At 72.2% G+C, this 224,125-nt stretch carries 193 protein-coding genes and 1 tRNA gene (1 of these 194 running past the window's edge); 107 read left to right on the forward strand and 87 right to left on the reverse strand.

Annotated features, from left to right (window positions below; all coding sequences use genetic code 11):
• Positions 1–531: the 3' portion of a TetR/AcrR family transcriptional regulator gene (locus ACZ6MA_RS13265; RefSeq protein WP_469433443.1), read on the forward strand. It extends 60 nt beyond the left edge of the window; only the last 531 of its 591 coding nucleotides appear in the window; its start codon lies beyond the left edge, outside the window; its stop codon occupies positions 529–531.
• A gap of 63 nt (positions 532–594) precedes the next feature.
• On the opposite strand, the gene ACZ6MA_RS13270 is transcribed toward ACZ6MA_RS13265, so the two are convergent.
• The gene (locus ACZ6MA_RS13270) at positions 595–1,695 is read right to left on the reverse strand and encodes a citrate synthase 2 (RefSeq protein ID WP_469433445.1); all 1,101 of its coding nucleotides are present in this window, start codon (positions 1,693–1,695) and stop codon (positions 595–597) included.
• Positions 1,696–2,194: 499 nt separating this feature from the next.
• Here ACZ6MA_RS13270 and pdxH point away from each other — a divergent pair, with 499 nt between their 5' ends.
• A complete protein-coding gene (gene pdxH, locus ACZ6MA_RS13275) occupies positions 2,195–2,824 on the forward strand; it encodes a pyridoxamine 5'-phosphate oxidase (protein ID WP_469434086.1) in 630 nt (209 codons plus the stop codon).
• Between the two features lie 375 nt (positions 2,825–3,199).
• Positions 3,200–4,621 (forward strand): PAS domain-containing protein, encoded by a 1,422-nt coding sequence (locus ACZ6MA_RS13280; protein ID WP_469433447.1) that lies wholly within the window; start codon positions 3,200–3,202, stop codon positions 4,619–4,621.
• A gap of 137 nt (positions 4,622–4,758) precedes the next feature.
• On the opposite strand, the gene ACZ6MA_RS13285 is transcribed toward ACZ6MA_RS13280, so the two are convergent.
• Entirely contained in the window at positions 4,759–5,514 is a 756-nt protein-coding gene (locus ACZ6MA_RS13285) for an SIS domain-containing protein (RefSeq protein ID WP_469433449.1), read from the reverse strand.
• 206 nt (positions 5,515–5,720) lie between these two features.
• On the opposite strand from ACZ6MA_RS13285, the gene ACZ6MA_RS13290 reads away from it, so the two are divergent.
• The 3 genes from ACZ6MA_RS13290 to ACZ6MA_RS13300 all read left to right on the forward strand — a co-directional run bounded on the left by ACZ6MA_RS13290 (position 5,721) and on the right by ACZ6MA_RS13300 (position 9,733).
• Entirely contained in the window at positions 5,721–6,413 is a 693-nt protein-coding gene (locus tag ACZ6MA_RS13290) for a metal-dependent transcriptional regulator (protein WP_469433451.1), read from the forward strand.
• A gap of 836 nt (positions 6,414–7,249) precedes the next feature.
• Positions 7,250–8,119 carry an alpha/beta fold hydrolase gene (locus ACZ6MA_RS13295; RefSeq protein ID WP_469433453.1) on the forward strand — a complete coding sequence of 290 codons (870 nt, stop codon included), beginning with the start codon at positions 7,250–7,252 and terminating at the stop codon, positions 8,117–8,119.
• 129 nt (positions 8,120–8,248) lie between these two features.
• Positions 8,249–9,733 carry an FAD-dependent monooxygenase gene (locus ACZ6MA_RS13300; protein WP_469433455.1) on the forward strand — a complete coding sequence of 495 codons (1,485 nt, stop codon included), beginning with the start codon at positions 8,249–8,251 and terminating at the stop codon, positions 9,731–9,733.
• Between the two features lie 89 nt (positions 9,734–9,822).
• Here the strand turns inward: ACZ6MA_RS13300 and ACZ6MA_RS13305 are convergent, their stop codons facing one another.
• Positions 9,823–10,497, reverse strand: coding sequence for a bifunctional DNA primase/polymerase (locus ACZ6MA_RS13305; protein WP_469433457.1), 675 nt, complete (start codon positions 10,495–10,497; stop codon positions 9,823–9,825).
• Between the two features lie 345 nt (positions 10,498–10,842).
• Between ACZ6MA_RS13305 and ACZ6MA_RS13310 the strand changes: the two genes are divergently transcribed.
• Positions 10,843–12,231 carry a transcriptional regulator gene (locus ACZ6MA_RS13310; protein WP_469433459.1) on the forward strand — a complete coding sequence of 463 codons (1,389 nt, stop codon included), beginning with the start codon at positions 10,843–10,845 and terminating at the stop codon, positions 12,229–12,231.
• Between the two features lie 355 nt (positions 12,232–12,586).
• Complete coding sequence (locus ACZ6MA_RS13315) at positions 12,587–14,488, forward strand: hypothetical protein (protein WP_469433460.1); 1,902 nt, start codon at positions 12,587–12,589, stop codon at positions 14,486–14,488.
• Positions 14,489–14,537: 49 nt separating this feature from the next.
• On the opposite strand, the gene ACZ6MA_RS13320 is transcribed toward ACZ6MA_RS13315, so the two are convergent.
• Positions 14,538–15,821, reverse strand: a complete 1,284-nt coding sequence (locus tag ACZ6MA_RS13320) for an ABC transporter substrate-binding protein (RefSeq protein ID WP_469433462.1) — start codon at positions 15,819–15,821, stop codon at positions 14,538–14,540.
• Positions 15,822–16,000: 179 nt separating this feature from the next.
• Here ACZ6MA_RS13320 and ACZ6MA_RS13325 point away from each other — a divergent pair, with 179 nt between their 5' ends.
• Together ACZ6MA_RS13325 and purU are read left to right on the forward strand one after the other, a co-directional pair.
• On the forward strand, positions 16,001–16,438 hold the full coding sequence (locus tag ACZ6MA_RS13325; protein WP_469433464.1) for an SCO4402 family protein: 438 nt from the start codon (positions 16,001–16,003) through the stop codon (positions 16,436–16,438).
• Between the two features lie 91 nt (positions 16,439–16,529).
• Complete coding sequence (gene purU / locus ACZ6MA_RS13330; RefSeq protein WP_469433465.1) at positions 16,530–17,414, forward strand: formyltetrahydrofolate deformylase; 885 nt, start codon at positions 16,530–16,532, stop codon at positions 17,412–17,414.
• Between the two features lie 16 nt (positions 17,415–17,430).
• On the opposite strand, the gene ACZ6MA_RS13335 is transcribed toward purU, so the two are convergent.
• The 3 genes from ACZ6MA_RS13335 to ACZ6MA_RS13345 all read right to left on the reverse strand — a co-directional run bounded on the left by ACZ6MA_RS13335 (position 17,431) and on the right by ACZ6MA_RS13345 (position 21,225).
• Positions 17,431–18,633, reverse strand: coding sequence for a helix-turn-helix domain-containing protein (locus ACZ6MA_RS13335; RefSeq protein ID WP_469433467.1), 1,203 nt, complete (start codon positions 18,631–18,633; stop codon positions 17,431–17,433).
• Positions 18,634–19,351: 718 nt separating this feature from the next.
• A complete protein-coding gene (locus tag ACZ6MA_RS13340) occupies positions 19,352–20,656 on the reverse strand; it encodes a maleylpyruvate isomerase N-terminal domain-containing protein (protein WP_469433468.1) in 1,305 nt (434 codons plus the stop codon).
• Positions 20,653–21,225, reverse strand: coding sequence for a sigma-70 family RNA polymerase sigma factor (locus tag ACZ6MA_RS13345; RefSeq protein WP_469433470.1), 573 nt, complete (start codon positions 21,223–21,225; stop codon positions 20,653–20,655). The genes ACZ6MA_RS13340 and ACZ6MA_RS13345 overlap by 4 nt, the downstream gene beginning before the upstream one ends.
• Positions 21,226–21,658: 433 nt before the next feature.
• Here ACZ6MA_RS13345 and ACZ6MA_RS13350 point away from each other — a divergent pair, with 433 nt between their 5' ends.
• Complete coding sequence (locus tag ACZ6MA_RS13350; protein ID WP_469433471.1) at positions 21,659–22,033, forward strand: STAS domain-containing protein; 375 nt, start codon at positions 21,659–21,661, stop codon at positions 22,031–22,033.
• Positions 22,034–22,100: 67 nt separating this feature from the next.
• On the opposite strand, the gene ACZ6MA_RS13355 is transcribed toward ACZ6MA_RS13350, so the two are convergent.
• Entirely contained in the window at positions 22,101–23,246 is a 1,146-nt protein-coding gene (locus tag ACZ6MA_RS13355; RefSeq protein ID WP_469433473.1) for a sensor histidine kinase, read from the reverse strand.
• The gene (locus ACZ6MA_RS13360) at positions 23,243–23,929 is read right to left on the reverse strand and encodes a response regulator (RefSeq protein WP_469433475.1); all 687 of its coding nucleotides are present in this window, start codon (positions 23,927–23,929) and stop codon (positions 23,243–23,245) included. Before ACZ6MA_RS13360 ends, ACZ6MA_RS13355 begins: the two co-directional genes overlap by 4 nt.
• Positions 23,930–24,128: 199 nt before the next feature.
• Here ACZ6MA_RS13360 and ACZ6MA_RS13365 point away from each other — a divergent pair, with 199 nt between their 5' ends.
• Positions 24,129–24,962, forward strand: coding sequence for a DUF4344 domain-containing metallopeptidase (locus ACZ6MA_RS13365; RefSeq protein WP_469433477.1), 834 nt, complete (start codon positions 24,129–24,131; stop codon positions 24,960–24,962).
• Between the two features lie 216 nt (positions 24,963–25,178).
• Here the strand turns inward: ACZ6MA_RS13365 and ACZ6MA_RS13370 are convergent, their stop codons facing one another.
• Positions 25,179–26,558 carry a helix-turn-helix domain-containing protein gene (locus ACZ6MA_RS13370; protein ID WP_469433479.1) on the reverse strand — a complete coding sequence of 460 codons (1,380 nt, stop codon included), beginning with the start codon at positions 26,556–26,558 and terminating at the stop codon, positions 25,179–25,181.
• A gap of 188 nt (positions 26,559–26,746) precedes the next feature.
• Between ACZ6MA_RS13370 and ACZ6MA_RS13375 the strand changes: the two genes are divergently transcribed.
• Together ACZ6MA_RS13375 and ACZ6MA_RS13380 are read left to right on the forward strand one after the other, a co-directional pair.
• Positions 26,747–28,009, forward strand: a complete 1,263-nt coding sequence (locus ACZ6MA_RS13375) for an alpha/beta fold hydrolase (RefSeq protein WP_469434087.1) — start codon at positions 26,747–26,749, stop codon at positions 28,007–28,009.
• Between the two features lie 153 nt (positions 28,010–28,162).
• On the forward strand, positions 28,163–29,476 hold the full coding sequence (locus ACZ6MA_RS13380) for a M64 family metallopeptidase (RefSeq protein WP_469433480.1): 1,314 nt from the start codon (positions 28,163–28,165) through the stop codon (positions 29,474–29,476).
• Positions 29,477–29,541: 65 nt separating this feature from the next.
• On the opposite strand, the gene ACZ6MA_RS13385 is transcribed toward ACZ6MA_RS13380, so the two are convergent.
• The gene (locus tag ACZ6MA_RS13385; protein WP_469433482.1) at positions 29,542–30,711 is read right to left on the reverse strand and encodes a winged helix DNA-binding domain-containing protein; all 1,170 of its coding nucleotides are present in this window, start codon (positions 30,709–30,711) and stop codon (positions 29,542–29,544) included.
• A gap of 121 nt (positions 30,712–30,832) precedes the next feature.
• Positions 30,833–31,279 (reverse strand): MarR family winged helix-turn-helix transcriptional regulator, encoded by a 447-nt coding sequence (locus tag ACZ6MA_RS13390; protein ID WP_469433483.1) that lies wholly within the window; start codon positions 31,277–31,279, stop codon positions 30,833–30,835.
• Positions 31,280–31,477: 198 nt separating this feature from the next.
• On the opposite strand from ACZ6MA_RS13390, the gene ACZ6MA_RS13395 reads away from it, so the two are divergent.
• The gene (locus ACZ6MA_RS13395) at positions 31,478–31,921 is read left to right on the forward strand and encodes a GlcG/HbpS family heme-binding protein (protein WP_469433484.1); all 444 of its coding nucleotides are present in this window, start codon (positions 31,478–31,480) and stop codon (positions 31,919–31,921) included.
• Positions 31,922–32,014: 93 nt separating this feature from the next.
• Positions 32,015–32,488 carry a GNAT family N-acetyltransferase gene (locus tag ACZ6MA_RS13400; protein WP_469433486.1) on the forward strand — a complete coding sequence of 158 codons (474 nt, stop codon included), beginning with the start codon at positions 32,015–32,017 and terminating at the stop codon, positions 32,486–32,488.
• Between the two features lie 68 nt (positions 32,489–32,556).
• On the opposite strand, the gene ACZ6MA_RS13405 is transcribed toward ACZ6MA_RS13400, so the two are convergent.
• The 7 genes from ACZ6MA_RS13405 to ACZ6MA_RS13435 all read right to left on the reverse strand — a co-directional run bounded on the left by ACZ6MA_RS13405 (position 32,557) and on the right by ACZ6MA_RS13435 (position 36,747).
• Positions 32,557–32,629: transfer RNA gene (locus ACZ6MA_RS13405), tRNA-Arg, on the reverse strand.
• Between the two features lie 277 nt (positions 32,630–32,906).
• Positions 32,907–33,302 (reverse strand): PPOX class F420-dependent oxidoreductase, encoded by a 396-nt coding sequence (locus tag ACZ6MA_RS13410; protein WP_469433488.1) that lies wholly within the window; start codon positions 33,300–33,302, stop codon positions 32,907–32,909.
• A gap of 105 nt (positions 33,303–33,407) precedes the next feature.
• A complete protein-coding gene (locus ACZ6MA_RS13415; protein ID WP_469433489.1) occupies positions 33,408–33,950 on the reverse strand; it encodes a GntR family transcriptional regulator in 543 nt (180 codons plus the stop codon).
• A 25-nt stretch (positions 33,951–33,975) separates the two neighbouring features.
• On the reverse strand, positions 33,976–34,653 hold the full coding sequence (locus ACZ6MA_RS13420; protein WP_469433491.1) for a YdcF family protein: 678 nt from the start codon (positions 34,651–34,653) through the stop codon (positions 33,976–33,978).
• 70 nt (positions 34,654–34,723) lie between these two features.
• The gene (locus ACZ6MA_RS13425) at positions 34,724–35,230 is read right to left on the reverse strand and encodes a GNAT family N-acetyltransferase (RefSeq protein ID WP_469433492.1); all 507 of its coding nucleotides are present in this window, start codon (positions 35,228–35,230) and stop codon (positions 34,724–34,726) included.
• A gap of 198 nt (positions 35,231–35,428) precedes the next feature.
• The gene (locus ACZ6MA_RS13430; RefSeq protein WP_469433494.1) at positions 35,429–36,208 is read right to left on the reverse strand and encodes a GntR family transcriptional regulator; all 780 of its coding nucleotides are present in this window, start codon (positions 36,206–36,208) and stop codon (positions 35,429–35,431) included.
• The gene (locus ACZ6MA_RS13435) at positions 36,205–36,747 is read right to left on the reverse strand and encodes a GntR family transcriptional regulator (protein WP_469433495.1); all 543 of its coding nucleotides are present in this window, start codon (positions 36,745–36,747) and stop codon (positions 36,205–36,207) included. Before ACZ6MA_RS13435 ends, ACZ6MA_RS13430 begins: the two co-directional genes overlap by 4 nt.
• 478 nt (positions 36,748–37,225) lie before the next feature.
• Between ACZ6MA_RS13435 and ACZ6MA_RS13440 the strand changes: the two genes are divergently transcribed.
• From ACZ6MA_RS13440 to ACZ6MA_RS13460, 5 genes are all read left to right on the forward strand, one after another.
• On the forward strand, positions 37,226–37,453 hold the full coding sequence (locus ACZ6MA_RS13440; protein ID WP_469433497.1) for a DUF6255 family natural product biosynthesis protein: 228 nt from the start codon (positions 37,226–37,228) through the stop codon (positions 37,451–37,453).
• 219 nt (positions 37,454–37,672) lie between these two features.
• Positions 37,673–39,349, forward strand: a complete 1,677-nt coding sequence (locus ACZ6MA_RS13445; protein ID WP_469433498.1) for a serine/threonine-protein kinase — start codon at positions 37,673–37,675, stop codon at positions 39,347–39,349.
• Between the two features lie 62 nt (positions 39,350–39,411).
• Positions 39,412–41,100 (forward strand): serine/threonine-protein kinase, encoded by a 1,689-nt coding sequence (locus ACZ6MA_RS13450; protein WP_469433500.1) that lies wholly within the window; start codon positions 39,412–39,414, stop codon positions 41,098–41,100.
• 139 nt (positions 41,101–41,239) lie between these two features.
• The gene (locus ACZ6MA_RS13455; protein ID WP_469433502.1) at positions 41,240–42,907 is read left to right on the forward strand and encodes a succinic semialdehyde dehydrogenase; all 1,668 of its coding nucleotides are present in this window, start codon (positions 41,240–41,242) and stop codon (positions 42,905–42,907) included.
• Positions 42,908–42,949: 42 nt separating this feature from the next.
• On the forward strand, positions 42,950–44,797 hold the full coding sequence (locus ACZ6MA_RS13460) for a GMC oxidoreductase (protein WP_469433504.1): 1,848 nt from the start codon (positions 42,950–42,952) through the stop codon (positions 44,795–44,797).
• A gap of 670 nt (positions 44,798–45,467) precedes the next feature.
• On the opposite strand, the gene ACZ6MA_RS13465 is transcribed toward ACZ6MA_RS13460, so the two are convergent.
• Positions 45,468–45,806, reverse strand: a complete 339-nt coding sequence (locus tag ACZ6MA_RS13465) for a chorismate mutase (RefSeq protein ID WP_469433505.1) — start codon at positions 45,804–45,806, stop codon at positions 45,468–45,470.
• A 250-nt stretch (positions 45,807–46,056) separates the two neighbouring features.
• Between ACZ6MA_RS13465 and guaA the strand changes: the two genes are divergently transcribed.
• From guaA to ACZ6MA_RS13490, 5 genes are all read left to right on the forward strand, one after another.
• Positions 46,057–47,655: a glutamine-hydrolyzing GMP synthase gene (gene guaA / locus ACZ6MA_RS13470; protein WP_469433506.1), complete on the forward strand. Its 1,599-nt coding sequence runs from the start codon at positions 46,057–46,059 to the stop codon at positions 47,653–47,655.
• A 123-nt stretch (positions 47,656–47,778) separates the two neighbouring features.
• Positions 47,779–48,396: a Uma2 family endonuclease gene (locus tag ACZ6MA_RS13475; RefSeq protein ID WP_469433508.1), complete on the forward strand. Its 618-nt coding sequence runs from the start codon at positions 47,779–47,781 to the stop codon at positions 48,394–48,396.
• A gap of 111 nt (positions 48,397–48,507) precedes the next feature.
• On the forward strand, positions 48,508–49,092 hold the full coding sequence (locus ACZ6MA_RS13480) for a Uma2 family endonuclease (RefSeq protein ID WP_469433509.1): 585 nt from the start codon (positions 48,508–48,510) through the stop codon (positions 49,090–49,092).
• Positions 49,093–49,180: 88 nt separating this feature from the next.
• Positions 49,181–49,975, forward strand: a complete 795-nt coding sequence (locus ACZ6MA_RS13485; protein WP_469433511.1) for a class II aldolase/adducin family protein — start codon at positions 49,181–49,183, stop codon at positions 49,973–49,975.
• A gap of 138 nt (positions 49,976–50,113) precedes the next feature.
• Positions 50,114–50,686, forward strand: a complete 573-nt coding sequence (locus ACZ6MA_RS13490; protein WP_469433512.1) for a DoxX family membrane protein — start codon at positions 50,114–50,116, stop codon at positions 50,684–50,686.
• A 49-nt stretch (positions 50,687–50,735) separates the two neighbouring features.
• Here the strand turns inward: ACZ6MA_RS13490 and ACZ6MA_RS13495 are convergent, their stop codons facing one another.
• Both ACZ6MA_RS13495 and ACZ6MA_RS13500 read right to left on the reverse strand, forming a co-directional pair.
• A complete protein-coding gene (locus ACZ6MA_RS13495) occupies positions 50,736–50,969 on the reverse strand; it encodes a hypothetical protein (RefSeq protein WP_469433514.1) in 234 nt (77 codons plus the stop codon).
• The gene (locus tag ACZ6MA_RS13500; RefSeq protein WP_469433515.1) at positions 50,956–52,326 is read right to left on the reverse strand and encodes a PspC domain-containing protein; all 1,371 of its coding nucleotides are present in this window, start codon (positions 52,324–52,326) and stop codon (positions 50,956–50,958) included. The genes ACZ6MA_RS13495 and ACZ6MA_RS13500 overlap by 14 nt, the downstream gene beginning before the upstream one ends.
• A gap of 252 nt (positions 52,327–52,578) precedes the next feature.
• Here ACZ6MA_RS13500 and ACZ6MA_RS13505 point away from each other — a divergent pair, with 252 nt between their 5' ends.
• The 4 genes from ACZ6MA_RS13505 (at position 52,579) to ACZ6MA_RS13520 (ending at position 57,677) form a co-directional block, all read left to right on the forward strand.
• The gene (locus ACZ6MA_RS13505; RefSeq protein ID WP_469434088.1) at positions 52,579–54,234 is read left to right on the forward strand and encodes a serine/threonine-protein kinase; all 1,656 of its coding nucleotides are present in this window, start codon (positions 52,579–52,581) and stop codon (positions 54,232–54,234) included.
• Positions 54,235–54,362: 128 nt separating this feature from the next.
• On the forward strand, positions 54,363–55,682 hold the full coding sequence (locus tag ACZ6MA_RS13510; protein ID WP_469433517.1) for a PspC domain-containing protein: 1,320 nt from the start codon (positions 54,363–54,365) through the stop codon (positions 55,680–55,682).
• On the forward strand, positions 55,679–56,362 hold the full coding sequence (locus ACZ6MA_RS13515; protein WP_469433519.1) for a LuxR C-terminal-related transcriptional regulator: 684 nt from the start codon (positions 55,679–55,681) through the stop codon (positions 56,360–56,362). Before ACZ6MA_RS13510 ends, ACZ6MA_RS13515 begins: the two co-directional genes overlap by 4 nt.
• A gap of 199 nt (positions 56,363–56,561) precedes the next feature.
• Entirely contained in the window at positions 56,562–57,677 is a 1,116-nt protein-coding gene (locus tag ACZ6MA_RS13520) for an alpha/beta hydrolase (RefSeq protein ID WP_469433521.1), read from the forward strand.
• A 179-nt stretch (positions 57,678–57,856) separates the two neighbouring features.
• On the opposite strand, the gene ACZ6MA_RS13525 is transcribed toward ACZ6MA_RS13520, so the two are convergent.
• Complete coding sequence (locus ACZ6MA_RS13525; RefSeq protein WP_469434089.1) at positions 57,857–58,954, reverse strand: C40 family peptidase; 1,098 nt, start codon at positions 58,952–58,954, stop codon at positions 57,857–57,859.
• Positions 58,955–59,244: 290 nt separating this feature from the next.
• Here ACZ6MA_RS13525 and ACZ6MA_RS13530 point away from each other — a divergent pair, with 290 nt between their 5' ends.
• Together ACZ6MA_RS13530 and pcrA are read left to right on the forward strand one after the other, a co-directional pair.
• On the forward strand, positions 59,245–59,598 hold the full coding sequence (locus ACZ6MA_RS13530; protein WP_469433522.1) for a hypothetical protein: 354 nt from the start codon (positions 59,245–59,247) through the stop codon (positions 59,596–59,598).
• Positions 59,599–59,760: 162 nt separating this feature from the next.
• On the forward strand, positions 59,761–62,226 hold the full coding sequence (gene pcrA / locus ACZ6MA_RS13535) for a DNA helicase PcrA (protein WP_469433523.1): 2,466 nt from the start codon (positions 59,761–59,763) through the stop codon (positions 62,224–62,226).
• A 133-nt stretch (positions 62,227–62,359) separates the two neighbouring features.
• Here the strand turns inward: pcrA and ACZ6MA_RS13540 are convergent, their stop codons facing one another.
• Positions 62,360–63,943: a M23 family metallopeptidase gene (locus ACZ6MA_RS13540; RefSeq protein WP_469433525.1), complete on the reverse strand. Its 1,584-nt coding sequence runs from the start codon at positions 63,941–63,943 to the stop codon at positions 62,360–62,362.
• Positions 63,944–64,163: 220 nt separating this feature from the next.
• The gene (locus tag ACZ6MA_RS13545) at positions 64,164–65,099 is read right to left on the reverse strand and encodes an esterase/lipase family protein (RefSeq protein WP_469433527.1); all 936 of its coding nucleotides are present in this window, start codon (positions 65,097–65,099) and stop codon (positions 64,164–64,166) included.
• 371 nt (positions 65,100–65,470) lie between these two features.
• On the opposite strand from ACZ6MA_RS13545, the gene ACZ6MA_RS13550 reads away from it, so the two are divergent.
• Positions 65,471–65,878: a cobalamin B12-binding domain-containing protein gene (locus ACZ6MA_RS13550; RefSeq protein WP_398050907.1), complete on the forward strand. Its 408-nt coding sequence runs from the start codon at positions 65,471–65,473 to the stop codon at positions 65,876–65,878.
• Positions 65,879–66,141: 263 nt separating this feature from the next.
• Here ACZ6MA_RS13550 and ACZ6MA_RS13555 read toward each other — a convergent pair whose 3' ends face one another.
• Positions 66,142–67,734, reverse strand: a complete 1,593-nt coding sequence (locus tag ACZ6MA_RS13555; RefSeq protein WP_469433528.1) for a DUF5691 domain-containing protein — start codon at positions 67,732–67,734, stop codon at positions 66,142–66,144.
• Positions 67,735–67,795: 61 nt separating this feature from the next.
• The gene (locus tag ACZ6MA_RS13560) at positions 67,796–68,899 is read right to left on the reverse strand and encodes a hypothetical protein (RefSeq protein ID WP_469433530.1); all 1,104 of its coding nucleotides are present in this window, start codon (positions 68,897–68,899) and stop codon (positions 67,796–67,798) included.
• Between the two features lie 127 nt (positions 68,900–69,026).
• Here ACZ6MA_RS13560 and ACZ6MA_RS13565 point away from each other — a divergent pair, with 127 nt between their 5' ends.
• The 6 genes from ACZ6MA_RS13565 to ACZ6MA_RS13590 all read left to right on the forward strand — a co-directional run bounded on the left by ACZ6MA_RS13565 (position 69,027) and on the right by ACZ6MA_RS13590 (position 78,894).
• On the forward strand, positions 69,027–70,127 hold the full coding sequence (locus ACZ6MA_RS13565; protein ID WP_469433532.1) for an ATP-binding protein: 1,101 nt from the start codon (positions 69,027–69,029) through the stop codon (positions 70,125–70,127).
• Positions 70,124–72,619, forward strand: a complete 2,496-nt coding sequence (locus ACZ6MA_RS13570; RefSeq protein WP_469434090.1) for a DUF5682 family protein — start codon at positions 70,124–70,126, stop codon at positions 72,617–72,619. The genes ACZ6MA_RS13565 and ACZ6MA_RS13570 overlap by 4 nt, the downstream gene beginning before the upstream one ends.
• Positions 72,616–73,962 (forward strand): VWA domain-containing protein, encoded by a 1,347-nt coding sequence (locus ACZ6MA_RS13575; RefSeq protein WP_469433533.1) that lies wholly within the window; start codon positions 72,616–72,618, stop codon positions 73,960–73,962. The genes ACZ6MA_RS13570 and ACZ6MA_RS13575 overlap by 4 nt, the downstream gene beginning before the upstream one ends.
• Before the next feature lie 280 nt (positions 73,963–74,242).
• Positions 74,243–75,421: an ADP-forming succinate--CoA ligase subunit beta gene (sucC, locus tag ACZ6MA_RS13580; RefSeq protein ID WP_469434091.1), complete on the forward strand. Its 1,179-nt coding sequence runs from the start codon at positions 74,243–74,245 to the stop codon at positions 75,419–75,421.
• 20 nt (positions 75,422–75,441) lie between these two features.
• On the forward strand, positions 75,442–76,326 hold the full coding sequence (gene sucD, locus ACZ6MA_RS13585; protein WP_469433535.1) for a succinate--CoA ligase subunit alpha: 885 nt from the start codon (positions 75,442–75,444) through the stop codon (positions 76,324–76,326).
• A 192-nt stretch (positions 76,327–76,518) separates the two neighbouring features.
• Positions 76,519–78,894 (forward strand): cell division protein PerM, encoded by a 2,376-nt coding sequence (locus ACZ6MA_RS13590; protein ID WP_469433537.1) that lies wholly within the window; start codon positions 76,519–76,521, stop codon positions 78,892–78,894.
• A 269-nt stretch (positions 78,895–79,163) separates the two neighbouring features.
• Here ACZ6MA_RS13590 and ACZ6MA_RS13595 read toward each other — a convergent pair whose 3' ends face one another.
• Positions 79,164–79,907, reverse strand: a complete 744-nt coding sequence (locus ACZ6MA_RS13595; RefSeq protein ID WP_469433538.1) for a hypothetical protein — start codon at positions 79,905–79,907, stop codon at positions 79,164–79,166.
• A gap of 537 nt (positions 79,908–80,444) precedes the next feature.
• On the opposite strand from ACZ6MA_RS13595, the gene purN reads away from it, so the two are divergent.
• Together purN and purH are read left to right on the forward strand one after the other, a co-directional pair.
• Positions 80,445–81,095 (forward strand): phosphoribosylglycinamide formyltransferase, encoded by a 651-nt coding sequence (gene purN / locus ACZ6MA_RS13600; RefSeq protein WP_469433539.1) that lies wholly within the window; start codon positions 80,445–80,447, stop codon positions 81,093–81,095.
• Positions 81,092–82,669, forward strand: coding sequence for a bifunctional phosphoribosylaminoimidazolecarboxamide formyltransferase/IMP cyclohydrolase (purH, locus tag ACZ6MA_RS13605; RefSeq protein WP_469433541.1), 1,578 nt, complete (start codon positions 81,092–81,094; stop codon positions 82,667–82,669). The genes purN and purH overlap by 4 nt, the downstream gene beginning before the upstream one ends.
• Before the next feature lie 132 nt (positions 82,670–82,801).
• Here the strand turns inward: purH and ACZ6MA_RS13610 are convergent, their stop codons facing one another.
• The gene (locus ACZ6MA_RS13610; RefSeq protein ID WP_469433542.1) at positions 82,802–83,425 is read right to left on the reverse strand and encodes a hypothetical protein; all 624 of its coding nucleotides are present in this window, start codon (positions 83,423–83,425) and stop codon (positions 82,802–82,804) included.
• A 249-nt stretch (positions 83,426–83,674) separates the two neighbouring features.
• Between ACZ6MA_RS13610 and ACZ6MA_RS13615 the strand changes: the two genes are divergently transcribed.
• The 12 genes from ACZ6MA_RS13615 (at position 83,675) to ACZ6MA_RS13670 (ending at position 99,273) form a co-directional block, all read left to right on the forward strand.
• Complete coding sequence (locus ACZ6MA_RS13615) at positions 83,675–84,562, forward strand: bifunctional methylenetetrahydrofolate dehydrogenase/methenyltetrahydrofolate cyclohydrolase (RefSeq protein WP_469433544.1); 888 nt, start codon at positions 83,675–83,677, stop codon at positions 84,560–84,562.
• Positions 84,563–84,785: 223 nt separating this feature from the next.
• Positions 84,786–85,250, forward strand: coding sequence for a DUF3017 domain-containing protein (locus ACZ6MA_RS13620; protein WP_469433546.1), 465 nt, complete (start codon positions 84,786–84,788; stop codon positions 85,248–85,250).
• 395 nt (positions 85,251–85,645) lie between these two features.
• Complete coding sequence (locus ACZ6MA_RS13625) at positions 85,646–86,740, forward strand: helix-turn-helix domain-containing protein (RefSeq protein ID WP_469433547.1); 1,095 nt, start codon at positions 85,646–85,648, stop codon at positions 86,738–86,740.
• A 486-nt stretch (positions 86,741–87,226) separates the two neighbouring features.
• The gene (locus tag ACZ6MA_RS13630) at positions 87,227–88,216 is read left to right on the forward strand and encodes a malate dehydrogenase (RefSeq protein WP_469433548.1); all 990 of its coding nucleotides are present in this window, start codon (positions 87,227–87,229) and stop codon (positions 88,214–88,216) included.
• Positions 88,217–88,525: 309 nt separating this feature from the next.
• Entirely contained in the window at positions 88,526–90,127 is a 1,602-nt protein-coding gene (locus ACZ6MA_RS13635; protein WP_469433550.1) for a hypothetical protein, read from the forward strand.
• Positions 90,124–90,699 (forward strand): hypothetical protein, encoded by a 576-nt coding sequence (locus tag ACZ6MA_RS13640; RefSeq protein ID WP_469433551.1) that lies wholly within the window; start codon positions 90,124–90,126, stop codon positions 90,697–90,699. Before ACZ6MA_RS13635 ends, ACZ6MA_RS13640 begins: the two co-directional genes overlap by 4 nt.
• A gap of 13 nt (positions 90,700–90,712) precedes the next feature.
• Positions 90,713–91,696, forward strand: coding sequence for a hypothetical protein (locus ACZ6MA_RS13645; protein WP_469433552.1), 984 nt, complete (start codon positions 90,713–90,715; stop codon positions 91,694–91,696).
• A 183-nt stretch (positions 91,697–91,879) separates the two neighbouring features.
• A complete protein-coding gene (locus ACZ6MA_RS13650) occupies positions 91,880–93,382 on the forward strand; it encodes an aldehyde dehydrogenase family protein (RefSeq protein WP_469433554.1) in 1,503 nt (500 codons plus the stop codon).
• A 109-nt stretch (positions 93,383–93,491) separates the two neighbouring features.
• Positions 93,492–95,051 carry a GMC family oxidoreductase gene (locus ACZ6MA_RS13655; RefSeq protein WP_469433556.1) on the forward strand — a complete coding sequence of 520 codons (1,560 nt, stop codon included), beginning with the start codon at positions 93,492–93,494 and terminating at the stop codon, positions 95,049–95,051.
• Entirely contained in the window at positions 95,051–96,145 is a 1,095-nt protein-coding gene (locus ACZ6MA_RS13660) for a quaternary amine ABC transporter ATP-binding protein (RefSeq protein ID WP_469433557.1), read from the forward strand. The genes ACZ6MA_RS13655 and ACZ6MA_RS13660 overlap by 1 nt, the downstream gene beginning before the upstream one ends.
• Positions 96,146–96,236: 91 nt before the next feature.
• On the forward strand, positions 96,237–98,291 hold the full coding sequence (locus ACZ6MA_RS13665) for an ABC transporter permease (protein WP_469433559.1): 2,055 nt from the start codon (positions 96,237–96,239) through the stop codon (positions 98,289–98,291).
• A 1-nt stretch (position 98,292) separates the two neighbouring features.
• Positions 98,293–99,273 carry an ABC transporter substrate-binding protein gene (locus tag ACZ6MA_RS13670; RefSeq protein ID WP_469433561.1) on the forward strand — a complete coding sequence of 327 codons (981 nt, stop codon included), beginning with the start codon at positions 98,293–98,295 and terminating at the stop codon, positions 99,271–99,273.
• Positions 99,274–99,345: 72 nt separating this feature from the next.
• Here ACZ6MA_RS13670 and ACZ6MA_RS13675 read toward each other — a convergent pair whose 3' ends face one another.
• Both ACZ6MA_RS13675 and ACZ6MA_RS13680 read right to left on the reverse strand, forming a co-directional pair.
• Complete coding sequence (locus ACZ6MA_RS13675) at positions 99,346–99,942, reverse strand: Uma2 family endonuclease (RefSeq protein WP_469433562.1); 597 nt, start codon at positions 99,940–99,942, stop codon at positions 99,346–99,348.
• Positions 99,943–100,113: 171 nt separating this feature from the next.
• A complete protein-coding gene (locus ACZ6MA_RS13680) occupies positions 100,114–100,596 on the reverse strand; it encodes a carboxymuconolactone decarboxylase family protein (RefSeq protein WP_469433563.1) in 483 nt (160 codons plus the stop codon).
• Between the two features lie 41 nt (positions 100,597–100,637).
• Here ACZ6MA_RS13680 and pdxR point away from each other — a divergent pair, with 41 nt between their 5' ends.
• The 5 genes from pdxR (at position 100,638) to ACZ6MA_RS13705 (ending at position 105,644) form a co-directional block, all read left to right on the forward strand.
• Positions 100,638–102,074 (forward strand): MocR-like pyridoxine biosynthesis transcription factor PdxR, encoded by a 1,437-nt coding sequence (gene pdxR, locus ACZ6MA_RS13685; protein WP_469433565.1) that lies wholly within the window; start codon positions 100,638–100,640, stop codon positions 102,072–102,074.
• Positions 102,075–102,545: 471 nt separating this feature from the next.
• On the forward strand, positions 102,546–102,956 hold the full coding sequence (locus ACZ6MA_RS13690) for a hypothetical protein (RefSeq protein WP_469433566.1): 411 nt from the start codon (positions 102,546–102,548) through the stop codon (positions 102,954–102,956).
• A 90-nt stretch (positions 102,957–103,046) separates the two neighbouring features.
• Positions 103,047–103,790, forward strand: coding sequence for an ATP-binding cassette domain-containing protein (locus ACZ6MA_RS13695; RefSeq protein ID WP_469433568.1), 744 nt, complete (start codon positions 103,047–103,049; stop codon positions 103,788–103,790).
• 7 nt (positions 103,791–103,797) lie between these two features.
• Positions 103,798–105,051 (forward strand): DUF7224 domain-containing protein, encoded by a 1,254-nt coding sequence (locus ACZ6MA_RS13700; protein WP_469433569.1) that lies wholly within the window; start codon positions 103,798–103,800, stop codon positions 105,049–105,051.
• 134 nt (positions 105,052–105,185) lie between these two features.
• Complete coding sequence (locus ACZ6MA_RS13705; protein ID WP_469433570.1) at positions 105,186–105,644, forward strand: hypothetical protein; 459 nt, start codon at positions 105,186–105,188, stop codon at positions 105,642–105,644.
• Between the two features lie 128 nt (positions 105,645–105,772).
• Here ACZ6MA_RS13705 and ACZ6MA_RS13710 read toward each other — a convergent pair whose 3' ends face one another.
• Complete coding sequence (locus ACZ6MA_RS13710) at positions 105,773–107,872, reverse strand: SpoIIE family protein phosphatase (RefSeq protein WP_469433572.1); 2,100 nt, start codon at positions 107,870–107,872, stop codon at positions 105,773–105,775.
• 318 nt (positions 107,873–108,190) lie between these two features.
• On the opposite strand from ACZ6MA_RS13710, the gene ACZ6MA_RS13715 reads away from it, so the two are divergent.
• The gene (locus tag ACZ6MA_RS13715; protein WP_469433573.1) at positions 108,191–108,391 is read left to right on the forward strand and encodes an SCO3870 family protein; all 201 of its coding nucleotides are present in this window, start codon (positions 108,191–108,193) and stop codon (positions 108,389–108,391) included.
• Between the two features lie 29 nt (positions 108,392–108,420).
• Here ACZ6MA_RS13715 and ACZ6MA_RS13720 read toward each other — a convergent pair whose 3' ends face one another.
• Positions 108,421–109,320, reverse strand: a complete 900-nt coding sequence (locus ACZ6MA_RS13720; protein WP_469433574.1) for a hypothetical protein — start codon at positions 109,318–109,320, stop codon at positions 108,421–108,423.
• Positions 109,321–109,645: 325 nt separating this feature from the next.
• On the opposite strand from ACZ6MA_RS13720, the gene ACZ6MA_RS13725 reads away from it, so the two are divergent.
• On the forward strand, positions 109,646–110,434 hold the full coding sequence (locus tag ACZ6MA_RS13725; protein WP_469433576.1) for a helix-turn-helix domain-containing protein: 789 nt from the start codon (positions 109,646–109,648) through the stop codon (positions 110,432–110,434).
• Positions 110,416–110,715 carry a DUF397 domain-containing protein gene (locus tag ACZ6MA_RS13730; protein WP_469433577.1) on the forward strand — a complete coding sequence of 100 codons (300 nt, stop codon included), beginning with the start codon at positions 110,416–110,418 and terminating at the stop codon, positions 110,713–110,715. The genes ACZ6MA_RS13725 and ACZ6MA_RS13730 overlap by 19 nt, the downstream gene beginning before the upstream one ends.
• A gap of 18 nt (positions 110,716–110,733) precedes the next feature.
• On the opposite strand, the gene ACZ6MA_RS13735 is transcribed toward ACZ6MA_RS13730, so the two are convergent.
• Complete coding sequence (locus tag ACZ6MA_RS13735) at positions 110,734–111,300, reverse strand: hypothetical protein (RefSeq protein WP_469433578.1); 567 nt, start codon at positions 111,298–111,300, stop codon at positions 110,734–110,736.
• Between the two features lie 20 nt (positions 111,301–111,320).
• Positions 111,321–114,812: an ALF repeat-containing protein gene (locus tag ACZ6MA_RS13740; RefSeq protein ID WP_469433580.1), complete on the reverse strand. Its 3,492-nt coding sequence runs from the start codon at positions 114,810–114,812 to the stop codon at positions 111,321–111,323.
• A 534-nt stretch (positions 114,813–115,346) separates the two neighbouring features.
• On the opposite strand from ACZ6MA_RS13740, the gene ACZ6MA_RS13745 reads away from it, so the two are divergent.
• Entirely contained in the window at positions 115,347–116,447 is a 1,101-nt protein-coding gene (locus ACZ6MA_RS13745) for a hypothetical protein (protein ID WP_469433581.1), read from the forward strand.
• Between the two features lie 113 nt (positions 116,448–116,560).
• Here the strand turns inward: ACZ6MA_RS13745 and ACZ6MA_RS13750 are convergent, their stop codons facing one another.
• From ACZ6MA_RS13750 to ACZ6MA_RS13760, 3 genes are all read right to left on the reverse strand, one after another.
• Positions 116,561–116,980 carry a hypothetical protein gene (locus ACZ6MA_RS13750; protein ID WP_469433583.1) on the reverse strand — a complete coding sequence of 140 codons (420 nt, stop codon included), beginning with the start codon at positions 116,978–116,980 and terminating at the stop codon, positions 116,561–116,563.
• 51 nt (positions 116,981–117,031) lie between these two features.
• Positions 117,032–120,940 carry a polymorphic toxin-type HINT domain-containing protein gene (locus ACZ6MA_RS13755; RefSeq protein ID WP_469433584.1) on the reverse strand — a complete coding sequence of 1,303 codons (3,909 nt, stop codon included), beginning with the start codon at positions 120,938–120,940 and terminating at the stop codon, positions 117,032–117,034.
• A gap of 596 nt (positions 120,941–121,536) precedes the next feature.
• Entirely contained in the window at positions 121,537–122,364 is an 828-nt protein-coding gene (locus ACZ6MA_RS13760) for a DMT family protein (protein WP_469434092.1), read from the reverse strand.
• 160 nt (positions 122,365–122,524) lie between these two features.
• On the opposite strand from ACZ6MA_RS13760, the gene ACZ6MA_RS13765 reads away from it, so the two are divergent.
• Together ACZ6MA_RS13765 and ACZ6MA_RS13770 are read left to right on the forward strand one after the other, a co-directional pair.
• Positions 122,525–122,833, forward strand: coding sequence for a hypothetical protein (locus ACZ6MA_RS13765; RefSeq protein WP_469433586.1), 309 nt, complete (start codon positions 122,525–122,527; stop codon positions 122,831–122,833).
• Between the two features lie 6 nt (positions 122,834–122,839).
• Positions 122,840–124,024 carry a glutathionylspermidine synthase family protein gene (locus ACZ6MA_RS13770; RefSeq protein ID WP_469433587.1) on the forward strand — a complete coding sequence of 395 codons (1,185 nt, stop codon included), beginning with the start codon at positions 122,840–122,842 and terminating at the stop codon, positions 124,022–124,024.
• A gap of 24 nt (positions 124,025–124,048) precedes the next feature.
• Here ACZ6MA_RS13770 and ACZ6MA_RS13775 read toward each other — a convergent pair whose 3' ends face one another.
• The 7 genes from ACZ6MA_RS13775 to ACZ6MA_RS13805 form a co-directional block, all read right to left on the reverse strand.
• Positions 124,049–124,261, reverse strand: coding sequence for a hypothetical protein (locus tag ACZ6MA_RS13775; protein WP_130879522.1), 213 nt, complete (start codon positions 124,259–124,261; stop codon positions 124,049–124,051).
• 50 nt (positions 124,262–124,311) lie between these two features.
• Complete coding sequence (locus ACZ6MA_RS13780) at positions 124,312–125,910, reverse strand: acyl-CoA mutase large subunit family protein (protein ID WP_469433589.1); 1,599 nt, start codon at positions 125,908–125,910, stop codon at positions 124,312–124,314.
• A gap of 338 nt (positions 125,911–126,248) precedes the next feature.
• The gene (locus ACZ6MA_RS13785) at positions 126,249–127,301 is read right to left on the reverse strand and encodes a hypothetical protein (protein WP_469433590.1); all 1,053 of its coding nucleotides are present in this window, start codon (positions 127,299–127,301) and stop codon (positions 126,249–126,251) included.
• Positions 127,301–127,960, reverse strand: coding sequence for an RNA polymerase sigma factor (locus ACZ6MA_RS13790; RefSeq protein ID WP_469433592.1), 660 nt, complete (start codon positions 127,958–127,960; stop codon positions 127,301–127,303). The genes ACZ6MA_RS13785 and ACZ6MA_RS13790 overlap by 1 nt, the downstream gene beginning before the upstream one ends.
• 34 nt (positions 127,961–127,994) lie before the next feature.
• Positions 127,995–128,945: a DUF4328 domain-containing protein gene (locus tag ACZ6MA_RS13795; protein ID WP_469433593.1), complete on the reverse strand. Its 951-nt coding sequence runs from the start codon at positions 128,943–128,945 to the stop codon at positions 127,995–127,997.
• 383 nt (positions 128,946–129,328) lie between these two features.
• On the reverse strand, positions 129,329–131,392 hold the full coding sequence (locus tag ACZ6MA_RS13800) for a glycosyltransferase (protein WP_469433595.1): 2,064 nt from the start codon (positions 131,390–131,392) through the stop codon (positions 129,329–129,331).
• Positions 131,393–131,725: 333 nt separating this feature from the next.
• Positions 131,726–133,390 carry a beta-N-acetylhexosaminidase gene (locus ACZ6MA_RS13805; RefSeq protein ID WP_469433596.1) on the reverse strand — a complete coding sequence of 555 codons (1,665 nt, stop codon included), beginning with the start codon at positions 133,388–133,390 and terminating at the stop codon, positions 131,726–131,728.
• 368 nt (positions 133,391–133,758) lie between these two features.
• Between ACZ6MA_RS13805 and ACZ6MA_RS13810 the strand changes: the two genes are divergently transcribed.
• The 5 genes from ACZ6MA_RS13810 (at position 133,759) to ACZ6MA_RS13830 (ending at position 137,890) form a co-directional block, all read left to right on the forward strand.
• Positions 133,759–134,199, forward strand: a complete 441-nt coding sequence (locus ACZ6MA_RS13810; protein ID WP_469434094.1) for a 2-oxo-4-hydroxy-4-carboxy-5-ureidoimidazoline decarboxylase — start codon at positions 133,759–133,761, stop codon at positions 134,197–134,199.
• 285 nt (positions 134,200–134,484) lie between these two features.
• Positions 134,485–134,865: a succinate dehydrogenase, cytochrome b556 subunit gene (sdhC, locus tag ACZ6MA_RS13815; protein WP_469433597.1), complete on the forward strand. Its 381-nt coding sequence runs from the start codon at positions 134,485–134,487 to the stop codon at positions 134,863–134,865.
• Between the two features lie 6 nt (positions 134,866–134,871).
• The gene (locus ACZ6MA_RS13820; RefSeq protein ID WP_469433599.1) at positions 134,872–135,348 is read left to right on the forward strand and encodes a succinate dehydrogenase hydrophobic membrane anchor subunit; all 477 of its coding nucleotides are present in this window, start codon (positions 134,872–134,874) and stop codon (positions 135,346–135,348) included.
• Between the two features lie 20 nt (positions 135,349–135,368).
• Positions 135,369–137,123, forward strand: coding sequence for a succinate dehydrogenase flavoprotein subunit (sdhA, locus tag ACZ6MA_RS13825; protein WP_469433600.1), 1,755 nt, complete (start codon positions 135,369–135,371; stop codon positions 137,121–137,123).
• Complete coding sequence (locus tag ACZ6MA_RS13830) at positions 137,123–137,890, forward strand: succinate dehydrogenase iron-sulfur subunit (protein ID WP_469433601.1); 768 nt, start codon at positions 137,123–137,125, stop codon at positions 137,888–137,890. The genes sdhA and ACZ6MA_RS13830 overlap by 1 nt, the downstream gene beginning before the upstream one ends.
• Positions 137,891–138,024: 134 nt before the next feature.
• Here ACZ6MA_RS13830 and ACZ6MA_RS13835 read toward each other — a convergent pair whose 3' ends face one another.
• Entirely contained in the window at positions 138,025–138,423 is a 399-nt protein-coding gene (locus ACZ6MA_RS13835) for a MerR family transcriptional regulator (protein ID WP_469433603.1), read from the reverse strand.
• 4 nt (positions 138,424–138,427) lie between these two features.
• Here ACZ6MA_RS13835 and ACZ6MA_RS13840 point away from each other — a divergent pair, with 4 nt between their 5' ends.
• A complete protein-coding gene (locus ACZ6MA_RS13840; protein ID WP_469433605.1) occupies positions 138,428–139,225 on the forward strand; it encodes an alpha/beta fold hydrolase in 798 nt (265 codons plus the stop codon).
• A 19-nt stretch (positions 139,226–139,244) separates the two neighbouring features.
• Here the strand turns inward: ACZ6MA_RS13840 and ACZ6MA_RS13845 are convergent, their stop codons facing one another.
• The gene (locus ACZ6MA_RS13845; RefSeq protein ID WP_469433607.1) at positions 139,245–140,768 is read right to left on the reverse strand and encodes an ABC transporter substrate-binding protein; all 1,524 of its coding nucleotides are present in this window, start codon (positions 140,766–140,768) and stop codon (positions 139,245–139,247) included.
• Positions 140,769–140,909: 141 nt separating this feature from the next.
• The gene (locus ACZ6MA_RS13850) at positions 140,910–141,188 is read right to left on the reverse strand and encodes an SCO4848 family membrane protein (protein ID WP_469433608.1); all 279 of its coding nucleotides are present in this window, start codon (positions 141,186–141,188) and stop codon (positions 140,910–140,912) included.
• Positions 141,189–141,300: 112 nt separating this feature from the next.
• Here ACZ6MA_RS13850 and ACZ6MA_RS13855 point away from each other — a divergent pair, with 112 nt between their 5' ends.
• Positions 141,301–142,548 (forward strand): D-alanyl-D-alanine carboxypeptidase family protein, encoded by a 1,248-nt coding sequence (locus tag ACZ6MA_RS13855; RefSeq protein WP_469433610.1) that lies wholly within the window; start codon positions 141,301–141,303, stop codon positions 142,546–142,548.
• Here ACZ6MA_RS13855 and ACZ6MA_RS13860 read toward each other — a convergent pair.
• From ACZ6MA_RS13860 to trpS, 3 genes are all read right to left on the reverse strand, one after another.
• Positions 142,457–143,482 (reverse strand): YihY/virulence factor BrkB family protein, encoded by a 1,026-nt coding sequence (locus tag ACZ6MA_RS13860; RefSeq protein WP_469433611.1) that lies wholly within the window; start codon positions 143,480–143,482, stop codon positions 142,457–142,459. The two genes, ACZ6MA_RS13855 and ACZ6MA_RS13860, sit on opposite strands and share 92 nt — an antisense overlap.
• A gap of 104 nt (positions 143,483–143,586) precedes the next feature.
• Complete coding sequence (locus ACZ6MA_RS13865; protein ID WP_469433613.1) at positions 143,587–144,186, reverse strand: 2'-5' RNA ligase family protein; 600 nt, start codon at positions 144,184–144,186, stop codon at positions 143,587–143,589.
• Positions 144,187–144,361: 175 nt separating this feature from the next.
• On the reverse strand, positions 144,362–145,375 hold the full coding sequence (trpS, locus tag ACZ6MA_RS13870) for a tryptophan--tRNA ligase (RefSeq protein ID WP_469433614.1): 1,014 nt from the start codon (positions 145,373–145,375) through the stop codon (positions 144,362–144,364).
• Positions 145,376–145,477: 102 nt separating this feature from the next.
• Between trpS and rocD the strand changes: the two genes are divergently transcribed.
• On the forward strand, positions 145,478–146,683 hold the full coding sequence (gene rocD, locus ACZ6MA_RS13875; RefSeq protein ID WP_469433616.1) for an ornithine--oxo-acid transaminase: 1,206 nt from the start codon (positions 145,478–145,480) through the stop codon (positions 146,681–146,683).
• 44 nt (positions 146,684–146,727) lie between these two features.
• Here the strand turns inward: rocD and ACZ6MA_RS13880 are convergent, their stop codons facing one another.
• Positions 146,728–147,894: a PLAT/LH2 domain-containing protein gene (locus ACZ6MA_RS13880; RefSeq protein WP_469433618.1), complete on the reverse strand. Its 1,167-nt coding sequence runs from the start codon at positions 147,892–147,894 to the stop codon at positions 146,728–146,730.
• A 200-nt stretch (positions 147,895–148,094) separates the two neighbouring features.
• Here ACZ6MA_RS13880 and ACZ6MA_RS13885 point away from each other — a divergent pair, with 200 nt between their 5' ends.
• A complete protein-coding gene (locus ACZ6MA_RS13885; protein WP_469433619.1) occupies positions 148,095–148,607 on the forward strand; it encodes a MepB family protein in 513 nt (170 codons plus the stop codon).
• Here ACZ6MA_RS13885 and ACZ6MA_RS13890 read toward each other — a convergent pair.
• Positions 148,595–149,329, reverse strand: coding sequence for a tyrosine-protein phosphatase (locus ACZ6MA_RS13890; protein WP_469433620.1), 735 nt, complete (start codon positions 149,327–149,329; stop codon positions 148,595–148,597). The two genes, ACZ6MA_RS13885 and ACZ6MA_RS13890, sit on opposite strands and share 13 nt — an antisense overlap.
• A 167-nt stretch (positions 149,330–149,496) precedes the next feature.
• Positions 149,497–150,993: an alpha/beta hydrolase gene (locus tag ACZ6MA_RS13895; RefSeq protein ID WP_469433621.1), complete on the reverse strand. Its 1,497-nt coding sequence runs from the start codon at positions 150,991–150,993 to the stop codon at positions 149,497–149,499.
• 171 nt (positions 150,994–151,164) lie between these two features.
• On the opposite strand from ACZ6MA_RS13895, the gene ACZ6MA_RS13900 reads away from it, so the two are divergent.
• Positions 151,165–152,658, forward strand: coding sequence for an amidase (locus tag ACZ6MA_RS13900; RefSeq protein WP_469433622.1), 1,494 nt, complete (start codon positions 151,165–151,167; stop codon positions 152,656–152,658).
• Here the strand turns inward: ACZ6MA_RS13900 and ACZ6MA_RS13905 are convergent.
• Positions 152,621–152,782 (reverse strand): hypothetical protein, encoded by a 162-nt coding sequence (locus ACZ6MA_RS13905; RefSeq protein WP_469433623.1) that lies wholly within the window; start codon positions 152,780–152,782, stop codon positions 152,621–152,623. The genes ACZ6MA_RS13900 and ACZ6MA_RS13905 overlap by 38 nt on opposite strands.
• 158 nt (positions 152,783–152,940) lie before the next feature.
• Positions 152,941–153,642: a FadR/GntR family transcriptional regulator gene (locus tag ACZ6MA_RS13910; RefSeq protein WP_469433624.1), complete on the reverse strand. Its 702-nt coding sequence runs from the start codon at positions 153,640–153,642 to the stop codon at positions 152,941–152,943.
• Positions 153,643–153,818: 176 nt separating this feature from the next.
• Between ACZ6MA_RS13910 and ACZ6MA_RS13915 the strand changes: the two genes are divergently transcribed.
• The gene (locus tag ACZ6MA_RS13915) at positions 153,819–154,331 is read left to right on the forward strand and encodes a gluconokinase (RefSeq protein ID WP_469434095.1); all 513 of its coding nucleotides are present in this window, start codon (positions 153,819–153,821) and stop codon (positions 154,329–154,331) included.
• A 31-nt stretch (positions 154,332–154,362) separates the two neighbouring features.
• Positions 154,363–155,760 carry a GntP family permease gene (locus tag ACZ6MA_RS13920; protein ID WP_469433626.1) on the forward strand — a complete coding sequence of 466 codons (1,398 nt, stop codon included), beginning with the start codon at positions 154,363–154,365 and terminating at the stop codon, positions 155,758–155,760.
• Positions 155,761–155,827: 67 nt separating this feature from the next.
• On the opposite strand, the gene ACZ6MA_RS13925 is transcribed toward ACZ6MA_RS13920, so the two are convergent.
• The gene (locus ACZ6MA_RS13925; protein ID WP_469433627.1) at positions 155,828–157,390 is read right to left on the reverse strand and encodes an FAD-dependent monooxygenase; all 1,563 of its coding nucleotides are present in this window, start codon (positions 157,388–157,390) and stop codon (positions 155,828–155,830) included.
• Between the two features lie 69 nt (positions 157,391–157,459).
• On the opposite strand from ACZ6MA_RS13925, the gene ACZ6MA_RS13930 reads away from it, so the two are divergent.
• Complete coding sequence (locus tag ACZ6MA_RS13930) at positions 157,460–158,113, forward strand: TetR/AcrR family transcriptional regulator C-terminal domain-containing protein (RefSeq protein ID WP_469433628.1); 654 nt, start codon at positions 157,460–157,462, stop codon at positions 158,111–158,113.
• On the opposite strand, the gene ACZ6MA_RS13935 is transcribed toward ACZ6MA_RS13930, so the two are convergent.
• From ACZ6MA_RS13935 to ACZ6MA_RS13945, 3 genes are read right to left on the reverse strand one after another with little or no spacing between them, the layout of a single operon-like run.
• On the reverse strand, positions 158,087–159,241 hold the full coding sequence (locus ACZ6MA_RS13935; RefSeq protein WP_469433629.1) for an acyltransferase family protein: 1,155 nt from the start codon (positions 159,239–159,241) through the stop codon (positions 158,087–158,089). The two genes, ACZ6MA_RS13930 and ACZ6MA_RS13935, sit on opposite strands and share 27 nt — an antisense overlap.
• The gene (locus tag ACZ6MA_RS13940) at positions 159,238–160,644 is read right to left on the reverse strand and encodes a polysialyltransferase family glycosyltransferase (RefSeq protein WP_469433630.1); all 1,407 of its coding nucleotides are present in this window, start codon (positions 160,642–160,644) and stop codon (positions 159,238–159,240) included. Before ACZ6MA_RS13940 ends, ACZ6MA_RS13935 begins: the two co-directional genes overlap by 4 nt.
• Positions 160,644–161,621, reverse strand: coding sequence for a glycosyltransferase family 2 protein (locus ACZ6MA_RS13945; protein ID WP_469433631.1), 978 nt, complete (start codon positions 161,619–161,621; stop codon positions 160,644–160,646). The genes ACZ6MA_RS13940 and ACZ6MA_RS13945 overlap by 1 nt, the downstream gene beginning before the upstream one ends.
• A gap of 223 nt (positions 161,622–161,844) precedes the next feature.
• Between ACZ6MA_RS13945 and ACZ6MA_RS13950 the strand changes: the two genes are divergently transcribed.
• The 11 genes from ACZ6MA_RS13950 to ACZ6MA_RS14000 all read left to right on the forward strand — a co-directional run bounded on the left by ACZ6MA_RS13950 (position 161,845) and on the right by ACZ6MA_RS14000 (position 175,270).
• On the forward strand, positions 161,845–163,140 hold the full coding sequence (locus ACZ6MA_RS13950) for a DUF6716 putative glycosyltransferase (RefSeq protein WP_469434097.1): 1,296 nt from the start codon (positions 161,845–161,847) through the stop codon (positions 163,138–163,140).
• 35 nt (positions 163,141–163,175) lie between these two features.
• On the forward strand, positions 163,176–164,417 hold the full coding sequence (locus ACZ6MA_RS13955; protein WP_469434099.1) for a cytidylyltransferase domain-containing protein: 1,242 nt from the start codon (positions 163,176–163,178) through the stop codon (positions 164,415–164,417).
• Between the two features lie 58 nt (positions 164,418–164,475).
• Positions 164,476–165,447: an N-acetylneuraminate synthase family protein gene (locus ACZ6MA_RS13960; protein WP_469433632.1), complete on the forward strand. Its 972-nt coding sequence runs from the start codon at positions 164,476–164,478 to the stop codon at positions 165,445–165,447.
• 125 nt (positions 165,448–165,572) lie between these two features.
• Positions 165,573–166,691, forward strand: coding sequence for a hypothetical protein (locus ACZ6MA_RS13965; protein WP_469434100.1), 1,119 nt, complete (start codon positions 165,573–165,575; stop codon positions 166,689–166,691).
• Between the two features lie 113 nt (positions 166,692–166,804).
• Positions 166,805–168,049, forward strand: a complete 1,245-nt coding sequence (locus ACZ6MA_RS13970) for an amidohydrolase (protein WP_469434102.1) — start codon at positions 166,805–166,807, stop codon at positions 168,047–168,049.
• Positions 168,050–168,179: 130 nt separating this feature from the next.
• The gene (locus ACZ6MA_RS13975) at positions 168,180–169,211 is read left to right on the forward strand and encodes a BMP family lipoprotein (RefSeq protein WP_469433633.1); all 1,032 of its coding nucleotides are present in this window, start codon (positions 168,180–168,182) and stop codon (positions 169,209–169,211) included.
• A 240-nt stretch (positions 169,212–169,451) separates the two neighbouring features.
• Complete coding sequence (locus ACZ6MA_RS13980) at positions 169,452–171,077, forward strand: ABC transporter ATP-binding protein (protein ID WP_469434103.1); 1,626 nt, start codon at positions 169,452–169,454, stop codon at positions 171,075–171,077.
• Positions 171,074–172,189 carry an ABC transporter permease gene (locus ACZ6MA_RS13985; RefSeq protein ID WP_469433634.1) on the forward strand — a complete coding sequence of 372 codons (1,116 nt, stop codon included), beginning with the start codon at positions 171,074–171,076 and terminating at the stop codon, positions 172,187–172,189. Before ACZ6MA_RS13980 ends, ACZ6MA_RS13985 begins: the two co-directional genes overlap by 4 nt.
• On the forward strand, positions 172,186–173,478 hold the full coding sequence (locus ACZ6MA_RS13990) for an ABC transporter permease (protein WP_469433635.1): 1,293 nt from the start codon (positions 172,186–172,188) through the stop codon (positions 173,476–173,478). The genes ACZ6MA_RS13985 and ACZ6MA_RS13990 overlap by 4 nt, the downstream gene beginning before the upstream one ends.
• Positions 173,475–173,891 carry a cytidine deaminase gene (locus ACZ6MA_RS13995; protein WP_469433636.1) on the forward strand — a complete coding sequence of 139 codons (417 nt, stop codon included), beginning with the start codon at positions 173,475–173,477 and terminating at the stop codon, positions 173,889–173,891. Before ACZ6MA_RS13990 ends, ACZ6MA_RS13995 begins: the two co-directional genes overlap by 4 nt.
• 95 nt (positions 173,892–173,986) lie before the next feature.
• Positions 173,987–175,270 (forward strand): thymidine phosphorylase, encoded by a 1,284-nt coding sequence (locus ACZ6MA_RS14000; protein ID WP_469433637.1) that lies wholly within the window; start codon positions 173,987–173,989, stop codon positions 175,268–175,270.
• 219 nt (positions 175,271–175,489) lie between these two features.
• Here the strand turns inward: ACZ6MA_RS14000 and ACZ6MA_RS14005 are convergent, their stop codons facing one another.
• Complete coding sequence (locus tag ACZ6MA_RS14005) at positions 175,490–176,800, reverse strand: MFS transporter (protein ID WP_469433638.1); 1,311 nt, start codon at positions 176,798–176,800, stop codon at positions 175,490–175,492.
• Between the two features lie 62 nt (positions 176,801–176,862).
• On the opposite strand from ACZ6MA_RS14005, the gene ACZ6MA_RS14010 reads away from it, so the two are divergent.
• Positions 176,863–177,873: a LysR family transcriptional regulator gene (locus ACZ6MA_RS14010; RefSeq protein WP_469433639.1), complete on the forward strand. Its 1,011-nt coding sequence runs from the start codon at positions 176,863–176,865 to the stop codon at positions 177,871–177,873.
• A 78-nt stretch (positions 177,874–177,951) separates the two neighbouring features.
• Here the strand turns inward: ACZ6MA_RS14010 and ACZ6MA_RS14015 are convergent, their stop codons facing one another.
• Complete coding sequence (locus ACZ6MA_RS14015; RefSeq protein ID WP_469433640.1) at positions 177,952–178,719, reverse strand: alpha/beta hydrolase; 768 nt, start codon at positions 178,717–178,719, stop codon at positions 177,952–177,954.
• Between the two features lie 103 nt (positions 178,720–178,822).
• On the opposite strand from ACZ6MA_RS14015, the gene ACZ6MA_RS14020 reads away from it, so the two are divergent.
• Together ACZ6MA_RS14020 and ACZ6MA_RS14025 are read left to right on the forward strand one after the other, a co-directional pair.
• The gene (locus tag ACZ6MA_RS14020) at positions 178,823–179,989 is read left to right on the forward strand and encodes an adenosine deaminase (RefSeq protein WP_469433642.1); all 1,167 of its coding nucleotides are present in this window, start codon (positions 178,823–178,825) and stop codon (positions 179,987–179,989) included.
• Positions 179,990–180,126: 137 nt separating this feature from the next.
• On the forward strand, positions 180,127–180,513 hold the full coding sequence (locus tag ACZ6MA_RS14025) for an ATP-binding protein (protein WP_469433643.1): 387 nt from the start codon (positions 180,127–180,129) through the stop codon (positions 180,511–180,513).
• Between the two features lie 84 nt (positions 180,514–180,597).
• On the opposite strand, the gene ACZ6MA_RS14030 is transcribed toward ACZ6MA_RS14025, so the two are convergent.
• From ACZ6MA_RS14030 to afsQ1, 5 genes are all read right to left on the reverse strand, one after another.
• On the reverse strand, positions 180,598–180,807 hold the full coding sequence (locus tag ACZ6MA_RS14030) for a PspC domain-containing protein (protein WP_469433644.1): 210 nt from the start codon (positions 180,805–180,807) through the stop codon (positions 180,598–180,600).
• Between the two features lie 107 nt (positions 180,808–180,914).
• Positions 180,915–181,469 (reverse strand): VanZ family protein, encoded by a 555-nt coding sequence (locus ACZ6MA_RS14035; RefSeq protein WP_469433645.1) that lies wholly within the window; start codon positions 181,467–181,469, stop codon positions 180,915–180,917.
• Positions 181,470–181,622: 153 nt separating this feature from the next.
• Positions 181,623–182,315 (reverse strand): hypothetical protein, encoded by a 693-nt coding sequence (locus ACZ6MA_RS14040; RefSeq protein ID WP_469433647.1) that lies wholly within the window; start codon positions 182,313–182,315, stop codon positions 181,623–181,625.
• A 92-nt stretch (positions 182,316–182,407) separates the two neighbouring features.
• The gene (locus tag ACZ6MA_RS14045; protein WP_469434105.1) at positions 182,408–183,934 is read right to left on the reverse strand and encodes an ATP-binding protein; all 1,527 of its coding nucleotides are present in this window, start codon (positions 183,932–183,934) and stop codon (positions 182,408–182,410) included.
• A 100-nt stretch (positions 183,935–184,034) separates the two neighbouring features.
• A complete protein-coding gene (gene afsQ1, locus ACZ6MA_RS14050; RefSeq protein ID WP_469434107.1) occupies positions 184,035–184,712 on the reverse strand; it encodes a two-component system response regulator AfsQ1 in 678 nt (225 codons plus the stop codon).
• A gap of 240 nt (positions 184,713–184,952) precedes the next feature.
• On the opposite strand from afsQ1, the gene ACZ6MA_RS14055 reads away from it, so the two are divergent.
• Positions 184,953–185,705 (forward strand): SigE family RNA polymerase sigma factor, encoded by a 753-nt coding sequence (locus ACZ6MA_RS14055; RefSeq protein WP_469433648.1) that lies wholly within the window; start codon positions 184,953–184,955, stop codon positions 185,703–185,705.
• A 159-nt stretch (positions 185,706–185,864) separates the two neighbouring features.
• Here the strand turns inward: ACZ6MA_RS14055 and ACZ6MA_RS14060 are convergent, their stop codons facing one another.
• A complete protein-coding gene (locus tag ACZ6MA_RS14060) occupies positions 185,865–186,545 on the reverse strand; it encodes a uridine kinase family protein (protein ID WP_469433649.1) in 681 nt (226 codons plus the stop codon).
• Positions 186,546–186,714: 169 nt separating this feature from the next.
• Here ACZ6MA_RS14060 and ACZ6MA_RS14065 point away from each other — a divergent pair, with 169 nt between their 5' ends.
• Entirely contained in the window at positions 186,715–187,077 is a 363-nt protein-coding gene (locus ACZ6MA_RS14065; RefSeq protein WP_469433650.1) for a hypothetical protein, read from the forward strand.
• A 317-nt stretch (positions 187,078–187,394) separates the two neighbouring features.
• Here ACZ6MA_RS14065 and ACZ6MA_RS14070 read toward each other — a convergent pair whose 3' ends face one another.
• Genes ACZ6MA_RS14070 through deoC form a run of 3 tightly spaced genes read right to left on the reverse strand, consistent with a single transcriptional unit; the run spans position 187,395 to position 190,697 of the window.
• Entirely contained in the window at positions 187,395–188,279 is an 885-nt protein-coding gene (locus tag ACZ6MA_RS14070; RefSeq protein WP_469433651.1) for an aldehyde dehydrogenase family protein, read from the reverse strand.
• Positions 188,272–189,708: an aldehyde dehydrogenase family protein gene (locus ACZ6MA_RS14075; RefSeq protein WP_469434109.1), complete on the reverse strand. Its 1,437-nt coding sequence runs from the start codon at positions 189,706–189,708 to the stop codon at positions 188,272–188,274. The genes ACZ6MA_RS14070 and ACZ6MA_RS14075 overlap by 8 nt, the downstream gene beginning before the upstream one ends.
• Positions 189,705–190,697, reverse strand: a complete 993-nt coding sequence (deoC, locus tag ACZ6MA_RS14080; RefSeq protein WP_469434110.1) for a deoxyribose-phosphate aldolase — start codon at positions 190,695–190,697, stop codon at positions 189,705–189,707. The genes ACZ6MA_RS14075 and deoC overlap by 4 nt, the downstream gene beginning before the upstream one ends.
• Positions 190,698–190,800: 103 nt before the next feature.
• On the opposite strand from deoC, the gene ACZ6MA_RS14085 reads away from it, so the two are divergent.
• Positions 190,801–191,448 (forward strand): PH domain-containing protein, encoded by a 648-nt coding sequence (locus tag ACZ6MA_RS14085; protein ID WP_469433653.1) that lies wholly within the window; start codon positions 190,801–190,803, stop codon positions 191,446–191,448.
• Positions 191,449–191,785: 337 nt separating this feature from the next.
• Here ACZ6MA_RS14085 and ACZ6MA_RS14090 read toward each other — a convergent pair whose 3' ends face one another.
• The 3 genes from ACZ6MA_RS14090 to ACZ6MA_RS14100 all read right to left on the reverse strand — a co-directional run bounded on the left by ACZ6MA_RS14090 (position 191,786) and on the right by ACZ6MA_RS14100 (position 195,029).
• A complete protein-coding gene (locus ACZ6MA_RS14090; protein WP_469433655.1) occupies positions 191,786–193,453 on the reverse strand; it encodes a phospho-sugar mutase in 1,668 nt (555 codons plus the stop codon).
• A gap of 214 nt (positions 193,454–193,667) precedes the next feature.
• A complete protein-coding gene (locus ACZ6MA_RS14095) occupies positions 193,668–194,489 on the reverse strand; it encodes a purine-nucleoside phosphorylase (protein ID WP_469433657.1) in 822 nt (273 codons plus the stop codon).
• A gap of 102 nt (positions 194,490–194,591) precedes the next feature.
• Positions 194,592–195,029 (reverse strand): gamma-glutamylcyclotransferase family protein, encoded by a 438-nt coding sequence (locus ACZ6MA_RS14100; protein WP_469433658.1) that lies wholly within the window; start codon positions 195,027–195,029, stop codon positions 194,592–194,594.
• 198 nt (positions 195,030–195,227) lie between these two features.
• On the opposite strand from ACZ6MA_RS14100, the gene ACZ6MA_RS14105 reads away from it, so the two are divergent.
• On the forward strand, positions 195,228–196,676 hold the full coding sequence (locus tag ACZ6MA_RS14105; RefSeq protein WP_469433660.1) for an NAD(P)H-quinone dehydrogenase: 1,449 nt from the start codon (positions 195,228–195,230) through the stop codon (positions 196,674–196,676).
• Positions 196,677–196,872: 196 nt separating this feature from the next.
• Positions 196,873–197,922 carry a DeoR/GlpR family DNA-binding transcription regulator gene (locus ACZ6MA_RS14110; RefSeq protein ID WP_469433662.1) on the forward strand — a complete coding sequence of 350 codons (1,050 nt, stop codon included), beginning with the start codon at positions 196,873–196,875 and terminating at the stop codon, positions 197,920–197,922.
• Between the two features lie 22 nt (positions 197,923–197,944).
• Here the strand turns inward: ACZ6MA_RS14110 and ACZ6MA_RS14115 are convergent, their stop codons facing one another.
• The 3 genes from ACZ6MA_RS14115 to ACZ6MA_RS14125 all read right to left on the reverse strand — a co-directional run bounded on the left by ACZ6MA_RS14115 (position 197,945) and on the right by ACZ6MA_RS14125 (position 201,679).
• Positions 197,945–198,511 carry a TetR/AcrR family transcriptional regulator gene (locus ACZ6MA_RS14115; RefSeq protein WP_469434112.1) on the reverse strand — a complete coding sequence of 189 codons (567 nt, stop codon included), beginning with the start codon at positions 198,509–198,511 and terminating at the stop codon, positions 197,945–197,947.
• A gap of 343 nt (positions 198,512–198,854) precedes the next feature.
• Positions 198,855–200,609 (reverse strand): acetyl/propionyl/methylcrotonyl-CoA carboxylase subunit alpha, encoded by a 1,755-nt coding sequence (locus ACZ6MA_RS14120; RefSeq protein WP_469433664.1) that lies wholly within the window; start codon positions 200,607–200,609, stop codon positions 198,855–198,857.
• A gap of 284 nt (positions 200,610–200,893) precedes the next feature.
• The gene (locus ACZ6MA_RS14125; RefSeq protein ID WP_469433665.1) at positions 200,894–201,679 is read right to left on the reverse strand and encodes an IclR family transcriptional regulator; all 786 of its coding nucleotides are present in this window, start codon (positions 201,677–201,679) and stop codon (positions 200,894–200,896) included.
• Positions 201,680–201,874: 195 nt separating this feature from the next.
• Here ACZ6MA_RS14125 and ACZ6MA_RS14130 point away from each other — a divergent pair, with 195 nt between their 5' ends.
• On the forward strand, positions 201,875–202,165 hold the full coding sequence (locus ACZ6MA_RS14130) for a hypothetical protein (RefSeq protein ID WP_469433667.1): 291 nt from the start codon (positions 201,875–201,877) through the stop codon (positions 202,163–202,165).
• A gap of 138 nt (positions 202,166–202,303) precedes the next feature.
• On the opposite strand, the gene ACZ6MA_RS14135 is transcribed toward ACZ6MA_RS14130, so the two are convergent.
• From ACZ6MA_RS14135 to ACZ6MA_RS14170, 8 genes are all read right to left on the reverse strand, one after another.
• Positions 202,304–202,915, reverse strand: a complete 612-nt coding sequence (locus ACZ6MA_RS14135; RefSeq protein WP_469433669.1) for a Maf family protein — start codon at positions 202,913–202,915, stop codon at positions 202,304–202,306.
• 51 nt (positions 202,916–202,966) lie between these two features.
• Positions 202,967–204,451: a SulP family inorganic anion transporter gene (locus ACZ6MA_RS14140; protein WP_469433671.1), complete on the reverse strand. Its 1,485-nt coding sequence runs from the start codon at positions 204,449–204,451 to the stop codon at positions 202,967–202,969.
• A gap of 66 nt (positions 204,452–204,517) precedes the next feature.
• Complete coding sequence (locus ACZ6MA_RS14145; protein WP_469433672.1) at positions 204,518–205,126, reverse strand: carbonic anhydrase; 609 nt, start codon at positions 205,124–205,126, stop codon at positions 204,518–204,520.
• 213 nt (positions 205,127–205,339) lie between these two features.
• Positions 205,340–205,723, reverse strand: a complete 384-nt coding sequence (locus tag ACZ6MA_RS14150; protein WP_469433673.1) for a hypothetical protein — start codon at positions 205,721–205,723, stop codon at positions 205,340–205,342.
• A gap of 160 nt (positions 205,724–205,883) precedes the next feature.
• A complete protein-coding gene (locus tag ACZ6MA_RS14155; RefSeq protein WP_469433675.1) occupies positions 205,884–207,344 on the reverse strand; it encodes a peptidoglycan D,D-transpeptidase FtsI family protein in 1,461 nt (486 codons plus the stop codon).
• Positions 207,345–207,472: 128 nt separating this feature from the next.
• Complete coding sequence (gene mmpB / locus ACZ6MA_RS14160) at positions 207,473–207,601, reverse strand: morphogenic membrane protein MmpB (RefSeq protein WP_469433676.1); 129 nt, start codon at positions 207,599–207,601, stop codon at positions 207,473–207,475.
• 343 nt (positions 207,602–207,944) lie between these two features.
• Entirely contained in the window at positions 207,945–208,151 is a 207-nt protein-coding gene (locus tag ACZ6MA_RS14165) for an acyl-CoA carboxylase epsilon subunit (protein ID WP_469433677.1), read from the reverse strand.
• Positions 208,152–208,196: 45 nt separating this feature from the next.
• Positions 208,197–209,801 (reverse strand): acyl-CoA carboxylase subunit beta, encoded by a 1,605-nt coding sequence (locus ACZ6MA_RS14170; protein ID WP_469433678.1) that lies wholly within the window; start codon positions 209,799–209,801, stop codon positions 208,197–208,199.
• A gap of 148 nt (positions 209,802–209,949) precedes the next feature.
• Between ACZ6MA_RS14170 and ACZ6MA_RS14175 the strand changes: the two genes are divergently transcribed.
• From ACZ6MA_RS14175 to hutH, 5 genes are all read left to right on the forward strand, one after another.
• On the forward strand, positions 209,950–210,807 hold the full coding sequence (locus ACZ6MA_RS14175) for a biotin--[acetyl-CoA-carboxylase] ligase (RefSeq protein WP_469433680.1): 858 nt from the start codon (positions 209,950–209,952) through the stop codon (positions 210,805–210,807).
• 190 nt (positions 210,808–210,997) lie between these two features.
• On the forward strand, positions 210,998–212,221 hold the full coding sequence (locus ACZ6MA_RS14180) for an adenylate/guanylate cyclase domain-containing protein (RefSeq protein WP_469433681.1): 1,224 nt from the start codon (positions 210,998–211,000) through the stop codon (positions 212,219–212,221).
• 157 nt (positions 212,222–212,378) lie between these two features.
• The gene (locus ACZ6MA_RS14185) at positions 212,379–213,173 is read left to right on the forward strand and encodes an enoyl-CoA hydratase/isomerase family protein (RefSeq protein ID WP_469433682.1); all 795 of its coding nucleotides are present in this window, start codon (positions 212,379–212,381) and stop codon (positions 213,171–213,173) included.
• A 198-nt stretch (positions 213,174–213,371) separates the two neighbouring features.
• Positions 213,372–214,487, forward strand: a complete 1,116-nt coding sequence (locus ACZ6MA_RS14190) for a GGDEF domain-containing protein (protein ID WP_469434113.1) — start codon at positions 213,372–213,374, stop codon at positions 214,485–214,487.
• A gap of 414 nt (positions 214,488–214,901) precedes the next feature.
• The gene (gene hutH / locus ACZ6MA_RS14195) at positions 214,902–216,440 is read left to right on the forward strand and encodes a histidine ammonia-lyase (protein WP_469434115.1); all 1,539 of its coding nucleotides are present in this window, start codon (positions 214,902–214,904) and stop codon (positions 216,438–216,440) included.
• Between the two features lie 139 nt (positions 216,441–216,579).
• On the opposite strand, the gene ACZ6MA_RS14200 is transcribed toward hutH, so the two are convergent.
• Positions 216,580–216,900: a hypothetical protein gene (locus ACZ6MA_RS14200; protein ID WP_469433684.1), complete on the reverse strand. Its 321-nt coding sequence runs from the start codon at positions 216,898–216,900 to the stop codon at positions 216,580–216,582.
• A 318-nt stretch (positions 216,901–217,218) separates the two neighbouring features.
• On the opposite strand from ACZ6MA_RS14200, the gene ACZ6MA_RS14205 reads away from it, so the two are divergent.
• Positions 217,219–218,487 carry a L,D-transpeptidase gene (locus ACZ6MA_RS14205; protein WP_469433686.1) on the forward strand — a complete coding sequence of 423 codons (1,269 nt, stop codon included), beginning with the start codon at positions 217,219–217,221 and terminating at the stop codon, positions 218,485–218,487.
• Positions 218,488–218,647: 160 nt separating this feature from the next.
• A complete protein-coding gene (locus ACZ6MA_RS14210) occupies positions 218,648–219,211 on the forward strand; it encodes a Uma2 family endonuclease (protein WP_469433687.1) in 564 nt (187 codons plus the stop codon).
• Positions 219,212–219,222: 11 nt separating this feature from the next.
• Here ACZ6MA_RS14210 and ACZ6MA_RS14215 read toward each other — a convergent pair whose 3' ends face one another.
• Positions 219,223–220,581: a tetratricopeptide repeat protein gene (locus ACZ6MA_RS14215; protein WP_469433689.1), complete on the reverse strand. Its 1,359-nt coding sequence runs from the start codon at positions 220,579–220,581 to the stop codon at positions 219,223–219,225.
• 262 nt (positions 220,582–220,843) lie between these two features.
• Between ACZ6MA_RS14215 and ACZ6MA_RS14220 the strand changes: the two genes are divergently transcribed.
• The 3 genes from ACZ6MA_RS14220 (at position 220,844) to ACZ6MA_RS14230 (ending at position 223,936) form a co-directional block, all read left to right on the forward strand.
• Positions 220,844–221,221 (forward strand): DUF6415 family natural product biosynthesis protein, encoded by a 378-nt coding sequence (locus ACZ6MA_RS14220; RefSeq protein ID WP_469433690.1) that lies wholly within the window; start codon positions 220,844–220,846, stop codon positions 221,219–221,221.
• A 383-nt stretch (positions 221,222–221,604) separates the two neighbouring features.
• Complete coding sequence (locus ACZ6MA_RS14225) at positions 221,605–222,597, forward strand: GNAT family N-acetyltransferase (protein WP_469433691.1); 993 nt, start codon at positions 221,605–221,607, stop codon at positions 222,595–222,597.
• An 85-nt stretch (positions 222,598–222,682) separates the two neighbouring features.
• Positions 222,683–223,936, forward strand: coding sequence for a DUF2786 domain-containing protein (locus tag ACZ6MA_RS14230; RefSeq protein WP_469433693.1), 1,254 nt, complete (start codon positions 222,683–222,685; stop codon positions 223,934–223,936).
• The last annotated feature ends 189 nt before the right edge of the window (positions 223,937–224,125 follow it).

Genomic DNA, 224,125 nt, shown 5'->3' on the forward strand with positions numbered 1-224,125 from the left:
GAGGCGGCCATCGCGTGCCTGGCGGAGTTCGGCTGGGCGGGGTCGACGGTGGCGGTGGTCGCCGAACGGGCCGGGGTGTCACGCGGCGCGGCCCAGCACCACTTCCCCACCCGGGAGGACCTGTTCACGGCGGCGGTGGAGTACGTCGCGGAGGAGCGGTCGGCGGCGCTGCGGGCGCTGATGCCACGCGGCGGCCCGGACCGCACCCGGGCGGTGGTCGCCGCGCTGGTGGGCCTCTACACCGGCCCGCTGTTCCGCGCGGCGCTGCAACTGTGGGCGGCGGCCGCGCACGAGGAGCAGCTGCGGCCCCGGGTGACGGACCTGGAGGCCCGCGTCGGGCGGGAGTCGCACCGGATGGCGGTGGACCTCCTGGGGGCCGACGAAGCCCGCCCGGGGGTGCGCGAGACCGTGCAGGGCCTGCTGGACATGGCACGCGGACTGGGGCTCGCGAACCTGCTGACCGACGACTCCGCCCGGCGGGAACGCGTGGTGGAGCAGTGGGCGCGGATCCTGGACGGAGTGCTGCGCTGACGGCCCCGCGAAACGGCACGCGGCCCGCCCCCGGGAGGGAGCGGGCCGTACGGGCGGCGCCGGTCAGCGCGCGATGTCGTCGTAACCCTCGACGTCGCGCGGGTCGCGCGTCCCCGGCCCCACATAGCGGGCCGACGGCCGGACCAGGCGGCCCGTGCGCTTCTGCTCCAGGATGTGGGCGCTCCAGCCCGCCGTACGGGCGCAGGTGAACATCGACGTGAACATGTGCGCCGGGACCTCCGCGAAGTCCAGGACGATGGCCGCCCAGAACTCGACGTTCGTGGCCAGGACCCGGTCCGGGCGGCGGTTGTGCAGCTCCTCCAGGGCGGCCTTCTCCAGGGCCTCCGCGACCTCGAAGCGCGGCGCGGCCAGCTCCTTCGCCGTGCGGCGCAGAACGCGGGCGCGGGGGTCCTCGGCGCGGTAGACGCGGTGCCCGAAGCCCATGAGGCGCTCGCCGCGGTCCAGGGCCTGCTTGACGTAGGCCGTCGCGTCGCCCGTGCGTTCGATCTCCTCGATCATGCCGAGGACCCGGGACGGCGCGCCGCCGTGCAGCGGGCCGGACATCGCGCCGACCGCGCCCGACAGGGCCGCCGCCACGTCCGCGCCCGTCGAGGCGATGACGCGGGCGGTGAACGTGGAGGCGTTCATGCCGTGCTCCGCGGCGGAGGTCCAGTAGGCGTCGACGGCCTTGACGTGCTTGGGATCCGGCTCGCCGCGCCAGCGCTTCATGAAGCGCTCGACGACGGTCTCCGCCTTGTCGATCTCCTTCTGCGGCACCATCGGCAGCCCCTGGCCGCGCGCCGACTGGGCGACGTACGACAGCGCCATCACCGCGGCCCGCGCCAGATTGTCCCGGGCCGTGGCCTCGTCGATGTCGAGGAGCGGCTTCAGGCCCCAGACGGGGGCGAGCATCGCCAGCGCCGACTGGACGTCGACCCGGATGTCACCGGAGTGGACGGGGATCGGGAACGGCTCGGCGGGCGGCAGCCCGGGGTTGAACGCGCCGTCGACCAGCAGGCCCCAGACGTTCCCGAAGGACACCTGGCCCACCAAGTCCTCGATGTCGACGCCTCGGTAGCGCAGCGAGCCGCCTTCCTTGTCGGGTTCGGCGATCTCCGTCTCGAACGCGACGACTCCCTCGAGCCCGGGTACGAAGTCGGACATCAGGCGGCTCCTCGTGATGTGTGACAAGCGGCTGCCGGCCACGGTGGTGGCCGTTGACTGCTGCTACGGCTGCTGTTGGCGGCCCCGAAGCGGTTACGCGGCTGCGCGGCGCGGCTCGCGGTCCGATTCGGTCAACCCGGTCATGCCCCGTGCGGCTGTTCCTCACCCGGCTCGACGCCCGGTTCTCCGCCCGGTACCCGCCCGGCCGGCGCACCGGGCTTCGGTGGGAAGCCGGGTCCGCCCAGGCCGGACACGATAGCCGGTGGTGCGTGGCTGCCACAGCTTCCCGCTCAGTGATTTTGGTGGGTTCACCGGACGCGGGGAAGGGTGATGTCCGGCACAGTGCGCCTTTCGCCCGCGGCGGGGTTACGGGGCCCCCGCACGGGGGAGGATGAGCGGCTCAGGCCGCCGTTCCCGCTCCCGTGCGCCGTATCCCCGCGGGCGGCCCGTGTTGCAAGATGTCCGCGTGTCCCACGCCGATGATCTCGACCCCGCCGCGATGCGCGCGCAGTACCGCTTCGGCGGTCTCCTGGAGACGGACCTCGCCGACAGCCCGTACGGGCAGTTCGCACGCTGGTTCGCGGAGACCGTCGCCGCCGGGCTGCACGAGCCCAACGCGATGGTCGTCTCCACCGCGGACGCCGCCGGACGGCCCAGCTCCCGGACCGTGCTGATGAAGAGCTACGACGAGCGCGGCTTCGTCTTCTACACCAACTACGGCTCCCGCAAGGCCGTCGAACTGGCGGCCAACCCGCACGTCTCGCTGCTCTTCCCCTGGCACCCCGTCGCCCGCCAGGTCATCGTCACCGGCACCGCCGAACGGGTCGGGCAGGAGGAGACGGCCGCCTACTTCCGCTCCCGCCCGCACGGCTCGCAGCTCGGCGCCCTGGCCAGCGCCCAGTCCACGGTGGCCGCCTCGCGCGCCGAGATCGACGAGGCGTACGAGCGGCTGGCCGCGCGCTACCCGCAGGGCACACCGGTGCCGGTGCCGACGGGCTGGGGAGGCTTCCGGGTGACGGCCCGGACCGTGGAGTTCTGGCAGGGCCGGGAGAACCGGCTGCACGACCGGCTCCGGTACGTGCGGGCCGCCGGGGACCCCGGCTGGCGGATCGAGCGGCTCTGCCCGTAGCGGGCGGCGGCAGGCACCGCCGGAACGCAGACGATCCGTGGGCCGGTTACCGCCGTGCCTCGCGGCGCGGCGGTGCCGAGCGGACGACTCGGCGGCCCACGGATCGGGTGACTGCTGGGAATTGGCCGGCGGAGCCGGCGTTGCGCTGTGCGCGACGACGGGCGCTAGCCCGCGGTCACCTCACGCGTCCGGACTGAAATCATGTCCCGAACCACCTCCCTTCTCGTGTACCCACAGCCTAGAAAACGGCCCCGTGGACGACAAGCGAATTTCCCCGTGGCACCGATTTCGCCGAAGACGGTGTGGTGCCGGGCACGGTCGAGTTGAATAGCCCGTCGTGCAGGACATGCAGACGCGTCCAGCAGGGGGTACCACGTGACCGCTCCACACCCGTCCGGCCCCGCCCGCCCCGGAACCCGCACCGGGACCGGGGCCGCCGCCGGCAGCGACGACTCCGGCCTCCTCGCGGCGCTCCTCGACGGCATGGACGCCGCCCTGTGCGCGTTCGACGCCGACGGCACGGTCACCCACTGGAACCGCGAGGCCGAACGGATTCTGGGCTGGTCGGCGGCGGAGGCCGTCGGACGGCACGGGCTGGCCGGCTGGGCCGTGCGCCCGGCGGACGCCGAGGAGGTCACCGCGCGGCTGCTGGGCGTGCTGGAGACGCCCGGGCGGCAGGTGCACGAGTTCGCGCTGCTCACCAAGGACGGCGGCCGGGTCCTCGTCCGCGTCCAGACCTCGGCGGTCCCCGGCGCGGACGGCAGGCCGAAGGGCGTGTACTGCGCGTTCAGCGAGGTGCACACGCAGATCGACCTGGAGCGGTCGATCGCGCTGAGCGAGGGGCTGTTCGGGGACGCGTCCTGGGGCGTGGTGCTGGTCGACGCGGACCTGCGCCCTGCCCTCGCCAACGCGCACGCCGCGCGGGCCCTGCGCACGGGACGCACGGCCCTGCTCGGCCGGCCGCTGGGCGATCTCCTGCACCAGGGCGTGGAGGAATTGGAGGGCGCCCTCCAGCATGTACTGGCGGCCGGCGCCCCGCCCGCGCCCACGGACCTGTGGGTGACGCTGCGGGACGCCGCCGGAGCGGCGTCGGAGCGGCGCTGCTGGCGCAGCGGCTTCCTGCGGCTGGCCTCCCCGCTCGCGGAGGAGCCGGTGCCGCTGGGGGTGGCCTGGCTGTTCCTCGACGTGACGAAGACGCGGCTGGCCGAACAGGAGAGCGCCCGGCTGCGGTTCCGGGGCAATCAGCTGCACCGGGCGGGCCGGGCGGTCGCGGAGTGCGAGGACCCGATGGAGGGCGCGGCGCTCTACCTGGACTTCGCCCTCGCGGGCTTCGCCGACCACGCCGTGATCGATCTGCTGCCCGAACCGATGGCCGCCCCCGAAGGCCCGGTGCGGCTGCTGCGGACCGCCGCGACGCCCGCCGGGGCGCCGGGTCCGTGCCCGGCGGCGGCCCTGAGCGGACTGCCGGTGCCTTACGCGGACGGGCACCCGGCACTGCAGGCGGTCGAGCGCTGCGGCTCGGTGCGGGCCGGCTCGGACCGCACGGACGGCTGGGCACCGGACCGCAAGTGGCCGGACGGCACGGAACACGCCCTGGCGACGGTCCTGCGCAGCCGGGGCCGCACGCTCGGAGCGGTCACCTTCCTGCGCGGCCCCTCCCGCCGCCCGTTCGACCGCGCGGACGCGACCTACGCGGAGGACGTCGCCTCACGGGTGGCCGCGTCGATCGACCTGGCGGCGACGGCGGAGGCGGAGGCCGCGGCCGCGGCCGACTGGTGCGGTAAGCCTGTCGGCTGAGGCCAGCCACGTCTGGCCTGGTCGCCGGTTCGCCGGCCGCGGGCCGTCTTGGCCGCCTGCGGCGGCGAGCGCCCTGCGGGCGCGTCCTCAAGCTCCCCCAGCTACCGCTGGGAGGTACCCCCAGGGGCTGGATTGGGCTAATGGCGGAAGAAGATCCGGTCCCCGTACTCGGCCATCACCCGGCCGTTCCACTCGTGGCCGCCGTCCACGTTCCCGGAGCGCAGCATGGGCGGGTCGATGCCCCGAGCGGCCAGCTCACCTGCGGCGGTCGCGACGACGGCCTGCAGCAGGGCGCTGGTGACGACGGTGGAGGCCGGGCCGAAGGGGGCGGCGATGCCGTCGGAGGTCAGCTCCGCGTCCCCCGGCGGGATCTTGCTGTCGATGACGAGGTCGCAGTGGTCCTTGAGGAAGGTGCCCGAGACGTGCCGGGACCTGGTCTGCCCCGCGTAGGCGAGGGACGTGACGCCGATGACCTTCAGCCCCAGGGCCCGGGCGTTCATGGCCATCTCCACCGGCAGGGAGTTGCGGCCGGACAGCGAGATGACGATCAGGACGTCGCCGGGCTGTACGGGGCTGGAGTCCAGGACCGCTCCGGCCAGGCCGTTCACCCGCTCCAGCGCGCTGCCGAGCGTGGCGGGCATGACGTCGACGCCGACGACCCCGGGGACGGCGAGCAGGTTCATCAGGGCGAGGCCGCCCGCCCGGTAGACGACGTCCTGGGCGGGGAGCGAGGAGTGCCCGGCACCGAAGACGAAGAGCCGCCCGCCGTCGACCACCGTGTCGGCGAGCATGGTCCCGGCGGCGGCGATGTGGTCTGCCTCCTCGTCGCGAGCCCGCTGGAGCAGCCCGATCGCGGCGTCGAAGAACTGCCCGGCCAGCTTGTTCTCGCTCATCGCTGCGGGGCTCCTTAGCTCGGAATCCGGTGGTGCGTGGGGGGTGCGCACGACCGGTGCGTACGCTCGTGGCGCGGATCACGTTGCGGTCTTGACCAGCGCCCTGTCAATACGGCGTCCGCGCCGACGCCGTACGCGGCACCGTTGTCGGTGGTATGCGTCAGAATTGAGTCCAGGGCCAGCGCACGACATATCGAGGGGCACACATGTCCGGACTGATCGACACCACGGAGATGTATCTCCGCACCATCCTCGAGCTGGAAGAGGAAGGCGTGGTCCCCATGCGCGCCCGCATCGCCGAGCGGCTCGACCAGAGCGGCCCGACGGTGAGCCAGACCGTGGCCCGCATGGAGCGGGACGGCTTGGTCTCGGTCGCCGGCGACCGCCACCTGGAGCTGACCGAAGAGGGCCGCCGACTGGCCACCCGCGTCATGCGCAAGCACCGGCTCGCCGAGTGCCTGCTGGTCGACGTGATCGGTCTGGAGTGGGAGCAGGTGCACGCCGAGGCGTGCCGCTGGGAGCACGTGATGAGCGAGGCGGTGGAGCGCCGCGTGCTGGAGCTGCTTCGCCACCCGACCGAGTCGCCCTACGGCAACCCCATCCCGGGCCTGGAGGAACTGGGCGAGAAGGCCGAGGCCGACCCGTTCCTCAACGCCGGCATGGTCAGCCTGATGGATCTGGAGCCGGGCACCGAGGGCAAGACGGTCGTCGTCCGCCGCATCGGCGAGCCGATCCAGACGGACGCCCAGCTGATGTACACCCTGCGGCGCGCGGGCGTCCAGCCGGGCGCGGTGGTCAGCGTGACCGAGTCGCCCGGCGGCGTCCTGGTCGGCAGCGGCGGCGAGGCCGCCGAGCTGGAAGCGGACATCGCCGCGCACGTCTTCGTAGCCAAGCGCTAGGCCTGGCCGGCCGTCACCCCCACGCATGGCCTGGTTCCGGCCGAGCCCTTCCGCTGCGTGGGCGGCGTCCTCAAGCTCCCCCAGCTACCGCTGGGAGGTAGGCGGTGTCCTCAATCGCCGGACGGGCTGCTGTGCTCTGTCCTCAATCGCCGGACGGGCTGAAATTCAGCCCGTCCGGCGATTGAGGACGCGCCCGCAGGGCGCTCGCCGCCGCAGGCGGCAACGGGCCGGCCCGCAGTCGGAGAACCGCCGGCCAGGCGAGAGGCGCCTGCCGCCGCAGGCGGCACGGGCCGGTAGCCGCAGATCCGCCGGAGGCCGCCGCAAGGCCGTCGGTCAACTTCCTTGATTCCGACCGGAGTCAGCGGAATCGATACGCCCAGCCCCCTCGGCATGCCACGCTGGCGCTGACGCATATGCCCACGCGCCACCGACCTGGGGAGGGTTCGATGGGGCCAGCGGGCCGCACAGCCACCACGCACCCCGCCGCACGCAGGGCATCGGCCGCACGCAGGGCATCGGCCGCACGCAGTGCACCGGCCGCACGTCGTGCGCTCGCCGCACGCAGTGCAAAGGGCCCCGGCGACTTTTCAGATCGCCGGGGCCCCACCTCCCCGTGCTCCCCCGCGGCGACCCGGAGCCCCGAGCTCCCAGGGTGCGCCTCGCGGACCTTCTTCCCCGAGCGGTCCGCGCCCAGATCGATGTCTCCCCTGGGTGCGGGCGGCCAATCCTGCCGCATGGTCACTCGAACGAGGGGTGTTGCGCGCGATATCGGCTCATTCGAAGAGGTGTTCCATAACCTAGGGCTGCTCGGGGGAGAAGTGGGAGTGCCAGGACTCATGGTGCGGCGTATCGACGTGAGCGGAAGCGGTGGGGTGCGGCTGGCGGCCTGGGAGTTCGCCGACCCTCCGAAGGCGGGCGGCCCGTTCGGCGGCGGTGGTCCGAGCGGTGTGCTGTTGCTCCACGGGCTGATGGGCCGCGCCTCGCACTGGGCGGAGACGGCCCGCTGGCTCTCCACGCGCCACCGCGCGGTCGCCCTCGACCAGCGGGGGCACGGGCGCAGCGAGAAGCCGGCCGACGGCCCGTACACCCGCGAGGCCTATGTGGCCGACGCCGAGGCCGCCGTCGAGGAGTTGGGTCTGGCCCCCGTCACCCTCGTCGGGCACGCCATGGGCGCTCTCACGGCCTGGCAGCTGGCCGCGCGCCGTCCCGACCTCGTCCGTGCCCTGGTCGTCTGCGACATGCGGGCCTCCGCGCTCGGCGCGGCGACGCAGCGGGAGTGGGGCGAGTGGTTCCGCTCCTGGCCGGTGCCGTTCGCCACGCTCGCGGACGTGCGCAAGTGGTTCGGCGAGGACGACCCCACGCTGGAGCGCCCCAACCCGGCCCGTGGCGATTTCTACGCCGAGGTGGCGGCCGAGCGCGCCGACGGCTGGCGGCCGCTGTTCTCCCGCCGGCAGATGCTCCTGGCCCGGGAGACGTACGTCCACGACGCGCATTGGGAGGAGTTGGCGCTCGTCGAGTGCCCGGCCCTCGTCGTGCGCGGTCTCGACGGCGAGCTGGGCCGCGCCGAGGCCCAGGAGATGGTGCGCGTCCTGCCGCGCGGCGTCTACGCCGAGGTGCCGGACGCGGGCCACCTCGTCCACTACGACCAGCCCGACGGCTGGCGCCGCGTGGTCGAGCCGTTCCTCGCCTCGGCCCTGCCGGCCTGACGTCACCCTCCGCCCCACGGTCACCCTCCGCTCCACGGCCGGATCGGCGTGCCCGGAATTAATTCAACGACCGTTGACATACTCGGGGTCCGGGTGTGCACTGGAAGGACCGAGACACCTGGAGCTGCCATGACTTCTCGTAGCGAGCCCACCGCCGACGTCCTCGTGGTCGGCGCCGGGCCCACCGGGCTTCTGCTGGCCGGCGATCTCGCCGCCGCCGGTGTGCGGGTCGTGCTGCTGGAGCGGCGGGCCCGGGAGTCGAACCTCACCCGGGCCTTCGCCGTCCACGCCCGGACCCTGGAGGTGCTGGACGCGCGTTCGATCGCCGAGGAACTGCTCGCCACCGGCGTGTTCATCTCGTCCGTGCGGCTCCTGGGCAAGGCCAGGCTCGACCTGTCGGCCCTGCCGAGCCGCTTTCCCGGTGTGCTGATGACCCCGCAGTACGAGACCGAGCGGGTGCTGGAGGAGCGGGCCCTCAAGCTCGGTGCCGAGATCCGGCGCGGCACCGAGGTCGTGGGGCTGCGACAGGACGCGGACGGCGTCGACGTGGACGTCCGGACGCACACCGCCGACGAGGTCTCCGATGAGGGCGAGGCGGCGACCCTCCGCGCCCGGTACGTCGTCGGCGCGGACGGCGTGCGCAGCACCGTGCGGCAGACGCTCGGGATGCCCTTCCCCGGCAAGTCCGTCCTGCGGTCGGTCATGATGGCCGACGTGCGCCTCGCCGCCCCGCCCCGGGTGACGCCCGCGTTCAAAGGCGTCGACGAGGGCTTCTCCTTCGTCATCCCCTTCGGTGACGGCTGGTACCGCCTCATCGCCTGGGAGCGCGGCAGCGATCTGCCCGCCGACGCGCCCGTCGAGCTGGACGATCTGCGCGCCGTGACCCGGGCCGCGTTCGGTACGGACTTCGGCGCCCACGACGCCCGCTGGACCTCACGCTTCCACAGCGATGAACGCCAGGTGCCGCGCTACCGCGACGGGCGGGTCTTCCTCGCGGGCGACGCCGCGCACGTCCACTCGCCCGCCGGTGGCATGGGGATGAACGCGGGGCTGCAGGACGCCGCCAACCTCGGCTGGAAGCTCGCCGCCGTGCTGGCCGGCCGTGCCGACGACGCCCTCCTCGACACCTACCAGGACGAGCGGCACCCGGTGGGCACCATGGTCCTGCGCCTGAGCGGGGCCATCCTGCGGATGGCGCTGACGGGCTCGACGGCCGTGCGGGGGCTGCGGCGCGGCGCGGCCGTCGCCCTCCGGCTCGTGCCGTGGGCGGCTCGCCGTCCCGCCATGCTCGTCTCCGGCCTCGGCATCCGCTACCCCGCACCGCCCGGCGCCCACCCCCTCGTCGGGAGCCGCGCCCCCGATCTGCCCCTGGTGGAGTCCGGGGACGGCCCGACGCGGCTCTACGAGGCGCTGCGCGCCGGCCGGCACGTCCGGGTACTGCCGCGCGGTGCGGCTTCCGGTGGGCGTGAGGGTGAGGGGGTGCCGGTGGTGGCTGGGGCGGACGTCATCACCGTGACGCGCACGGACGCGCGGGGGGAGAGCCTGCTCGTGCGGCCCGACGGCTATATCGCCTCGGTTTCCGAGGCCGGCCCCACGGGGGAGGGCCGGCCTTAGCCGTCGATCGCCGGGCGGGCTTGATTGAGCCCCTCCGGCGGGACGGCAGTCGTAGCGACTGCGAACGACTCCGACCGCCGCGGAGCGGACTAGCGGCCGCGGGCGTCCGCGGTCTCCCGGCCGCACGCGTAGGCGAGGGCACTGACCAGCTCTTCCGCGTCGGGCAGCCAGCGGTTGGCGGCGGTCGGCTGGCGCGCCCACTGGACCGCGCCGCGCGCGCCCATCCGGGTCGGCGGCGCGACGACGTAGTCACCCTCGCCACGCGCGACCAGGTCCAGGGACGAGGGCGGCCAGCCCAGCTTCCGGGCCAGGTCGGCGACCTTCAGGGCACCCCCGGGCAGGACGAAGAACAGCATCCGGCGGTGCGGGGTGGAGGTGATCGGCCCGAGCTGGATCTCCATCCGCTCCATCCGGGCGAGCGCGAGACAGCCCGCGCTCTCGGGTACGTCGAGCGCGTCGAAGGTGCGGCCGGTCGGGAGCAGAACCGAGGAGTTGGGCTGTTTCGCCCACATCCGGCGCGCGGCGACCGCGCTGCCGGTGGCCTGGGTGGCCCAGTCGGGGCGGGCCGGATGCGCGCCGGGCGAGGGGCAGTCGAGATCACCGCACGAGCAGCGTTCCCTGCCCTGGTCGACTTCCAGCCAGGTGCCGGCGAATACGTCCCAGTGCCGTTCTTCCGCGTATCGAACCGCGGCGTCGAGGACCTGCTCGCCGCGTTGTTGGGGGATAAGCGGGGCTCCTACTCCGATGGTCTTTTCCACGTTCATCACAACTCCCCTTGTCACCAGGGGTTACGGCTCGGGCATGGCCTCCTCCGCGGACCCCGGCCATGCATATGGGGCGCACGGGAGCATGCACGGGGGCGCAGGCGCGGGTTCGCCGCCGCGAAGGGGTAGCCACCTGCCTGGCGGTCGCGGACGCGGTCGTCACCGTTTCGCCTACCGCAGATGTCACCGCGTCATTACCGCAATTGCCGGTCATTACCGGTAAGTCCCGCATTCTCCGGACACCAGGGGGGCAAAGATCACAGGAGAACGCGTTCACAGCCGTCTCAGCTTCTCCGCGCTTCGCGGCAGCCGTCGCGAAGGCATAGCAGTTTCAGGGGGTACAGCATGGCCGCACGGCCACTCGTGGCGCGGCAGCCGAACGAACGGCTGCAGGCACTCATTCAGGAAGCGGGCTGTTCCAACGCCGGTCTGGCGCGCCGGGTCAATATGTGCGGTGCCGAGCACGGCCTCGATCTTCGGTACGACAAAACGTCCGTAGCCCGCTGGCTGCGCGGCCAGCAGCCGCGAGGCCGCGCCCCGGCGATCATTGCCGAGGCGCTCGGCCGCAAGCTGGGCCGTACGGTGACGATCGACGAGATCGGCATGGCCAACGGCAAGAACCTGGCCTCCGGTGTCGGGCTGCAGTTCTCCCCGACCGTGCTCGGTGCCATCGAGCAGGTCTGTGAGCTGTGGCGCAGTGACGTGGGCCGCCGGGACTTCCTCAGCGGTACGTCCGTGGCGTCCTCCGCGCTCGTCGAGCCCAGCCGGGACTGGCTGATCACCAGTGCCGACGCGCAGGTGGCGCGCAACGCGGGCGCCCGGGTCGGGGTCTCCGACGTCGAGGCCGTCCGGGCCACGACCGACGCCCTCGTGGAGCTGGATCACCGGTACGGCAGCGGGCACGTCCGCCCGGTGGTGGTCCACTACCTCAACAGCGTCGTCTCCGGGCTGCTGGCCGGCTCCTACCGGGAGGTGGTCGGCCGTGAACTCTTCGCGGCGGTCGCCCGGTTGACGGAGCTGGCCGGGTACATGGCCGTCGACACCGGTCAGCCCGGTCTCGCCCAGCGCTATTACATCCAGGCGCTGCGGCTGGCCCAGGCCGCCGGGGACCGTGGTTACGGCGGCTATGTGCTGGCCGCGAGCATGAGTCATCTCGCCGCGTCGCTGGGCAATCCGAGGGAGATCGCCCAGCTCGCCAAGGCCGCGCAGGAGGGGGCGCGGGGGCGGGTCACCCCGCGGGCCGAGGCGATGTTCTGCGCGGCCGAGGCGCGCGGTCACGCGCTGCTCGGTGACGCGCGGGCCTTCCAGTCCGTCGCGACCCGGGCGGTGACCTGTCTCGAACAGGCCGACGGCGACGGGGACTCGGGGGACGATCCGCCGTGGATCCGTCACTTCGACCAGGCCTATCTCGCGGACGAGCTGGCGCACTGCCACCGCGACCTCGGCCAGGCCGAACCGGCCCGCCGCCAGGCCGAGGCGGCCGTCGCCGGTCACCCCGAGGGCCGCGTCCGCCGCCGCGCCATCGGTCTGCTGCTGCTGGCCACCGCCCACGTCCAGCAGCGCGAGGTGGAAGAGGCCTGCGCCACGGGCACCCGCGCCCTGGAACTCCTCGGCTCGCTGCGCTCGAACCGCGGCGCGGAGTATCTGGAGGACTTCCAGCAGCGCCTCGCGCCCTACCGGGAGGAGTCCGTGGTCCGGGAGTTCGGGGCCAGGCTGGAGGTACAAGCGGCGTAGGCCTGGCCGGCGGTTGCATGGGGGGTGCACCACCGCTGCGCGGCGGTGTCCTCAATCGCCGGACGGGCTCGAATTAAGCCCGTCCGGCGATTGAGGACGCGCCCGCAGGGCGCCTGCCGCCGCAGGCGGCCACGACGGCCCGCAGTCGAAGAGACCGCCGGCCAGGCGAGAGGCGGCCACGACGGCTCGCAGCCGAAGATCCGCCGGACAGGGCCTAGGCCCGTCGGGACGGAACCGGGCCGGGGGGCAGGAGCGTCGTACGGGGCTGGACGGGCGGTGCATGGCCGACCGCCAGTGCGAACCGGTAGCGTGAGCCGCCGGTTCGAGTCAGTCCCGTACAGCTTGAGGAGTCCCGGTGACGCAGAGCGGACAGGGAGACGAGCCGCAGTTCCCTGCGGCCCCGCCCGCGCAGCCCGTGCACGAGGGCGTCGTGCTGCCCTCGCGCAGGAGCCACGCCGCGCCGTGGTCCCCCGGCCGGGAGCAGCGGGACGCGGCGGCATCGGACGAGTCCTGGGGTGAGCCCTGGAGCGCCGACGGGCAGCGCGCGCCCCTGCCTCCGGAGCGTCCCCGGCAGGCGCCGGGGAACCCGCCGGCCCAGCCGCCGCAGGAGGCCGGGCAGCCCATGCGGGTCACGCAGGTGACCGAGGCCTTCGTCAGCGTGCCGCCGCCGCCCGCCCACGCGCCGGGCACCCCGCCGGCCCCGGGGGCCTCCGAGGCCACCCAGTACCTGCCGCCCGTGGCCACGGGCCCGGCGCGGGGGGGCGATTCGGCGTCCGAGGCGACCCAGTACCTCCCGCCCGTCGGCAACGGCCCCCTCCCCGGCGCGCCGGTGCCGCCCGCGCCCTTCGCCCAGCCTGCCTCCGACTCGGTGTCCGAGGCGACGCAGTACCTTCCGCCGGTGGCCGCCGACGGGCCCGCGCCCGGTTCCTCCGACTCGGTGTCGGAAGCGACGCAGTACCTGCCGTCCATGGGGACCGGTTCCCTGCCCGGCTCGTCCACGCCGACCGCGTCCTTCGCGCGCGGGGCGGCCGACCCCTCGGCCGTGACCCCCGAGTACCTGGAGCCGGGCGGCTCGCCCGACTCGCCGTCCGAGGCGACCCAGTACCTGCCGCCCGTGGGCGGCGACATACCCGGCGGCATACCCGCCGGCACACCCGGCACCGGCCCGTCGGGCGCCGAGCGGGACGACCGGCCGCACGGGCGGCACGCCGCCGAATCGGCCGCGGAGGCCACGCAGTTGCTCTCCCCGCAGCCGCCCGCCCCGGCGGAGTTCGAGGCCACCCGTCATCTGCCGCCCGTCTCCGAGCGGCCCTCGGCCCCGGCCGCGCACTCGGCCGACCCGGCCGCCGGCGGGCCGCCGATCTTCGCGATGCGGCCGGGCCAGGCGGAGCGGCCGCCGCCGGCCGAGTTCGACGGGCTGTTCCGCGCCGCCGAGCCGACGGCGCAGCTGCCGCCCGTCCAGGAGCCCATCCGCAAGCAGACGCCGCCGCCCGGCCACGGGCCCGTGCCGTCCCACCAGGGCCCGGGCGGCCCCGGCCGACGGGCGCCCCACGAGGCGCACCGGGCCCCCGAACCCCACGAGCCCTACGACCCGCCGGCCCGGCGCAAGAAGTCCCCGGCCGTGCTGATCGGCGCGGTCGTGGCGGCCTGCGCGATCGCCGGCCTCGGCGCGGGCGCGCTGCTCAGCGGCGGCGACGAGGACACCAGCGACAAACAGAACACCTCCGCGAGCGCGGCCCCCAGCCAGCCGCCGAAGGACGACGACCAGAAGACGAGCCCGCCGCCGTCACCGTCCGCCGACCCGGCGCTGGCCCAGGCGAAGGCGCTGGACGCGCTGCTCAAGGACAGCAACAACAGCCGGGAGTCGGTCATCAAGGCCGTGGACTCCACCAAGAGCTGCAAGAACCTCGACGCGTCCGCGAGCGATCTGCGGGCGGCCGCCACCCAGCGCGACGGTCTGGTGACCCGCCTCGGCCGGACCCCGATCGACAAGCTGCCCGACCACGCGGAGCTGGCGTCGCAGCTGCGGAAGGCCTGGCAGTCGTCCGCCTCGGCGGACAGCCACTACGCGAAGTGGGCCAAGCAGGTGGACGGCAAGCGGGGCTGCCTCAAGGGCCACGCCCGCCCCACCCGGGAGAGCGCCGCCGGCGACAAGGCCAGCGGTGACGCGACCGCCGCGAAGAAGAAGGCGGCCGACCTGTGGAACCCGATCGCCAAGAAGTACGGGCTGAGCCAGCACGCGTGGTCCCAGCTGTGAGCCCGGCGGAGTCCGGCTGTGAGCCCCGGCTGTGCGCCCGCCCGCGCCGTCACGCGGGCTTGCGGCGGTGCTCCAGCGTCCTGGTGACGTCGGTGAACCCCTCGCGCACCGCCACGAGCCGGCCGTCCCGCACCACCTGATAGGTGACATTGGCGTTGACGATCCGCGGATAGTCCTGGACGGCCAGCAGGTCCTGGTAGCGCCAGGAGAGCGGGGGCGTCAGCCCGCCCGTGCCGACGCGGTGCCCCCGGTCGAGCGCGCCGCGTACCGCGTGGGCGCTGATGTCCCCGGCGTCGAGCGCCATGAGCACCGACCGCAGGGCGGTGTAGGCGATCCACGTGGTCTGCACGCCGGGATCGGCGGGGTCGAGACGGTTGTCACCGAAGGCGTGCCGGTCGATGACCTCGCGCATGGCCGCCCAGCGGCGATCGTCCGCGGCGGGGTACCAGCCGGTGGCGAACGCGCCCTCCAGCGGGCTCTTCGCGCCGCCGGTGCGGTCGACGAGCGACTGCCGGACGCTGCCGAGCACGGAGGCGATCCGCACCTTGGCCCCGGCCTCCGGCTGACGTCGGAAGGAGTCGAAGAACGTGTCCGTGCGCTCGCCGAGCGCCGCGGTGACGCAGCCCCCGCCGCCGGGGCCCGCGGCCTTCAGGGCCTGTGCGCTCGTCCGCTCGTAGTCGGTGGCGTCCTCGGGGGCGCGGAGGTCGGCGGCCGGTGGCCGGCCCGCGGCGGCGAGCCCGGCGTCGAGCAGCGCGGGCAGACGATCACCGGAGATCGTGTCGGGCCGTACGAGGGCGACGCGCTCGCAGACGCCCGCCAGCTGGCGCCCGTTGCCCGCGAGCAGGGCGGCCTGGCCGCCGTTGACCGGGTAGGACAGCGGGCTGCTCAGCTCCTCGTCGGTCAGGCCGTAGCCGCCGATGAAGGGGGTGCCGGACGCCTCCAGCGGGGACATCATCGCCCGGCCGTGCTGGCTGTAGGAGCCGACGACCGCGACGACCCCCTCCTCGACGGCACGCCGCGCGCAGTGCGACGCCGCGACCGATTCATTGCGCTCGTTGCAGGTGAGGACCTTGAGGTCGCGGCCGTGGATGCCGCCGTGCGCGTTGACCCAGCGGGCGAACGCACCGGCCATCGCGGGCATCCCCGCCATGTTGGTGGCCGGGGTGCCCTCGGGGGCCCAGGTCATGACGGTGACGGGCGCCCAGGAGTCCCCCCGCGCCCCGGGGAGCCCCGCGCACCCGGTGAGAAGCGCCGCGGTCAGCGCCGTGGCGCACACCGCGGCGGTCGTGGTGGTCCGTAAGGGGCGGATGGTCAGGCGGCGCCGTCCGGTCATGGCCCGCACTCTCGCGGCCGCCGGGGAACGGACGTGTGATCGCGGTGCGACGACGAGTGTCACCGGAGTGAATTGCGGGGGCCTGATGTGGACGACCGAGGGGGAACGTACGATCGAGTGCTGTGCAAGGTTCGGAGAAGTCTTCCCGTCGCGGCCGCCGCTCGACCACCATGGACGGCATGCCGCTCAATGACATGCCGTGGTGGCGCTGGCGCGTGAACGTGCGCTCCGCGCTGCACATGCTCTCGGACCCCGTCTTCCAGCGGGAGTGCTGGCTGCCCGGGCTCCCGGGGTACGGAGATGTGACCGACGCCGTCTACCGGCTCGTCGAGGACACCTGGCTGGACAACTGGTCGGCGGAGAAATACATAGGGACGATCTTCCGGGACCCGGCCGAGGCCAACCTCGTCGACGTCGCCGTCCTGCGGGTGCTGCGGATCATGCACCAGGTCGGGGCCGACGCGCCCGTCTCGGCGTATCTGGAGCACCACGCCTGGCCGGAGGCCGTACGGGCCGCCCGCGAGGCGCATGTCCGGCTGGCGGCGAACGACGGGGACGAAGCGGACGTACCGCCGCGTCCGCTGGATGTGCTGGCGCGGCTCACCCGCATCGCCTGACCGCTCGCGGGCCCTTCGCGGGGCCCGGTCCGGGGGTCCCGCGGAGGCGGGCGGTCCGATGGGGCCGACGGGTATGCGACGCTATTGGGCTATGAACGCCTCGCAGCCCCCCGCCACCGAAGGGGCCCCCGAACAGTACGTCCTCACCCTCTCCTGCCCGGACAAGCAGGGCATCGTCCACGCGGTGTCCAGCTATCTCTTCATGACCGGTTGCAACATCGAGGACAGCCAGCAGTTCGGCGATCACGACACCGGGCTCTTCTTCATGCGGGTCCACTTCACCGCCGACGCCCCGGTGACGGTGGACAAGCTGCGGGCCAGCTTCGCGGCCATCGGTGACACCTTCCACATGGACTGGCAGATCCACCGCTCCGACGAGAAGATGCGCGTCGTGCTGATGGTGTCCAAGTTCGGGCACTGCCTCAACGACCTGCTCTTCCGGTCCCGGATCGGCGCGCTTCCGGTCGAGATCGCGGCCGTCGTCTCCAACCACACCGACTTCGCCGAGCTGGTCGGCTCGTACGGCATCCCCTTCCGCCACATCCCGGTGACGAAGGAGAACAAGCCGGAGGCGGAGGCGGAACTGCTGGAGCTGGTCCGCGCCGAGGGCGTCGAGCTGGTCGTCCTCGCCCGCTATATGCAGGTGCTCTCCGACGACCTGTGCAAGGCCCTGTCCGGCCGGATCATCAACATCCACCACTCCTTCCTGCCGAGCTTCAAGGGCGCCAAGCCGTACCACCAGGCCCACGCGCGCGGTGTGAAGCTGATCGGCGCCACGGCGCACTACGTGACCGCCGACCTGGACGAGGGCCCGATCATCGAGCAGGAGGTCGAGCGCGTCGGCCACGGCGTCACCCCCGACCAGCTCGTGGCGATCGGCCGCGACGTGGAGTGCCAGGCGCTGGCGCGCGCGGTGAAGTGGCACAGCGAGCACCGGGTGCTGCTGAACGGGCGGCGGACGGTCGTCTTCGCGTAACGGCGGCCCGCGAGGGTCAGGCGGATCGCGGCTGGCGGGAGCCTTGAAGCTCCCGCAGCCGTGCTTCCAGCTCGGCGATGGCCTCCAGCCGGGCGGACAGTTGCTCCTTGAGCTCGGCTTCCCACGCGATGCTCCGGCGCAACTGGGACTCGGCGTCGTCGAGGGCTTGGCGCAGCCCCGCCATTTGATGGGGGCGCAGGGCGGCCAGGTGCAATTGCCGGAGACGGCTCACCGCGTCCGGTGCGACCTCCCGGCCCCGGTGCAGCGACACGTCCCGCAACAGCGCGTAGACGAATTCCCACGGCGGGATACGGCTGCCCGAGAGGTACCGGGAGACGGTGCTCACGTCCCTGTGATGTCGCTGGGCGAACGCGCGCAGGGAGGTACCGAGCTCGCCGAACAGGGCCCGCAGTTCCTCGGCCAGGACGCGCCTGGCGTCCGGTACGTGATCGAGGGGGGCGCGCAGCACGCGGGCCCGGGGGAGGGGCAGCTCGGCGACCTCCACGGTCTTCTTCACGAGGACCGGCAATGTGTCCGACACGGGCTTCGGTGCGGGCTGTGGGGCCGGCTGCCGGTGTCCGCTCCTGGACAGGCGCAGCCAGTGCTCGTGCCACTGCTCCACGACCCCTGCGGTCTCCTCCGCGTGGATCCGGCTCTGTCGTTGGGCGAAGGCCAGACAGGCGCGTACGAGCGACCGGACGACGAACGAGGTGGGCAGCGAGGCGCGTTTGGGGTCCAGGGCGTCGCCGATGGTGCTGCGCGGCAGGCGGGCGGTGCGCGGGGTCCAGTTCCGCGCGATGTCCTCGAGCCGTGACAGCGACGGGTTGCCCGCCCAGAGCTTCAGTTCCCGCAAGCAGGCGATGAACTCCCGAGGGGTTTCGGACGAGGCCGGGACGGGCGGTCGCGTCGACCAGGGGCGTACCTCGGTGGTGGCCGGGCCGCCGAGTGGGGCCGGCTCCGCTTGGTGCTGGGCGATCAGCCACTGCTCGGTCCAGTGCTCGCGGTCGCCGCCACAGGCCGTGGCGTACGCGAGGGTGAGTTCGAGACTCGGGAGCTTGCGGCCCGCCGCCGCCTGGGACAGCGCGGACACCGAATAAATCGTGCGTCGTGCGAGGGTCGCGTACGTGGGTGAACCGGCGGCGCGGCGCAGCTTCCGCAGTTGCCGGGCGAACGTCCCGTACGGGGCCGTGGGGTCGATCGGGTTTTCCGGGCGTGCCACTCCCGCCTCCCGCGGGTGGTCCAGGGGGTGCCGCGAAAGGCGCGGCACCCCCTGGCAGCCGACAGGGGTCAGGACGTGCGCTGGAGCTCGCGTGCCGCCGTACCGGCGGCGAGAATGGTCGCGAGCGCGGCGGTCTCGTCGTAGCCGAGTGCGACGAGCACGACGACGACCACCAGTACCGGAATCACCGGCGGCACCGTGAGGGTCCTTCCTCCCGGCAGACTGACGCACAGTGTGTGCGTATCGATCGACACAAGTACCACTTCCCTTTGTCCGGACGGCCCTTGATGGAGTGTCACGGGTTGCCGCCCGGGACACGGCTCCACTGTCCCAGCTGGCGTGGCGTGAAGTCACCCGCTCAGAAGGTCTGGTTGTTCACCGGATTCCGGGGCCGTGTTCGTTCGTCATCGTGAGGTGTCGACGCGGATTGTTTACCGAGCGTCCGGGATGAGAGTGAACAATGGCGGCCGGTTTCACGTTGTGCCTGGCCGGCGCCCCGGGGTTGTTCAGCGAGTGTCCGGATCCATCCGGCACGTGTTGCGACCCTTCCTGCAACGCCGGTCCGCGTGGGAGAAACTCAGCAGAACTGCGATGCCGGTACATGTTCCGTCCGGACGGTCTGCCGCAGCTTCGAGAGCCACCCGTTGCCGCGGGCCTCTCACCCCGTGGGGCCCCGCATCCGAGATGCGGGGCCCCACGTCACGTCAACCCGACGTCGTCACAACCGCGAGAGCGAAGCCGTGGCGAGCAGCACGTCGCGGATCGCCTCACGGTCCCCGTGCTGGCCCGCCGCCGCTTCCTCCGGCGGTACGTGGCCCGCCGCGAGGCGGCAGAACTCCAGGGCGTCCAGCGCTACATGGGCCACCTCCTCGTCCGCCGAGGGGAGCGCAGCCGGGGAGTCGAGGGGAATGCGCCAGTGGCCGCCGCCGTCGCCCTCGATCTCCAGGTGGAGGGTGCGGCCCGGCGTGCCCGCCGCGACCAGGGTGCGGGGCGGGCCCGCCAGGCCCGTGCGGCGGCGGTGCGCGATCGTGGCGGGCAGGTGCCGGGCCGCGAGGTCGATCAGCCGGTGCAGATGGCCGGCCGCCGGTGGGGCGTAGGGGTAGTGGACGGCCTCGGCGATGTCCCCGGCGTGCACCCAGCATTCGAAGGCACGGTCGAGGAGGGAGTCCCGCAGCGGCAGGGCGAACGGGCCGTACGGGACGTCGAGGCCGGCGACGCCGCCGTCCGCGAAGGAGACCGTCCTGAGCAACGAGTGGCTCTGGGCGCGCCAGGCGGCCCGTATGTCCCCCGGTGCCCGCTCGGCGGCCGAGGTCCAGAACGCCTCCGTGCGTTCCGTGGGCGTCCCGGGCCCCTCGCAGCCCCGCCGGGCGGGGAGCCCGAGCGCGTCCGCGACGATGCCGTCCACCGCCATCAGATGGCCGATGACCTCGGCCACGGTGGTGTCCCGCCCGGCCGGGCGCCGGCCGTCGAACCAGCCCAGCCGCACCGGGGCCCGCCATTCCGACTCGCCGATGTCACGGAGGAGGGCGTCGAGGCGGGCGGTCTCCGCGTCGTAGGGGGCGGCCCATTCGGGCACCGGGATACGGGCGGGGCGGCGGGACAGACAGGTGGCGAGGGTGCGCGAGCGCAGGGTGGGGTCCAGGTCGAGATTGTCCTCGGGGTGCAGCAGGGCGACCGCGTCCCGCAGCCGGACGGCTTCCTCCGCGCAGCTCGCACAGTCCGTCAGATGCGCTTCGACCGCCGCAGTCTCCTCGGGGGAGCAGGCGGCCAGCGCCCAGGCGCCGAGCAGTGACGTGAGCAGTCCGTGGGACATCGGTGGCGTCGCGGGCACGGGCGGTTCGGGGGCGGGGGCGGGGGAGGGCGGCGGGACCGGCCGGGGCGCCGGGTCCGGTGCGTACGGCCAGCGCGGTGCGTCCTCGGCGGGCGGACGCGGCGGGGGTATGCGCGGTGGACGGTCCGCCGCGCCGTGCCCGCCGCCGGGCAGCCGGTGGCCGGGGCCCGCCGGGTCGTCGGTGCCGCTCACCGGCCGGCCCTCCCCTGCCCGCGGCCGGGCGGCACCGCCGCGCGCGGCCCGGGGTGGGCGGTGGCGAGCAGTTGCAGGCCCAGCCGGAGACGGCGGCGCGCCTCGTCCTCGGTGACGCCGAGGTCGGCGGCGGCCCTGCGGTAGTCGAGCCGGCGGAAATAGGCGAGGTCCAGGGCGGCGCGCAGCGGGGCGGGCATGGAGGTGACGATGTAGTCGGCGCGGGCGGCGGCGGACGCCGCGCGGACCTTCTCCTCGATCTCCTCCGGCGCGCTCTCCCGGTCGCTCTCCGACTGGCGCAGCCGGCCGACCGCCTGCCGGTGGGCGAGCGTGGCGATCCACGAGCGCAGCGGGCCCTGCTTGGGGTCGTAGGCGTCGGGGTGCTCCCAGACATGGCCGAACACCTCGCGGGTGACGCGGTCGGCGTCCGCCTCGTCACCGAGGACCCGGTGGGCGAGGCCGTGCACGAGGGAGGCGAACCGGTCGTACAGCTCACCGAGCGCGGCGGCCTCGCCGCTCGCGAGGCGCTGCTGCATCTTCCGGTCCCACCGGGGTGGTGCGTCGGTCGTCATACGGCCCCCTTGCGTGCGCACCGCCACGCGGGTGGCACCCGGTGGCGTCTCACTCACGTGTCCCGTACGCGCGTACGTCGTACTGCTGCCCAAAACTGCTTGTGCCCACCGTCACATACTCGTCGAATGTAGTGGCCGCGCCCGGCGCCCCAGCCTCCTTTGCGGCAAATTGCCGCCCGGGAACGGCCACGGATGATATGGGTACGTTCACTTTGCGCACGTTGCGCCGATCGTTGCGGATCGTACCTGTGCGAATGTGCCGATGTGTTATGCGGGTGTGACCGGATCTGTGGGGCTGAGGGCTTTGGACGGGGCATAGGCTCCTTGGCGCCCGGCGTATGCCAGGTGGTGTTTCACGGGAAAGCGGCCGGGCAGAGGCCACCGAGGAAAGACGTCCGTGGGAGCGCGGGACCGAGTGAAGGGCTGCGGGCACGTGACACTGAAGGTGACGGAGGGCGAGCGGGGCCACTGGGCCGTGCTCCGCGTCTCCGGGGAGATGGACCTCGTGACCTCGCCGGCGGTCCGGCAGCATGTGCACGACGCGGTCGCCGAGGGCCGCCGCAGCCTGGTGCTCGACCTCGGTGAAGTCCGGTTCTGCGACTCCAGCGGGGTGGGCGTGCTGATCGCCGCCCGCCGGCTGATGCGCTCCTGCCAGGGCCGGCTGCGGCTGATCCTGCCCGCGCAGGGCGCGGTCGACGGCTCGCACGTCAACCGGGTGCTCGGCGCGCTCGGGGTGCGCCGCCTCTTCGAGGTCTTCCCCGACCTGGACACCGCGACCGACGAACGGGCGAACCCGCTGTCCGCGTAAGCCTGTCCGGCGGATCACGTGGCGGGCGGCCGCGGTCCGTGGCGTCCGCACCACCGCCCCGACGCGTTCACCCCGACGCGGGGAACTCCGCCCGTACGAGGAAGCCGCCGTCGTCCGTGGCGTGCGCGGTCAGCGTTCCGCCCAGGCTCTGCGCCCGCTCCCGCAGCCCGACCAGACCGTGGCCCCCGCCGGGCAGTTCCGGCGCCGGTACGGCCGCATCCGCCGGGCCGTTGCGGATCTCGACCCGCAGGCCCCGCGGCTCCTCCTCGGTGACCCGGACCCGCACCCACGCCCCGGGCGCGTGTTTGCGCACGTTGGTCAGCGCCTCCTGCACCGTGCGGAAGGCGGCCCGCTCGACGGCCTCGGAACGCTCGGTCGCCCGGTCGGAGGTGTCCTCGTAGTCGACGTTCAGGGCGCTCAGCTCGATCAGCCGGGGCAGGTCGGCCAGGCGCGGCTGCGGGGTGAGTTCCTCGGTGTCGGCGCCCGCGGCGCGCAGGATGCCGACCATGTGGCGCAGCTCGTCCAGGGTGCGCACGGACAGTTCGCGGATCGTGCGGGCCCCGGCGCGCGCCTCGTTGTCCGCCGTGCTGATCTGCACGGCCCCGGCCTGCAGGCTGATCAGGCTGACCTGGTGGGCGACGACGTCGTGCATCTCGCGGGCGAGCCGGGCCCGTTCGGTGGCGAGGACCTGGTCGGACAGCAGCCGGTCCTCGCGGGCCCGGCTGCGGGTCAGCTCGTCGAGGCGGGCGGCCAGTTCGCGGCGGGTGCGGGTGAGCAGGCCGACGGCGACGGGGGTGGCGGCGGTGACGAGCGCGTCCACGAGGAAGAGGGCCGTCTCGCGGCGGTCGTCGAAGGAGAGTTCGGAGATCGGGTAGGGCAGGAAGTGCGCGGTGGCCAGCAGCAGCCCGCAGGCGACGAGCAGCCGCCGGTCGGGCCGGCGGACCGCGATCGTGTAGAGCGCGACCATGGGCGCGAACCAGATGTAGCCGATGTAGATGCCGGGCAGCGTGGCCGCGAAGACGACGAGCGGGAACCGCCGGCGCCACAGCAGCGCGACCGCGGCGAGCAGCGACACCCCCAGCTCCAGCCCCAGCCCGGTGCCGTTGACGAGCAGCGCGTCCATGACCGCGAAGAGCGCGGGCACCACCACGGGCGCGGCGGCGGGCAGCCGGACGCCGGCGCGACGGCGCCGGGACCGGGGGGAGGCGGTCACCGGGCGCCGCCGTCCCCGGGGGCGGCCTCGGCGGGGTGGCGGGTGGCGACGAGACCGGCGCGGTCGGCGACGACGGCGGCCTGGACGCGGTTGACCCCGCCGAGCTTGCCGAGGACGGCCCGGACGTGGTCCTTGACCGTGCTGGGGGCCAGTCCCATGCGCTCGGCGATCTGGGGGTTGGCCAGACCCGCGCCGAGGTGGGCCAGCACCTCGCGCTCGCGCGGCGTCAGCGCCCGCACCGCCGAGGCGGCGGTCGTCTCCGCCTCGGCGGCGAGATAGCCGCCGATGACCGCCCGGGTCACGCCCGGATCCAGCACGCTGGCCCCGGCGGCGAGGGTCCGCACGGCCCGTACGAGCTGCTCGGGGTCGGTGTCCTTGAGCAGGAACCCCGACGCTCCCGCGCGCAGCGCGGCGGCCAGGTACTCGTCGGCGTCGAAGGTGGTGAGCATCGCGACGGCGGGCGGGTCCGGGAGGAGGCGCAGGGCGCGGAGCACGGTCAGCCCGTCGACGTCCGGCATCCGGATGTCGAGCAGCACCACGTCGGGCGCGCAGCCGCGCACGGTGTCCACGGCCGCGCCGCCGCCGCAGTCCGCGACCACCTCGATGTCGGGGGCCGTGCCCAGGATCATCCGGAGCCCGGACCGGACGAGCTGCTCGTCGTCCACCACCGCAACACGGATCACGGGCCGCTCCCTCTTCCCTGTTCAAGAGCCGGAGTGCCTCCTGTCGGCCCCCGGCGTCCCCCAGCCTGCCGCACGGCTCGGACAAAAGCGGAGCCGGGCGCTCCACCCGGCCGGAGGGGACACCCCCGCCGATCGGCGGGGGTGGGCCGGGACCCACGGGGGATTCCGTTCCGGTTACCCCGACCGGCAGAGTGTGTCCATGCTGCACCATGCCGGGGCCCACCCCCGGACGCCCGATCGCGCGTGGCGCGCCCGCGCCCTCGTCGCGACCGGCGTCTGCGTCGCCCTGGCGACCGCGTGCGGCTGCACCCGGTCCCAGGCCGCCGCGTCCCCCACAAGCGGCGGCCTGTCCGTGTCCTACGAGGCCCCCCGGCGCGGCGGCGCGGACGAACGGCCGTTCTTGAAGGACCGCCGGCTGCCGGAGCGGGTCGCCGAGCATCTGAACGACACCCTGCGGCTGCCCAAGGACATCGGCGTCGTCGGCCGGACCTGCGACGAGAAGGACGACGTCCCCACCTACGACCAGGAGACCCGGCGCATCGAACTCTGCTACGACTTCGTCGACGAGGTCCGGTCGATGTTCGAGGACGCCCACAGCCCCGACCCGGACGAGCGCACCGCCGGTGTGATCACCGAGACGCTCTACCACGAGGCCGCGCACGCCCTGAAGGACACGCTGCACCTCGCGACCACCGGCCGGGAGGAGGACGTCGCCGACCAGTTCGCGGCGTACAACCTGATCCCGCAGGGCGCCGCGGGCCGGGCCGCGGTGCTGGCCGCCGCCGACAACTACGCCCAGTACGCGCGGGAGACCGCCCCCGAGGACATCGACTTCTCCGCCGAGCACCCCCCGGAGGCCACCCGCTCGGCCAACTACCGCTGCTACCTCTACGGCGCCGCGCCGAAGAAGAGCGGCCGACTCGTCGACGGCACGCTGCTGACCAAGGAGCGCGCCGAGCTGTGCGCCGACGAGTACCAGGATCTGCGGCGCGGCTGGAGCAGCCTCCTCGCGCCGTACACGACCGGCCGCTGACCGGCCTCTGGAGGGGAGGAGCCGGTCAGCGGACGCCTTTCGCCTGGCCGGCGGGTCTTCGGCTGACGGTCCGCGTCGTTGCCGCCTTTCGCCTCACCGGCGGAACTTCGGCTGCCGGTCGGTTTTGCCGCCTGCGGCGGCGGGCGCCCTGCGGGCGCGTCCTCAATCGCCGGACGGGCTGGTTTTGGCTGGGGTCAGCCAAAACCCGGACACGGCCTACGGCCGCCACAGCGGAGGCGCGGCCGGTGCGGGGCCCAGGGTCGTCGTGCCGGGAGCCGCGCGGTGGCCCAGGCCCGTGCGGTACGCGTCAAGGGCGGCGTCCGTCCGGCCCGTGCGCCGCAGCAGATCGCCCAGCAGCCGGCACAGATCGGCGAGATCCCCCGCGGCACCCGTGCGCTCCAGCAGGGACAGCGCCGCGCAGTAGTGCTCCTCCGCCGCCTCGGAGTCGGAACGCTCCTCGGCGATCAGCCCCAGCAGCCGGTGCGCGCCGCCCGCGTGGACAGCGCCGCGCTCGGCACCCAGGGCCGAGGGCGACAGCAGCGGGCGCAGCAGCTCCTCCGCCTCGGCCGCCTTCCCGCGCCGCCGCAGCACGTCCGCGAGTTCCACTTCGACCTGCACGGTGAACAGCGGGGCCTTCTTTGAGGCCAGCATGTCGCGGGCGGTGCGCAGCTCGCTCTCGGCCTTGCGCAGATCGCCGTCCTGTGCGTAGACGTAGCCGCGCATCCAGTGGCAGTGCGCCAGCTCGGTGCGGATGTGGAGCTGCTGGTACAGCTCCTGGGCCTTGGCGAGCGAGGCGTCGGCCTCCGCGATCCGGCCCTCGGCGATGAGGGTGCGGGCGACCCCCCGGTGCATGCTCGCGATGAGCGCCGGATTGTCAACCTGCGGGGCGAGCGCGAGCGCGAGTTCGGCGGCGTGCGCGGCCCGCGCGTGCGCTCCCATGTCCATGTAGGGGGCGATGACGGCGGTGTAGAGCAACAGCAGCGCGTCGGGGTCGTGCAGCCCGGCGGCGTTCAGCTCGTCGACGGCCGTCTCCAGCAGGTAGCAGGCGTACCGGAGTTCGCCCGCGAGGAGATGGGCGGTGGCACGGCCGCGGACGGCCGGGACGCGGCGCGGCAGCGGCTCGTGGGCCAGCAGCCGTTCGACCTCGGCGAAGTGGTCGCGCGCGGCGATGAGGTCACCGGTCTCCAGGGCGCAGTCGCCGAGCCCCTGCACGGCGGTGGCCTCCTCGGACACCAGGGCGTGCCCGGCGGCCTCCGCGCGCAGGGCGCGGAAACGCGCGGCCGCGTCCTCGGCGTCCCCGGTGGCCAGGACGCGCCGGGCGTCGGTCAGCCGCAGCCGCAGCTCGATGGCCAGATGCGGGGGCCGGCCGGTGGCCAGTTCCTCCAGGGTGATGCCGAGGCGCCCCGCGAGATGGCGCAGGGCGGTCTCGGACGGGCGTACCTTCCCGGCCTCCAGGGTCGAGACGTACGCGGCGGTGTAGGCGGGCTCGGCCAACTGCTTCTGGGTGAGACCCCGTTCCGTCCGCAGCCGGAGCACGCGTCGGCCGATGTCGGCGGGTTCGTCGGCCCGTATGCCGTGGGTGCTGTTCTCGGCCACTTGTGCCCCTCGGTAAGTTACGCCGTGACTTAAGTCGTGAGTTAAATCTGGTTGATTCGATGTAGTCGAGGTGAGGACGGACGATGCCGGAAGCCTTGGGGAAGGCGGCTGCCGCCGCGCGGACGAGCGGACCGGCGGATCCGATAGATACCACGGGTACGGGGGTCGTCCGGCAGCCCGGCCTCGTCATGACCGACCGCTTCTTCGACGTCCCCCTCGACCACCGGGCGCCCGACGGCGAACACATACGCCTCTACGCCCGCGAGGTCGTCGCCCGCCGCCGCGCACACGAGGAACTGCCCTGGCTGGTCTACCTCCAGGGCGGCCCCGGCTGCCCCGCCGGGCGCCCCGTGGGCCGGGAGAACTGGCTGGACCGGGCGCTGGAGGACTACCGCGTCCTCCTCCTCGACCAGCGCGGCACCGGCCGATCCACGCCCGCCACCCGGCAGACGCTTCCGCTGCGCGGCACCCCGGCCCGGCAGGCCGATTACCTCACCCACTTCCGCGCCGACTCCATCGTCCGCGACTGCGAGCTGATCCGCGCCCGGCTGACCGGCGGCCGGCCATGGACCGTGCTCGGGCAGAGCTTCGGCGGCTTCTGCGCGGTCACCTACCTCTCGTACGCCCCCGAGGGGCTCGCCGAGGTCCTGATCACCGGCGGACTGCCGTCCCTCGACGCCGACGCGGACACCGTCTACCGCGCGGCTTACCCGCGCATGGAGCGCAAGTCGCTGGCGCATTACGCCCGTTACCCGGGCGACGAGGCCGCCGCGCGCCGTATCGCGCACCATCTCGCCGACCACGAGGAGGTGCTGCCCGACGGCACGCTCCTGACGGTCCCGGCCTTCCAGCAACTCGGCATCCTCCTCGGCACCGGGGACGGCTCCCACCGACTGCACTACCTCCTCGAGGACGCCTTCGTGGACACCGTCGCGGGACCGCGGCTGTCCGACGCCTTCGCCGGACAGGTCGCGGCGGTCCTCTCCCGCGCCGACTGCCCTCTTTACGCCATCCTCCATGAGGCCATCTATGCCCAGGACGAGCGCGCGACGCACTGGTCAGCCGATCGGGTGAGGGTCGAATACCCGCAGTTCGAACGGTGGATCGAGCCGGGAGCGCGTTTCCTCTTCACCGGCGAGAGCGTCCACCCCTGGATGCTGCGCACCCACGCGGCCCTGCGCCCCCTGCGGCAGACCGCCGAACTCCTCGCCGAGCGCCGGGACTGGGCCCCCCTCTACGACCCCGAGCGCCTCGCCCGCAACACCGTCCCCGTGGCGGCGGCGATCTACCACGACGACCTCTACGTCGACACCGAGCACTCGCTGCGCACCGCGCGCGCGATCGCGGGCCTGCGGACGTGGGTCACGGACGAGTACGAACACGACGGCCTCCGGGCGAGCGGCCGGGTGGTCCTGGACCGGCTGTTGCGCCTGGTCCGGGACGAGGCGTAGCCGCCGCCCAGCCCCCGGCGACGAACTGCGCGTGTCATTTGGGTAACTTGAACCTCATCCATTGCCATGTGCCCCCTGAGCCCCCTACGTTAAGCCGCACCTCAATGCGATTTAACCCCCCACTTATATGGGGGGCCCAGGGAGGAACCCCCCATGCGCAGACGAATATCCCTCGCGGCCGGTGCGGCCCTCACGGCCGCGCTGGCCGCCACGGTGACGACGATGACGGCGACGGCGACACCGCCGGCACCCGCACCGGCGAAGCCGACAGCCGAACGCACCCAGCACGTCGAGTACTTCACCGACCCCGGCGGCCACCCCCGTCACACCACCGTCCCCGCCTCGACCACCCCGCCCCGCACGTTGCGGCCCTCGGTCGCGGGCGACGGTGCCCTCAGCAAGATCATCGGCAACGGCACGGCGCGCACCAAGGTCGACGTCGTCTTCATCGGCGACGGCTACACCGCCTCCCAGCAGGGCGACTTCCACGCCGACGTGCGCTCCAAGTGGGCGCAGATGTCCGCCGTCGAGCCCTACGCCTCGTACAAGAAGCTCTTCAACGTCTGGGCCGTCGACGCCGTCTCCCGTCAGTCCGGGGTCTCCGGCGACCCGGGCGAGGGTGTCGTCAAGGACACCGCGCTGAAGTCGCGGTTCTTCTGCGACGGCATCGAGCGGCTGCTGTGCGTCGACACCGGCCGCGTCGAGTCGTACGCCGCTAAGGCGCCCGACGCGGATCTGGTCGTGGTGCTGTCGAACTCCACCAAGTACGGCGGCGCGGGCTACAACGACGTCGTCTCCAAGGTCGGTTACGACGGCATCGCCACCGCCTCGTCCGACAACGAGGACTCCGACCAGGTCGCCGTGCACGAGACCGGCCACTCCTTCGGCAAGCTCGCCGACGAGTACCAGTACGAGGAGTACGGCACGTACACCGGCGCCGAGCCGGACAGCGCCAACACCAGCAAGCTGACCGCCGCGCAGCTCTCCGCGCAGAAGAAGAAGTGGTACCGCTGGGTCGGCAAGACCTCCCCGGACGGCGGGAAGGTCGGCGCGTTCGAGGGCGCCGGTTACTACCCCAAGGGCCTCTACCGCCCCACGGACGACTCGATCATGCGCTCGCTGGGGCGCGAGTTCAACCTGCCGGGCCGCGAGGCCATGATCGCGGGCTTCTACCGGCACGCGAGCGTGCTGACCAGCACCACGAGCACCTCAGGCAAGGTCGGTGGCAAGGACAAGGTGACCGTGAAGCTGCCCGCCGCCACCACGACCGTGCGCTGGTTCGTGGACGGACGCGAGGTCCTGGCGGGCCGGGGACGCACGAGCGTGACCCCGCGTTCCCTGGGCGTGAAGCCGGACGGCAAGGCCCACACGCTGACGGCCAAGGCCACCGACCGCACGGACAAGGTGGTGGACCCGGCGCTGCGCAAGCGGCTGTCCGGCTCGCTGAGTTGGAAGGTCGTGGGCTGAGCCCCTGCCCGACGGCTACGGGGCGGTGGCGCCCACGCCACCGCCCGACCGGTGCGGTGTGACGCTCACGCGCACAGTTCCCGTTCCAGCGGGGTGCGGAAGCGGGGAGTGACCCGCACCCCGCCCAGCCAGGCACCCAGCCGGGCGGCCTCCGCGTCGATCGCGGCGGCCGCCTGACGGCCGACGTCCGCCAGCGGACGCCAGACGACCTCCCCGTCCGCCCGCTGCGCCCAGCCGCCCACGATCCGTCCGTCACTCCACACGGTCGGGCCGACGTTGCCCGCCCGGTCGAACAGAGCGGGCACGTCACCGGGGGAGAGGTACCAGTCCCGGCCGCGCCAACCCATGGCGGTCGGGTCGAGCCCGGGCAGGAGGGCGACCCAGGGCCCGGCGGCGGGCTCGTCGTCGACGTCGTCGGGCAGGACGACCCCCGGCCCGTGGGACAGCTCGACGCCCGTCACCCCCACATCGGCGAGCGCCCTGCGCGTATCGCCGAGCGTCCAGCCCGTCCACCACTTCAGATCCGCCTCCGTGGCCGGCCCATACGCGGCGAGCCACCGCCGCGCGACCTCGGCCTTCGCCTCCCGGACGTCGATCTCCGGCAGCTGCGGCACCCGCGCGTACGGATACAGGCTGCTGGTCCACGACCCGCGCGGCCGGGCGCGCCGCACATGTCCGTCCGAGGCCAGCAGCCGCAGCAGCCGGCTGCCGACGCTCTGCCGCCCCTCGTAGGGCTTGCCGGGCGACACCACGATCGTCTCCCTCAACACCGGCACGTCCTCGGCCAGCTCGGCCGTCGTCGCTTCACCCCGCGCGGCGAGCGCGTCCAGCACCTCGGCCTCGGTCCGGGCGAGCCGCGCCTCGTCCCAGCCCCCGTCGGTGCCCTCCCGCAGGAACTTCACGAACGCGGCCCGCTCGCGCACCGCGATCGCCCGTGCCGTGGAGGAGCTGACGTACGGCGCGAACTCCCGGCTCACGGCGAAGAGGGTGCGCCGCATGGACAGCAGCTTGATCAGCGTCACGTCCTCGTAGAGCCCCCGCTCCACCTCCGCCGTCGACGGCTCGGCGAGCCGCGCGCACGCCGACAGATACACCGTCGCGGCATCGGTCGCGTGCAGCGCGACGAGCGCGTCCGCCACGTCCTCGACGGCCGTGGCCCGGTGGGAGGGGGAGAGCAGATGCCGCCGCCCGAGGCGGGCGCGGCGCTGCTCGTCGCTGATGCGGAGGCTGTTCATGGGGGAGAGGGTAGGGGCGATGTAGGTCGCATCCTGTCCTCTACGGGGCCCTACGGCTACCGGACCGCCGGAGGGCGGCACTCAGGTGAACGGCGGTCGGTCGGCAGCGGCCCGGCGGTGGCTATTCGGCGCGAGGGGGGCGGGTCGCGGCCTCGGCGTTCCGCGTGATCCGGGTGAGCAGGTCCCGGACGGCGGCGGACTCGGTCTCGGAGAGCCCCTCGGCGAGCCGGGCGTCGAGCCTCGCCACCAACGCGTCGGCCTGGGCGAACACCTTCTTACCGTGCTCGGTCATCCGGACCTCGATCAGCGTGCCGTGGATCGGGTGGGGGCTGCGGGCGACCAGGCCGCGGGACTCCAGCCGGCCGAGCAGGCTGTTCATCGTCTGAGGAGTCACCGAGAGACGCCGCGCGAGTTCGGCGGCGCTGATCCCCGGGTTGTCACTGAGCACAGCGAGCGCGCCCTGCTGGGCGGCGGTGATCCCCGCCTCCCGTACCGCGGCCTCCTTGGCGGCCTGGGTGAGGCGTTCGGCCTGCTTGATGTGGACCATCAGGCGCTCGGAGTAATGCATGCGCCGAGTGTAGGAGCGGCCGGCAGTATCCGCCAAGACAGCAGGCAGCTTGCGAATGGCTATTCGCATGCTGTTAGCTGCATGCATGCGAATGAGTTGCCCCTTCCGAGGCGGCTCGCGGTGTCCGCCACCGGCCTCGGCCACGGCGCCCTGCCCTTCGCTGCCGCTCCCCCTCCCCCTCCCCGCAAGGAGTCCGACATGACCGCCGCCCCGATCCGCCCCGCCGTCCGCACTCGTCCCGCCCTCAGCAACGACCTCGCGCGCGCCATCGTCGATGCCGCCCTCGCCGCCGCCCGGCAGACCGAGGTGTTGTTCTCCGTCGCGGTGGTCGACGAATCCGGCCATCTCAGCGCGTTCGCCCGGATGGACGGCTCGGGCCTGATGACCATCCAGATCGCCCAGGACAAGGCGTACACCGCCGCCGCCTTCGGCTTGAGCACCCACGAGTGGCACGAGTTCGTCGAGAACGACACGCAGTTGGCGCCGGGGGCCCGGACGGGGATCGACCGCCTCGTCACGTTCGGCGGCGGGCTGCCGATCGTCGTCGACGGGCAGCTCGTCGGCGGGATCGGCGTCTCGGGCGGGCACTGGTCGGACGACATAAAGATCGCGGAGGCCGGGCTGACGGCGATCGCCGCATAGCGGCAACCGGCGGAGGCCCGACCCGTCGGGCCCCCGCCGATGGCGGGCTAATTCGGGTGCGCCGCGCTGCCCCGGGCTGAGACGGTGCGCGGCATGAACCTTCCCGCGCTCGCCATTGCCCATAAGGCCTTGATCCGCCGCGCCACCCCCGCCGACGCGGCCGGCACGGCCGAGACCTGGCTCTGCTCGTACGACGCGGCCCTACCGACGGTGCGCCGGGCGCACACGGACGACGAGGTCCGCGACTACTTCCGCCACGTGGTGATCCCGGAGTGTGAGACGTGGGTCGCGGAGGCCGGCGGGGAGATCGTCGGCATGATGGTCCTGCACCGGGCCTGGCTGGACCAGCTCTACCTGGCACCGGCCTGGCGGGGCCACGGCCTGGGCGACCGCTTCGTGACCCTGGCGAAGAACCGCTGCCCCACCGGCCTGGACCTGTGGACCTTCCAGATCAACACCCCGGCTCACCGCTTCTACGAACGCCACGGCTTCGTGGAAGCGGAGCGCACGGACGGCTCGGCGAACGAGGAGCGGGAGCCGGATGTGCGGTATGTCTGGCGGCCGTGAGCCTTCGCCTTTGCGGTCCGGAAAACGCGAAAGGCCCCTTCCACTGATGGAAGGGGCCTTTCGGGCTGTGCACTCGGCAGGATTCGAACCTGCAACCTCTTGATCCGTAGTCAAGTGCTCTATCCGTTGAGCTACGAGTGCTCGGCTTCCCGGCGGTGATGCTGCCGGTTGGCGTTGCGGAGGCAACTTTACATGACGTGGGGGGTGGAATGTGCCGTCACCCCGGGTGGCCGCGCCTCGGGCCTGCGGCTCGGCCGCGTCCGGCGCGGTTGGGAGCGGTTTCCGCTCGTCCTCGTCCTGCGTGCCGGCGATCACGTCCTCACGGACGCGGACGCCGGTTCATCCGAAGTCCGCGAGGAGCGTGTTCGTCCCCCCCCCGGCACCTTGGCCGTCCCGGCGGGGTAGCAGGTGTCGGGACCTACACCGAGAAGCCGTTCACCCGCTCCGGGGTGATCCGGACGATCAGTCGGCTCTCCGTCTCCTGCGGCGGGTCCTCGCCCAGGTAACGCTGCGAGAGCCGCTTCGGCAGCACCTTCTCCGGGTCGGGCACCAGCTCGGCGGTGCCCCGGATCTCGGCCGACCGATACGGGTTCTCCAGATCGAAGACCGAGAGGCTGACGCGCGGGTCGCGCTCCATGTTCCGGGTCTTCTTGCGGCCGGCGGTCGAGGAGATGAGCACCGTGTCGCCCTCGCGCACGAACCAGACCACCGAAGTCTGGGGACCGCCATCGGGATTGACCGTGGCGAGGGTGGCGAAGTTCTTGCCGTCGAGGAGGCTGGCCGTGGCGGCGTCGAAGCCGTCGAAATGTGTCATGTCCAGTGACAACGATGCACCGGTCCAAGATCTTCCCGGCGCTCGTCGCCAGGCTTGACGCCGGTCCCTTCGCGGCCGGAGAGCCCGCCTCGGCCTCGGACGCGGTCAGCCGATCGTGATCTCGTACCGCAGCCGCTGGCGGGACGCCGTCATGGTCATCACGTCGACCTGGATCGGCGAGTCGTCGCGGTCGAGCGTGAGCCGTGTCAGGTGCAGAACGGGTTCGTCCGGCGCGGTGCGGAGCACTTCCCGCTCCTCCGCGCTCGGCATACGGGCGATCACGTCCTCGCGGACGCGGGCGCCGGTGTAGCCGAGGTCCGCGAGCAGTGTGACCGCGCCCCCGGGAATCTTGGCCGTCCCGGCGAGACGCGTGCCACGGGCGATGGCGGTGGGGTAGTAGGTGTCGGTCAGCTCGTTCGGCCGGTCGTCGAGGAGGATCACCCGCCGACGCACGACCACGCTCTCGCCCGTGGGCAGCCCGAGCAACTCCGCGACGTCCGGCGGCGCGGGCACTTCTCCTGCATGGACGATGCGCTGACTTCCCCGCCGCCCTTGGGCGGCGGCCTCAGCGGTCCAGGCGTCTGGCCGACCTGTGCCGCGCGCTGTCAGATAGGGCAGGGAACTGCTGGTCCACTCGCCGGTGCTCATGGTGTCCTTCCTGGGCGGCGCCCTCTCACTGTGAGGCGCGCAGCAGCCGACTGTCGAAACCGGAACGCAAGAGGCGTCGATAGGCGTCGTGAACGTCGCCCGGCACTTCCTGCTCGACGGCGAACCCGAGCGCCGGGTACTCGATGATTCTTTGCAGATCGCCGACCAGCATGTCTACGACCAGTTTCGCGTCCCCGATGGACTTCATGTAGTCATCGAATTCGAGGGGCTCGGAGGCGCAGATGACCTCGACCTCCGGCCAAAGCTTGCGGCACGTGGCGTAGGAACGGCGCTCCATGTACGGCTTGGAGATCAGGAGCAGCGAGTCGACGGCGACATGGGCCTTGAGCAACACCTCACGTGACAGCGTGATGTTCTGACCGGTGTTGCGCGCATTCGGTTCGAGGAGAATCGCGTCGTCGGGCACGCCCAGCGCGAGGGCGTGGGAGCGGAAATGGACCGCCTCTCCGTGCGGGAAGCGGGCCGCTGTGGTCGGACTGTTGCCACCGCTGAAGACGATCAGGGGGAACAGCCCGGCGTGATACAACTCGGCTCCGGTGGCCGCCACCCCGAGATCGTGACTACCGAGACCGATCGCCGCCGAACAGGGACGTACCTCGTGCCTCAACTGGTGGTAGTCCCATATGAGCTTGGCATCGGACCATTGCTCAGTGGTGATCGCGGGCCGTTGGCGGTTCTGCACCGAAGCGCTCCCTCATCCGTCCTCACCGGCCCTCGCGCTCGACCGAGTGGCTGGTGGACGGTCGTGTGCCCTACGCCTCGCCCGCGAAGGGTTCGGCGTTCCACTCCTCGCGGAGGAGCCCGTGGACGATGGAATCGCGCCACGCCCCACGGACGTGGACGTGACTGCGGATCCGGCCTTCCTCCGTGAACCCGGCAGCCTCCAGGGTCTTCTCCGCTGCCACGTTCAGCGGAGACCGCGCCGCCCAGACGCGGTGCAGGTCCAGGTCCGTGAAAGCGAGGGTCAGGAGCAAGCGCAAAGTTTCGCTCCCGTACCCGACGCCCCAGGTGTCCGGGCGCAACGCGCTGCCGATCGTGGCGGCGCGTGGCTGGTGCGGGTCCGTGGCCAGACGGGCGAAGCCGATCAGGTCGTCGGTGGTCCGCTCGACGACGGCGAGCGCGTACTCCTCGCGCGGGGAGGCCGTGGCCGAGGACATGGACCGGGTGACGATGCTGCCGACCTCCTCGCGTGAGCGCGGCGTGAAACTGAGGTGCTCGGTGGTCTCCGGGCTGCCGTAGATCGCGAATACGGCGTCCACGTCGTCGATGGTCAGTTCACGAGAGCGAGGCGTGCGTCGTCGCGCATGACCGGATGCATGCCGGGGACTCTACCCCCGCGTCTAGCTCGGCAGAGCGAGTGCGGGGCGGCTGCTGAACACCGCGATCTCCTCGCGTAGTTCGCGGACCGTCCACGCCGACGGATGAGTGGTGCGTAGCCTTCGACGGGTCAGCGCTGATCACTCAGGCGTGAACTCATACTGCATTTCGTAGAGGTGCCCGGCTTTGACCATGACGGTCACCTCGATGGGCCGTTCATTGTCGCTGTAGACAACGCGGAGCGTCCGAAGGACCGGCAGGTTGCTGGGCAGTCGGAGCGCGTTGTACTGCTCCTGCGTGGGGACGCGGGCTGAGACCTTGTCCACGCTGAGCCGAGGCGGAAAGCCCAGGTCGTTGAGAAGCGTCGGTGTGCCGCCTTTGACTTTTCGGCGCTCCGTTATGGCGGAGCCACGGACGATCTCCAATGGGTAGTAGGACTTCACCAATTCCACCGGCTCATCGTCGATCAAAAGCAGCTGGCGGCGCAGCAGTGCCATGCCCCCCTCTGGAAGCCGCAAGGCCACAGAGACGTCTGTGGGTGGTTCGACCTCTGCGACTTCGAGCAGTTTGCTACGTGCTTGCGCACCTTGTTTCGAGGCCTCCGTGATCCAGCGGTACGGTTCACCAGCTGTCGACGGGGCCATGTACGCCGCAGGGCGCATGGTTCGCTGCCGACGTTCGCGGACGGTGACGGCTGCCCCCGGCCGTCCGATGACCAAGTGTTCGTCTTTGAATAGCTGCAGAGCTTTCTGCACTGTTGCGTTGGAGGCGTCGAACCTGGCTTTGAGCTGCACGGTGGACGGCAGGTTGCCGCCAGGGGGCAAGTCGCCGCTCATGATCTCGTCGCGCAGGTCGGCAGCGATCCGCTCGTGCAGAGAGCGGCGGTCCGACGAGTCCGCCTCGGTCTTGTGCACGGTCATCCGATCCTGATCTCGTAACGCAGTCGCTGGCGATGCGCGGGCATGGTCATCACGTCGACCTGGAACGGTCGCTGCCGACTGTCGAGCGAGAGCCGTGTCAAACGCAGAACGGGTTCATCCTCCGCTGTCTGGAGCAGCTCCCGCTCTTCGTCGCTCGGCATCCCAGCGATCACGTCCTCGCGGACCTTCGCACCCACGTACCCGAGTTCGGCGAGCAGCGTGATTGCTCCACCGGGGATCTTGGCCGTCTTGGCGAGACGGGTGCTGCGGGCGATGGCGGTGGGGTAGTAGGTGTCCGTCAGCTCGTTCGGCCGGTCATCGAGATACATCATCCGGCGACGCACGACGACGGAATCCCCGGCGGGAAGTCCCAGCAGCTCGGCGACATCCGGTGGTGCCGCCACCTCCCCGGCATGAACGATGCGCTGGCTTCCGCGTCGGCCCTGGGCTGCGGCTTCGGCTCCCCAGGCGTCGCCCCCACCGGTGGCGCGCGGCGTCAGGTACGGCATCGAGCTGCTGATCCACCTGCTGTTGCTCACGATGTCCTCCGGCCGTTTGAGCTTCCCACCCTTGCCGCTTCACACGGTATGCGACCACCCGGATGTGGGTGCCTCCAGGGACAGCTTGCTGCTTTTCGCGAATAGCAGTGCGGTCAGGGAAGGAGGTGCGATGCGATGACGTACAGGAACGGCGCGTTCGTGGTGGACACGCGGGAGAGCCGGATCGCGCAGGTGATCGGAGGCGCGGGGCAGCGGGTGCAGTTGCGGCGTCCCGGGGGTGGGCTGGAGTGGGAGGTGCCCTCTTCCGTGCTGCGGCTGGCCACGCGGGAGGAGCGGGAGGCGCGGGCCTGTGGCCGACCGGGCCCAGGCCGTTGCTCGGCTGCGGGGAGTGCGCGGACCTGGAAGCCGCCTGGCGGCGGGCTACGGCCGGGGCGGGCGAGGTGGAGGCCGGAGACGCGCTCGTCGCCATGCGCCGGCACCGGCGGACGGCACACCTGCTCGCTGAGGAGCGCTGACGATGACCGTCCGCACGCGGGTGCGGGAGTGCGGCCATCGTTCGGGGTGGAGGCGCGCCGGCGGCGAGGCGCGCTGCGGGACGTGCGGGGTTGTGCGGTTCACGGACTACGGGGCGCTGCGACCGCCGGGGCTGCCGCAGATGACCGCCCCGGTCGAGCGTGCCCGCCGGGCGGTCCGCACGCGGCGCGGGGGCCGGACGCCCGCGTTCCCGGTCGACCAGGCCGACTAGGCCGGCCCGGCCGAGAAGATCGACGGCACGCCCGTCGTCGTGCGGGCGGGCGAGTTGTATGTCGTACCGCCCCGGACCTCGCACGCCGTGCGACACGGGAGCCACGGGGTGCTGATGGTGATCGAGCGCCGACAGACCGGCTGAACTCGGCGTGCCGGCCGGGGGACGCATCCGGCGCCGGGCCCGTGAAGTGCCCGGACGTGCGGCAAGATGGGCTCCATGGGGACCTTCGCTGCACCCGAAGGGTTGATCGCCGGCCGCTACCGGCTCGGGCCGAGGATCGGGCGTGGCGGCATGGGCACCGTTTGGCGTGCCAATGACGAGCTGCTGGCCCGCGAGGTCGCGGTCAAGGAGCTGCACGTCGACGGCGAGCTGAGCGCCGCCGAGGCGCAGGCGCACCGCGACCGCACGCTGCGCGAGGCCCGTACGGTCGCGCAGATCAAGCATCCGAACGTGATCGTCCTGCATGACATCGTCGAACAGGACGGGCGTCCCTGGATCGTCATGGAGCTGGTGGACGGCCGGGCGCTGTCCGACCGGCTGGCCGCCGAGGGGCCCGTCACCTCGCGGGAGGCGGCCCGGATCGGGGTCGCGATGCTGGGGGCGCTGCGCGCCGCCCACGCGCGTGGTGTGCTGCACCGGGACATCAAGCCCGCGAACGTCCTCCTGGAGGCCGGCACCGGCCGTATCGTGCTGACGGACTTCGGCATCGCCCAGGTGTCGGGGGCGACGACGATCACCGAGACCGGGGCGTTCGTCGGCTCGCCCGAGTACACCGCGCCGGAGCGCATGTCGGGCGGCCGCGCCGGGCCGGAATCCGATCTGTGGTCCCTGGGAGTGCTGTTGTGCACCTCGCTCAGTGGTGCGTCGCCCTTCCACCGTGATTCCCTCGGCGGGATCCTGCACGCCGTCGTCTACGACGAGATCCGGCCACCGGCCGACGCGGGCCCGCTGCTGCCGGTCGTACGCGGCCTGCTGGAACGCGACCCCGGGCACCGGATGGGCGCGGACGAGGCCGAGCGGCTGCTGCGCGGCTACCTCGACACCGGGCGGCTGGCGCCCGCCACCCGCTACACCCCCACGCAGCGCGGCGTCCCCGTACCGCCGCCCGCCCCACCGCTCCCGGCACCCCAGGAAGCCCCGGTATCCCAGGAACTCCCGGCACCCCAGGAGCCCCCGACACCTCCGGCACCTCCGTCTCCCGACACGGCACCCCACGGCACAGGCACCCACCCGCCCCGCACCGCGCGGCGCGGGCGCGCGCGTACCGTCCTGTTGGCCGCCCTCGCCCTCACCGCCCTGGCCGGAACGGGCGCCGGGCTCGCCGTCGTCCTGGTGGACCGGGAAGCGCCTCCGGTGGCCGCGCGGCCGGGACGCCCGTCGGTCCCCTCCGGACAGGCGTCCGTCGCCGCGCCCGCCGTCCCGCCGCGCGTGAAGGCACCCGCCGGGTACCACGTCGTGCAGGACCCGGCCGGGTTCGCGCTCGCCGTGCCCGACGGCTACACCCGCTCCCTCGAACCACCGCGCGTCTTCTACTACTCGCCCGGCAAGGAGTTCCGGATCGGCATCCTCATCCAGGACCCTCGCCCCGACGGCCCGATCGGCGCGATGCGCAGCTCCGCCGACCAGGCACCGGACCGCTATCCCGGCTACTGCGACGGCCGGGTCGAGAAGACGACCCACAAGGGGTACCCGGCCGCCTCGTGGGAGTTCACCTGGAGCGGCTTCGAGGAGGACGCCGGCCCCCGCCACACCTACGACCTCGGCTGGGACGAGGGCGGCAAGATGTACGACGTGTGGGTGTCGGGCCCGGCCGGCAAGTCGGTCGAGGGGCGGCGGCATTTCGACACCGCCCTGGACACCTTTGTGCGCACCCGGCCGGTTTCGTCGCCCTGAGCCGGGTGCGGCCGAGGCGGCCGAGATGCGCCCACGGACCCCCGGTTGGTATTGATTGGTTCATGACGAACCACGGGGGACGGGCCGACGAGCCCACCAGCTACGGGCTCCAGCCGCCGAGCGTTCCGGCCGCGTCCGGCGCGCCGGGCCATCCCTATTCCGGCCATATCGCGGCACCGAACGGGACGAACGGGTCGTACCAGCCGACGGCCCACCACACCCCGCCCCCTCGGGAGCCGGCCGACCCCGGCGCCGGCCGTACGGTCGGCGGCCGCTACCGGCTCCTCTCCCGCCTCGGTCACGGTGGCATGGGCACGGTGTGGAAGGCCCGTGACGAGGTCGTCGACCGCGATGTCGCCGTGAAGGAGCCGCGCGTCCCCGACCACCTGCCGGAGAGCATGCGGCAGACCGTCTACCAGCGCATGCAGCGCGAGGCCCGCGCCGCCGCCCGCATCGACCACCCCTCGGTCGTCACCGTCCACGACGTGGTCGTCGAGGACGGCCGTCCGTGGATCGTGATGGAGCTGGTGCGCGGGCGCTCCCTCGCCGACCGGCTCACCGAGGGCACCCTGGACCCCCGCGAGACCGCCAAGATCGGTCTGGCGGTCCTCGGCGCGCTGTCCGCCGCCCACGCGGCGGGCGTGCTGCACCGCGACGTGAAGCCCGACAACGTGCTGCTCGGCCCCGACGACCGGGTGGTGCTCACCGACTTCGGCATCGCCCGGATCGAGGGCGAGCAGGGGCTGACGGAGACGGGCGCCTTCGTCGGCTCGCCCGAATACGTCGCTCCGGAACGGGTGCTGGGCCAGGTGCCCGGCCCGGAGTCCGACCTGTGGTCGCTGGGTGTCGTGCTCTACGCGGCTGTGGAAGGCGTCTCCCCCTTCCGCCGCAGTAACACCCCTGCCACCCTCCAGAGCATCCTGTCCACCGAGCCGCAGATCCCCTCGCGTGGTTCGGGCGCGCTCGGAACGCTCGTCATGCAACTGCTGCGCAAGGACCCGGCGGCCCGCCCGACGAGCGCGGAGGCCCGGCAGACGCTGGAGTCCGTGGCCCGTCCGACCGCTCCGCAGCCCGCCGCGTTCGCCCCGTCCGTGCCGTCCTCCGCCGGCAGCCGCTGGGTGCCGCCCGTGCTCCAGGGCAACCGCAAGGCGCAGTGGGGGCTCGGTGGCGGCGTCATCGCCCTGGCCGCCGCGGCGGTGCTCCTCGTCGTGAATCCGTTCGCGGTCGGACCGGCGATACCGCTGCACTGGAAGGTCCGGGAGGAACCGGAGATCGTGCGGGCGTCCCTCGCGGTCCCCGAGGACTACGTCAAGACCATGGACGCGGACAAGGGATGGGTCGGCTTCAGCGACCCCAGCGGTGTGTTCGTCGTCTATCTGACCCGCGCGTCGGAGGAGCCCAAGCCGGGCTCGTCCACGCCCAAGCCCGACATCGGCTCGGCCGACGCCGAAGCCGACAAGCTCAAGGACTACTACCAGGGCGGCACCGCCCCGGGGCTCGTCGACCCCGTGGCGAAGAAGACCGAGGCGGCCTACAAGGGCATGGACACGGCGGAGGTCCGGACCGTCTACCGCAAGTCCGGGAGCGACGAGGACGACCCCAAGAGACTCATCCGGACCCAGGTCATCGTCAACAAGGCCAAGAACGTCTCCTGGCAGCTCGAAGTGCGGATGCCCGAGAAGGGCGAGTCCCGCAAGGACGGCGACAAGCTCTTCGAGAACGTGCTCCAGTACCTCAAGCTCCAGGAGTAACGACACCACCCGCCGCGCCCGTCGCAGCCGCCGCACCGGAGAGCGTCGGGTGCGGCGGGTGCGGCCTGCGGTGCCCGACCGGTGAAATGGGGCTACTGGCGGGTACCCAAAGTGTCGGCCCGCGCCTACGCTCGCCCCCATGACGGACTCGCGGCGCGACGCAGCAGGGATACCCGGCATATCCGGGGCAACGGCGACCATCGAGGAGACGAAGGGGGCACCGGGCTCCGGCGGAAATCCCGTGGCCGCGCCGGGAGTTCGCGGCGCCGCCGACGTCGTCACCCCCGCCCTCGTCGCCCGTCTCACCGCCGGGGTCATCGGCAGCGGAACGACCGCCAACCACACGCCCCTCACCGGGCGGAAGCTGGCCGACCTGCCGGAGTCGACCCCGCAGGACGTCGCCGTCGCCTTCGACCGGGCCCGCGCGGCACAGCGCCGCTGGGCCGCCGTGCCCGTGCGGCAGCGCGCGGCGGTACTGCTGCGCTTCCACGACCTCGTGCTCGCGCGGCAGAGCGAGGTCCTGGACCTCATCCAGCTGGAGACCGGCAAGGTCAGACTGCACGCCCACGAGGAAGTGCAGGCCGTCGCCGTCGCGGCCCGCCACTACGGGCGCAAGGCACCGGCTTATCTGCGGCCCAGGCCGCACACCGGGGTCATCCCGACCCTCACCAAGGTCACCGAACTGCGCGGGCCGCGCGGGGTCGTCGGTCAGATAGCCCCCTGGAACTACCCCTTCGAGCTGTCCGTCGGTGACGCCCTGCCCGCCTTCGCCGCGGGCAACGCCGTCGTGATGAAGCCCGACACCGAGACGGCCCTGACCGCCCTGTGGGCCCGCGAACTGCTGATCGAGGCGGGCCTGCCCGCCGATGTGTGGCAGGTGGTGCTCGGGGAGGGCCCGGTCGTCGGCCCGGCCGTCGTCGCGCACGCCGACTACGTCTCCTTCACCGGCTCGACCCGCACCGGCCGCGAGGTCGCCCAGGGCGCCGCCGCCCGCCTGGTGGGCTGCTCGCTCGAACTCGGCGGCAAGAACGCCATGCTGGTCCTGCGGGACGCCGACGTCGAGAAGGCCGCCGCGGGCGCGATCCGCGGCTGCTTCTCCTCCGCGGGCCAGCTGTGCGTCTCCATCGAGCGGCTGTACGTCCACGAGTCGGTCGCCGACGAGTTCCTCCGGCGGTTCGTCGCCCGTACGAAGGCGATGCGGCTCGGCACGGCCCTCGCCTACGGCGCCGACATGGGGTCGCTGGTCTCCGACCGGCAACTGAGGAACGTCACCCGGCACGTCGAGGAGGCCGTCGCCCAGGGCGCCACCGTCCTCACCGGCGGCCGCCCCCGGCCCGACATCGGGCCGTTGTTCTACGAGCCGACCGTCCTCGAAGGCGTCGAGGAGCCCATGGCCGTCCGCACGGAGGAGACCTTCGGCCCGGTCGTCTCCGTCTACCGCTTCCGCGACGAGGACGAGGCCGTGCGCCTGGCCAACGCCACCCCCTACGGGCTCAACGCCAGCGTCTGGACCAGGGACGGGCGGCGGGGCCGCGCGGTCGCGGCGCGGCTGCGCGCGGGCACCGTCAACGTCAACGAGGCCTACGCGGCCGCCTACGGCAGCGCGCAGTCACCCATGGGCGGCATGGGCGACTCGGGGCTGGGACGTCGGCACGGCTCCGAGGGCATACTCAAGTACACCGAGGCCCAGACCGTCGCCCAGCAGCGGATCATGCCCCTCGCTCCCGCCTTCGGGCTGGATGACGAGACGTACGCGGCGGTCATGTCACGCGGCCTGCGCGCCATGAAGGCCCTGCGTCTGCGCTGAACCCCACGCTCCACGGATCCGCACACCCCTACGGAGGTCCCGGTGGCTGAGCACGACTACGACTACGACGTGATCGTCATCGGTTCGGGCTTCGGCGGTTCGGTGTCCGCCCTGCGCCTGACCGAGAAGGGTTACCGCGTCGGGGTGCTGGAGGCGGGCCGTCGCTTCACCCGCGACACCCTGCCCAGGAACTCCTGGGCACTGCGCGACTATCTGTGGGCCCCGGCCCTCGGGCTCTACGGCATCCAGCGCATCCACCTCCTCGGCAATGTGATGGTCCTGGCGGGCGCCGGCGTGGGCGGTGGTTCGCTCAACTACGCCAACACGCTGTACGTCCCGCCGAAACCGTTCTTCGACGACCCGCAGTGGGCCCACATCACCGACTGGCAGGAGGAGTTGCGGCCGTACTACGACCAGGCCCGGCGCATGCTCGGGGTACGCCTCAACCCGACCGTGACGCCCTCGGACGTCCATCTCAAGGCGGCGGCCGAGAAGATGGGCGCGGGGGACACCTTTCACCTGGCACCGGTCGGGGTGTTCTTCGGCGACGGCCAGGACGCCGGGGGCGCCGGGGGTGCCGCGCGGGCCGAGCCGGGCGCCGAGGTGCCCGACCCGTACTTCGGCGGCGCGGGCCCGGCCCGCAGGGCCTGCACCGAGTGCGGCGAGTGCATGACCGGCTGCCGGCACGGCGCGAAGAACTCCCTCACCGAGAACTATCTGTACCTCGCCGAGCGGGCCGGGGCCGTCATCCACCCGATGACCACGGTCGTGGCCCTCACCGAGCGCCCGGGCGGCGGGTTCGAGGTTTACACCGTGCCCACCGACAAACGGCGCAAGGCCCGGCCCAGGGTGCTGCGCGCGGAACGGGTGGTGCTCGCCGCCGGGACCTACGGCACGCAGACGCTGCTGCACGCGATGAAGGACAAGGGCCTGCTGCCCCGGATCCCCGACCGTCTCGGCCACCTCACCCGGACCAACTCCGAGGCGCTCGTCGGCGCCATGACCGACGACCGGCGCTACCGCGAGGCCCACGGGGCGCCGAAGGCCGACTTCACCCGCGGCGTCGCGATCACGTCCTCCGTCCACCCGAACGCCGATACCCACATCGAACCCGTCCGGTACGGCAAGGGCTCCAACGCGATGGGCGCCCTGTCGATCATGCAGGTGCCGGTGGGCACCCGGGTGCCACGCGCGGTGGCCTTCGCGGCGAACTGCGCGCGGCACCCGGTGGTGGCCCTGCGGTCGCTGTCCAACCGCCGCTGGTCCGAGCGCACCATCATCGGTCTGGTCATGCAGTCGCTGGACAACTCCCTGATCACGTACCGGCGGCGGAAGGGTCCGGGCAAGGGCCTGCTCACGGCCCGGCAGGGACACGGCGCGCCCAACCCGAAGCAGATCCCCGAGGCGGCCGAGGCGGCCACGCACCTCGCCCGGGAGATCAACGGCTTCGCGGGCAGCAACATCGGCGAACTGATCGGCACCCCGCTGACCGCCCATTTCCTGGGCGGCTGCCCCATCGGCTCCGACGCCACCCGCGGGGTCGTCGACCCGTACCACCGGCTGTACGGGCACCCGGGGGTCTCCGTCGTCGACGGCGCCGCCGTCTCCGCGAACCTGGGCGTCAACCCGTCGCTGACCATCACGGCCCAGGCGGAGCGCGCGATGGCCTTCTGGCCGAACAAGGGCGAGGCGGATCCCCGTCCCCCGCAAGGCGGTGCCTACGAACGCGTGGCCGCCGTCGAGCCCCGCAGCCCGGCGGTCCCGAAGGACGCGTTCGGGGCGCTGCGGCTGCCGTTCCTGGCGGTGCCCAAGGTGCCGCCGAAGCGCGCCGACGCCGAGCGGGATGACAGCGAGCGGGGTGGCGCCGAGCGGGGTGGCGCACCGGCGTAGGGCCCACGGGGGCCCGACCTCACCGCGGGGCGGGGGACCGGCGAAGGGCCCCGTGGCCGCCTCCGCGGGGGGCGCGGGCGGTCACGGGGCCCTTGACTGCCGGCACCGGAGTCAGGGCAGGGTCGGTGCCGCGAAGCGGCGCCGGGGGAAGCGCCGCGGGTTCGAGAGGTCGTGCCGGCCCGGGGGCATCGATGAACCGTTCCGCCGCGCGGCTGGTTCGACCAATGTCGGTGCGGGCCCGGGGATTTGGTGTCCCCTTGGCATCGTGGGGGATGTCCCTCGCCGTGCGCAACCGTTTCGACCGGATACGGTCGGTTCCAGGCGTCCCCGGAACCGACCGACCCTGGGTGGCGGCCGGGCTGCTGTCCCCTGCTGACCGGCCACCGTGCCACCGGAATGAGGTCCCACGACATACGTGCTCGTACGTCTCACACTCCGGTGGATCCGCCCTGTCGTCGCCGGGCGCCCAGGTGAACAGGGGCGGAAGCCACACGTGGTGCACAAGCGGGCCGCTCCTGGATGGCGCGGACAACGAGTCCAACGAAGCGTGTCGCGAAGCGGTCACGCGCCGTACGGGTGACGGCGTCGGGGCCCGGCACCGCGTCGGGCTCGGCCCGGGCCGGCCCGGCTCCGGCGGAGGTCCTTCCCGGGACCGTTCCCGGAATCCCGCTCAGATCCGTCCCCGGCACAGCTCCAGGAGGGTCATGGCCAAGGTGGTGCCGGGCTTGCCGAGCTGATCGCTGAAGTGGGTGAGGATCTCCATCTCCCGGGCGAGGCTCACCCGGGGCCCGCCCGAGGCGATCCGCTCGCGTTGGATCACCGCCGAGACGGCCATCCGCTCCTGCACGAGCCCGATGATCCGACCGTCGAGATCATCGATCCGGCCGCGCGCGCCGGTGATCAGACGGGCGGCCTCGTCCGTACGCGCACCGGTCTCGGGGGCGGTGGGGGCAATGGGTGCCGTGGGGGTAGGGGTGGCGGCGGGTGCCGTGGCGGTCTGGGTGCTCATGTCCGTCTCTCCTGGGGGCTGGGGCCCCGCGGCCGGTCATCGGACCCGGAAAACGCAGAACGCCCCGGGCCTTGTCGGCCCGGGGCGCCTGGGAAGTCGCTGATCAGTGGATCAAGCAGCACGACCATGGCAGCCGGTCGGGCCGGTGCCATAGGTAAACGCGAAGGTGAGCTGCTTAAACATGGGCTCAGTATGAGCCCGTTAGAATGGAAAGTCCAACCCCCCGTTTCACCGCCGGAAGGCCGCCGAAGTGCCATCAGCGTCCCCTGCTGCCGCCCACGACAACACCGCGGACCCCGTCCTCGTTGTCGACTTCGGCGCGCAGTACGCCCAGCTCATCGCCCGCCGCGTCCGCGAGGCGCGGGTCTACAGCGAGATCGTCCCGTCCACCATGCCGGTGGAGGAGATGCTCGCCAAGAACCCGAAGGCGATCATCCTCTCCGGCGGTCCGTCGTCGGTCTACGCGGAAGGTGCACCGAGCATCGACCGCTCCCTCTTCGAAGCCGACATTCCCGTCTTCGGTATGTGCTACGGCTTCCAGCTGATGGCCACCACCCTCGGCGGCACGGTCGACGACAACGGCGCTCGCGAGTACGGCCGCACCCCGCTGACCGTCTCCAAGGTCGGCTCGACCCTCTTCGAGGGCACGCCGGCCGAGCAGTCGGTGTGGATGTCGCACGGCGACGCCTGCTCCGCCGCCCCCGAGGGCTTCTCCGTCACCGCGTCCACGGACGTCGTGCCCGTCGCCGCCTTCGAGAACGACGAGAAGAAGCTCTACGGCGTCCAGTACCACCCCGAGGTGCTGCACTCCACCCACGGCCAGCAGGTCCTGGAGCACTTCCTCTACCGTGGCGCCGGCATCGAGCCCACGTGGACCACCGGCAACGTCATCGAGGAGCAGATCGCCTCGATCCGTGAGCAGGTCGGCACCAAGCGCGCCATCTGCGGGCTGTCCGGCGGCGTCGACTCCGCCGTGGCCGCCGCCCTCGTCCAGAAGGCCATCGGCTCGCAGCTCACCTGCGTCTACGTCGACCACGGCCTGATGCGCAAGGGCGAGACCGAGCAGGTCGAGAAGGACTTCGTCGCCGCGACCGGTGTGCAGCTCAAGGTCGTCGACGCGCAGGAGCGCTTCCTGACCGCGCTCGCCGGCGTCTCCGACCCGGAGACCAAGCGCAAGATCATCGGCCGTGAGTTCATCCGCGTCTTCGAACAGGCCCAGGCCGAGATCGTCGCCGAGGGCGCGGCCGACGGCGAGGACGTCGCGTTCCTCGTCCAGGGCACGCTCTACCCGGACGTGGTCGAGTCCGGCGGCGGCACCGGCACCGCGAACATCAAGTCCCACCACAACGTGGGCGGCCTCCCCGAGGACCTCGAGTTCAAGCTCATCGAGCCGCTGCGCCAGCTGTTCAAGGACGAGGTCCGGATGGTCGGCGCCGAGCTGGGCCTGCCGGACGAGATCGTCCAGCGCCAGCCCTTCCCCGGCCCGGGCCTCGGCATCCGCATCGTCGGCGAGGTCACCAAGGAGCGCCTGGACCTGCTGCGCGAGGCCGACGCCATCGCCCGCGAGGAGCTGACGGCCGCCGGTCTGGACAAGGAGATCTGGCAGTGCCCGGTCGTCCTGCTGGCCGACGTCCGCAGCGTCGGCGTCCAGGGCGACGGCCGCACCTACGGCCACCCGATCGTGCTGCGCCCGGTCTCCTCCGAGGACGCCATGACGGCGGACTGGACCCGGATGCCGTACGAGGTGCTCGCGAAGATCTCGACCCGCATCACCAACGAGGTCAAGGACGTCAACCGCGTGGTGCTCGACGTGACGAGCAAGCCGCCGGGGACGATCGAGTGGGAGTAGTCCCACCGATCCCCTCATAGGATCGAACGCCGGTGCCGCCGCTCATTCGTTTGGGCGGCGGCACCGGCGTTTGTGGTGGGTACGCTGGCCGTACAGGCGAGACTCCGTCGTATGGGAGCGAGCATGAGCGCCGCGCGCGAGTACGGGCTGCCCGAGCAGTACGAGTGGGCCCGCCCGCCGAAGGGCGGCTGGACGGCGGATGATCTCGACCGGCTTCCGAATCTCCCTCCGCACACGGAGCTGATCGACGGGAGCCTGGTACTGGTGAGTCCGCAGACCCGGTTCCACATGCGCACCATGCGCTTGCTGGAACGGGCCCTCCTGGAGCAGGCTCCGGACGGCCTGGACGTCGACCGCGAGATGACCATCAGGCTGGACGCGCGTAACCGGCCCGAGCCCGATGTCCTCGTGTTCCGCGTCGAGGGAGACCGGGGCCCGGAGCAGACCTGGCACAGGCCCGAGGACGTCGTCCTCGCCGTCGAGGTCGTCTCCGAGGATTCGATGGCCCGTGATCGCGAGGTCAAGCCCCGCAAGTACGCGGCTGCCGGGATCCGGCACTTCTGGCGGGTGGAGGAGAATGCCGGCCTTCCTGTCGTCTACGTCTATGAACTCGACCCGGCTCTCGGCGCCTACGTCCCCACGGGCATCCACCACGACCGGTTGAAGCTCACCGCGCCGTTCGACCTCGACATCGACCTCACGGCGATCGACCGACGTCCGGGACCCGCGCGGGGCGTCTGATGCGGCAGGGTCGAACGCCGGTGCCGACGCTCATTCGTTTGGGCGGCGGCACCGGCGTTTGTGGTGGGTACGCTGGTTCCAGGGCCCAGAATCCCGTCCATGGGAGGACTTATGACCGCTGAGATCGCGCACCACTGGCCGGTGCCGCCGCAGGACGGTTACACCGTGGACGACCTGCTGACGCTGCCCGACCTCCCGCCGCACACGGAGCTGATCGACGGGAGTCTGGTTTTCGTGAGTCCACAACGGTATTTCCACAGCGTTGTGATCGACCTGCTGGTGAACGGCTTGCGGCGCACCGCTCCGCCCGAGTTCAAGGTCGCCCGGGAAATGACCGTGGTGATCGACAAGCGCAACGGCCCGGAGCCGGATGTCGCGGTCGTACGAGCCGCGTCGGTACGGAGCCGAGGACAGACGAGCTTCCAGGTCAGGGATGTGATGCTGGCGGTCGAGGTCGTCTCGCCGGACTCCGAGTCCCGCGACCGCGACACCAAGCCGCACAAGTACGCCACGGCCGGCATTCCGTACTTCTGGCGGGTGGAGATGGCGGGGGTGGACGACCAGCCGGTTGTCCATGTCTTCGCGCTGGACCTGGAAACACGTCAGTACGCTCCGACGGGAACGTACCGGGGCGCGCTCAAGCTCACCGTGCCCTTCGACATCGACATCGATCTCACGGAGATCGATCGGATGTAGCTCTCGGAGCGGACAGGACTCTGGCCTCCTCCGGTACCCGGCGGTAGCTTCCGTGTCGTAGCCACGGAACAGCCGGAGGAGAGCCGTCATGCCGCAGCCCACGCCCCCCGAGCCCGTACCCACCGACCGGCTCCACTTCGCGATGCCGCCCCAGCACGAGAACGTCGAGGACGAGCGGCGGTACCGCAAGGAGCGGCTCGCGGCCGCGCTGCGGCTCTTCGGGCGGCTCGGGTTCGAGGAGGGCGTGGCGGGTCATATCACCGCGCGGGACCCGGAGTTCACGGACTGCTTCTGGGTCAATCCGTTCGGGATGTCCTTCAAGCACGTCACCGTCTCCGATCTGATCCTGGTGAACCACCAGGGGCAGGTCGTCGAGGGGCGCTACCACGTCAACCAGGCGGCGTTCGCGATTCATTCGCAGGTCCACCGGGCCCGGCCGGACGTCGTGGCCGCCGCGCACAGTCACTCCACGTACGGGCGGGCACTGGCCGCGCTCGGGGAGCCGCTGGAGCCGATCACCCAGGACGTCTGTGCCTTCTACCAGGACCACGCGGTCTTCGACGACTTCACGGGCGTGGTCCTCGATGAGGAGGAGGGACGGCGGATAGCGGCCGCCCTCGGACCGCACAAGGCCGTGATCCTGCGCAACCACGGGCTGTTGACCGTCGGGGACTCCGTGGACGCGGCGGCGTGGTGGTTCATCACGATGGAACGCTCGTGCCAGGTGCAGTTGGTCGCGAAGGCCGCCGGGAAGCCGGTGCTCATCGATCCCGAGAACGCGCTGCACACCCGGGAGCAGCTCGGCAACGACCTGGTGGCCTGGATCAACTACCAGCCGCTGTACCAGCAGATCATCCGCAGCGAGCCGGAACTCCTCGGCTGAGGTCCGCGCGGCCCGCCCGGTGGCTCCGAGTTATCCACAGCCCTGTGGTTGTCCACAGGGCTGAGCGCTTTCCGTCCGACGTACGTATGGTCGGGTGAGTGCGGTAGGAGGCAAGGGGCAGGAGAGGCGGCGGGCGGCATGGCTTTCACGGGACGTACGGGAACGGGCGGCGGCGGGGACCGGCGGTCCGCCCTGTCGCGGTACGCGCTGCTGCCGCTGCGGGTGTTCCTGGGGGTCACGTTCCTCTACGCGGGGCTCGACAAGCTCACCGACTCCGCTTTCCTGGCGAGCAGCGGCCCGGGCTCGGTCGGAGAGCTGATGCGGGCGGTGCGGGACGGCGCGGCGATCCCCGCGCTGGTCGACCTGGCGCTGAAGAGCCCCGTCGGCTTCGGTTACGCGATAGGCATCGGTGAGGTCGCCGTCGGCATAGGCACGCTGCTGGGGCTGTGCGCCCGGGTGGCCGCGACCGGGGGCGCCCTGATCTCCCTCAGCCTGTGGCTGACCGTGAGCTGGGCGGCGACGCCCTACTACTACGGCAACGACCTCGTCTATCTGATGGCCTGGCTGCCGCTGATCCTCGCGGGCGCGCCCATGTTCTCGGCCGACGCGGCCCTGCGCCGACGGCGTCGGCACGGCACCCGTGGGCGTGGCCAAGGGCGGGGCCGCATAAGGGGCCGTATACGGGGCCGGCGCGGGCGGCTGCCGGCCTGAGACCCGAGGCAGCTCGATCCTCAGGCCGAGAGCCCGGCCGGCGCCCCGGTCAGCCCGAGTCCGGCCGGCCGTCGCGTTCCGCGCCGGACTCCCGGCGGCGGCGGACGGCGACGGCGAGAGCGGAGACCGTGCCGGAGACGCAGAGGCCGGTGCCCAGAGCCGGCAGCAGCACATAGGCGGGGAAGTGCCACCGGCCCACGGCCGCGCCGAGGTAGGCGGCGCAGCCGCCCAGTAGGACGAGTCCGATGACGAGCTTGCCCGGTTCGAATTCATGGCGTCGCACGGGTCACCTCCACCTGGCCGATGCCGACTTCGAGCCGGATCTCCAGCGTGCCGCGCGAGGTGTGCCCGGCGGGCGGCGGCAGGGTGATCCGTTTGCGTTTCCCGAGGTCGATGTCGATGTCGTCGCGCTGCTCACCGGGCAGCTGGATGTCACCGAGACCCACCTTGACGTCGAGCCGGGCCGTGATGTCCACCGGCACGACGATCTCGAGCCGTCCGGCGCCCACCTCGGCGCTCGTGCCGATCGCCCGGTCCTTCGGCCAGGCCGCCCCCGACAGATCGAGGACGCCGACGCCGCTGCCCACCGCGTAGTGCTCCCGGACCTGCGTGGCGTTCGCCGGGCGCCAGGTCGTCCGGTGCCAGTCGGCGGTCACCGACTCCGGCAGCGCGGCGGCACCCACGAGCAGGACACCGGTCAGCACCGCCGCGAAGACGGTGCCGCCGCCGGTGCGTCCGTAGAGCGCGCTCGTCGCGATGCCGAGGCCGAAGACGCCGAGCGCGCACGCGAGGCCGATCTCCAGGGAGGTGCTCATCGGGTGGTCGTGCCAGGACAGCCCGGAGCCCAGGGCGAAGGCGGCCAGGGCCAGCAGGAACACCCAGCCGCCCAGCGCCCGCCCGGCCGGTTGCGGGGTGGAGCGGGCGGGCGGGAAGAGCGGACGGGCGGCGGCCTTCGGCTTGGTCAGGCCGCCGAACGGGCCGAGGAGGCCGGACCAGCCGTGCTCGTGGGCCGCGCTGTCGGCCGGGCTGTCGTCGGGTCCCCACAAATAGCCCGTGGCCATGGCGGACGGGCTCTCCGGGCCGTCCTTCACGATCGGGTCGCGCCACCAGGACGGGCCGCCCGGCGTGGGCGGGGCCTTCGTCTCCGGCGGCGCCTCCACCGTTTTCTGGGTGGCGTGGGTGTCCTCCTCGCCGTCCCCGGGCCGGTGGTGCTGCGACCAATAGGCCGCGCCGACGGTGGCGACGGTCAGCGCCAGCGAAAAGGCCATCGCACCGCTGTTGTTGAGCATCGACAGGAACAGCCCGCAGCCCACCAGGGCGCAGAGCAGTGCCGTCAGGGTCGCGCCCTCGACCCGGCCCGACAGCAGCCGCCGGGCCTCGTTCTCCTCCTCGCCCTCCAGCGGGATGAGCAGCCACGCCAGCCCGTAGACGATCAGCCCCAGTCCGCCGGTGACGCCGAGCACGCCCAGCACCACCCGGAAGACGACCGGGTCCAGGTCGAAGCAGCGGCCGAGGCCGCCGCAGACACCGGAGAGCACCTTGTGCTCACGGCTGCGCCGCAAGGGCGGCCCGGCTTCCGTCGGCGGGTCGTGCGCCGCGTCCAGGGGCCGGGAGCCCTGGGCGGTTGGTGCGTCGGTCATACGGACATGGTGTCAACCGGGCCGTCCGAAAGGCATCCGTGGCGACCCTGCCCGTTCCCTGAGATTTTCCCTGAGACGGCGGCGGATATCGTGGCGCATCGAACACGCATGGGGGAACCGGAGGGGCGCACGGTGTCTGAGTCAGTGTCCGGGGCCGCGTCCGAGTGGCCCGTGGCGGCCGGATCGCGGTCCGACCGCGGTCGGCTGCTCGCCGGGCGGTACCGGCTCCTCGAGCGCGTGGGCCGGGGCGGCATGGGCACCGTCTGGCGCGCCGAGGACGAGTTGCTGGGCCGTCAGGTGGCGCTCAAACAGCTGCACGTCTCCCCGTACCTGGAGGAGGACGAACTCGCCACCGTCTACGAGCGCACCCGCCGTGAGGCGCGCAGCGCGGCCCGGATCAACCACCCCAACGTGGTCGTCGTCCACGATGTGGTCGAGCACGACGGGCTGCCGTGCATCGTGATGGAGTACGTGCCGTCGACGACGCTCGGTGATCTGATCCGCCAGGGCCCCGTCTCGCCGGACGAGGCGGCACGCATCGGGCGCGGCATGGTCGCGGCGCTGCGGGCGGCCCACGCGGCCGGGGTGCTGCACCGCGACGTCAAGCCCGGCAACGTACTGCTCGGCGAGGACGGGCGCATCGTGCTCACCGACTTCGGTATCGCCCAGTCCACCGGCACCTCGACGTTGACCAAGACGGGCGAGATGGTCGGTTCGATCGACTACATCGCGCCCGAGCGGGTCAAGGGCGCCAAGCCGGGTCCCGCGTCCGACCTGTGGGCGCTCGGTGCGACGTTGTATCAGGCGCTGGAAGGGCGACCGCCGTTCCGCAAGGACACCGCCGTCGAGACGGCCTACGCCATCGCCATGGACCCGTTGGAGCCGCCCCTGCGGGCGGGGCCGCTGACCAAGCTGATCGAGACGCTGCTCGCCAAGGAACCGGACCTGCGCCCGCCGGCCGAGCTGGTCGAGCAGATCCTGCGCGAGCCGATGGCCGAGGTGGAGACGGCATATCTGCGCATACCGGAGCAGCGGCCCGAGCGCACGACGGTCACCGCCTGCGCGCCCACGGCCGTCGAGCCGTCCGGCGGCGACGCGTTCACCGGGCCGCCGCCCCCGGGGTGGGCCGGAGCATTGGACGAGCCGACGGCATCGGGTACGGCGGCGGCGTCGGGTACGGCGTCCGGTACGGCCCCGGAGGCGGCACGGACGGCGGCCGAAGCGGCGCGGCCGTCCGACGCGGCGGGGGAGCGGGCCGGTGCCGCCGAGGGCGGTGGCCGCCGCCGGTCCCGTGCGCTCCTGTGGGGGGCGACGGCCGTCGTCGCCGCCGGGCTCGCGGCCGGCGCGTTCCTCATGACGTGGGACGCCGGCCCCGGCCAGGACACCGGCTCACGGGCGGCCGCTCCCCCCAGCTCCGCCCCCTCTCCGGCCGCCTGGAAGCCGCCGCCCGTCCCGGCGGGGTACCACCTGGTGGAGGAGAAGCGGCTCGGTGTCTCCTTCCCCGTGCCGAACGGCTGGACCCGTAAGGAGAAGTCGCCCGTCGAGGTCGACTACATCGCCCCCGGCGGACTCGTCGGCATCAAGGTCAACGTCCTCGACTTCGCGAGCCCCGACCACCTCCGGCACTGGAAGGAGGTCGAGGAGCAGCTCAAGACGGAGGTCGACGGCTACCGGCGGGGCCGGATGCAGGAGACCAGGTTCCGGGGCGAGCCCGCGGCGGTATGGGAGTTCACCTTCAAGGGCCGGGTCCGGGAGTTCCGGGCCATCGACCTCGGGTTCGGCCGGGAGGGCGGCAACGAGTACGCCCTCTACCTCTCCGCGCCGAAGGACGAGTGGAACCGGCACGTCGCCGTCTTCGACGTGCTCCGTGACGGCTTCCGGCCGGGCCCCGACGGACCGGGCTCGTAGCGGCGGGCAGTGCGGGCAGGGAGGTACGGGCAGGGGCGGCGCGAGGAGGGCCGTGCCGGGGGTTTCCCCGGGGCCGGTCAGGGACGACCCTGATGCCCCCGCGCGCACGGGCATGTGACGATCGGGGCATGACCAGCGCATCGACGACGCCGCCCCGCGCCGCAAGCGCCTACGCGCCGCCCGGCCCCGGCCCCGACGGGCGTTCGCCGCGCAAGCTCTACCGCAGCGCCGACGGGCGGCTGCTCGGCGGCGTGGCCCGGGGGCTCGCGGGGCACCTGGGCATGCCGGTGTCGTGGGTGCGGGTCGCCTTCGGCGCGCTGTTCATGGTGCAGGGCATGGGGGCCGTGCTCTACGCGGTGTTCTGGTTCGTCGTGCCGCTCGGTGTCGGCGGGGTGGAGGCACCGCGCGCGGCGGCCGTGGCCGGACACGCGCCGGACGGGCGCCGGCGACGGTTCGCCCGCAAGCCCGACCGGGGCCAGGTCTTCGCGCTCATCGCCGTCATGATCGGCGCCGCGATCTTCGTCGACACCCTCCAGCTCGGCCGCGCCAACGCCTACATCTGGCCGCTGCTCCTGATCGGCGCGGGCGTCGCGCTCGTCTGGCGGCAGGCCGACAACGCCCGGCGCGCCCACTGGATGGAGGTCAGCCGCCGCAAGCGGGTCCTGCCGCTCGCGCGCGGCGCGGCGGGTGTGCTGCTGGTCGGCGTCGGGGTCACCGGCATGGTCGTCCTCCAGGGCTCGGCCCGGCACCTGGGCACGGTCCTGCAGGCCTCGTTGGCCGTCGTGGTCGGGATCGCGCTGCTGGCGGGCCCCTCGGTCGTCCGGATGACACAGGACCTCTCGACGGAACGGACGATGCGCATCCGCGCCCAGGAGCGGGCCGAGGTCGCCGCCCACGTCCACGACTCCGTCCTGCACACTCTCACCCTCATCCAGCGCAACGCCGACGACCCCCGGGAGGTCGCCCGCCTCGCCCGCGCCCAGGAGCGGGAGCTGCGCGCCTGGCTCTACAGGCCCGAGGGGCGCGGCAAGGACGAGGCCGCGGAGCCCACCACCCTGGCCGAGGCCGTGAAGGCCACCGCCGCCGAGGTCGAGGACCACCACGGGGTGCCGATCGAGGTCGTCGTCGTCGGCGACTGCCCGCTGGACGAGGGGCTGGCCGCGCAGCAGCAGGCCGCCCGGGAAGCCATGGTCAACGCCGCCAAGTACGGTGGCGAGGGCGGTGCCGTCCAGGTCTATGCCGAGGTCGACGGGCGTACGGTCTTCATCTCGGTCCGGGACCGGGGGCCCGGCTTCGACCCGGACGCCGTGCCCGAGGACCGGATGGGCGTCCGCGAGTCGATCATCGGCAGGATGCGGCGCAACGGCGGTACGGCGAGACTGCGTTCCGTGCCCGGCGGGGGAACCGAAGTGGAGCTGGAAATGGAGAGGGCGGAGAAGGCGTCATGACGACCGAAGAGATGACGGAGCGCCATGCGAGGGTCGTGCTCGTCGACGACCACCGGATGTTCCGCACCGGTGTGCAGGCCGAGATCGGGGCCACCGAGCGGACGGGCGTCGAGGTCGTGGGCGAGGCCGCCGACGTCGACCAGGCGGTGACGGTCATCGCGGCGACCCGCCCCGAGGTCGTCCTCCTGGACGTCCATCTGCCCGGCGGCGGCGGGGTGGAGGTGCTGCGCCGCAGTGCCGCCCTGATGGCCGACCCGCAGTCCCCGGTCCGCTTCCTCGCCCTGTCGGTCTCCGACGCCGCCGAGGACGTCATCGGCGTCATCCGCGGCGGCGCCCGGGGGTACGTCACCAAGACCATCACCGGCGCGGACCTGATCGACGCGGTCTTCCGGGTCAAGGACGGTGACGCCGTCTTCTCGCCCCGCCTGGCCGGGTTCGTGCTGGACGCCTTCGCGTCGACCGACGCCCCGCCCGTCGACGAGGACCTCGACCGGCTGACCCAGCGCGAGCGCGAGGTGCTGCGGCTGATCGCGCGCGGCTACGCCTACAAGGAGATCGCCAAGCAGCTCTTCATCTCGGTCAAGACGGTCGAGTCGCACGTCTCGGCGGTGCTGCGCAAGCTCCAGCTGTCCAACCGCCACGAGCTGACCCGGTGGGCGACGGCCCGCAGGCTCGTCTGACCGGGCGCGGCTCCGGGCCGCCGTGACGCGCGGAACGGAGCCGCGTCGTTACCGACGGTACGCGCCGCGGCGGGCCCGTCGCGGCGGTGGGGACGGCGGCGGAACCTCCGCGGCTCCCGTGGCATCTTGAACGGACGAAAGGCTCTCACTTGCGCAGGGCCGGGGCCCGCCGGGCCCGCGATCCGGAAACGAGAGCCCGATGAGCCTGACGGGTACGCCCTTCTTCCTGACCACGATCCTCCTGGTCGTGGTGGCCCTGGTGCTGCCGCTCGCACTGTGGGGCAGGATCGGCGGCCCGAAGGTGGTCCGCCTGGTGACGCGGTTCCTCATGCTCCTCTTCGCGCAGGCGACCGCGATCGTGCTGGTCTTCGTGATCGTCAACAACTCCAACGCGCTCTTCGACAACTGGGACGACCTGCTCGGCACCGGTGACCACGTGACCGAGGCCGCCGACCTCGGACCGGACGGCACCGGCGGCAAGTCGCTGGACCGCGAGCCGAAGGTGTCGCAGAAGTTCACGCCCGTCTCGGACCGGCGGATGGGCGCCGGGGTCCGCCAGACGCAGCTCAAGGGCCGGATATCGGGGGTCGAGGGCGAGGTCTACGTCTGGCTGCCGCCGCAGTACGACGACCCGGCGTACCGGGACAAGAAGTTCCCGGTGGTCGAGGTGCTGCCCGGCTTCCCCGGCTCGGCGAAGGCCTGGTTCGGCAGCCTGAACGTCAACACCCAGCTCAAGCCGCTGATGGCGAAGGGCGAGGTTGCCCCCTTCATCATCGTCGCGCCGCGCACCACGCTCCTTGGGGACGTCGACTCGGGCTGCGCGAACATCCCCGGGAAGGTCAACGCCGACACCTGGCTGAGCGTCGACGTCCGCAAGATGGTCGTCGACAATTTCCGGGCGGCGGAGAAGCCCGACGGCTGGGCCGTCGCCGGCTACTCGGCGGGCGCGCACTGCGCGGCGAAGCTGGCCGTCGCCCATCCCGACCGCTACCGGGCCGCGGTGAGCCTGTCCGGCTACAACGACCCCGCCGGCGAACCCGCCTCGCTCACCGCGAAGACCCCCGAGCTGCGCGAGGCCAACAACCCCTGGAAGATGCTCCAGCGCGCCAAGACGCCGCCGCGCGTCGCGCTGTTCCTCTCCGGCGCGGAAGGCGACGGCTACCAGGGCGGGCTGGCGATCAAGCAGGCGGCGAAGGCGCCGACGACGGTCCAGGTATCGATGATCCCCGCGGGCGCGGGCGGCCACGGCACGGCTGTCTGGAAGCGGCAGGTACCGGATGTTTTTCGCTGGCTGACCAAGCACGTCTCGGCGTAGCCGTGTTGCGAGCCGCCTGCGGTGGCGGGCGCCCTGCGGGCGCGTCCTCAATCGCCGGACGGGCTGGTTTCGGCTGACCTCAGCCGAAACCAGCCCGTCCGGCGATTGAGGGCACAGCACAGCAGCCCGTCCCGCGCTTGAGGACAGCGGACAACCGCCGCGCAGCGGATGGGTGCGGGTCACACGGGGCGGGCCGCGCCGGCGAACGGCATCTGGTCGACGGGAGCGATCCGCACCGGCGCGCCGGGGTGCGGGGCATGGATCATCCTGCCGCCGCCGACGTACAGCCCGACATGGCTCACGCCCGAGTAGAAGAAGACCAGATCACCGGGCGCCAGCTCGGACCTGGTGATCCGCCGCCCCGTGTTGATCTGCGTATAGGTCGTGCGCGGCAGCGACACCCCCGCCGCCCGCCAGGCCGCCTGGGTCAGGCCCGAGCAGTCGAACCCGGACGGGCCGGTCGCCCCCCACACGTACGGCTTGCCGAGCGCGGAGTACGCGAAGGCCACGGCCCGCGCCGCGCGCTCCGTCGGGGCCTGGGTGACGCCGTGGGGGGCCGACATGCCCGCCCGTCCCCCCGACGGGGCCGTGCTCGCGGCGACGGCCCGCTCCGGGCCGTCCGCCACGGCCCCGGCCTCCGCGCCGTCGCGCTGGAACTCCGCGCGCTCCTCGGCCGTGAGCCGGTTCAAAAGCCGCCTGGCGTCGTCGAGCTTCGCCTCGACGGTCCGCTTGTGCCGGGCCAGCGCGGCCTGTTCGTCCTTGAGTTCGGCGAGCCGGGCCGCCGCGGTGGTGCGTACCTGCTCCACGCCCCGCAGCTCGCCGCGCACCCGGGTGAGGGCGACCGCCCGCAGGCTGCCCGCGCGGTCGGCCAGCGACGCCCGTTCCAGGAACCGCTCCGGCGAGGAGGACAGCAGGAGCCGCACGGCGGGCGGGAGACCGCCTTCGCGGTACTGGGCGGTCGCGAAGGAGCCCAGGGCGTTGCGGGCCGCGTTGAGCCGCCCGGTCCTGCGGGCCGCCTCGTCCTGCAGCCCGTCCAGCACCGACCGGGCCCGGTCGGCCTTCTCCCGGACGCCGTTGTACCGCTCGGTGGCCACCTCGGCATCCCGGTAGTACTGGGCGACCCGCACCTTGACCTGGTCCTTCGTGGGCGGTGGGGTGGCGTTGCCGGTGCCGTCGAGCGCGGTCGCGGTGGCGACGCCCGCCAGGGCGAGGGTGGCCGCCGTCCGGGCGGTGTTCCCGGCGAGCGGGTGCTGCTTGGGCTTGCGGTGCGACGCCACGTCGGTCGTCAGTCCCTTCCGGCGGTGCCTGCGGTGCGGGGCCTCGGACGACGGTGGTCCGCGCGAGGGGGAGAGTGAGCGGACCACCGTCGTCTGGAGGAGGACGCTAAACCGCGCGGTCACGTGGATACGGGCTTGACCGGTAATGCCCGGAATCAGCCATTCAGTGACCGTCGGTGACCGTGCAACTCCCGTCCGTGCGGAGGGAACCGGCCAGCGTGTGATCGAAGCGCTGATAACTCCCTACCTGACGGCGATGGGGTGCTATGGCCCCGGCTAGGGTCGCCCTCATGGACGTACTGATTCACGCCTTCGTCGGCCTGCACATCATCGGCATCGCCGCCCTGCTCGGCGGCTTCATGACCCAGATGAAGGCCATGGGCAAGGGTGCGGCGCGCATGGTCCCGGCGATGCTGCACGGCGCGCTGACCATGCTGGTCACCGGTTTCGCGCTGGTCGCTCTCAACCAGGCCGACGGCAACACCGTCAACACCGTCAAGATCGGCGTGAAGCTGGCGCTGCTGATCGTGATCCTGGGCCTGGTCTACGTGAAGCGGGACGACGAGAAGGTCCCGGCCGCCGCCTTCGGCGCGGTGGGCGCGCTGACCACGGCCAACATCTTCGTCGCCGTGCTCTGGACGTAACCCTGCGGTCCGGGCCGGGCCCGGCCGGTTCCGGCCCGTCCGGCGTCCGGGGGGGGGCGGGCCCGCGCGACGCCGACGTAGACGTACGTCACAGTCCCCGGGGCGAACGGGTCGGCGGAAGCGGGACCGGCTGTCAGTGGGGCGCCCTAGACTCGGGAGGCGATGAGCAGCCTCTTTGACGACAGCTTCCTGGCGGATCTCGGCCCCTCGGGCGAGGAGCACCCGCCGCCCCCGGAGGACGCGGCCCCGGAGCCGGTGCCGCACGACCTCTTCGGGGGCGCGTTCGACGCTCCCGTCCCCCGCGACGCGTACTACCGCGACGGGGCGGCCCGGCCCGTCGTGGACCCGGTCGCCCTGCTGGAGGGGATGAACGACCAGCAGCGTGCCGCCGTGGTGCACACCGGTTCGCCGCTGCTGATCGTCGCCGGTGCCGGGTCCGGCAAGACCCGGGTGCTCACGCACCGCATCGCCCATCTGCTGGGCGCCCGCCACGTCCACCCGGGGCAGATCCTCGCGATCACCTTCACCAACAAGGCCGCGGGCGAGATGAAGGAGCGCGTCGAGGAGCTGGTGGGCCCCCGCGCCAACGCCATGTGGGTCATGACCTTCCACAGCGCGTGCGTGCGGATCCTGCGCCGGGAGAGCAAGAAGCTGGGCTTCACGTCCTCCTTCTCGATCTACGACGCGGCCGACTCGAAGCGCCTCATGGCGCTCGTCTGCCGTGATCTGGACCTCGACCCGAAGAAGTTCCCGCCGAAGTCGTTCAGCGCGAAGATCTCGAACCTCAAGAACGAGCTGATCGACGAGGAGGACTTCGCCGCGCAGGCGGCGGACGGTTTCGAGAAGACGCTCGCCGAGGCGTACGCGATGTACCAGTCGCGGCTCCGCGAGGCCAACGCCCTCGACTTCGACGACATCATCATGACCACGGTCCACCTCCTCCAGGCATTCCCGGACGTGGCCGACCACTACCGCCGGCGCTTCCGGCACGTGCTGGTCGACGAGTACCAGGACACCAACCACGCGCAGTACACCCTGGTGCGCGAGCTGGTGGGCACCGCGGAGAACGCCCCGGAGGAGGGCGTCGCCGAGCTGTGCGTCGTGGGCGACGCCGACCAGTCGATCTACGCCTTCCGCGGCGCCACGATCCGCAACATCCTCCAGTTCGAGGAGGACTACGCGGACGCCACCACGATCCTGCTGGAGCAGAACTACCGCTCCACGCAGACGATCCTCTCCGCGGCGAACGCGGTGATCGAGCGGAACCAGAACCGCCGCCCGAAGAACCTGTGGACCGAGGCCGGGGCCGGCGCGACCATCACCGGCTATGTGGCCGACACCGAGCACGACGAGGCGCAGTTCGTCGCCGACGAGATCGACCGGCTGACGGACGCCGGGGACGCCAAGGCCGGGGACGTCGCCGTCTTCTACCGGACCAACGCCCAGTCCCGTGTCTTCGAAGAGATCTTCATCCGCGTCGGGCTGCCCTACAAGGTCGTCGGCGGAGTGCGCTTCTACGAGCGCAAGGAGGTCCGCGATGTGCTGGCCTACCTGCGGGTGCTCGCCAACCCCGAGGACACCGTGCCGCTGCGCCGCATCCTCAACGTGCCCAAGCGGGGCATCGGGGACCGCGCCGAGGCCATGATCGACGCGCTGTCGTCGCGCGAGAAGATCAGCTTCCCGCAGGCGCTGCGGCGGGTGGACGAGGCGTACGGCATGGCAGCCCGCTCGGCCAACGCGGTCAAGCGCTTCAACGTCCTGATGGAGGAGCTGCGCACGATCGTCGAGTCCGGGGCCGGACCCGCGACCGTGCTGGAAGCGGTCCTGGAGCGCACGGGGTACCTCGCCGAACTCCAGGCGTCCACCGACCCGCAGGACGAGACCCGCATCGAGAACCTCCAGGAGCTGGCCGCCGTGGCCCTGGAGTTCGAGCAGGAGCGGTCCGCCGAGGGCGTGGACAGCCCCGGGACGCTGGCGGAGTTCCTGGAGAAGGTCGCCCTGGTCGCCGACTCGGACCAGATCCCCGACGAGGACACCGAGGGCACCGGCGTCATCACGCTGATGACCCTGCACACGGCGAAGGGCCTGGAATTCCCCTGCGTCTTCCTCACCGGCATGGAGGACGGCGTCTTCCCGCACATGCGGGCCCTCGGCCAGACCAAGGAGCTGGAGGAGGAGCGCCGGCTCGCCTACGTCGGCATCACGCGGGCGCGCGAGCGGCTGTATCTGACCCGGGCGAGCATGCGCAGCGCCTGGGGCCAGCCCGCGTACAACCCGCCGTCCCGCTTCCTGGAGGAGATCCCCGAGCAGTACGTGCAGTGGCGCCGCACCGGCCCGGCGACCCCGTCGGCGTCGATGGGCGCGGTCTCCGGTCTCACGTCCGGCTTCGGGTCCTCGCGCGGCGGCGGTGGCGCCAAGGCGGGCCCGAGCGGTTTCGCGACGCGGCGCACCAAGGACCGGCCGGTGGTGGCCCTGACCATCGGCGACCGGGTCACGCACGACTCGTTCGGGCTCGGCACGGTCGTCGGCGTGAAGGGCAGCGGTGACAACGCCGAGGCGACGGTCGACTTCGGCGAGGAGAAGCCGAAGCGGCTCCTGCTGCGCTACGCACCGGTCGAGAAGCTTTAGCCCTTCCGGCGGATCGTTTGGGGGCATCACCGCTGCGCGGCGGTGTCCTCAAGCGCCGGACGGGCTTGATATCAAGCCCGTCCGGCGCTTGAGGACGCGCCCGCGGGGCGCTCGCCGCCGCAGGCGGCAACACCTATGTCGGGTCGAGGCCCTGGCCGCGCAGCCACGGCAGCGGGTCGACGGCGGAGCCGCCCGGACGCACCTCGAAGTGCAGGTGCGGTCCGGTGGAGTTGCCGGAGCTGCCGGAGTAGGCGATGACGTCCCCGGCCTTGACCGGGCCGGACCGCAGCTTGGTGCTGCTCAGGTGGCAGTACCAGGTCTCGACGCCCTCGGGCGAGGTCACTATGGCCATGTTCCCGTACGCCACGTTGTACTGCGTGCGGACGGTGCCGTCGGTGGCGGCCATGACGGGGGTGCCGTAACCGACGGGGAAGTCGATGCCGGTGTGCGTCGACATCCAGTTGATGCCCGCCTGGCCGTAATAGGCGCTGAGCCCGTGCTGCGCGACGGGCAGCGCGAACTTCGGGCGCTCGGCCTCCTTGCGGGCCGCCTCCTCCGCCTTGCGCTTGCGCTCTTCCTCCTGGCGCGCCTTGAGGTCGATGCGCTCCTGGGTGCGGCTGGCGCGGCTGGCGAAGTCGTCGGCGCCCTTGCTGAGGCTCGCGAGCTGGGTGTCCAGCTTGTTGTTGGCCGCGGCGGGCTTGACGGCCGCGGGGTCCGGGGCGGTGGCCGCCTGGGTCTGCTTGGTGTCGCTCTGTCCGCCGGTGGAGACGGAGGCGGCGGCGATGCCGGCGACGCCCATGACAGCGACCGACGGCACGGCGACGGTCAGCAGCGCCTTGCGGCGCGGCCGGTAACCGGCCTTCGCGGGCGCGCCCTTGCGGCGGCTGCGGCCCTGGCCGCTCCGCGTCTCCTCGGGGGCGTCCGCGGACCGGTCGTCCCGCCGGGGCGGTGCGGTCACCGCTTCCATGGTCCGGGTCTCGGCGTCGGCGACGCCCCGTGCGCCGGGTGCCGTGCCCGCCGTGGCACCGGTGTCGAAACCGCCGTCGAAACCACTGCCGTAGTCACTGCCGAAGCCGCTGTCGGGGCCCGGCGTGTCCAGCTCCGCGAGACCGAGGTCAGTCATGACGGTCGCATCGTGCGGGGCCTCGGGGGGCTGCCCGTGCGGCGCCTCCTGGCCGTGGCCGGCTCCGTGCGTGTCGTCGGGGTTCGCGTACGCGCTGGTGTCCCACGTCTGCGTCTGACCGCTCATGTCCCATTGGCCGGAGGTGTCCCAGCCCTGGAACTGCCCGGGCGTGTCCCACGTCTGGGTCTGGGGATGCTCCTGGCCCGGAAACGCCGACTGCGGCTGGAACTGGCCCTCCTGCGGATGCCCGGCCGTGTCCCACTGCCCCGAGGTGTCGTACGAACTGCCCGCCCCCCAGGCGTCGGCATCCCACTGGCCGGTCGTGGTGGTGTCCCACTGCCCGGTCTGCTGTTCGGACTGCTGCCCGGTGTAGGCGCTGAAGTCCCAGGTCTGGGTCTGGCCGGTGGTTCCCCACTGACTGGTGGTGTCCCATTGGCCGGTGGTGTCTGTGGTGTCCCACTGCCCGGTGTCGTAGCCGCCATAGGGGGCATAACCCTGCTGGGTGCCCTGCTGCGCATACGCCGGGTAATGCCCGTAGGCATCGGGAGTGGGAACGGTCGGGATTGGGCCCGCCGACGGGTGACGGTCGTTCACCACCACTTCCATTTCGCCTCGGCAGCAGGTGAATTAGCGGCGACTGTACCCGGCGGTACGGGACGGCGACAATCTTCGTCACGTTTCGATCCTTCGGGGTACGGGCATTTGGCCGCCTTTCGGTGGACTGAACCCCGAGTAATAGGTTTGACGTTCGATATCTGTTCGAAGTTTTGGCCGATTGTGCGAGGAAACGTCACGGGCCGGCCGGGTGGCCCGGTCAGGCCACCGATGACGTGCCGGTCGCGTCGGCCACCGCTTCCTCGGCGGCCAGCGCCTGCCGGATGCCGGCCGCTATCGCCCAGTGGACCGGGAGCGCCAGGTGCCCCACTCCACTCACCCGGACATTCCGCGCCGACAGGTCCGGATGATCGATTCGAGCCGTCTCGACGGGGACCATGATCTGATCCAGGTCGCTCCAGAAGGCGATGAATTGCGTACGGCAATCGGGGGCGGGCCGGGACAACTCCGCGATGACCTCCGAACCGGGACGCATCTGCCGTACGAGCGGGTGCGCGGACATCAGCGGCGCCACGGCCGTGCCCCGGTGCGGGGTGCCGAGCGTGACGAGGGTGCGCACCCGTGCGTCGCCGCCGAGCCGCTGGACGTAATAGCGGGCGATCAGACCGCCGAGGCTGTGCCCCACGATGTCGATCCGCTCGCGGTCCGTGCGCCCGCAGATCTCCTCGATGTGCCCGCCGAGCGCCGCGGCCGCCGTACGGAGGTCACCGGTCAGGGGGGAGTAGTTGAGCGAGGAGACCTGGGACCAGCCGTGCCGCCGCAGTGAGCGGCGCAGCAGGACGAAGACCGAGCGGTTGTCGATGAAACCGTGGAGGAGCAGCACGGGCGGATGCGGGTCGGGTACCGCAGCCGGGACCGTTGCCGGGGCCGGTGCCGTGGTGGGCGCCGGGTGCGGGGCCGTGCCGCCCGCCGGGGCGGCGGGGCCGGGGGACGTCGGCCCGGACGGTGCGGGCGGCCCGGCGGGCAGGGGCGGCTCGGGCGGTACCGGCAGGGGCGGAGGGCGGCGTTCCTGCGTCAGGCCGGACGGATAGAGCAGCAGATGACCCGCGAGGATCAACAGCTCCAGCACCGTGGAGCGCACCAGCGCCGCCGGAGGGCGGACGAGGGTACGGAAGGAAAAGGGCAGGGCCCCCATGGCCGACCTCCTGAACTGCGCACAGCAGGCGGGCGGCTCCGTCCCCCGTGTGCACGCGTGGCGGCTCCGCTGGGCCGCTCGTCGCGCCCCCCGCCGTACGGCCGGGCGGGGCGGTGCCACTGCGACCGCGCCGCGGCTCGCTTCGCGACGACCGCGCCGGGCGCCTCGGCGATCCGGGCGGCCAAAGGGCCCACCGGACGCGGAGGCGCGGGCGCGGTGCGTAGCGAACGTGTTGTCCCACGTGTGATTTCCCCCTCGGTCTCGGCCGCGAAACGGCGGGTTGCGGGATGCTGGCGATAACGTTCGTTCACTTCCCCGGCCTCCGGGCCCGGGACCTCGGCCGGTGACGGCAGTCGTAGATGGAGGCAGTGATGGGAGTGACCGGTCCGATTCGCGTGGTGGTGGCCAAGCCGGGGCTCGACGGCCACGACCGCGGCGCCAAGGTCATCGCACGGGCGCTGCGTGACGCCGGCATGGAGGTCATCTACACCGGGCTGCACCAGACGCCCGAGCAGATCGTCGACACCGCGATCCAGGAGGACGCCGACGCGATCGGTCTGTCCATCCTCTCCGGCGCGCACAACACGCTGTTCGCGAAGGTGATCGAGCTGCTGCGGGAGCGCGAGGCGGAGGACATCAAGGTCTTCGGCGGCGGCATCATCCCGGAGGCGGATATCGCTCCGCTCAAGGAGCAGGGAGTCGCGGAGATCTTCACGCCCGGCGCGACGACGACGTCGATCGTCGAGTGGGTCAACGCCAACGTTAGGCAGCCGGCGTAGTCCTGGCCGGCGGTTCTTTGGCTGACGGCCTGTTGTGCCGCCTCTCGCCTGCCGGCGGTTTTTGGGCTGACGGCCTGCGTGCCGCCTGCGGCGGCGAGCGCCCTGCGGGCGCGTCCTCAATCGCCGGACGGGCTGGTTTTGGCTGAGGTCAGCCAGACCAGCCCGTCCGGCGCTTGAGGACACAGCACAGCAGCCCGTCCGGCGATTGAGGACAACCACCGTGGGCAGGGGAGCCGTCCCGGAAAGGCGGGCTCGTGGGGCGGCTATCCCGCGAGCTCCGCTCGCATTGTGGCGCGTATGCGCAGCGTGCCGACGAGGCGTTGGAAGGCCTCGGCCCAGTAGCCGGCGGCGCCGGGGGCGCCCATGCCGTCCCGGGGCTCGTCGGGGAGGGTGGTGAGGACCTCCAGGCGATCGGCCTCGGCCGGGTCGAGGCAGCGCTCGGCCAGGCCCATCACCCCGCTGAAACTCCACGGGTAGCTGCCCGCGTCCCGGGCGATGTCGAGGGCGTCGACGACCGCCCTCCCCAGGGGCTTGGACCACGGCACCGCGCACACCCCGAGCAGCCGGAACGCCTCCGGCAGGCCGTGGGTCGCGATGAACTCCGCCACCCACGCCGCCCGTTCCGCCTCCGGCAGCGCGGACAGCAGCCTCGCGGGGTCCCGCCACGAGGAGCCCTCGGGGGCGGTGGGTGATGTCGCCGGGCCGAGCAGCGCCCGTGCCCACCGCGCGTCCCGCTGCCGGACCGCCGCCCGGCACCACGCGGCGTGCAGGTCCGGCTGCCAGCCGTCGGCGACGGGCAGCGCCACGGCCTCGGCCGGGCTCGTGACCCCGAACCGCTCGCACCAGGTGTCCAGCGGCGCCGCCTCCACCAGCTGGCTCAGCCACCACGACCGCTCGCCCCGCCCGGACGGCGGCTGGGCGGTGATGCCGTCCCGCCGCATGCCGGCGTCGCACTCGTGCGGTGCCTCGACGGCGATGCGGGGCACGCCGACGCCCGTGCGGTCCAGGCCGACGCAGGACCGGGCCCGGTCGGCCATCCGGGCCGCGAGCGCGGAACCGGGGAGGGCGGACAGCAGCTCGGCGGCGGTGGCCCGCACCGTGCGGCTGCGGTCGGCCAGGGCCCGTTCGAGGAACGGCTCGTCGGCGGGGGACAGCTCCTCGCGCAGGGAGTCCAGGAACATCAGCCGGTCCTCGGCCCGCTCCGTCGCCCACGTCGAGGCGAGCAGCTCCCGCGCGGCGGCCGGATCGCGGCGCCGCACGGACACCAGGAGAGCGGACCGCTCGGCGAACAGGCCCTCCTGCCACACCCGCTGCTCGGGCCCCGGGGCGCAGGGGTGCGTGCGGGGCGCGGGCGCCGGGCCGCCGCGCAGCGCGTACTTCCACCGCGGATTGAGCCGGGCCAGCCACAGGGCGCGTGGCCCGGCCAGGACGAGCGCCTGCGGGCGCAGGTCCGAGCGGGCCCGGGCCGCGTCGAGCAGAGCGGGCAGCAGCGCGGCGGGCGCCCGGTAGCCGTGGCCGTTGGCGGCGGCCAGCCACTGGGGCAGCAACTCGACGAGGTCGGGCAGGGAACCCCGCCGTCCGGCGCCGTCACCGGGCCCGGCCCGGTCGGCGAGCAGCAGCTCCAGCCGCCGCCGGGCGGCGGGCGGCAGCGGCGGCCGCGGGTCCTCGGGCGCGGCTTCGGGACGCTCCCGGGCGGTGGCCGGCAGCAGCCCGGCGCGCCGCCGCACGGTACGCAGCGCGGCGGCGTCCAGCAGCGCCCCGGCGGCGTCCTGCCCGGGGCTCGGACGGGTGGGCGGAGTGCGCCGCTCGGTGCCGAGCAGGGCCACGGTGACGAGATCGTCCCAGGTGCCGGTCATGAGCTTGCCCTTCCTGTGGGTGTCGCCGACCGCCGGGCGGTCCGGCCGGGAGCGGGCCTCGTCAGAGCGCGACGGGCTCCGGTGCCCAGGTGGTCAGGGGAGTGAAGCCCCGGTGGCCGCATTCGCCGAAGACCGTCACCGGGGAGCCGCCGGATATCGCCGCGAGCCGCCACAGGCCCGGGCGGTCGCCGCACCGGGGGTCGACGGGGAGCGCGGCTTCGCCGTGCGCGTCGGCCAACTGCCAGCCGTGCTCCGGGCCGGGGACGGGGATCACGGCCGAGAGGACCACGGGCCACGCGTCGAGCCACGGGTCGTCCCGCAGGGCCTCGCCGTAGGCGCGGAGGGCCGCCGTGACATCGCCGCCCGGCGGCGGTGCGGGGCTGGGCGCGGGTGCCGCGTGACGGGTGCCCAGCGCGGCGCGCAAGGGCCGGGCGGCCGGGTGGTACGCGAGGTCCGCGTCCAGGGCGAGCCCGGTGGGGAGCGACAGCTCGGGTGCCCGCCCGGCCGCGCCGTAGGACAGGAGCAGGGCCGCCCGGCCCGTGCTCCGGCCGTGCAGCCAGATTTTCCTGGTGACCAACCGGCCGTCGTCGGCGTCCTGTTGGGCCAGGACCAGCCACAGATCACGCACCGGGGTGGCGGACGCCAGCACGGACGCCGCGTCCGAGGTGATGCCGACCCGGGTGCGCACCGTGGCGGCCAGGGCCTCGGGCAGCCGGTCGCGGTGCAGCCAGCCCTGATTGAGGGTGTGCAGCAAGGCGCACTCCTCCAGCAGCCGCGAGGCCCGATCCGCGCCGGACCCGGTCACCGACGCCAACTCCCGCACCCGCGCCGCCAGTCCTGGGGCCTGGGCGTCGACCATGCGGGCCGCCGTCTCCTCCCACCACCCGTAGCCGTCCGCTTCCCCGGCGGCGAGCCCGCCCCGCAGCAGATCGGCGAGCCGCCGCTCCAACTCCGTGACCCCCTCGGTGATCCGCCGCGCACGGCGCTCCGCGCGGCGCTGCGCCGCCTCGGCGTCCGGGGAGGGGACCGCCTCCCCCGTCGTACTCGCCCCCGTGCCCGCCCACGGCCCGGGCACCGCGAGGCCGGCGCCCGCTGTATGTGACGTGGCGTCAGCGTCCGGTGCGCGAACCGGTTCCGCCGTCCTGCGTTCCCCCTGCCAATTCATGCCGACCAAGCTAGGCCCACCCACTGACAATCGCCCTGACCAGGGGATTCGTGCTGCCGAAGCCGATTGTCAGTGGGTGGGTGCAAGGTGGTTCACGTATCCGGGAAGCGCACGACGAGGGGGACTTGTGACCGTGCCCGCAACCGAGACCGAAGCCCTGCGACCGCACGCGGAGGACGCCTTCGCCGAGGAGCTGAGGGCCCTCGCCGCGGCCGACGACCGCCCCCGGCCCGGGCGTTGGCGGATGTCGCCGTGGGCCGTCGCCACCTATCTGCTCGGCGGCACGCTGCCCGACGGCACCGTCATCACCCCGAAGTACGTCGGCCCGCGCCGCGTCGTCGAGGTCGCCGTCACCACGCTCGCCACCGACCGGGCGCTGCTCCTGCTCGGCGTGCCCGGCACCGCCAAGACCTGGGTCTCCGAGCACCTGGCCGCCGCCGTCAGCGGCGACTCCACCCTCCTGGTGCAAGGCACGGCCGGCACCCCGGAGGAGGCGATCCGCTACGGCTGGGACTACGCCCGCCTCCTCGCGCACGGCCCCGGCCGGGACGCGCTCGTGCCCGGCCCCGTCATGCGCGCCATGGCCGAGGGCAAGACGGCGCGCGTCGAGGAGCTGACCCGCGTCCCGGCCGACGTGCAGGACTCGCTCATCACCATCCTGTCCGAGAAGACCCTGCCCATCCCCGAACTGGGCCAGGAGGTGCAGGCCGTGCGCGGATTCAACCTGATCGCCACGGCCAACGACCGCGACCGCGGGGTCAACGAACTCTCCAGCGCGCTGCGCCGCCGCTTCAACACCGTGGTCCTGCCCCTGCCCGCCACGGCCGACGCCGAGGTCGACATCGTCGCCCGCCGTGTCGACCAGATCGGCCGGTCGCTCGACCTGCCCACGGGGCCCGGGGGGCTCGACGAGATCCGGCGTGTCGTCACCGTCTTCCGCGAGCTGCGCGACGGGGTCACCGCCGACGGCCGCACGAGACTCAAGTCGCCGTCGGGCACGCTCTCCACCGCCGAGGCGATCTCCGTCGTCACCGGCGGCCTGGCCCTCGCCGCCCACTTCGGCGACGGCGTGCTGCGCGCGGGCGACGTGGCGGCCGGGATCCTCGGCGCGGTCGTCCGCGACCCGGCGGCGGACCGGCTCGTCTGGCAGGAGTACCTGGAGGCGGTCGTCCGCGAGCGGGACGGCTGGAAGGACTTCTACCGCGCGTGCCGCGAGGTCTCCGGATGAGCGGGCCCGGCCCGGCGCTGCTGGGGGTGCGCCACCACGGCCCGGGCTCCGCGCGTGCCGTGGCGGCGGCGCTCGACCAGTGCGCGCCGAGCGCCGTGCTCATCGAGGGGCCGCCCGAGGCGGACGCGATCGTCCACCTCGCGGCCGACCCCGGGATGCGCCCGCCCGTCGCGCTGCTCGCGCACGCCACGGACGACCCCGGCCGGGCCGTGTTCTGGCCGTTCGCCGCGTTCTCCCCGGAATGGGTGGCCATCCGCTGGGCCCAGGCCCACGACGTGCCGGTCCGCTTCGTCGACCTGCCCGCCGCGCACGCGCTCGCCCCGCGGCACGACGACGACCGGGGGCGGCTGCGGCCGGAGCCCGTCGGCGACGCCCCCGGCTCCCCGGGCGGGCCCGCCGGCCCCTGCCCGGCGCCCCGCACCGACCCTCTCGCCACGCTCGCGGAAGCCGCCGGGTACGACGACGCGGAGCTGTGGTGGGAGGACGCCGTCGAGCACCGCCGCACCGGCGGCCGGCCGGACGACGACGCGCTCGCGCCCTTCCGGGCCATCGCCGAGGCCATGGGCGAACTGCGCGCCGCCTTCGGCGACGGCGCGTGCGCGGACGGCTGCGACGGCGGCGGCGACCGCGAGTGCGAAGCCGCCCGTGACGCCGCGCGCGAAGCGCACATGCGGCTCAAGCTGCGCGAAGCCCGGCGCGAGTTCGGGGACGCCGTCGCCGTCGTCTGCGGGGCCTGGCACGTACCGGCCCTCACCGCGCAGCGGACCGTCGCGGCCGACCGGCAGGCGCTCAAGGGGCTGCCGAAGGTCAAGGCCCGGCTCAGCTGGGTGCCGTGGACCAACCGCCGTCTCTCCCGGCACAGCGGATACGGGGCGGGCATCGACGCGCCCGGCTGGTACGGCCATCTCTTCGACGCCCCGGACCGGCCCGTCGAGCGGTGGCTGACCACCGTCGCCCGGCTCCTGCGCGAGGAGGACCACGCCGTCTCCCCGGCCCACGTCATCGAGGCCGTCCGGCTCGCCGACACCCTCGCCGCTCTGCGGGGCCGCCCCCTGGCCGGGCTCACCGAGACCACCGACGCGGTCCGGGCGGTGATGTGCGACGGCTCCGACGCGCCCCTCGCCCTCGTACGGGACCGGCTCATCGTCGGCGACGCGCTCGGCGAGGTCCCCGCGACGGCACCCGCCACCCCGCTCCAGCGCGACCTGTCCCGCCTTCAGCGCACCTTGCGCCTCAAACCCGAAGGCCCCGTGCGGGACCGGGAGCTCGATCTGCGCGAGGACACCGACGCCGCGCGCAGCCGGCTGCTGCACCGGCTGCGGCTGCTCGGCATCGACTGGGGCGAACCGGTGCGTTCGTGCGGCGGGCTGGGCACCTTCCGCGAGACCTGGCGGCTCCGCTGGGAGCCCGAGCTGTCCGTCCGGGTCGCGGAGGCGGGCGTGTGGGGCACGACCGTGGCCGGCGCGGCCACCGCCAAGACCGAGTCCGCGGCCATCGGGTCCGCGACCCTGGCCCAGGTCACCACCCTCGCCGAGCAGTGCCTGTCGGCCGGCCTCGCGGACGCCCTGCCCGTCGTCATGCGGGTCCTCGCCGACCGCGCCGCCCTCGACACCGACGTCGCGCACCTGGCACAGGCCCTGCCCGCGCTCGTCCGTGCCGTGCGCTACGGCGACGTCCGCCGCACCGGCACCGCCGCCCTCGGCGAGGTGGCCACCGGGCTCGTGGAGCGCGTCTGCGTCGGCCTCCCGGCGGCCTGCGCCGGGCTCGACCCGGACGCGGCGGCGGAGATGCGGGGGCATCTGGACGCCGTCCACCGGTCCGTGGCCCTCCTGGCGGAGCCGGCCCCGGCCGCCCCCACCGACGCCCCCGCCGCCGCCCCCACGTCGAGTACCACCACCGGGCCGCACGATTCCGCCGGGCCCGGCCCGTCCGGCCTGCGCGACCGCTGGTCCGGTGTGCTCGGGGTCCTCGCCGAGCGGGAGGGGCTGCCCGGGGGAATCCGGGGGCGGGCCGCGCGCCTCCTGCTGGACGACGGGCGGCTCGCCGAGGACCGGGCGGCCGGGCTGATGAGCCGCGCCCTCTCGGTCGGCACCCCACCGGCGGACGCGGCGGCCTGGATCGAGGGATTCGTCGGCAGCGACGGTTCCGGCGGCATGCTCCTGATCCACGACGAGCGCCTGCTCGCCCTCGTCGACGACTGGCTCGCCGGTGTGCCGTCCGAGGCGTTCACGGACGTCCTGCCCCTGCTGCGCCGCACCTTCTCCGCCTATGACGCGGGGGTGCGCCGGACGCTCGGCGAGCTGGTCCGCCGGGGAGGCGCGCCCGACGGCCCGGCGGCCCGGGGCGTGGGCGGCACACCGGGCTTCGGGGCGGGCCTCGACCCCGGCCGGGCGGCGGCCGTACTGCCGACGATGCGCCTGCTGCTGGGGCTGGACCGGACCACCGACACATCGACGCCCGCCCCGGCGCGGGCAGGGGGAGCTGGGTCATGACGACGGCGAACGGGACGGCCGGGACAGCCGGGACAGTCGGGACGGCCGGGGCACCTGGCGCGAGCCGACCGGGCGACGCGGCCACGGACGGCCGGGCCCCGGATCCGGCCGCGGAGCGGCTGCGGCGATGGCGGCTCGTGCTCGGCGGGGAGGGCGGCGGCGACGGCACCGGGTGCGCGCTGGGAGGCACCGACGCCGCCATGGACCGCACCCTGGAGGCGCTCTACGGCTCGGCCCCCGGCCCCGGTCCGGGCTCCGGTTCCGGCCAGGGATCCGGTCAGGGCTCCGGTCAGGGCGCGGGCACCGGTCCCGGCGAGGGCCGGCGCGCGGCGGGGCTCGGCGGGTCGGCGCCGCGCATCGCCCGGTGGCTGGGTGACATCCGCACGTATTTCCCGACGTCCGTCGTCCAGGTGATGCAGCGCGACGCCATGGACCGGCTCGGTCTGTCCGCCCTGCTGCTGGAACCGGAGATGCTCGAAGCCGTCGAGGCGGACGTCCACCTGGTGGGGACGCTGCTGTCCCTCCACAAGGTGATGCCCGACACCACCAGGGAAACCGCGCGGACCGTCGTCCGCAAGGTCGTCGAGGAGCTGGAGAAGCGTCTCGCGGTACGCACCCGGGCCACGCTCACCGGCGCCCTCGACCGCTCCGCGCGCGTCAGCCGCCCCCGCCACCGGGACGTCGACTGGGACCGCACCATCCGGGCCAACCTCAAGAACTACCTGCCCGAGCACCGCACCGTCGTGCCGGAGCGCCTCGTGGGCCACGGCCGGGCGGCGCGGTCGGTACGGAAGGAGGTGATCCTCTGCATCGACCAGTCCGGGTCGATGGCGGCCTCCGTCGTCTACGCCTCGGTCTTCGGCGCGGTCCTCGCCTCGATGCGGTCCCTCGACACCCGTCTCGTCGTCTTCGACACCACCGTCGTGGACCTCACCGACCGGCTGTCCGACCCGGTGGACGTGCTGTTCGGCACCCGGCTCGGCGGCGGTACCGACATCAACCGCGCGCTCGCCTACTGCCAGTCGCGGATCACCCGGCCGGCCGAGACGGTCGTCGTCCTCATCAGTGATCTCTACGAGGGCGGCATCCGGAACGAGATGCTCAAGCGGGTCACGGCCATGCGGGCCTCGGGGGTCCGCTTCATCACACTGCTCGCGCTGTCCGACGAGGGCGCTCCCGCCCATGACCATGAGCACGCCGCGGCGCTGGCCGCCCTCGGGGCGCCCGCGTTCGCCTGCACACCCGATCTCTTCCCGGACGTCATGGCGGCGGCGCTCGAGAAGCGGCCCCTGCCCGTGCCCGGACCGGATGCCCCGCACGGCGGATCGGGGGCGGCCGGCTGACGGGGACGCGCGGTGTCGGCGGGCGGAACGCGGCGCCGCCGGTCGTACCCCTGTATACCCATATGAGTACGGGCGCTGTCGCGATCTGTGAGCGTAATCACGGCCCGAGTGTGACCTGCGATTTAGGGACCTCCCTCCCTCGGGGATAACCTGCGAGACGGACATGCCGCGTCAACGGTGAACGTGTGCCGCCCTCGTCAAAGATCGCGCCCTCACGCTGCCTGCGGCACGCCCGCGCAGACAACGAACCGCGATATCCATGGAAAAGGGACTGACGCGCGTGGACCTGTTCGAGTACCAGGCGAGGGACCTCTTCGCCAAGCACGGTGTACCGGTGCTGGCCGGTGAAGTCATTGACACGCCTGAGGCGGCGCGCAAGGCCACTGAGCGGCTGGGCGGCAAGTCGGTCGTCAAGGCGCAGGTGAAGGTCGGCGGCCGTGGAAAGGCCGGCGGCGTGAAGCTGGCCGCCACGCCGGACGAGGCCGTCGCTCGCGCGACGGACATCCTCGGCATGGACATCAAGGGCCACACGGTCCACAAGGTGATGATCGCCGAGACCGCTCCCGAGATCCTCGAGGAGTACTACGTCTCGTACCTCCTCGACCGCACCAACCGCACCTTCCTGGCCATGGCCTCGGTGCAGGGCGGCATGGACATCGAGGAGGTCGCGGAGAAGACCCCCGAGGCCCTCGCGAAGGTCCCGGTCGACTCCAACACCGGCGTCACCATCGAGAAGGCCCGCGAGATCGTCGCCCTGGCGAAGTTCCCGGCCGAGGTGGCCGAGAAGGTCGCCGAGGTCATGGTGACGCTGTGGAAGACCTTCGTCGCCGAGGACGCGCTCCTCGTCGAGGTCAACCCGCTCGCCAAGGTCGCCAGCGGCGACATCCTGGCCCTCGACGGCAAGGTCTCGCTCGACGAGAACGCCGACTTCCGCCAGCCGGAGCACGAGGCGCTCGAGGACAAGGCCGCGGCCAACCCCCTCGAGGCGGCCGCCAAGGCCAAGGGCCTGAACTACGTCAAGCTCGACGGTCAGGTCGGCATCATCGGCAACGGCGCGGGTCTCGTCATGAGCACCCTGGACGTCGTCGCGTACGCCGGTGAGAAGCACGACAACGTCAAGCCCGCCAACTTCCTCGACATCGGTGGCGGCGCCTCCGCCGAGGTGATGGCGAACGGCCTCGAGATCATCCTCGGCGACCCGGACGTCAAGTCCGTCTTCGTCAACGTCTTCGGTGGCATCACCGCGTGTGACGAGGTCGCCAAGGGCATCGTCCAGGCGCTGGAGCTGCTCAAGGCCAAGGGCGAGGCCGTGACCAAGCCGCTGGTCGTGCGTCTCGACGGCAACAACGCGGAGCTGGGTCGCAAGATCCTTTCCGACGCCAACCACCCGCTCGTGCAGCGTGTGGACACCATGGACGGCGCGGCCGACAAGGCCGCCGAGCTGGCTGCGGCTAAGTAAAGGACGAGGACTCCACAACCATGGCTATCTTCCTCACCAAGGACAGCAAGGTCATCGTCCAGGGGATGACCGGCGCCACGGGCATGAAGCACACCAAGCTCATGCTGGCCGACGGTACGAACATCGTCGGTGGCGTCAACCCGCGCAAGGCCGGGACGAGCGTCGACTTCGACGGCACCGAGGTGCCCGTCTTCGGCTCCGTCGCCGAGGCGATGGAGAAGACCGGTGCCGACGTGTCGGTGCTCTTCGTGCCGCCGGCCTTCGCGAAGGCCGCCGTCGTCGAGGCGATCGACGCCGAGATCCCGCTGGCCGTCGTGATCACCGAGGGCATCGCGGTCCACGACTCCGCCGCCTTCTGGGCGTACGCGCAGGCCAAGGGCAACAAGACCCGGATCATCGGTCCGAACTGCCCCGGTCTGATCACCCCCGGCCAGTCCAACGCCGGCATCATCCCGGGCGACATCACCAAGCCCGGCCGCATCGGTCTCGTGTCGAAGTCCGGCACGCTGACCTACCAGATGATGTACGAGCTGCGTGACATCGGCTTCTCCTCGGCCGTCGGCATCGGTGGCGACCCGGTCATCGGCACCACGCACATCGACGCGCTCGCCGCGTTCGAGGCCGACCCCGAGACCGAGCTGATCGTCATGATCGGCGAGATCGGTGGCGACGCGGAGGAGCGGGCCGCGGACTTCATCAAGGCCAACGTCACCAAGCCGGTCGTCGGCTACGTGGCCGGTTTCACCGCGCCCGAGGGCAAGACGATGGGCCACGCCGGTGCGATCGTGTCCGGTTCGTCCGGCACCGCGCAGGCGAAGAAGGAGGCCCTCGAGGCCGCGGGCGTGAAGGTCGGCAAGACCCCGTCCGAGACGGCTCGCCTCGCGCGCGCCGCGCTCGGCGCCTGATCCTTCCGGATCTCCGGCTGTGGGCCCGCACCCCTTTGGGGGTGCGGCCCCACAGCCGTTTCCGCCCGGCGGCGCCAGGACACCGACCTTTCGGCCCTACAGCTGAAAAAGGTGCATAAGCGTATCTTGAGCGACACGACGGCTATTTGCCCGCTACCGGGACGAAAGCCCTGTTGTTGGCAGCATGGCTCCGTGACCCAATATGCCGATCGCAGCACGTCGTTGCCGACGCGCGGCCGGTCCGCGACCAGCGTTCCGCCCGTCGTGGGCACCGCCTTCTTCGACGGGATGATCGCCGCGGGCCTGGGCCTCGGAGCGTTCGCCGTGGGCGTCCTGGCGCTGTGGATCTCGTCGCCGTACCCCGACGGCGGGCCCGCGGCGGCGCTGCGCATCGCCGCCGACCTGTGGCTGCTGGCGCAGGGCGCCGATCTCGTCCGGACCGAAACGCTCTCCGGGGTGCCCGCACCGCTCGGCCTGACGCCGCTGCTGCTCACGGCACTGCCGGGCTGGCTGCTCTACCGGACGGCGCGGCACGCGCTGGACGGCGCGGACGCGGAGGACGATCCGCGGGCGCCGGAGCCGGACGGCGCCCGCGCGCCGGGCCCGCCGGACGGCTCGCACGACCCGGCGGCACTGGACCACGCGGCCGGACCGGATCCGTTCACCGGGCTCACGCCGCGCACCGCGATCCTGGCCATGACCGGCGGGTATCTGCTGGTCGGCGCGGGTGCCGTCCTCTTCGCCTCCTCGGGGACCGTGCGGGTCGCGCCCTGGAGCGCCCTGGCGCATCTGCCCGTGTTCGCGGTGGTGACCGTCGCCGCCGGGGTGTGGACGGCCGCGGGCTGCCCGGGCTGGCCGCGGTCGGGGCTCGCGCGCCGTGTGGCGAACGTGATGCCGGCGCGGGTGCGCCGCTGGTTCACGCGCCGCCGGATGGTCGCGGCGGTACGGGCCGGAACGGCCGCGACGGGGGTGCTGTTCGGCGGGGCCGCGGTGCTGCTGGCGGGCTCGCTCGCGTGGCACGCGGCGGCGGCCCACGACGCGTTGTCCCAGTTGACGCAGGACTGGTCGGGGCGGGCGGCGGTGTTGCTGCTGTGCGCGGCACTGCTGCCCAACGCGGTCGTCTGGGCGGCGTCGTACGGGCTGGGGCCCGGGTTCATGGTCGGCGCGGGCAGTGTGGTCGCGCCGCTGGGCGCCGTCGGCTACCCCGCACTGCCCGGCTTCCCGCTGCTCGCGGCGCTCCCGTCGCCGGGCGACGCGGGGCCGCTGACGCTGGTGGTGACGGTGTCGCTGTCGGTCGCGACGGGTGCGGCGGTCGCCCGCTTCGCCGTCCCACGGCCGCCCACCGTGGTGGGCGTGTGGGAGGTCACCGTGATCGCCGCACTCGCCGCCGTGGTCTGCGCGGCGGTGACCACCGCCCTGGCCTTCGCCGCTTCCGGCGCCCTCGGCTCGGCCACCCTCGCGACCTTCGGCCCGCGGTGGTGGCTCACCGGTGGAACGGCCCTGGCCTGGACGTTCTCGATCGGCGTCCCCGGAGCGTTGGTGCTGCGCTGGCTGCGGCGGGGTGTGGTGGCGCAGCGGCTGCGGCCGGCGCGTCCCCCGGCCGCGCCGGCCGCCCCGGTGGTGCCGGCGGTGCCGGCGGTGCCGAGGGTGAGTGCCGAGGAGAAGGGGCGGCGGCGGTGGACGGCGGGCGCGCTCGTCCGGGGTGCCGCGGGCTGGCTGGGCTTCGGCACGCGGCCGGTCGCCGACGACGGCGCGACGGCCGCTCCCACCACCACCGCCGCCGTCGGCCCCGGGCTGCCCGCGCTTGACCTGCCCGGCGTGCGGTCGGGCCGCCGGAAGACCGGGACGCCGACGCTCCCCGCCGCCGGAACTACGCCACCGAAGCCGAAGCCTTCGGTGGCGTCGTTCCGCCCGCCGGGCCTGCCGGTGCTCCCGGCGCGCGCCGCGGGCCCGGAACCGGATCCGGAACCGGGATCCGAGGCAGGGGCGGAGCCGGGGACGCCCGCGGCGGGCGAACGGTCGTGGTGGCCCGGCATGCTGCCGGGGAAGGGCCGCCGGCTGCGGAAGGCGGCCGCGGAGGACCGAGAAGGGCGGGGGGACGCCGACGCCGACGCCGCCGCCGGGGGCGCCGGCAAGGACGAGGCCGGCCGGGGGACCGGCCGGGAGGACGCCCGGGACGGCGGCGGCAAGGCCCGGGCGTCCCGGGCCCGCCTGGCCGAGCGGCTGGGCCGCGACCCGCGCGCCCGGACGGACACCGGGGAGGTCAAGCTCCGGGCGGGCCGGGAGGTGCGGACCGGGCGGCGGAACCGGGCGGGCCGCAGGGGCGGGGGAGACCGCGAGGCCCAGGAGGAGGGCGGCAAGGGCCGAGGAGACCGGCGGAAACACCGCCCCCGCCACGCGGCCCGGCCCACCCCGCCGCCCTCCGCCCCCGCCCCGGGCGCACCGGACTGGCACGACGCCCACGCCCGCCGCCTCCGCTGGGCCGCCCTCAAGGACTCCGGCGGCGGCCTCATGCCCGACTTCGCCCCCCACGACCACCCCAACCCGCCCGCACCCGAGGGTTTGTAACCCGGCCGCGCCACCACCCCTTGGCCTCCGGCCCGGCACGTGGACGCGACGCCGCGGGGGCCCTCCGGGCCCGGGAATGGAGCTGGTTCGGCAGCTGCCAGCCGACGGGCGCCGTCCGCACCTGACGGCTCGGCCTCCGGGCCTGGCAGGGCACCGGGGCAAGCCTCCCGCCGGTGCCTGGCCCGGACCTGGGCGGGGGCTGTGGGGCCCGTGCGGCCCGTGCGGCCCCGTCGGCTCCTTCACCGGCCCGGCAGGGCGACCGGCCCGAGTCAGTCCCGTTCCCCCAGCAGCGGGCGCAAGTGCTTCGGGAGGTGGTTTTCGCAGGACTGGCGGGACGTTTGGGTGAGGGCGTCGTCGACGCAGGTGTAGTAGTCGCTGTAGACGACCTGGAAGGTGAACGTCGCCGCCACGATGGCCAGGGCGAGGCCGCCCGTGACCAGGCCGCTCACGGCCGCCGTCGTCTGGGGGCGGGACGCGTTCGGGGCGGGTGCGCCGTTCGGCGGGGGCGGGATGTCCGGGTCCGTGCGTTGGGGCCGGGGCTTGGCGCGCAGGGCGCTGATGCCCCAGTAGACGGAGAGGGCACCGAGGAGGAGGGCCACCTGCGGGATGCTGAACAGGGCGAAGAAGAAGCCCCACATGCCCGCGAGCAGGGCGTAGCGGGCCCGCCGCTGGGCCGGGTCCGTGGGGTCCCAGCGGGGGCCGCCACCGCCCGGGCCGCCGCCGGAGGGGTTCGGGCCGCCCGGGCCCTTGCCGCCGCCGAACCCGCCGCCCTGCCGGCCCGGCTGGCGGCTGCTCCACTGGCTGCCCCACGCCGGCGGCGGGCCCTCGCCCTCACGACCGTCCTCATGACCGCCGTCGCGGCCGTCCTCGGGGTCGTCCGAACCCTCCGGCCCGCGCCGCGGCTGCCACGGCCGGTCCGGCCGGCCCTCCGGCGGTGCGGCGAAGGGGTTGTCCCGCTGCTCGTCGGACGGCGACGGCGAGGACGGCTTCTGCGCATCGCGCTCGTGCGACATGCGGGCGTTCCTCATCACAGCCCTCCAAGGGACGCGGCGGACGCGGTGGGCAGCGAGAAGCGGTGAGCCGCGTGGCGGCGTCGGTCCGGCATGTGGAGTGTGTCTTCCCCTTGTGTCGGCTGTATCGGCGTCGGTCGGCACCGCTCGGCACCGGTCGGGCTTCCGCATCGGCCCGCATCGGCTCCGCATCGGCCCGGCGGGCCCCGCGAGCCCCACGCACCGCAGGTCCCGCGACTCCCGCACCTCGAACGTACGGGGGCGTGCCCGGATTCCGCGCCCGGAATCCGCGCGTCGCCCCGGCGCGTCGCGGCGGTGCGCCCCACCGCGTGGTGCCGAATCCGTACCTCGCCTCCGCACATCACTTCGTGCGCTGCTTCCAGACGCTACCTTCCGCGCGCGCCCCCGTCCCGTGGGGGCCGTTCGGAGTGCCGGTATCGTTGCTGGCGGTCGGCGGCTTCGTAGAGTCCCCCGTATTCGGGGACCCCTCCGTCTCGTACGACCATACAAACCGCATCACCCGCGAGAAAGGGCCCCGCCGTGGCCTCCCCACCTCCCGCGTCTCCCGGCCGCCGGCCCCGTCCCGCCCGTCTCGTCGTGCTCGTGTCCGGTTCGGGGACGAATCTGCAGGCCCTGCTCGACGCGATCGCCGCCGATCCGGCCGGTTACGGCGCCGAGATCGTGGCCGTGGGCGCCGACCGGGACGGCATCGCCGGGCTGGAGCGGGCCGAGCGCGCCGGGCTGCCCACGTTCGTCCGCCGGGTGAAGGACCACCCGACGCGGGACGCGTGGGACCGCGCGCTGACCGAGGCGACGGCGGCGTACGAGCCCGATCTCGTCGTCTCCGCCGGTTTCATGAAGATCGTGGGCAAGGAGTTCCTCGCCCGCTTCGAGGGCCGTGTGGTCAACACCCACCCGGCCCTGCTGCCGAGCTTTCCCGGCGCCCACGGCGTGCGCGACGCGCTCGCGTACGGCGCCAAGGTGACCGGCTGCACCGTCCACTTCGTCGACGACGGCGTCGACACCGGCCCGATCATCGCCCAGGGCGTGGTCGAGGTCCGGGACGAGGACGACGAATCCGCGCTGCACGAGCGGATCAAGGAAGTCGAGCGCGAGCTGCTCGTCGATGTCGTGGGGCGCCTGGCCCGTAACGGCTACCGCATAGAGGGACGAAAGGTAAGAATCCCGTGACCGTCGAAGGTACGACCGCCGAAGGTACGAAGCGGCCCATCCGGCGCGCGCTGGTCAGCGTCTACGACAAGACGGGGCTGGAGGAGCTGGCCCGCGGGCTGCACGCGGCGGGCGTCCAGCTCGTCTCGACCGGCTCGACCGCCGGCCGGATCGCGGCGGCCGGGGTCCCGGTCACCAAGGTCGAGGAGCTGACGGGCTTCCCCGAGTGCCTCGACGGGCGGGTCAAGACCCTGCACCCGCGCGTGCACGCCGGCATCCTCGCCGACCAGCGGCTCGACTCGCACCGTGAGCAGCTCGCCGAGCTGGACATCGCGCCGTTCGAGCTGGTGATCGTCAACCTCTACCCGTTCCGGGAGACCGTCGCCTCGGGCGCCGCTCCCGACGAGTGCGTCGAGCAGATCGACATCGGCGGCCCCTCGATGGTCCGCGCCGCCGCCAAGAACCACCCCTCCGTCGCCGTGGTCGTCAACCCCGACCGCTACGCCGACGTACTGAAGGCCGCCTCCGACGGGGGCTTCGACCTCACCCAGCGCAAGCGGCTCGCCGCCGAGGCGTTCCAGCACACGGCCGCCTACGACGTGGCCGTGGCGAACTGGTTCGCGGACGACTACGCGGCCGACGAGGGCCCCTGGCCGGACTTCACCGCCGTCACCTACGCCCGCAAGCAGGTCCTGCGCTACGGCGAGAACCCGCACCAGCCCGCCGCGCTGTACACCGACGGCACGGGCAAGGGCCTCGCGTACGCGGAGCAGCTGCACGGCAAGGAGATGTCGTACAACAACTACGTCGACACCGAGGCCGCGCGCCGGGCGGCGTACGACCACACCGACCCCTGCGTCGCGATCATCAAGCACGCCAACCCGTGCGGCATCGCCATCGGTTCGGACGTCGCCGAAGCGCACCGCAAGGCCCACGCCTGCGACCCGCTGTCCGCGTTCGGCGGCGTCATCGCCGTCAACCGCCCGGTCTCCGTCGAGCTGGCCGAGCAGGTCGCGGAAATCTTCACCGAGGTCATCGTCGCCCCGGCCTACGAGGACGGCGCCGTCGAGGTGCTGGCCCGCAAGAAGAACATCCGCGTGCTGCGCTGCGCCGACGCACCGGCCGCCGGGGGCGAGTCCCGGTCGATCGAGGGCGGGATCCTGGTCCAGAACAAGGACCGGCTCCAGGCCGACGGCGACGACCCCGCGAACTGGACGCTCGCCACGGGCGAGGCGCTGTCCGCCGACGAGCTGGCCGAGCTGGCCTTCGCCTGGCGCGCCTGCCGGGCGGTGAAGTCCAACGCGATCCTGCTGGCCAAGGGCGGCGCGACCGTCGGCGTCGGCATGGGGCAGGTCAACCGCGTCGACTCGGCGAAGCTGGCCGTCCAGCGCGCCGGCGAGGAGCGCACCCGGGGCTCGTACGCGGCCTCGGACGCCTTCTTCCCCTTCCCGGACGGGCTGGAGGTGCTGACCGCCGCCGGCATCAAGGCCGTGGTCCAGCCGGGCGGTTCGGTCCGTGACGAGCAGGTCGTGGAGGCCGCGAAGGCGGCGGGCGTGACGATGTACCTCACGGGTACGCGGCACTTCTTCCACTAAGGCCTCCGGCGGTTCGCCGGATTGCCGCCCGCGGTGGCAGGGCGCCCTGCGGACGCGTCCTCAAACGCCGGACGGGCTGGTGTGGCTGAAGTCAGCCACACCAGCCCGCTAGGCCGAGGCCACGGTCAGCGCTCAGTAGCGCGGGCGCTGGAACCATTCGGACGACACGCGCTTGGCCGCGAAGACGATCACCAGGATCGACGCGACCAGCGTCACCAGGCCGAGCCCGTACATCACCGAGGTGATCAGACCGCTGATGATGCCGAACGAGGAGTAGACGATCGAGCCGACGCGGACGCCGTTACGGCCCTTGGCGTAGCGGATGGCGAGGATGACGCCGATGATCGCGAAGACGGCGGCCAGCAGGGTGAAGAAGACGATGACGCCCTTGCCGGCGTCGATGACCGTTTCCACGTCCACCTCCTCGCCGTTGGCGCCGCGGACGGTACCGTTCGTCCCCTCCCTCTCGACCGCGTCGTCGATCTTCGCGAGCGCGGTGGCGAAGAGAGCCGCGACGACCACGTGGATGCCGGCGATGACGTACATCAGGATGCGGGCGGCCTTGGTGAGGCCGGGCATCACCTGGGGCTGGCCGTAGGGCGCCCCGGGGTACCCGCCCTGCCCCTGCGGGAAGGGCGCGTACGGCTGGCCGGGCTGGGCCGGGATGCCCTGGGGGGCCTGCTGCGGGTAGCCGTAGCCGGGCTGGCCCTGCGGGGGCTGCTGTCCGTAGGGGTTGTTCTGGTCGCCGAAGCTCATGGTGAGGGTGTTCCTCCGTAGTCGTGCGGGGACGGCGCGGACATCAGGAGGAGAGATGGCACAGCGGTCCGCCCCCCGTCACAGCCCGCGGCACTGCCGGATCATCGTTGTTGGGCTCTTGGTATTTGTCCAGCCGATACCCGTATGCGTTGTACAAGGACCACGGTCGGTGAGAACGACCGTGCATATCACCGGGGCGGGCCCCGCCCGGATTGGAACGAGGGCCGCCCCATCCTGGAGGATGAACCCATGACCGCCCAGATTCTCGATGGCAAGGCCACCGCCGCCGCGATCAAGTCCGAACTCACCGCCCGGGTGGAGGCGCTGAAGGCCAGGGGCATCACGCCCGGCCTGGGCACCCTCCTCGTCGGCGACGACCCCGGCAGCAAGTGGTACGTGGCCGGCAAGCACCGCGACTGCGCGCAGGTCGGCATCGGTTCGATCCAGCGCGAACTGCCCGACACCGCCACGCAGGAGGAGATCGAGGCGGTCGTCCGCGAGCTGAACGACAACCCCGAGTGCACGGGCTACATCGTCCAGCTCCCCCTCCCCAAGGGCATCGACACCAACCGGGTGCTGGAGCTCATGGACCCGGCCAAGGACGCGGACGGGCTGCACCCGATGAGCCTGGGCCGGCTCGTGCTCAACGAGACCGGTCCGCTGCCCTGCACCCCCTACGGCATCATCCGGCTGCTGCGTCACCACGGCGTCGAGATCAACGGCGCGCACGTCGTGGTCGTCGGCCGCGGCGTCACCGTCGGCCGCTCGATCGGTCTGCTGCTGACCCGCAAGTCCGAGAACGCCACGGTCACCCTCTGCCACACCGGCACCCGTGATCTGTCGGCGCAGCTGCGCAAGGCGGACATCATCGTCGCCGCGGCGGGCGTGCCGCACCTGGTCAAGCCGGAGGACGTGAAGCCGGGCGCGGCCGTCCTGGACGTCGGTGTCAGCCGGGACGAGCACGGGAAGATCGTCGGAGACGTCCACCCGGGCGTGGCCGAGGTCGCCGCCTGGATCTCCCCGAACCCGGGCGGCGTGGGCCCGATGACGCGGGCGCAGCTGCTGGTGAACGTAGTAGAGGCAGCCGAGGCGGCGGAGGCCGCGGGTCGCGCGACCGGAAGCGTCCATGGCGGCTGAGCGAGAGCCCTCCGGGCCGGCCCCTGATCCCGAGGCCGGGCGCCCTGCGGGCGGGCCGCGTCCCGGAGCAGGTGCCGAACCCCCTGCCGAGGCCGGTTCCGGGTCCGCGGAGTCCGGCGCGTCCTCGGCGTCCGCTGCCGCGCAGGGGGCCGGGTCTTCGGGGCGGTCTGCTCCCGGCGCGCGGGCGAAGGCCGGGGACGGGTCCTCCGCCCGGCGTGCCGCGATGACGCGTACCGGCCCCGGGGGGCGTCCCGGTTCCGGGAAGTTCTCGGAGGCCACCGCGGGCAACGAGGCCGGGCCCGAGAAGTCGCGCCGTTTCCAGGCGGTCACGCGGGACACCGCGCGTCCCGAGGGCGGCGGCCGGGCCGCGCCCGGGGACGCCCCCGCCCCGGCACGGCAGTGGCCGCTGCTGGCCGTGCTCGGTGTGACGGGGCTGGGACTGCTGCTCGTCGCGTTCGATGCGTTCCGGGTCGGCACGATCCTGATCGGCCTGGCGATGATCGGCGGCGCGGTGCTGCGCTGGGCGCTGCCGTCCGTGGGCATGCTGGCCGTGCGGTCGCGGTTCACCGACATGATCACGTACGGCGGTCTGGGCGCGTCCATCGTGCTGCTCGCCCTGATGGCGCAGCCGAAGGCATGGCTGAAGATCCCGTTCCTGGACGACGTACTGCACTTCACCGTGCGCTGACGTGGTCCGGGCAAGGCCGCGGCCGGTCCTCCACCCCCGTGGGAGGACCGGCCGCCGCCTCCTCTTGAGGATCATGACCCCGCCGATCCCGATCAAGGTCCACGACCGCTCTGTGGCGCGGAGGTGACCGTTTCGGTACGAGGTCCCCGTCTCGTTTCGGATGTCCGTGGGATGTGACGAAAACACCGCGCGGCGCACGCCGGGGCGGAGCGGGTTCCGGTGGCGTCCCGGGAGCGTGCGCCCGTGCGTGTGACGCATGTGACCGACCGCGAGTACCCCCGTGCGCCCCGATGCCGGGAACTGTCATGCCCGGTTGCGGCATCCCTGTGGAGTGTCAGCCCCGAAGCTGTGGAGTGGGTATGCAAGGGGTAGGCATAGGGGGACAGGGGAGGACAATGCCTCGTTGGAAGGCGCTACCGGAGGAACTCGACCCGCAGGTGCGGGAGTTCGCCGAGCAACTGCGCAGACTCGTGGAACGCAGCGGTCTGAGCGTCGCCGCCGTCGCGGACCGCACCGGGTACAGCAAGTCGTCGTGGGAGCGCTATCTGAACGGGCGGCTGCTGCCACCGCGCGCGGCGGCCGAGGCGCTGGCCGAGGCGACGGGCACCGACGTCGGGCACCTGAGCACGATGTGGGAGCTGGCCGAGCGTTCCTGGACCCGTTCGGAGCTGCGGCACGACGCGACGCTCGACGGGGTGCGGGTCGCCCAGGCGCGGGCCGCCCTGGGGGAGTTCGGCCCCCCGGCCGAGGGGATGGCGTCCCGCGAACCCGGCGGTCACCACGCCGACCCGATAGGCCCGTGGACAGAGCCGCCGCCGGGCCGGCCGGAGCAGATACGATCCGCCCGGCCCCGGGGCGGGGCGGCCGCGCCGCCCTCCTTGGTGCGGCCCGGGCAGTCGCCCGACGTGCGGTCGGCCGCCATCCCGGACGAGCGGCGGCCGCGCGCCCATGTCGCCTTGTTCCTGACCGGTGTCCTCGGTGCCCTGCTCGTCGTCGCCGCCGCGCTGTTGCTCTTCGGCATGGACGAGGACGACACGGGCGGGCAGGCCGGTCCGGTCACGTCGCCGAGCGGCAGCGCGGTCGGGCTGCCCGCCGGGGTGAAGTGCTCGGGCGCCGGCTGCGCGGGCAAGGACCCGGAGACCATGGGCTGCGGCGGCCGGCATGCCACGACGGCCGGTGCCGCGACCATCGGCACCTCCTATCTGGAGGTCCGCTACAGCAAGATCTGTGGCGCCGCCTGGGCCCGCATCACCAAGGCCGCCCCCGGCGACACGCTGCGCATCACCGGGGCGGCCGATTCGGGTGCGGCGGCCCGCACGGAGGCCGGCCGCGTCGACCGGGACGCCGACGGCTACACCCGAATGGTCCCGGCCACCGGCCCCGACCGCGCCTCGGCCTGCGCGACGTTGACGACTGGCCGCAAGGGCTGCACGGTGCCGCTGGGCGCTGCCTCTGCCTCTGCCGTTGCCCGGCGGACGGGTTTCGGCTGAGCCCGCCGCCGGGGCGCACCACCGCTGCGCGGCGGTTGTCCTCAATCGCCGGACGGGCTGGAATGGGCTGAGGCCAGCCACAACCAGCCCACGGCCCGCAGGTGAAGAGGCTGTCGGCCAGCACAACCAGCCCGTCCGGCGTTTGAGGACGCGCCCGCAGGGCGCTCTGCCGCCGCAGGCGGCCAGGACGGCCCGCAGGCGAAGAGGCAGGCGGCCCGCCAAAACCAGCCCGTCCGGCGTTTGAGGACGCGCCTGCAGGGCGCCCGCCGCCGCAGGCGGTAAAGACGGCCTGCGAGCGAAGACGCCGCCGGCCAGGCGAAAGGCCGTGAAAGACAACCGGAGGCGAAGCCCGTGAGGCGTTCCACACAGGGTCGGCACTTCGCAGTGGGCGCCGTCGGATAGCCTGACGCCGGGTCTCTTGACACCGAGAGAGATCCTCACAAATGGGCAGGGACACCCAACCCCAGTTCGCAGCAGGAGATCGCCATGACCCGCACTCCCGTCAATGTCACCATTACCGGCGCGGCCGGTCAGATCGGCTACGCGCTGCTCTTCCGCATCGCCTCCGGTCACCTCCTCGGCTCGGACGTGCCGGTCAAGCTGCGGCTGCTGGAGATCCCGCAGGGCCTCAAGGCCGCCGAGGGCACCGCCATGGAGCTCGACGACTGTGCCTTCCCGCTCCTCCAGGGCATCGAGATCACCGACGACCCGAACGTCGGCTTCGACGGTGCCAACGTGGCCCTCCTCGTCGGTGCCCGCCCCCGCACCAAGGGCATGGAGCGCGGTGACCTGCTCGAGGCCAACGGCGGCATCTTCAAGCCCCAGGGCAAGGCCATCAACGACCACGCCGCGGACGACATCAAGGTCCTCGTCGTCGGCAACCCGGCCAACACCAACGCGCTCATCGCGCAGGCCGCCGCTCCGGACGTACCGGCCGAGCGCTTCACCGCGATGACCCGCCTGGACCACAACCGCGCGCTCTCGCAGCTCTCGAAGAAGACCGGTGTCCCGGTCTCCGAGATCAAGAAGCTGACGATCTGGGGCAACCACTCCGCCACCCAGTACCCGGACGTCTTCCACGCCGAGGTCGCCGGCAAGAACGCCGCCGAGGTCGTCAACGACGAGCAGTGGCTGGCCGACACCTTCATCCCGACCGTCGCCAAGCGCGGCGCCGCGATCATCGAGGCCCGTGGCGCCTCCTCGGCCGCCTCCGCCGCCAACGCCGCCATCGACCACGTCCACACGTGGGTGAACGGCACCGCCGCCGGCGACTGGACCTCCATGGGTATCCCCTCGGACGGTTCCTACGGCGTGCCCGAGGGCCTCATCTCCTCCTTCCCGGTCACCTGCAAGGACGGCAAGTACGAGATCGTCCAGGGCCTGGACATCAACGAGTTCTCCCGCGCCCGCATCGACGCCTCGGTGCAGGAGCTGGCGGAGGAGCGCGACGCGGTCCGCGGTCTCGGCCTGATCTGACGCGCGACCCCGTCGGCCGGAGGCCGACGCAGCTCTCTCGAAGCCCGTAAGGCCCCCCGGGGCCGAACGGCGCGAGAGGAGCGTCGGGAACAGTGCGCGACGCGGTGCGTGGCCTCGGCCTGATCTGAGCCTCATCTGATCAACCCACACTCGTACGGACGTACCAACGTACGTCCGTACGGGGTGCCTTTCGGCCCGTCATTTGCCCCCGGCAGGGGGTCGGTGGCGGGCCTTCTGGCTTATTCTGAGTTCTCCGAAAATCCGTCAACTCCTGCACATTCGCAGGTCAGTTCGACGATCGGGGGACGCATGACCCAGTCCGGTCCACACGACTCCCGCACGGAGGCCACGAGGCTGCTGTGCGCGGGTGTCTATCTCGACGCGGACTTCCGCCGCCGCGTCATCGAAGAGCTGGTGGAACACGAGGAAAGACCCATCGCGCCGTCGCTCGGCATCGACGTTGTGCCGGTGCTCGCCCACGCCTTAAGAGCCCGCGGGCAGGAGGTGCTGACCGCGCTCCTCCTGCTCGCTCTGTGGGTCGCCTTCTTCGCCGTCGACCTGACCACCGGCACCGGTGAGGCGTCGGTGCCGGGGATGTGGGCGGCCATGTACGCCGTGGTCTGCCTGGGCGCCTGGGGCGCGCGGGCCGCCGCCGGGCGCGGGACGGCGGTGTACGTCGTCGACAAGTCGACCCTCCGCCAGGCCCTCAAGGGCAGTGGCGGTCTGAAGAGGCTGCTGCCCGTCGCCCCGCCCGTGCTCATGATCGGGTATTGGCTGTTCGCCGTCTACGTGCTGTTCGAGGGCGGAGACGACTGGACGGCCGTGCTCTTCCCGCTGCTGCTGGTCCTGCCGGTGTGGATGCACCGCTCGCGGGTCGCGGCCGTCATGCGGATGGAGCTGGGCCGTGAGGCCTTCCTCCACCGGCCCCGGGCCGTGCCGACCGGCCGCTACCGGCGCATCGGGGCGTCCATCGACCGCGAGCAGTACGCGGGGCTGACGATCTACGACCCCTTCCGGCCCTTCATCGGCATGGGCAGGCCGTACGAGCCGTGGTCGTTCGCCCTGGAACTCAAGCGCTCGCAGCTCGGCAAGGCCGACGACGCCGACGAGCCGTTCACCGGCCGCACCGTCGTGGAGCTGATCCGCCCCCGGCTGGAGGCGCTGCGCGATTCGGCCGCCGAGACCAGCCGCGACCGGCTCAAGGACCTGGAGATCGAGGAGTTCGTCTATCTGCCCGTCGGCCCGCAGCGGCCGGCCGTGCGGTACGACGAGCCGACCGTCCGGGCGCATCTGCGGGAATCCGTCGACGAGGGCGGCGAGGCGCGCCGGCACTTCCTGCGGGTGCGTGTCGGTGCGTGGGACGAGCAGATCGTGGTGTCCGTGCTGGTCAGGGTGCATACCCAGGGCGGGATGCTGGTGCTGGAGGTGGTGCCGCACGTCCTGACGCCGATCCGGCCGGAGTTCCGCGCGGTCGATGTGATCGCGGCGCGCGGCGAGGAGGACATCCTGCGCGACGGCGCGCGGGCGCTGATCACCGGGCCCGCCGCCGGCTTCGCCGCGGCCGTCTCGGCGGTCCGTACGGGCATCACCCTCTTTCGGACCTGGCTGGCCGACCCGCGGCGCGCGGTGCCGGACGGCCCGGCGGGGTCGGTACGGGAGCTGGCCGGGGTGCGCACCGTCTCGCTGTTCCAGGAGATGGACATCAGCCGCTATGTGAAGACGGTCCAGGACCGGATCGCGAGCGGGGTGCGGGACGCGTTGCGTTCCAAGGGCTATGAGACCGATCAGTTCGAGCAGCAGATCGTGCAGGTCAGCGAGGGCGGTGTCTTCATCGGCTCGATGAGCGGCGGCGCGGTGGCCACGGGCAGTGGCGCGCAGGCCAAGCACGTGACGGGAGGCGTCGGGGGATGACGGACGAACAGCGCGACCAGCGTGAGCGTGCGGAACGCGAGAGGCGCGCGGCACGCGAAGAGCGTGCGGGGCGCGAGAAGGCCGGCGGGGTGGCCGTGGGCCGGTTCTCCGGTGGTGCCATCGCCACCGGCGGCGGCTCCCGTGCCGAGGACCGGTCGGAGCGCGTCGGGCAGGGCGCCGAGCGGGCGGCCGGGCCGGTGGCCGTGCCGCTGACGGTGCCGGAGGACGGCGGGGTGGCCGTCGGGGAGATGTCGGGCGGCGCGGTCGCCACGGGCCCCGACGCGGAAGCGGTGGACTCCTCCCGCTGGCTGGTGTCCGCCTCCCCGGAGCTGCTGGCGGCCGTGCGGTTGCTGCGGCAGCAGTTGCCGCTGCTCGCGCGGGCGGACGACGACGGGCTCGACCGCTGTGCCGGGCAGTTGGCGGAGCTGGAGGAGGAGGTGGTGCGCACCGGCCGGGCCGAGCGGGGCCGGCTGGTGCGGCTGCGAGCGCTGCTGACCGGCGGGGCCACGACCGCCGGGGGCCTGGCGTCGGCCATAGCCGTCGTCCAGGCGATCGGCGAGTTGCTCGGGTGAGGGGGCGGGACACATGAGTTATTGGGACGCGGACCGGCAGCAGTGGGTCGAGGGCTTACCGCCCGCACCGCTGCCGGCCCGGCCTGCCTACCGGCCCTCGCCGGAGGCCGAGACCGAGACCGGCATGGGACCGGTCCCCCCGGACGGGCTGCCGCCGGAGGAGCCGTACTACCCGGACGAGCCGGAGGGCCCGCCCTCGGGCCCCTCGCACGCGTCGATCCTGGCCGGGGTGATGGCCGGGGTGCTGTTGGCGAGCGGGATCGGCATCGGTGCCTGGGCGCTGCTGCGGGACGGCGACGACGACGGCGCCACGCCCAGCGGCTCCGGCCCCAGCCTGAGCGCGCCGGTGACCCCGGGCCCCACGGACGGCGGTTCGGGTGTGACCGGGGGCACCACCACGGGCTCCACGACCGCGGGCACCACGGGGAGCACCACGACGGGCACCACGACGGGCGGGAGCACCACCGGGAGCACGACCTCGGGCGGCACCGGCGGCTATCCGTACACCCCGTCGCCGACGAGTCCCGGCACCTTGGCGGGTACCGGGGCGCCGTCGGGGTATCTGCGTACCGACGACCCGGCCGGGTTCCGCCTCGATGTGCCCCGCGACTGGCGGCGCAGCATGGAGGGGGCCAGCGTCTTCTACAAGACGCCGGACAACAAGAGCCTGATCCAGGTCTTCACGCTGAACGGCCCGGAGGGCACCCCGTACGAATCGCTGGTGGCGACCGAGAAGACGGTCTCCAAGAACAAGGACTACCGAAGGCTGAGCCTGGCAAGGGTCAGCGGGAGGGTGGGTGACACGGCGGAGCTGGAGTACACCTACGAGCGGGACGACGGCAGCGTGCGGCACATCATCGTGCATGCCTTCACCGGACCCGACCGGAAGCAGTACGCGCTGCTGGTCGCCGGGCCCGTGTACGCCTGGGACGCGCACCTGGAGATCTTCAAGGTGGTCCTGGGGTCGTTCTGCCCGTCCGGCTACTGCTCGGGGTAGCCCGTCGCGCCTCACGGAACGGTCCGTGGTGGTGACGGAACGTGCTGTTCGGAGTGACTCAGGTCACTCTTTGTGAAGGAAGTGGCATAGGTTTCTCCCTACCGGTTAGGGGCGTCCCGTTACCGGTCCGACCTTTGTTCGGCCGATAACGGGACGTTTCGGAAATCGGAAGGCAGAAAAGACATGTCGTCAGTCGAGACCATCCATGTGGACGGGGCGTGGCGCGCCGCCGCGTCCGGCGCGCAGCGGGAGGTCCTCGACCCCGCAGACGCCAAGACACTCGCCGTGGTGTCCGAGGGCGGCGCCGAGGACACCGACGAGGCCGTCGCCGCCGCCCGGCGCGCGTTCGACCACGGCCCCTGGCCGCACACGCCCGTCGCCGAGCGCGCCGCGCTGCTCCGCCGCGTGGCCGACCTCCTCCAGCGCGACCGCGAGACCATCGCGCTGACCGAGAGCCGCGACACCGGCAAGACCCTCGAAGAGGGCCGTACCGACGTCGACTGTGTCGCCGACGCCTTCCGCTACTTCGCCGATCTCGTCGTGGGCGAGGGCCCCGGGCGCGTCGTCGACGCGGGCACCTCCGACGTCCACAGCGTCGTCGTGCACGAGCCGGTCGGCGTCTGCGCGCTGATCACCCCCTGGAACTACCCGCTCTTGCAGGCCAGTTGGAAGATCGCCCCGGCGCTCGCCGCGGGCAACACCTTCGTCATCAAGCCCAGCGAGGTCACCCCGCTGACCACCGTGCAGCTGATCCGGCTGCTGGTCGAGGCGGGCCTGCCCGCCGGTGTCGCCAACCTCGTCACGGGCGCGGGCGACCCCGTCGGCGCCCGGCTGGCCGAGCACCCGGACGTCGACCTGGTCTCCTTCACCGGCGGACTGGCCAGCGGCACCAAGGTCATGCAGGCCGCCGCGCCGACCGTGAAGAAGGTCGCCCTCGAACTCGGCGGCAAGAACCCCAACGTCGTCTTCGCCGACGCCTGCGCCACCGACGAGGACTTCGACACCGCCGTCGACCAGGCCCTCAACGCCGCGTTCATCCACAGCGGCCAGGTCTGCTCGGCCGGCTCCCGGCTCATCGTCGAGGAGTCCGTCAGCGAGCGCTTCGTCGCCGAACTCGCCCGCCGCGCCGAGAAGATCAAGCTTGGCCGGGGCACCGCCGACGGCGTCGAGTGCGGTCCGCTCGTCTCCGCGCAGCAGCTCGACAAGACCGAGGCGTACGTCGCCTCCGCGCTCGCCGAGGGTGCCGCGCTGCGCTGCGGCGGGGCCCAGCCCGAGCCGAACGCCGACCGCCCGGCGGCCGGTTACTTCTACTCGCCGACCGTCCTGGACCGCTGCGACCGCACGATGAAGGTCGTCCGCGAGGAGACCTTCGGCCCCATCCTCACCGTGGAGACCTTCCGCACCGAGGACGAGGCCGTCGCGCTCGCCAACGACACCGAGTACGGGCTCGCGGGCGCAGTCTGGACGAAGGACGCGGGCCGCGCGCGCCGCGTCGCCGGCCGGCTGCGCCACGGCACCGTCTGGATCAACGACTACCACCCCTACCTGCCGCAGGCGGAGTGGGGCGGCTTCGGCAAGTCCGGCATCGGGCGCGAGCTGGGGCCGGCCGGGCTGGCCGAGTACCGCGAGGCCAAGCACATCTACCAGAACCTCGCCCCCAAGCCGGTGCGGTGGTTCGGAGGCTGAGCCCCCGGGCAGCCCGTCGATGACAGCGACGGCCCACGACCGCAACCACCGCCCGACCGGGCCGGTGCCGTACGAGCGAAGAACTTTCCCGCCCCCGAGGAGTACCCCCATGCCCCCCGCAGTTGAGAAGATCACCGCCGACTACGTCGTCGTCGGCGGAGGCACCGCCGGATCGGTGATCGCCTCCCGGCTCGCCGAGGACCCGGGTCTCTCCGTGGTCGTGATCGAAGGCGGCCCGTCCGACGTCGACCGTCCCGAGGTGCTCACCCTGCGCCGCTGGCTCGGGCTGCTCGGCGGCGAGCTGGACTACGACTACCCGACGACCGAGCAGCCGCGCGGCAACTCCCACATCCGGCACAGCCGGGCGCGGGTGCTCGGCGGGTGCTCCTCGCACAACACCCTGATCTCCTTCAAGCCGCTGCCCGGCGACTGGGACGAGTGGGCCACCGCCGGAGCCGAGGGCTGGGACGCGGAGTCGATGGACCCGTACTTCGCCCGGCTGCGAAACAACATCGTGGCCGTGGACGAGAAGGACCGCAACGCCATCGCCCGCGACTTCGTCGAGGCCGCCCAGGCCGCGATCGACGTGCCGCGCGTGGAGGGCTTCAACAAGAAGCCCTTCCACGAGGGCGTCGGCTTCTTCGACCTCGCCTACCACCCGGAGAACAACAAGCGTTCCTCCGCCTCCGTCGCCTACCTCCACCCCCATCTGGAGGCCGGTGACCGCCCCAACCTCCGCATCCTGCTGGAGACCTGGGCGTACGAGCTGGTCCTCGACGGCACCCGGGCGACCGGTGTGCGGGTCCGTACCGCCGACGGCACCGAAATGATCGTCGAGGCGGACCGCGAGGTCCTGCTGTGCGCCGGCGCGGTGGACACCCCGCGGCTGCTGCTGCATTCGGGCATCGGCCCCAAGGCCGACCTGGAGGCGCTGGGCATCCCCGTGCGGCACGACCTGCCGGGCGTGGGCGAGAACCTGCTCGACCACCCCGAGTCCGTCATCGTCTGGGAGACCGACGGGCCGATCCCCGAGAACTCGGCGATGGACTCCGACGCGGGACTCTTCGTCCGCCGCGACCCGGCGGCCAACGGGCCCGACCTGATGTTCCACTTCTACCAGATCCCCTTCACCGACAACCCCGAGCGGCTCGGCTACGAGAAGCCCGAGCACGGCGTGTCGATGACCCCGAACATCCCCAAGCCGCACAGCCGCGGCCGGCTGTACCTGACCAGCGCCGACCCGGCCGTCAAGCCCGCCCTCGACTTCCGTTACTTCACGGACGAGGACGACTACGACGCCCGAACGCTCGTCGACGGCATCAAGATCGCCCGGGAGATCGCCAAGGCCGAGCCGCTCGCGAAGTGGCTCAAGCGCGAGGTGTGCCCCGGCCCGGAGATCACCTCGGACGAGGAGATCAGTGAGTACGCGCGGAAGGTCGCGCACACCGTCTACCACCCGGCGGGCACCTGCCGCATGGGCGCTGTCACCGACGAACTCGCCGTGGTAGACCCCCAGTTGAGGATTCGCGGCCTCGACGGCGTACGCATAGCCGACGCGTCCGTCTTCCCGACGATGCCCGCGGTGAACCCGATGATCGGAGTACTGATGGTGGGGGAGAAGTGCGCCGAACTGCTCGGTGCGGCCACGACCCTAGGTGGTGATGCGTGATGAGCGCCGACGGTATACAGACCATGGCAGCCGGCACCGGTACCGGCACCGAGGCACCGCCCGTCTTCTCCGTGCGCAACCTGTGGAAGGTCTTCGGTCCGAAGGCCGACCGCGTCCCCGACGGCCCGCTGGCCGAACTGTCGCCCGACGACCTGCGCCGCGAGGCCGGCTGCACGGTCGCCGTCCGCGACGTCTCCTTCGACGTCCGGCAGGGCGAGGTGTTCGTCGTCATGGGCCTGTCCGGCTCGGGCAAGTCCACCCTCGTGCGCTGTCTGACCCGGCTCATCGAGCCGACCTCCGGGGCCATCGCCATCGACGGCGAGGACGTCGTCGGCATGGACCGCGGCCGGCTGCGCGACCTGCGCCGGCACCGCGCCGCCATGGTCTTCCAGCACTTCGGACTGCTCCCGCACCGCACGGTCCTCGACAACGTCGCCTACGGCCTGGAGATCCAGGGCGTCGGCAAGGCCGAACGCCGCGCCAAGGCCATGGAGATGGTCGAGAAGGTCGGCCTCGCCGGCCTGGAGGGCCGCCGCCCCACCCAGCTCTCGGGCGGCCAGCAGCAGCGCGTCGGCCTGGCCCGCGCCCTGGCGGCCGACCCCGAAGTCCTGCTGTTCGACGAGCCGTTCAGCGCCCTCGACCCGATGATCCGCCGGGACATGCAGGAAGAGGTCGTCCGCCTGCACGAGGACGAGGGCCGCACGATGGTCTTCATCACCCACGACCTGGCGGAGGCGCTGCGCGTCGGCGACCGCATCGCGCTGATGCGCGGCGGCCGGATCGTGCAGTGCGGCACCCCCGAGGAGATCGTCGGCTCCCCGGCCGACGACTACGTCCGCGAGTTCGTCCGGGACGTCCCCCGCGAGCAGGTCATCACCGTCCGCCGCGCGATGCGCCCCGCCACCGGCGGCGAGGCCGAATCCGGCCCCGCACTGGCCCCCGCCACGACGGTCGCCGACGCCATCGAGGCCGTGGCCCGCACCGGCGGCCCCGCCCGCGTCGTCGACGGAGGCCGCTGCCTGGGCGTCGTCGACCACAAGAGCCTGCTGCGCGTCGTCGCCGGGCTGGACCGAGTGGAGAGGGCGGCGGCATGAGCGCGCACAAGCAGCACCTGACGGATCCGACGGCACCCCTGGCGGTGGCGCGCCCCACGGCCCGCCCCGCCCGGCCGGACGGGGGGCGCGCATGAGTGCCGCCACATCCCCGGCGAAGCCGGCCACGAAGGTCCAGGCGGCCAAGCCCGCCCAGCCCGCCAGGGCGTCCGCTCCCGCGCCCGGCAGAACCGCCACCGCCGCCGAGGCTTCGGCGTCGGGCAGCCGCACCATCCTGAGCTTCCTCAGCACCCACCCCGTCGCCCGCAAGCTCCTGCTGCTCGCGGTCGCCGCGGCGGTCCTCGTCCCGCTCGCCGACGCCCGCTGGGGCAGCGGCAGCTGGCCGGGCGCGCTCACGGTGGGCCTGGACGAGCCGCTCGACAAGGTCAGCGACTGGATCATCGACAACCGGGACAACCACTGGGTGTTCCTGTACTTCTTCGGCCACATCAGTAACGCCATCGTCACCTCCGTGCACGCCGTCTACGTCGTGCTGCTCGCCCTCGGCTGGGCCGGTGTGACGGCGGCCGCGACGCTCCTGGCCTGGCGGGTCGCCGGGGTACGGGTCGCCGCGACCACCCTGGCCTCGCTCGCCGTGTGCGGGCTGCTGGACATGTGGGTGCCGACGATGCGGACGCTCGCGCTGATGGCCGTCGCCGTCGCCGCCTCCGTCGTCATCGGCGCGCTGCTCGGCCTCGCCGCCGGGCTCTCGGACCGGATGTTCCGCGTCCTGCGGCCCGTCCTGGACACCATGCAGGCACTGCCCGCCTTCGCGTACCTGCTGCCCATCGTGCTGATCTTCGGCATCGGTGTGGCCCCGGCCGTACTGGCCACCGTCGTCTACGCGGCCCCGCCGATGGCGCGGCTCACCGCGCTGGGACTGCGCGCCACGGACAAGGGCGTGCTGGAGGCCGTGGCCTCGCTCGGCGCCACCGGACGCCAGCGGCTGCTGACCGCACGGCTGCCGCTGGCCCGCCGCGAGCTGCTGCTCGGCGTCAACCAGTCCATCATGATGGCCCTGTCGATGGCCGTCATCGCCTCCGTCATCGGCGCCGACGGCCTCGGTGACCGCGTCTACCAGGCTCTGTCGACCGTCGACGTCGGCAGCGCCCTGGCCGCCGGCATCCCGATCGTGCTGCTGGCGATCGTGCTGGACCGCACGACCGCCGCCGCCGGCGAGCGCGTGGGCACCGAGACCCGGGGCAAGGGCGGCCAGCGCTGGGCGCTCGTCGCGGTCGTCACCGCCGCCGTCGTCGTCCTCACCCGGGCCATGGGCTCCCTGAGCTGGCCCGGCGGCTGGACCGTGGCCATCGCCGCACCGGTCAACGACGCCAAGGACTGGATGGTCGACCACCTCTACTCCGGCGTCCCCGGCATCGGCGGCACCGCCGACTGGGCCGCCCACTACACCGGCTGGGTCCTCGACCCGCTGCGCGACGGCCTGCAGAGCCTGCCCTGGTGGGGCGCGCTGCTGCTCGTCGCCGCCCTCGCCTGGCTGATCGGCACCTGGCGCACCGCCCTGACCGCCGTCCTCGCCCTGGGCGCGATCGGTGTGCTCGGCCGCTGGGAAAGCTCCATGGACACCCTCTCGCAGGTGCTCGCGGCCGTCGCCGTCACACTCGTCCTCGGCTTCGCCATCGCCATCGGCGCCGCGCGCAGCCGCCGCACGGAACGGCTGCTGCGCCCGGTCCTGGACGTCTTCCAGACGATGCCGCAGTTCGTGTACCTGATCCCCGTCGTCGCCCTGTTCGGCGTCGGCCGGGCCCCGGCGGCGGCCGCCGCGATCGTCTACGCGCTGCCGGCCGTCGTGCGCATCACCAGCCAGGGCCTGCGCCAGGTGAATCCCGGCGCCATGGAATCCGCCCGCTCGCTCGGCGCGACCAGCGGCCAGCAGCTGCGGCACGTGCAGTTCCCGCTGGCCCGCCCGGAGCTGCTGCTCGCGGTCAACCAGGCCGTGGTGCTGGTGCTGTCCGTCGTCATCATCGGCGGTCTCGTCGGCGGCGGCGCGCTCGGCTACGAGGTCGTCTTCGGCCTCGCCCAGGGCGACCTGGCCACCGGCCTCGTCGCGGGCGTGGCCATCGCCTGTCTGGGCCTGATGCTCGACCGGGTCACCCAGCCGACGAAGGCCCGCGCCGGAAAGGGGGCCTGACATGGCTCGCACACGCCTCGTCACCCTCGGGGCCGCCCTCGCGGGCACCCTCGGACTCCTCGCCGCCACCGGCTGCGGTGCGGCCGACATGACCAAGCAGGCCTCGCCCTACGCCAACGCGGCGGGCGCGAAGACCGTGACCCTCTCCGTCCAGTCGTGGGTGGGCGCCCGCGCCAACACCGCCGTCGCCCAGTACCTGCTGGAACACGAGCTGGACTACCGCGTCGACACCGTCCAGGTCGACGAGGTGCCCGCCTGGGACGCGCTCAGCCAGGGCCGCGTCGACGCGATCATGGAGGACTGGGGCCACCCGGACCAGGAGCAGCGGTACGTCAAGGACAAGAAGACGATCGCCCCCGGCGGCGACCTCGGGGTCACCGGGCACATCGGCTGGTTCGTCCCCAAGTACTTCGCCGACGCCCACCCGGACGTCCTGGACTGGCGGAACCTCAACAAGTACGCGTCACAGCTGCGCACGGGCGAAAGCGGCGGCAAGGGCCAGCTGCTCGACGGCTCGCCGTCGTACGTCACCAACGACAAGGCGCTCGTGAAGAACCTCAACCTGGACTACCAGGTCGTCTTCGCGGGCTCCGAGGCGGCGCAGATCACCCAGATCAAGCAGTTCGCCAAGAAGAAGCAGCCCTTCCTCACCTACTGGTACGAGCCGCAGTGGCTCTTCAACGAGGTGCCGATGGTCGAGGTGAAGCTGCCGAAGTACACGGACGCGTGCGCCGAGAAGGGCACGGCCGACCCGGAGACGATCGACTGCGCCTACCCGACGTCGTCGCTGAAGAAGTTCTTCAACGCGGAGTTCACGGAAAAGGGCGGCAAGGCGGCCCGCTTCCTGAAGAACTTCACCTGGTCGAAGAAGGACCAGAACGAGGTCTCGCAGATGATCGCCGAGGACAAGCTCCCGGCGGAGGAGGCCGCGAAGCGATGGGTGCAACGGCACCCGGACGTATGGAAGGCGTGGCTGCCGTAACGGCTGCCCGCCTCCGGTGAAGGTCCCGGCCCGCCGGCACATCCGTGCCCGGCGGCCGGGACCTTTCGTCACTCACGCCTTGAGGAAGCCGGAGGTGTCGAGGTCGAGGCTGAAGGGTTCGGGGAGGTGGAGCTTTTCCCCGAAGGCCACCCGGCGCACGTCCCGGTAGCGGCCCTCACCGTCCGGGTTCGAGTGCACCGTGGTGTTCCCGTCGCCGTCGTACGGATCCACGAGAAGGTAGATCGGCACCTGGGAGTGGGCGAAACCCCAGACCTTGGGCCCACGGTCCCGCCGGGCGGTCGACGGCGACGTGATCTCGGCGGCGAGCAGCACGTCCTCGGCGGCGAACCGCCACTCGTCGGGGTCGCGGAGCAGCGCGTCGGCGGGGCAGACGAGGAGGTCGGGGATGTACCTCTCGTCGGTGGCGGGGAGGAAGACGGTGGTGGTGTTGGTGACCGCCCAGCCCCGCTGCCGCGTTTCCCGTACCAGCAGATAGTGGAGCTCGCTGTAGATCCAGTTGTGGAAGTTCGTAGGAGACGGTGAGATGACGATCTCCCCCCCGATGAGTTCCGCTCGATGGCCTTCGGGCACCTCAAGGTGCTCGTAGGTGTCAAGCAGGTGTGCCAGCTCGTGGTCGGGCAGCGGCGCCGTCATCGCGAGACCTCCCATGTCGGGCCCCCTTCTCTGGCTGTGGGTACATGTCCCGGACTGCCATGAGGGGCTCGTCACCATGATGCGCCACGTGGCAGGGCCGGACATGAGGAATCGCCCCCCGCGCGGAACAACGAGCGGGGAGGCGATCGGTCACACTATGTGGTTGTCGGTCGGCTGTGGCCGGCGTCAGGCCTCGTACAGGCCCGGTGTCATGCGGGTGGTGACGCCGATGCGGTTCCAGGCGTTGATCGTCGTGATGAGGGCGATCAGCTGGGCCAGTTCTCCCTCCTCGAACTGCGCGGCGGCCCGGTCGTAGACCGCGTCCGGGACGAAGCCGTCGGTGAGGACCGTGACGGCCTCGGTGAGGGCGAGGGCCGCCTGCTCCTTCTCGGTGTAGTGGCCGGCCGCCTCCTCCCAGGCGTTGAGGAGGTAGATGCGCTCCTCCGACATACCCGCCTTGCGGGCGTCCTTGACGTGCATGTCGATGCAGAAGGCGCAGTGGTTGATCTGCGAGGCACGGATCTTGACCAGCTCGATCAGGGCCGGGTCGAGGCCCTTGCGGGCGGCCGTCTCCAGGCCGTACATCGCCTTCTGGACCTCGGGGGCCAGCTTGTGGAAGGACATCCGGGGACCGTGGCTGTGGGCGGTGGCGTCGTTCGTCATACCCATGACACTACGGTTCGGTTAGCCCAGGGGTATGGTCCATTTCCATGCGGGAATCATGGGCCACTTCGGCCGCCACACCACCCCCCGGCGGCGCCGATCTGCATCTGGACCTCGCCGGGCCGGGCGGTGTGCGGGCCAATCTCCTCCGCGCCCTGCGCGACGCCGTCCGTACGGGCCGTCTCGCGCCCGGCACCCGGCTGCCCTCCTCCCGTTCGCTCGCCGCCGACCTCGGGCTGGCCCGCAACACCGTCGCCGACGCGTACGGCGAGCTGGTCGCCGAGGGCTGGCTCACCGCCCGGCAGGGCTCCGGTACCCGCGTCGCCCGGCGCACCGCGTCCCGCACCCCCGAGCGCCGCCCCGACCGGCCCCGCCCGCCCGTCGGCCCCGCGTACAGCCTGCGTACCGGCTCGCCCGACGTCTCCGCCTTCCCCCGCGCGGCCTGGCTCTCCGCCGCCCGCCGCGCTCTGACCAAGGCGCCGAACGAGGCGCTGGGTTACGGCGACGGCCGGGGCCGCCCCGAACTGCGGGCCGCCCTCGCGGACTACCTCGCCCGGGCCCGGGGCGTACGCACGGACCCGGACCGCATCGTGGTGTGCGCGGGCTTCATGCAGGGCCTCGCCCTCCTCGGGCGCGTCCTGCGGCAGCGGGGCGTGCGCGAACTGGGCGTGGAGGGGTACGGGCTGTGGCTCCACCGCGACGTCGTCACCCGCGCCGGGCTGCGGGAACGGCCGCTGCCCGTCGACCGACTCGGTGCGGACGTCGCGGAGTTGGAGGCGCACAAGAACGTACGGGCGGTGCTCCTCACCCCGGCCCACCAGTTCCCCCTGGGAGTGCCGCTGCACCCCGACCGGCGTGCCGCCGTCGTCGACTGGGCGTCGCGTACCGGCGGGTTGATTCTGGAGGACGACTACGACGGCGAGTTCCGCTACGACAGGCAACCGGTCGGCTCCCTCCAGGGCCTCGGCCCCGAACACGTCGTCTACTGCGGCACGGCGAGCAAGTCCCTCGCCCCCGGCCTGCGGCTGGGCTGGCTCGTCCTGCCGGAGCACCTGGTCGACGACGTGCTGGCGCTCAGGCAGACGGGGGAGTGGGCGTCGGGCGCCTTCGAGCAGCTCACGCTCGCGGAGTTCCTCTCCTCGGGCGCGTACGACCGCCATGTCCGCGCCATGCGACTGCGCTATCGCCGCCGCCGCGACCAGCTCGTGGCCGCCCTCGCCGAACGCGCCCCCCACATCCGCATCACCGGCATCGCCGCCGGCCTGCACGCCGTACTCGAACTCCCGCCGGGCACGGAACGCGACGCCCTGCGAGCCGCCGCGTGGGAGGGCCTGGCCCTGGAGGGCCTGAGCCGCTTCCGCCACGCGGACACCCTCGGCGACTCCGGAGTCTCCGACGGCCTGATCGTCGGGTACGGCACACCCCCCGACCACGCCTTCGCGGGCGCCCTGGACGCCCTCTGCCGGGCGTTGCCGACGGGGTGAACGCCGGGCCCCCGGGGAACGGACCCGGGGCTGAACCAGGCAGTGAGAGTGCTGTTACCCGAAGGCCGGGTTGGCTGTTTCCTGTCGGTCGCTGTGCACCGAGCGGCTATGGCCGGCGGTAGGGGAGGTGCCGGAACCCTTTCCGCAAGCAACGCCTGCCTGTGCTGGAACTGAGCGGTGCCACCACCGTGTGTAGGGGCGTGCGGAGGCCCGCAGTTCAAGTCGACGGGTACCTAACTGGGCCTGCACGGCGCCGCGTTGCCGGTGGAAAGTGCGGGAGTCGGCGGCTAGTTGATCGCGTCCTGAATCGCTGCTTCCGTCATCGGCGTGTCATCGCCCTTCTCGCATGCCTCGATCTTGCCGTCCGTTGTTGACCACCCATGGGCGTTGGGTGATGCTCACCGGGCACCTCGCACACACAGTCGATTTTGGGGTCACTGGCAACTCGGCCCTCCTACCGAGGAGATACCCATGCGTGCAGTACAGAAGGCAGGTGCGATAGCCTCTGCGGCCGTCGCGGCGTTCGCTCTCACAGCCGGAGTCGCTCATGCCGAAGGAGGCTTCGACTCCTACGCCAGCAACTGGGTCACGGGCAAGGAATCGCGCCACTGGGACGACAACAACAGTGATGGCGCATCCACGACTGTCCGGTTTTCCGGATGCTCCGCCTCTAATTCGACCTTCAGGTATGCCGGGATCCAGCTGAAGAGGGACCGTAGTGGGCTCCCCGACCCCGTGGTCGACAGAAGCAAGAACTACTGCAACACGTCCAACTTCGGACGCCAGTCCGGTGGAACGTACTACTTCAACTACTCCAACCTCAACGGGGACGACGCTCCCCGCTCGTACCTGAACGTCAGTAGCATCGCCGTCAGGTACTGATCGAACCGGAACCCCCGCCCGGCCTGGCGTCCTGGTACGGCAGGCCGGGCGGCCTGTTTCCTCCCCAGCCGTCTCCACCTTGGAAGCCACGTGCCACTGCGCTATACAGACTGCACTTTCGGGTACCGGGCCGGCGTACCCGTCCTCGACTCGCTGACCTTCGAAGTTCCGCCCGGGAATACCGTGTTGCTCGGGCCGAACGGTGCCGGAAAGTCCACACTGCTGTCATTAGGTGCCTCCGTCCTGGCGCCCTCGGGCGGCACCGTGCGCCTCGGGTCGGCGGACAGCGTGCGGCGAAGCGACCGAGGCGAGTTCCGTCGCCGAGTCGGTTGGCTGCCGCAGCGCGTCAGTCCGGTGCCGGGGCTGACCGTTCGGGAACAAGCCGCCTACGCGGGGTGGCTCAAGGGCCTTTCGCGACGCCGCGCCTGGGACCGCTCCGCCGATGCTCTGGACCGGGTCCGGCTCACCCAGCTCGCTTCCCGGCGCAGCCATGAGCTTTCCGGCGGCCAACTGAGGCGCCTGGGGATCGCCCAAGCGATCGTGCACAGAGCGGAGGTGGTTCTCCTTGACGAGCCCACGGCCGGTCTGGACCCGGAGCAGCGCAGAGTCTTCCGGGAACTGCTCGCCGATCTGTCCGGCAGAGTGCACTTCGTGGTTTCCACCCACCAGACGGAAGACCTGGCGGACATCTACCACTCCGTTGTCGTCTTCGACCGGGGCCGGGTCGTGTACGAAGGCGATACTCACGGCTTTCTCGCTCATGCGCCCGGCGATGTACCCGGTGAACGGCGCGCGGAGAGCGCGTACCGGTCGCTGGTGCGCGGGGAGGTCTGAGCCGGACATGCGCATCAAGACGCTTCTGCGCTCCGGCCCCGCCGTTTGGGCTGCCTTGGTCCTTCTTCCCGCACTGCTGTGGTTCAGCGCCCAGAACTCCGACACGGTCATCGAGTACTGGGCGTCCGCCAGTACGCAGTCTCTCGTCGTTCTCGGCTTCGTGAGCGGTGCCTGCGGTGCCTGCGCCGCATGGGAGGCGGGCCGTTTGGCCGATGCGGGTGTCGACGGCTGGGCACCGGCGCGATCTCGGTTGAGTGTCGCCGCCACTCACCTCGCCCCGGTCGCCGCCCTCGGACTCGTCGGCTTGCTCGTTTCCTTGGCCGCCTTCTCCGGTCCCGCTCTCGGGAAGCCCGGTCATCCGGATTTCCTTGTCCTGGCCACCGCCTATCTCATCGTGCTGTCCCACATGGCCGTGGGATATCTGGTGGGCCGCCGACTGCCCCGCTTGCTCAGCGCCGCACTCATGCTCATCGTCGGCTACTTCTGGGGATTTTGGCCCGCGGCCCTCGACAGCCCTTCCTGGCTGCGCCATCTGAACGGACAGGGCGTTACCGAATGCTGCGGTCTGGATCAGGAACCGTCACTGCGGAGTCTGGGATCGGCCGCCGCCTTCTCCGCCGGGTTGATCACCGCGGCGCTACTCGTGCTGGTGATGCGTAAGGGCAAGGCCCGGCTGGCTCTGGCCTGGACAGTCTGCTTCGTGGGCATCGTCGCAAGCGTGGCACTGGCCCGCCCGCTGGGGTTCAAGGGTGCCCAAGCGCGCGACCGTTCGCTCTTCCAGTGTGTCGGCAGCCGTCCCCAGGTCTGCCTGTGGCCCGAACAACGTGCCGACCAGGCGGACTTCCTCCGCTGGTCCCAGGACGCGGACCGTAACCTTCGGGCGGTTGGAATCAAACCGGTATCGCGAATCGAGTTCGGTGCCACGATTCCGAACCGAAATTCTGTCGTTACCGCGATTTCTGCAGGGGCGATGCCCGCCGAGCCGCCGGCCTGCGCCCAGCAGCCGAATGCCCGCTACCCGGGCGACGAGGCTGCCTCGGCTGTCCATTCATGGCTTGCCCTGACGGCGGGAGCGCAGCCCTCCGCCTTGCGCAGGCAGTGGCCCGCCAAAGCCGTCGAATTGGGCGAAAAGGTCCGCCGACTGCCGGTGGCGGCGCAGCAAAGGTGGTTCGAGCGCAATATGAGCGCGGTCCGTGACTGTTCCGTCGCGCCCGATCTCGACCCGACTTCGTACGCACGGGCAGCGAGGCAGACGCCGTGATCTGGTGGGTCCGGGCACACGCCACCTCCTCTTGGGCCGGGGCACTGGTCCTGTGCTTCGTGGCGGCACCCCTCCTTTCGACCTCAACGGTCCCCCTGCCCTCCTTCTTCAGTGGCCTGGGAGGGGGTGTCCCGGTGCCGCTCGTCCTTCCGGTGCTCCCGGCGGGCGTGATGCTCTACGGGCTGAACCGCGCGCCCTGGGAGACGGAAGCGTGCGCGGTGCGCCCCGTCACCTCATGGTGGGTGGCCGCTCTCACCGCTGCCGGTGTTCTCGCGTCGCTTGTCGCTCTGCTGGAGACGTTTCTCCTCGACTTCGCGCTGGCCTTCGCCGTTGCCCGCAATTTCCTGGGTTACCTGGGCGTGGGCTTGATCGTGCAGCGCTTCACCCACGCGCAATACGGTCCCGTAACCGTGGCGGCCCTGCCCGTGGCCTGCGCCTTGATCGGGCTGGGCCCGGGAGGGCGGCCGTACGCGTGGATGTGGCCCCTGCACAGTAGCGACTCCGTCGTCGCCGGTGCGCCGGCGGTCCTGATCTTCGGCCTGGGGCTGGTGGCCACCGCTCGGCCCCGGGGCCGGACCAGCCGAAGAAGGTAATGACTGGAGAGGGGGCCGGAACGTGCTGGAGACCGCCAGGCGACCCCACACCATCGACAACCCCTACGCCCGGTAACGGTCGCCCCGTGAGACCGTCGGCTTCAACGGGGCCGGTCGCGCCGTCCTCGTCAGCCGTCCTCCTCCGCCGGTTCCTTCGTGGGGACGCGCAGCGCGATGAGACAGATGTCGTCGCGGCCGAACGCGGCGGGTTCGGCGAGGAGGCTGTCGCAGAAGACGTCGAGCGGTTCCCGGGCGAGGACGGCGGCGGTGCGGCGGAGACGGTCGAGGCTCTCGTCGATGTCCTCGTCGGGGCGCTCCACCAGACCGTCGGTGTAGAGCAGCAGGGTGCTCTCGGCCGGCAGGGGTTCGACGGCGCTGTCACGCCAGTCGTCGTCCCGCGTGGGCAGGCCCAGCATCGGCGAACCGGCCCGGTCCAGGAAGCGGGTGGCGCCGTCCTTCGTGACGAGCAGCGGCGGAGGGTGGCCCGCGACGCTGTAGCGCGTGCGCCAGCCGCCCTCGGCGTCCTTCTCCAGACGGGCGAGGGCACAGGTGGCCGTGCCCTCCTCGGGGTTGAGGGTCTGGGTGGCCACGTCCAGCCGCCGGATGATGTCGCCGGGCGGTTCCTGGCGGTCGGCGGCCAGGCCGCGCATCATGTTGCGCATCTTGCTCATGGTCACGGCGGCGGCGATGTCATGCCCCGCGACGTCACCGATGACCAGGACCGGGGCCCCGTCGGGCAGGATGAAGGAGTCGTACCAGTCCCCGCCGACCTCGGCGGCGGTGGGACTCGGCAGGTAGCGGGCGGTGATCCGCAACCGCTCGTACCGGGGCGGGTCGGTGAGCAGACTGTGCTGCAGGGCCAAGGCGACGCGCCGGGTGCGCTGGAACTCGGCAATGTGCCGCAGCGGTTCCTGCGCCTGCTCGACGAACTCGTGCATCAGGGCCACGTCCGCCGGGCCGATCGGCTCGCGGTCCCCGCACGCGAAGGCGTCCACGACGGCGGCGAGCGTGCCGTCGATGACGATGGGCACGATCACCATGCTGTGCGCACCGGCCCGGTGCAGCCAGGAGACGGTGGCGGCCGGGGCGGTGTCCGGGGGAATGGTGTCGGGGGTGAAGGTGGCGTGGATGACGCGCCGTTCCCGGACGGCCCGCGCCAGCGCGCTGCCCGCTTCGAGGCGCTCCTCGCGGCGCCCCGGCAGCTCGGGCGGGAGCCCCTCACGGGTGCGGACGGAGATCCGCTCCACGGTGATCGGCCCTTCGGCGGCCGTGTGCCCGTCGGTGGCCGCCAGGAGGTAGATCCCGCACTTGTCGGCCAGCGCCGGAACGATCACCTCGCCGAGCGTGGCGAGCGCGCAGCGCGGATTGGTGGCCTCCGCGAGGACGGCCGCGGCGTGGGCCAGCAGGTCCTTGCGGCGCTGCTCCAGCCACTGCGGCTCGATGTCGGTGCACGTGCCCACCCATTCCACGACGGTGCCCCGCTCACGGACCGGTACGGCCTTGACGTCGAAGTGCCGGTAGCCGCCCTCCCGGGTGCGCAGCCGGTAGACGTACTCGAACTGGTCGGGCACCTCTTCGAGGGCGCGCCGCCAGGCGGCCGTCATCGGGGCCCGGTCGTGGGGGTGCAGGGCGTCGATCCAGCCGTCACCGCGGAACTCCTCCCACGTCTGGCCGGTCACCTCTTCCCACCCGAGGCTCCGCTCGATGGTTCCGCCCTTGGCGGCCGTCACCCACATCATCCGGTGGCCGGTGGCCGCGAGGCTCTCGTAACGACGCAGGGCGCGCAGCCGCTCCTCCGACAGCAGCCGTGGCCGGTCGGCGGCCCGCACCTGGCCGGTCACCTCGACCGCCACGACGAGGACGCCGGTCCCTCCGGGGGTGCCCGTCCCTCCGGGGGTGTCGGGGGTCGCCGAGAGGCTGAAGGTGAAGAAGCGTTCTTCGTCGTGGTGCGGGGCGCCGGTCCGTACGGGCGCGGCGGTGACGCCCACCGGCTCACCGGTGCGCAGGACCTGGTCGAAGAGGCCGAGGTACTCCCCTTCCAGGAGGCCGGCGAATGCCTCGCCGACCGGCAGGCCGACCGGGCGGTCACCGAACAGCTCCCCGTAGAGGCGGTTGGTGTAGACGACGGTGTGCCGTGGGCCGTGAGTGACCGCCACCGCGACCGGCACCGCGTCGAACATCCGCCAGTCCGGCCCACGAGGCGGCGGGGGGCCCTGTTCCGTGTCCATCGGTCGTCCTCCTCGCCCCCGGGCGGGCTCCGCCGTCGGGTCCCGGGATATGCGGAGGTCCTGCCGGCCGGTCGACTGCGTCACCCCACATCGTGCCCGACCGGCCGGTACGAGCTTCGCCGGACGCTTGGTGCGTCAGGGTGACCTGGGCGCCGGTCAGTGACCTGTCCCGGGGTCGGCGACGGCCCGGCGGATGGCGGGTCGATGTGCCCGGCGTCACGTGTGTGAGCCGCACTATTCGGGGCAGGACCGGGAAGTTGACGGTGCATAAACAGACTCGGCGGTGAACGGGTCGTCTCGTTGCTCGGAGGAGATGGAATGTCCAAGGCCCCTTTCGCCGCCTTGTCCAGTGCGCTCGCGGGGCTCGGGACCGCGCTCGGATTCCTCGCCGGGGAGCTGCGCGCGGACGGCTACGAGCAGTACGTCGAGTCCGTGAGCAACGCGGCGGGCGTCATGTACGTCGCCGCCGCCCTGGTCGTGGTGACGTGGATCCGTGACGGTCGGGCGCAGTCGGACTGAGGGCCGTCCGGCGTGTCCGCCCCGGCTGGTCAGGGCGTGTTGTGGCCGCCGCGCAAGGCCGCCCGTACCAGGCTGCCGCCCCGTAGCGCGGCACCGATGGCGCCGGAGGCGTGCGCTTCCTCGGCCCGTTCCCGGCGGCAGTCGCGGCACAGCGTCTCCCCGTCCACCGGCTGGAACAGGTACGGCTGTGTGTGATCACCCCGGCACTCCCACATGCCCGCCACGCGCGGCACGACGGGCCCTGCGGCCCGCTGCTCGGCGAACGGCCGAGGCGCGGGCATCTTGCGCAGCAGCCGGTCACGCGTCAGCCCGGCCGGAGAGTTGATCCGTTCCGGAAGCCCTGAGGTCAGCGACTCCCGCAGTTCCCCCATGGTCGCCCCGCGCAGCAGCCATTCCGCCGCGAGCGGGGCGAGTTGCGCGATGTCGGCGGGTGCCAGCCGCAGTTTGCGTTCGCCGCGCGTGACGAGGGCGAGGGCTTGCGCGCCCCGCTCGGCCAGCGGGTGGGGAGGGTGGGAAGTCTTCGCCCCCGTTGTCTTCTCTTGGGAACGGCCGACGGACGGACGAGTCGGTCGACGAACGGTCGGTGGGGCGGCAGTCGGTCGAGGCCCTTTGCGGGCGGCCGACGCCTCCTCCGCCGTCAGGGGCTTGTTCGAGACGAGCTGCGTGGTGAACCAACGGCCCCGCGCGCCCTGCGCGCGCCACTCGTGCACGTACCCCTCGGCGATCAGTTCCCGCTTCGCGCGGATGAACGCCGTCTTCTTGATCCCGGCCCGCTCGGCCGTCTTGGCCAGCGACACGTCCTCGCTGTTCGGCAGGGAGAGCTGCCAGGTGAGGAGACGCACGGCCTCGGCCGAAAGGCGGGGGTGGCGGATGATGTCGTTCGATACCTGCGTGAAGAAGCGCGTGGGAGCGCTAGCATGCTTCAACATTCTCGGGAGGTCTCTTCTCCTGGTGGGTGTAGACCCCCGGTCGGTGTTCCTAGCACCGTCGGGGGTCGCCTTATGTGCCGCACGCTAGCCCGGCGGGTGGGCTGGGGAACGGTGCTTTCGGGCGCCAACACCCGTACGATTCGCGGTAGATCGTGTGTGCGACACCCTGTGGGGTGGTTGCCCCGATTTCAGCTTCCGGTGTCGGTCAGTAGAGCTACGCTCGCCAGGAGTAGCTGATTTCGGCGTGTCAAAGTGAAACCCGGTGACAACAGTGCCTCCACCAAAGGAACTTGACCCCACGGCCTCGCTGGCCTGCCTCTACGGAGTGAAGCTCCGCAAACTGCGCATCCGGGCCGGACTGACCCAGCGGGAGCTGGGAGACATGATCCCGGTCCATCACAGTCAGATCGCCAAGTACGAACTGGGCAACGAAACGCCGTCCAAGGAAATCTCCGACCGCCTGGACGAGATTCTCGGTGCGGACGGCGACCTGTGCGACCTGTGGGTGCACGCCAAGCGCCAGCCGATCCCCGATCGCTTGCGTAAGTACCTGGAGTACGAGGCCACGGCGATCGCCATGCACGCATACCTGGCGCACTCGGTGCCGGGCCTCTTGCAGACCGATGCGTACGCGCGGTCAATCATGAGCGCTGCCCAGCCGTGGTGCACTGCCGACGAAATCGAGGAAAAGGTCGCCACCCGGATCGGCAGGCAGAGCGTACTGGCGGAGGCCGACCCCCCGCTCCTGTGGGCCGTCTTGGACGAAGCGGTCATCCGGCGCGCAGTGGGCAGCCCGGCAGTCATGCGCGACCAGTTGGCGCGGGTGCTTGAGGCGGCAAGTGGCCCGAACGTCCAAGTGCAAGTTCTGCCATTCGCGGCTGGCTCCCATGCCGCCATGGGTGGTTCGGTGACCTTGCTCTCCTTCGAGAGCGCACCGGATGTGGCCTACCTGGAGGGAGGAACGCTGGGCGAACTGGTGCAGACCAGAAAAGAAGTAGCCCGGCATTCCTATCGGTACGACCTGGTCCATGCGTTGGCGCTGTCACCGTGCGCATCGCTTTCCTGGATCGAAAGAGCAATGGAGGAGTTCGACGCATGCGAATCGAATACGTAGATTTGATTGAGACCACTTGGCGTAAGTCTTCATATAGCGACGCCGATGGCGAGTGCGTGGAGGTCGGCGAACGTTGGCGCAAATCGACGTACAGCGACGGGGATGAGGCATGCCTCGAAGTCGCCGACAACATACCCACCGGCGCTGTCGCCGTCCGCGACAGCAAGAACCCCCACCGCCCCGCCCTCACGTTCCGCCCCGCCGCCTGGCACACCTTCGTCACTGCCGTCCGGAACGGCGACAGCCCCCTCCCCGGCATAGCCGGGGAGGGGGCTGCGTGACGTCGGCCCCCGGAGGGGCTACGCGGGCGAACTCAGCCAGTTCGTACCCTCGGCACGCTCATGCGGCGGCGTCTTCGGGTTGGCGCTGCGGCGCTCGACGTAGCGACTGATCGTCTCTACCCGTCGTGGATGCGGCAGTGCCACCAGACCGATGGAGCCGTTGCCCCAGACGGTTGCCCGCAGGACGAGGGTTCCGTCCGTGGACAGCATGACGAATTCGGGGAACCCTTCCGGTCCGAAGATTTCGGAATCGGCTTCGGAACGGTTCCCGAACACGTCCCAGTCGTCCATGAGCCGCACCCGCGCCCACTGCCTCGCCCCGGAGGGCGTCGGCACGGCGAAGAGGAACTCGCCGTTCTCGTCGAACAGCCCCTCGTCCTCCGCCAGGCGGAACCACGAGGAATTCGCGGAGGCCGGGAAGTCCGGGTCGTCCTTGGTGACGACGGCGTCCTTCCTTCCCTCCTCGCGGCGGCAGCTGCTGGCGAGGAACGCACCCCACACGGGCACGAGTGCGCCCGGCTCTTCCATTCCGCACAGGCGCAGGCCTGACGCGGCCAGATCGCGCGAGATGTCGGTGACCTCCACGAAAATTCCTCTCTACGGAGTCAGGGCCGGGGCTTGTACAGGGTGATCTTGTTGTAGTTGTGGTCGACCACCCAGCCGATGTCCCCGTACTTGTTGATGAGGATCCGGTAGGAGTTCCCACCACCCGGGATGTCGTAGATTTCGGCGCCGCCCCACTTCCTCGCGATGGAAGGCGGAGTCGGGTTGTTTCCTCCCGTGCGCACCTCGAAGAAGTCCGGAGTCCCGTCGGGGTTGAGGCGCTGGGGGCGGCCGTTTTGGACGATATCATCGACGCCGTCGTGGACGATGTTCGGAGTTTCCGGCTCCTTCTTGGCCCCGCCGCCGCCCTTGCTGCGAGCGTTACGGAGTGCCGTTCCGACGCCTTCGTCGATGCGGCGGACGCCGTCACCGATGGTGAAGCCACCGCCGACGATGAGACTGGTGCTGGCGACAATGGCCGGGGCTCCGGCCAGGCAGCCGATGCCGGTGATGCACAGGGCGCCACCGGCGATGTCACCCGAGCCGCCGACCCCCATCATGAAGATGCCGAGAGCCGTTTCGCCGGAGCCGATGATGACATCGGGGTTCAGCAACTCCGTGGCGTAGTTCCCGACCGTCTTGGCGCCGTTCTCCAGCCAGTCGGGGATCCAGCCGTCGTCCTTGTCCTTGGCGGCCTTCTCGGCCTCGGCGTACTTCTTCTTCCACGCCTCCAGGATCTTCTGCCGCCGCTCGATCTCTTCCTTCTGCTTGGTGACGGCGATCGTGAAGGCCTCGGCGGACGCCTTGTCCGCGGCCACCGAGTCCTTCCCGGCGGCGGTGGCGGAGCTGCGTGCCTCGTTGGCGGCGGTCCATGCGACATCCGCCGAACCACGTGCCGAGTCGGCTGAACTCTGCGCGGCGGCGGCGGAGTCGATGGCGTCGGCGGCGGCGCGGTTGGCGTCGGCCTCCGCCTGGCGGGCGGCCTTCGCCGATTCCTTCGCCTGGGCAGCGGAGGCTTCGGCCTCGTTCGCCGACTTATTGGCGTCCTCGGCGTACTTCTTGGCCTGGCCGGCGGACTCGTCGGCCTTCTTCGCCCAGTCCTTGGCCTCGTCCGCGGCCTTGCGGGCGACGGCGGCGACCCGGGCGGCCTCCGCGGCGTTCTTCTGCGCCCCGGCGGCGATGCCGGCGGCACCGGCGATCAGGTGCTGGACGTCGGCGATGTGCGCGGCCGCCAGCATGTCCTTGCGCTTGGCCTGGTACTGGCCGGTCGCGATGAACCGGTGCAGCTGCTGCGGCGGGCCTTCGAGGGCGATGCGGGCGGCGGACTTCAGCTCGGGGCCGCCGGCGCTGAGCTGGGTCGCCTGGACCTTCTCGTCGGTGGTGCGGGCGGTGTACTGGCCCGAGGTGAAGAACTCGCGGAGCTTCGCGGCGCTGCCGTCCTTGAGCGCGGCCATGGCCGCTTCCTTCACGCTGCGGCCGCTGGAGGTGGCGATCTGCGTGACGCGGACGCGGTAGTCGTCCAGCATGACCTTGTCCGCGCCGGACTCCAGGAAGGCATGGACCTGCTGGGCGTCACCCGTCAGGGCCTGCTGGGCGGCCGTGCGGAGCTCGACCGTGCGGGGTTCCACCGCCAGGCGCTGGACGCGTGCCCGGTCGTCCTGCTCGGCGGCCTTCTTCCAGCCGGTGCGCAGGTAGTCGATCACCGCACCGTCGGAACCGGCGAGTGCCACCTCGGCGGTGGCACGGCTCCAGGGGCCACGGGTCTTCATCGCGATGACCGCGATCCGGCGGGCCTTCTCCGCGACCTGCTTGGTGTCCGCACCCGACTTGGTGGCCTCGTCCGCGAGGCGGACCGCCTCGGCGTCGAGGTCCTTCGCCTCCTGGGCCGCCTTGGCGGCCTTGGCGTTGCGGTCGTCGTCCTCGGCCTTGAGGTCCTTGGCCCGCTCGATCTCCGCGGCGGTGCGTGCGGTGATCTCCTCGGCCTCGGTCTTACGGGTCAGCTCGAAGATCTTGTTGGCCTTCGCCACCGCGCTCGTGGCGGCGTCGGCGGCCTTCTTGGCCGCGACGGCGTGGGCGGTCGACTCCTTGGCCGCCTTGTCCGCCTCACCCGCGTGCTTGGCCGCTTCCTCGGCCGCGTCGGCCGCCTTCTCGGCGTGCTCGGCGGCTTCGTTGGCCGCGTCCCGCGCCTCGTAGGCGGCGGCGGACGACTCCCGTGCCAGCGCCTCGGAGGCGTTGGCCGCCCGGGTCGCCTCGCGTGCGTGACGACGCGCGGAAGCCGCCGCGGCGGCCGCCTCGGCCGAGTGCACACCGGCCGCATCGGCGTAACCGCTGGCCTCACCGGCCGCGTTCGCGGCGGCATCGGCGTTCGCACCGGCGGACGAGGCGGCCTTGGCCGCACCCGAGGCCGCGTCGGCGGCGGCACCGGCCTGCGTGGCCGCCTGGGCCGCGATGCGCGCACCCTTGGCCGCCTCACGGGCCGCCTCCGCCGCCTTGCGCGCGGTGGACGCCTGACCCGCGTCGGAGGCCGCGGCGGCTGCCGCGCCCCGCGCCCGGGACGCCGCTTCGGCCGCACCGGCGGCAGCGGACGCGGCCTGGGAAGCGGCGGCCGCCGCCACCCGCGCGGACTGGTTCGCCGCCCGCGCCGCGTTGATGGCCTGCTGTGCCGCGGCCGCCGCGCCACGGGCGGCCTCGGCCGCCCGGCCCGCGGCGTTCGCGGCCCGCTTGGAGTCCTTGCGGGCCTCGTCGGTCTCCTTGGCCGCCTTCAGGGCGGCTTCCTTGGCGAGCTTCGACGCCTCGACCGCGCGCTCGGAGGCCTCCTGCGCGGCTTCGGTCTCCCGCTTGGCCCGTGCGCCGGCCGCCTTGGCCTGCTCGGCCAACTCCGCGACGGAGGCACGCTCCTGGTCCCGGGCGCGGGCCACGTGCTGACCCACCGCGAGGAACTCGCGCACGTCTTCGATGGTGCCGCTGAGCGCCAGCTTCGCCGCGGCCTTGGTGGCCGGGCCGCCCGTGGTCGCGATCTGCGTCAGCTCGACCCGGTCGTCGGACTCGCGGGCCGGGTACTGGCCGTCCTCGAGGAACTCCCGCACCTGCTCCGGACCGCCGTTGAGCGCGGCGCGCCCGGCCTCCTTGGTGGCGCCACCGTTCTCGGTGACGATCTGCATGACGCGGACCTGCCGGTCCTGCTCCAGCGGAGCCTTCCAGCCGTCCTTCAGGAAGGTCCGCAGGTCGTCCCGGCTGCCGTTGATCGCCTTCTTGGCCGCCTCGCGCACGCCCCGGCCGCTGACCTCGAACAACTGCGTGAGAGCGACCCGCTCGTCATGCAGCTGGACGATGTCCTTCTCGCTGTCGAGGAACCGGCGTACGTCCTCGTCGGTGCCCATGAGCGCGACTTCCGCCGCCGCCCGGACACCCGGCCCGCCCGTCCGCCACAGCTCGACGACGCGGCCGCGGTCGGTGGCCGGAATCGGGCTGACGACGGGGCCGTCATCCGCGGCCGCCGGGCTCGCGCCCAGCGCTCCCGCGGCGAATGAGAGCGAAAGGGCACCGGCGCACAACGTACGTATGCCACGCCCCCATCTCCCCCCAGATCTGTTCACGTTGCTGCTTCCCATCACAAGCAACCCGCACGGTCAAGTCGGGTCCGCCGAATTTCGGCCGACCGAGCATAACCATGGCTTGATCCGATAACTAGGCGCGCATTAACCGGAGTTATGCGCTCCAGATAGAGGGTGCCCATGAGGGTTATGGCGTGTACGCGTCAATGCGTTACTCGCGGTAGGCCCTTGGCGGCCACGGAATGCGGGCCTGAGCCATCGTCAAGAACACGCAAAGTCGGCGCTGGTGATAGATTGTGGGCGGCACATTTATGTCATCCTTATATGTGATCCGGTTCGGCTGCCCGTATTTCCGCGCTCCGGATTCCCGGATTTCTTTGACATAAATTTTTGTGGCCGCAGCCGGAGTCCGCGCCCCGTGGCGCGAGTCCTCGCACGGTCTCCACCGTGCCCCGCTGTCAGTGCTCCATGTCATTATGCGGACGCGTCCCAGGGAATGGGGAAGCGTTCTGTTGCTTGCCAGGGGGTTCGGGGATGGGTGCTGGTACGGAGCCGGACGGCTCGTCGAGGTCCGACGAGGAGTGGGAGCGGTTTCTGCGCGAGTCGGTGGCGGGTGCCGCCGACGCGCCCAAGGAGCCGTCGGCGCGGGCCCGCGCCGTGGCGAGGCGGCTGCGCGATGAGCCGGACCGCGTCCCGGAGGGCTGGCGCAGTTACACGCCCGCGCGGCCCAAGCGGCGCACCGGCTGGTACGTGGCCGGGCTGCTGGCCTCGCTGGTGCTGCTGGTGGTGGCGCTCGTGCCGGGGCGAATAGTGGACCTGTTCGCCGGTGACGATCCCGGCTCCCCGCCGTCGGCGGCCGAGACCGCCCGCCCGGACCAGGCACCCCCGCTGGCGGCGGACCGACGCCCCACCAAGGAGGAGCCGTTCCGCGGCTCACCGGCGGCGGACTGGGCGAGCGGCGCGGCGGGGATCACCGTGCCGAAGGCCGCGGCGGTCGGCTGGATGAGCGAGGCCGAGGTCGAGCGTGCCCTGGCCCGCAGCCGGGACTTCCTCGTCGCGTCCGGCCTGGACCGCGAGGTGCTGCGGGGCGAGCGCCCCGAGAAGGCGATCGCGCTGATCAATCCGCACCAGAAGGACGTCCAGGACCTCCTGCGGACCGCTTTCCGGAGCCCGAGCGAGAAGAACGACCCCCTCTTGCTCTTCAGCCGCTTCCAGCCCTCCCGCACCCGCCTGGTCGGCGACGTCGTGAAGACCCGGGGCCGGCTCACCTACCGGGAGGGCGAGCGCGGCGCGCTCCAGGTGACCGCCGACGTCACCTTCGTCTACCCGGTCACCCGCGCGGACGCGGGCGGCGACGACGAGATCGTGCGCACGATCGTCCGGCGCGAGCTGGTCCTGAGCTGGGACGACCCCGGCAAGGTGATCACCGAGCCGGGCACGTTCTCGATCGTCTCGCAGAAATACGCCATGACCAACGGCGGCTGCGGCGCCCCCACGGGCTACTTCACCCCGCCCTTCGGCACGGACCGCCGGGCGGACGGAAGCGGCACGGAGGTCGACCCGTACGACCGCAGCGCGCCGGTCTGGCGGGGCGCATCCGCCGGGGACGAATGCGAGAGGGCCACGCGGTCCTGAGCCACCCGGTCCTCAAGGGGTGGCGCCCGGGGCGCGGGGCAACGGCGAACCCCCTCCCCGGCAGGGCCGGAAAGGGGGCTGCGTCGCGTGCGCGGTGATGGTGCCGGGGCCGGCTAGGGCAGGGTCCGGTGGATCGCCGTCAGGCGGTCGTCCGGGTCGTCCGCGACGAGGACGCCGGAGCGGTCGATCCGCCACCACGTCTCGTCCGGGACGAACGGCGCGCACTTCGCCGCGCCGTAACCGTCCTCGGCCAGCCGGGCCAGTGCCTCCGAGAGGCGGGGAACCCGCTCGTCGAAGAACGTTCCCCCGTCACCGGGAACGGACACCGTGTCCCCGTCGGGCTCGACCGCGATGAGCCGGAGCGCGCCTTCGTCAGAGAACCCCAGCTGCACGTCGCCGTACAGACAGAACACCGGGTCCTCGCTGGCGAAACCGTCCGGCTCCCCCCACCGCGCGACGATGTCGCGGTAGGCGGTGCCGGGGACGGCCGCGCCCAGCTCTCCCGTGCGCAGGAAGCGCAGGAGGGCATTCATCAGGGTCGCTCCTCACTCATCGGAACTCGTCCGGACTCATCGGTCGCCCACTCACGAGGTGAGCTTCTTCAGTGTCTCCACCAGCCGCTCCAGGCCGGGGATCTCCTGGCTGTAGCTGTGATTCTCCTTGAGGTACTTCAGTCCCTTCTCGGCCGCCGCCAGGGCCTTCTTCTGGAACGCGGCGTTGGAGAAGCTCTTCTTGGCCGCGGCCAGCGCTTCCTTGCCCGCCTTGCCGGAGAACGTGGACCGGTAGGTGATCGCACCGGTCTTGTCGGCCGCGACGGAGACCTCACCGGCACTGCCCTTGCCCGGCAGCTTCACGTGGAAGCCCTTCTGGGCCCAGTCCTCAGCGATGCCGTCGATCTTGCACTCGGCGTTGTGGGCGAGGACCGGGGTGCGGCCCGCGAGCACGTAGTACGAGTGGATGGAGCTGACGGTGAGGTTGAATACCTGCTGCGTGGCCGTCCGCGCGTCGGTGCCCGTGACCTCGACGGTCGTACCGTTCGAGGAGCGCAGCTTCGCACCCGGCTCGATGTCGCCGGCCTTGACCCAGGCGTGCCGGTCGGCGAGCCAGAAGGGGTGGCCCGCGGTCGCGGTGACCGTGCCGGTGGCGTCGCCCTTGTCACCGTCGGTGTCGACGGTGAGGTTCACCAGCTGCTTCACGCCGTTGCCGACGATGACGCCCTCGACGGGCTGGGCTTCGGTCAGGCCCGTCTCGGGGTCGGTGGCCAGCACGTTCTCGCCGGTCCGCACGTCCTTGATGGGCTTGGCGGAGCCGTCGGCCATGAGCACGGGCGTGCCCGGGGTGAAGCTGTTCTTGCAGGCCCTGCGGAGGCCCTTGATGAAGCCGAGACCCTTCTCGCCGTACTTGGCGAGCTTGGCCGCCGTGGCGGCCTCACCGGCGACCGGGATGGCGGCCATGCAGGACAGGGCGGCGTTGCCGTAGTCCCCTTCGGCCCCGTACCAGGCGCAGTTGACGCCGTTGGCGATGGTGCCGATGCCGGGGACGGCGCCCACGACGTCGAGGGCCAGGTGGCCCCACTTGCCCCAGCCCCAGCCGTCGTCGTCCTTCTCGGCCTGCCTGCGCAGTTCCTCCTCGCGCTCCTTGCGGAGCTGCTCCTCGCGGCGGCGGGCCTCGTCCTCGGCACGCTGCTTGGCGACGGCGACCTCGTAGGCCTCCTCGGCCGCCTTGTTCGCGGCGTCGGAGTCCTTGCCGGCGGCCGTGGCGGAGGCACGGGCCTCTTCGGAGGCGGCGTAGGCCTCGTCGGCCGACGAGCGGGCCCAGGAAGCGGAGACGGCCGCACGGGCGGCGGAGTTCTCCGCGTCGCGGGCGTCGCGCTTGGCGGCGGCCTCGGCGTCACGGGCGACCTTGGCGGACTTGGCGGCGTCCGCCGCCGACGACGCGGCCTGCTTGGCCGAGTTCAGCGCGTCCACCGCGTAGCCCTTGGCCTCCTTGGCCGAGTCGGCGGCCTGCTTGGCGTAACCGTCGGCTTCGGCGGACGCCTTGCGGGCGACGGCCGCGACGCGCGCCGCCTCCGCCGCGTTCTGCTGGGCGGTCGCGGCGACCACGGAGGCCCCCGCGATGAGCGACTTGACCTCGGCCACGTGGGTGGCGGTCAGCTGGTCCTTGCGCGCGGCCTTGAACTGCCCGTTCTGGATGAACGCGTGCAGCAGCAGCGGCGGGGACTCCAGAGCGACCCGGGCGGCCGCCTTGACCTCGGCGCCGCCGGTGCTCTGCAGCTGCACGGCCTCGACGCGCTCGTCCGCCTCGCGTGCCGCGTACTGGCCCTCGTTGAGGAACTCGCGCAGCTTCGTCGGCGAGCCGTCCTTCAGCGCCGCCTTGGCCGCTTCCTGGATGCCCCGCTTGCTGTTGTTGGCGATCTGGACCACGCTCACGCGGTAGTCGTCGACCGCCGCCTGGTGCTGACCGGTGCGCAGGAACTCGCTGATCTTCGCGGCGTCACCCTTGAGGGCCTCCGCCGCGGCCTTGCGCACGGCTTCCGAGTCGGCCTCGTCCACCAGTCGCTCGACGCGGGCGCGCTCGTCCTGCTGCGCGGCCGTCTTCCAGCCCGACCGTACGTAGGCGCGGACCGCGTCGTCCGACGCGGCGAGCGCCGCCTCGGCGGCGGTACGGCTCCAGGGGCCACGGGTCTTCATCGCCAGCAGCGCCACCCGGCGGCCCTTGTCGGCCACCTCCTTGGTGTCCGTACCGGGCTTGGCGGCCTCGGCGGCGAGCCGGGTGGCCTCCTCGTCCAGCGCCTTGGCTTCCTTGACGGCGTCCGCGGCCTTGGCCTTGCGGTCGTTGTCGGCCGCCTTGAGGTCCTTCGCCTGCTCGATCGCACCGGCCGTGCGGGACTTGAGCTCCTCGTCCTCGACCTTGCGGGCGATCTCCTGGACGGTACGGGCCTTGTTCACGGAGTCGGACGCCACGTTGGCGGCCTTCTTCGCGGCCTCCGCGTGGGCGGTGGACTCCGCGGCGGCCTTCGCCGCCTCACCGGCGTGCTTCGCGGCCTCCTCGGCGGCGTCCGCCGCCTTCTCCGCGTGCTCGGCGGCCGAGGTCGCGGCGTCACGCGCCTGGTAGGCGGCGCTCGCGGCCTGCTGGGCCAGCGACTGGGCGGCGTTCGCCGCACGGGTCGCCTCGCGTGCGTGACGACGGGCCGCGGCGGCGGCCGACCTGGCGACGGCGGACTGTGCGCCGGCGGCGTCGGCGAAGTTGCCGGCCTCGTCCGCGGCGTCCGCCGCGGCGATGGCGTTGGCGCCCGCACCGGCCGCGGCCGACGCCGCCTCACCGGCCTGGGTCGCCGCCTCGCCCGCCGCCACGGCGGCGTCGGCGGCGAGCCGGGCGCCCTTGGCGGCGTTGCGGGCGTCCTCGGCGGCCTTGCGGGCGGCCGAGGCCTGGCCCGCGTCGGTCGCCGCGTTCGCCGCCGCGCCCCGTGCGCGCGCCGCGGCCTCGGCGGCACCCGCGGCGGCCTCGGCCGCCTGGGACGCGGCACTGGCCGCGATACGGGCCGAGGTGTTGGCCGCGCGGGCCGCCCCGATGGCCTCCTGGGCCGCCTCGGCGGCACCGGTCGCGGCTTCCGCCGCCCGGCCCGCGGCGTTCGCCGCCAGCTTGGAGTCCTTCTTCGCCGCCTCGGTCTCCTTGGCCGCCTTCTGCGCGGCTTCCTTGGCCAGCTTCGCGGCCATCACCGCGCGCTCGGAAGCGTCCTTCGCGGCCTCGGTCTCCCGCTTGGCGAGCTTGCCCGCCTCCTTGGCGCGCTCGGCCAGCTGGGCGACCGTGGCGCGCTCCTCGTCCCGGGCGCGGGCCACGTTCTGGCCGACGTCCAGGAACTCCCGGATGTCGTCGATGGTGCCGGCGAGGGCGACCTTCGCGGCCTCCTTCGTCGCGGGGCCGCCGGAACTCATGATCTGCATGAGCCGGACCCGGTCGTCGGCCTCCTGGGCCGGGAACTGCCCCTCGTCGAGGAACCTGCGGACGTCCTCCTGCGTGCCGTTCAGCGCGGCCTTGCCCGCTTCCTGGACGCCGCTGCCGCCCGCGCTGACGATCTGCATGACCTGGACCCGCTGGTCCTGCTCCATCGGAGCCTGCCAGCCGCTCCGCAGGAACGTCCGCAGCTCCTCCCGGGTACCGGCGAGGGCCTGCTTCGCGGCCTCGCGCACCCCACGGCCGCCCAGGGTGAACACCTGGACCGTGGCCACGCGGTCGTCGTGCAGCTCGGCGAGTTCCTTCTCGCTGTCGAGGAAGCGACGGACATCCTCGTCACTGCCCAGCAGAGCCGCTTCGGCGGCGGCCTTGACGCCGGGCCCGCCGGTCTTCCACAGGTCGACTATTCGGCCACGGTCGGTCGCCGGGACCTGGTTGACGATGGTGACGTCATCCGCCGCGTCGGCCGACGCGGGGCTCGTGCCGAGCAACCCGGCGACAAGCGCCAATGACACCACGGTCAGGCAGGCGCCGCGCATGCCGGTATTCGTCTGTCTTCTCGCTCTCGCGGAGTAGACACTTCTCTTCACCGAGTCGGCCTTTCCAACGTGTTGGGGGATGCCAGGTATTGGCTGGGTGAGCATAAGCGCTGGTGAGGGGCCGTCAACTCGGTATATCTGGAAGGTGAAATTCCGTCTTGGGAAGGGGACTTGATTTCAGGGCGGGAGGTTGGGGTGATAGGTTGCGGGTGGGGGCTTTATGTGGCGCTTATGCGTGGCGGCGAAGCCGTTTGGTGATTTGGGTGGCTGTTGAATTGACTATTCGGGATGGCCTCTCGCCTGGCCGGCGGCCCGTTGATGCCGCCTGCGGCGGCTGAGCGCCTCTTGCCTGGCCGGCGGGCCGTTGGTGCCGCCTGCGGCGGCGAGCGCCCTGCGGGCGCGTCCTCAATCGCCGGACGGGCTGGATTTGGCTGGGCTCGGCCCAAACCTGTGCCAAGGCTTGATTGGGCTGATGTCGGCCGACACCAGCCACATCAAGCCCCTGGGGGTACCTCCCAGCGGTAGCTGGGGGAGCTTGAGGACACCACCGCGCAGCGGGGGTGCGGACGACACCGGCCCGCGGCGGGGCCCACACGTCACCGAGACGGCGAAGGCGCCTCGCCAAAGCGACCCAGCGCCAGGGCCCCCAGGATCGCCAAAGCGAACCCCGTCACCGCCAGTGGCGCCAGCCCCGGCCTCGTGCGGTCGCCGAGCCAGATCACGCCGACCAGCGCCGGACCGAGCGTCTCGCCGATGACCATGCCGGCGGTCGCCGCCGTCACCGAGCCGCGCTGGAGCGCCGACGTCAGCAGCAGGAACGCCGCGCCGCCGCCCAGGAGTACGGCGTACGCGGCGGGGTTGGTGACGAGCGCGCCCGGTGCGACGTCGTCGGCGAGGCGGACCGCCACCTCCACCACCCCGAAGCCGATGCCCGAGCCCAGGCCGAGGGCCGCCGCCCGGGCCCGGCCGGGGAGCCGCCCCGCCAGCGCGCCCAGGCCCAGCACCCCTCCCGCGACGCACAGCACTCCCACGCGCAGCGCCAGGGAGCCCGTCTCGTCGCCCTCCTCGCCGGAGGACAGGCCGAGCAGCGCGAGACCCCCGCACACCACGCCCACCGCCGCCCACTCCACGCCGCTGAGCCGCACCCGCAGCACCCGGGAGGCCGCCACGGCCGTCACCGCGAGGCTCGCGGCGAGCGCGGCGCCGACGGCGTAGATGGGCAGGGAGCGCAGGGCGACCAGCTCCAGTGCGAAGCCGATGCCGTCGAGGGCCAGACCCGCCAGGTAGCGCCATTGGCGCAGGACGCGCATCAGCAGCAGCGCGTCCACGCCCGAGCCGCTGCCGGGCGCGGCGGCCCGGGCCGCGACGGCCTGGAGGACGGACGCGGTGCCGAAGCAGACCGCCGAACCGAGCGCGCAGATCATCCCCAAGAGCACATACCGACTGTAGAACGCCCTGAGTTCCTCCCGCGGGACGCGCCCCTTAGGGTGAACGGACTTTCATCGGTCCGAGTTGACGGGGGTCGGCTACATGGCAGCGAAGACAAGGCGGCGACTGCGGTCCAGTACGGTCGTATTGGGTGGAATGGGCGTCCTCGCGACCGCCTTGACCTCCTGCGGTTCCGAACCGGACAAGCGGTGCGTCGACCCGAACAGCTACGACGTCTCGCGCGGCTACAAGGTCGTCGACTCCAAGGCGTGCGGCAAGGGCGGTGGCAGCGGCAGTGGCAGCGGCAGTGGCAGCGGCGGGAGCGGCGGCTCCTCGTCCTCGGGGCGCTGGTACTACGACGGCAGCAAGTCCGGCGGCTTCTCCGACCGCGGCACGTTCAGCAAGAGCCAGGCCGTCGACCGCGGCGGCTTCGGCTGCTCCGGTTCCGGCTCGGGCGGTGGCTGAGCGACCATGCGCCGCCACCGCACGGAACCCCGCCCCGGCTGGCAGTCCACCGTCGAGGAACAGGGCCTGGTCTACCCCCTCACCCGCTACCCCGACGGTTCGCTGCGGCCCTACTGGGACGAGAGCGCGTACTACTCCTTCGAGCTGGAGGAGATAGAGGAGCTGGAGAAGGTCGTCGAGGAACTGCACGGCATGTGCCTGGAGGCCGCCGCGCACATCGTGGACACCGGCCGCTTCGCCGACCTCGGCATCACCGACCCGCGCCTGACCGCACTGATCGCCGAGTCCTGGCGGCGGCGCACGGAACTGCCTTCCCTCTACGGCCGGTTCGACTTGCGTTACGACGGGGACGGCCCGGCCAAGATGCTGGAGTACAACGCCGACACTCCCACCTCGCTCGTGGAGGCGGCGAGCCCGCAGTGGTTCTGGATGGAGGACCGCTTCCCGGACGCCGACCAGTGGAACTCGCTCCACGAGCGGCTCGTCGACTCCTGGAAGCGGCAGGCGCCGCTGCTGCCGCCCGGCGCGCCGCTGTACTTCGCGCACTCGGCCGACGACGAGCTGGGCGAGGACCTGATGACGGTCGCCTATCTGCGCGAGACCGCCGAACAGGCCGGCCTCGACACCCGGGCCATCTCGATGGAGGACATCGGCTGGGACCGGCTCTCCGGCCGCTTCGTCGACGAGCGGTACGGCTTCGTACGCGCCTGCTTCAAGCTGTACCCCTGGGAGTGGCTGGCCACGGACCGCTTCGGCCCGCACGTCCTGGACACCCTCGACAACGGCGGCGGCACCGGCTCCACCCTGTGGATCGAGCCCGCCTGGAAGATGCTGCTCTCCAACAAGGCGCTGCTCGCGGTGTTGTGGGAGCTGTTCCCCGGCCATCCGAACCTGCTGCCCGCCTACCTCGACGGCCCGCGCGAGCTGGCCCACGGCCGCGGCTACGTCGCCAAGCCGCTGTTCGGCCGCGAGGGCGCGGGCGTCACCGTCCACGAACCGGGCTCCGCCGCGCCCGTCCGCGACGAGGCCTGCTGCTACCAGGAGCTGTCACCACTGCCCGACTTCGACGGCAACCGCGTGGTGCTCGGCGCATGGGTCGTCGAGGACGAGGCGGCGGGACTGGGCATCCGGGAGTCGGCCGGACTCGTCACGGACGGCTACGCGCGCTTCCTGCCCCACGTCATCCTCTGACCGCCCCCGCCGGGGGCACCCCGCTCAGAACAGCTGCTGCTGCCCCGGCGTCGGCGGCTCGTCCGGATCGAAGAGCCGGGGGGCCGTCGACAGCAGGGGCGCGGACTTCCGCGACCCGGGGCAGGAGATCAGCTCGAAGGACGAACGGCGGCCCGGCGGATCGTGCCGGGCGAACCGCCCACCGACCACGGCGATCTCACGGGCACAGACGGGACAGGTACGGCGGGGAGAGGACATGACACCAGTGTGACGCAGCGTGGAGGGACCCCGGGCTGCCGACCGGCGCCTCAGAACGACTCCGTCGGCACGTGCGTGCCCCAGACCTCGCGGAGCGCGCCGCACACCTCGCCGATCGTCGCCCGCGCGCGCAGGGCGTCCTTCATCGGGTACAGGACGTTGTCCGTGCCCTCGGCCGCGCGCCTGAGGTCCGACAGCGCCGCTTCCACCGCCCGCCCGTCGCGTTCGGCACGCAGCCGGGCCAGGCGGCGGGTCTGCCGGGCCTCGATCGCCGGGTCCACGCGCAGCGGCTCGTACGGGTCCTCCTCGGCGAGCCGGAAGCGGTTGACCCCCACGACCACCCGCTCTCCGCTGTCGGTCTCACGGGCGATGCGGTAGGCGTTGCGTTCGATCTCGCCCTTCTGGAAGCCGTGCTCGATGGCGGCGACGGCACCGCCCAGGTCCTCGACGCGGGTCATCAACGCCAGCGCGGCCTCTTCCACGCCGTCGGTCAGCGACTCGACGGCGTACGAGCCCGCGAACGGGTCGACCGTCGCCGTGATATCGGTCTCGTGGGCGAGGACCTGCTGGGTGCGCAGGGCCAGCCGGGCGGACTTGTCGGTGGGCAGGGCGATGGCCTCGTCGAAGGAGTTGGTGTGCAGCGACTGGGTGCCGCCCAGGACGGCGGCGAGGCCCTGGACGGCCACCCGCACCAGGTTCAGTTCGGGCTGCTGCGCGGTCAGCTGCACCCCCGCCGTCTGGGTGTGGAAGCGCAGCATCAGCGACTTGGGATCGCGCGCCCCGAACTCCTCGCGCATCACCCGCGCCCAGATCCGCCGGGCCGCCCGGAACTTGGCGACCTCCTCCAGGAGCGTCGTGCGGGAGACGAAGAAGAAACTCAGCCGCGGGGCGAAGTCGTCGACGGCCATGCCCGCCGCGACGGCCGTGCGGACGTACTCGATGCCGTCGGCCAGGGTGAAGGCGATCTCCTGCGCGGGCGAGGCCCCCGCCTCGGCCATGTGGTAGCCGGAGATCGAGATCGTGTTCCACCGGGGGATCTCGGCACCGCAGTACCGGAAGACGTCCGCGGTCAGCCGCAGCGACGGCTTGGGCGGGAAGATGTACGTCCCGCGCGCGATGTACTCCTTCAGGACGTCGTTCTGGACGGTGCCGTTCAGCCGGTCCGCAGGGACGCCCTGTTCCTCGCCGACGAGCTGGTAGAGCAGCAGGAGCGGGGCCGCCGGGGCGTTGATGGTCATCGAGGTGGAGACCCGGTCGAGCGGGATGCCGTCGAACAGCGTCCGCATGTCCTCGACGGAGTCGATCGCGACACCGACCTTGCCGACCTCGCCGCTCGCGAGGGGGGCGTCCGAGTCGTGGCCCATCTGGGTGGGCAGGTCGAAGGCGACGGACAGGCCCGTCGTGCCGTGCTCGATGAGCCGCCGGTAGCGGGCGTTGGACTCGGCGGCCGTGCCGAAACCGGCGTACTGCCGCATGGTCCAGGGGCGGCCCGTGTACATCGTCGGGTAGACGCCGCGGGTATAGGGGAACGCGCCGGGCTCGCCCAGCCGTTCGGCGGGGTCCCAGCCGTCCAGCGCACCGGGCCCGTAGACCGCTTCGACGGGCAGTCCGGACTCGGTCCGCCACGTGCCGTCCGATTCGCGTGCCATGCGTTCACGCCTCCCGCCGCCGTCGACCGGCGCTCAGCCGGGCGACCACCAGAGCCTGTGCGACGGACTGTAGCGGCGCGGGAGCGGGCCGGGGCGGGGGCGCGCACGGGCATCCCCGGCCGGGCGGGAAGGGGGGCGCGGGCAGAGCCGGGGGAAAGAGCTCCGCCCGCGCCGGGTGCGCAGAGCCGGCTGTTGGGGGAACTCCAGCTCATGCGCGGCCGATGACCAGTCGGCCCACTTCCTTCAGCGCCACCGGGCCGAAAAACGTCACACCGAACGTCACACCGTCGGAAGAATCCGGCGGAACCCGTGGCCCGGCCGCGCCGCCGGCCCGTGGGTCAGAGGACCGGCACGTCGAGCAGCGGGGTCACCGGGGCGGGCGCGGGGAGCGCCGGCGGTGCCGGCAAGCGGGTGTGCGGGGCGCTGCGCGAATGCGGCACGGGCCGTGAGCCGCGCGGCACGTCGTCCCCGTCGGGGAGCTTGCCCTTGACGACATCCGTGCAGATGGTGCGCAGTCGCGCCGCCCCGCCCACGGCTCGCTCCAGGGTGCGGACCTCGTCCTCGTCGGCGCGCTTGTCACGCTGCCGGCCGGTGCGGAGCAGATCGCACACCCGGACGTACACCTCGGGCTTGGGCTTGGCGCCGCCGTCCTTGCCGGTCCCGGCGCGGTCGTCGTCGCGGGTGCGCGTGGCCGAGGGGCTCTCGCCGGGGCCGTCGTCCTTCTTGTCCCGCCCGGTCGGCGCGCCGGGGTCCGTCGGCACGGAACCGGACGCCGAGGGTCTCCCGCCCGGCCGCCCGGTGCCGGTGGCGCCGGGCGAGGGCGTGCCGGTGGGGTCGTCGAGGCCGGGGGCCAGGGTCCGGGTGTCACGGTCCTCGGCCGCCGAAACGCTGGTGGCGGGCGCGGGCGCGCTGCCGGCGCTCCCGAAGGGGCCCGGCAGGACGCCCGTACCGGCGGCGACCGCCACGCCGCCGAGCGCGCAGCCGGCCAGGGCCAGCGCCAGCGCACCCTTGACGGGGCGGCGCAGGAACGCCCGGCTCTTGGCCGGGGCGGTGAGCCGCACGAAGGGCTCACCGGCGCCCGTGGCGGCACCGGACGCCCCCGAGGTCCCGGACGTGCCGCCGCGCACCGAGCGCAAGGACGCCCGTACGCCCGGCGCGCCCTCGGCCCGGGCGGCGCGGAACGCGGCGAGCGCCGCCTCCTCGCCGGGCAGCGGCCCGTCGGCCCCGGCGCCCGGCAGCGCCGGGGCCCGCAGCTCGGCGAGGCTCGCGGCCAGCCGCTCGGCGGCGGGCCGGGAGTCTTCGTCCAAGGCTGCGGAGTCGACCGTTCCGCCGCGCAGCATCCGCTCCACGGCGTCGTCATCCAGCCAGTCGTACCGGTGGTCGTCCGCCATCACATGTCCTTCTGCGTCCGCGGCCGCAATTGCGTCACACCCGCAGAAGCGTTGGCTCCGGGGGACGGCCGCCGCTGTCCGGGGATCTGGTCGGCCGACTGCTGGCCGGTTCCGGCCGTGACCAGCTCGGCCAGCTTCCGCAGGCCGCGGTGCGCCGCCGTGCGCACCGCGCCCGGGCGCTTGCCGAGCACGCCCGCCGCGCTCTTCGCGTCGAGTCCGACGACGACGCGCAGCACGACGGCCTCGGCCTGGTCCTGCGGGAGCTGGGCGATCAGAGCGAGGGTACGGCCGGTGCCGAGGGACTCCAAGGCCTCGACCGCGGTGTCCGCGTCGGCCGGCCGGCCCGCGAGTTCGCTCTCGTCACCGCCGACGGCCGGCCGCCGTCCGCGCATCCGGATGTGGTCGAGCGCGCGGTTGCGGGCGATCCGGGCCGCCCAGCCGCGGAAGCGGTCGGCGTCCCCGGAGAACCGGGCCAGGTCCCGGGCTATCTGCAACCACGCCTCGGACGCCACGTCCTCGGCGTCCGCGTCACCGACGAGCGATCGTACGTATCCGAGCAGCCGAGGATGCACGGACCGGTAGACGGTACGGAATGCCGTCTCGTCCCCGTTCTGCGCCGCACGCACCGCGACGGTCAGCTCAGCGTCGTCCCCCTGCACGCCCTCATCCTGCCCCACTGGTGGAAACCGAACTTCAGTAGCCCGCCGGACCGCTGCCGAAAGGATTCTGCGCAGGGCCGCCGGGGCCGTACGGGGAACCGGGCTGCGGACCGGCCTGCGGGCCGGGCTGTGCGGGCGGATAACCGGGGGCACCCTGCGGCACACCACCGGGGAAACCGGGCTGGGGGTAACCGGGCGCGGGGAAGGCGCCCTGCGGGTAGCCGGGCTGCGGATACCCGGGCTGGGGGAAGCCGGGCTGGGGGCCCGCCGCCGCGCGCTGCTCCTGCATCTTCGTCAGCTGCCCCACGACGAGTGGCGCGAGCACCGCGGCGACCAGGAACAGCAGCCGGGAGAAGATCGTGAGGGACAGACCCGTCATCAGGGACTGGACGTCGCCGGGGAGGGTCGCGGCGTCATAGTCGTGGGCCCGGATCTTCTGGTCGGCGAGCGAGTAGACGACCGACCCGAGAACGCTGAACACCGCGCTCGCGACCCACAGGGACCACCAGGAGTTGAGCAGCCCCTTGCGGACGTGCTGCGGGCCCGCCGGGGAGCTGGCCCGGTAGACGTCGTTGGCGATCTGCTTGGGGAACCAGAAGTTGACGACCGGCGTGAACCACGCCCCCACCGCCCAGCCGGTACCGAAGCGGTGCGTGCCCGGTGCGAAGTACTCCGCGTTGAGCCGCACCCGCCGGAACCAGATCACCCAGAGCACCGCCGTGGCGGCCATCACCAGGAAGTACACGAAGTCCACGCCGACGGCGAAGGACTCCACGTCGTCGACCTTCTGCGCGGCGGACAGCGTCCGGCCCGCGTCGAGGAAGTCCTGCAACGACGCCCGGAGCCTGCCGCGTGCCGCGACGACCAGCATCAGCATCGGCACGTTCAGCCACAGCAGCACGGTCAGCGCGATACGCACCCCGCGCCGCAGGTCCACGCCGCCGACGGGCAGCGCCCCGGCGTACGGGTACGGCGGTGCCTGCATGCCGCCCGGTCGCGGCGTTCCGTAGGAGCCGCACGCCGCGCAGCGGCCGTCCGGGCCCACGGCGACGGCGCGGCAATGACCGCACGGATACATCTTCTTCAGCCCCCAGGAGATGTGGCCATGACCCCGGCCACCGGGAAAAAGCAGTGACGATCGCGCCCACCAGGGGCGGAAGAGGGCACGTTACGGGCTCGGGCCCGGCCGCGTCCACACGGGCCCCGCCGCCACGGCGGAACGGATCGGCGACGACGGGTGTGACGCGATCGCGCGTCGTGGCGCTGTACGAAGTGCGGGCCACTCCATGGTTCGCACCGGACGGCGGCCGGGGCCTCTCCTGTGGGGGGTGGCGGCCCCGGCCGTCCTCCGTCCGGAGCCGCCCCCGGCTATTCGGCCGCTTCCCCGTCGACGTCCTTGACGGCGATCGTCAGGTCGTTGGTCACCGTGAAGTACGGGCGCAGCCGGACGTTTCCTTCCCCGCCGCCGGTCGCCGCCGGGAAGGTGTCGATGCCCTTGCGGTCGGCGAAGTCCCCGCCGATCCGGCCGACGCGCACCAGCGCGGCCCCCGCCGCCGGGCGCACCCACAGGTCCCACAGATCCTGCTCGTCACCGCGCCGCGTCTCCATCGGCCCGTACGGCAGGCGACCCGTGCCGCCGGTCAGCGGGGCGCGCACGTCCCCCACCGAACCGTCACCGCCGCGCAGCCGGGCGATCAGCTCGGCGCCCTCGCCGAACACCGTGCCGTGCGCGGCGAGGGTGAGCGTGACCCCCTCCTCCCCGACCCGCACCTCGGTGACCTCGGCGTGCTCGGGACGCAGCCAGGTGCGCACGGCGAGGAACCCGTCGCTCGTCTCGTACGGGACGCGCGCCGTGACGCCGTCCGCCGTCACCGCGAGCGGCAGGGTCAGCAGGGCCTGCTGCTCGACGAGCCCGGCGGCCAGCCGGCGCCGGGACTTGTCGCCGGGGCGCTCGACGTAGCTGTCCCAACGGCCCTCGGGCAGGGCCGCGGGCGCGAAGCGGGCCTCGGCCCAGCCGCCCGGCTCCCGGCGGCCCGTCAGCTCGGCGCGCACGCTCTCCTTGCCCTTGGTGCCGCGGTGGCGCAGCAGAATGTGGGTGTCGGCGCCGGTGAGCTGCTCGGCGGGCAGCCGCACGCTCAGGGTGCCGTCGGCCTCGACGGCACAGCGCGCCACGGGGTGGGCGATGTCTCCCCGTGGCGCGGGGGCCGGGGCGTTCTTGGGGCGGCCGCCGCCGAAGAGACCGCGCAGCAGTCCCTTCTTCTTCTCGGCCGTGGAACCCGGGCGCAGCTCCTCGAAGAGGTCCTCGTAGCGCTGGGCGATCCGCGCGGGCTCGTAGCGGTGGGCGGTCTCGCGCGCGGCGGCGCCCAGGCGGCGGCGCTGTTCGGCGTCGCCGGTGAGCTTCAGCAGCGCGCCGGCGTAGGCGTCGACGGCGTCGGCGTCGTCGAGCGGGACGAGCACCCCGTCGGTGCCGTCGGTGAGGATCTCGCGCGGGCCGTAGGGGCAGTCGGTGGCGATCACGGGCAGGCCCGCGTGCATGGCCTCGACGATGGTCATCCCGAAGGACTCGGCGTCGGAGGCGACGGCGGCGACGGAGCCCTTGGACCACTCGGTCTCGATGGGCGAGCGGGCGCCCATGAGCGTGATCCGCTCGTACAGGCCCAGCTCCTCGATCTGCCGGCGCAGCTTGGCCTTGGCCGGGCCCCGGCCGTAGATCCGCAGATTCCACTCGGGGCGCTCGGCGGCGACCTTGGCGAAGGCGGCGATGAGCCGGTCGTAGCGCTTGACGGCCACCAGCCGGCCGGCCGAGACGATCGTGTTCGAGTCACCGGTGGAGGGCGCGGCGGCCGGGGCCGGCACGGCGTTGGGAATGGAGAGGATCTTCGCGTGGGCGCCGGGGAGGGCGTCCCGGTAGTGCCCGGCGTCGGCCTCGGAGACGGTGGCGAAGGCGTCCAGCGCGGCGATCGCCGGATCCATCACGGCGTGCAGCTCGGGGACGTGCGCCTCGTGGGTGAGGTGCTCCTGGCCGAGGCGCAGATAGCGGTCGCTGCCGTACTTCGCGAGATAGCCGATGAGCTTGGGCCGGGTGGCGATGACGACATCGGCGTCGGTGGCGGCGAGGTGGGCGGCCACCCGCTCGTCGGTGAGGGCGGTCGCGGCCATCCGGCCGTTGTCGATGCGCTCGTCACGGAAGATCTCACTCGGCAGCTGGTTGCGCGGAGCCGCGTACTCGTCGCCCTCGGTGCCCTCGCGCAGATCCACCAGGGGCGTCAGGCGCACCCGTGGATCGATGGTCAGCTCGGGGTCGTCCACGGGGCGGTTGACGCTGACGATCCGCACCTCGTGCCGGTCCGCGAGGGCGGCGGCGAGGTTGACGGTCGAGCGGATCGTGCCGCCGATCCCGTACGCGTTGTGAAGCAGGAATTCGATCTTCATCGGGCCCTCGTTCAGATGCGCGGGCGCGCGTGCGCGCACTCCGCCGTGGAGAGTACGCGGGCTTCCCGAATCTGTCCTTCCGTATCCGTGCGACGACGGTGGGACGGCCCACGTGGTTCACCCCTGGAGGCTAGGGCCTGGCCGGGGCTTCGTGTGAGCCCGTCCGCTGCCCGTCCGCTGCGCGGGCTCTGCGGGCCGTATCGCCCGCACCACCGCTGGGCGGCGGTGTCCTCAATCGCCGGACGGGCTGAAATTCAGCCCGTCCGGCGATTGAGGACGCGCCCGCAGGGCGCCGTGCCGCCGCAGGCGGCGAGACGGGCCCGGAGGTCAGGGCTAAGCCCCCGGAGGGAGGACGCGTGCGGTCAGTGCCGAGAAGTCCTGCCACGGCGGAGCCGGCCGGCGGGGGTCCCACAGGCGCTGGGCGAGCGCCGCCAACGGCAGTCGGATGCCCGCCGCCACCTGCTGCGGGGTCTGCGCGGCAGCGCGGTCGCACCAGACGGCGAGCCGGCCGCCGAGGATCCGCGAGGGCCCGGCGAGGTTCGCCGGTACGGCCGTCGTTCCGCGCAGCACCGCCGGGGACCACTCCCGGTAGATCCGCTCACCGGTCGGGTAGCGGAACTCGTTGGGCTCGCCGAGTACGTAATAGAGGTACTCGTCGTTGAGATTGACCACCGGGCGTCCCTCGTTCAGGTACTCCAGCGGCTCGCGGGCGCCCAGCTCCTTGCCCGTCCAGTACTCGACCTCGATGTCCTTGTCCGCGGTGACCACACCGCCGCGGAAGAAGCCGTCGTTCCACGCCTTGGCCTTCTTGCCGAGACCGCGCAGCACGGCGACCCGGTCGTTCAGCCAGCCGGCCGCGAGGTCCTGGACCCGGGCCCGGGGGCCGTACTTCGCCCGTGCCCGCTCGGCCAGGCGGGGGTAGGAGGCCTGCGGGTCCTTCGCGAGCAGTGCGCGGTACTCGTCCGCGCCCAGGTGCCAGTACGGGCCGGGGAAGAGGGGGGCGAACTCGCGCAGCAGGTCGTCCACGATGCGCGCGGCCTCGGGGGCGGTGACGTCGACCGCGCCCTCGGCGGGGGTCCCCGCCCGGTTGCGCAGCTCCAGGGCGGGGTGGGCGTCCGTCACCGCCCCGAGGTGGCCGGGGGAGTCCAGCTCGGGGACGACGGTGATGTGCAGCTCGCCCGCGAGCGCGACGATCCGGCGGACCTCGGCCTTCGTGAGGTGCTGCGCCGAGACGACCTCGGGATGGGACTCGCTGGCGATCCGGAAACCCTGGTCGTCGGAGAAGTGCAGGCCGAGCATGTTGAGCTTCAGGTCGGCCATCTCGCGCAGCCGGGCCTCGACCCACTCGGCGGGGAAGTGCTTGCGGGCGGTGTCGAGGTTGAGGCCGCGCTGCGGCCGGTCGGGGCTGTCCCGTACGACGCCCTCGGGGACGCCGCCGCCGGAGCGCACGGCCTGGACGACGGTCCGGGTGCCGTAGAAGACGCCCGCCTCGGCCGCGCCGGTGATCAGGACCTTGCGGTCACGGGTGGTCAGCTCGTACCCCTCCGGGCCGCCGCTCTGTCCCGGGCGCAGCGCCAGCTCGATGTCGCCCGCGCGGGCGGGGCCCCCGGAGGAGGCGAGGCGGAGGTCCTGGGCCAGGCGCCGGCCCTCGTCGGCGAGCGGTCCGCCGGGATCGGTGACGACCCGGGCGCCGGGCGTGGGCCGCCAGCCGGGGCCGCCGCCCGCGGTGAAGGACCGCACGAAGGGAACGGTGCGCGGCGGCCCGGCGGGAACGGCGGCGAACGCGGGGGCCGCGGGCGGGGAGGAGGCCGCGGCGGCGGAGGTGCCGGAGGAGCCCGCCGCGCCGGACGACGGGGAGCGGGAGTCGCTCCGGGTCGGGGCGTCGCTCGCGCCACCGCCCCCCGGGCAGCCCATCAGGCTCATGGTGGCGACGAGCGAGAGGCCCGCCACCCAGCCCCGGGCCAGCGGAACGCGGGTGATCCTGCCAGGTAGTCCCATGGAGCAAATCTCCTATTTGGTGCGACTCTGGGGCGAAGGTATTGCCCTTCGTCCCTCCCGGCGTCGACTACGCGCCCGAAACCCCTCTCGTCCGAATGAAATTCGCGCATCCGTCGGACAGTGGCTGAGATGCGTCGTTACCGTGGCGTACACCGTGACGTCGTGACGTCTCGGGTTGGCGTCGATGGCGTCTCGGCTCGGCGTCCCGCCCGTCCCTCTCCTTCCCGGGGTCTTTCCGGTCCACCCGCCTTCGCCCGTCCTTCGAGGAGTCCACGCTGCACGACTTCGCCCGCTTTGCCCGGATCGATCGGTTCGACGGCCTCGACCGGCTCAACGCCGCGGACCCGGACGACGCCGAGGCCGCCCTCCTGGCCTGCTGCGGCAGTCGCCGCTGGGCCAGGCGGCTCGCGGCCCACCGTCCCTATCCCGCCCCGGACGCCCTGCTGGCCGCCGCCGACACCACGGGCCGCGCCCTCGGCCGCGCCGACCTCTGTGAGGCGCTCGCCGCGCAGACCACCGGCGCGGTCACCCTCTCCCAGGCCCGCGCCGCCGGCGCATTACGGGCCGCGTACGCCGCGTACGAGCGTAGATTCGGCCATGTTTTCGTGATCTGTCTGGACGACTGCCGCCCCGAGGAGGCCCCCGGCCGGCTGCTCCGGGCCCTCCGCGCCCGCCTCGCCGACCCCCTCCACGAGGAGCACATCACCGCCGCCGAGGAGCTGCGCCGCATCGTCCGCGGCCGTCTCACCCGGTTGGCCCAAGGCGCCCCGGGGCGTCGCGCAAGGGGCCGACAGGGGAGTCCGCAGTGACTTCCGGTACATGAGTGGACTCGTATGAGCGACAGGCGGATGTCGTATCTGTCCTGATAAAGGCTATGCGCGTATCGGACACGCGGGGAGATAACCGTCAGCTCGCCGGGCTGTGGGCCGCCCGGCAGCTAGGCCGTACGTGCCTGTTTGATCACACCTGACAGACCCCGCGAGACCGAACCGACAAGGCGTCGCTACGATGGCCAGGGCCGGTGGACCGTACCCGGCCGGGCCCGCTGACAGTGAAGCCGGCAGGCCCCAATCCCCGCTCCCGGAGGGTTTTCCGTGCCGGCTGGAACGCTGTACCGCGGCCGGGAAGGCATGTGGTCCTGGGTGGCTCATCGAGTCACCGGCGTCCTCATTTTCTTCTTCCTGTTCGTGCACGTCCTCGACACCGCGCTCGTCCGTGTCTCTCCCGAGGCATACGACGACGTCGTCGCGACGTACAAGACCCCGATCGTCGCCGTGATGGAGTACGGCCTCGTCGCCGCCATCCTCTTCCACGCGCTCAACGGCCTCCGTGTCGTCGCCGTGGACTTCTGGTCCAAGGGCCCGAGGTACCAGAAGCAGATGCTCTGGACCGTCATGGGCATTTGGCTCGTGCTGATGGCCGGGGCCATTTACCCCGTCCTCGGGCACGCCGCACGCGAACTGTTCGGGAGCTGACGCCTGATGTCCGCTGACACCTCTTCCGCGGTCGGTCCCGTCGAGGGCGTAAGCCTGTACGACGTGGACAATCCGGCGCCGGTCATCGAGCCGCCCCGCAAGCGCACCAAGAAGACCCCGAAGTCGACCCGCACCAACTTCGAGCTGTACGGCTGGCTGTTCATGCGGCTGTCCGGCGTGGTGCTCGTCGTCCTGGTCCTGGGTCACCTGCTGATCCAGCTCGTCCTCGACGGCGGCGTCAGCAAGGTCGGCTTCGCCTTCGTGGCCGGCCGCTGGGCCTCGCCGTTCTGGCAGGGCTGGGACCTGCTGATGCTGTGGCTGGCCATGCTGCACGGCGCCAACGGCCTGCGCACGGTCATCAACGACTACGCGGAGCGGCCCAAGACCCGCTTCTGGCTGAAGAACCTGCTGTACGCGGCCACGGTGTTCACCGTCCTGCTGGGCACGCTGGTGATCTTCACCTTCGACCCGAACATCCGCTAGAGCCCGGGGCTGACGCGACCATGAAGATCCACAAGTACGACACCGTCATCGTCGGCGCCGGTGGCGCCGGCATGCGCGCGGCCATCGAGTCGACCAAGCGCAGCCGCACCGCGGTCCTGACGAAGCTCTACCCGACCCGCTCCCACACGGGTGCCGCGCAGGGCGGCATGGCCGCCGCGCTGGCCAACGTGGAAGAGGACAACTGGGAGTGGCACACCTTCGACACGATCAAGGGCGGTGACTACCTGGTCGACCAGGACGCCGCCGAGATCCTGGCGAAGGAGGCCATCGACGCGGTCCTCGACCTGGAGAAGATGGGCCTGCCGTTCAACCGCACCCCGGACGGCACCATCGACCAGCGCCGCTTCGGCGGTCACAGCCGCAACCACGGCGAGGCCCCGGTCCGCCGGTCCTGCTACGCCGCGGACCGCACCGGCCACATGATCCTCCAGACGCTGTACCAGAACTGCGTCAAGGAGGGCGTGGAGTTCTTCAACGAGTTCTACGTCCTCGACCAGCTGATCACCGAGGTCGACGGCGTCAAGAAGTCGGCCGGCGTGGTGGCCTACGAGCTGGCCACCGGCGAGATCCACGTCTTCCAGGCGAAGGCCGTCATCTACGCCTCCGGTGGCACCGGCAAGTTCTTCAAGGTGACCTCCAACGCCCACACCCTGACCGGTGACGGCCAGGCCGCGTGCTACCGCCGCGGTCTGCCGCTGGAGGACATGGAGTTCTTCCAGTTCCACCCGACGGGCATCTGGCGCATGGGCATCCTGCTGACGGAGGGCGCCCGCGGTGAGGGCGGCATCCTCCGCAACAAGGACGGCGAGCGCTTCATGGAGAAGTACGCGCCCGTCATGAAGGACCTCGCCTCGCGAGACGTCGTCTCGCGCTCCATCTACACGGAGATCCGCGAGGGCCGTGGCTGCGGTCCCGAGGGCGACCACGTCTACCTCGACCTCACCCACCTGCCGCCGGAGCAGCTCGACGCCAAGCTCCCGGACATCACCGAGTTCGCGCGCACCTACCTCGGCATCGAGCCCTACACGGACCCGATCCCGATCCAGCCCACCGCGCACTACGCCATGGGCGGCATCCCGACCAACGTCGCGGGTGAGGTGCTGGCCGACAACGACACCGTCGTCCCCGGCCTGTACGCCGCCGGCGAGGTCGCCTGCGTGTCCGTGCACGGCGCCAACCGCCTCGGCACCAACTCGCTGCTGGACATCAACGTCTTCGGCAAGCGGGCCGGCATCGCGGCCGCCGAGTACTCCGCGAAGGCCGACTACGTCGAGCTGCCGGAGAACCCGGCGCAGCTCGTCGCCGACCAGGTCGAGCGGCTGCGGAACTCCACCGGCACCGAGCGGGTCGCCGAGCTCCGCAAGGAGCTGCAGGAGACCATGGACGCCAACGTGATGGTCTTCCGCACCGAGCAGACCATCAAGACGGCCGTCGAGAAGATCGCCGAGCTGCGCGAGCGGTACCTCAACGTCTCCGTCCAGGACAAGGGCAAGCGGTTCAACACCGACCTGCTGGAGGCCATCGAGCTGGGCAACCTGCTCGACCTGGCCGAGGTCATGGCCGTGTCCGCGCTGGCGCGCAAGGAGTCCCGCGGCGGTCACTACCGCGAGGACTACCCCAACCGCGACGACGTCAACTTCATGCGGCACACCATGGCGTACCGCGAGGTCGACGCGGACGGCAAGGACTCGATCCGCCTCGACTACAAGCCGGTCGTCCAGACCCGCTACCAGCCGATGGAGCGTAAGTACTGATGAGCACCACGACGCTCGAGAAGAGCGCGGCCTCGGCCGAGTCCGAGGCCCCCGCGCACCTGATCACGGTCACCTTCCGGATCCGCCGGTTCAACCCGGAGATCTCCGACCAGGCGACCTGGCAGGACTTCCAGCTGGAGATCGACCCCAAGGAGCGGGTCCTCGACGGCCTGCACAAGATCAAGTGGGACCTCGACGGCACGCTGACGTTCCGGCGTTCCTGCGCGCACGGCATCTGCGGTTCCGACGCGATGCGCATCAACGGCAAGAACCGCCTGGCGTGCAAGACCCTGATCAAGGACATCAACCCCGCCAAGCCGATCACGGTCGAGCCCATCAAGGGCCTCACGGTCCTGAAGGACCTCGTGGTCGACATGGAGCCGTTCTTCCAGGCGTACCGCGACGTCATGCCGTTCCTCATCACCAAGGGGAACGAGCCGACCCGTGAGCGCCTGCAGAGCGCCGAGGACCGCGAGCGGTTCGACGACACCACCAAGTGCATCCTGTGCGCCGCGTGCACGTCGTCCTGCCCGGTGTTCTGGAACGACGGCCAGTACTTCGGCCCGGCGGCCATCGTCAACGCCCACCGCTTCATCTTCGACTCGCGTGACGAGGCCGGGGAGCAGCGGCTGGAGATCCTGAACGACAAGGACGGCGTCTGGCGCTGCCGCACGACGTTCAACTGCACGGACGCCTGCCCGCGTGGCATCGAGGTCACGAAGGCGATCCAGGAGGTCAAGCGCGCGCTGATCACGCGTCGCTTCTGACGTCCGACCTGCGGTCCGCTAGTCACGACGAGGGCCCCGCTCCATCCTTGGAGCGGGGCCCTCGTCGTCGCCGGACGGGCTGGAATTCCAGCCCGTCCGGCGATTGAGGACCGGGGTCCGGGGCGGAGCCCCGGTTACGCCGGCCGCATGGCCGACGTCACCTCCCGCAGCGCCTCGCGCTTCCGCAGCAGCTCGGCCATCTGTTCCTCCACGCGCGACAACTGCTCGTCCATCACCTGGACGGAGCGCTCGCACGCGAGCAGGCCCGGCCCGCCCTCCGTACAGGGCAGCAGGTTCCGGATGGCCTCGGTCGTCAGACCGCCGGCCAGCAGCTCACGGACGCGCGTCACGCGCTCGACCGCGTCGGCCCCGTAGCGCCGGTAGTCGTTGGAGTCCCGCTCGGAGACGAGCAGGCCCTGCGCCTCGTAGTAACGCAGCAGCCGGGTGCTGACGCCTGTCCTCCGCGACAGTTCCCCTATCCGCATCGCGGTCCTCCCCTTGACCTTCACACTGATGTCAACTGCCAACCTCATGGCTATGACACAGATTCCCGTATCCCCGTTCGGCCCGCTCACCGCCCAGGTGCACGGCTCCGGTCCCGGCGTCCTGCTCGCGCACGGCGCGGGCGGCAGCATCGAGGGCAACTACCTGCCGGTCATCCCGGCCCTCGCCGAGGGCCACACCGTCGTCGCCCCCGACTACCCCGGCTCCGGCGCCACGCCCCGGGCGGCCGGGCCGCTGACCCTCGACGGCCTGGCCGACGCCGTGGTCGCCTCCGCCACCGAGGCGGGTCTGGAGACCTTCACCCTGGTCGGCTACTCGCTGGGCACGCTCGTGGCCGTCCGGGCGGCCGCCCGGTACCCGGAGCGGGTGCGCGCACTGGTGCTGACGGCCGGTCTGGCCAAGGCCGACAACCGGCTGCTCGCCGCCCTGGACATCTGGCGGAAGCTGCTGGCCGACGGGGACCGGGAGACGTTCGCCCGCTTCGTCGCCCTGACCGCCTTCGGCGAACCGTTCCTCAACGCCGTGCCCACCGGGCAGCTCGACTCCTTCTACGCGCAGCTCATCGCGGGCGTCCCGGACGGCGCGGCCGACCAGGCGGCCGTCGTCCAGGCCGCGGACACCACCGGTGACCTCGCCGGGATCCGGGTACCCACCCTGGTCATCGCCACCACCCTGGACACGCTGGTCTCGCCCGGCAACTCCCGGGTGCTCGCGGACCGGATCCCCGGTGCCGAGTACGCCGAGATCGCCACGGGTCACGTCCCGATGGCCGAGCGGCCCGAGGAGTGGCAGAAGCTGATCACGAGCTTCCTGGACAAGCACGGCCTGTAGCGCACGGGGTGAGCGGGTGTCAGATACGGCCCAGCTGCCACAGCCGCCACGTTCCCGTGCCGTCCGAGAGGTACTGCGTGCCGGAGATGGCGGAGCCGCTGAGGGCGTAGTCCTTCTTCTGCCACAGCGGCAGGAGCGGCACGTCCTCGGCGACGATCTTCTGGATCTCCCGGAAGGCGTTCGCGGCCCGGCCGCGCTGCTCGTTGCGCTGGGCCGCCTCGATCAGGCGCTCGACGCGCGGACTGGAATACCCCGAGTGCAAGGCGTTGCCCACACCGATCAGAGGGCTGGTGAAGGTGTCCGGGTCGGGGAAGTCGGCCACCCAGCTGACGCAGTACGCGTCGTACGCCCCACGGGCATAGCCCTGCTGGAACTCCGCCCAGCCCACCCGCCGGGTGGTCACCTCGAACAGCCCGCTCGCCTCCAGCTGCTTCTTGAGCAGCGCCGCCTCCTGGTCCGTGGCGGCGCCCTGCGAATAGGCGAGGCCGAAGCGGACGGGCAGCCGGACCCCGGCCTCCCGCAGCAGCTGCCGGGCCTTGGCCGGGTCGGGGGCGGGATAGCGGTCGTAGAACGATGTGGTGTGGCCGGTGAGGCCCTTGGGGATCAGGGAGTACAGCGGTTCGACCGTCCGGCGGTGGACGTCCCGGGTGAGCGCCTCGCGGTTGACGACGGAGGCGATGGCCCGGCGCACCGCGACGTCCCGCACGGGCGAGCCGTCCCGCAGATTGAAGACCAGGTTGCGGGTGCTGGCCGCCGCGCTCTCCATGACCTTCACGTCCGAGTCGGCGGGGGAGAGCGCCGCGATGTCCGTCGGCGGCATCGAGCGGGTGGCGACGTCGATGGACCGCCGCTGCCACGCCTGGCTCATCCGCTCCGCGTCGGCGAAGTACCGCACGACCACCGGGGAGCCCTCGCGTTTCATCCCGCCCCGGTACCCCTCGGCGGGGGCCAGCTCGGCGCTGGCACCCGGCCGGTACTTCTTCAGGACGTAGGGGCCCGAGCCGTCCACCTCGTCACCCGTGCGGAGCCGGTCCGCCGGGTAGCGGGTGCTGTCGACGATCGACCCGCCGCCGGTGGCTATCTTGAACGGGAAGGTGGCGTCCGGCACCTTCAGCCGGAACGTCACCCTGTCGTCCCCCGGCGTCTCGACCGCCCGGAGGGTCTCCAGCAGCGACATCGGCCCCTGGTCCGACTTGATGCGCCGGATGCGGTCGAAGGAGAACTTCACGTCCTTCGCCGTCAGCTCCCGCCCGTTCGAGAACTTCAGCCCGGGCCGCAGCACGCACTCGTAGGTGCGTAACTGGTCCTTGAACGCGCAGCGCTCCGCCGCGTCCGGCACCGGGCTGCTGGCGCCCGCGGCGAAGGTCAGCAGTGACTGATACACATTGCTGTACAGCGCCCAGGAGCCCGCGTCGTACGCCCCCGCCGGATCGAGCGAGCTGACCGTGTCGGTCGTGCCGACCGAGATCGGCTCCTGTTTCTTCGTCTCGGGCGACAAGAGCGAGCAGCCGCCGACCCCGACCGCCAGCAGTAAAACGCCCACCGCACTTGTCGTACCTGCCCGACCCCGGCCCCCGCGCACCCCGTGCCCCCTCCGTCCAGTGATGCGCATCACCTAAACACACGAACGGACGTACGTCCTGGGAATCGGCCAAGTGATCGTCAACTGCCACCGGGCGGTCGGCTATGAGCTGCGCCGCAACGCCCTGACGCCACGCAACCCGATGACCCCGACAGCCGTCCCCAGAAGAAACGAGGTGATCGCGAGCAGCAGATGGACCCAGAAGTACGCGGTCGGATCGCCCGCGTCGTCGAAGGCGAGCCCGCTGCCGTCCTTCCAGAGGTTCTTGACGAAAGTGATCCAGATGAACCAGCTCCACACGCCGAAGGCGAGCAGGAACCAGGCCACGGGGCGGGAGAGGGTGAAACCCCCGCGCGGGGAGTCCTCGGAAGAGTTCGGCATGGGTTTCAGTATGCGTTCGGGCCGGCGCACTGGTCCTATCGGGTCCACGCCGGGGGCAGGCGCCGGTGAGGCGCCCTCCTCCGGGCGTGGACCTGGAGGTACGTTCACGAACGTGCCGACGACGACATCACACTCCCCGCGGTGCGCCGCGCCGCGCCGCCGCGCCGCCGCTCTGGCCGCGGCCCTGCTGCTCCCCGTGCTCACCGCCACCCCGGCCCTGGCCGACGGGAAGAAGGACGACAAGGGCCGCCCGCCCGCCCAGCCGCCCGCCCGGATGTCCACCGTCGGCGGCGAACTGCTGGGCAAGCCGGGCACCCAGGTGCTGCTGGGGCCCGGGGCGCCCACCCTGCCCAAGGAGCTCACCGGCCGCTCCTGGCTGGTCGCGGACGCCGAGTCCGGTGAGGTGCTCGCCGCGCACAACGCCCACTGGCAGCTGCCGCCCGCCTCGACGCTGAAGATGCTCTTCGCGGACACCGTGCTGCCGAAGTTCCCCAAGAACCGGCAGTACAAGGTCAAGCCCGCCGATCTGGAGGGCATGGGCGCGGGCAGCAGCCTGGTCGGGGTCAAGGAGAACCAGACCTACTCCGTCCGCGATCTGTGGCTCGGTGTCTTCCTGCGCTCGGGCAACGACGCGGTCCGCGTCCTGGCCTCGATGAACGGCGGCATCCCGCAGACCGTCAAGGACATGCAGGCGCACGCCGAGGCGCTCCAGGCGAAGGACACCCACGTCGTCAGCCCGGACGGCTACGACGCGGAGGGCCAGGTCTCCAGCGCGTACGACCTGACGCTCTTCGCCCGCTCCGGTCTGCAGAAGGCGGACTTCCGCGAGTACTGCGCCACCGCGTACGCGAAGTTCCCGGGCGAGGTGAAGAAGGACGGCAAGCGGGACTCGTTCGACATCATGAACACCAACCGGCTGCTGACCGGTGCGAACGGGATGACCGCGTACAAGGGCATGGCGGGGGTCAAGAACGGCAGCACCACCAACGCGGGCAACACCTTCACCGGGGTCGCCCAGCACGACGGCCGCAAGCTGCTGGTGACCGTCATGAACCCGGAGAACCGGGAGGCCAACGAGGTCTACAAGGAGACCGCGCGCCTGCTGGACTGGGGCTTCGAGGCGGCCGGGCACGTCAAGCCCGTGGGCCATCTGGTGCCGCCGCCGGGCGTGGGCGGCGCGACCGGCGGAAGCGGCGTCCCCGGCGCGGTGGACAGCTCGCAGGCCTCGGTCGCCGGCTCCGGCGGAGGGATGTGGACGGCGGTCGGGATCACGCTGGCCTCGCTGGTGGCGGTGGCGGTGGCGGGGTTCGCCGTGCACCGTCGCTGGCCGCTGCCGGACCGGGGCCGGCGCCAGGGCTGATGTCCTCGGCGGACCGGCCGGGGCCGGCGGGGGCGGCGGGGCCGGACGGGACGGCCTCCGCGGCCCCGTCCTCCGCCGCGGGGGCCGCACCGTGCGGCGTGGCCGTCCAGGCGGCGCAGAACAGCGTCAGCCGGGCCGTGAAGTTGATCCACAACAGCAGGGCGACCGGGGTGCCGAACGCCCCGTACATGCTCTTCGCGGCCACTCCCTGCAGATAGCCGCTCAGCAGCAGCTTGAGCAGCTCGAAACCGACCGCGCCGAGCAGCGCGGCGACGAGGAGCCGGCGCCGCTCGGGCAGCACCCCGGGCAGCCGGGACAGGACGTAGAGCATCATCACGAAGTCGGCGAGCACGGCGGCACCGAAGCCCGCCACCGTCAGCAGCGGCGGACCGGCCCCGCCGTCGGCGAGCCCGGTCTTCTCGACGACCCAGCCCACCGCCGCCGAGGCGAACGCCGAGCAGCCGGCCGAGACCAGCGCCACCCCGCCGAGGCCGACGAGCACGGCCGCGTCCTTGAGCTTGAGCAGGAAGGGGTTGCCGGGGGCCTCCTCGCGCTCCCACACGGCACGCAGGCACTCGCGCAACGTCCCGATCCAGTTGACGCCGGTGAACAGCAGCAGGGCGCCGGCGACGACGCCGACCGTGCCCGCGTTGTCGACGAGACCGCTGAGATCGAGCTGACCGGCGATGCCGGGCAACTGCTCGGCCGCCTTCTCCTCCAGCGTCCGCAGCTGGGCGTCGGTGAGGACGGCCGCGCCGATCGCCGCGCCGACGGTGATCAGGGGGAACAGCGCCAGGAAACTGGTGTAGGTGATCGCGGCGGCCAGCCGGGCCCATTTCGCCCGGTCGAGGGTCTCGTACGAGCGCCACCCGTGGGTGCGCGTCAGCCGGACGATCAGGGGTCCGATCCACGGCAGCCGGGTCAACCAGTCCATGGACGACACCTAACCACTTCCCGGCCCGGCACCCCTGTCCCCCGAAAGCGTGAGCATGGTCCGGCGGCCGGCAGCCCGACGATCCGCCGGGAAGGCGAGACGCGTCAGCGGGAGGGCGCGGAAGGGCGCACCACACCCTGGTGGGGTACGCCGGACGTCATGGCCCGCGCGTCCTGCTCACCCTGCCCGAAAGGGTATTCACGCTCCAGCCGCCACACGCCGTCCGCGCCCTGTTCGTAGAGGGCGAAGCCGCCCACGGTCCAGGCGGCCGCGAAGTCCGTCAGCTCCTCGAACGCCCGGTCCATCGCCTCCTCGGCGATGCCGTGCGCGATGGTGACGTGCGGGTGGTACGGGAACTGCAGCTCACGGGCGACGGGACCGGCGGTGTCCCGGATCCGCTTCTGCAGCCAGGCGCAGGCGGAGGAGCCCTCGACCACGTTGACGAAGACGACGGGCGACAGCGGGCGGAACGTACCGGTCCCGGACAGCCGCATCGGGAAGGGCCGACCCGCGGCCGCGACCTCGGCCAGATGGGCCTCGATCGCGGGCAGGCAGGAGTCGTCGGCCTCGGTCGGCGGCAGCAGGGTGACGTGCGTGGGGATGCCGTGTGCGTGCGGGTCACCGAAGCCCTCGCGCCGCTTCTGGAGGAAGCTGCCGTACGGCTCCGGGACCGCGATCGAAACGCCGAGCGTTACGGTCCCCATTGCGTTCTCCCTCCTGTGCAGCCTGTACGTCCCCGTGGCCAGTGTGGCGGCTGAGCCACACCTGTCGCCAGGTCACTCGGTCCTTCGCGGGCGGGACCCAGGGCCCCGCGCGCTCCGTGACCGACCCGTCACCGATGGTGCGGGCCGGTCCGCCCCGGCCCGGTGACCGGCGCTGTCAGTGCTTGGCGGGCAGGAAACCCATCCTGTCGTAGACCCGGGCCAGGGTCTCGCCCGCCACCGCGCGGGCCTTCTCGGCGCCCTTGGCCAGGACAGAGTCCAGCGTCTCGGGGTCGTCCAGATATTCCTGGGTGCGGGCCCGGAACGGGGTGACCCACTCCACCATGGCCTCGGCCAGATCCGTCTTCAGCGCACCGTAACCCTTGCCCTCGTACTTCTGCTCCAATTCCGCTACACCCGTTCCGGTGAGCGTGGAGTAGATCGTGAGCAGGTTGCTGATGCCCGGCTTCTTCTCGGTGTCGAAGCGGATCACGGTGTCGGTGTCGGTGACCGCGCTCTTGATCTTCTTGGCGGAGACCTTGGGCTCGTCGAGCAGGTTGATCAGACCCTTGGTGCTCGACGCCGACTTGCTCATCTTCGCCGTCGGGTCCTGCAGGTCGTAGATCTTCGCGGTCTCGCGGACGATGTGCGCCGACGGCATCGTGAAGGTCTCGCCGAAGCGGGTGTTGAAGCGCTCGGCCAGATCGCGGGTCAGCTCGACGTGCTGCCGCTGGTCCTCGCCCACCGGCACGGAATCGGCCTGGTAGAGCAGGATGTCGGCGACCTGGAGCACGGGGTAGGTGAACAGGCCGACGGTGGTGCGGTCGGCGCCCTGCTTCGCGGACTTGTCCTTGAACTGCGTCATGCGCGAGGCCTCGCCGAAGCCGGTGAGGCAGTTCATCACCCAGCCGAGCTGGGCGTGCTCGGGCACGTGGCTCTGCACGAAGAGGGTGCAGCGGTCCGGGTCGAGCCCGGCGGCCAGCAGCTGGGCGGCGGCGATGCGGGTGTTGGCCCGCAGCTCCTTCGGGTCCTGCGGCACGGTGATCGCGTGCAGGTCGACGACCATGAAGAAGGCGTCGTGGGTCTCTTGCTGCGCCACGTACTGGCGGACGGCACCGAGGTAGTTCCCGAGGTGGAACGAGCCTGCGGTGGGCTGGATACCGGAGAGAGCGCGCGGACGATCAAGGGCCATGCACACATTCTCTCAGGTGCGGACCCGGACTCGGTCCGGCGGTACGGGTGGGGGTGTTAGAAAGTGAGCAGCAGCATGCCCCGACACCGAACGGAGCACACGTTGACCTTCACGCAGGACAGCATCGCGGCCGCCGAGGAACACAGCGCCCACAACTACCACCCGTTGCCGGTCGTCGTGGCGACCGCGGAGGGCGCGTGGATGACCGACGTCGAGGGGCGTCGCTATCTGGACATGCTCGCCGGTTACTCGGCGCTCAACTTCGGCCATGGCAACCGCCGGCTGATCGACGCGGCGAAGGCACAGCTGGAACGGGTGACGCTCACCTCGCGCGCCTTCCACCACGACCGGTTCGCCGAATTCTGCACCGAGCTGGCCGCGCTGTGCGGCAAGGACATGGTGCTCCCGATGAACACCGGGGCGGAGGCGGTCGAGACGGCGGTGAAGACCGCCCGCAAGTGGGGCTACCGCGTCAAGGGCGTCCCCGACGGCCGGGCGAAGATCGTCGTGGCGGCCGACAACTTCCACGGCCGCACGACCACGATCGTCAGCTTCTCCACCGACCCCGAGGCCCGCGCGGACTACGGCCCGTACACCCCGGGCTTCGAGATCGTCCCGTACGGCGACGCGGCGGCCCTGGAGGCCGCGGTGGACGAGCACACCGTCGCCGTGCTGCTGGAGCCGATCCAGGGCGAGGCCGGGGTGCTCGTGCCGCCGGCCGGTTATCTCGCGGAGGTACGCCGGCTGACCGCCGAGCGGAACGTGCTGTTCATGGCCGACGAGATCCAGTCGGGCCTGGGCCGCACGGGGAAGACGTTCGCGTGCGAGCACGAGGACGTGGTGCCCGACGTCTACATCCTGGGCAAGGCGCTCGGCGGCGGCGTGGTGCCGGTCTCCGCCGTGGTGGCCTCCCGGGAGATCCTCGGCGTCCACCGCCCCGGCGAGCACGGCTCGACCTTCGGCGGAAACCCGCTGGCGTGCGCGGTGGCCCTGGAGGTCGTCTCGATCCTCAAGTCCGGCGAGTACCAGCAGCGCGCGACCGAGCTGGGCGAACACCTCCACCACGAACTGGGTCTGCTGGTGGGCGGCGGCGCGGTCGAGGCGGTGCGCGGCCGCGGCCTGTGGGCGGGCGTCGACATCGCCCCCGCCCACGGCACGGGCCGGCGGATCTCGGAGCGGCTGATGGAACGTGGGGTGCTGGTGAAGGACACCCATGGCTCGACGATCCGGATCGCACCGCCGCTGATGATCAGCAAGGAGGATCTGGACTGGGGCCTGGACCAGCTCAGGGCGGTGCTGGAGGGATGAGCGGGGCGGGGGCGGGCGCTTGATGGCCCGCCCCTTCCCGTGGCCTACGTCAGGGCCGCCCACTGGGAGACCGGCTGGTCGCCGGTGACGAGGGTGTCGGCGTGTCCCACCCCGTGGTCGATCTCGATGAGCCGGTAGCGGTCGCCGCTGAACGCCCAGAAGCGGCTCCTGTCGTACACGCCCTGGTGGTCGGGGACGGGAAGGAAGGTGTCCACGTGGTTCCAGCCCTCGAACGACGCCCACTCCGCGACCGGACGGTCGGGCGTGATGACGGTGTTGGTGTGCGCGGGCCCGTCCTCGATCTCGATGAGCCGGTAGCGGTCGCCGCAGAACACCCAGTAGCGGCTGGTGCCGTTGACGCGCTGATGGCCGGGCACGGGCAGGACGGCGTCCAGGAACGGGAACCCGTCGAGGGCCGCCCAGTCGCGGACCGGGCGGTCCTCGCCGAGCGCCCGGTTGGCGTGGGCGGGCCCGTCGTCGACGGAGATCTTCCGGTACCGGTCGCCGGAGAAGACCCAGAACTCGCTCGCGCGCCCGGTGCCCGTCGAGCCGTCGGCAGGCCCGACGCGCTGCCGGTCGGGGACCGGCCAGACGGTGTCGAGGGCGAGCAGCCCGTCGAGCGCCGGGCACTGCGAGATAGGCCGGTCGCGGGCCACGAGGGTGTCCGTGCGGTCGGGGCCGTCGGAGATCTCGATCAGCCGGTAACGGTCGTCGGTGAACGCCCAGAAGCGGCTCTTGCCGTCGACGCGCTGCTCGTCGGGTACGGGCAGCACGGCGTGCACGGCGGCGGCACGCGCGGCCGGCCGCGCCACGGGCCGGACGACCGGGGTCGCGGCCTCGGCCGGGCTGAGGTCGAACAGGCTCCGCACGCCGAAGTAGGTGTCGTAGCGGTCGCTCGTCTCGTGGGCCAGCCACTCGCGGATCCCGCCGTCCCCGATCCACCGGGCGACGGCCCCGCCGGGGCAGGTCACCTCGATCCCCGTCAGACAGAGGTTGTCCGGGCCGTTCTTCATCAGCTCGATCCCCGTCGGCGTACCGAGGTCCTGCTCGAGGAAGATGTCGAAGGCGGGGCTGGTACCGCGCTGGAACGTACCGAGCATGGTCCACACCGTCGAGCAGCCGTCCCGGAAGACCAGGCGTGCCTGCACCTTCTCGTCGGTACCCGCCTCGTGGATGTCGGCGACGGCGATCCGGACCTTGTACACCAACACTGCGATCAGCCCCTTCCTTCGCTCCCCCTTGTTCGCTCCTCTTGAGGCAAGGGCGCCAGGGATCCCGGCGAATGCGGGGCGGGGCGCGCGGCCGTGCGGAATTCTTTACATAAAATCGACCCGAACGGTCGCATGAGGGGCTCTGCCGAGTGGGCCGGTGCCCGGTCCGGCGCTTTCGGCGGGATGACAGAGTGGGGTGGATGACGACGACGCCCCATGACGACCTGCTCGCGGCGAAGACCCTGGTGTACGACCCGAGCGGATTCACCTGCTCGGACCCGGTACCCGAGGCGGAGAGCGCCGAGTACGCGGCGCACACGTTCACCCTGGACGGCCGGTCGGTCCGATTCCGGGTGGCGAAGACGACTCCCACGAAGGCCGGCCAATTCGTCACGGTGTGGAAGCGATCCGAGTCCGGGCCGATCCGGCCCTTCGACGCGGCGGACCCGGTCGACCTCTTCGTCATCAGCACGCGCGACGCCGACGGCTTCGGACAGTTCGTCTTTCCGCGGGAGGTGCTGCGCGAGCGCGGCATCGTGTCAACGGAAGGCGTGGGCGGGAAGCGAGCGTTCCGTGTCTACCCGCCGTGGGTGACGACGACGAGCCGCCAGGCGGGCGGCACGCAGAAGTGGCAGACGGAATACTTCCTGCCCATACCGGAGGACGGCCGCCCGGTGGACGGTGCGCGGGCGCGGGCGCTTTACGGGGCGTGAGTCAGGAGCCGCTCCCGCATCCGTGAGACCAGAGCGTCGTCGACGCCCAGCCGCTCGGTGGCATACCCGCGTACGGACCCGTACTCGGCGGCCAGATCGGCCAGGAACAACCGCATGACCTCCTCCGGCGCCCGCCCGTATCCGGGCCAGGTGAGCGTCCGCGTGGGATGCGCGGCCCGCCAGTCGGCGACGAGCCGTTCGGTGGCCAGCTCGGTGAGCGCGAAGTCCGCGAGAATGTCCTCCTCGGCGACCCCGAGAAGGGAAAGCACCAGTCCGGCGAGCAGGCCGGTGCGGTCCTTGCCGGAATGGCAGTGGAAGACGAGCGGATCGCCGCCGGACGCGATGACGTCGAGAGCCTGCCGGATCTCCTCGGCACCGTCGAGGGCGACCTCGGCATAACGGTCGGCGAGATAACGCCAGGGGTCGAGGGCGGGATCGATCGCCGCCTGGTCGTAGGGCCGGTGCTCAACGCTCAGGTTGTGATAGGCGAGTTGACTGTGCTCGGGCACACGGCCGCTTCGCGCGATCTCGAAGGGATAGCGCAGGTCGATGACCGTACGCACACCGAGCGCGAGGAAACGCTCCCAGTCCTCGCCCTGGAGCTTGGCGAGCGAGTCGGACCGGTAGAGCCGCCCCCACCGCAGGGTGCGGCCGTCCTCGGTGCGGTATCCGCCCAAGTCGCGGAAGTTGTGCAGTCGTTCGAACTCTATGTGTCGTATCACGGTCGCCACGATCCCATTCAACCGGTTCGGTGTCGCTCGCCGGGCTGTGCGGCCGCGCACGTCCGGGGTCCAGGGCGTGCCCGCCGGCTCACCGAGGCCGGGAACCACCACGTCCTGGCCGCGATGCTCGCACGTGCCATTTCGCGGTCGCAACCGCGAAGATCACGTCATTTCTTCGGGCAGACCGTGTCGCCCGACGGGCGGCGGCCCGTTGTCAGGAATTCGGTGACCGCGCGGTCGCCGCAGGCGTTGCCGTTGGCCAAGTAGGCGCCGTGGCCGCCGGAGTCGACGGTGACGAGGCGGGCGCGGTCGCCGAGGGACTCGCGCATCTTGAGGGCGCCGTGGTGCGGGGTCGCTGGGTCGCGGAGGTTCTGGATCATGAGGATGTTCGAGGGGCCGTGCGGGGTGATGCGGACGGGCTTGTCGGCGGGGGCGGTCTTCCAGAAGGCGCAGGGCATGACGCCCGCCGGCATGCCTGCCGTGAGGGGGTGGCGGGCGCGGTCGGCGGTGACGGCGCGGGCGTAGGCGCGGATGTCGTGGGGCCAGCCGACGTCGTTGCAGATGGTGCCGACCATGACCGCCGCCTCGCGCTGGCTCAGCGGGCCGCCGGGCAGGACGTCGCGGACGGTCAGGGGCCCGGTGGTGTCGCGGGCGGCCAGGATCAGTTCGGCGAGGGGTTCGAAGTCGTTGTCGCTGGTGAGGGCCTGTTGCATGGCTTGGCGCAGTCGGTTGCCGGTGAGGGGGAAGTGGGCCGGGTCGGCGAACGCCCTTGGTGCCGCGTCCAGTTCCGCCGCCAGCTTCAGGAACATCGGGCGGACGTCCTCGGGCCGCTCGGCCAGGCGGTGCGCGCGGTCGCGAGCCGGGTCGGCCGCCCAGGCGGCGAAGTCGGGGAAGCGGTCTTCCACGCCGGTGGACATGTTCGCCGACCAGCCCCGGGCGACCCGCTCCGGGTCGGGGTCGCCGCTGCTGTCCAGCACCCAACGGTCCGTGCGGTGCGGGTACTTCTGTGCGTACATGGCCCCCACGTACGCACCGTAGGAGATGTTCCACGCCGACAGCTTCCGTACGCCGAGCGCCTGGCGGAGGCTCTCGATGTCGCGGACCTCGTTGGCCGTGGAGATGTTGCGCAGCATGGCCCCGCCGTGGGTCTCGCAGGCGGCGGCGACACGGCGGGCGCGGGCGACGTTGGCGGTGATGTCGCCGCCGGGGCCCGGCCACGGGCGGAGGTGGGTGATCTCGCGGTCGTCGTCGGAGAGGCCGCAGTCGGCCTGGGTGCTGCCGCCGACCCCGCGCGGGTCGAAGGCGACGAGGTCGTAGGCCCCGCCCGTCTGTTTCCGCAGTTCGGCGCCCTTGGCCGCCAGGCGGGCCACGCCCGAGCCGCCGGGGCCGCCGGGGACGATCAGCAAGGTGCCGCGCTTGGCGGGCGAGTCGGCCCCGCGCAGCCGGGAGACGGCGAGTTCGACCCGCTGCCCGGCCGGGTCGCGGTAGTCCATCGGGACGGAGAGGGTCGCGCACTCGGTGGCGCCGGCCGCGCTCGCGCACGGCGTCCAGGTGAGGGCGGCGGCGCCGGGGGACGGGGAGGCCTGTGCCGGGACGGTGAGCGTCGCCGCGACGGCCGTCGCGGAGAGGGTGAACAGCAGGGCCTTGCGGGGTGTAAGTGGCATGGGGACGAGGGTGGTTGACGCCGCGCGCCTTGCCCATCCGGCCAGCCGTTCCCCCGGGGTGGGGGTAACCCCCGGGACGGGCCGGACGGCCGGGCTCCACCGTCGTCAGACGGATGTGCGAGCAACTCGCGTTCCCCTACCGTGGAGTGGAAGCGACGGCAGGGGGTTCGGGTGACCGGGTTCAGGACCGACGGGCTGGCGGATCAGGCCCGTGCGCTGGCCGACGGGGACGTGTCCTCGCGGGTGCTCGTCGAGCGGGCGCTGGAGCGGATCGAGCGGACGCGGGAGACGCTGAACGCCTTCCGCCGGGTGCGGGCCGAGGCCGCGCGGGCGGAGGCCGACGCCGCCGACCGGCGGCTCGCGGCGGGGGAGCGGCTGCCGCTGCTGGGTGTGCCGGTCGCGGTCAAGGACGACATGGACGTGGCGGGCGAGCCGACCGCCTTCGGCTGTCCCGGGCGGTTCCCGCCGAAGCGCGCCGACAGCGAGGCGGTGCGCCGGCTGCGGGCGGCGGGCGCGGTGATCGTCGGCAAGACGAACACGCCCGAGCTGGGGCAGTGGCCCGTCACCGAAGGGCCGGCCTTTGGGGTGACGCGCAATCCGTGGCATCCGGAGCACACCCCCGGAGGGTCGTCGGGCGGCTCCGCTGCGGCCGTCGCCGCCGGGCTCGTCCCGGCCGCGCTGGGTTCGGACGGGGCGGGCTCGATCCGCATCCCCGCCGCCTGGACGCATCTGGTGGGCATCAAGCCGCAGCGGGGGCGGATCTCGACGTGGCCGGACCCGGAGGCCTTCCGGGGCATCACCTGTGACGGCCCGCTGGCCCGCACCGTCGCCGACGCCGCCCTCCTGCTGCACGTGGCGAGCGGTTCGCACGCCGGTGATCTGCACCGGCCGCCCGCCGTCGACCTGCTGGCGGCGGCGGGCCGCGAGCCCCGGCGGCTGCGGATCGCGCTCTCGCTGCGGCCCGCCTTCGCGGTGGTCCGGCAGCGGCTCGACCCGGTCGTCCGGGCCGCGACGGTACGGATCGCGGAGCGGCTGGCGGCGCTGGGGCACGAGGTGGTGGCGGAGGAGCCGCGGTACGGGCTGATCGGGCTGTCGTTCGTGCCGCGGTCGATGTCCGGCATCCGGGACTGGGTCGGGCGGGTGCCCGACCCGGCGCTGCTCGACGCCCGTACGCGGGTGAACGCGCGCGGCGGGCTGTTGCTCGGCGGCGGGGTGCTGCGCGCGGCGCGGGCGGCGGAGGGGCCGTTGCGGCGCCGGGCGGGAGAACTCTTCGGGCGGTTCGACGTGGTCCTGACCCCCACTACGGCGGTGCCACCGCCGCGGACCGGGGAGCTGGCGGAGCTGTCCAGCCACCGGACGGACGCGACGATGATCGCGGCGTGCCCGTACGCCTGGCCCTGGAACGTGCTCGGCTGGCCGGGGGTGAACATACCCGCGGGTTTCACGCCCGGCGGGCTGCCGTTGGGCGCGCAACTCCTCGGCCCGGCGAACAGCGAGCCGCTGCTGATCTCGCTGGCCGCGCAACTGGAGGCGGATCAGCGGTGGAACGAGCGATGGGCGGCCGATGCCGGGACCGGGGCCGCGGCCGAGGCGGGGGCAGCGGCCCCGGGCGGGCGCAGCGGTCCGCTCAGCGCGGGATGCCGCTCGACAGGGCCCACAGGGTGAGGACGGCGACGATCGGGGCGATGACGACGAGAGCGAGGCTCCCGGGATCGCGGTGGCTGTAGACCCAGCGGTTGCCGTACCGCTGGCGGACCAGGAGTGGCTCGTTGTCGTGGTGGCGACTCATGAGATCAGCCTACGGATGTCCGTTCGATGGCGCGTCAGTTGCGCGGCCGGGCAGGCGGCTTGTGGCAAGCCCGGTACGGAGCGGGGACGACGCCGTCATCGGCGGGGCCGTCGGCCGCACCCGGCCCGCGGGCGGGGAACCGCCCGAAGGCCCCCGGCCTACGGCGCCAGGACGTCCAGTTCCGCCATCGCGCCGGCGGCGATCTCGCGGGTCAGGGCCTCGGCGCGGGCCGCGTCCCGCTCCCGGACGGCCTCGGCGACGCGCACGTGCAGGGTGACGGCGGCCGGGTCGGGGTCGGTGAACATCACCTGGTGGTGGGTGCGGCCGGTCAGCACCTCGGCGACGACGTCCCCGAGCCGCGCGAACATCTCGTTGCCGGAGGAGCGCAGGATGACGCGGTGGAAGGCGATGTCGTGGACCAGATAGGCGTCGAGCTGCTGGCCGCGCGAGGTGGCGACCATGCCCAGGGCGTGGTCCGTCAGCTCGGCGCACTGCTCGGGCGTCGCGAGCCGGGCGGCGAGCCCCGCCGCCACGGGTTCCACGGCCGAACGCAGCACGGTCAGTGAGCGCAGCTGACGCGGCCGGTCGGCGCCCGCGAGGCGCCAGCGGATGACCTGCGGGTCGTAGACGTTCCATTCCTCGGCCGGCAGGACGGTCACCCCGACCCGGCGCCGGGAGGCGACCAGGCGCATGGACTCCAGTACGCGTATCGCCTCGCGGATGACCGTGCGCGAGACGTCGAAGCGCTGCTCCAGCTCGTCGGTGCGCAGCACGCTGCCGGGCGGGTACTCGCCGGCCGTGATCGCGGGCCCGAGGGATTGCAGCACGCGCGCGTGCAACCCCTGCCCCTGGTTCTCCATGGGCTCAGCCTACGTTTCCCGCCGGACGGCCCAGGCCCCTCCCGCACCCGGGCAGCGCCCCCGCGAGGGCAATTAAGTATGACTTTTAAGCACGGGGTCTTGAATACGTCGTACTTATCGGCTTGAGTGTCCGCATCGCCAAAGGCGTCGAGGTCAACGAGGACAGCGAGGTAGCGATGCAGGCCCCCCACGTCTCTCCCGTCGTGGCCGTCATGGGAGTGTCCGGCACGGGCAAGACCACGATCGGCCCGCTGGTGGCGGACGCCCTCGGCGTCCCCTACGCCGAGGGCGACGACTTCCACCCGCCCGCGAACATCGCCAAGATGAGCGCCGGCACCCCGCTGGACGACGCCGACCGCGCCCCCTGGCTCGACGCCATCGGCGCCTGGGCCCACGGGCGCGCCGGGCAGGGCGGCGTGGTGAGCTGCTCGGCCCTCAAGCGCGCCTACCGCGACCGGCTGCGCGCCGCCGCCCCCGGCATCGTCTTCCTCCACCTCACCGGCGACCGCGAGCTGATCGCCGAGCGGATGGCGGCCCGCAAGGGGCACTTCATGACCTCCCGGCTGCTGGACTCGCAGTTCGCGACCCTGGAGCCACTGGACGCGGACGAGGCGGGCGTCGCCGTGGACGTCGCGCCCGGCCCGGACGTCATCGCCCGACGGGCGACCGCCGCACTGCGGCAACTCTGACCCCACTTCCCCCGTCTCTCTAGGAAGCCCCGTGAGCACTCTCAGCGTCGAGATGCTGGCCGCGGCCCCCGCCGGACCGATCACTTCGGCAGGTCACGCACAGCTGGGCATCGCCGTCCTCGTCGGCATCGCCGTCATCGTCCTCCTCATCACCCGCTTCAAGCTGCACGCCTTTCTGTCGCTGACCATCGGCTCGCTGGTGCTCGGCGCCGTCGCGGGCGCCCCCCTCGACAAGGTCGTCACCAGCTTCACGACCGGCCTCGGCGCCACGGTCGCGGGCGTCGGCGTGCTGATCGCGCTCGGCGCGATCCTGGGCAAGCTGCTCGCCGACTCCGGCGGCGCCGACCAGATCGTGGACACGATCCTCGCCAAGGCGGGCCCCCGCTCGATGCCGTGGGCGGTCGTGCTGATCGCCTCCGTCATCGGGCTGCCGCTCTTCTTCGAGGTCGGCATCGTGCTGCTGATCCCGGTGGTACTGCTGGTGGCCAAGCGCGGCAGCTACTCACTGATGCGCATCGGCATCCCCGCACTGGCGGGGCTGTCCGTGATGCACGGCCTCGTCCCGCCGCACCCCGGCCCGCTGGCCGCCATCGACGCGATCGGCGCGAACCTCGGGGTGACGCTCGCGCTCGGCGTGCTCGTCGCCGTCCCGACCGCGGTCATCGCGGGACCGCTGTTCGCCCGCGTCGCCGCCCGCTGGGTCGACATCACCCCGCCCGAGAAGCTGATACCCCAGCGCCCCTCGGTGGACCTCGAACGCCGCCCGAGCTTCGCGGCCACCGTGGCGACCGTGCTGCTGCCGGTGGTCCTGATGCTGGCCAAGGCCCTCGTGGACATCGTCGTCGACGACCCGAAGGACCACGTCCAGCGGGTCACCGACGTCATCGGCTCACCGCTGGTCGCTCTGCTCGCCGCCGTCCTCACCGGCATGTTCACCCTCGGCCGGGCCGCGGGCTTCGGCCGCGACCGGCTGGCCGGGACCGTCGAGAAGTCCCTGGTACCGATCGCCGGCATCCTGCTGATCGTCGGCGCGGGCGGCGGCTTCAAGCAGACGCTGATCGACGTGGGCGTCGGGCAGATGATCCTGGACTTCTCCGAGGACTGGTCCGTCTCCGCGCTGCTGCTGGCCTGGCTGATCGCGGTCGGCATCCGGCTCGCCACCGGCTCGGCGACGGTGGCCACGATCTCCGCCGCGGGCCTGGTCGCTCCGCTCGCCGCCGACATGAGCACCACGCACTCCGCCCTGCTCGTCCTGGCCGTCGGCGCCGGCTCGCTGTTCTTCAGCCACGTCAACGACGCCGGGTTCTGGCTGGTGAAGGAGTACTTCGGCATGGACGTCGGCCAGACGGTCAAGACGTGGTCGCTGATGGAGACGATCATCTCGGTCGTCGGCCTCGGCTTCGTGATGCTGCTGTCGCTGGTTCTCTAGCGCTACGGCCGGTACGGCGGCGGTGCGGTAACGGCACGCCGGGGCCCTGGCCATGCGGGCCCGGGGTCTATCCCGACACCGTCGCCAGGTAGTCCGCGATGTCCGCCGCGTCGTCCGTCGCCAGGCCCACGTAGCCGTCCGGGCGGATCAGGAACAGCCCCGATCCGTAGGCCGCCTTGGCGTGCCCCTCCGGGTCGCGCAGGTCCGCCGCCGGGCCGTCGCCCACGCGGCAGGTGCGCACCCACGGGACGTCCAGTGCCGTGCAATGCGTGTCGCCCAGCGCCAGCAGGGTGAAGTGCGGGCCGCGGAAGACGTCGAAGAGGTGGACGGCCGCGCCGGAGGCATCCACGCAAGGGGCGTCCGGCGCGCGGTCGCCGGCGCGCAGCGCCTCCTCGGGGAGGTCTCGGCGCAGCTCCCGGGACAGCGGGCTCTCGCGGTAGTTGAGGGTCAGCTGATGGGTCTCGCGGCCGCGCAGACTCGGGCCCCCGGTGGCCCGGTCCGCCCGGTGGACGCTGGTGGACAGGCGGAGAACGTCGGCGGCGACCCGGGTGCGCTCGGTGTCGTAGGTGTCGAGCAGCGCGTCGGGCGCGCCGAGCCGCAGCACTGCTTCCAGCTTCCAGCCGAGGTTGTAGGCGTCCTGGAGGCTGGTGTTCAGCCCCTGGCCGCCCGCCGGCGAGTGGACGTGCGCCGCGTCCCCGGCGAGCAGGACCCGGCCGGTACGGAACCGCTCGGCCATGGCCGCCCGCGCCCGGTAGACGGACGACCACCGCACCTCGCCCGTGTGCACCCCCGGGTGCCCGGTGCGCTCGGCGATGAGGCGGGCCAGGGCCTCGGGGGTGGCGTCGCGGGCCGGGTCGGGCTCGTGCGAGGCGTCCTGGAAACTGGCCATGAGCTGGTACGTCTCCACGTTCTCCAGCGGCCGCAGGGCCAGCAGACCGCCCTCGGCCCGGGGCCACACGTGCCAGTGGCCGCGGTCGAGCAGCTCCCCTTCCACGACCACGTCGGCGATCAGCACCGGGCGCGCGTCGACCTGCTCGCCGGTGAAGGGGATGCCGAGGGCCTTGCGGACGGTGCTGCGCCCGCCGTCCGCCGCGACCAGGTACTCCGCCCGTACGGCCGACTCGGTGCCCCCGGCGTCCCGCAGGGTGGCGGTGACACCGTCCGCGTCGTGCGCGAAGCCGGTCAGCTCGGTGCCGAACTCCACCCGGCCGCCCAGGGCTTCGAGCCGCGCGGTGAGGATCTCCACCGTCCGCCACTGCGGAATCATCAGGATCTCGCCGTAGGGCACGCCGGGCGACGGCTCGGCCGGCTCGACGATCCGCTGCTTCTCGCCCCGGGTGGTGCCGTCCCAGATCTGGACGAGCGGGCACGGGCCGCCGGCGGCCCACAGCGCGTCGATCGCGCCCAGATCGTCCAGCACCTCCTGGCTGCGCGGCTGGATCCCGGTGCCGCGCGAGCCGGGGAAGCCGCGCTCGGAGCGGTCGACGAGACGGTGCCGGACACCGCGCCGGGCCAGATCGATGGCGAGGACCAGACCGGTCGGCCCGGCACCGGCGATCAGAACCTCGGTGGCAGCGGTGGCAGCGGTGGCAGCGGTGGCAGAGGTGGCGGTGGGCGTGGGCAGGCTCACGAGAGCCCTCCTTAACGTCGTTAAGTTGGCGTGTGCCCAGCCTGAACTGAACAGCGTTAAGCTGTCAAGGTGGCAACTCGAATCGATCGCGCCCTGGTGGCGGACACCGCGCTGCGCCTGCTGAACGAACTGGGCCTCGAAGGGCTCACGCTGCGCAGGATCGCCAAGGAGCTGAACGTCCAGGCCCCCGCCCTGTACTGGCACTTCAAGAACAAGCAGGAGCTGCTGGACGAGATGGCGACGGAGATGTTCCGTCGGATGATCCCGGCCCTGACGGCGGCCGAAGGGGCGACCTGGCAGGAGGTCATGGCGCACGCCGCCCATGTGTTGCGCCGCGAGCTGCTCGGCTACCGGGACGGGGCGAAGGTCTTCAGCGGCACCCGCTTCACCGGCGACTTCTACGCCGGCACCCTGGAGTCGTTCCTGCGGGTCTGCCTCGACGCGGGATTCACCTCGCGCGGCGCCGCCCGCGCCTGGTTCACGCTGAACACGTACACCATGGGCTACGCCATCGAGGAGCAGTCCGTGTACCCCGTGCCGGGGGAGCGCGACCCCGCCTACGACCACGAGGTGCGGGCGCGGCGCATCGGCGACTCCCCGCTGGCGGTCGAGGCGGGGCGCGAGTTCTTCGACGACCTCGAAGCGGGCTTCGACGACGGGCTGCGGGCCGTCATCGCGGGCATCGGGGTGACGCTGCTACCGGCCCCGGCCCGGGGCGAGTGAGGCGCGCAGCACGGGCGTGAGCCGCTGTTCCACGTAGCGGTGCAGCAGCCACGCCAGCAGCAGCATCAGCGCGATCGTCAGCGGCAGGGCCGCGGCGGAGGGGATCCGCAGGCCCCGGTGGAGGCCGCCGATCACCACCCAGCCCAGATGCTCGTGCACCAGGTAGAACGGGTAGGTCAGCGCGCCGGCGACGGTCAGCCAGTGCCGGTTCGCCCAGGGGAGCAGGTTCAGGGCGACGGCGGCGACGACCGCGTAGCCGAGGGCGACGACGGCGATGACGACGTAGGGGGAACGGTAGGAGAAGTACTGCGGGCCCGGCGGATGCCACAGACCGGTGACCGCGTAGTGCTGGCCGATCAGGAAACTGACCGCCACGATGCCCCAGGACACCGCGTCGTGGCCGAACCGGTGGACCAGATACAGCCCGATGCCGCCGATGAAGAACGACGCGTGTTCGGGCATGACGACGACCCGCAGCACCTCCACGTGCGAGGCGGTCGTCACGGCCGCCGCCAGCGTCCACACCGCGCAGAAGAGCACCACCCGGCGACGGGTCGCCCCCGGCAGCACCACGAACAGCGCGAAGAGCGCGTAGAAGCGCAGCTCCGCCCAGAGCGTCCAGCACACCCCGAGCACCCGCCGCGCCCCGACGGGCTGTTGCAGCATGGTGAGGTTCACCAGGAGATCGCTCGGGGAGACCGTCCGGTACGCCACCCAGGGCAGCGCGAAGGCCAGCGTCACGAGAGCGATCGCGGCCCAGTACGCGGGATACAGCCGCGAGACGCGCGAGGCGAAGAAGGCGCGCAGCGGGCGCCCCCAGCCGCTCATGCAGATCACGAAGCCGCTGATGACGAAGAAGATCTGCACCCCGAGACAGCCGTACGCGAAGACGCCCGACAGGGTCGGGAACTCCCGGCGCGGTGACGCCCCCCACGCCTGCTGGACCTCCCCGCCCCGGCCGCCGTAGTGGTACAGCGCCACCATCAGCGCGGCGAGCAGCCGCAGACCGTCCAGGGCCCGCAGCCGGCCGCCCTTCTCGCGCGCGGACGAGGGCGCCTTCGCCGGGCGGCCCGGGCGGCCGGGGCGGGCCCGCGGGGGTGCGGCGGGCGGCACCGCTTCGGTGGTCACCGCGCGTTCCCGGCCCGGGCCCGGACCACAGCGGAAGGCCGCGGGCCGGGCAGCCGCGGCGCGAGGCGCCGTCGCACGGACCGCGCGCGGCGGGCCGCTTTCCGCACGGCCGGACTGCGGGGCAGGAAGGCCAGGGGGGAGGGGAGGGCGCCCGGGAGGGCGAGGGCGGTCAGCCGGCGGCGCTTGAAGTAGCGCCGGGTACCGGCGTCGAGACGGGCCGCGAGATAGCGCTCGGCGGCCGGGCGCAGGCCCGGGAGGATCCGCGGCTGCATCGCGAAGCCCACGGCGGCCAGCAGCCCCGTCAGCTCCTCCCCGGCCGGCTCCCCGGGGCTGTGCCCCGGCCCGGCCCCGGGCCGTTCGAGGTCGGGCAGCAGCGCGTCGACGAGGGTGACCGGCACCCGGTTGCTGTTCTCGTACGGGCTGAGCCGCTCCAGCAGCAGATCCGTGCCGACCCGTGCCACGGGCAGCCCGTAGAAGGTGCTCGCGGTGAGCAGCGCGGTGGAGAAACAGCCGACGACCAGCGCGGGGCGCGCCCGGTGGAAGACCACCTCGGCCAGTACCGGGGTGTCCAGGACGGTCAGGGCGACACCGAGCCGCCCGGCCTCCGCCTCCAGCATCCGCGACCAGCGCGCCGGGGCGCTCGGGTGCGGCTTGAACACCAGCTCCCGGTGGCCGAGGGCGGCCGCGCCGCGCAGCATGCGCAAGTGCAGCCGCTCCTCCTCCTCGGGGGTGAGGACGCCGATCGCCGCCAGGTACTGCCCGAGCAGCAGCGCGGCCCCCTCGGGGATCTCGATCGCCCCGGGGGCGTCGCCGAGTTCGGCCAGCACCTTGGTGACGGCCTCGGTGGGCACGATCTCCGCCGGGACGCCGAACTCCGAGAGCAGCAGCGGGCGCAGCCCCGGCACCAGGTCCAGGTGGAGCAGCCGCCGCACCCGCCCGCCCACCAGCGGGTCGAGCTTGTCGCGGGTGGGGCCGTAGCTCATCAGACCGTCGGCGTAGACCTCGAGCGGCGCGTCGGGGAAGAGCTGGGCGAGCGCGAGGGCCGGATTGACCTGGAGCGACTCGACGACGAGTTCGACGTCGTCGTCGCCGAGCCCCCACAGCAGCCGCAGGTGCCGCTCCCACAGCGGGACGTCGTCCGGCCGGGGCGACCAGCCACCGGGATGGAAGGGGCTGATCGTCTCGTTCCACGACAGCACCCCGTCGAAGCGGGTGCGCAGCCGCTCGAAGCCGGGCGCCCGGTCGAAGGCGGGCGTCGTCTCCGGTGTCGCCGCGTTGTTGGTCACGAGCAGCAGCCGGCGGCCGGCGGGCGCGACGTACCCGGCGTCCAGGGCGGCGGCGAGCGTGACGGCCCCGTACAGGGTCGAGGCGAGGAAGATCTGGGTGCGCCGGCGCTCGGCCATCAGCCGGTCACCCCCGCCGGTGCGGGGCGGCGGCGGAGCCTGCGCAGCCGGGCCGCGCGATCGTCGTCCATGGAATTCAGGGCGTCCTTGAGGAGATCCTGCGGCATCCGCCGCAGGGCGGCCGCGCTCTTCGAACGCAAGGTCCGGGCCACGGCCGGTTCGAATCGTTCGATGGAACCGAGATGGTGGGAAATGATCGCGCAATAGGTGCGCACGGCTTTCGGGAGCAATATCTCCGCGGCCGCGTCGCGCGAGGTCTCGTCGATTACCTGGTCGAATGCGCGAAGGAAATCGAGTTGCCGCACATCACCGATCTGCGTCAGTGAGGAAGCGACTCCGCGCCGGTAGAAGACGCCGAGCAACCCGGCCACCGCGAACGTGCGCGCCTCGCGGTGCAGCCGCCAGATCCAGGGCCGGTCCTCCGCCGTCCGCAGCCCGTGCCGGAAATGCAGCAGCCCCTCGTCCAGCAGCCGCCGGTGGTAAATGCCGGCCCAGGCGTAGGCGTAGTCCACGGACGTCGAACGGTCGGCGGGCAGTATCGCGTCACGCGGATCGAGCGCCACCCCCCGCCGGCCGTGCGGCACCCGGTGGACCGTCCGGGCGCGGCCCGTGCACTGGACGTGGTCCGTGCGGACGAACTCCACCCCCAACCCCTCGACCACCGCGAGCAGTCGCGCGTAGTACCCCGGCGCGAGCCAGTCGTCGCCGTCGAGGAAGGTCAGGTATTCCCCGCGCGCCCGTTCCAGCCCGGTGTTGCGGGCGGTGGCGAGACCGCCGTTCCTCTCGTGCCGCACGAGAACGGCCCCGGGCAGCTCGCGCTCGGCGCGCCGGAGGATGTCCGGGGTCTCGTCGGTCGAACAATCGTCGACCAGAATGAATTCGAAGTCCGCGCGGGCGTTCGCACACAGACTCCGCAAGGTGTCGGGCGCGTAGGTCTGCACATTGAAGAACGGCACGATGACGGAGAGCTTGACCACCCGGGTGACGTTAGGTGACCCCCCGGCATTCGTCTCGACCTAGGGCGTACACCGAGGTGAACGAAGAGCGGCGGATCGATGAACCCACCACGGCCGCCGCTCGCCGCGCCGTTCGGAGGCATGCTGTTTACCGGTTGTTGAACTCGCGTTGGGCAACGAATCGGAATGTATTCCTATCGTCTGCCGGGTGCCACAACGAACCGAATCCCCGCCGCGCGTCGCCGTGCTCGCCGATTCCGACACCCGGTGGAAATGGGGTGCCCTCACCGCGCGCCGCCTCGCCCCGGACGCCGCCCGGCTCGACGGCTATCTGCTGCGCGGCCGCGCCACGCCGACCGTCCGGCAGCTCGCCGAGGTCGGGGTGCGGGCGGACGCCCTGCGCGAGATCACGGGGACCGGCTTCGTCCGCACGATCGACCGCACGCGGTACGACATCACCGTGCTGGCCTGCGTCGGCGGCGCCGTCCAGGCCATGCTGCACGGGCTGGCCCGGGCCTGGGACGGCGCCCCGGCCCGGCCGGTCGTCGTCACCGGATACGTGGGCGTCGTCTACGAGAAGCTCGCCGACGGACTGCTGCTGCGGCACGGCGCGGACGTGGTGCTCGCCAACTCCCGCCACGACGCGTACCGGTTCCGCGCCGTCTACGCGGGCGTCGGCGCCTCGGGGGAGAGCGTCACGGAGTGCGCGCTGCCGTTCCTCGGCGGCGCGCGGTACCGGCCCGCCCCCGAAGGGGCCCGGGGCGCCGGCCGCCCCTACACCGTGGTGTTCGCCGCCCAGCCCTCCGTGCCCGACAACCGGGCCGACCGCACCTACCTGCTGCGCCGCACCGTCCGGCACGCCCTGCGGCACCCCGGCCGGGAGGTGCTCATCAAGCTGCGCAGCAAGCCCGGTGAACACACCACGCACATCGAGGAACTCCCGTACCAGAAGCTCGCGGCCGGACTGCCGGGCGGGCTGCCGCCCAACTGCCGTCTCGTCTACGGGCACATGGGCGAGGTCCTCGACCGCACCGACCTGCTGGTGACCGTCAGTTCCACGGCCGCCCTGGAGTCCCTCCACCGGGGCGTCCCGACCGCCGTCCTCACCGATCTCGGCATCCGCGAACCGCTCGGCAACCACCACTTCCTGGGCTCCGGCTGCCTCGCCTCCTGGGACCAACTCGACGCCGGACACCTGCCGGTGGCCGACCCGGCGTGGACGGCCCGCCAGGGCGTCGCCGCGGACGGCTCGTACGACACCGCCTTCGACGCGGCACGGCGGCGGGTCGCGGAACTCGTCGCGGCGGACACGCTGCCGCCGCTCGCCCCCTACTACACGACCGGGACCGCGCCCCACTACCTCCCCGCCGTCCTCGCCCGGCACGGCCTCGACCCCCGGGGGCGGCCGCTGCCCGGCGCCGTCCGGGAGCCCGGCGAGCCGGGCGCCGTGCGGCGCGCGGTGCGCGAGGCGGCGCGCGGCGCGTACCGCCACGGCGTCCAGCGCGTCGCCCCCGCCATCCGCCGGCTGGGGGAGCTGTGAGGACCGCGACACCCCGCGACCGCGAGGAGACCACCATGCCCGCCGCCCCGTCCGGCCCCGCCGTACTGGCCGTCATCCCCGCCCGCGGGGGCTCCAAGGGCGTCCCCGGCAAGAACCTCGCCGCCGTCGGCGGCGTCCCGCTCGTCGCCCGCGCCGTACGTGCCTGCCGGGCGGCCCGGCTGGTCACCGACGTCGCGGTGAGCACCGACGACCCCGCCATCGCGGCCACCGCGCGCGGCGCGGGCGCGGTCGTGGTCCGGCGCCCCGGCACCATCGCGGGCGACACCGCGACCAGCGAGGCGGCGGTGCTGCACGCGATGGACGCGTACGAGGCCGAGCACGGCACCACCGTCGGCACCGTCCTGCTCGTCCAGTGCACCAGCCCCTTCCTCACCGCCGAAGACATCGACGGCGTGGCCGCCGCGGTGCTCGAACAGGGCGCCGACAGCGCGTTGACGGTGGCCCCTTTCCACGGCTTCGTCTGGCGCGAGGGCGACGCCCTCCCGGCCGTGCCCGAGACCGCGTACGCCCAGGGCCCCGCCCGGCACGACGGGGCCCACGGGGTCAACCACGACCGATCCCACCGCCCCCGGCGCCAGGACCGCCCCCAGGACCTGCTGGAGACCGGCGCCGCCTACGCCATGCGCGCGGACGGCTTCCGCACCGCCCGGTACCGGTTCTTCGGCCGGACCGAACCCGTGAGGACCGATCCCGCGCGGGTGCTGGAGATCGACGACCCGCACGACCTCGCGCGGGCCCGCGCGCTCGCCCCGCTGTTCGACGTCCCCGGCCCCGGCACGCTGCCCACCCGGGACGACATCGACGCCGTCGTCCTCGACTTCGACGGCACCCAGACCGACGACCGGGTGCTCATCGACTCCGACGGGCGGGAACTCGTCGCCGTGCACCGCGGCGACGGCCTCGGGGTCGCCGCCCTGCGCACGGCGGGGCTGGCCCTGCTCATCCTGTCCACCGAGGTCAACCCCGTCGTCGCCGCGCGGGGCCGCAAACTGCGGGTGCCCGTGCTGCACGGCATCGACCGCAAGGACCTCGCGCTCAAACAGTGGTGCGCGGAGCACGCCGTCGCGCCCGAACGCGTGCTCTACGTCGGCAACGACGTCAACGACCTCCCCTGCTTCGACCTCGTCGGCTGGCCCGTGGCCGTCGCCGACGCACACGACGCCGTACGCGGCGCGGCCCGCGCCGTCACCTCCGCTCCCGGCGGCCGTGGCGCCGTCCGCGAGATCGCCTCCTGGCTCCTCGGCCCGGCCCTCTGACCGACCCCCGTCCCATCGCCCCCCGCACGCACCCGAAACGCGAAGGAACACGGCCTCCATGAGCCCCACGCTGCCCCCCAGCCACAACGCCAGCCACAACCCCAGCCGGAACACCCGCATCCTCGGTGACAAGGCGGTCGGTCCCGGCCACCCCGTCTACATCACCGGTGAGATCGGCATCAACCACAACGGCGACCTGGACAAGGCCCTCGCCCTCATCGACGCCGCCGCCGACGCCGGCTGCGACGCCGTCAAGTTCCAAAAGCGCACCCCCGAGATCTGCACCCCGCGTGACCAGTGGGACATCGAGCGCGACACCCCCTGGGGACGCATGACCTACATCGCGTACCGCCATCGCGTGGAGTTCGGCGAGGACGAGTACCACGCGATCGCCGAGCACTGCGAGCGCCGCGGCATCGCCTGGTTCGCCTCCCCGTGGGACACCGAGGCCGTGGCCTTCCTGGAGAAGTTCGACGTCCCCGCCCACAAGGTCGCCTCCGCGTCGCTCACCGACGACGAGCTGCTGCGCACCCTGCGCGCCACCGGCCGGACCGTCATCCTGTCCACCGGGATGTCCACCCCGCAGCAGATCCGGCACGCCGTCGAGGTGCTCGGCAGCGAGAACATCGTGCTCTGCCACGCCACCTCCACCTACCCCGCCAAGGCGGTGGAGCTGAACCTCCGGGTGGTCAACACCCTCCAGGCGGAGTACCCCAACGTGCCGATCGGCTACTCAGGCCACGAGACGGGCCTGCAGACCACGCTGGCCGCCGTCGCCCTCGGTGCCGCCTTCGTCGAGCGCCACATCACGCTCGACCGGGCGATGTGGGGCTCCGACCAGGCCGCCTCCGTCGAACCCGGCGGCCTCCAGCGGCTCGTGCGCGACATCCGGGTGGTCGAGGAGTCGCTGGGAGACGGGGTCAAGAAGGTGTACGAGAGCGAACTCGCGCCGATGCGGAAGCTGCGCCGGGTCACCGGCGTGGTCGCCGACGCCGCCGGGGCCGGTGACCGCAAGCCCGTAGCGGTCTGACGGCCACCACGGTGACCTCTTTCGACGGGCCGGTCCCCGGCCCACCCCCGGAGGCGGCCCCGGCCGCCCGGCCCGGCCGCTTCCGGGGCCGCGGGCCCGCCGCCGAGCGGGCCGCGGCGCGGACCCTGGCCTTCGTCGAGAGCCCGGTCCAGCTGCTGAACGTCCTCGAATGGGCGCACCGCACGGCGGGGGCACCGGCGGCGGGCCCCCGCCCGGACCCCCGTCCGCTGTGCGACGGCGTGCCGCGCCAGGGTGCCGGCCGGCCGGTGGCGGCGGCCGGGGACGACGGTCTGCTCGTCGTCGTCCTCGCCCCGCACGACCCCATGACGCGCGGGCAGTTGCGCCGAATGGCCGAACTGGCCCGCAACCAGGGGTACCGGGTCCGCTGGGAGGAGGCCCGGGGCGGCCCCGGGGCGCCCGCGCACACGATCGGGGGGCTCGCCGGGCCGCTGCGCAGGGCCCGCCGCGTCGTCATCGGCGATCCGTTCTCGCGGTATGTGCAACTGCTGCTGACGATCACCCGGGCCCGTGAGCTGGTCGTGGTGGACGACGGCACGGCGACCATGGAGTTCGTCTCCCAACTCGCTCGCGGTGAACGCCTCGTGCGCTGGCACCGGCGCGGTGGCCGGGGGGCGCGCGACGTCATATTCGCGCCTGTTTCTGCTTCCGCGCGCCGGAAGCTCACTCCGAACACCCGCCGAAGTGTCGAGGTGTTCACCTCGATGCCCGTCGAGGCACCCGCCGGAGTGACCGTCACGGCCAACGACTTCGCCTGGACCCGGGCCACATTCGGCCCGCCCCGGCTCACCCGGGGCACGGATCTGGTCGGAACGTCCCTCGTCGAGACCGGTGTCGTGGACGCCGAGGCCTATTTGGCGGCCGTCGCCGAGCTGGCCCGCACCCATGGCGCCACCCGCTACTTCGCACACCGCCGCGAGCACACCGACAAGCTGCACCGCATCGGCGCCCGGCTCGGTCTGGAGGTGGTACGGCCCGAACTGCCGCTGGAGCTGATCGCGCGCCGCGGGCCCATAGGACGCACGGTACTCAGCTTCCCCTCGACCGTGGTGCACACCCTGCCGCTCGCCCTCGCGGGCACCGGCGTCACCGTCGTGGTCTGCGACATCGACCCCGCCTGGCTCACCGAGACCGCCTCACCGCGCGCCGAGGGCTTCCTCTCCGGCGTCACCGACACGGCCCGCGCCGTGCGCAGGCTGCCTTATGCCCCTCTTTCAACGACGTAGGCCGTAAATACGGGTCATACCCCGTCGCGAACCCATCCATGCGGCTGAACTTTTCTTGATCGGGCGGCAGTTGCCCCATTCGGGGCTCTACCCTTCGCAGGGTGAACCATCTGATGCCTTGCGAAGCCGAGCCCGACACCGCCGAGAGCGATCTGCCCGGCGCGCTGCCCTCGGGGCTGCGCGCCGAACTCATCAACTTCCGGCGGGACTTGCATATGCACCCCGAACTGGGGAACCGCGAGTTCCGTACCACGGCGGCGGTCAAGGCGAGGCTGGAGAAAGCGGGGCTCAGGCCCCGCACCCTGACCATGGGCACCGGGCTCGTCTGCGACATCGGGCCGGACATCGACACCGGCACCGGGGCCTGGGCGGGGGCCGGCCGGCCGATGCTCGCGCTCCGCGCGGATCTCGACGCCCTGCCCATCCCGGACACCAAGACGGTCCCGTACCGCTCGACCGTCCCCAAGATGGCGCACGCCTGCGGGCACGACGTGCACACCACCGCCGTCCTCGGGGCCGGTCTGGTCCTCGCCGAGCTGGCGGAGCGGGCCCTGCTGCCGCGCCCGGTGCGGCTGATCTTCCAGCCCGCCGAGGAGGTGCTGCCCGGCGGCGCGCTCGACGCGATCGAGTTCGGGGCGCTGGACGGCGTGGGCCGGATCATCGCCGTGCACTGCGATCCCAAGGTCGAGGTCGGCCGGCTCGGGCTGCGGGCGGGGCCGATCACCTCCGCGTGCGACCGGCTGGAGGTCTCGCTGGACGGCCCCGGCGGGCACACCGCGCGCCCGCACTTCACCACCGACCTGGTCACGGCCGCCGCCAGGGTCGCCACCGACGTCCCCGCGCTGCTCGCCCGTCGGGTGGACGCCCGTTCGGGTCTGGCCGTCACCTGGGGCCGGCTGGAGGCGGGACACGCCTGCAACGTCATCCCGCAGCACGCGGAGCTGTCCGGGACGGTCCGCTGTCTGGACCTGGACGCCTGGCGGGACGCCCCCGACCTGGTGCACGCCGCGATCGACGAGGTCGCCACGATGCACCGCGCCAAGTCGGAGATCAACTACGTCCGGGGCGTGCCCCCCGTGGTCAACGACCCCGAGGTCACGGGGTTGCTGCGGCGCGCCATGGTGGCCCGGCACGGCGCCTTCGCGGTCGAGGACACCGAGCAGAGCCTGGGTGGCGAGGACTTCTCCTGGTACCTGGAGCGGGTGCCGGGCGCGATGGCCCGGCTCGGCGTGCGGCCCGTCGGTGATACGACCCGCCGTGACCTGCATTGCGGTGATTTCGACGTGGACGAGGACGCGATCCGGGTGGCCGTGGAACTGTTCACCGCCGCCGCGCTGCTTGATGGAGGCCGAATGTAGGCATTCGGGTCAAGTCACGTTCGCGACGATCCGATAACGGCTTTGAAGCACCCCTTTTATCTCCATCTACGCGCGTTACGATTCCCGCGAACCAGCGCCGACGGAGGCGCTTCGAGTGAAGGGGCCCCTCGTGCGCCGGGTATCCACAATCACTGTCGCGGGTTTTGCCACCGCGGCTCTCGCATTCTCTCTCACCGCCTGTGGCGAGTCCTCGACGGAATCGGGGGGCGGCAAGGACAAGGGCATCGGCCTCGCGTTCGACGTCGGCGGTCGTGACGACCACTCCTTCAACGAGTCCGCCGCCCGTGGTGTGGACAAGGCCCAGAAGGAGCTGGGCCTCGGCGCCCGGCTGCTGACCGCCAAGAACGGCGAGACCGAGGCCGAGCGCGAGCAGCGGCTGAACTCGCTCGCCGAGGCGGGTTACAACCCGGTCATCGGCGTGGGCTTCAACTACTCCAAGTCGATCGAAAAGGTCGCCAAGGACTTCCCGAAGACCACCTTCGCCGTCGTCGACTCGGTCGCCAAGGGCGACAACGTCGAGAGCATCACCTTCGGTGAGCACGAGGGTTCCTACCTCGCGGGTGTCGCCGCGGCGCTGAAGTCCAAGACCCACAAGGTCGGCTTCATCGGCGGTGTGAACAACGCACTGATCCAGAAGTTCCAGGCGGGCTTCGAGCAGGGCGCCAAGGCGACCGACCCGAAGGTCGAGGTCACCTCGCAGTACCTGTACCCGAACAACGACAAGGGCTTCAACGACCCGGCGGCCGCCAAGGACAAGGCCAAGGGCATGCTCGACTCGGACATCGACGTGATCTACACCGCGGCCGGCCTCTCCGGCAACGGCTCGATCGAGGCCGTCGCGGGCCACAAGGGTGCCTGGGCGATCGGCGTCGACTCCGACGCGTACCAGCAGCCGGGTCTCGCCAAGTACAAGGACTCGATCCTCACCTCGGTCGTCAAGAACGTCGACGTCGCGGTGTTCGACCTGGCCAAGAGCGTCAAGGACGGCAAGCCGCTGACCGGCCCGCACCCGTACCTGCTCAAGGACGGCGGCGTCTCGCTGGCCACCTCCGGTGGTCACATCGACGACCTCAAGGCCAAGATCGAAGAGGCGAAGAAGAAGATCTCGGACGGCACGGTCAAGGTCAAGACCTCTCCGTGATCCGTGACCGGTTTCGACCGGTCCGAGTAGGTCACGGGGCCCTGCGCGAGAAGTCCGCTTCTCGCGCGGGGCCCGCCGCTCTCCCCCGCGGCCACCGCCCCGGGGACGTGCCACCCGCCAACGCTACGCGCGTAGCGTGGCGTTGACGCGGTAGCGTCGCCCCCGCCCAACCGGAGATCTTCCGGTAGCCCCGTCCTGCCGACCAGGCTCTTCCGCTCCCTTCCCCGAGGAGAGTGCGCCATCAAAGCGTCCAGTAGTACCGCTCCCGCTGGTACCGCCCCCGCCGTAGAACTCGAGGGCATCACCAAGCGGTTCCCCGGTGTCGTGGCCAACCACGACATCCACCTGTCCGTCCGCCGCGGCACCGTCCACGCCCTCTGTGGTGAGAACGGCGCCGGCAAGTCGACCCTGATGAAGATCCTCTACGGCATGCAGAAGCCGGACGAGGGCACCATCACGCTCGACGGCGAGCAGGTCAGCCTGCACAGCCCCGGTGACGCCATCGCGCGCGGCATCGGCATGGTGCACCAGCACTTCATGCTCGCCGACTACCTCACCGTCCTGGAGAACGTGGTCCTCGGCGCCGAGAAGCTCCACGGCATCGGCGGCAAGGCCCGCGCGAAGATCAAGGAGATCTCCGACGCCTACGGCCTCGGCGTGCGTCCCGACGTCCTCGTCGAGGACCTCGGTGTCGCCGACCGCCAGCGCGTGGAGATCCTCAAGGTCCTCTACCGGGGTGCGCGCACGCTGATCCTCGACGAGCCGACCGCCGTCCTGGTGCCCCAGGAGGTCGACGCCCTGTTCGACAACCTGCGCGAGCTCAAGGCCGAGGGCCTGACCGTCATCTTCATCTCGCACAAGCTCGGCGAGGTGCTCTCCGTCGCCGACGACATCACCGTCATCCGGCGCGGCACCACCGTCGCCTCCGTGGCCCCGAGTGAGACGACGCCCAAGCAGCTCGCGGAGCTGATGGTCGGCAGCGAGCTGCCCTCGCCCGAGACCCGGGAGTCGACGGTCACCGACACGCCGATGCTCACCGTCGAGGGGCTGCGGCTGTCCGCCACCGACCCCGACGGCGTCGTCCGCGCGGTGCTCGACGGCATCACCTTCACCATCCACAAGGGCGAGGTCCTCGGCCTCGCGGGCGTGGAGGGCAACGGCCAGGCCGAACTGGTCGAGGCGATCATGGGCATGCGGACCCCGGGCGAGGGCGTCGTGACCCTCGACGGCACCGACATCACCCGGACGCCGACCCGCAAGCGCCGCGAGGACGGCATCGGTTACATCCCCGAGGACCGCCACCGGCACGGCCTGCTCCTTGAGGCCCCGCTGTGGGAGAACCGTATCCTCGGCCACGTCACGGAGAAGCCCAACAGCAAGGGCGGCCTCCTGGACAACAAGGCCGCCCGCGCCGACACCGAGCGGATCGTCCGCGAGTACGACGTGCGCACCCCCGGCATCGAGGTCACCGCGGCCTCCCTGTCCGGCGGCAACCAGCAGAAGCTGATCGTCGGCCGCGAGATGAGCCACCAGCCCAAGCTCCTCATCGCCGCGCACCCCACCCGGGGCGTGGACGTCGGCGCGCAGGCGCAGATCTGGGACCAGATCCGCGAGGCGCGCCGTGAGGGCCTGGCGGTGCTGCTGATCTCCGCCGACCTGGACGAGCTGATCGGGCTCTCCGACACCCTGCGGGTCATGTTCCGCGGCCGTCTGGTCGCGGACGCGGACCCGGCCACCATCACCCCGGAGGAGTTGGGCTCGGCCATGACCGGCGCCGCGACCGGCCATCTTGAGCACGGCGAGGACGGCGACACCGCCTCCGACGCCGCGGCGGACACCGAGCGGGAAGGGGGCGACTCCGCATGAGCGTCGTGAAGAAGTTCGACAAGGACAAGATCATCCTGGGCTTCGCCGCCCCGGTCCTCGCGATCGTGGCCGCGCTGATCATCACCTCGCTGATCATCGTGTCCACCGGCAAGGACCCGTTCCACGCCTACGAGGTCATGATCGACTTCGGTTCGAAGGCGGACAGCCAGGTCTGGATCATCAACAAGGCCACCCCGTACTACCTGTCCGCGCTGGCCGTCGCCATCGGCTTCCGGATGAACCTGTTCAACATCGGCGTCGACGGCCAGTACCGCATCGCGGCCTTCTTCGCCGCCGTGGTCGGTGGCGCGCTGACGCTGCCGGGCATCATCCAGATCCCGGTCATCATCCTCGTCGCGATGGTGGTGGGCGCCGTCTGGGCGGGCATCGCCGGTCTGCTGAAGACCACCCGCGGCGTCAGCGAGGTGATCAGCACGATCATGCTGAACGCCATCGGCGCCTCGGTGATCGGCTACCTCCTCCAGGACGGCCGGCTCGCGGACAAGGAGGGCAACCTGATCCACACGCCCTACCTGCCCGACTCGGCCCACTTCTTCGAGATCCCGACCACGCCCAAGCCGATCTACGGTTTCGTCGTGATCGCGGCCCTCGCCGGTGTCGTCTACTGGTTCGTCCTGAACCGCTCCCGGTTCGGCTTCGACCTGCGGACGGTCGGCCGCTCCGAGTCGGCGGCGCAGGCCAGCGGCGTCAACGTCAAGCGCATGGTGATCACCTCGATGGTGCTCTCCGGTGCGATGGCGGGCCTCGTCGGCATGCCGACCCTGCTCGGCGTGTCGTACAACTACGGCACCGACTTCCCCACCGGCATCGGCTTCACCGGCATCGCCATCGCGCTGCTGGGCCGTAACCACCCCATCGGCATGGCGCTCGGCGCCCTGCTGTGGGGCTTCCTGGACCGCACCGGCACGCAGCTCGAGTTCGAGGGCTACGCGCAGGAGGTCGTCGGCGTGATCCAGGGCGTCATCGTGCTGTGCGTCGTCATCGCGTACGAGGTCGTACGCCGGTACGGCCTCAAGACGCAGCAGCGCAAGGTCGGCGAGGAGCTCGCCGCCCAGGCCCGTAAGAGCGACAAGGCGGAGGTTTCCGCGTGAGTACGACTTTCACCGCGGCCCTTGCCAAGGGCCTCAGCGGTAAGAACAAGCGGGACAACGGCGGGCGCAAGCTCTCCTACCCCGTGATCCTGCTGCTCGTCGCGGGCGCGCTGCTGGTGCTCTCCGCCCTGCGCGCGATCACCGACGCGGGCGACCTGACCTCCTCCGGGCAGTTCAGCGGCGCCCTCGGCGCGGCCGTGCCGATCGGACTCGCGGGTCTCGGCGGCCTGTGGGCCGAACGCGCCGGCGTCGTCAACATCGGCCTCGAAGGCATGATGATGCTCGGCACCTTCTGTGCCGGGTGGATGGGCTGGCAGCACGGCCCCTGGATCGCGGCCCTCGCCGGCATCATCGGCGGCGCCATCGGCGGCCTCGTCCACGCGCTGGCCACCGTCACCTTCGGCGTCGACCACATCATCTCCGGTGTGGCGATCAACATCCTGGCGCTCGGTGTCACCCAGTACCTCGCCAAGCTCTGGTTCGGCGCGGAGGGCAGCGAGGCCCAGCAGGCGGGCGGCAACGACAAACAGTCGCCGGTCATGGAGAACATGCCGCAGTTCTCGATCCCCGGTCTCTCCGACTGGCTGAACTCGATCGAGAAGCACCACTGGTTCCTCGTCTCCGACCTCGCGGGCATCGTCGACGGCCTCGTCTCCGACGTGTCCTGGCTGACGATCCTCGCGGCCGGCCTGTTCGTCGTCACGTTCTTCGTGCTGTGGCGCTCCTCCTTCGGTCTGCGCCTGCGGTCCTGCGGCGAGAGCCCGGTGGCGGCCGAGTCCCTCGGCGTCAACGTCTACACGTACAAGTACGCGGCCGTGATCGTCTCCGGCGGACTCGCGGGCCTCGGTGGCGCGTTCCTCGCCATCGGCACCCACATGTACTCCGACGGCCAGACCGGCGGCCGCGGCTACATCGGTCTCGCCACGATGATCTCCGGCAACTGGCGGCCCGGCGGGGTCGCGATGAGCGCGGGCCTGTTCGGCTTCATGGACAGCCTCCAGCTGCGCTCCGGCGGCCCGACCGTCCACGCGCTGCTGCTGCTCGTCGCGGTGCTGCTGATCGGCTTCGCCGTCTGGCGCCTGCGGGCCGGCAAGACCAGGCCCGCGATCGTCAGCGCGGTCATCGGTGTGCTGCTCATCGTCTGGTACACGATGACCAAGACCGTGCCGCTGGAGCTGGTCGACGCCACCCCGTACGTGGCGACACTGCTCGTACTGTCCTTCTCCGCGCAACGGCTGCGGATGCCCAAGGCCAACGGCAAGCCGTACCGGAAGGGTGAAGGAAAGTGACGCTTCCCCCCGACGGCCCGCCCGACGCCGTCGACTGGGAGAGCCTGCGGACGCGGGCCCGGGACGCCATGTCCCGGGCCTACGCCCCCTACTCCGGTTTCCCCGTCGGCTCGGCGGCCCTCGTCGACGACGGGCGCACCGTCACCGGCTGCAACGTGGAGAACGCCGCCTACGGGGTGACGCTCTGCGCCGAGTGCGGCATGATCTCCGCCCTCATCTCCTCGGGCGGCGGCAAGCTCACCGCGTTCACCTGCTGCGACCGGCACGGCAACATCCTCATGCCGTGCGGCCGCTGCCGTCAGCTGCTGTGGGAGCACGGCGGCCCGGAGCTGGCCGTGGACACCGCCCAGGGCATCCGCCCGCTGGCGGAGCTGCTGCCGGACGCGTTTGGGCCGCTCGACCTGAATCGTTGAAGATGTCCTTAAGCGCCGGACGGGCTGATGATCAGCCCGTCCGGGTCACTTTCCGGCCCCGGGAAGACTGAGGACGCACGAACCTTAAGGAAAATGTGCTGATGGACGCCATTTCCGTAATCCGCACCAAGCGTGACCGCGGCCGTCTGACGGACGCGCAGATCGACTGGGTCATCGACGCGTACACCCGTGGCGAGGTCGCCGACGAACAGATGTCCTCGCTCGCGATGGCGATCCTGCTCAACGGCATGGACCGTGCGGAGATCGCCCGCTGGACCGCCGCGATGATCAAGTCGGGCGAGCGCATGGACTTCTCCTCGCTGCCCGTGCCGACCTCCGACAAGCACTCCACCGGCGGCGTCGGCGACAAGATCACCCTGCCGCTGGCCCCGCTCGTCGCCGCCTGCGGCGCGGCCGTGCCGCAGCTTTCCGGCCGCGGCCTCGGCCACACCGGTGGCACGCTCGACAAGCTGGAGTCCATCCCCGGCTGGCGGGCACTGCTCTCCAACGACGAGATGATGGACGTCCTGCGCAATGTCGGCTCCGTCATCTGCGCGGCGGGCGACGGTCTGGCCCCCGCCGACAAGAAGCTCTACGCGCTGCGCGATGTGACCGGCACGGTCGAGGCGATCCCGCTGATCGCGTCGTCCATCATGTCGAAGAAGATCGCCGAGGGCACGGGCTCGCTCGTCCTGGACGTCAAGGTCGGCTCCGGCGCCTTCATGAAGAACCTCGCCGACGCCCGTGAGCTGGCCTCCACGATGGTCGGCCTGGGCACGGACCACGGGGTGAAGACCGTGGCGCTGCTCACCGACATGTCGACCCCGCTCGGTCTGACCGCGGGCAACGCGCTCGAGGTCCGCGAGTCCGTCGAGGTCCTCGCGGGCGGCGGCCCGGCCGACGTCGTCGAGCTGACCATCGCGCTGGCCCGCGAGATGCTCACCGCGGCGGGTCTGCCCGACGCCGACCCGGCCAAGGCCCTCGCGGACGGCTCCGCGATGGACCACTGGCGCCGCATGATCATCGCGCAGGGCGGCGACCCGGACGCGGCCCTGCCGGTCGCCCGTGAGCAGCACGTCGTGACCGCCGCCGAGTCCGGTGTCCTCACCAAGCTCGACGCCTACGCCGTCGGCGTCTCCGCCTGGCGCCTGGGCGCCGGCCGTGCGCGCAAGGAGGACCCGGTCCAGTTCGGCGCGGGCATCGAGCTGCACGCCAAGCCGGGCGACACGGTGACGGCGGGCCAGCCGCTGATGACCCTGCACACCGACACGCCGGAGAAGTTCGACTACGCCCTCCAGGCGCTGGACGGCGCCGCGGCGTATGCCGCGGCCGGTACGGAGTTCACTCCGAACCCGATCGTGCTGGATCGCATCAGCTGAGACCGGGCCGTCTTTGCCGCCGTTCGCCTGGCCGGCGGATGCTCGGCTGACGGCCGGTTTTGCCGCCTGCGGCGGCGGGCGCCCTGCGGGCGCGTCCTCAATCGCCGGACGGGCTTGCTGTGCCCTGTCCTCAATCGCCGGACGGGCTTCAAGCCCGTCCGGCGATTGAGGACGACCGCCGCGCAGCGGTGGAGCAAGCCGTCGGCCAGGCGCCAGGCGTCAGCGGCGGGCCGCCGCGATCAGGCGCTGCTCGGCGAGAGCCTTGCGCGTGGCATAGAGGGTGATGGACGCCGCGCTGACCATGGCCACCAGACCCAGCACCACCGTGCCGTCCCAGCCGCCCCAGTTGTAGGCGAGAGCCCCCATCGTGCCGCCCAGCGAGCTGCCCAGGTAGTACGCCGTCTGATAGAGGGCCGACGCCTGCGCCCGGCCCGTTGTGGCCGCGCGGCTCACGGAGGACGAGGCCACCGCGTGGCCCGCGAAGAATCCCGCCGTGATGAGGACCAGGCCGAGCAGAACGGCCCCCAGCGACTGGGCCAGCGTCAGCAGCAGGCCGGACGTCGTCGTGCCCACCGCCAGATACAGCGCGCCCCGCCGGCCCAGCCGGCCGACGAGCTTTCCGGCCGCCGCCGAGGAGACGGTGCCGACCAGGTAGACCAGGAAGATCGAGCCGACGACACCCTGCGGCAGCGAGAACGGCGCCTCGACCAGGCGGTAGCCGATGACCGTGTAGACCGCGCCGAAGACGGTCATGAACAGCGCGCCGATCGCGTACAGCCGGCGCAGCAGCGGGTCGGAGAGGTGGCCGCCGACCGTGCGGGCCAGGGCGCGCGGCGAGACGGTGGCCGGCGTGAAGTGCCGGGCCTTCGGGATCAGCAGCCGGAAGACGACCGCGCACACCATGGCCATCAGTCCGACCGCGGCGAGCCCGGCCCGCCAGCCCCAGGCCTGGGCGACCCAGCCGGTGACGATCCGCCCGGACATCCCGCCGATGGCGTTGCCCGCGACGAACAGACCGATCGCGCCGACCAGCGCCTTCGGCCGTACCTCCTCCGCCAGGAACGCCATCGCCGAGGCGGGCAGCCCGGCCAGGGCCACGCCCTGTACGGCGCGCAGCGCGATCAGCCAGCCGAGGTCCGGGGCGAAGGGCACGAGCAGCGACACGAACGCGGCCACACAGAGCGCGGCCGTCATCATCGCGCGGCGCCCGATGCGCTCGGAGAGTGCGCTCAGCGGGACGACGGCGACGGCGAGCGCGCCCGTCGCGGCGGACACGGTCCAGCTCGCCTGATCGGGCGTCACCCCGAGGCCGGCGGAGATCGCGGGCAGCAGGGCCTGGGTGGAGTAGAGAAGGGCGAACGTGGCGACACCGGCGGCGAAGAGCGCGAAGCTCATCCGGCGGTAGCCCGGCCCACCGGGGGCCAGCTTGGTGTCACACGGCGAGGAGTGAGCAGAAGGAGTCGGGAACGACGAGGCAGCGGCATCCGGACGCGCGATGACGTCGGATGCCCCGGTATCCGCAGGAGGCATGTACCGACCGTATGCACGCACCGTTCATGCGTCCAATGCACAACATCGCCATAATCGTTCCCATGCAGCATCAGCGCAGGTCAGCCCGGCCTCGGTCATCGAACGGCAACACGAGTGTCACCCGGAATTTTGACATCCCGGTAACGCCCGACACCCCTGACGTCGAGGTGGATTCCTGGGCGGTCACCCTCACCCCGCGCCTCGCGCAGTTCGTGGCGGTCGCCCGCCACGAACACGTCACCCGGGCCGCGCAGCAGCTCGGCATGCCGCAGTCGACCCTCAGCCGGGCGATGGCCCGCCTCGAACACGACCTGGGTGTCGCGCTGTTCGCCCGCCACGGCCGCACGGTTTCCCTCACCGCCGCCGGCCGCGCCTTCCTCGGCTCCGTCGAGCGCGCCCTGTCGGAGGTCGACCGCGCGGCCGAGTCCGTACGGGCCGACGCGGACCCGGCGGCCGGCAAGGTCGCCTTCGGTTTCCTGCACACCCTCGGCTCCGAGACCGTCCCCGGCCTGATCCGCGCCTTCCGGGTCGACCACCCGCGCGTGCGGTTCCACCTCGTCCAGAACTACGGGGAAGCCATGCTGGAACGCCTGCGCACCGGCGACCTCGATCTGTGCCTGACCTCGCCCGTGCCCGACGAACCGGATTTGGTGGCCCGGCGGCTCGACGAGCAGAAGCTGCGCCTCGTCGTGCCGGACGACCATCCGCTGGCCGCCCGCAAACGGATCCGGCTCGCGGAGGCGGCCGGCGAACTGTTCGTCACGCTCCAGCCGGGGTACGGGCTGCGGCGCATCACCGACGCGCTGTGCGCGGAGGCCGGGTTCACCCCGAAGGTGGCGTTCGAGGGCGAGGACCCCGAGACCTTGCGCGGCCTGGTCGCCGCGGGCCTGGGCGTGGGCCTGCTGCCACCACCGGCCGTGCCGCGCCCGGGAGTCGCCGAACTGGCGGTCACCGCGCCGCGAGCGGTGCGGGAGATCGGCGTCGCCTGGCTGGACGGCCACCCCGACACCCCACCGGTCGCCGCCTTCAAACGCTTCCTGCTCTCCAGGAGGGGCCAGCTCTTGCCCCGTTAGAGCTCGCTATAACCAGCCCGTCCGGCGTTTGAGGACACCGCCGCGCAGCGGTGGTGCGGACACGTCCGCCGGACACGCCTAATGCCCCAAGGACTCCCCGAAGCCGGAGGCAAGCGGCATGCGCAACCCCAACGGCGGCGGCGCCGCCAACGCGTCCGCCAGCGGCCGTGCGTAAGGGTGTCCGAACAGCGCGCCCCGTACGAAGTCTGCCGCCAGGGCCAGCACTTCGGGCCGGTGCTGGCGCAGGCCGTGGCCGTCGGAGTGGACCTCGAACCGGCAGGTGTCGCGGTTGACCTTCTTGGCCCGCTCGGCGAGCCGGTAGGAGAGGTCGGGGTCGGTCCGCTCGTCGTCGGTGCCGTGCACGAGCAGCACCGTCCGGCCCGTGAGCTGCCGGACGGGGTCGGGGTCGAGGACCGCCTCGGGCTCGGGCAGCCAGGGGGAGAGGGCCAGTACCGAGGTCACCGCCGGGTGCCCGGCGGCGCTCAGCGCGGCGCGCGCCCCCATGCCCGTGCCGACGAGGACGACCGGTACGTCGCCGTAGCGCCGTATGACCTCGTCGACGGCCCATTCCGTGTCCCGCACCGGGTGGGCCGCGGTGCCGTTCCAGCCGCGGTAGCGGTAACGGACGACATGGGTGACCAGTCCCTCCGCCCCGGCCGCCCGCGTCAGCCGGCGGGCCAGCGGGCGCTGCGCGGCCAGCGTCAGGAGGGCGGGGGGCCGGGTTCCGGCGGCCCGGCCGCCGGGGAGCAGGAGGGCCACACCGTGCACGGTGTGCCCGGCACCGAGCGGTTTTCCGAGGCGGACCGTTCTTTCCGGGTCCCGCTGCGGCAACGCTTGCTGAGCCATGGCAGAAACGATGTCAGAAGGCCCGCTGGAGTCCACCCCGCCGACGGGTCACCTTTCCGTATCGTTCGGAGATATCTACGCGCGTAGGGGCTAGAGTGCCGAGATGACGAGCGAGACCACCTCACAGCCCACCCCCGATCAGATCCGGCGCGCGCCCAAGGTGCTGCTCCACGACCACCTGGACGGCGGCCTGCGCCCCGGCACCGTCGTCGATCTCGCCCGCGAGATCGGCTACACCGGCCTCCCCGAGACCGACCCGGACAAGCTGGGCGTCTGGTTCCGCGAGGCGGCCGACTCCGGTTCGCTGGAGCGCTATCTGGAGACGTTCGCGCACACCTGTGCCGTCATGCAGACCCGCGAGGCCCTGGTCCGGGTGGCCGCCGAGTGCGCCGAGGACCTGGCCGAGGACGGTGTCGTCTACGCCGAGGTGCGCTACGCCCCCGAGCAGCACCTGGAGCGCGGACTCACCCTCGAAGAGGTCGTCGAGGCCGTGAACGAGGGCTTCCGCGAGGGCGAGCGCCGTGCCAAGGCGGCCGGCCACCGCATCCGCGTCGGCGCGCTGCTCACCGCGATGCGGCACGCCGCCCGCGCGCTGGAGATCGCCGAACTCGCCAACCGCTACCGCGACAGCGGTGTGGCCGGCTTCGACATCGCGGGCGCGGAGGCGGGCTTCCCGCCCACCCGCCACCTGGACGCGTTCGAGTACCTCAAGCGCGAGAACAACCACTTCACGATCCACGCGGGCGAGGCCTTCGGCCTGCCGTCCATCTGGCAGGCCCTGCAGTGGTGCGGTGCCGACCGGCTCGGCCACGGTGTGCGCATCATCGACGACATCCAGGTCGCCGAGGACGGCTCGGTCACCCTGGGCCGACTGGCGTCGTACGTGCGGGACAAGCGCATCCCGCTGGAGATGTGCCCGACCTCCAACCTCCAGACCGCCGCCGCGAGCTCGTACGAGGACCACCCGATCGGTCTGCTGCGAAAGCTGCATTTCCGACTGACGGTGAATACGGATAATCGTCTGATGAGCGGCACGAGCATGAGTGTCGAATTCGAGCACCTGGTGAAGGCGTTCGGCTATTCCCTCGACGACATGCAGTGGTTCACCGTCAACGCGATGAAGTCCGCGTTCATCCCATTCGATGAACGTCTGGCCATGATCAATGACGTGATCAAGCCGGGTTACGCGGAGCTGCGTTCGGAGTGGCTGTTCCGCCAGACGGTCGCCGAGACCGCTGTGACCAGCACTTCCGGCACCACCGAAGGCTGACGGCCCGTCAGCGACGAATGCGATGAATACGGCCGGGACTTCAACGTCCCGGCCGTGTCATTGTTTGCGGGCCCCCTGAACTCGTGACTAGGTTGCAGTGCCGCTCAAAATCCCCCCGTCACGAGGACAGATTTCTGATGAAGCAGGGAACCATCAAGACGCTCGGCGTCGCCGTCGTCGGTGCCGCCTTCGCCGTTACGGCGGCGGGCACCGCTTCCGCGGTCGGCAACCCCGGCACTCTCGAGTCGGTCAGCACCACCGCCCAGGGCGCCACGCAGGGCCTCCCCATCGAGCAGGTGGCGAACCTGGCCCCGGCCGGCGGCCCCGTCGTCGCCACCACCAACCGCGCCATCGCCTCGGGCGCCGTGACCCAGGCCGCCAAGGCTCTCGACACCGCGCTCGCCCCGCAGGTCCTGCCGACCGACACCAAGGGCAACGGCGGCCTGCTCGGTGGTCTGCAGCCCGGCGCCCTCACCAGCAACCTGCCCACCAAGGGCCTGCCGGTCGGCGGCCTCGGCGGCTGACGTCCCCGACGACGCACGGCGGGCCGCGCACCCAGTAAAGGGGTGCGCGGCCCGCCGCATAGGTGTGACGCGGTGGCCGCCGGATCACCAGGCGGTGGCCGTGCCGTGGGCCTTCTCGCTCGGCAGCAGCAGCCACAGGGCCAGGTACAGCACGAACTGGGGCCCGGGCAGCAGACACGAGACCAGGAAGATCACCCGCATCGTCGTGCGGGAGGTGCCGAAGCGCTGGGCCAGACCCGCGCAGACACCGGCGATCATCCTGTTGTTCCGGGGGCGGACCAGCGGAGCGGACATGGTGGCGACTCCTCGTCGTCGGTGCGGCGACCCGGGTGAGGCGGTGCCGCGGGAGGTGTTTCCCTGATGACTCCACGCTACGACCGCGCACCGGGCAAAGCATCGCTCTAAGGGGCGATACCGACCCTGGGGATCGTCGGGGTCATACCCTGAGTCACCTCGTCCCGCCGGAGGGCTTTGCGGGGTCGCGCCGCACCCCCGCGACGGAGCCGGGCCCGGACGGCCGGGACGACCGCCAGATGCGCCAGCGCCACGCCCGTGACGTTCAGGAACAACGCGTCCGCGTTCAGCACCTGGCCCACGACACCGCTCTGCACCACCTGGAGCAGCAGCGCGACCATCGCGCTGGTGAACACCGTGCGGGTCAGCGACCCCAGCGACGACACCGCCAGCCGGCCGCGGGCCCACGGCAGCAGCACGCCCAGCGGCGCGAACGTCAGCACCATCGTGCCGATCGCCCGGGCCGCGTCCCACGGCGCCAGGGCCAGGTCGGCACGGATGGTGGCCAGCGGCTCGACCTGCGCGGCGGTCACCCACGGCGCGGTCAGCGGGCGCAGGGCCAGCCAGCCGACGACGAGAAGGTGGACGGCCAGAAGGCCGCGCCCCGCGACGCGGTAGCGGTATCGGAGGGCGGTCGTACCGCCGTAACCATGACCCTGCACGCCCCACAGGACGCGGCGCGCGCCCCGCGCGGTTCCGCCGGTCGGCAACGGAGCGTCAACGCCCGTGGCGTCCGCACCGCCACTGCACGGCGGTGTCCTCAAGCGCCGGACGGGCTGTTGCTGTTTCCTCAAGCGCCGGACGGGCTCGAACTCTCAGACGGCGGTGCCCCGCACGGTCTCCGGCCGGGTGCGGACCTCGTCGGTACAGGCGTAGCGCCGGGGCGCCTCGTCACCCGGCCCGCCGAGGACGACCGCGCCCTTGCCCCCGGTCGCGGCGGTGCCCGCGTACGTGCACACCAGCTGTGCCACCGCGAGCGGCGGCAGCTCCTCCGGCGCGCGGCTCAGCCGCAGCGTCCCGGCCGGATCGTCCTTGCGCGGCCCGCTGACGGACAGCCGCAGCGGGACGTCCGTGGAGAACCCGGCGTCGGCCTCGGTGGCCGAGGGGGCCCGCCGCAGCTCCTCCAAAAGGGCCTGGGCGGCCGGCAGGGCGTCCTCCGGCGCGCTCCCGGTCAGCACCATGACCCGGGGCACCGGCAGCAGCTGCGAGCCGCATACCAGCTGCACGGACATCGCGGCACTGCCCGCGGGCGGCAGGCTCCGCGCACCGGAACGCACGACGCACGTCGCCCGTGAGGGGGCGCTGCCGGCGTCCACCGGCACCGCCGTGCCCCGGATCCCGCACCCGGCCAGGGCGGCCGACGCGAGCACCAGGGCGAGGGCCCGCCCCCGGCCGGGGCCGGAAAGCAGCGCCGTACGCCCGGAGGGCGTGGCCCGGGGCGTCTGGTGCGTGCGATCGCAAGGCGGAGCGTCGCCCTCGTACTGGACGCACTTGGGCGATCCCGACAACGCGGCGAGGGCGCGTGCCAGGCGTCCTGGGCCAGACGGGACTTTCCGGTCACCGCCCAGGGCCCGGGCTCGGTTCCTCGCGGTCACGGTCCTCATCGCGCGTTCCCCTCAGCCGTACCCGGCGCCGTGCCGTTGCCGTCGCCGTCCGCCCCGCCGTCGTCCCCGCCCTCGGGCTCACTCCCCGTGGCGGTGCCCCGGGGGAGGGTGAGGGTGAAGACCGCGCCGCCGTCGGGCGAGTTGGCGGCGGTGATCTCGCCGCCGTGGATGTGGGCGTTCTCCAGGGCGATCGACAGCCCCAGACCGCTGCCCTCGGAGCGCGGGCGGGACGCGCTCGCCTTGTAGAAGCGGTCGAAGACGTGCGGCAGGACGTCCTCGGGGATGCCGGGGCCGTGGTCGCGCACCTCGATCACCAGGGAGTCGTCCGCCGTTCGCACGGCCACCCGCACCGGCGAGCCGCCGTGCTTGAGGGCGTTGCCGATGAGGTTGGCGAGGATCACGTCCAGGCGGCGCGGGTCGAGCAGCGCCATGATGCCGCGCTCGGCGTCCAGCTCGACCGCGTCCAGCCAGGCCCGGGCGTCGATGCAGGCGGTGACCTGGTCCGCCACGTCCACGTCGTCCAGGACCAGCCGGGCCGTACCCGCGTCGAAGCGGGTGACCTCCATCAGGTTCTCCACCAGGTCGTTCAGCCGCCGGGTCTCGCTCACCACGAGCTGCACCGCGGGCGCGATCATCGGGTCGAGGTTCTCCGCCTCGTCCTCCAGCACCTCGGTCACCGCGGTGATCGCCGTGAGCGGGGTCCGCAGCTCGTGCGACATGTCGGCGACGAAGCGCCGGCTCGCCGCCTCCCGGGCGCTCAGCTCCTCGACGCGCTTCTCCAGCGACTCGGCCGTCCTGTTGAACGTCCGCGACAGATCGGCCAGCTCGTCGGTGCCCGACACCTGGAGCCGGGTGTCCAGCTTCCCCTCGCCGAGCCGTCGTGCCGCGTCGCCGAGCCGCTGCACGGGCCGCAGCACCGTCGAGGCGGCGGCCTGGGCGAGCAGGGCCGAGCCGATCAGGGCGAGACCGGTGGCGATGCCCAGCGACCAGGCGAGAGAGTTGAGGTCCGCCCGCTCGTTGTCCAGGGACTTCAGCAGATAGCCGGTGGGGCCGCCGCCGATGACCTTCGCGCCGCCGACGAGATACGGCTTGCCGTCGAGCGTGATCCGCTGCCAGTACAGGTGGTACGGGTAACGGTTCGACTCGGTGACCGGCCGCTCGCGGTTCACGGCCTTGCGCAGCGACTCCGGCACGACCTCGAGCGCGAACAGGTCCCGGTCCGAGGGCGCCGCGCAACTGCCGCCGCCGGTGACCTTGTCGATCAGCAGCACCTCGTACTTCTGCGAGGTGGCGGCCATCCGGTCCGCGGCCTCCTGCAGTTCGGGGCAGGTCGGGGTCAGCGGCAGGGAACCCGTGTTGTCCTGGAGGGACTTGCGGAAGTCGTCCAGGGCGGCGTTCTGGGTGCGGGTGAGGACCGCGTCGCGGTTGAGCCAGTACGCGATGGCGGACGCGGACACCGCCGCGGCCAGCGCGACCAGCGCGAAGACGAGCATCAGCCGCAGCCGCAGGCTCACCCACCGCATGCTGAGCTGCACGACCCGCTTCGTCGCCGCCCAGCCCCGTACCCGACCGGGCTCTTGATTCACGGTGCGCTCTCTGTGCTGTTGTGACGGGCCGAAGTGATCACTGCGGGGTGTCCAGGCGGTAGCCGACCCCGCGGACCGTACGGATCAGCGTCGGGGAGGAGGGAACGTCCTCGACCTTGGCGCGCAACCGCTGCACACAGGCGTCCACCAGCCGCGAGTCACCGAGGTAGTCGTGCTCCCAGACCAGCCGCAGCAGTTGCTGCCGGGACAGCGCCTGGCCCGGCCGCCGGCTCAGCTCCAGCAGCAGCCGCAGCTCGGTCGGGGTGAGCTGGAGGTCCTCACCGTTCTTGGTGACCGTCATCGCGGACCGGTCGATGACCAGCGAGCCGAACGACGCCGAGTCGCTGGACTCCCGCTCGCCGCGGCGCAGCACCGCGCGGATCCGGGCGTCGAGCACCCGGCCCTGCACGGGCTTGACCACGTAGTCGTCCGCCCCGGACTCCAGCCCGACCACGACGTCGATGTCGTCGTTGCGCGCGGTCAGCAGGATGATCGGCAACTGGTCGGTGCGCCGGATCCGGCGGCAGACCTCGAAACCGTCGATCCCGGGCAGCATGACGTCCAGCACGATCAGATCCGGCCGCTGCTCGCGCAGCAGCTTCAGGCCGTCCTCGCCGGTCGCCGCGGTCACCACTCGGTGGCCTTGGCGGGACAGGGAGAACTCGAGGGCCGTGCGGATGGCGTCGTCGTCCTCGATCAGCAACAGGAAGGGCACGGTGGTCATTCTGGCCTAAGAGTGGCCCTCAGTTCGACAGACGGCGTGGCCGGGAGCGCGTCCCGAGGCCCCTCCGCCGTTCATCGGCAGTCCGTCCAGCGTGCTCAAGGCCCTGTTGCAGGGCTGTGACAGTCGGAGGACAACGCCATGAAACTGGCCCGGCAGGCTGTGGTTCACCGAGCGGCACCACGGCTCGGTACGCAAACGGACCGAACTGGCTCCACCGACGGGGGGCGCGAAATGAACACACTGCACAGCACCACGACCAGCGCAGTCATTCGCACGCGCCTGCACGACGCCGGGCGGGGCTCGGAGAAGTCCGGTGCCGTGGGCGGACGGGGGTGCGCCCGCGGCGCCGGACGGGTCAGGCCGCCGTACATGGTGGCCATCGACGCGAGCGTGTACGGGGAGGCCGCCCGGGGCACGGGGGAGAAGCCCGGGGGTTCGGGGGACCGCGAGGCCGCGTCCCGGTCGGAGGCGGAGTTCACCGCCTACGTCCAGGAGCGCCGGGCCTCCCTGTACGCGACCGCCTATCACCTGACCGGTGACCGCTACGAGGCGGAGGACCTGCTGCAGAGCGCGCTGTTCTCCACCTACCGGGCCTGGGACCGGATCGCCGACAAGGCGGCGGTCGGCGGCTATCTGCGCCGCACCATGACCAATCTGCACATCAGCGCCTGGCGCCGGCGGAAGCTCAACGAGTACCCGACGGAGGAACTGCCGGAGACGGTGGGCGACCAGGACGCGATGCGCGGCACCGAACTGCGCGCCGTGCTCTGGCAGGCGCTGGCGCGACTGCCCGAACTCCAGCGCACGATGCTGGTGCTGCGCTACTACGAGGGCCGCACCGACCCGGAGATCGCGGACATCCTGGACATCAGCGTCGGCACGGTCAAGAGCAGCATCTGGCGCTCGCTGCGCCGGCTCCGCGAGGACGAGGTCATCGGCTCCGGCCGGGGCGCCTTGGAGTCCTTCGGCGAGCTGGTGGCCTGACAGCCCGAGAGGGCGAAAGAGCCGGAAGAGCGGGGGCCCGGGACCAACGGGGGATCACGGGGGAGAGAGCGGGCGGACAGCCGGGGGGACTGTCCTGCCCGCTCTCGCCGTTCCGCGGTGCGTTCCGCTGTACGGCCCGGGCCCGTTGACGCCGGCCGCTCAGGCCACCCGCGCCGGGGCCGGGCCGGGGGCGCAGGTCTCCCGGCGGCCGGCGGCCGCGGCGGCTATCCGGCCCATGGCCGCGTCCTTGTCGCAGGCGTACGCGCCGAGCGCCGTCTGCCGGGCCACGATGCCGCGCTCGGCGCGCATCAGCCGTATGCCGCGGCTTATCAGCGTCGGGACGGGCTTGCGGGCCTCCCGCAGATCCCGCACCAGCCGGCGGCGGAAGGTGGTCGAGGGGCGGCCCCGCAGGCACAGCGCGTCGGCGAGGACGCCCAGCTCGCGGCAGCGCTCGATGACGTCCGCGGCGAAGATGCCCTCGGCGATGAACAGCGAGGTGCGCCCGATGTCCAGGGTGCTCTGCCCGGTCCGCGAGCTGGTGGAGATGTCGTACAGCGGCACCGCCGTCCGGGCCGTGCGGCACAGGGCGTCGATCGCGGCGACGGCCGCCTCCGCGTCCCACGACAGCGGCGAGTCCCAGTCGGTGCCGGACCCGTCGCCGAGCAGCGGCAGGGTCGGGTCGTCGCCTTCCTTGTAGAAGTCGTCGAGGTTGAGCACGGGCAGCCCGGTGCGGGCGGCGAGGGACGACTTTCCGGAGCCGGAGGGTCCGGTCAGCAGGATGACGCGCGCGGGAGTCAGGTGGGGAGTCACGGGACACCAGTGTGAGGCATTGGGCCGCATGGGGGATCCCCCCGGGTCGCGGCGTGCGCCGGGCGTCACTGGTCCACTACGTTGCGTTGTCGTCCTCCGACATCACACGATCCGGCAGGTGGCCATGGCCTCGCACGCACGACACGCACGCTCCAAGTCTCCCCGCCCAGGGCTCCCGCGCGGCCTCGTCCGCGTCGGGGTGTCCGTTTCGGCGGGGGCTGCGATCGTCGCGGGCGGTGCGGCGAGCGCGAGTGCCGCGTCCACCACGGGTACCGCCCAGCCGCCCGGCGTCTCGGTCGGCGAACTCTCCCTGGAGGCGGCGGGCGAGGCGCTCGGCCCGTCGCTGTACCACTCCTCCGCGGGCTTGTTCGGCCCGTTGAAGGCGCTGCGGCTCAACCCGCTCGCCGGCACGGGCAGCGACCCGACGGACAACGCGGTCGGCACCCAGGTCGCCGACTTCCAGCCCGTGAGCACCGCGATGGTCACCGGCCCGATCTCCCAGGGCGGCGCCATGGAACAACTGCCCCTGCTGAGCTACGCGGCGAGCCTCATGCCGGGCTGACGCCCCCCCCGCACCGACGACGGCGGCTCCCGGTCCGGGGAGCCGCCGTCGTTCTGTGTGGCTGACCTCAGCCACATCAAGCCCGTCCGCCGCCGGATGCGGCACCACCGGCTGGTAGCCGACGAATCGCCGGAGGCTGTCGGCACCACCGCTGCGCGGCGGTAGTCCTCAATCGCCGGACGGGCTGGAATGGCTGACCCCAGCCACATCTAGCCCGTCCGGCGATTGAGGACGCGCCCGCAGGGCGCCCGCCGCCGCAGGCGGCCCATCGGCCGGTAGCCGAAGAGCCGCCGGTCAGGCGAGACGTAGGGCGGGCATCAGTAGGCGGAGCCACCCGCGCCGAGCGAACCCGTCGGGTGCCAGACCGTCTTCGTCTCCAGGAACGCCGTCATCCGCTCCGTGCCCGGCTCCGCGGACCAGTCCACAGCCTGTGGACGCAGCACACGCTTGAGGTTGTCCGCCGCCGCGATCTGCAGCTCCTTCGACAGCTCCGGCTCCGCACCGGCCAGGTCGATCGCGTTGACGTCCTGGTGCGCGGCCAGGGACGGGGCGATCTCCGCGGTCCTGCCCGACAGGATGTTGACCACACCACCGGGCACGTCGGAGGTGGCGAGCACCTCGCCCAGCGACAGCGCCGGCAGCGGCGCCTTCTCGGAGGCGACGACCACGACCGTGTTGCCGACCGCGATCGCCGGGGCGATCACGGACACCAGACCGAGGAAGGAGGACTCCTGCGGGGCCAGCACGGCCACCACACCGGTCGGCTCCGGCGTCGAGAGGTTGAAATACGGCCCCGCGACCGGGTTCGCGCCGCCGACGATCTGCGCGATCTTGTCGGTCCAGCCCGCGTACCAGACCCAGCGGTCGATCGCCGCGTCCACCTGGGCCGCCGCCTTGGACTTCGAGAGCCCCTCGGCGTCGGCGACCTCCGCGACGAACTGCTCGCGGCGGCCCTCCAGCATCTCGGCCACGCGGTAGAGGATCTGGCCGCGGTTGTAAGCGGTCGCGCCCGCCCAGCCGCCCGTCGCCTTGCGTGCCGCGACGACCGCGTCACGCGCGTCCTTGCGGGACGACAGCGGGGCGTTGGCGAGCCACTTGCCCTTGGAGTCCGTCACCTCGTACACCCGCCCGCTCTCGGACCGGGGGAACTTGCCCCCGACGAACAGCTTGTAGGTCTTGAAGACACTGAGTCGCTCAGACATCGAGGTAGGCCTCCAGACCGTGACGGCCGCCTTCGCGGCCGAAGCCCGACTCCTTGTAGCCGCCGAAGGGCGAGGTCGGGTCGAACTTGTTGAACGTGTTGGCCCAGACGACGCCCGCGCGCAGGCTGTTCGCCACCGACAGGATCCGCGAGCCCTTCTCGGTCCAGATGCCGGCCGACAGCCCGTACTGCGAGTTGTTGGCCTTCGCGACGGCCTCGGCCGGAGTGCGGAAGGACAGCACCGACAGCACCGGGCCGAAGATCTCCTCGCGGGCGATGCGGTGCGCCTGCGTCACGTTCGTGAACAGGGTCGGGGCGAACCAGTACCCCGCGGCGGGCAGCTCGCAGGACGGGGCCCAGCGCTCGGCGCCCTCGGCCTCGCCGCTGTCGGCGAGCGCCTTGATCCGGGCCAGCTGCTCGGCGGAGTTGATCGCACCGATGTCGGTGTTCTTGTCCAGCGGGTCACCGAGGCGCAGCGTGGACAGCCGGCGCTTGAGCGCGTCCAGCAGCTCGTCCTGGATCGACTCCTGGACCAGCAGCCGGGAGCCCGCGCAGCAGACCTGGCCCTGGTTGAAGAAGATGCCGTTGACGATGCCCTCGACGGCCTGGTCGATGGGCGCGTCGTCGAAGACGATGTTCGCGCCCTTGCCGCCCAGCTCCAGGGTCAGCTTCTTGTCCGTACCGGCGACGCTGCGCGCGATGGCCTTGCCGACGGCGGTGGAGCCGGTGAAGGCGACCTTGTCGACGCCCGGGTGCCCGACCAGCGCGGCGCCCGTGGAGCCGTCACCGGTGACGATGTTGACGACGCCCTTGGGAAGACCGGCCTGACGGCAGATGTCCGCGAAGAACAGCGCCGACAGCGGGGTGGTCTCGGCGGGCTTGAGGACGACCGTGTTGCCCGTGGCGAGCGCAGGGGCGATCTTCCAGGCCAGCATCAGCAGCGGGAAGTTCCAGGGGATGACCTGGCCCGCGACGCCCAGCGCCTTCGGGTTCGGCCCGTACCCGGCGTGGTCGAGCTTGTCGGCCCAGCCCGCGTAGTAGAAGAAGTGGGCGGCGACCAGCGGCAGGTCGGCGTCGCGCGTCTCACGGATCGGCTTGCCGTTGTCCAGGGTCTCCAGGACGGCCAGCTCGCGCGAGCGCTCCTGGATGATCCGGGCGATCCGGAACAGGTACTTGGCGCGCTCGGCGCCCGGCAGCGCCGACCACTTCTCGAACGCCTTGCGGGCGGCCTTGACCGCCGCGTCCACGTCCTCGGCCGAGCCCTGGGCGACCTCGGAGAGGACCTCCTCGGAGGAGGGGGAGAGGGTCTTGAAGACCTTGCCGTCCGAGGCGTCGCGGAACTCGCCGTCGATGAACAGCCCGTAGGAGGGGGCGATGTCGACGACCGCGCGCGACTCCGGCGCGGGTGCGTATTCGAAGGCCATGATCAGTCCACCGTCACGTAGTCGGGACCGGAGTAGCGCCCGGTGCGCAGCTTCTGGCGCTGCATCAGCAGGTCGTTGAGGAGGCTGGAGGCGCCGAAGCGGAACCAGGTGCTGGTCAGCCACTCCGCACCGACGGTCTCATTGACGAGGACCAGGAACTTCAGCGCGTCCTTCGTGGTGCGGATGCCGCCGGCTGGCTTCACGCCCACCTGGACGCCCGTGGTGGCGCGGAAGTCGCGGACCGCCTCCAGCATCAGCAGGGTGTTCGCCGGGGTGGCGTTCACCGCGACCTTGCCGGTCGAGGTCTTGATGAAGTCGGCGCCGGCCAGCATGCCGAGCCAGGAGGCACGGCGGATGTTGTCGTACGTCGACAGCTCGCCGGTCTCGAAGATGACCTTCAGCCGGGCGGCACTGCCGTCGTCCCGGCGGCAGGCTTCCTTGACGGCCTTGATCTCCTCGAACACGCTCAGATAGCGGCCGGAGAGGAACGCGCCCCGGTCGATCACCATGTCGATCTCGTCCGCGCCCGCGGCGACGGCGTCCCGCGTGTCGGCCAGCTTGACCGGCAGCGCGGCACGGCCGGCCGGGAAGGCGGTGGCGACGGAGGCGACGTTGACACCGGAGCCCTTGAGGGCCTCGGCGGCGGTGGCCGCCATGTCGGGATAGACACAGATCGCCGCGACCTTGGGCGTGGTGCGGTCGGTCGGGTCGGGGTTGACGCCCTTGGCGCACAGCGCCCGGACCTTGCCCGGGGTGTCCGCGCCCTCGAGCGTCGTCAGGTCGATCATGGAGATCGCCAGGTCGATGGCGTACGCCTTCGCCGTCGTCTTGATCGAGCGGGTGCCGAGCATGGCGGCGCGGGCCTCGAGCCCGACCGTGTCGACACCCGGCAGGCCGTGCAGGAAGCGGCGCAGCGCACCGTCGGAGGCGGTCACGTCCGCCATCGACGCCAGTCGCTCGGCGGCTTCGTTGCCGTTTGAGGGAACAGTGGGCATGGTCACCGGATGAGCATATCTACGCGCGTAGCGCGTGTCATCCCCCCAGGTGCCGTTCCCTGCGCCACACTGCCTCGCGCGGGCGTGGTGCACAATCGGCGGCATGACGAGCCCGGACGACTCATCCGCACCACGGCCCCCTGAGAACGCACCGGACAAGGGGTACGCCGAGCGGTGCTACCGCTCCGCCTCCGGCATCGGCGGCGGCGTGCTGCTGTTGCTGATCGGCGCCTGGCTGGGCGGCGACGCGATCGTACGCGGCGAGGGCCGCACCCCCTGGCTCACCCTGGCCGCACTGCTGTGCGCGGTGCCGCTGGTGATCGCCTTCACGCTGCGCCCTGCGGTGTGGGCCGGCGAGGACTCCCTCCGGGTGCGCAACCCCTTCCGTACGATCACGCTGCCGTGGGCCAGTGTGTCGGGCGTCCGGGCGGGCTACTCCAGCGAGGTCCTGGCGGGCGGGGCCAAGTACCAGCTCTGGGCGATCCCCGTCTCCCTCCGCCAGCGCAAGACCGCCGCACGGCGGCAGACCAGGGCGGCTTCGGAGGACCTCACGGGCACGGTCTCGGCCTCGGTCTCCGACTTCACCCGGGCCCCTGCCGACCAGGCGATCGACGACCTGCGCGAACTCGCGGAACGGAACGCTTCGCGCCCGGGGGCGCAGGGGGATCCGGAGGTGCGGTGGGCTTTCGAACTGATCGCGCCGGTTGTGGTGGGGCTGGTGCTGCTCGTGGTGCTGTTCGCGGTGATGTGACCTTCGCCGGCGGCGGGCGGGCGCGGGGGCTACGGCCTCGGCCCAATCAGCCCGTGCGGCCGGGTGGTGCCGCCTGCGGCGGCGGGCGCCCTGCGGGCGCGTCCTCAAGCGCCGGACGGGCTTGATGTGGCTGAGGTCAGCCACCTCCAGCCTGTCCGGCGATGTGGGCCGGGGTCCGCTAAATCAAGCCCGTCCGGCGATTGAGGACGACCGCCGCGCAGCGGTGGTGCCGGCGGCCTCCGGCGGTTTTTCGGCTGCCGGCCGGTGGTGCCGCCTGCGGCGGCGGGCGCCCTGCGGGCGTGTCCTCAAGCGCCGGACGGGCTTGACGTGGCAGCGGTCAGATGCCGGCAGCCTTGGACAGGTCCGTCTTGATGGCGGCGAGGACCGTGGCGGCCTGGGTGCGGGCCTCGGGGAGGGCGGCGGCGTCGGTGACCGGGACGACGACCTCCAGGTAGCACTTGATCTTGGGCTCGGTGCCGCTGGGGCGGACGATGACGCGCGCGGCCGAGACGGCCCCGGAGGCGTCACCCGCCAAGTGGTACCGCAGACCATCGGTCGGCGGCAGCGACTCCGTGCCCTCGGTCAGGTCCTCGGCGGAGGACACCCGGAGCCCGGCGAGGACCGTCGGGGGCTGCTCGCGCAGCCGCCGCATGGCGTTCGCGATCAGCGAGAGGTCGTCCACCCGCACCGAGAGCTGGTCCGTGGCGTGCAGCCCGTGCTCGACGGCGAGGTCGTCCAGGAGGTCGGTGAGCGTGCGTCCGGACGCCTTGAGTCCGGCGGCCAGCTCGGCGATCAGCAGGGCGGCGGTGATGCCGTCCTTGTCGCGGACGCCCTCGGGGTCGACGCAGTAGCCCAGCGCCTCCTCGTAGGCGTACCGCAGGCCGTCGACGCGGGCCAGCCACTTGAAGCCGGTGAGCGTCTCCTCGTACGCGGCACCCGGCGCTGCGGCGGCGATCCGGGAGAGCAGCGAGGACGAGACGATCGTCGTGGCGAACGTGCCGGTCGCCTCCTTGCGCACCAGGTGCGTGGCCAGCAGCGCGCCCACCTCGTCGCCGCGCAGCATGCGCCAGCCGGCGTCGCTTTGCGGGTCGGGCACCGCGACGGCGCAGCGGTCCGCGTCCGGGTCGTTGGCGATGACGATGTCCGGCGCCGCCTCGCGGGCGGTGGCGAACGCCAGGTCCATCGCGCCCGGCTCCTCCGGGTTGGGGAAGGCGACGGTGGGGAAGTCGGGGTCCGGCTCGGCCTGCTCGGCGACCACGGTCGGCGCGGGGAACCCGGCGCGCGCGAAGGCGGCGGTCAGGGTGTCGCGGCCGACGCCGTGCATGGGCGTGTAGACCACGCGGACGTCACGCGGGGAGCCGTTGGTCAGGACGGCGTCGGTGCGCTCCAGGTAGGACCCGACCACGGAGTCGTCCAGGGTCTGCCAGCCGGCCTCGGGGCGGGGCACGTCGTCGAGGGTGGCGATCGCGGCGATCTCGGCGGCGATCTCACCGTCGGCGGGCGGCACGATCTGGGAGCCGTCGCCGAGGTAGACCTTGTAGCCGTTGTCGCGCGGCGGGTTGTGGCTGGCGGTCACCTCGACGCCCGCGACCGCGCCGAGGTGGCGGATGGCGAAGGCCAGCACGGGCGTGGGCAGCGGGCGCGGCAGCAGGGCGGCGCGCAGGCCCGCGCCGACCATGACGGCGGCCGTGTCGCGGGCGAAGTCGGCGCTCTTGTGGCGGGCGTCGTAACCGATGACGACGAGGCCGTCGGTGTGCCCCTGCTTCTTGAGGTACGCGGCGAGACCGGCGGCCGCGCGGATCACGACGGCACGGTTCATGCGCATGGGCCCCGCGCCCAGCTCACCGCGGAGACCGGCGGTACCGAACTGCAGGGTGCCGCCGAAGCGGACGGTCAGCTCGGTCAGGTCCCCGGCGTCGATGAGCTTGGCCAGCTCGTCGCGGGTGTCGGGGTCGGGGTCCTCGGCCAGCCACGTCTTGGCCTGCGCGATGAGGTCTCGCTCCACGGGTTCTCCTCCGGAGGGGATTCGGGGGTGGGTGTGGTGTGGGGGCGGCGGGGCGGTGCGGGGCCGGGCGGGCGACCGCCCTGCCCCCGAAGGAATGCCCGATCACCGATCCAGCAACCTCAGGCCTTCGCCTGAGTGAACGATTCCGGGCAAGGGTGTGGCCCGGCGCCGGCCCTTCGACCGGTCGGCACCGGGCCATCCTTCGGCATGGGGGTTACAGGCGCGGGAGGACCCGGGCCAGGAGGTCACCCATCTGGGCGGCGGAGTCGCGGCCGGCCTGGAGCACCTCTTCGTGGTTGAGCGGCTCGCCCGTCATGCCCGCGGCGAGGTTCGTCACCAGGGAGATGCCCAGCACCTCGGCGCCCGCCTCACGCGCGGCGATCGCCTCGAGCGTGGTGGACATGCCGACCAGGTCGCCGCCGAGCGTGCGGACCATCTTGATCTCCGCCGGCGTCTCGTAGTGCGGGCCGGGGAGCTGGACGTAGACGCCCTCCTCCAGGGTGGGGTCCACCTCCTGGCACAGGGTGCGCAGCCGCTGCGAGTACAGGTCGGTGAGGTCCACGAAGTTCGCGCCGACGATCGGCGACGTGGCCGTGAGGTTGATGTGGTCGCTGATCAGCACCGGCTGACCGGGACGCATGCCGTCACGGAGACCGCCGCAGCCGTTGGTGAGGACGACGGTCTTGCAGCCGGCGGCGACGGAGGTGCGGACGCCGTGGACGACGGCGGCGACACCGCGGCCCTCGTAGAAGTGCGTGCGGCCGAGGAAGACGAGCGCGCGCTTGTCGTTGACCTTGTACGAGCGAACCGTGCCCGCGTGGCCCGCGACGGCGGCGGCCGTGAAGCCGGGGAGCTCGGTGACCGGGAATTCGGCCTCGGGGGTGCCGAGCGCCTCGGTCGCCGGGAGCCAGCCGCTGCCCATGACCAGGGCGACGTCGTGGGTCTCGGCGCCCGTGAGCTCGCGAAGACGGGCGGCGGCGGCGTCGGCCGCCGCGTACGGGTCGGCCTGGATGTCGGGAGTAACTGATGCGTTCACGCGGACGAGGGTAGCCGCTATTCGCCTACGCGCGTAGATGTCGCTGGTCACGGTGTTCCGATTGTTGCTTTGTGCGTTGTGACGAGACGCGGTCGTCACCGCTCAGCAAGGCCGCTTGCGCAGCTCCATGACGTAGTCGTGGGGGGCGCCCGCCGACTCCGCGGCGTCGGCGATCTCACCGAGGTAGCGCGCGGAGGGCAGCCCGCCCTCGTAACCGTTGAGGACGTAGATCCACGCGGGCTCCTCGCCGTCCAGGGTGTGCACGCGGACCCGCATCCGGCGGTAGATGTCGAGACCGACACCCTCCCAACGGTCCATCGAGTCCTCGTCCATCGGGGCGATGTCGTAGAGGGCGACGAAGACCTGGGAGCGCGGTGCCTCGACGACCGTCGAGAGCGCCCCCTCCCAGCCCATCTGCTCACCGCCGAAGGTCAGCCGCCAGTCGGCGAGCCAGCCCGTGCCGCGCAGCGGCGAGTGCGGTGCGCGGCGGGACATCAGCCGCGCGTCGAGGTTGCCGGCGTACGCGGCGTAGAGCGACATGGTTCTGAGGGTACGGGAGTGAGGCGGGACGGCATTTGGGGTGGCAGTCTCGAAGGAGGGTTCGCGCGGAACCCGCTGCCGAACCTCGTACGGATCCTCGGATGCCGTCCGGCGACGGGATCGCGTGGATCACGGTGGATTACGTACGAAATCGCGTACACGGGCCCCGGAAGGATTCGCTTTGATGGGTGCGGGACAATGGAATACGTGACTCGGATCGTGATCATCGGTGGCGGACCCGGCGGCTATGAGGCGGCGCTCGTCGCCGCGCAGCTCGGCGCGGAGGTGACCGTCGTTGACTGCGACGGTCTGGGCGGGGCGTCGGTGCTGACCGACTGCGTGCCCTCGAAGACTCTTATCGCGACGGCTGAGGTGATGACGACCTTCGACTCCTCGTACGAGGAGCTGGGGATCATCGTCGCCGACGACACGCCGCATCTGGAGCAGGCGGCGCGCGTGGTGGGCGTGGACCTGGGCAAGGTGAACCGGCGTGTGAAGCGCCTGGCACTGGCCCAGTCGCACGACATCACGGCCTCGGTGACGCGGGCCGGCGGCAGGGTCATGCGCGGCCGCGGCCGCCTGGAGCCCCACCAGGCCCCGGACGGCTCGCGCAAGGTCGTCGTACGGGCCGCCGACGGCTCGGAGGAGACCCTCGTCGCGGACGCGGTGCTGATCGCCACGGGCGCGCACCCCCGGGAGATCCCGGACGCGCTGCCGGACGGCGAGCGGATCCTGAACTGGACCCAGGTCTACGACCTGGAGGAGCTGCCCGAAGAGCTGATCGTGGTCGGCTCGGGCGTCACCGGCGCCGAGTTCGCCGGCGCCTACCAGGCGCTCGGCTCGAAGGTCACCCTGGTCTCCTCGCGCGACCGGGTGCTGCCGGGTGAGGACCCGGACGCGGCCGCCGTGCTGGAGGACGTCTTCCGGCGCCGCGGCATGAACGTGATGTCGCGCTCCAGGGCCCAGTCCGCCAAACGGGTGGGCGACCGGGTCGAGGTGACGCTGGCGGACGGCCGGGTCATCACCGGCACGCACTGCCTGATGGCGGTCGGCTCGATCCCCAACACGGCGGGCATCGGCCTGGAGGAGTCCGGGGTCCGGCTCAAGGACTCGGGGCACGTGTGGACCGACAAGGTCTCGCGCACGAGCGCGCCCGGCGTCTATGCGGCCGGCGACTGCACGGGGGTCTTCGCGCTGGCGTCGGTCGCCGCGATGCAGGGCCGCATCGCCATGTACCACTTCCTGGGCGACGCGGTCGCGCCGCTGAATCTCAAGGCCGTGTCCGCGAACGTGTTCACGGATCCGGAGATCGCCACGGTCGGCTATACCCAGGCCGACGTCGACGCCGGGCGGATCGACGCCCGGGTGGTGAAGCTGCCGCTGCTGCGCAACCCGCGCGCGAAGATGCAGGGCATCCGGGACGGATTCGTCAAGATGTTCTGCCGCCCCGGCACGGGCATCGTGGTCGGCGGCGTCGTGGTCTCGCCCCGGGCCAGCGAGCTGATTCACCCGATCTCGATCGCGGTCGACAACAATCTGACCGTGGAACAGATCGCGAACGCGTTCACGGTGTACCCGTCGCTGTCCGGTTCGATCGCCGAGGTGGCCCGTCAGCTGCACACCCGCAAGGCGCAGCGGGACGGCTAGACCCGTCCGGCGGGGGCGGGCGTTCGGGCGGGCCGAGCCGCCCGCCCGCCGGAGCGGCCCGTCGCCGTAAGGGGGCAAGGGGGGCCATGCGGCCCGCGGCCGAGGACCCGGGGCCTCCCATTCCGGTTCCCCTATATCACTTGGTGACTCCCGTAGCGGACAACTTCCGTTAATTGCTGCAACCTGCTGAAAACGGATGCGCGTTGGCGTTACTGTCGGTTTCGTGTTCGCTGCAGAACGTCGTCAATTGATCCTCGAAATGGTGCGCGCCAACGGGGCGGTTTCGCTCCGGGAGCTCGCCCGCGTCGTCCAGACCTCCGAAGTGACCGTACGGCGCGACGTGCGGGCACTGGAGGCAGAAGGACTGCTCGACCGCCGGCACGGTGGTGCGGTGCTGCCGGGCGGTTTCACCCGGGAGTCCGGATTCCCGCAGAAATCCCATCTAGCGACCGCCGAGAAGACGGCCATCGCCGATCTCGCGGCGAGCTTCGTCGACGAGGGCGAGGCCGTCGTCGTCGGCGCCGGTACGACCACGCAGGAGCTGGCCCGCCGGCTCGCGCGGGTACCGGGACTGACCGTGGTCACCAACTCCCTGCTCGTCGCGCAGGCGCTCGCGCACGCCAACCGGGTCGAGGTCGTCATGACCGGCGGCACCCTGCGCGGGTCCAACTACGCCCTGGTGGGCAGCGGGGCCGAGCAGTCCCTGCAGGGCCTGCGGGTGACCCGGGCGTTCCTGTCGGGGAGCGGGCTGACCGCCGAGCGCGGCCTCTCCACGTCCAACATGCTCTCCGCGAGCGTGGACCGGGCGCTGGTGCAGGCCGCCGCCGAGGTCGTGGTGCTCGCGGACCACACGAAGCTGGGCACCGACACGATGTTCCAGACGGTCCCCACGGACGTCATCACGAGACTCGTGACCGACGAGCCGCCCGGTCACGACGAACGGGCCGCCACGGAACTCCAGGCGCTCGCCGACCAGGGCGTGCACATCTCGGTCGCCGGGCCCGGCGCGGGGTCGGGCTCGGGGCCGGGTGGCGCGTCCGGCGGCGAGGTCCCGTCCTCCCGCCGCCGCGAGGTGCGTGACGTGCCGCCCCTGCCGGGGCAGCGCCGCAGCATCCCGCTGGCCCCCGGCCAGAGCCCCGACCGTGGCCAGGGCGGGCCGCCGGGTCCGCCCCAGCTCCGCAGCGCCTCCGGCATGGGCGACCAGTCCACGGCCCGGGTGGCGGACCTGGCACCGCGGCGGCGCTGACCTGAGGCCCCTCGGCTCGCCCTCAGCCCTGCCCGGGGTCCGAGGGCGCCTTGAGGCCGGTGAGCGTCAACATCAGCAGGCGGTCGGCCAACTCCGGATCGTCCGGGGACTGTTCGACCGCCAGCGAAATCGCGTTCGTCAGCTGCATCAGATCGACGATGTCCACATCCGACCGGACCGCCCCGGCCCGCTGGGCGCGGGCGAGCAGCGTGCTGCCCGCCTCGCGCATCGGCAGGCTGCACCGCGACAGGGCGGACGCCTCGTCGCTCTGCGCGGCCATCAGGGCCCGCGACAGCCCCCGGTAGGTGCTGGCGTGCGCCACGATGGCCCGCAGCCAGTCCACGAGCGCCCGGCACGGCTCAGGCGCCGCCAGCAGCTCCCGCGAGCGGGTGAGGAGCGCATCGACCTCGCTCTGGAAAACGGCGCTCATCAGGGCCGTGCGGTTGGGGAAGTGCCGGTAGAGCGTCCCGATGCCGACACCGGCCCGGCGGGCGATGTCCTCGAGGGAGGCGTCCGTGCCGTGCCGGGTGAAGGCGGTACGGGCTTCCACGAGCAGCCGCTCGTAGTTGCGCCGCGCGTCCGCGCGCATGGGTCGTGGTGACGTCTGCGCCGCATCGGTCGCCATTTACGTCGTCCTCCCGCTCGGTGCGCGTGCCGGGTCCTGTCCGGTCCGGGGTCGCGGGTCCAAGGATGCCAGTTGCCGTCCGGCGGGGGTGGGGACAACTGCCTCTCGCCTGGCCGGCGGATCTTCGGCTGACGGCCGGTGGTGCCGCCTGCGGCGGCGAGCGCCCTGCGGGCGCGTCCTCAAGCGCCGGACGGGCTGCAATGCAGCCCGTCCGGCGCTTGAGGACACGGCACAGCAGCGCAGCATGCGCGATGGGCCCCGGCCGGAGTGGTCCGGGCGGGGCCCATGGGCCGGGGTGGGGCGGGGATCAGTCCTTGATCTCGCAGATGACGGCTCCGGAGGAGACCGAGGCGCCGATCTCCGCGGTGATGCCCTTGACCGTGCCCGCGCGGTGCGCGTTCAGCGGCTGCTCCATCTTCATGGCCTCCAGGACCACGATCAGATCGCCCGCGGCCACTTCCTGGCCCTCTTCGACCGCGACCTTCACGATGGTGCCCTGCATCGGCGACGCGAGCGCGTCACCGGACGCCGCCGAGCCGGCCTTCTTCGCCGCGCGGCGCTTCGGCTTCGCGCCGCCCGCCGCGGCGGTGCGGGCGATGGTCATGCCGAGCGAGGAGGGCAGGGAGACCTCCAGGCGCTTGCCGCCGACCTCGACGACCACGGTCTCGCGGCCCGGGGCCTCCTCGTCCTCGTCCGCCACCGCGCCGGAGAAGGCGGGAATGGTGTTCTCGAACTCGGTCTCGATCCAGCGGGTGTGCACCGTGAACGGGTCCGCGGTGAACGCCGGGTCGGTGACGACCGCCCGGTGGAAGGGGATCGCCGTGGCCATGCCCTCGACGGTGAACTCGCCCAGGGCCCGCGCCGCGCGCTGGAGCGCCTGCTCACGGGTGGCGCCCGTGATGATGAGCTTGGCGAGGAGCGAGTCCCACGCCGGGCCGATGACCGAGCCGCTCTCGACGCCGGCGTCCAGGCGCACGCCCGGGCCCGACGGCGGGTCGAAGCGGGTCACCGTGCCGGGGGCGGGGAGGAAGTTGCGGCCCGGGTCCTCGCCGTTGATGCGGAACTCGAACGAGTGACCGCGCATCGGCGGGTCGTCGTAGCCGAGCTCCTCGCCGTCGGCGATCCGGAACATCTCGCGGACCAGGTCGATGCCGGTGACCTCTTCGGTGACCGGGTGCTCGACCTGAAGACGGGTGTTGACCTCCAGGAAGGAGATCGTGCCGTCCTGGCCCACGAGGAACTCGCACGTGCCCGCGCCCTCGTAGTGGGCCTCGCGCAGGATGGCCTTGGAGGCGCGGTAGAGCTCCGCGTTCTGCTCCGGGGTGAGGAAGGGGGCCGGGGCCTCTTCCACGAGCTTCTGGTGGCGGCGCTGGAGCGAGCAGTCGCGGGTGGAGACCACCACGACGTTGCCGTGCTTGTCGGCCAGGCACTGCGTCTCGACGTGACGCGGCCGGTCCAGGTAGCGCTCCACGAAGCACTCGCCGCGACCGAAGGCCGCGACGGCCTCACGGACGGCGGAGTCGTACAACTCCGGTACCTCTTCGAGGGTGCGGGCGACCTTCAGACCGCGGCCGCCGCCACCGAAGGCGGCCTTGATGGCGATCGGCAGGCCGTGTTCCTCGGCGAACGCGACGACCTCGTCCGCCCCGGAGACCGGGTCGGAGGTGCCGGCGACCAGCGGGGCACCGGCCCGCTGCGCGATATGACGGGCCGCCACCTTGTCACCGAGGTCGCGGATGGCCTGTGGCGGCGGGCCGATCCAGGTCAGGCCGGCGTCGAGGACGGCCTGGGCGAAGTCGGCGTTCTCGGACAGAAATCCGTATCCGGGGTGGATGGCGTCCGCGCCCGATTCGGCTGCCGCGGCAAGCACCTTGGCCACGTCGAGGTAGCTCGTCGCCGGGGTGTCACCGCCCAGCGCGTAGGCCTCGTCGGCCGCGCGGACATGCAACGCGTCACGGTCCGGGTCGGCATAGACCGCCACACTCGCGATCCCGGCATCCCGGCACGCACGAGCAACGCGGACAGCGATTTCGCCACGGTTGGCGATGAGCACCTTGCGCACGATGGCTCCCTCCTTGAAACAAGGTGAGTTTAGGTACTGGCAACACTCTGTGCCGACCCGACTTCCAGGGTGACCTTGCCCACACGGAGCGTTAAACGGAAGCGCCCTATGGGTTGAAGTTCCCAGATCCCCCACGGTACGCGGCGTTTCCCGGACGCCTGCGCGAGGGACGGTGTGGTCAAGGTCTCGATGAGCGCCCGGGAGTGGCGGTGCCGTTTCTTTGTGGAGTCCCTACGAACGGGTGACACAAAGTTTGCGCTCTCGCCCGGGGCGTTGGGGGGGCGTCAGGGGGTGCCGGCCCTTTCGACGGGTGGCTTACCCACCAGTAGCGTCCCCGAGCCGGCCAACTTTCCGGCCTCTGCGGCGACATGGCGCATCACCTCGGTCACCTGGTGTCTGCGCCGATGAAAATCGGCCAGTGGCAGTGCCGCCGAGACGGCCTGCGCCGGGCCCCCGCGATCGCCGGGCACGGGCACCGCGATGCAGGCCACGCCGGGTGCACATTCCTCGACCTCCACCGCGACACCGCTGCGGCGGACCTGCCGAAGCTCCAGATCCAGCCGTTCCGGCGAGGTGATCGTACGGGGGGTGATGGCCCTCATCCCGGAGTCCGCGAGATAGCGCAGCCGGGCCGCCCGGGGGAGGGCGGCGAGCAGGACCTTGCCGTGGGCGGTGGCGTGTCCGTCGGTGTCACGGCCGACGGAGAAGCCCCCGGTGGCCGGGTAGGAGGCGGCCGTTCCGGCGAGGACGGCGATGTCCCCGTCCCGGTAGGTGCTGAAGTACGTGTCCGTCCCGGCCGCCCGTCGCACCCGGGCGAGCAGCTCGTGCACCCGCTCGTCCATCCGCATCTGCCGCTGGAAGGCGCTGTGCAGGGAGGGGACGCGGTAGCCGAGGGTGTAGCCGCCGGAGCCACGGACGAGATGGCCGCGCTCGGTGAGGGTGCCGAGCAGGTCGTAGACCGTCGAGAGGCCGCAGCCCAGCTGCCGGGCGAGTGCCTTGGCGGGCACCGGCCCGTCGGACGCGGCGACGGCGTCCAGCACGTCCAGGGCGCGGTCGACGGACTGGGGCATGGCGGAACGGCTCCTTGACGTCGGTACCCGTCGGCGGTCCGCCGACGGGCCCACCAGCTTGGCACGGCCGCGCCCGAGGCCGCCGGATCCGCCTTCTCTACCAGCTCCGCGGAGGACCATGGGGGTTTTGGGGAAGGAGCCCCCGAGTGGCCGAAGCGTCGGTGACCGAGATGACACGACATCGTTGGTGAAGTCATGATCAAGCGCATTGCAGCCGCCGCCGTTCTGGCCGGCGCCGCTCTCACGATGACCGCCACCGCCGCGTCCGCCGTGCCCACGCCCGTCCCCCCGCCGAACGCGACGGCGGGCGACGTCGTGACCCCGCCGCCGGGCATGGCCAAGGACGGCAACCCGCAGACCAGCATCTACCCGGGCGCCACCGACGAGCTGAGCAGGCTGAACCAGCTCGACAAGCTGAACGAGCTGGGCAAGCTCAACCAGGTCACCGAGGCGCTGACCCCCGTGCTCGGTCTGCTGCCGTTCTAGCCTGCCCGGCGGGTCACCGTGCCCGCACCACCGCTGCGCGGCGGTGTCCTCAATCGCCGGACGGGCTGGTTTTGGCTGAGCTCAGCCAAAACCAGCCCGTCCGGCGATTGAGGACGCGCCCGCAGGGCGCTCGGGGCGTCACACCCACAGGTCGGTGATCACGACGCCCAGTTCGGCGAGCTGCTCGCGGAGCAGGGGGAGCGACAGGCCGATGACGTTGCCGGGGTCGCCGTCGATGCCCTCGATGAAGGGTGCGGAGCGGCCGTCGAGGGTGAACGCGCCCGCCACGTGAAGGGGCTCGCCGGAGGCCACGTACGCGGCGATCTCGGCGTCGCCCGGCTGACCGAAGCGGACCGTCGTGGAGGCGGTGGCGGAGACCTGACGGCCGGTGGCCGTGTCGATGACGCAGTGGCCGGTCCGCAGTTCTCCGGACCGGCCACGCATCGACTTCCAGCGGGCGGTGGCGTCCTCGGCGTCCTTGGGCTTGCCGAGGGCCTCGCCGTCCAGCTCCAGCACCGAGTCGCAGCCGATGACGAGCGCCCCGGCCGCCTCCGCCCGCGCGGCCACGGCCGCCGCCTTCGCCTCGGCGAGCACCCGCGCCAGCTCGGCGGGGGTCGGCGCGGTGATCGCGTCCTCGTCCACACCGCTGACGATCACCTCGGGCGCGAGCCCGGCCTGGCGCAGCAGGCCGAGTCGGGCGGGGGACTGGGAGGCGAGGACGAGGCGGCGGCGCCCGTGGCTGTCGTTCATACGGGCCAGCCTATGAGGTCCGCCGCCCCGGGTCGGCCCCGCCGGGTCGGCTCAGCCGGCGGCCACGGCCACCTCTCCGCTCATCCGGACCGGTTCCGTACCCTCCTCGTTGTGCCGGTCCGCCCAGTTGGTGAGGGCGGTCAGGCACGCGTGGTCGAGGTGGCGCAGCCCGGACAGGTCGAGTTCGATCGGCCGGTCCTTCGGCAGCGCTTCGAGGGTGTCGAGCATGTGCGGCAGCCGCAGGAACGTGGCGTTGCCGGTGAGCCGGACGCGGATGGGCCCGGTGTCACCGTCCTCGACGTTCAGCTGGATGTGGGAGATCTCCCAGGCGGTCTTGGCGACCGCGAGCAGCAGACCGATCAGGACCCCCTCGAACATGTTCGTGGTGACGATCGCGACGGCGGTGACCGTCAGGACCACGGCCTCGCCGCGGTGCGCGCGCCACAGCGGAAGCAGTTCCCGGACCGGGACGAGCTTGCAGCCCGCGTGCACGAGCACACCTGCGAGGGCCGCGACGGGGATCACGCCGAGCGCCGCCGGGAGCAGGGCCGCGAACAGCAGCAGCCACAGGCCGTGCAGGACGCGGGAGGCCTTGGTGCGGGCGCCCGCCTGGACGTTGGCCGCGCTGCGCACGATGACCGCGGTCATCGGCAGCGCGCCGAGCAGCCCGCAGACGGTGTTGCCCGCGCCCTGCGCCATCAGCTCCTTGTCGTACTCGGTCCGGGGGCCGTCGTGCATCCGGTCCACCGCCGCGGCACTGAAGAGGCTTTCGGCGGAGGCGATGAGGGTGAAGGCCAGCACGGTGCCGAGCAGGGCCACGTCGCCCAGATGGGAGAAGGCGCCGGCGCCGGGCGGCTGGACGGCCTCCAGCAGGCCCCGTACCTCGACCTTGGCGACGGGCGGGGAGAAGAGGGCCGTGGCGGTCGTGGCGAGCGCCACCGCCACCAGGGGCGCGGGTACCACCCCGGAGATCCGCGCGGGCAGCTTCTTCCACAGCACCAGGACGGCGATGGTCCCGGCGCCCAGGGCGAAGGCGGACAGGGCCGTCCGGTCGGCGGCGATGTCGCCGACGAGGCCGGGGAGCCCGGCCACCTTCTCCAGCCCGGTGCCGGGGGCCTTGAGGTCGGCCATCGCATAGGACTGGCCGAGGATGAGGACGAGCCCGATGCCGGCCAGCATTCCCTGGACGACGGCGATGGAGATGGCGCGGAACCAGCGCCCGAACCCGAGGAAGCCCAGGGCGGTCTGGAGGGCGCCGGTGGCCAGGACGATCACCCCGAGGGTGCCGAGGCCATGGGTCTGGACGGCCTCGTACACCAGCACGGTCAGTCCGGCGGCCGGGCCGCTGACCTGAAGGGAGCTGCCGGGCAGCAGACCGACGACGAGGCCGCCGACGATGCCGGTGACCAGGCCGAGTTCGGCGGGCACCCCGGAGGCGACGGCGACACCGACGCACAGCGGGAGGGCGACGAGGAAGACGACGAGCGAAGCGGTGACGTCCCGTCGCAGGTCGGTGGAACGGAATCTGGAGAGCATGGATTCCTCACGTAGGTGGGGAAGGCGAGCAGTGGTGACCCGATGCCGCGGATCACCACCGGCGGTTCACAGGGGCAGGAACGCGGCTCGGTCGCCGGCGGGCTGGTGGGCGAGGACGGCTCCGGTGTGGACCTCGTAGTACCAGGCGTGCAGCCCGAGGCCGCCGTCGGCGAGCCGGCGGGCCACACAGGGGTAGCCGCGCAGCCGGTCGAGCTGGGCGAGGACGTGCCCCTGCACGGGGACGGCCACGTCGGGGCCGTCCGTGCCGGTGCCCGCTTCCCGCAGCTCGGCCGAGGCCCCGCGCCGCAGCCAGCCCTGGACGGCGGGCACCCCGGTCAGGTCCTCGTCGCGCACCAGAGCGCCCACGGCGCCGCAGTGCGAGTGCCCGCAGACGATGATGTCGCGGACGCCGAGGACCGACACCGCGTATTCGATGGTGGCCATCTCGCCGGAGGGCTGCTCGGTGCTGTACGCGGGAACGATGTTGCCCGCCGTGCGGAGTTCGAACAGTTCTCCCGGCCGGGTGCCGGTGATGAGTGCCGGCACGACCCGGGAGTCGGAGCAGGTGATGAACAGTGCTTCGGGGGACTGGCCCAGCTCAAGGCCGCTGAGTTCCCCGAGGGATTGAGGCGCGCGGGTGGAGAAGGCGCGGGCGTGGTCGATGAGGGACTGCATGAACGGCTGACCTCCTGGAGGTCGTCGTTGTCGGTCGGACATCGAAGACGTTGCGTCGTCGGTACGTCTCGTATGGATTTATGCGGGTATGGGGTTGAAGCACCGAAGAGTTCGGTGCGGCCGGAAAAACGGCGAAGCCGCCGTGCTCAGGGGTCCGGAGGCGCGGTGCCCGAAGGCGATGGGCGCCCGCGGGCGCTCAGTGCCTGGAGACGCTCAGTGCCGGAAAACCTGGAAGACGGCGGCGAGTTGATGACTGGATCCGCGAGCCGACGCGGGCATCCGCCAGTCGGGCTGCCCCGCACCCGTTCCCCCGTGCGCGGCGTCCGGTGCGTTCCCGGTGGGCGTGGCGGAGGCGGGCCGCTGCCGGAGCCGCGGCGTGGCGGTGGTGCCGACGGAGGTCCGGCCACGACGGGTCTGTTCGTCGTCGCCGCGGTCGTCGGGGTGGAGGCGGTCGGTCTCGGCGGCCTGGACCGTGTGCGAGACCGACGACGGCGACAGAACGGGTTCCCCGGCTGCCGACGTCTGGGCGAGCAGGAACACGGACAGGACGAGGGCGAGGAGCGTGCCGACGAAGCCGGCGGACCGGAGGCGCATCACGTCCCGCTCCCTCGTTCGAGTGTCTGTGGTGAGGGATTCTAGTCATATGAGGTGTCGGAGCGGGGGCGGAGCGATGACCTCTGAGTTAAGTCCGAAGATCGTACGATTTCCGTCGGGGAATGGTTGACGGCTGCACCAACGGCCTTCGTAGCAGGCCCCGTTACTTCTTGAGCACCGACTCCATGACCTTCTTCGCGATGGGCCCCGCGAGCCCGCCGCCGGAGATCTCGTCGCGGTCGATGCCCGACCCCTCGGGGTCGATGAACACGGCGACGGCGACCGGCGAACCGTCGCCCTGCTTGGCGTAGGAGACGAACCAGGCGTACGGCAGCTTCTCGTTGCGCACCCCGTGCTGCGCGGTGCCGGTCTTCGCGCCGACCGTCACGCCGTCGATGAGCGCCTTCTTGCCGGTGCCGTTCTCGGCGGTATTCTCCATCATCGCCTGGACCTTCTTGGCGGTGTCGGCGGAGACGGCCTGGTTCATGACCTCGGGCTCGTGCTTCTCCAGGACGGACAGATCGGGCCCGCGCAGCTCCTCGACCATGTACGGCTTCATCACCTTGCCGTCGTTGGCGAGGCCCGCGGTCATCATCGCGATCTGCAGCGGCGTGCTGTCCAGGCTGCCCTGGCCCATACCGGTCAGCGCGGTCTGCGGCCGGTCGAGCTTCGTGGGGTAGAGACTCTCACTGGCCCGCACCGGGGTGAACACCTCGGAGTTGAAGCCGAACTTCTCCGCCGTCTCCCGCATCTTGTCCTTGCCCAGCTTGGCCGCCAGGTCCAGGAAGACGTTGTTGCACGACCACTGGAGACCGGTCTTGAGCGAGGCCCTGTCGCAGGGCGCGGAAGCGATGTCGTTGCCGATCCTCGTGGTGCTGTCGGGCAGCTGGTAAGGGGCCGGCGCGTCGCCCTTGGCGTCGATGTCCGAGACCAGCCCGTGTTCCAGGGCCGCCGCCGCGGTGAGGATCTTGAACGTCGAACCCGGGGGGAACCGCTCGCGCAGCGCCCGGTTGTTCATCGGCTTGTCCTTGTCGGCCTGGAGCTTCTTCCACTCCGCCTTGTCCTTGCCGGACTGCCCGGCGATGAGCGACGGGTCGTAGGACGGTGTGGAGGCCAGGGCGAGGATCTTGCCGGTGCGCGGGTCGAGCGCGACGACCGCGCCCTTGTACGAGCCGAGGCCCTCGTAGGCGGCCTTCTGCGCCTTGGGGTCGATGGTCGTCACCACATCGCCGCCGCGCGACTTCTTGCCCGTGAGCATGTCACTGGTCTGCTGGAAGAAGAGCCGGTCGTCCTTGCCGCTGAGCAGCTTGTCGTTGACGCCTTCCAGGAACGTGTTGCCGTAGCCCTGCGAGGAGTAGCCGGTGACGGGGGCGTACATCGCGCCGTCCTTGAACGTGCGCTTGTACTTCAGGTCGCCGTCGGTCGCGACGGAGCCGGTGACGGGCTGGCCGCCGACGATGATGCTGCCGCGCGGCTGGGCGAACCGGGCGATGGTCACCCGGTGGTTCTTCTCGTGGTTCGAGAGTTCGCCGTTGCGTGCGAACTGCACCCAGGTGGCCTGGGCGAGCAGGGCGAACACCAGCACCCCGACGAATATCGCTATGTGGCGTACGGGCCTGTTCATGGTTCGACGCACTCCCCGGTTCGCGGCATATCACTGGTAGTGATGCGAATGGGGGGAATTTGGTTGCGGAGGTAATGCACCTGTGTGTCCGCTGTGCCCTGTGCGTCACCGCACGCGCGGACGCCCGCTCAGGCGATGCCGAGCACGAAGAAGAGGACCACCATGCCGACCGCGATCACGACACCCGCCCTCCGGAGCATCGCCTGCGCCTCGCGCAGCTCCTCGGGGGGTTCGTCGGACGGGTCGGACCAGAGCATGCTGCCCATGGTGCGCCCGGAATGCGTGGCGCGCCTGAGTACGGGTACTCACGCGCGCCTCTCGCCTGGCCGGCGGTCTCTTCGGCTGCGGGCCGGTTGTGCCGCCTGCGGCGGCGGGCGCCCTGCGGGCGCGTCCTCAAACGCCGGACGGGCTGGAAATGGCTGGTCCCAGTCCGTCCGGCGATTGAACGGCTGAACCCCGTAGACCGACCCCGCCCGGCGCTTGCTGGACGGCTGAGCCCAGCCAAAACCAGCCCGTCCGGCGATTGAGGACACCGCCGCGCAGCGGTGGTGCGGACGCCACGGGCCGCGGCGCACGCCCACATGATCCGCCGGACAGGCCCTAGGCCGGCCAGTACGTCGTCCGCCAAGCGCGAGCGCCCGGGCGGGGGACGTTGCGGGCCGCGACCAGGCGGGCCGGGGCGGCCCACTCCGGGCGGGTGCCGTCCTCCGGCGCGGCGGCGGCGCGGGCCGCCGCGCGGGCTTGGACCACCGCCAGGGCGGCGGCCAGCTCCTCCGGGGTGGGATTGCCCCGTACGACCTTGATCACGAGTGGCTTCCTTCCTCGAAAGGACGACGCGGAACCGGGCGGGGGCTACAGCGGGATGTTGCCGTGCTTCTTCGGCGGCAGCGTCTCGCGCTTGTCGCGCAGCGTCCGCAGTCCGCGCACGATGTGGCGGCGCGTCTCGGACGGCATGATCACCGCGTCGACGTACCCGCGCTCGGCGGCCGCGTACGGGTTGAGCAGCGTGTCCTCGTAGTCCGCGATCAGCTTGGCGCGCAGCGCCTCCCGCTCGACCTCCGGTGCCGCGGCGATCGTGCGGCGGTGCAGGATGTTCACCGCGCCCTGGGCGCCCATGACGGCGATCTGGGCGGTGGGCCAGGCGAGGTTGAGGTCCGCGCCCAGGTGCTTGGAGCCCATGACGTCGTACGCGCCGCCGAACGCCTTGCGGGTGATGACGGTGATCAGCGGGACCGTGGCCTCGGCGTAGGCGTAGATCAGCTTGGCGCCGCGCCGGATGATGCCGTTGTACTCCTGGTCCGTTCCCGGCAGGAAGCCGGGGACGTCCACGAAGGTCAGCACCGGGACGTTGAACGCGTCGCAGGTGCGCACGAAGCGCGCGGCCTTCTCGCTCGCGTTGATGTCGAGGCAGCCGGCGAACTGCATCGGCTGGTTGGCGACGATGCCGACGGGGTGGCCCTCGACCCGGCCGAATCCGGTGATGATGTTCGGCGCGAAGAGCGCCTGCGTCTCCAGGAACTCGCCGTCGTCCAGCACGTGCTCGATCGCGGTGTGCATGTCGTACGGCTGGTTCGCCGAGTCCGGGATGAGGGCGTCCAGCTCCAGGTCGGTCTCCGAGGTCTCCAGATCGGCCTCCTCGGGGTAGGCAGGGGGCTCGGAGAGGTTGTTGGAGGGGAGGTAGGACAGCAGCGCCTTGACGTAGTCGATGGCGTCCTTCTCGTCACCCGCCATGTGGTGCGCCACGCCCGAGGTGGTGTTGTGCGTCCGGGCGCCGCCCAGCTCCTCGAAGCCGACGTCCTCGCCGGTGACCGTCTTGATGACGTCGGGACCGGTGATGAACATGTGCGAGGTCTGGTCGACCATCACGGTGAAGTCGGTGATCGCGGGGGAGTACACCGCGCCGCCCGCGCAGGGGCCGACGATCAGGGAGATCTGCGGGATGACTCCCGAGCCGTGGACGTTTCGACGGAAGATCTCGGCGAACAGTCCGAGGGCCACCACGCCCTCCTGGATCCGGGCGCCGCCACCGTCGTTGATCCCGACGACCGGGCAGCCGGTCTTCAGCGCGAAGTCCATCACCTTGACGATCTTCTCGCCGTAAACCTCACCGAGCGAACCGCCGAAAATCGTGAAGTCCTGCGAATACACACAGACCGTACGGCCGTCGACCGTGCCGTACCCGGTGACGACGCCGTCGCCGTACGGGCGGTTGTTCTCGATGCCGAAGTTGGTCGACCGGTGCCGGGCGAACTCGTCCAGCTCGACGAACGAGCCCTCGTCCAACAGCAGCTCGATGCGCTCGCGTGCCGTCAACTTGCCCTTGGCGTGCTGCTTTTCCACCGCCCGCGCGGAGCCGGCGTGCGTCGCCTCGTCGATGCGGCGCTGAAGATCCGCGAGCTTCCCGGCGGTGGTGTGGATGTCGATACCGTCGATTCCACGGGTGTCTGGCTCGGACATCGGGATGCGGCTCCTGCTCGTCCTGAGGGGGCGGGGGTCACTGGCTACCGACTGGCTACCGGTTCGTAGCGTATCGGCGCGGGTGCGCTGCGGAAGTGCGTCGTTGGCCACACCGGTTCACTGTGGTTTCCCTCCTATGGTGGCTGTTATGACGCCCTCCGACGCTTCCGGCAACCCCTGGTCCGACCTCGACCGGCCCCCGCTCAACCTCACGTCCCTGCGGCGCGGCCTGCTGCGCCCCGACGGGCTGTGGACCTCCGTGGACGTGGTCGCGAGCACCGGATCCACCAATTCGGACCTGGTCGCCTCCGGCGGGAGCGAGGGCGCGGTGCTCGTCGCCGAGGAGCAGACCGCCGGGCGCGGCCGGCTCGACCGCACCTGGTCGGCGCCGCCGCGTTCCGGACTCTTCTTCTCCTTCCTGCTGACCCCCGGCCCGGACGTACCCGTAGCGCGATGGGGCTGGCTGCCGCTGCTCGCCGGGGTCGCGACGGTGACGGCCCTGGCCCGCGCGGCGGGCGCCGACATGGCCCTGAAGTGGCCCAACGACCTGCTCATCCAGGTGGACGGCGCCGAACGCAAGGCGGGCGGCATCCTCGCCGAGCGGACCGGTGACAGCGTCGTCATCGGCATCGGCCTCAACGTCTCGCTGCGGGCCGGGGAACTGCCGGTGCCCACGGCGGGCTCGCTGGCGCTCGCCGGGGCGAAGGTGCTGGACCGCGATCCGCTGCTGCGCGCCGTGCTCCGGTCCGTCGAGGAGTGGTACGGCGAGTGGCGGGGCGCCGGGGGCGACCCGGGGGCGTGCCGGCTGCGGGAGGCGTACGCGGCCGGCTGCGCGACGCTCGGCCGCACCGTCCGGGCCGAACTGCCCGGCGGGCGCGAGCTGGTCGGCGAGGCGGTGGCCGTGGACGGCGACGGGCGGCTGGTCCTCGCCACCGAGCAGGGGGTGCAGGAGCCGGTCGGCGCGGGCGACATCGTCCATCTGCGCCCGGCGCGGCCGCGGGAGTGAACCGCGCGCCGCGCGTGGCGGCGCGTGCTTCGACGTGGCGTGGCGGCGAGCGACCGGAAGAGTGGGGGAAAGGGTGAGCCGATACCGTCAAGAGAGTGAGCTACGGCACACCTGCCGTATCGTTGTGCCCAGAACCTAGGCGAGCAGCGATCGGCAGGGCAGTGCGCACGGATCGGACAGGGGGCGGGCGGTGACCGCCGACGATGGGGGCACCCCCCGTGCCGTCAGGGCGACGGGGGAGGACGGCACCGAACGCGGGGCCGCCGGGGACAGCGCGGGCGAACCGGCCGGTAAGCGGCCCGACCGGGCGGCCGGCACACCCGCCGGTCCATCGGGCGCCCGGTCGGGCCGGGACATCGAGGCGGACTCCGGTGACGAGGGCGGGGACCCCATCGCGCTCCGGCTGGAAGCGCTGATCCTCGGCGCCGAGCGCCGCTACACCCCCTTCCAGGCCGCACGCGCGGCCGGGGTGTCCATGGATCTGGCCTCCCGCTTCTGGCGCGCCATGGGCTTCGCCGACATCGGCCAGGCCAAGGCCCTGACCGAGGCGGACGTCCTCGCGCTGCGCCGGCTGGCGGGTCTGGTCGAGGCGGGCCTGCTGAGCGAGCCCATGGCCGTCCAGGTCGCCCGGTCCACCGGGCAGACCACGGCCCGGCTCGCCGACTGGCAGATCGACTCCTTCCTGGAGGGGCTGACGGAGCCGCAGGAACCCGGCATGACCCGCACGGAGATCACCTATCCGCTGGTCGAGCTGTTGCTGCCGGAGCTGGAGGAGTTCCTCATCTACGTCTGGCGGCGCCAGCTGGCCGCCGCCACGGGCCGAGTCGTCCAGGCCCAGGACGACGCGGAGATGGTCGACCGGCGGCTCGCCGTCGGCTTCGCCGACCTCGTGGGCTTCACCCGTCTGACGCGTCGTCTGGAGGAAGAGGAGCTGGGCGAGCTGGTCGAGGCCTTCGAGACGACCGCCGCCGACCTCGTCGCGGCGCACGGCGGCCGGCTGATCAAGACCCTCGGCGACGAGGTGCTCTACGCGGCGGACGACGCGGGCACCGCCGCCGAGATCGGACTGCGGCTGATCGAGACCATGACCCACGACGAGACGATGCCCGAGCTGCGCGTCGGCATCGCCTTCGGCACGGTCACGACCCGCATGGGCGACGTCTTCGGCACGACGGTGAACCTGGCCTCCCGGCTGACGTCGATAGCGCCGAAGGACGCGGTGCTGGTGGACGGCGCCTTCGCGGAGGAACTCGCGTGCAACGGCGACGCCCCGAAGTCGGAGGCGGAGGCCGCGGCGTCGGCGTCCCCCGAGGAGGTCCAGAAGTACCGCTTCGCCCTCCAGCCGATGTGGCAGCGCCCGGTACGAGGCCTGGGCGTGGTCGAACCCTGGCTCCTGACGCGCAGGGGCCACTGAGCCGGTGCCGAAGGGACCCGGCGCGAAGGGGCCCGGTGTGACGGCCGCCGGAGCGCGCGGAAAATCGAGCCCGGCCGCCGATTGAGGACATCCGCGGCCGGTGCGATGATCCGATGCGGCAGGTTTACGGTCGTTAACGCTTCGCGGAGGTCATCGCATGAGTGAGCAGCGCTTCGGTGAATGGATCGTCGTCCGGCGGCACGGCCACGTCGCCGAGCTGGCCCTGGACCGGCCCAAGGCCATGAACGCCGTCTCCACGGAGATGGGCCGCCGGATCGCGGAGGCCACCACCGCGCTCGCCGCCGATCCCGGTGTCCGGGTCGTCGTCCTCACCTCCACCCACGAGCGGGCCTTCTGCGTGGGCGCGGACCTCAAGGAGCGCAATTCCTTCTCCGACGCCGATCTGGGGCGCCAGCGCCCGCACGCCCGTGCCGCCTACACCGGCGTCCTGGAGCTGCCCGTACCGGCCATCGCGGCCGTGCACGGCTTCGCCCTCGGCGGCGGCTTCGAGCTGGCACTGTCCTGCGACGTGATCGTCGCGGACCGCACGGCCGTGGTGGGTCTGCCCGAGGTGTCCGTGGGCGTGATCCCCGGCGGCGGTGGGACGCAGCTGCTGCCGCGCCGGGTGGGGGCCGCCCGCGCCGCCGAGCTGATCTTCACCGCGCGGCGGGTGCCGGCCGAGGAGGCGCGGGACCTGGGCCTGGTGGACCGGCTCGTCCCCGAGGGCGAGGACCGTACCGAGGCGCTGGCGCTCGCGCAGCGGATGGCCGCGAACTCGCCCGTGGGGCTGCGGGCCGCGAAGCGGGCGCTGCGGCTGGGGCACGGGCTGGACCTCCGGGCGGGGCTGGAGGTCGAGGACGCGGCTTGGCGGTCCGTGGCCTTCTCGGCCGACCGCGCGGAGGGCGTGGCCGCGTTCAACGAGAAGCGGACCCCGAACTGGCCGGCCGAATAACGAGGCATTGCCCCGGTCCATCAGCGCTGATGTCAGAGAAAATCGGCTGTCGCGCGGCAAAGCGGAATGGGCAGGATGGGTCCGCGATTCTTACGCTGGAGTGCAAGGCTGCACACGGCGACGGATTGTGAGGCTGGGGTGGCAGGTGACGGGGAGTGCGACGGCCGGCTGCGCGCCGTGGTGGAACTGGCGCAGGCGATGGCGGCGGCGCGCACCTCGCTGGAAACCGTCGACGCCGCGGCCGAGGGGGCGCGGCGTGCCCTGGAGGGCACGTTCGCGGCCGTCTCGGCGTGGGAGCGGGCCCGTGGGCGTCTGCGGGTGCTGGTGAACGCCGGTGAGCGGGCCGAGGGCGAGGAGCGGTTCCCGGTCGACGAGTCCTACCCCGTGCACGACTTTCCCGAGATCGCGGAGTTCCTGCACGACGAGTGGGTGGGCGGCGGCGAGCCGCACGCCTGGGTGGAGACCGCCGAGGGCCCCGAGGGCACGGCGGAGGACGGCGGCTTCGGCGCGTACGGGCCCGGCCGGGCCCGGGGCCTGCGCCGCCGGGGGCGCGGCAGCTGCGTCGTCGCCCCGATCGTGCTGCACGGGCGGGCGTGGGGCGAGCTGTACGTGGCGCGCCCGCCGGGCGTGCCCGCGTTCGACCGGGCGGACGCCGACTTCGCGACCGTCCTGGCCGCCGTGGCGGCGGCGGGCATCGCGCAGACCGAACGCCTGGAGGAGGCCCGCAAGCTCGCCTTCACCGATCCCCTGACCGGTCTGGCCAACCGCCGCGCCGTCGACGCGCGCCTCGACGAGGCCGTGGAGCGGCATGTGGCGGACGGCGTGGTCGTCAGCCTGGTGGTGTGCGACCTGAACGGGCTGAAACGCGTCAACGACACGCTGGGCCACGCGGTGGGCGACCGGCTGCTGGAACGATTCGGCTCGGTGCTGTCGCTGTGCGGGGCGAAGCTGCCGGGGGCGCTGGCGGCGCGGCTCGGCGGTGACGAGTTCTGCCTTCTGACGGTAGGCCACCCGGCGGACGACGTGGTGCGGGTCGCGGACGAACTGTGCCGCCGGGCGGCGGAGTTGGAGCTGGGCGAGGGAGTGGCCTGCGGGGTCGCCTCCACGGGCGACCCGATCGGCGACGTCCGCTCCGCCCGCCGCCTCTTCCGTCTCGCGGACGCCGCCCAGTACCGCGCGAAGGCGGCACGCGAGCCGAAACCGGTCGTCGCGGGCCGCGAGGGCGGCCCCGAGGACCCGGTCGTCCGCCTCGCCGACCGCCCACCCGCGCCCCCGAGAGCCGAACGCCGCCGCTTCCGGGGCCGGAGACCGTGACCTTGGGCGGGTGCGGGCTGAAATGCAGCCCGTCCGGCGCTTGAGGACGCGCCCGCAGGGCGCTCAGCCGCCGCAGGCGGCAAAGGCGGGCCGGCAGTCGAGGGTCCGCCGGCCAGGCGAGAGGCGCACGCCGCCGCAGGCGGCAAAGCCCCGGCCCGCAGTCGAGGGTCCGCCGGCCAGGCGAGGCGCGCTCAGCCGCCGCAGGCGGCAACGGACGGCCCGCAGCCGAAGAGACTGTCGGCCAGGCGAGAGGCGCACGCCGCCGCAGGCGGCAAAGCCGGCCCGCGGTCGAAATGATCCCGGCCCCCCTCCGCGTTGATACAGAGATACAGACGAAACCCACAGGCCGGAAGGCCATCGGCCGAGACCTAGTGACAGTAAGCGATTCAGTCTCTAGGGTGCCTGAATATGGATATGCACACTGTGGTGGTGGGGACGGCCGGGACGACCGCGGCGGACGTGATCGCCGTGGCGCGCGACGGCGCCCGGGTCGTGGTTTCGGACGAGGCGCTCGCGGCCGTGGCGTCGGCGCGGCAGATCATCGACGATCTGGCCGCCAAGCCCGACCCCGTCTACGGCGTCTCCACCGGCTTCGGCGCCCTCGCCGTCCGCCACATCAGCCCCGACCTGCGCGCCCAGCTCCAGCGCAACATCGTGCGCTCGCACGCCGCCGGCATGGGCCCGCGCGTGGAGCGCGAGGTCGTCCGGGCGCTGATGTTCCTGCGGCTGAAGACCGTGGCCTCCGGTCACACGGGCGTGCGTCCCCTCGTCGTCGAGACGATGGCCGCGATCCTCAACGCCGGCATCACCCCCGTCGTCCACGAGTACGGCTCCCTCGGCTGCTCCGGCGACCTCGCGCCGCTCTCCCACTGCGCGCTCACCCTCATGGGTGAGGGCGAGGCCGAGGGCCCCGACGGTGTGCTGCGCCCGGCCGCCGAGCTGCTCGCCGCACACGGCATCGAGCCGGTCGAGCTGCGGGAGAAGGAGGGCCTCGCGCTCCTCAACGGCACCGACGGCATGCTCGGCATGCTGGTCATGGCCTGTGCGGACCTCGCCCGCCTGGTCACCTCGGCCGACATCACCGCCGCGCTCTCCCTGGAGGCCCTGCTCGGCTCCGAGAAGGTCCTCGCCCCCGAGCTGCACGCCATCCGCCCGCACCCGGGCCAGGGCTCCAGCGCCGACAACATGCTGCGGGTGCTGGCCGGTTCGGGGCTGACCGGACACCACCAGGACGACGCGCCGCGCGTCCAGGACGCGTACTCCATCCGCTGCGCCCCGCAGGTCGCGGGCGCGGGCCGGGACACCCTCGCGCACGCCCGGCTGGTCGCCGACCGCGAGCTGGCCGCCGCCGTCGACAACCCCGTGGTGCTGCCCGACGGCCGGGTGGAGTCCAACGGCAACTTCCACGGCGCCCCCGTCGCGTACGTCCTGGACTTCCTCGCCATCGCCGCCGCCGACCTCGGCTCCATCGCCGAGCGCCGTACGGACCGGCTGCTGGACAAGAACCGTTCGCACGGACTGCCGCCGTTCCTCGCGGGCGACCCGGGCGTCGACTCCGGCCTGATGATCGCCCAGTACACGCAGGCGGCCCTGGTCAGCGAGATGAAGCGACTGGCCGTCCCCGCTTCGGTGGATTCGATCCCGTCCTCCGCGATGCAGGAGGACCACGTCTCCATGGGCTGGTCGGCGGCGCGCAAGCTGCGTACGGCCGTTGACGCCCTGTCCAAGATCGTCGCCGTCGAGCTGGTCGCCGCGACCCGCGCGATCGAGCTGCGCGAGGGCCTGGAGCCCGCGCCCGCGACCCGGGCGGTGCTGCGCGCCGTCCGCGCGGCCGGGGTCCAGGGGCCGGGGGAGGACCGTTTCCTCGCCCCCGACCTGGCGGCGGCCGACGCGTTCGTCCGCGCCGGAAAGCTCGTCGAGGCGGCGGAGACGGTGACGGGCCCGCTGGCCTAGCACCCCGTTCGACCTGCGGTTTTTGCCGCTGTTTGACCCGGCCCTGTCGGGGTGGAGGGCTCCGGCCCCCGCCCGGCAGGGCCTTTTGGCCCTTCCGGGCCACAGGGGTGACGCGGTCGAATGGAGATGTCGAACGAAGCTACCGGCCCGCCGGGCGTGATCTGCGCATGGCGACGGTGACCAGGGCGCCACCCGCGCCGACGAAGGCGATACCGCCGATGACGTACGGGGTGGTGTCGAAGCCGCCCGTATGAGCGAGGGCGAGCTGCCCGCTACCGGCGACGGCGCCGGAGGCGGGTGATCCGGCGGACTGCCGGGGCGCCGACGCGGCGCGGTCCCCCTGGGCCGTGGAAGCGTGGGTGGAACGTTCTGCCGTCGCATTGGCGGTCGGTACGAACCACACCGCACACAGCAGCGAACCGGCGGCGACGGCGGTCAGCAGCGGTCGGCGTGCGGTCACGGCATGATCCCCCTTGAAGTGACGAAGAGTTGGGGGTCGTGGATCTTGTGTGAATCCCGACTGACCCGATGTTAGTGATACAGATGGATCCGGGGGAAGTCGTGGCCCCCACCGACCTGTCCGCGCGGGCACCGTCCGGATCGGCCTCACCGGTTTCCCCGTTGGGCGCCGGAGGGTCTTTACTGGCGTGGTTCCGCGTGGTCTTGCCCACACTTTCCCGAGGTGTGGAACGGACGAAACGGTGCAGGCGTTCCTTAAGCAGTAGCCGGGATACGTGTTGCCCCACGATTCGGCTCGGGATTCCGGGGTCCAGGAGCAATGGAGAAGCGTGTGATGACGTACGGCAAGCGCCGCAAGAGCCTGGTGGCCGCGGCCGCCGTGCTCGGCGGTGTACTGACTCTCGCCGCGTGCGGCGGAGGCGACGACGACGCCAAGAGCGGCGGCTCCGGCAAGTCGCAGAACCAGGTCGACGCCGCTGCCGCCAAGGACGCGTCCAAGGCGCAGATCAAGATCACGCCGAAGGGCGGGACCACGAACGCGGGCATCGCCAGCGATGGCACCCAGGTCACCGTCAGCGACGGCGAGCTCACGAGCGTCAAGATGACGACCGAAAAGGGCACCCCCGTCGAGGGTTCAATATCGCCGGACAAGAAGTCGTGGAAGCCCGCGAAGCAGCTCGAGCGGTCGACCAAGTACAAGGTCGTCGCCGAGGCCAAGGACTCCGAGGGCCGCAAGGCGACGGAGCACTCCTCCTTCTCCACCGTCTCGCCGGCCAACAGCTTCATCGGCTCCTTCACGCCGGAGGACGGCTCGACCGTCGGTGCCGGCATGCCCGTGTCGATCAACTTCGACAAGCCGATCAAGGACCGCAAGGCCGTCCAGTCGGCCATCACGGTCAACTCCAGCAGCGGCCAGAAGGTCGTCGGACACTGGTTCGGTGACCAGCGCATCGACTTCCGCCCGCAGGAGTACTGGAAGGCCAACTCCGACGTCACCCTGAAGCTGGACCTCGACGGGGTGGAGGGCGCCCCGGGCATCAAGGGCGTCCAGAAGAAGACGGTCAACTTCAAGATCGGCCACGCCCAGGTCTCCACGGTCGACGTCAAGTCCCACCAGATGACGGTGGTGCGGGACGGCAAGACCATCAAGACCATCCCGATCTCGGCGGGCAGCCCGGACAACCCGACGTACAACGGCAAGATGGTGATCTCCGAGAAGTTCAAGGAGACCCGGATGGACGGCTCGACCGTCGGCTTCACCAAGGGCGACGGCAAGGGCGAGTACGACATCAAGGACGTGCCGCACGCGATGCGCCTGTCCACGTCGGGCACGTTCATCCACGGCAACTACTGGGGCAGCGGCATCTTCGGCTCGGTGAACACCAGCCACGGCTGCATCGGCCTCGCGGACAAGCAGGGCGCCGACGACCCGTCGACGTCGGGCGCGTGGTTCTTCGAGAACTCGCAGATCGGTGACGTCGTCGAGGTCAAGGGCTCGAACGACAAGACGATCTCTCCGGACAACGGCCTCAACGGCTGGAACATGGACTGGAACGCGTGGGTCGCGGGCAGCGCGACGGGTGCGTGATCGCGAGCCTGTAGCGCAGAAGGGGCCTTCCCGGCGGAACACCGCCAGGAAGGCCCCTTTTCGTGTGCGCTGTGCGGATCCGGACCGCTGCGTCGGCAGACGCGGGCCCGGCTGCGGGGTCACACTGGTGAGTAGCCGTCCAAAGGAGATGAGAGGAAGCGTGAGCGTTGCCACCGCCGACCACAGCGGGCCATGGACTCTTACCGACGTCCTGGGCCTGCCCGAAGACCCGCGCCACCGCATTGAGCTGGTCGGAGGCGCGCTCGTGATGAGCCCCAGCCCCGGCGTACCGCACCAGCGCGCGAGCCATCGTCTGGCCGCACTCCTCGACGCGGCCGCGGAAGCCGCTGCCGCTCCGGTGGAGGTTCTGGAGGCCGTCAACGTCGTCGTGCCGGACGGTCTGCTGATCCCCGACATCGCCGTACTGGACGCCGACGCGGCGGCGGAAGCGGGTCTGACCGTCGACGCCCATGATGTCCTCGTGGTCATCGAGATCGCCTCCCCCTCGACGCGGGTCACCGATCGCAAGATGAAGCCCGCTCTGTACGCGGCGGCTGGCATCCCCCACTACTGGCGCCTCGAACTGGAACCCGCGCCCCGGCTGTACCTCGGACGCCTGGAGGGCGGCGGCTACTCCGATCGCCTCGTCCAGGCGGGTGAGACCACCGGCCTCGATCAGCCCTTTCCCTTGGACTTCGACCCGGCCCGGCTCGTCCGGCGCTGACCGTGTCCTCGTCACATCTTGCGGGACGAAGGCCGGGGGGAGGCCGCTATGGCCCTGGCCCGGTCGTACACCTCCTTGGCGCGGGCGTTCTTCACGTAGGGGCGCAGGGCGGACATCATCGCGCGGAAGCGGTCGTCACACCGTCCGGACCGCACGTGGGGGAAGTCGTCGAGAACCCGGTGCCAGTCCGCGCACGCCTCGTCCAGTCGGCCGATCTCCAGTTTCCTCTCGGCCAGCAGGCCGAGGTGTCGTACGCGTCCGCGCCGGTAGACCGAGTAGCGGGTGCGGTCGGACTCCTCCAGCGCTTCGATGGCCGCCTCCTTGTCGCCGAGCGCGTAACGCACTTGGGCCACGTGGTAAGCCAGCGATGACGGGTCGTATGAGCCGAACGCCTTCGCCTTCGACTCCGCCTTCTCCATCGCGCTCTCGGCCTCACGGATCTTCGCCAGGGCCGTGGCGCGGTGACCGGTCTGAGCGGCGGCGTGGGCCTGCTGCCCGGACAGGAAGGCCGTCATGCGGGGGCCCGCCTCGGGCGACGCGGCCGACGCGGAGTCGGCGAGACGGAGCGAGAGCGGGCCGTGGCCGAGGTCGACGGCCTGGACGCTCATCCCGCGCAGGGTCGTGCAGTACGTGAGGTGGTCCTGTGCGGCTCCGGCCAGTTCCAGCGCTTTGACGTAGTACCGCTGGGCGAGGCCGTCGGCACGCTCGTCCATCGCCATGTAGCCGGTGAGGTACAGGTGGTCGGCCGCCGCCGAGAGCATGGCCTTGCGCACGCTCTCCGAGGCCTCGGCCCGCAGACAGGGTGCGATCGTGTTGACGAGGAACGCGGCGGCCATGGGCCGGGCATGGCGCCCGCCGAACATGTCGTCGATCTCGCTGATCCGCTCCGTCATCGCCGCCACGGCCTCGACCTCGCCGTAGCCGATACGGGTACGGGGGTCGCGCCGCACCGTCTCGAAACGGCCGACGACATCCTGATACCGCGGAATGGTCAGAGCGACCGAGAACAACCCTGCAGCTCCGAGCACGGCCCGCCGCGAGGGGTCCATGTCGGCGCCGCCCAGCTCGATGAGACCGGTCACGCCGTCCACCGGGGCGGGGTGGGACTCGTCCCCGTCGCTCAAACCCGCCTCGGCGGGCGTGACGGGCCGGTTCAGCCGACGGGCGAAGGCTTCGAGGATCGCAGGGCGGGCACGGTGGCGAGGTCTCGTCCCGGTGAGCCAGTGGCACACCGAGGAGTCGTCATAACGCAGGGCGAGGCCCATCTCCGTGCCGACGCGATTGACCTGGCGAGCGAGTTCACCGTTCGTCCAGCGAGCCTCGGTGATCAGCGAGGCCAGGCCGGAGTTCGGGGTGCGATCGGCATGCATGGGACGGGCCTCCCCTGAAATTCAAGGATTTCAACTCCCCACCCTGGCACGGACGTACCGGTCTCTGCAGCTTGCCGGTTAACTCGATGTCACCGCAGGCCGGTGAGCCACTTGAACAGGCCTCTGGCCTGCGTGTTCCCGGCTGCCCTCTGTCGTGGTTCCCAACGAGCCGACGTCGATTATTCGGCCCTTGCCGCTTGGGTCGAGGGTGGTCGGGCCCAGTGCCTGCCGCAAGTACCTGACCATGGAGGACGTCCCGCCCATGACCCCCCAGAGCCCTCGGCCAGAGCCACCGCTCAGCACGATGATGGCCGGTGACAACGCCCCCCTCGACCTTGTCGGCATCCGCGCCACCGTCCGCCGCGCCCTCCAGGAGCGAAGCGCCTTGCCCCGTGCCGAAGAGGTCCACGAGATCACCCGAGCCCTGCGTACCCACCTCTGGCTCATGCTCCCGGCCGCGCAGGCCATCGCGGACGGTCTCGACCGTGGCACGGGCGCCTGGCACCGGTGGCGGGCGCTGATCGACCGGGTGCGGGTGGATCTCGATCACGACGGGGGGCCGGGGCTGTGCTCGGCGGTCGTGCACATGAAGGACCTCGGGCGGACGTGCCGGTTCCTGGCGGATTGCCTGGACGAGTAGGGGCTCGGTTCGCGGGGAGCCCGGCTCGCTGCTCGTCCTTCACCAGCCCCTTCCTGGACAAGGGGTACGCGAGGAGGTAGCCCGCGCCCACACAGGCGGCGGCGCCCGCGGCCAAACCACACAGTGACCGGCGTGGTGGGCCGCCCGAAGAAGCGCACCAGGGAAGCGGTGACGAGGCCGGCCAAGGCAAAGGACGTTCCCGGGCCGGTCGACGTCTTCGGCGCCCGGAGCCGCCGCCGGTGTGGGGTGGGGGTATGGCGGAGAGCCCCCGCAAGGCCGGTGTCGGTCAGGTGAATCGACCCCTTGGCACCGAGACGCCCGGAACCTCCCGTTGATCGGAAAACCCGACGACAGTGCAGGCCGCAGCCCGTACCGTGCGGAGGATGACTGACCTGCTGCGGCTGACCGAGAGCCCGACCGAGGCCGAGATCGACGCGTGGCACGCCGTCGTCACCGACGCGCACGCGCGCGATCTGCCCGCCGCTGTGCCCGCGCCCGGCCGGGTGGAGACGGCGGGCGCGCTGCGCGTACCGGCGGCGAGCAGCCGGTACGTCCGGCTGGCCGTGCCCATGCCGGGCGGCGGCGACGGCTACGCCGGGGTCGCCTCGCTGCGCTTGTTCGACGACGAGGAGAACCGGACGACGGCCTATATCGAACGGCTCGTCGTGCGGCCGGATCAGCGGCGGCGCGGCATCGGGGCGAGACTGTGGCGGGAGTTGCAAGGGGTGCTCGCTGAGGAGAAGCGCACCTCCGTGAGCCTGGACATCGAACTCGGCGGTGCGGGCGAACAGTTCGCGGTCGCACACGGTGCCACCTGTGCGTTGCCGCTCATGATGTACGTGCAGCGCGTCACCGAGGAGACCGTCGAACCGCCACGGCTTCCCGACGGTTATCGGTTCACGCACTGGACCGGTGTCGTGCCCGACGAGCACGCCGAGGCGTTCGCGCTCGCGCACGGGGCCATGGCCGACAGTCCGATGGGTGACGTGGACGAGAAACCGTTCCCGTGGGACGCCGATCGGATCCGGGGCGCGCAGAGCGCCGTCGTCGATCGCGGCGGGGTCATGCTCACGGTCGTCGCCGTCGCCCCCGACGGCACCCACGCGGGCTATTCGGAGCTGGTGCAGCGCGCGCCCGGCGACGTACGGGCCGTGCAGTACGACACCGCCGTGGCCCCCGCCCACCGGGGCCTGGGACTGGGGCGGGCGGTCAAGCTGCGGATGCTGGAGCTGCTGGCCGAGGAGGGCCTGCCGGTGCGCGAGATCGCCACCACCGTCGCCGACGACAACGGTCCCATGCGGGCCGTGAACAAGCTGCTCGGCTACCGCCCCGAGCGGTCGATCGGGATCTACCAGATGCGCCTGCCGGCCGCGTAGGCGTACGGGAAAATGGGGTGTACAGCCCGGACACCCCGAGACCCGGACACCCCGAGACCCGGACACCCCGAGAGAAGAGAACCCCGTGGCCAAGCGCGACAAGCGGCAGCGCGAGCTGCCGGAGGAGGCCCGGCTGCGGGAGGCCGTGGAGGAGGCGCTGCGCGGATTGCGCGCCCACGCACCGGACGATCTCGACGACGCGCTCTACGCCGCCGCCTCCGCGCTGAGCGCCGCCCCCGCCGGCTGGGAGGCCGTGAGCCGCTCCGTGCTGCGGGTCGCCGAGGCGACCGTACGGCGCGCCTGGGAGTACGGCTGGCAGCCCGCCGACGTCCTGCGGCTCGTGCGGCGGGAGCTGACCGCCGCCGAGGTGCGGTGCGCGGTGGACGTCATCGCGGCCGAGGCGCGGCGGTACGCGCCGGACACGCTCGGCGCGCGCTGGGCCGCGCAGCTCGCGGACGCGGAAGCAACGGTGTGGTGGGAGGCCGACGACGCCTTCCTGGAGGGTTTCGCCGGGCGCGAGCGGCTGAGCCGGTTCGAGACGACGGCGTGCGCGCTCGCGACGCTGCGGCTCATCGGTACGCTGCCGAAGATCGGCGCGGCCGGTCCGTTGCCGGGTGCCGCGCACGCGATGTCCGTGGGGCGCGCGGAGGCCCGTACCGGCGCCATCGAGCCCCGCATGCTTGCCCGGATCCGGGCCCTGCTGGCCAAGGCGGAGTCGACGGAGTTCGCCGAGGAGGCCGAGGCGCTGTCGGCGAAGGCCCAGGAGCTCATGGCCCGGCACTCCATCGACGAGGCACTGGTCGCGGCCCACTCCACCGAACCGGTGGACGGGCCCACGGCGTGCCGGATCGGCGTCGAGGGCCCCTACGAGTCCGCGAAGGCCCTGCTCCTCGACGCGGTCGCCGTCGCCAACCACTGCCGCGCGGTGTGGTCGAGCGACTACGACTTCTCCACGGTCGTCGGCTTCGAGGCCGACCTCGAACTCGTCGAGCTGATGTACACGTCGCTGCTGGTGCAGGCCACGACCGCCATGCGCCGGGCCGGTGACGCCCACCACGCCCGCTCCCGCCGCACCCGCGACTTCCGGCAGTCCTTCCTCATCGCCTACGCGGCCCGCATCCGCGACCGGCTGTCGGACGCGGCGCGCGGCGTCGCGGCGGAGGCCGAGCGGGAGGACCGGGAAGTGCTGCCGGTACTGGCGGCCCGCGAGGTGGCCGTCGGCGAGACCGCCGAGCGGCTCTTCCCGACGACGACGGCGCACCGCCTGAAGGGCCGCGACGCGGAGGGCTGGGCACGCGGCGAGGAGGCGGCGGACGCCGCTGTGCTGCGTCGGCGCTAGCCGCGTCCGGCGGATCTTCGGCTGCCCGTCGGTGCCGTCTGCGGCGGCGAGCCTCTCGCCTGGCCGGCGTCTTCTTCGGCTCTGGGCCATCCTGACCGCCTGCGGCGGCTGAGTGCCCTGCGGGCGCGGGCCCAAAAGACAAAAAAGAAGAAAAGGAGAACGTCCCGAGCGTGGGGAAAACACCAAAGC

It is taken from the genome of Streptomyces sp. NPDC042259, assembly GCF_055582085.1.

Excerpts from the sequence above, each read along its gene's own strand:
- ACZ6MA_RS13270 (WP_469433445.1), bottom strand. The coding sequence starts at position 1,695 with ATGTCCGACTTCGTACCCGGGCTCGAGGGAGTCGTCGCGTTCGAGACG.
- pdxH (WP_469434086.1), top strand. The coding sequence starts at position 2,195 with ATGCGCGCGCAGTACCGCTTCGGCGGTCTCCTGGAGACGGACCTCGCC.
- ACZ6MA_RS13285 (WP_469433449.1), bottom strand. The coding sequence starts at position 5,514 with ATGAGCGAGAACAAGCTGGCCGGGCAGTTCTTCGACGCCGCGATCGGG.
- ACZ6MA_RS13290 (WP_469433451.1), top strand. The coding sequence starts at position 5,721 with ATGTCCGGACTGATCGACACCACGGAGATGTATCTCCGCACCATCCTC.
- ACZ6MA_RS13295 (WP_469433453.1), top strand. The coding sequence starts at position 7,250 with ATGGTGCGGCGTATCGACGTGAGCGGAAGCGGTGGGGTGCGGCTGGCG.
- ACZ6MA_RS13300 (WP_469433455.1), top strand. The coding sequence starts at position 8,249 with ATGACTTCTCGTAGCGAGCCCACCGCCGACGTCCTCGTGGTCGGCGCC.
- ACZ6MA_RS13305 (WP_469433457.1), bottom strand. The coding sequence starts at position 10,497 with ATGAACGTGGAAAAGACCATCGGAGTAGGAGCCCCGCTTATCCCCCAA.
- ACZ6MA_RS13310 (WP_469433459.1), top strand. The coding sequence starts at position 10,843 with ATGGCCGCACGGCCACTCGTGGCGCGGCAGCCGAACGAACGGCTGCAG.
- ACZ6MA_RS13320 (WP_469433462.1), bottom strand. The coding sequence starts at position 15,821 with ATGACCGGACGGCGCCGCCTGACCATCCGCCCCTTACGGACCACCACG.
- ACZ6MA_RS13325 (WP_469433464.1), top strand. The coding sequence starts at position 16,001 with ATGCCGCTCAATGACATGCCGTGGTGGCGCTGGCGCGTGAACGTGCGC.
- purU (WP_469433465.1), top strand. The coding sequence starts at position 16,530 with ATGAACGCCTCGCAGCCCCCCGCCACCGAAGGGGCCCCCGAACAGTAC.
- ACZ6MA_RS13345 (WP_469433470.1), bottom strand. The coding sequence starts at position 21,225 with ATGACGACCGACGCACCACCCCGGTGGGACCGGAAGATGCAGCAGCGC.
- ACZ6MA_RS13365 (WP_469433477.1), top strand. The coding sequence starts at position 24,129 with ATGCTGCACCATGCCGGGGCCCACCCCCGGACGCCCGATCGCGCGTGG.
- ACZ6MA_RS13375 (WP_469434087.1), top strand. The coding sequence starts at position 26,747 with ATGACCGACCGCTTCTTCGACGTCCCCCTCGACCACCGGGCGCCCGAC.
- ACZ6MA_RS13380 (WP_469433480.1), top strand. The coding sequence starts at position 28,163 with ATGCGCAGACGAATATCCCTCGCGGCCGGTGCGGCCCTCACGGCCGCG.
- ACZ6MA_RS13385 (WP_469433482.1), bottom strand. The coding sequence starts at position 30,711 with ATGAACAGCCTCCGCATCAGCGACGAGCAGCGCCGCGCCCGCCTCGGG.
- ACZ6MA_RS13390 (WP_469433483.1), bottom strand. The coding sequence starts at position 31,279 with ATGCATTACTCCGAGCGCCTGATGGTCCACATCAAGCAGGCCGAACGC.
- ACZ6MA_RS13395 (WP_469433484.1), top strand. The coding sequence starts at position 31,478 with ATGACCGCCGCCCCGATCCGCCCCGCCGTCCGCACTCGTCCCGCCCTC.
- ACZ6MA_RS13400 (WP_469433486.1), top strand. The coding sequence starts at position 32,015 with ATGAACCTTCCCGCGCTCGCCATTGCCCATAAGGCCTTGATCCGCCGC.
- ACZ6MA_RS13410 (WP_469433488.1), bottom strand. The coding sequence starts at position 33,302 with ATGACACATTTCGACGGCTTCGACGCCGCCACGGCCAGCCTCCTCGAC.
- ACZ6MA_RS13415 (WP_469433489.1), bottom strand. The coding sequence starts at position 33,950 with ATGAGCACCGGCGAGTGGACCAGCAGTTCCCTGCCCTATCTGACAGCG.
- ACZ6MA_RS13430 (WP_469433494.1), bottom strand. The coding sequence starts at position 36,208 with ATGACCGTGCACAAGACCGAGGCGGACTCGTCGGACCGCCGCTCTCTG.
- ACZ6MA_RS13440 (WP_469433497.1), top strand. The coding sequence starts at position 37,226 with ATGACCGTCCGCACGCGGGTGCGGGAGTGCGGCCATCGTTCGGGGTGG.
- ACZ6MA_RS13445 (WP_469433498.1), top strand. The coding sequence starts at position 37,673 with ATGGGGACCTTCGCTGCACCCGAAGGGTTGATCGCCGGCCGCTACCGG.
- ACZ6MA_RS13450 (WP_469433500.1), top strand. The coding sequence starts at position 39,412 with ATGACGAACCACGGGGGACGGGCCGACGAGCCCACCAGCTACGGGCTC.
- ACZ6MA_RS13455 (WP_469433502.1), top strand. The coding sequence starts at position 41,240 with ATGACGGACTCGCGGCGCGACGCAGCAGGGATACCCGGCATATCCGGG.
- ACZ6MA_RS13465 (WP_469433505.1), bottom strand. The coding sequence starts at position 45,806 with ATGAGCACCCAGACCGCCACGGCACCCGCCGCCACCCCTACCCCCACG.
- ACZ6MA_RS13475 (WP_469433508.1), top strand. The coding sequence starts at position 47,779 with ATGAGCGCCGCGCGCGAGTACGGGCTGCCCGAGCAGTACGAGTGGGCC.
- ACZ6MA_RS13480 (WP_469433509.1), top strand. The coding sequence starts at position 48,508 with ATGACCGCTGAGATCGCGCACCACTGGCCGGTGCCGCCGCAGGACGGT.
- ACZ6MA_RS13485 (WP_469433511.1), top strand. The coding sequence starts at position 49,181 with ATGCCGCAGCCCACGCCCCCCGAGCCCGTACCCACCGACCGGCTCCAC.
- ACZ6MA_RS13490 (WP_469433512.1), top strand. The coding sequence starts at position 50,114 with ATGGCTTTCACGGGACGTACGGGAACGGGCGGCGGCGGGGACCGGCGG.
- ACZ6MA_RS13500 (WP_469433515.1), bottom strand. The coding sequence starts at position 52,326 with ATGACCGACGCACCAACCGCCCAGGGCTCCCGGCCCCTGGACGCGGCG.
- ACZ6MA_RS13505 (WP_469434088.1), top strand. The coding sequence starts at position 52,579 with ATGGGCACCGTCTGGCGCGCCGAGGACGAGTTGCTGGGCCGTCAGGTG.
- ACZ6MA_RS13510 (WP_469433517.1), top strand. The coding sequence starts at position 54,363 with ATGACCAGCGCATCGACGACGCCGCCCCGCGCCGCAAGCGCCTACGCG.
- ACZ6MA_RS13515 (WP_469433519.1), top strand. The coding sequence starts at position 55,679 with ATGACGACCGAAGAGATGACGGAGCGCCATGCGAGGGTCGTGCTCGTC.
- ACZ6MA_RS13520 (WP_469433521.1), top strand. The coding sequence starts at position 56,562 with ATGAGCCTGACGGGTACGCCCTTCTTCCTGACCACGATCCTCCTGGTC.
- ACZ6MA_RS13530 (WP_469433522.1), top strand. The coding sequence starts at position 59,245 with ATGGACGTACTGATTCACGCCTTCGTCGGCCTGCACATCATCGGCATC.
- pcrA (WP_469433523.1), top strand. The coding sequence starts at position 59,761 with ATGAGCAGCCTCTTTGACGACAGCTTCCTGGCGGATCTCGGCCCCTCG.
- ACZ6MA_RS13545 (WP_469433527.1), bottom strand. The coding sequence starts at position 65,099 with ATGGGGGCCCTGCCCTTTTCCTTCCGTACCCTCGTCCGCCCTCCGGCG.
- ACZ6MA_RS13550 (WP_398050907.1), top strand. The coding sequence starts at position 65,471 with ATGGGAGTGACCGGTCCGATTCGCGTGGTGGTGGCCAAGCCGGGGCTC.
- ACZ6MA_RS13555 (WP_469433528.1), bottom strand. The coding sequence starts at position 67,734 with ATGACCGGCACCTGGGACGATCTCGTCACCGTGGCCCTGCTCGGCACC.
- ACZ6MA_RS13560 (WP_469433530.1), bottom strand. The coding sequence starts at position 68,899 with ATGAATTGGCAGGGGGAACGCAGGACGGCGGAACCGGTTCGCGCACCG.
- ACZ6MA_RS13570 (WP_469434090.1), top strand. The coding sequence starts at position 70,124 with ATGAGCGGGCCCGGCCCGGCGCTGCTGGGGGTGCGCCACCACGGCCCG.
- ACZ6MA_RS13575 (WP_469433533.1), top strand. The coding sequence starts at position 72,616 with ATGACGACGGCGAACGGGACGGCCGGGACAGCCGGGACAGTCGGGACG.
- sucD (WP_469433535.1), top strand. The coding sequence starts at position 75,442 with ATGGCTATCTTCCTCACCAAGGACAGCAAGGTCATCGTCCAGGGGATG.
- ACZ6MA_RS13595 (WP_469433538.1), bottom strand. The coding sequence starts at position 79,907 with ATGTCGCACGAGCGCGATGCGCAGAAGCCGTCCTCGCCGTCGCCGTCC.
- ACZ6MA_RS13610 (WP_469433542.1), bottom strand. The coding sequence starts at position 83,425 with ATGAGCTTCGGCGACCAGAACAACCCCTACGGACAGCAGCCCCCGCAG.
- ACZ6MA_RS13615 (WP_469433544.1), top strand. The coding sequence starts at position 83,675 with ATGACCGCCCAGATTCTCGATGGCAAGGCCACCGCCGCCGCGATCAAG.
- ACZ6MA_RS13620 (WP_469433546.1), top strand. The coding sequence starts at position 84,786 with ATGACGCGTACCGGCCCCGGGGGGCGTCCCGGTTCCGGGAAGTTCTCG.
- ACZ6MA_RS13625 (WP_469433547.1), top strand. The coding sequence starts at position 85,646 with ATGCCTCGTTGGAAGGCGCTACCGGAGGAACTCGACCCGCAGGTGCGG.
- ACZ6MA_RS13630 (WP_469433548.1), top strand. The coding sequence starts at position 87,227 with ATGACCCGCACTCCCGTCAATGTCACCATTACCGGCGCGGCCGGTCAG.
- ACZ6MA_RS13635 (WP_469433550.1), top strand. The coding sequence starts at position 88,526 with ATGACCCAGTCCGGTCCACACGACTCCCGCACGGAGGCCACGAGGCTG.
- ACZ6MA_RS13640 (WP_469433551.1), top strand. The coding sequence starts at position 90,124 with ATGACGGACGAACAGCGCGACCAGCGTGAGCGTGCGGAACGCGAGAGG.
- ACZ6MA_RS13645 (WP_469433552.1), top strand. The coding sequence starts at position 90,713 with ATGAGTTATTGGGACGCGGACCGGCAGCAGTGGGTCGAGGGCTTACCG.
- ACZ6MA_RS13650 (WP_469433554.1), top strand. The coding sequence starts at position 91,880 with ATGTCGTCAGTCGAGACCATCCATGTGGACGGGGCGTGGCGCGCCGCC.
- ACZ6MA_RS13655 (WP_469433556.1), top strand. The coding sequence starts at position 93,492 with ATGCCCCCCGCAGTTGAGAAGATCACCGCCGACTACGTCGTCGTCGGC.
- ACZ6MA_RS13660 (WP_469433557.1), top strand. The coding sequence starts at position 95,051 with ATGAGCGCCGACGGTATACAGACCATGGCAGCCGGCACCGGTACCGGC.
- ACZ6MA_RS13665 (WP_469433559.1), top strand. The coding sequence starts at position 96,237 with ATGAGTGCCGCCACATCCCCGGCGAAGCCGGCCACGAAGGTCCAGGCG.
- ACZ6MA_RS13670 (WP_469433561.1), top strand. The coding sequence starts at position 98,293 with ATGGCTCGCACACGCCTCGTCACCCTCGGGGCCGCCCTCGCGGGCACC.
- ACZ6MA_RS13675 (WP_469433562.1), bottom strand. The coding sequence starts at position 99,942 with ATGGGAGGTCTCGCGATGACGGCGCCGCTGCCCGACCACGAGCTGGCA.
- ACZ6MA_RS13680 (WP_469433563.1), bottom strand. The coding sequence starts at position 100,596 with ATGGGTATGACGAACGACGCCACCGCCCACAGCCACGGTCCCCGGATG.
- pdxR (WP_469433565.1), top strand. The coding sequence starts at position 100,638 with ATGCGGGAATCATGGGCCACTTCGGCCGCCACACCACCCCCCGGCGGC.
- ACZ6MA_RS13690 (WP_469433566.1), top strand. The coding sequence starts at position 102,546 with ATGCGTGCAGTACAGAAGGCAGGTGCGATAGCCTCTGCGGCCGTCGCG.
- ACZ6MA_RS13700 (WP_469433569.1), top strand. The coding sequence starts at position 103,798 with ATGCGCATCAAGACGCTTCTGCGCTCCGGCCCCGCCGTTTGGGCTGCC.
- ACZ6MA_RS13710 (WP_469433572.1), bottom strand. The coding sequence starts at position 107,872 with ATGGACACGGAACAGGGCCCCCCGCCGCCTCGTGGGCCGGACTGGCGG.
- ACZ6MA_RS13715 (WP_469433573.1), top strand. The coding sequence starts at position 108,191 with ATGTCCAAGGCCCCTTTCGCCGCCTTGTCCAGTGCGCTCGCGGGGCTC.
- ACZ6MA_RS13720 (WP_469433574.1), bottom strand. The coding sequence starts at position 109,320 with ATGTTGAAGCATGCTAGCGCTCCCACGCGCTTCTTCACGCAGGTATCG.
- ACZ6MA_RS13730 (WP_469433577.1), top strand. The coding sequence starts at position 110,416 with ATGCGAATCGAATACGTAGATTTGATTGAGACCACTTGGCGTAAGTCT.
- ACZ6MA_RS13745 (WP_469433581.1), top strand. The coding sequence starts at position 115,347 with ATGGGTGCTGGTACGGAGCCGGACGGCTCGTCGAGGTCCGACGAGGAG.
- ACZ6MA_RS13750 (WP_469433583.1), bottom strand. The coding sequence starts at position 116,980 with ATGAATGCCCTCCTGCGCTTCCTGCGCACGGGAGAGCTGGGCGCGGCC.
- ACZ6MA_RS13755 (WP_469433584.1), bottom strand. The coding sequence starts at position 120,940 with ATGCGCGGCGCCTGCCTGACCGTGGTGTCATTGGCGCTTGTCGCCGGG.
- ACZ6MA_RS13760 (WP_469434092.1), bottom strand. The coding sequence starts at position 122,364 with ATGATCTGCGCGCTCGGTTCGGCGGTCTGCTTCGGCACCGCGTCCGTC.
- ACZ6MA_RS13765 (WP_469433586.1), top strand. The coding sequence starts at position 122,525 with ATGGGCGTCCTCGCGACCGCCTTGACCTCCTGCGGTTCCGAACCGGAC.
- ACZ6MA_RS13770 (WP_469433587.1), top strand. The coding sequence starts at position 122,840 with ATGCGCCGCCACCGCACGGAACCCCGCCCCGGCTGGCAGTCCACCGTC.
- ACZ6MA_RS13775 (WP_130879522.1), bottom strand. The coding sequence starts at position 124,261 with ATGTCCTCTCCCCGCCGTACCTGTCCCGTCTGTGCCCGTGAGATCGCC.
- ACZ6MA_RS13780 (WP_469433589.1), bottom strand. The coding sequence starts at position 125,910 with ATGGCACGCGAATCGGACGGCACGTGGCGGACCGAGTCCGGACTGCCC.
- ACZ6MA_RS13785 (WP_469433590.1), bottom strand. The coding sequence starts at position 127,301 with ATGGCGGACGACCACCGGTACGACTGGCTGGATGACGACGCCGTGGAG.
- ACZ6MA_RS13795 (WP_469433593.1), bottom strand. The coding sequence starts at position 128,945 with ATGCAGGCACCGCCGTACCCGTACGCCGGGGCGCTGCCCGTCGGCGGC.
- ACZ6MA_RS13800 (WP_469433595.1), bottom strand. The coding sequence starts at position 131,392 with ATGAAGATCGAATTCCTGCTTCACAACGCGTACGGGATCGGCGGCACG.
- ACZ6MA_RS13805 (WP_469433596.1), bottom strand. The coding sequence starts at position 133,390 with ATGGGACTACCTGGCAGGATCACCCGCGTTCCGCTGGCCCGGGGCTGG.
- ACZ6MA_RS13820 (WP_469433599.1), top strand. The coding sequence starts at position 134,872 with ATGTCCGCTGACACCTCTTCCGCGGTCGGTCCCGTCGAGGGCGTAAGC.
- sdhA (WP_469433600.1), top strand. The coding sequence starts at position 135,369 with ATGAAGATCCACAAGTACGACACCGTCATCGTCGGCGCCGGTGGCGCC.
- ACZ6MA_RS13830 (WP_469433601.1), top strand. The coding sequence starts at position 137,123 with ATGAGCACCACGACGCTCGAGAAGAGCGCGGCCTCGGCCGAGTCCGAG.
- ACZ6MA_RS13835 (WP_469433603.1), bottom strand. The coding sequence starts at position 138,423 with ATGAGGTTGGCAGTTGACATCAGTGTGAAGGTCAAGGGGAGGACCGCG.
- ACZ6MA_RS13840 (WP_469433605.1), top strand. The coding sequence starts at position 138,428 with ATGACACAGATTCCCGTATCCCCGTTCGGCCCGCTCACCGCCCAGGTG.
- ACZ6MA_RS13850 (WP_469433608.1), bottom strand. The coding sequence starts at position 141,188 with ATGCCGAACTCTTCCGAGGACTCCCCGCGCGGGGGTTTCACCCTCTCC.
- ACZ6MA_RS13860 (WP_469433611.1), bottom strand. The coding sequence starts at position 143,482 with ATGGACTGGTTGACCCGGCTGCCGTGGATCGGACCCCTGATCGTCCGG.
- ACZ6MA_RS13865 (WP_469433613.1), bottom strand. The coding sequence starts at position 144,186 with ATGGGGACCGTAACGCTCGGCGTTTCGATCGCGGTCCCGGAGCCGTAC.
- trpS (WP_469433614.1), bottom strand. The coding sequence starts at position 145,375 with ATGGCCCTTGATCGTCCGCGCGCTCTCTCCGGTATCCAGCCCACCGCA.
- ACZ6MA_RS13885 (WP_469433619.1), top strand. The coding sequence starts at position 148,095 with ATGACGACGACGCCCCATGACGACCTGCTCGCGGCGAAGACCCTGGTG.
- ACZ6MA_RS13895 (WP_469433621.1), bottom strand. The coding sequence starts at position 150,993 with ATGCCACTTACACCCCGCAAGGCCCTGCTGTTCACCCTCTCCGCGACG.
- ACZ6MA_RS13905 (WP_469433623.1), bottom strand. The coding sequence starts at position 152,782 with ATGAGTCGCCACCACGACAACGAGCCACTCCTGGTCCGCCAGCGGTAC.
- ACZ6MA_RS13910 (WP_469433624.1), bottom strand. The coding sequence starts at position 153,642 with ATGGAGAACCAGGGGCAGGGGTTGCACGCGCGCGTGCTGCAATCCCTC.
- ACZ6MA_RS13915 (WP_469434095.1), top strand. The coding sequence starts at position 153,819 with ATGCAGGCCCCCCACGTCTCTCCCGTCGTGGCCGTCATGGGAGTGTCC.
- ACZ6MA_RS13940 (WP_469433630.1), bottom strand. The coding sequence starts at position 160,644 with ATGGCCGAGCGCCGGCGCACCCAGATCTTCCTCGCCTCGACCCTGTAC.
- ACZ6MA_RS13955 (WP_469434099.1), top strand. The coding sequence starts at position 163,176 with ATGCCCGCCGCCCCGTCCGGCCCCGCCGTACTGGCCGTCATCCCCGCC.
- ACZ6MA_RS13960 (WP_469433632.1), top strand. The coding sequence starts at position 164,476 with ATGAGCCCCACGCTGCCCCCCAGCCACAACGCCAGCCACAACCCCAGC.
- ACZ6MA_RS13970 (WP_469434102.1), top strand. The coding sequence starts at position 166,805 with ATGCCTTGCGAAGCCGAGCCCGACACCGCCGAGAGCGATCTGCCCGGC.
- ACZ6MA_RS13985 (WP_469433634.1), top strand. The coding sequence starts at position 171,074 with ATGAGCGTCGTGAAGAAGTTCGACAAGGACAAGATCATCCTGGGCTTC.
- ACZ6MA_RS14005 (WP_469433638.1), bottom strand. The coding sequence starts at position 176,800 with ATGCCTCCTGCGGATACCGGGGCATCCGACGTCATCGCGCGTCCGGAT.
- ACZ6MA_RS14010 (WP_469433639.1), top strand. The coding sequence starts at position 176,863 with ATGCAGCATCAGCGCAGGTCAGCCCGGCCTCGGTCATCGAACGGCAAC.
- ACZ6MA_RS14015 (WP_469433640.1), bottom strand. The coding sequence starts at position 178,719 with ATGGCTCAGCAAGCGTTGCCGCAGCGGGACCCGGAAAGAACGGTCCGC.
- ACZ6MA_RS14020 (WP_469433642.1), top strand. The coding sequence starts at position 178,823 with ATGACGAGCGAGACCACCTCACAGCCCACCCCCGATCAGATCCGGCGC.
- ACZ6MA_RS14025 (WP_469433643.1), top strand. The coding sequence starts at position 180,127 with ATGAAGCAGGGAACCATCAAGACGCTCGGCGTCGCCGTCGTCGGTGCC.
- ACZ6MA_RS14030 (WP_469433644.1), bottom strand. The coding sequence starts at position 180,807 with ATGTCCGCTCCGCTGGTCCGCCCCCGGAACAACAGGATGATCGCCGGT.
- ACZ6MA_RS14045 (WP_469434105.1), bottom strand. The coding sequence starts at position 183,934 with ATGCGGTGGGTGAGCCTGCGGCTGCGGCTGATGCTCGTCTTCGCGCTG.
- ACZ6MA_RS14055 (WP_469433648.1), top strand. The coding sequence starts at position 184,953 with ATGAACACACTGCACAGCACCACGACCAGCGCAGTCATTCGCACGCGC.
- ACZ6MA_RS14060 (WP_469433649.1), bottom strand. The coding sequence starts at position 186,545 with ATGCGGCCCAATGCCTCACACTGGTGTCCCGTGACTCCCCACCTGACT.
- ACZ6MA_RS14070 (WP_469433651.1), bottom strand. The coding sequence starts at position 188,279 with ATGTCTGAGCGACTCAGTGTCTTCAAGACCTACAAGCTGTTCGTCGGG.
- deoC (WP_469434110.1), bottom strand. The coding sequence starts at position 190,697 with ATGCCCACTGTTCCCTCAAACGGCAACGAAGCCGCCGAGCGACTGGCG.
- ACZ6MA_RS14085 (WP_469433653.1), top strand. The coding sequence starts at position 190,801 with ATGACGAGCCCGGACGACTCATCCGCACCACGGCCCCCTGAGAACGCA.
- ACZ6MA_RS14100 (WP_469433658.1), bottom strand. The coding sequence starts at position 195,029 with ATGTCGCTCTACGCCGCGTACGCCGGCAACCTCGACGCGCGGCTGATG.
- ACZ6MA_RS14105 (WP_469433660.1), top strand. The coding sequence starts at position 195,228 with ATGGAATACGTGACTCGGATCGTGATCATCGGTGGCGGACCCGGCGGC.
- ACZ6MA_RS14110 (WP_469433662.1), top strand. The coding sequence starts at position 196,873 with ATGCGCGTTGGCGTTACTGTCGGTTTCGTGTTCGCTGCAGAACGTCGT.
- ACZ6MA_RS14115 (WP_469434112.1), bottom strand. The coding sequence starts at position 198,511 with ATGCGCGCGGACGCGCGGCGCAACTACGAGCGGCTGCTCGTGGAAGCC.
- ACZ6MA_RS14125 (WP_469433665.1), bottom strand. The coding sequence starts at position 201,679 with ATGCCCCAGTCCGTCGACCGCGCCCTGGACGTGCTGGACGCCGTCGCC.
- ACZ6MA_RS14130 (WP_469433667.1), top strand. The coding sequence starts at position 201,875 with ATGATCAAGCGCATTGCAGCCGCCGCCGTTCTGGCCGGCGCCGCTCTC.
- ACZ6MA_RS14135 (WP_469433669.1), bottom strand. The coding sequence starts at position 202,915 with ATGAACGACAGCCACGGGCGCCGCCGCCTCGTCCTCGCCTCCCAGTCC.
- ACZ6MA_RS14140 (WP_469433671.1), bottom strand. The coding sequence starts at position 204,451 with ATGCTCTCCAGATTCCGTTCCACCGACCTGCGACGGGACGTCACCGCT.
- ACZ6MA_RS14145 (WP_469433672.1), bottom strand. The coding sequence starts at position 205,126 with ATGCAGTCCCTCATCGACCACGCCCGCGCCTTCTCCACCCGCGCGCCT.
- ACZ6MA_RS14155 (WP_469433675.1), bottom strand. The coding sequence starts at position 207,344 with ATGAACAGGCCCGTACGCCACATAGCGATATTCGTCGGGGTGCTGGTG.
- mmpB (WP_469433676.1), bottom strand. The coding sequence starts at position 207,601 with ATGCTCTGGTCCGACCCGTCCGACGAACCCCCCGAGGAGCTGCGCGAG.
- ACZ6MA_RS14170 (WP_469433678.1), bottom strand. The coding sequence starts at position 209,801 with ATGTCCGAGCCAGACACCCGTGGAATCGACGGTATCGACATCCACACC.
- ACZ6MA_RS14175 (WP_469433680.1), top strand. The coding sequence starts at position 209,950 with ATGACGCCCTCCGACGCTTCCGGCAACCCCTGGTCCGACCTCGACCGG.
- ACZ6MA_RS14185 (WP_469433682.1), top strand. The coding sequence starts at position 212,379 with ATGAGTGAGCAGCGCTTCGGTGAATGGATCGTCGTCCGGCGGCACGGC.
- ACZ6MA_RS14190 (WP_469434113.1), top strand. The coding sequence starts at position 213,372 with ATGGCGGCGGCGCGCACCTCGCTGGAAACCGTCGACGCCGCGGCCGAG.
- hutH (WP_469434115.1), top strand. The coding sequence starts at position 214,902 with ATGCACACTGTGGTGGTGGGGACGGCCGGGACGACCGCGGCGGACGTG.
- ACZ6MA_RS14205 (WP_469433686.1), top strand. The coding sequence starts at position 217,219 with ATGGAGAAGCGTGTGATGACGTACGGCAAGCGCCGCAAGAGCCTGGTG.
- ACZ6MA_RS14215 (WP_469433689.1), bottom strand. The coding sequence starts at position 220,581 with ATGCATGCCGATCGCACCCCGAACTCCGGCCTGGCCTCGCTGATCACC.
- ACZ6MA_RS14220 (WP_469433690.1), top strand. The coding sequence starts at position 220,844 with ATGACCCCCCAGAGCCCTCGGCCAGAGCCACCGCTCAGCACGATGATG.
- ACZ6MA_RS14225 (WP_469433691.1), top strand. The coding sequence starts at position 221,605 with ATGACTGACCTGCTGCGGCTGACCGAGAGCCCGACCGAGGCCGAGATC.